Source organism: Legionella lytica, assembly GCF_023921225.1.
GTDB classification, from domain to species: Bacteria; Pseudomonadota; Gammaproteobacteria; order Legionellales; family Legionellaceae; genus Legionella; species Legionella lytica.
In genome coordinates this window covers 57,672-288,357 of record NZ_CP071528.1, presented here as the reverse complement: position 1 = coordinate 288,357, position 230,686 = coordinate 57,672, and the positions used below count along the sequence as shown (strand labels likewise).

Genomic DNA, 230,686 nt, shown 5'->3' with positions numbered 1-230,686 from the left:
TTCCGGCAGTAGTTGGTGTTCCGGTTATTTTTCCGGTTGAAGTATTTAAAGTAAGACCGGTTGGTAACGCGCCAGAAACAAGGGCATAGGTATATGGAGGAGTTCCATCGCTGGCGGTAATTGTTTGACTATAAGCAACATTCAATGGGGCTGGGGGTAGTGACGTTGGAGAAATCGTCAGTGGGGTGTTGGCAACTATCGAAATACTTCTACATGCAGTATTGCTTACTGGAAATAAACAATATCCATTGCTGATGGGTACACAATCCATACCTAAATTCCCTACTTTAAAATCTGGTGTGTTCACTTTAATTCCAGCATTCGGATAGGAATGTTTTAGTGCCGCGCAGATATTTAAACTTAAAGCCGAGACATCATAATTTTGACACGATAAAGCCCCTCTTCCATTTAAGCAGAGAGTAATTTCTACATCACCTGCTGTGCCCGTTGCTGAAACATTAAAAAGCAAACCGCTTCCTGCAAATAGGATTTGACATGCCATCATTAACAACACAATGCTTATACTTCTTATATACTTTGTCATAATTAATCCATTAAAACTAATAAGTTGAGTTAAACCGCAGGTTTTATCGCAAATCATTCCAAAAGCGCAAAACGAGCTTATTTTGGGCGATTTAATGTGATGAGTCTATAGAATTATTCAAAATAGTTTTGTTTGTAGATTGATTATACTGTCTTTTTCATAATGTATGGGCTCTCCCGCATGCCTGGCCTAAACTGGAAATGATATCTAACCTATCTTTCTTAAAAATTTTAAAAATGATAAAAATAATGTAAATGGATTTACTTGAGTTAATGATGCTTATTTATCAAGGAAAAGAACTCACTAAGGTTAAAAGTAAAGAAGGAGGTAAAAATCGAAATGATGCAGATGGTTTTTATGCTGATAGCAATGGAGTTGAGTATTTTGTAAAAAAACCACAGGATAAGCGAGAGCTATTCACTGAACTGTTCGCAGGTTTACTGTTGCAAGAGTTTAAGAACCGAGGTTTTGTTGACAAAATATATCATGCATCACTGATTTGTGCCCAATTAATTCAATTCGAAGACGGTAGTTATGGACTTATTCAACCAAAAGTTGAATTTCAGGAATTATATAAAGTTATTGGCACGGGATATTATGACGATTCTGATCGGAGCCCACTTTGGGAAATGTTGTATGGTCCATATTCTTACTTATTACTTACTCAATTTAAACAATATTATGGTTTAGCAATAGCATTAATGTTTTCATTATTGCTAGGGGATCATAGTGTACACAGCGGCAATGTAGTTTGCTTAGAGATCTTATCTTCAATGGAAAAGTCTTTTATTCAATTTGCGCGTATTGATTGGGGTGCTGCTTTTCGCTATTACGGTCATAAGAAGAACAACGAGGATCTTTTATATCCTTTTGAATACCAAGGATTTTTTAACCATAAAGGATATACGAAAGGTTATTTTTTAAATTACAAACGAATTAAAGGTCTTTTTCCCGCTATTGCGATACAAGCAAAACAATTGCTAGAAAAAATTACTAAAGAAACATTTGTAAGTATGATCAATGGCATTTTAGGTAATTTACCTGTCGACTTAGTGGATAATGATATTAAAGAACAATTGGCTAAATATTTATATATAGAGTCTTTTAAGAACATCAGCTTTGGCGAAAGAGGGGATTATCAACAATTTTCTGATGACTTATCTGAGATTTTAATGCAGCGACTAAATAAAATGACCGAGTTGGCGGATTTTACAAATAATTCAATCGAGCCAAATCAACAAGATTATAAAGAAAACACGCCCATAATTGTTCGCTTATCTTTAAGCCAGGCTATTTCTTTTGCCGAACAAATGCATCTTTGGTTCAAGGTAATTTCGTTTTCTGATGAAAAAAGTATTGTTGATTTTAATAATATTGAGCGAACGCAATTAGCCGCTCAGTTTAATCGTTATTTGGAGGCTATATTACGTCAAGTTAAGCGATTAGATGGTGCGAATACTGTAGCTAAAACTAAAATTTCAAAATCATCTCATTCAAATAGTTATTTATATCGTGATTTATTTTCTTTTAAGGCAGATTTGCAGCCAGTTTGTACTCCAGAAAATGAAATTAAATTACCTCTGCAAGTAGGTTTTTGGCAGCTTACTGAAGCCCTATTAAGAGCTAGCTTCAACATCCTTATTACCCTTAGGGTACTGCAAGAAACACAAAGCTCCACGGTACATTCTAAGGCTGCGGCCATTCATTTACTATTTGATGCTTTAAAAGAATATTTATGTAATTTTAATCACATTTATCAGGACTGGTTGAACGAGTTAGAAGATACCCTTTGGCTGTTACCTGATACTCAACTGGCAAAAATATGTGCGAAGGAATTACCGTTTATAAATTCGAGCGAGCTTATAAATATCGTAATCAAGAACTCGGAACTTAGAAGCCGAATGAAGCAGGCTGTATATGAACTCGGTATTGAGAATCACGAGTTAAATAGCAGGCGCCTAGCCTGAATTAGTTTCGCATTTGCTGCAAATGCTCGTCGGTTAATACCAAGGAGTTACTGGTGGCGGTAGCCACTAATTTTCCAGCTTTAGTTTTCGCTTCTGCTCGCATAACGATTGATGATTTGGATTGAGCGACTAGATCGGCACGCAAATGAATAAACTCATCTTTTGCTACAAATGGACGAATAAAGGTCGTATTTAATTCAAGAGTTACCACGGGTCTTGCTGCGGCCATATAAGATAAGGGACCAAACACTTCATCAAATGCAGCACTTAAAAAGCCTCCTTGAAAAACATGAATCGGATTCATAAACTTAGTATTAAATGGGATTGTTGCGCTAATCATGTTACCAAACTCAATCTCAGTATAGGTTGTTCCCAAGGTAAGATTTGATTGTGGAGGCAAATCTAGGCTAATATTTTTTGCAGAAAAAAACGTAGCCATTTCCTGCATTTTCTGCATCACTTGCTCGTGGATGGACATAAGCACTCCCAAAGAATTAGGATGAATAATTTAGTGGATTTATTTTGTATTGTCGATGATTTTTCTAAAGAACTTCTGTGTTCTTTTGTCTATGAATGTGATGTCTATTCTAGATATTAAATACATTGAGCCTTTGGGGCTAAGATCGTAGGACAGCCATTCTATTGTATTACATAATTCAGATTCATTTTTTTCTATAATTAAAAAATATCTATGTCAGGGTTATTCTTTATAATATCAAATTTATTTCTTATCATTTTTACTTTTTCTTTTAGAAGAACGTTTATTTTATGAGGTAAACCGTTCGCTGCGAGAGAGTTTTGGAAAAATTCTTTAGCAGTGTCAAAATCGTCGTTCTGGCTAAAATAAAAATCGTGTACCTTTTCATTAGAGTCAACATATACGTATAGCCAAGCATCTTTTATACGCGATTTAATTTTTTTAATATTTAAACTGCACGTTAAGGCTTGTCTAGTCAAAAAATTGTTCTCAATTTTTTCATCAAAATAATGTTGAAGCTGATGAAAATCTTCTTCACTAATGATTAAATTACGTTCCTTTGCGAGTGCCTGCAAGTCAGAGAAATCTAAAAAGTAATTCTCATTCCAAAACAGCAATAATGGTGACACATAGCGTGCCCAGTGCTTATTTCTGTGATACCAAAATGTATTATAGATGTCCTCCAATAGGTCAAAAAATGTATAGCCAAGCATGAAATTTCCTTATACATGTTTGATTAATTATAGTTAATTGTATTCTATTGGCGACGTTAAGTGACTGTCGAATGAGCCGACTGTAAGTGAACGTTAGGCCTTATTTGTTATATTATCTAACTAAATAAGGCACTGAGGTGAACTGTTAGCTATTTTAAAAATTTTGAAATTAAATAACCAACTCCTGCTGCAATAAGAACGGATTTAATAGGTTTTTCTTTGATTTGACTAACCAATTCCTCGTAATTACATTCTAAATTTTTTTGAACATCACAAGCCTGTTTTTTTACCGAATCACTTAAGTATTCAGCCTTATCTTTTACTTTCTCGAGCGTGTCTTCGGTACTTTCTTTTAATTTATCTTTAAAATGGTCAATATTGTCCATAATTGCAATCTCCTAAAAATATCCTAAGAAGTAATCTTATTCAAAATGAACACATATAAGTGCCCCATTTTTTTAAATACGACCTAATAAAGCTAAAATAAGTAAAATAACCAGTAGTGTTCCAACTAAACCACTAGGCCCATATCCCCAGTCTTTGCTGTAATTCCATCTGGGTAGACCTCCTATGAGCAGTAAAATCAATAGAATTATCAATATAGTACTTAACATATTGACCTCCATAAGTAGGGTTGATTGCTCCTGAGGAGCAATCAACTTTTAGTTATATTTGGTAATACTTAGTAATTGACTCTGTGACACTACGATCGGCGAAATTAGGCCAATGTTCCTTATCAAAGCCAGGAGCATTTTTTAAACGATCTTTATCAACATTTAAAACAAAGCAATCGTCCTCTTTATCGTAGGAAAATGCATTCCAAGGCACAGCAAAAAATTTATTTCCAAAACCAAGGAATCCACCAAAATCTAAAACCAGATAATTAACTTGTCCTGATATTTTATCAAGAACAACTTCGTTAATATCTCCGATATTTTCTCCAGAGGTATTCTGGACTTTTACGCCAGTGATTTCACTGGCTTTTACCACATTATGATTTTTCATTTTAATCCTCCTTGATGAGATAAATTTTTGTTACTCTTTTGCTTCACAGGTTATTTTTGTGCAATCGCGACAGTTTTTAACAGCAAACTCAAAACTGGATGCGGCTGAATTATGGGTCTTTGCCATTTGCTCATCAGCAGCTTTATCCGTGGCGACGTCACTGCTGCTTGCATTTGTAGTACATACCCAATTTTGGGTAATGTCAGTGGTTGATACTGCATATACAGCGGAAGTGCTTAGTACAAGCAAAACCATTATTAATTTTTTCATTTGTTTCTCCTTGATAAATGGAATTATTTGTCCTGAAAATCTTTAACTATTTTCTCTGCCTCTTCTTTGGTATAGCCGTAATGTTTTTGTAATTTTCCATAGATCTCCTGATGATTTCCTTCGATTTCTTTGTAGTCATCATCAGTAAGCTTCCCCCATGCTTGTTTCATTTTTCCTTTTATTTCTTCCCATTTTCCTTGGAATATATCTTTGTTCATAATAATTACTCCTGTATTTTTGTGAGACAAATCGTTTTACGCGGGTAAATATTACTGCTTATCTATTTTAGAAAATGCGGGCAAATAACCACACAAGAATGAGAATACTAATAGGGACACCTAATAACCAGGCAATAAAATATTTCATGATATCCTCCATGCGCATCATAAAGTTTAAGTATAGACCAATATTTTTAATCTGGTTGTATAGTAGATAATCAGAATCTTACTCATGTATACAAAAAAGGGATGACACTTCAACTGAATGATAGAATTTTTGCATCGTCCCTATAGTTTCATAAAATTGATATGAAATAGCCGAAATGGCTATTTCATCGAAGCAGGTGTTGCAGCGCTGTTTTCGAAAGGGAAATAACGTAAGCTAAAAAATACCATATTGTCATTTGTTTGGCCACCAACAGCTTTTCCGACAGGGATGCCGCCTTCGTGTGCGCCAGTGCCTGGGAATAGAATTTTTTTCGTATAGGAATATTGTAAGCCGGCTCTGAATTGACCGTATGCTCCCTCGTAGATTTTATCCCATAAGCCAGTCGTTATTTGCCACAATTCTTTGGTGTTTCCCGCACAGATGCCTCCTTCAGTACTGCAACCAGAGTTATTCGCGTCAGGAATACCTAAACCAAAGAAATTATTCGTTGGAGGAGGAGAATAAAAATAAGTTGCTTTTTGTTGTTCCTTGCCCCAAAAACATAGATATCAAGAGCCCGGGTGATATGTGCTGTAATCCCGGCCATGATCGTAAATTCATCAATTGGTTTCAATGAACCGTTTTGAGCAAAAGTTACGTCGGGTAAGACTCCTGAAGAATAGCTGCCGATACCGCTACCTAATAGCGCGCTTCCTTGAATATCTAATTTTTTTGGAATAATTTCAATGAAAGTTCCGACTCCGGCACCATATCCTGTGGTATTTATGCTGGTTTTTGTACCATCTGTGTAATATACACGATCATAAAAATCACGGTAGATACCAAATACTTCCAGATGGACCTTATGATTATTGAGTGTATCTTGATAAGCAACTTTTCCTACAACATCAGGAACCTGGTTAAACGAGAAAAAGTTTGCTACGGGTAAAAACTGAGTACCCGGGGCGTTACAAAAGATATTGCTAATTCCATTAAAAGCAGGGCCTACTCCTACAGGGGCAGGAATACAAGCCGGAGTTCCCCCGAACAGGGTTTGTGCATTTTCAACCGATACTGCAGCCCAGAATCGTTGACCAAAATTTTTTGTCACTCGAACTTGAGGTTGACGCTTCCATATAAAACCAACAAGGTATTGGGCATCAATAGTTGGCGGAAGTACTTCATGACGTGGAGTAATGCCATCATTATTTAACGTCATGAGTGTCCAGGCTTGTCCCGCAAGAAGATGCCATCCCGGTTGGGTCCAATCGACACTGGCATAGAATTGGCGGATTCGTAAGTCAAATGAGTTGCTCTCATTCGAGTTACCAGAACCATTGCTTAAGAAGTCTGTTTCAACATAACCTGAAAGGAGAGTTTGTGGATCAATATTGCCCTCCTCCAATGCTGAGAGACGGCTCTGACGGGCAGATAAACGAAACTCCTTCATATAAGCTTGAGGTAAATTTAGTGTTGGAATTGCGGCAAAATTTGAACCCATATCCGTCATGATATTACGCGAACGCCAAACCCCCTCGCCAGCAAAGAAACCTCCTGGGGTGATTGTTACTTGACCCAGATGAATTTTTTTATCAGACCAAGTTTTCTTATTCACCGCTTCTTTGGGGGGGGGCTTTAGTATTTTTTTCCGTTTCAGCATTAATCGGTGTGGATACGCCAACCAGGATACATGATGCAAATAGCATTTTTGATAGTGGCTTCAAGCTAAATATTGTAGATTTACAAGAAGCATTTACAACACGGAGCACTTTCTCTTTATTGCAAAAAGTGTTATTTATCAATTTAGTACATCCTTTTTAAAAATCAAAACAGCATAGAAACAGACAGATTGCTCCGTTTCTCTAATTGCACTTCCTTTAATTTTTTCAATGCGAGGGCTATTACTGTTATTCCTGTGTACACTCTGAAAAAATTACTGCGCAATTATCCATAAGATGAAGGTATTTTCCCAGTAAAATTTTGAAAAATTTGGCGGGCGGTGAGGGCTCTTAATTTGAGCATATTCAAAGGTCTATTTCGGGCATGGGCATCATAACAAAATGGTAGTCAGCTCAGGGATGTGACTGATATCCGCAGTCACATCGAGAGTCCGGCCTATTGTCATGGAATATCTGCAGAACCTTTTGTTACATATCTTGCATGGATCTAAAAATTTTTATCGCATAAGCATTTGGTGGATAACCGGTTTTTTCTCGCATATCAGGTATGCTGGAAAAGAAATTAAAAGTCCAATTTCTGTCCTGATAGGATGCCGCCGTACGTCCTGAAGTAGTACCAGCATCTCGCTCGAGAAACCCTTTTTCACCTGCATCTGTTTTGGGGGTTGCGATATTAACTAAGGCATGGATAGGGTTGGATGTATCTTCCTTAACCAAACAAACCCCTTGGTTTAAATCTATGTCAGCAAAATCACAACTAACTATTGTGTATTTTTTTACACTAGTTAATGCTTGAATCAGTAACTGAATATCTGCATCTTGAGTACTGACTTGAATCTCAAAGACCTTCTTTTCTTGGTCAAAGATAATAGAGACATTATTTTTATTTAAGGTGCCATCGTATTGATGGATACGCTTTAAAAGAGCGGCAGTTTCCTGTTTGATATTCAGTTTATCTGTACTGCACGATACTAAAACTTGATACATGACCTGCTGCTTTGTTGCTGGCTCAGATTCTAATTTAAAATCAGTAACATCATTTTGCATGGCTACGATATGTTCTGCTGATGCGAGACAAGAAACAGGTAATTTAGGAGCTCTTGAGGCTCTTGAAAGGAAATAATTACCCTCACTTGTTTTTTCTTTTATCAGCATGGATCTATTGATTCTAACTTTTCTTATCCCAAATAAATAAGCTGAATAACCTGATTCACGACTCGTACCATCAGGAGTAGTCGAATGTTCATCCATAAATTCGTCAATTTTCTTTTGTTCTGTTTTGCTTTTTATATGAACTATTTTTTTCTTCGCTTCTTTATAGTAATGACGTTCATGTTTGGTTACGTATTTTTCATTATGACTTGGCATGTTATCTCTTTTAATAAACAATTTAACTAAATATTGAACAGTATTATAATTAAAAAAAATTAAGAGATTATTAAATGCTCAGGATTATTTCATATGGATTCGGATATACAGAGTAGACATCTAAAATTTATAGGCCTGATTATGTAGCATAATCAGACCAGTATTCATTGATAGGATATGAGTGGTAAGGAAGCCCATGCTGGGTTTAGTGTTTTTCAACTAGAGGGGATACATTATTCAGATCACAAGCCAAATAGGAGTAATATCTTGGTAAAAACCAGCCTAGTTTTTGGAGTAATGCTTGTATTTGGCTAGGTGTAAATTGATTCTTATCAATCGAGAAGACTAACTCATGCTGATCTGTTTCTGAGAGATAGACGAGCTTTATTTTGGGATCGTCGATGCCGAAATGCTGCATAATCGCTCCAAGTAATTTTATTGAGGTAGCGGGCAGGATCTGCGCGGGTACGTCGCTGATGAGGAGATCAGTGCCTTCGCGAATAATATCAGGATGCGGCTTCTCTGTTTTGAAGGGATGATCCTCAGGTTCAGCAAACGTTCGATAGAGATGAAAACCTAGTACGTCGCCGTAACTGAGATCAATCGCTTGTTTGGGATTACGTGCCTCAATGGCTATGCCAACCCCTTCATTGATTAGAAACGTATCAATGAGCTCAGGAATGGTGTAACTTGTTATGATGTTGCCTTCTTCAAGGACGGTTTCTGTAAGCTCAAGATTATAATAAGTGAGACCGGCAGGATTGAAGATGATCTCAGGCTCACCACTCGTGAAGATCGCGTGAGGTAGACAGGTTATGAGACGACTATACCAAGCAGTTTTTCTGTTGGTATTGTCAATCTCAAACAGAGCTTTTAGCTCCTGAGTAGCTGAAGCGGCAATAGCTTTATTTTTGGGTATATCCATGAAGTATATTTTCACTTAAAAAAAAACATTGTATCAAAAATAACATCATGAATCATACTAACTACCCGCGATACAGATAACGGACTACACTCTTTGTTGTAGTACGCCTCAATAATTGCATACAAGCAATAGTAGGCTCTGTAAATAGTACCATAACGATTATTCCCATTGCGTATAAATCCTGGGTTAGGGTAAGCCCGTAAGATATTGCAAAGAGGCTGCGGCGCGAATTAAAATTCGGTCACAACCTCAAAAATTAAATTGGTAGTATTTGCAGGACTTTAGCCACGAAGCTACGTGGCTTTGATTAAGTTAACTTAATTTCATCGATGCTAGCGTTGGCTCTTCCAACTCAGCCTCTTCTTTCTTTAAGCTTTGCAGTTGTTTTCTTAACCCATCTTGTTCGACTTTATTGCGCCAAATTAGGAGATGAGTTTTTTTCTCTATTTCTGGTTTAATGGCCTCGATTTGTTTAGCACTAAGCTCATCTGTGTGACGATAGAATGAATATAGTTGGGCGCATATTTCATCTATTTTTTCTTCATCACTTAGATTCTCATTTTCGGGCTTTAAGTGAAAATCAATTGTACAACACAGTGTTGCTCGCACATTATTCATATGAAAGAACGATAAAAATGCACGATAATGCGTATTATTGCGAATAAACGTAGGAATGAGAGGATTTTGCAAACACCAGAAACCATCCAGTCTAATTACCTGGATAGGTACTTTATTCTGCAAGGCAAGCTTAGCTGCTCCGGCATACACTCTTGGAGGCTCCTCGCCTAATCGTGCGAAATTCCCTTGAGGAAAAAGTGCAACACAACCATTTTCACTGAGTACCTTGCTCGCATTATCGAGCGCATCCGCATTAGCTGAGCGTCCATTATCCCCTCTTGTTGCATTCGCATTTACTGGTATTGTTTTATACATCTTCATAAAGGAAGAAACGACGGGTATAGAATCAAAGTTAGTTGTAGCAAAAAAACGAGGTGGCGTTCCTTCCATTTTTGAAGCAACAGCAATTGCTTCCCAGCCGGTTCGATGTGGACCTATAGTGATTATTTTATTTTCTGCATTCGGAATCTTCAAATCGTCACTGCGGGTATGCAACATGCGCATCATAAGGATTAAGAAACCTGCTATTATCTCGGCAAACCTATTGCCATAATTAAGACGATTTTTAGACTCAGCGAACCGTATAAATGTATACGTAGCTACAGCAAGGCCAGTCAGGAGGAACAAGGTAGTATAAGCACTGGATCCAGACTCATCATAATTGTTAAGTGGGTCTAAATGGGAATTAAAGCCCATGTTAATTACTCCTTTAAAATCAGTACAAGATTGTATTTTCGTGATTAAATTTAATAATCACATTCCTTTAAAAAGCGTCTGGCGTTGCATAGCTAAGGGCTAGCTACCGCCAAAGCCTCGCTATAGTACCTTTAAAATGGATGGAGTCAATTACATACTCAAAAAATAAAGTCTGAAGTGGTGTTGTTAAATAACTTAATGATCTATGTGTTGAGTATATAGCAATGACTCTGTAAGTAATTTTGAGGATTACGTACAGATGGCCAGAGCAAGTTCAATAGATAATGTTGATACTCTTGTTGTTATCACGAAGTCAGATATAACGCAAAACGATGTTGAAGCGCAAGAAAGAATAGAGCAGATTAAAAAGTTTTCTAAAATGTATTTGCTTCCTTGTATTGAGGCAAGTTCCAAAACAAATGATAAGATAGCCCTTATCAAAGATTGGACCGTTAATGTAACCCAAGGACTGGAGTTCGATATTGAAGAAACTCTTAATCCCGGCAGTAAGCATGCCCCTAAATCCGGTGGTTGTTCTATTAGCTAAGTACATCTGGGCAGGAGGTCTTTACCCTGCTTGAGGGGAAATTGGGATGAGGGTGGCATCTAATGTTTGTTTAAATTATGTAAATAAATTAAAATACAGTTTAATCTTTTATTAAGCACTTATTATGCCGAGAATTCCTGAAGATACAGAACAATCTACAACTTTATCGAGAGCACCGACCATGGTGCTTAATAGTTATAACCAAACTGCACCTCAAGATCCGGCCTTACTTCAGCGCTCAAACGCAATGAGGCTTGCCAATATTGGATTTTGGTTTACTATGGGCGGCAATGAAGAGCTACCTGAATATTCAGAGCAGGAATGTGACAATCCTGAAGAGTGTAGGCCTGGCTGTCGTTAAAAATAAATTCTCTGTTACAAAATTTCAAAAACACAGACCTATTTATTTTTGAATTTTTTAAAGATTAAGCTCAATTGCATGGATGGTTTGATTATCATACAATTCGCCTGTTATTTGTAACTCTCCACCTTATTCCGAACAGCATGAGGGAGGATGGGGTGAATTACAGGTATTTAATCATTTAACAGAGGAGATGTTTGATGGCTGGTTTTTTTGGTGGCAATGATAATAAATTGAGTAACTTGGCAACGAAAGAAAATATGATGGTTGTTGGCGGTATTATTGCTGCTTGCTCATTAGCTGCAATATCAATGACGGCTTTTTTTGTTGCGCTGGCTGTTACAATTTCTTTTTTCGGATACCAAGCGATGCAAGATCAAAAAGGTCCATCATTTAGCTTTGGTAACTAGATAGCTCGATGGGCTATCGTAGGTCGGGTCCATGGCCCGACATTTCTCATCTTTATCATCAAAATCTTAGATATATCATATCCGGCCATGGCCGACACTAAATTCTCGCACTGTCTACACCAAACGGTTTGTTGGGATTCCGCGAACAAGCCGCTGCCTTGAACCATCTCACAAATGATACATTCATTTAAAGTCACCTAAATAAGCTATTGATATCAATGCAGAAATCATTTTTGGTAAGAAAAGTAGTTACGGCTATACTCTCTCTTCTAGTACTAACTCCCGCCCATGCGGGAATTCCTTTGTTCTCCTTGATCCCGTTAACAAATAACCATATAACTGTTCCAGTTAATGGTGTAAAAATTATCAAATATCAAGTGACGAACCATTCAAAAAAAACACATACACTAATAATGCAGCCGATAACGGGCATCAGTCAGATAAGCACCCCGGGAAATTGTTCTAATCCACTTATTCTAGGCTCTCAGCAATCATGTATTTTGAGTTTGCAAATTAACGGGAATAATACAGTTTGTACCGCTGCCGGGTTGCCTAATATTGATACCAATTTATTCCAGCTTGGTTTTGGTAGTTTTGTAACTGGTTATTCTTATTGGACTTCTACTGAGTCTTCCAGCGCTCCAAAATTCGATGCGTGGGTTCATGTTTTCAATTATGGTACGAGCCTCCAGCTTTACACTGCTAAAACGAGTGAGAATTTCCGTTACGTAAGATGTGTTCGCGCGATAACTTTTTAATCGCATCATCGCTCGGTTCAAGTAAGATGTAATCAAAAAGCCCCTTTCGCGTTATTTGCAAAGGGGAAATTCAAAAAAATAGAGGGATAGGATAATCCAAGAAATTTTAGCAGGGGTAGCTAGAAGCATACATTCGATAATGGGTTTCGCAGTCTTCCGTAAATAAATGCTCGCATCCGTAGGTTGTTAGGGTTCGTTTTTTTACAGAAATATCTGTTTTTTCCAGAAGATACTTCTTGTTTTTTTTATTCCAACAACAGTTTTTATCGCCAAAATAGTTCACCATTTGTTTTTTATGGGTTTATGTTGATTATTATGAATTAATTTGATTCATTTTTTTGATTTGATTAAATTTATCTTTCTTTGCCTAATAAAAATTCGTACTGCATTTAAATCTATACTCAAAATTAATGGTTATGATCATTATTTGATCTTATAGGTATGGGTGTTTACAGGGAGTATTTGTCATGGTTGTTAGTACGGATTTAACAAAGTTAGGAAGTCCAAGTGCACTTAGTCTATTCGCAAATTCAGAAACCATACCAGCCATGGTTTCGGCAGGGGTCGTGTTAGCAGTTAGTGCCGCTCTGTTCACCTACGCAGAATTTAAAAATTATCAAGATAAAAAACATAAAGAAAAGGTTGAAAAAGTTAATGCGTTTTACGCCTTACATTTAAAACAAATAACGGTTCCACATCGCGGGAAAATTCACGGATTTCCTCCTATTTTTCAGTTGGTTGATGGAAAATATCAATCCATGCATTTTACTCCTGAGCAAGTCAAGGATATTGGTTCGGATGTGATTCATGGGACTGACATTGCTTTATCAAGTTATCGAGAATCGGTACGGGCTGCAATCAAAAAGCTGCAAGAGTACTATTTTGCTCGTAAAGATGGGGGGAAAGTGAAAGCAGATGATGTAACTGCGGGAGTGCTTTCCTATTTAATGCAAATGTTGGATACCAAATGCCTTAATTTTTTGGGTTACGATTATGACATTGCCTATTTGGATGCCATTTGTAAATTCATTAATGCTTATTCTTCACAAGATAGCGGGGAAAAGAGCCAACATTTTAGCCGTCTGGCACCAATCTATAGACATCTCCTAAAAGCAAAACAAAAATTGGAAAAACACAAAGAAGTATTATCCTTACAAGAGACTGTTGCTGAGCTGAAAGATAGTTGTGTTAGTCACAGTGATCGTTTGATTCGTATGTTAGTGAAAATGGTGGTTCATGACGATGATACCGATTTGGCGGACACCGTCGACCATGAAGAATTACAAGAGGGCATTCTCCGTCAACATTATATCCATTCGGAAATAAAGGGAGTCGAGGTTTGGTCTGATAAAGAAATAAAAATTCCCAATTCTATTTTCAAGGAATGGATAAAAAATTTATCAGAATATTATCTAGCGTCATTAAGTGTTGATTTAAAAGAAGAAAATAAAATTACATCGCCCCAACTTTTTTTTGCTTTGCTTCATAAAGCGAAAAGTATGTTGGAGAGAAAGCAGTTTGCTCATTCTACAGAGCAGGAACAGATTGAACATGAGTTAAGACACATCCGCAAAGTGTTTCGTGAAAGTGGCAATTTCATTAGCACCCGCTTTAATAAAATTAGTAAGAAGTTTGAGATTGTTAGTGATCCCCTACATCTTATTGATCGCTCCTTGGTGATGGCAAATATTGCAAAACTGGCACATGAGATTATTTCCTTACAATATTTATCGGCCCACCTTTTAAAATCCATCCAATTATTGGGTGATATTTATGTGAGAAACCCGACCCATTTTTGTAAAATTTTTCAGGTTTTAGAAAGCTTATGTATTTTAATTAAAGTTGATGTTCAGGCGACCAAGAAAGCATTTATTGAACTTCAGGAAGATAATCAAAACAATATGCAAATTGAGGAGAAAGAGGCTTTTCCGAATCAAATACGTGACTTACTGGACGCTGTGTTTGGGGAAATCAAAGATTTAGGGGAGCAGGTGAAAGAATGCCGGAAAATGGCAATTAGATCTATTTCCACGCCAACTGTAAAGTCGGTTAAATATGAAATGTTGGAAATCGCCACGACTATTTCCAAAATGTATTTTACTAATTTTAATGAATTAACCCAAGAGCAGCTTGCGGATGAATCATATATAGATAGTTGTCTTGATACGTCAGAAGAGTTACCCAAGCAAATTCTTGAGCTGGGGAGTGAGCAAGAACGCAGCGTGGTTATTTTGGAGCAATTAACTCAAAGTATTTATGTGCGAATTATGGAAATCCAAAATACTGAACTTTATCGTTCTAAAACCTATTTCAATATTTATGATGCTTTAGTGAATATGAAGGATAAAACAGTAGCTTTACTCAATGAAAATTCTACAGTAGCTGAACGCCATGATAAAGCTGATAAAATGTTGCTGTTAACCAGCTCATTACTTAAAGAAACTTTAGCTTTTGTCATGCGGCCAACGGCTGAGCGTCAAGCTGGGGCAACGGCATTCTTTAACACGATTAAGCGTCAGTTAAGCGATAAAGAAAATGCTGATTTTATTGACCGCCATCATAATATGATTTCGCGTTATATCTACACAAATATTTATAGCCAGGGGTTCTTTCGTACCGATACTCGTAAAAAACTAGCTGCCTTTGAGGAGGCTTGTTTGCAAGCTACTCATTGAACCCATTACTGGTTTTGTCTTTTATTATTCATTTCGTGTACCGCTCATCAATGAAATACCGTGTTTTTTACGGTATTTTGTTGTCCCTCATCGATTGTAAAAAAGGTTTATGTGTGAATTCCAGGGGCTCCTGGCGATGAAGTGGATTTTGTAGTAACTCATTTCGTTTACTGCGGCACAAAAAATTGAATCTTCAGTTCAAGTTGATGGCTTAAAAAAGGTTTCACATTTAGATGAGCCTATCTTTATAATGCAGTAATAACCATTTCATTTAAAGAGCTGCTCAGAGTAATGCAAATCCTTTTTTTTCGATGATGGCAGTAAATTCAAGCCGACCTCCTATTCCATTGCTCTGTCAGTCAATAGAAATTTATTTCATAAAAGAAATAATTCAGTGTTAAACAACAGCGTTTTTAGTGATAGCAATTCTGCAAAAAGAGAACGAAATCGGAATTATTCAAATGTGGGTTCTCATGATGAGATGGAGTTAACGTTTAATTTAGAGGGATAAGAGATCTAATTGTCGTACCGACTTGGATGTGACACATTCTTGATAAGTTGAGGTCTATTGCTAAACTTTATATTTAAGTTTGGTGTTTTATCGGTACTTTTTTAAATATGACTAAGGATTGGTTATGGTTGCTTCAGTAAAAAATAGTTTTTTATCTTTATCCGTTTTATGTTTCTTGGGTTTTAGTACCACTCTATTTGCAGAAATATCCCCTCAAATCGATACTATTCTTACAGACCGCGCTTCCGGTAATCACCCAATACCTAAAGAGGTTTTTACTAAAGATACCCCTGTTCTTTATGTTTTTTGGAAATCAACTCAGCTGAAGGAAGGGCAAAAAATAAAGTCAGTTTGGATAGCAGAAGAGACCAATCATATTGCACCACCTAATTATAAAATTGATGAAGTAGAATTAACGCTGCAGCCTGGAATGGCAGCTAATCTAATCGCGCTGTTACCGGGTAATCAATGGAGTGGTAAATTTAAAATAACCAAACCTAATACGGGCTGGCCAGTTGGTAAATATCATATGGATATTTATGTAGATAATGCTTTAGTTAAATCAATAAAATTTAATGTTGCGCAGGTTACTCAAGCGGGCACAGAAGATAAAAAATCAGCTGGAGGTTGGGGGGTTATCTCTGTTGACTCTGCCAGTCGCGACCAAGACTGTGCTTATGGTATTGGTGGTGGTTCTTCTCGCGAAGAGGCAGAAAAAAATGCGCAAAAGTTCTGTAATGAAGCGGGTGGTGAACAATGCGGTGCGGTAATAGCTTATCAACAGTGTGGGGCTTTTGCTCTTTCTAAAAGTCATGATGGAGCGGGGACGGGGAGTAGCAAAGAAATTGCAGAAGATATGGCGATAAGTCAATGTAAAGACCCAGATTGTTTAATCATTGCCTCCGATTGTAATTAGTCAAAAACGTCGATACACCGCGGCTTGCCCGCGGTTGGATTATCCACTTTTCTTCAATTGATTAATAAACGTATGTAAGGCTTTACCAAGATCAGTAAGCAGTGGTTTGTTCCTATTCTCAAGCACAATGTTGCCAAGCAATTTAAATCCCATTGCTAAACAGGTCGCATCATTTTCATTAAGCTCTACTTGTTGTTTCACTCTTTCTCAGATTGTAAATAGATCTTAAAGGCTTGCATCAATTAAGCTTTATTAATTAATATGGGCTTAAATTTTTTTACGCATAGGGTTGAAAACGCAGGATGCTATGTCAAACCACATCAATTTTTTAAGCTCTAAACGAGGATGGGTATTTTTACTACTCATATTCTGGGTGAACATGGCAAGAGCGATTCAGCCTCCATCCATCGGAAATTTTTCCTTATCTTCCTCACAACAACCCGGTCCATTTTTCTCTTTTGGTCAAAATATTATTGATAAAGATCAATTGCTTATTTCTTATTCTCCTGATTACTTATACAGTAAAACGCAGAGTATTATTGAGGGAACTCCCTCTTTTCTCTATGGGATAACCGACTCTGCTTCTGTACTGTTGACCGTTCCCGTTGCTTTAAAATATATAAATGGTACGAAAGTACTGTCTGGAATGGGGGATTTGGTTTTCGATTTAGAATATGCCTTTTACAGTAAGGAAAATGCATACTACTCAGATCAAGCTACAATTATTTTCTCCCCTACAGTTCCTACCAGTAATTTAGATGAGTTGTCGAAGAAACTTAATCCAACCAGCCGTACCTCCGGATTTTCGAAAGAAAATGCGCCTTCTAATTTTAATGCAATGACTTATTTTATTGGCTCAACTTACGCGCGTACCTTAGTTGACTGGTATGGTTTTGTTGCTCCAGGTGTATTATTCATCGAAAGATATGATTCCATTCAGCAAGGAACACAATATTATTACAATTTAGGAGTAGGGCGTACTATTAAATCCCTGGAAAAGAAATACATATTCTTTGGTTTAGTGGAATTGAATGGCCAATATAGCGATAAAACCAAATTAGGCTCAGGTGTTGTTCCTAATACTGGGGGAAATATTATTTATGCAACCCCATCGCTCTGGTTTTCTACCCCTAAAATGACGCTGCAAGTCGGCCTTTCCTTACCTATTACGCAACGATGGTATGGTAATCAAAGTAAAATCTCCTACTATTCAGGCGCTATTATTACGTGGACTATTCATTAACAATTTCTTTTATCTAAACTTAAAGTTAGACTGGACTGTCAAGCCCAGCAAACACGTTGACTCCAAGCCGATATTGTCTTTGGTTTAGAGGCAAACAACTACAAAATAGGAATGCTCTCTCGCCATTGCAACCAATTGCCTTTAGGATAAGGCTCGGCAAGATCCACTAAATGCAATGTATAAGTGTGCCTTGATTTTTGAGAGTGATTTGCTTTGCTTTTATGAGGTACTTGTCCATAAGTAGTGTTGGTCTGGCATAATGGATGGTGCTATATGCGCATTTATTTAGATAATAACCATATTCAAGAACTAGTAAAAAATCAAGATTTAATATTGGCAAAAAAATTGAAATCTCATCAAATAGAGCTGCTGTTTTCTTTTATTAATTTGTTAGAAATTACCCAAGGGGAGCTGAAGGAAAAGGTTCTGGATGTTGCGGATTTTCTGGAAAAATGTAAATTGCTTTATCTTAAAAAACCAAAGCTTCTTTTTGAGAGAGAATTATTTATTTTTTTAAATAAAGACAGCATAGATCCAGGTTTTATTACCCAGAATTTTAATGATTGTATGGAGCACTCTCTTACTTTAGGGCTTCCCAAGCTAATTGACCTTATTGGTTATATTAAAAGCAATAATATATCGGAATTAATTCGTTTAAGCACTAGAGATGAAATTTTTAACAGAAAAGAGCTTTTTAGCAGAAAGTTTCTTGAGCAATGGGGAAAATCCAATGAAGGAATCTCAAGAAATTGGGGAAGCAAAGGTATTGGCAGGAACTGGAAAAATTACGTATCACAAAACTATATGAAACAATATATAAATATGATCTCGATTATAAACGGGATTATTCATCAAATAGATGATAGTTCTCCATCCGACTTTTTATCTTTTTCTATGTGTTTTTTTACTCAACATATAAGACACGAACAAAAAGGCAAAAAATGGACACAAAATGATTTTTTTGATATTCAACAATGCATGGCTATACCATTTGTAGATTACTTTGTTACTGATCAAGGTAACCCTTGCGCATCAAACCAAGTGAAAGCAAGACTCAAAAAAGATATTCCTTGCTTATCAAAAACGGAAATTATTGATTCATTAGAAATGTTAGAGCTATTTTTAATAGAATCCTCATGAACGAGCTCGGTCCATCATTTAAAAGAATTTTGAAACTCAATAGAAATTATTCACTGTATCTCAATCCTTGTTAATTGAGAGTGTTGTGGACAAAGTCCTCTTTGATTTAATTGTAGTTTAGCTGGATTATAGATTGCTAAAATTTTTTCTTACTAAATTAACTGTCAGGTTAAAGTATACCCTAAATGGACGTCAGGGGTGTGTTGAAAAATGGTGTCAGGAAAATATACTTTTTAAAAACATTGACACTTCATGGTCAAGGTTATAGAATTTAACCTGACACTATTAGGTAATTAAAACTATGGCTGGAAAAAATATTGGATATATTCGCGTAAGTAGTTTTGATCAAAATACTGAACGCCAATTAGAGGGCATAAAGTTAGATAAAGTTTTTATCGATAAAGCATCTGGAAAAGATGTTCAGCGTCCCCAGCTGAAGGCATTATTAAATTATGTTCGAGATGGAGATACTATCGTTGTCCATAGCATGGATAGGCTCGCTCGCAATTTGGTTGACTTAAGAAATTTAGTTAATGAAGTTACGAAAAGGGATATTTGTATTAAATTCTTCAAAGAAAATTTAATTTTTACTAATGAAAATTCTCCTATGGCAACCTTGATGCTTTCTATAATGGGGGCTTTTGCGGAGTTTGAGAGATCACTTTTAAAAGAAAGACAGCGGGAAGGAATCGAACTAGCAAAAAAAAGGGGGGCTTATCCTGGCCGGAAAAAAATTTTAAATGATGAGCAAATTAATATGATAAGAGAGCGGATTGAGCGAGGCGAGAAAAAAGCCGTTCTTGCTCGTGAGTTAGGTATTAGTAGAGAGACACTTTATCAATATATTAGATCTTTTTAGGAGGTAAATGTAATTTTGAATGAAACTTCCAGCAAAATTTTAGTTAATAGTACCAAAAGTTATGCGTAATGGAGTATGAAATTGTTCATTTTCTAAGTAGCGTTTAATATTTTTTTGGGACTCACCCAAAAAATCCATTTTCGACTTTGAATCATTAGTATCTCTATAATCACGGAATGACCGATGATGCATTTCAATAATAAAAAATCTAGCATCTGATAAGTAAAGTTTGCATTGATAGAGGTCGTATTTTATGTCGTAATTAAAAACCGCTTTTATAATCTGTGCATTAAATGGACTAATTGTTGCAGTTATTAATTCTTTAAATACATCTAAATTTTCCATTTTTGGGCCTTAGTTTAAGTAAGTACAAAAAGTATCTATAACGTAAAGTCAAGAAAATTCTACGAGGGTGAAGCAGAATCTAAGTATATATTATTATTAATTATATTATAGATATTATAGGGCATCATAAGGAGTTTTTTAGGCTTGCTTTTAAAAGAGAGCAATTTTTACTCTCGAGCTTAATTCCATTAACAACTAATAATAGGCAATTATCGTGCATGAAATAAAAATTTCTACCAGACTCTAGGAATATGTTTGGGAAAAATTAGGCGAGATTGCCGTAGAATAATGACGACCCTGTTTCTTTACTAATTCTATTTAACGATTATCAATTCAATTTTTTTACAACGGGGCCACTGCTATGGTGTTGTCCAGGTCACGAGAGACAATCCCATTCAAACTTTGATTTCAGTCTGTAGAATAAAAAGCAACCCAATCCTACTATAAGTAGTATAAATAAAAAGAGCATAGCTATAGCGCATTGCATATTTAATATATATGCAAAAATACAAGCAACGCCTAAAAGCCATAATATAGGACTCATAATTCCCAATATAATCAAAGTGGATAGCCCACTACGCATATTATTCAATATCTTTTCTTGTTCTTTATCACAATAATACTTAATTAATAATTCCTTTGTTCTAATTTTTAAGAGGTTACTATAAAGGAAATATCCGCTTATAAAATCACCGAATAGTGTAAAAATACCGAAGATAGTGCCTAAAACAAAGAAGATAGATGCAAATTTGATAAAAATTGGAGGTGGGGAATTAATATTAGTAAAAAAATCTACCAAAGCAACGATTCCGCCGCTATTAAGTACTATAATTAAACTTTGAGAAAAACGGGTAGTTTTAATAAATTCAGATTTTATTTCTTTAATTTGTGATAAGTGCTGCTCTAAATCAGCTTGAGTATCATCGCTGTTGTTATGCATATGAAATCCATTCATAAACTTATTTAACTTAAGTTTAGCAAGATGGATAAATAAAGGATCCTAGGGCTCAATTTAATTAATAATTTAACTGATTAATCGTAATAATCAGAGCTGATAAACTATTGCTCTTAATTTGGTTTTAGTCGTATAAGCAGGTCTTGGTAACAAGATTAGCTTATACGGAGAATGAAACTACTAAAAGAGGCGATAGATATTTTATTGCTAGATTTTGCTATTTGGTTTGCCGCTTCAGAAATTTCAAGGGCACGGTTGCGATGTTGTTATCAGAGGCAATCACCTTTTGCTCTAACTAATCTTCCACAAGCGTTGCTTTTTTTCCCCATACCGCCCTTGTGCAAGGTCCAATCTTACTTCCTCTACACCTTTACTTTCTAAATGTTCAAAAAGTTTATTGTGATCTGTATTGTTCATTTTATAACATGTGGGATGTAGTATAGAAGTATAAGTATAGTTGATGGTTGATCATATCAATTAAATCTATAGGTTTTGATAGTCATCTATCAAATGTTCAAATTTAAGTCATATGAGAGGCGTTTGCTTATAATTTCCTACCTATTAATAAAGTGTACACTATTGATATATTGCCTGAGCATCTTTTTGCAGTAATAACTAAACGATTATGAAATAAAATTTGTTTATTGCCAGTTTGGGCTGGAATGCGGTAAAACCCTATTGTAAATTCGCTGTGGTATACTTTTGCCAAACTAAAAATAAGGAAAATTATATGGAAATCCAAAAACAATCTAACTATACAGAATCAACAGAGCCTCCCACCTTTATATTTCAGCATAATGGTGATTCACATTTCTTTATAAAAAGCGAATCCACCGGTCAAAGTGCGATTGAAGAATTTCCTAAAAACACACCAGAATGTAAAAGCTTTAAATTAAATCGAAATACCTATTATAAAGTTAAAATTTCTACAAAGGTGAAAAGCTTGTTAGATGTGATCTAAAAGGAATGAGGACGAAGAAGACATTAATATGTCAATACAAGTTAATGACTTATAGGATTGGCTAGGTTGCCGCGCATATTTGCGGGAATTTATTTCCATTCATCAAGTTAAATATAAGTATTGTCCAATAAGAACTTAGAATAATTAACCGTATTTCTTACATTTTTTTATCTTTTCCTTTTGTTTGATCGATAAATAGAATAGGGAAGCAAAGAAATCCCCCCGGCCTGTTGAAAAATATGTGTAAATACATATGTGTACGATAATACCGCATTATCCAAGCACCTATACTTAAAAAGATGGATCATGTTTTAGGAGAAAGGAAATGAATAACGAACCTAACCAACAACGTGGAGCTCAGGTTAAATCTGGTGATTTATTTGGTATAGATGGTTTTTGGGTTAACAAAGATCAAAATCATCATGAAGCTATAGTGGAAGCAGAGGCTAGCGATCAAGTTCCTGGGCATTCTGGAGCTTCCGGCCGTTTAATATACATATATTGGGGTAAAACAAGACCTACTCCAGAAGAAATCGACTCATTATTAAATTAAAATTTCTAGTAATGAGCTACCTTTACACACACTGTAGATAATGATCTAATCCTTTTATTTTCAGTGTGTTATATTTATTTATGCAAGGTCAATTTTTTAGAGTAGATAATTCAAATTTTAGCAAAAATTATTCCTTCCAATCATCTCCTTAAAAAAATAAATCAACTTGTAAGTTTCAGTTTTTGCGGTTTACTCACTGAGGACCTCCGGCCGGGATCTTTGTAAAAAAGGGTCATGATTAAATATTAATCAAATTATTTACTCTATACCGCAGATATACCATTTTTTTTAATATTTTATATCAAAGCCAACCATTTCTATTTGGGTTAATATTATCAAGGGTCATCTATTATAGGTAAAAAATCTTTTGATTCAGTTAATTACTGTGTCTCTGTATGGACATGACTCTTTTTTACAAAGATCCCGGCCGGAGGTCAATAATTACTCTACAAGGTCTGATTATGGTATTCAACGATAGTTTTATCTTCCAGCCACAAAAAAATTCTATAAAATTATTTATCGTCTTGTTTATTTAAAGCATAAAACACTTTTTTAATGAAATAATAAGTCCCAAATATTACAAAGACACCAATAAGAATTGAAATTAAAGTTTCTGGAATATGTAATGGCTTAATTGCCAGGTAGTGTTTAAATAACTGTGTCATCTCTTTTAATTTCGAGGCAATGGCAAGTTAACAGCAGAACAAAACTTTGAACCCTGGGGTTTAAGTGGGGGGCAAACGTGTCAGTTCAGGCTTCCCACGATTAACGTGATATAGCACAACACCGACAACAGAACGCGCTCCATAAAAAGCTTATCGGTTCAAACATTTTGTACTGCTGGCTTATAGTAAGTATAGCACTGGAATTGAAGAATAATAAATTTTATAACTATTTTTATCAACTAAGCGTTTGAAATCCTACGGACCAAAAAGATATTGCTATTCCTATGGGTGAACATAAAGAGAGCAGATCGATGCTTGCGTTTTTCTCCATAGAAATATTATAAACAATCAATAGAGTGTACTCTAACGATTGTTTATAATATTTCCATGAACCTACACGTATTATCTTCAATCCACTATCTTTGAGCTCCTCCATGCAAATAGCAATATTGATTCTATCCTCTAGGATTCCATGTGATTTGCTGATAAAAAAGGTATAAATTTAGTAGTATTCAATTCCAGTGCTATACTTACTATAAGCCAGCAGTACAAAATGTTTGAACCGATAAGCTTTTTATGGAGCGCGTTCTGTTGTCGGTGTTGTGCTATATCACGTTAATCGTGGGAAGCCTGAACTGACACGTTTGCCCCCCACCTAAACCCCAGGGTTCAAAGTTTTGTTCTGCTGGATTCTTTTATAGCTTATTTATTACCCTCTTTGTCTACTAAGTCGATTTTAATAATCCGATACGCATGGATATAAATGCGTGTTCTTATAAAATTCATTTTCAGGAATTTTTTACCTGCACGATGTTATAAATTAGTAGACATGTATATTAATTCGTTGGTGGGCTGGTAAGATTCAGCTCTCTGTATTTCTCAAGCAACTCTTCGCAATGTAATTGGTGAATAATAGGGATTGTTTTATCAGGATTATTTTCATTCCAGGATTTTACTTTTTTGTAATTATTACCATGACTCGGATCGTGATAAGCATTACCCCCTATAATTAGATAATCTTTGTCTTTGGGTTTTACCACAGGCCTTTTTGTTAAGTCTTGACAATTTCTTCCAAGGCCGATGATCTCTTCTGCAAACTCTTGTTTAGTTTTTTGTATAAAATTACCTGTTAAATAAAAGTGCTTTCCTTTGATTTCATCTAAAGAGTCTAAGGTATCAAAATTAAAATTTTGTTTTTTGAAAAAAGCCATATCAACCTCCATGTCTGTACCTATAATTATAGCGAACAAAATATAACCACGCCCATATTTAGATTCAATTAGAGATGGTGGTGACTGATGGCGCTCTCTGACATCATTAACCTCTGTTAATAATCTCGATAAATCGTATAGCAATTTAATTAAGAAAACTTAACAATATTACTTCACTTTATTAGTATTGATTTTTGGATGCCTTATGGAGAAAGGTAGGGTGGTTACGAAACTCCCCGTTTTATTGACTGCAAAAATGAATTTTACTCATCCAATTTAACATGTAAAAACTTAGCATGTTCTTCAAGCAATGTAGTCTCAAATTCAGAGTACGGAGGTTTTTGCTTGGATTGTTTAGAGTTTCTTGATCCAAAATGAAGACAATTTTTCTTTAGCAAGAATATGATTACCTTTGGCATCGTAACCGATAAAATCAAGTGCTATGATGCCCAGCGGCTTTTCATCTTGTGATATACAAAGTGCCGTATGCTGAAGCAAGCCTAATTGGGTGAATCGTCCTTGTTTACCAATAACACCCATATCTATTTTGGCACTGTGATTCGTATAATTGTAAAATGTACTGTCTTGAATCACATAAATATGCTCAGCGTCTTCTTCGTGAATTCGTTGAATCGTTTGATCTTGATGCGGGTTAAATAATAAATCCCTGGTATGGCTGAAGCATTCGTTAAAACGTTTAAAAGAGATTATGTGGCTTTTAGTGACCCCTTTGATGCTCATACCCTCATGAAACAATTACCTGAATGGTTTCATGACTATAATGAAAATGCTCCTCATAAAGGGCTAAAAATGATGGCACCAAGACAGTTTATCAGAGGTTTAAAGGAGGGCTAAGTGGTCCGGTTTTATAGGGGCAACTCCATCAGGCTAGTAATTGCAAGCTAATTTTGCAATGATTCCTTTTGTATAAAGCTTAAAAAATAATTTTTTGTCTTAAGCTTTTTTCTGCACGAAGTGACAGATAAAATTAGCCCTTTAAGCTCATGAGCGTTTTTTATGAAACCGATTCATTTATTAAAAGTAATTTTAGCGAGTACCTCTCCCAGACGCTTACAAATAGTAGAGGAACATGGATTGGCGGCTGTTGTTATGCCCGCAAATATTGACGAGATTCAGCAAAAAGAGGAAGAGGCGAAAGCTTATGTAACTCGACTTGCAAGGGAAAAAGCACAAGCTATTTTGCCGCGGGTTGATGCGGGCGCAGCAGATCTAATTCTTGCAGCAGATACCACTGTAGCTTATGAAGATCACATTTTAGAAAAACCACACGACACCAAAGATGCATACCGAATGTTAAGTATGCTCAGTGGAAAATCGCATACGGTTTATACGGGTTATGCTCTGGTTTTTTTACCAGAGCAACGATGGTGGATTGATTACGTGGCAACGCAGATTACTTTTCACCAGCTTACGGAACAACAAATACAAAACTACATTGATTCCGGAGATCCTTTTGATAAAGCAGGGGGATATGGCATCCAGAGCGTGCATGATACCTTTGTTAAAGAAATTAAAGGTTCGTATTACAATGTGATGGGTTTGCCTATTGAGGAAATTATGAAAAAACTCTCTAGTCAAAGCATCTAGTTACCTGTCGAGAAAAACGGAGGCTGAGCTTTACGGCCCAGTCTCACAAACCAAGCTCAAGGCTATTTTGATCAAGCATCTTATTAAAATTATCTTCAATCGGAGAGCGTCCTTCCCGGAAATTGGCCAGCAGGTAGGGTAGTGGGCTATTGCCATTAAAAATAGTAATTAGGAAATATCAAATAACACTAAACCATTATTATCTTGACCATTACTAATGTTACAAGTCCAATCGACAACCAATTGTTGTTTTTGCAAAACGGGGTCAAAGAAATTAAGGTGAAGTGTTGCGGTATTATCTTCAAAAACATTTAAACGACCAGATAAAATTAAAGATTCCCCTGTAGGTCGTTCTATAAAAATCTTCATCGAGGTGGTGACTGTATCGATTAATCGTTCATTAATAGTTTCTTGAGCATGAAAATAATGGGTAAAATTAAATCGCGTTGTAGCACCATCTAATCGTCTGGCAACTTGCCTTCTAAGTGATGGTTCAGTCACCAGACAGTTATCAAAATGGATAATTGCTCTAACATCATTGCCATTTTCAACAGCTTGCACTAATTGAGAAAAGTTAACGATATTAGTGCCCGCTGCATTTGCTATATTTAAAGAAAGTAACAATAAAACACCAACAACAATTAATCGCCAGATTTTCATTTATGTCCTCCATGACTACCTATTCTGTCAACGCTCCCCACTTAGAGAGCGCAATTGTTATCTTATATTTAAGTGTAAATATAAATCAATTTATACCGTAATGAATCATTAAATATATTTAGTTTATTACCTGTTTATTAAATTTTCCACTTTTTGTTACTTTTGATACGATTATCTTGTCGCTATGGGGCTGATCAGCGAATTTCTTGAGTTAATAGTAGTGAAGGGTATATAGTAACCGGAGTAGATGCTAGCAAAAAAATGATTGAGTTGTGCAAGCAACGATTTTTAAAAGGAAGATGGCTTTTAGCAGATATGCGCACTTTGGACTTACCAGAAAAATTTCATGCAGTTATTGCTTGGCATAGTTTTTTCCATTTACCGCATGACGATCAGCGTAAGACATTAACGTTATTGGCTTCCTTTGTTGAGCAAGCTGGTTTATTAATTTTTACGTCTGGACCCGAATACAGTGAGGTATGGAGTGATAATGGTGGACACGATTTATACCACGCGTCGCTTTCTACGGAAGAATATAAACAGATTCTCATGGATAATAATTTTAAAGTATTAGTGCATAAAATAAGAGATCCAGAATGCGGAGAAGCAACCGTTTGGGTTGCCCAAAAAAGCTAGTGGTATTCGTGAGGTGAATTCGCTAAATAGTTATGGCCTTACAGCAATGCCTGCACGAGGATTAGTCGTGAGCGCAGAGAATTCAATTTAAAATAATAGGTTCAATGTTAAGTTCCACATCATAATGCGCTTTAATTTTCGATTGAATCCAATCGGCAAACTCCAATAATTCTGCTTGATAAGCACCACCATAGTTTACCATAACCAACGCATGCTTCTGGTAAATACCAACATTCCCTTGTCGAAATCCCTTCAGACCCAAACTATCAATCAGCCAGCCGGCTGATACTTTAACTTTCTCAGGATCATGTGTGGGGAACGTCGGTAAACTAGGATATTGAATACATAATTGCTGTGCGATTTCCTTTGATATAACAGGATTATGAAAAAAACTACCTGCATTACCTAGCTCGTCGGGATTAGGTAATTTACTTTGACGAATATTAATAATTATATTACGCAAGTCATAGGGGATTGGATTAGTTAACGATGAAAGCCTTTGTGCAACATCACCGTAATTAGCATTAAGATTAGGTTCCGTTAATAAAGTAAAACTGACGCTAATTACTATAAAACGGGAATTATTTTTTAAAACACTGTTTCGATAACTAAATTGGCATTCGCTGTTACTAAGGCTAACCAGTTTTGCAGTTTGAAGATCATATACCAGAACCTCTTTGATAAAATCTTTAACCTCGACTCCGTATGCACCAATATTTTGAATTGGCGATGCACCCACCGTGCCGGGGATTAAGCTTAAATTTTCCAACCCAAAAGCACCATGAGTGTTACAATAAGCCACAAACACATCCCAATTTTCACCAGCCATTGCTGTAACAATCTGTTCTTGGCCAACTTTAGTAATTGTGATACCACGTAATTTATTATGAATAACTAAGCCTTGATATAGGGCAGGTAGAATTAAATTACTTCCGCCTCCTAAGATAAAGAACTTGGAGAACTTAGAGATGATTTCTCTAAGTTCATCTAATTGCTCGACTTGATTTAAGACAACATACTGAGACGCCGTTGATTTTAAGCGCAATGTATTTAAGGGGGTTAAGTCAATATTTTCTTGAATGTTCAGCATTGGTTGCTAATCAGTTGTGTATTAATTGTTTATTATCACGAATTTTATTTAGAGGCACAATTGATTTAACTATAATAAGTGCAAATAACTTATTTTTCTATTTTCGTTTAAACAGGGTTACGTTTTTTTGGTACATGGGAGGGCCGTCAGTTAAGAGAATTAACCCCATTTAATCATGCGCCTTATTCTGCGCCTTTTTTACAAAGATCCTTGCCAGAGGTCAATTTGCATTTTTAATAGGAATCTTCTATACAATTAAGCCATTAATTAAAAAATACGGATATTATGAACAAGATAGTTGCCCTCATACCATTACTTTTTCCTCACTTCCTGCACGCAATGCCTTGCTCTTTTGATCAAAATAAACAGTGCAGCTTCTCCCGCAATATCCTTACTGATAAAAATGAAGAGGGATTAAATTATTACGCTTCCACTAACTACGATCATCGTAAGTCTGGTGAAATTAATGTTTACGATACTACCTTAGTTGCACCGTATTGGGACAATGTAAAGCAACCCGGGCAACTCAAATTAAGTGCAATAAAGGTCAATGATAACTATTGGCTTTCGGGCGAGATTATGACGCGTAGAAATCTCGAAAGTCCTCCTTATAATTCCCCGATAAATTCAGCCACTTGGGATACCAGCACGACGAGCCATGGCTATCTTGAGGTTGTAGCCAAATTACCTCGCTGTGAAACCAGTGATGATGGCTCCTGTGAAACTCAGCAAAATCCTGCCAATTATAATACGGGCTTGTGGCCGGCGATTTGGTTATTGCCTACAGACGATAGTCAATGGCCGAATAATGGTGAAATCGATATTATGGAGGCTTATCCTAAAAATACTGACTTTAATGTCAGTACTGCAGCGCTTCATTTTAATGGTAATTCTCCAAGTTGTACCGGTGGTGACTGTAAAGGTCCAGGATATCGATTAGTTACCAAAACGGAAAGCGACAAATTATATAATCAGTTTCATAAATGGGGCTTTGAATGGGAAAAGGACAGCCAAAGCACTAAAAATGGTTATATTATTACAGGATATTTTGATAATCAAAAAATCTGGGGACCGCTTAAAACCGATAGCTTACCTGCGGATGGAGCCAATGCTTTAAGCAGAGGGTTTAATAATCCTGAGGGTGGCTATTATCTGATTGTAAATTTAGCAATGGGAGGACCTTACGCAGGTGCTCCAAACCCACACATGAAGAGCGCCAGTATGCTTGTACAAAGCATTAAAATCTATAATGTAAAATCGCCAAGTATATGTAAGCCACCAGCTAATATCACATCGACCTATACTACCGATAAGAAAAGTGTCACTTTAAAATGGCAAAAACCAGAAGGTAGTTTACCGATAAATGAATACCAGGTCAGAAATTGGGTACAACAACTTTTATGGAAGGGCGCTGCCATAACCTGGACTGAAAACACGCTTCCTGGTCAATCTGGCAAGTATACTTACTATTTAAATTCTCAATGTGGTGAGACCACTTCTGAATTAATCAAGTATGAAGTAATAATTCCATGAACGGGGCCATCAATTTAAATTTTAAAATTTGACGACACGATCTAACGGTATATTGTCTCGGCATTCCCGAGACAATAGTCTTGGTTTTTGGTCTTGATGATGATAAAGCAATGTTGCAATGTGCTGTGCTCAGTGTTGTAGTCAAATTTCTTTTCTATCGGATATCTACTTAATCGTTTAAGGTATGTTAGATGTCCATTCTTTTCTTTGTATTATTCTAAATCGCACATTTCATCCAACTACGCGTGTTGTTTATCCAATACTAAGGAACATTAAATGTATCGCCATATTTTAATCAATATGATATGTTTGCAGACTTATTTGGTGTTTGAGTGTAATCATGAGATTAGCCATTAAAACGATACAATATTTTATAATTACAGGATTATTATTTAGTTTAACCGGTTGTATAAAAGCAAATCATCACGAACATGGAGTAGCTTCTTATAAAGTTAAGGGCAAGGTCTATAGACCTCTTAAATCTGCAAAAGGATATAAAGCACGAGGCCTGGCTTCGTTTTATAGTAATCGCTTGCATCGCCATAAGACATCTAATGGAGAGAGATACAATATGTATTCTATGACGGCCGCACATACTACGCTTCCATTTAATACCCGTGTACGAGTTACGAATTTAAACAATGGACGCACAGTGGTGGTTCGTATTAATGATCGAGGTCCTTTTTATAGTAGACGAATTATAGATATTTCTTATGCGGCAGCAAATCGCCTAGGAATTAAAAGTACTTCTATGGTGGAAATACGGGCTCTAAATTAGAAATATAAATTACGAGTATTTTGCAGGCATTTATTGGTTTCGCTAAGCAAAGACCATGTCAATCACAGAGAGTGACTTAGCTACGCATCTTAAATAAGGTCTGATTATCACAGTAATCAGACTTAATGAGTGATATTTGGTAGAAAGTCTCACTTACCCTCTTTCAAAAATTTAGTTACGTCCTAATTAGCACTTACAGATCTAGACTACCCATGGAGATTAATCATCTCGCATAATTCTTTTCATAAATTTGATGTAATTATATCAAGTGCTCCTTCCTCCACAGGCCATTTTTACTAAAATCTATGTAGAAAAATGTTAATTAACCCAACTTGAGCCGAAAGGTTTCACCTTTCAATTCAATCGTATCTCCTGAAACCATCTTTTTTCTTTTCTGTTTTTCTATTTTGCCGTTTACCATTACAGTACCCGCAGCTATCATCTCTTTAGCTTCTGCTCCACTCGAGGCAATATCTTCAAATTTAAGGATTTTAAAGAGTTCAACATGTTCTTTATTAATGAAAATATCTTTCATATTATTTATTACTCCAGTAATTATGATTTGTCGCAATCTTTACTTTTTAAGAAATCACGATAAAGAGTTTCAATTTCAGTCCTTGCCCATGGTGTTTTCCGCAGAAATTTAAGGCTTGATTTGATGCTGGGGTTAGAAGAAAAACAATTAATCTTGACTCTTTCCGCCAAGCCTTCCCAGCCATAACAAATCAACAAACTATTTAACATAGCCTCTAAGGTAATGCCGTGTAGTGGATCATTAGATGTTCTTTCCATCAATTATACCTTTTTTGTTGTATATTGGGATTTTAGTATACCTCTATTACTTAAAAATTGGTTCCTACATCCTGTTTGTTAGAGTCAATGGTTTTGGCAAGAGCATCACCGCTTTTTATGCAATTTAGGGCTGTATGCACACTAATTCTAGAATCAAAATGATCAGTTTTTTGTTGCATCTAAATCTCATTGCATGTAATAAATATAGGCATTGTAAGTAAATAGTTGTCTCAAGAGAAGAAAATTTTGCAATGAGGGGTTTTACCGCGTATCCAGACCAAACTGGCAATGAGATAGCTAGGCGACTTTAAGTGCTAATATTTTATGCATATCGAACAACATATCCTGTTTTTCAATATCCCGAGTAAAGTCATATTCCCCATACAAATTGACGTAATGCCGGATTAAAGTCGACCCATTGCGAATAATAGTTAATAGTGCTTCCCTGCTGCTGTATTGAATTTCCTGGTTGTTACCAAACAGAATGGCTTTTGAGAATTTATTTGGTAGTTCAATACGATTTAACTGTTTTCAACAGCCTGTCGTAATTCCACATCATCAATATATCGAAGAATAAGCAGGCTTTTAATAATCCGTCCAAACTCCTTGAGTTGGACGCGTTTCAATTTGATGCTTAAAGCAATAGGATTCCCAAAAGCAGGGAAAACTATATCAATGTTTCCTTCTCGCTGAACATGTGTGGGGCACTGATCTATCGGGAGCCGGATGCGGTAGTTCCGCAAGTCCGGTTCTGAGGAGGGTTCGGTCGGAGTGATCTGGCCGTTCTACTCACCTCCTCCCCTCAAGTTGTCCCCATCAAACGCCAAAAGCAGGCTATAAATCGTACTGGAAGTATATCAGTATATGGTATAATTCCTATTATCTGTTTCGACAAGACCTCTAATTTTATAAATCTGTTGTGCTGAGAGTCGAATCCTCCGATGATTTTATTTTGAGTGCTTAGAGGCACTTCTGCTACCTGAAGGAATACCATGTTTTCAGCATCTGCTCGCTCTGATAGAAATGAAAAAGACTTTTTGGGCGATCCCATTATTTATCGTACCAGAGACAGTTGGGGGGAGATATTAGTCATTGATAGGAATGTGAGGCGCGTACTGGCTTTTGACCCCATTTATGAACAAAGCTGCTTGAATTTAAACGAACCACATATTCCTGCACACGAATACACTCGAATCATGCTCTTAGTCTTAGCGTTTGTTCACCCTAAACACGTGATCCTTTTAGGTTTGGGCGGAGGATGTCTTCTTCACTCACTTCATTACCTCATGCCTCAATGCACTATCTGTGCCATTGAGCTCCGTAAGAAAGTGCATGAAGTGGCTCTCAATTTCTTTTTAATGCCAACCCATCCCAATATTCATGTCGTCATTTCTGACGCACAAAAAGCATTAGTACAGTGCGACGTACAAAGCACACAGATTATTTTTGCAGACATGTATCAAGCTCATGGCATGAACCCCTTTCAAGGACAAAAAAAATTCATTCTCCAATGCGCTCGTATTTTGGATGACAATGGTTGGCTGGTGGTGAACTATCATCAGCTTCCAGAGCATGATTCACGCTTCATTCAGTGTTTACAACGTTATTTTTCCGAACTATTTGCAGGTCTTTCTCACAGTGGAAATTATATTTTATTTGCTCGAAAAAAACAGGGTAGCCCTCTGAGTAAATATCAAACGAACGTACTCGATTTAGAAAACAAGCTCAACATTAAGTTATTGATGCTGTTCAAACGAATTACACGCGTGTACTCCAATAAATACTGATAAAGGTCGAATGCTGGCCTGAATTCAAATAATGAACAACACTTACCCTTTTTTCCCAAACTCTGAGCGGATCAAATTTTAGATTGGTTCCAAAAATTCGAAGTGAGGAGCTTTGATTTTTTTAATCTGGCTAGTTGGAATACACCTGAAAATAGACAGTATGGATTTGAGTCCTAGTACGAAACTTAGGCGAAGGGAAATTGAAAATCAGTCCGGATTATAGAATTTACTAGATATAATAATGGAATTAATCAGACCTTAATTAATTATTTAAGCCGCCCGCCTGCCCTCTTATCATGTTAGTTTTTGGAGGCTAGGCATACTATCAGGATGGCACTCATCTATTGAGTCGTAGATATTGTGGGAAGGAATCACACACTCATAAAATGTTAACGCAGAAGATGTCTCGTTTAAATTTTTAACTTCATCCATCAAAAGTGATTCAAGTTCACTTGCGGTTACACTAGCCACCAACGTGGGAAAATAGTTTCGTTTTTCTACTTTTATAAAGAGTAGTTTACTTACATTTGCCGGCCTGGTATCTCTTGCACTGATTCCATCAGCAATGAGAAGTTGAACATCGGTAATCCTCCCATTTTTAACTGGCTGAAACATCTGATCCACAAGGCGTTTAGAGCGCAAAGAAATTTGGATTTCGGCTGCTGCCGAGGCTCTCTGCGCCCTAAAGCCTGGTAAAGACTCTTTCCCGCCTATTCAAATGCTACTTTGATGATGCTGTGCTTAAAAAAGTACCGGTACCATTAAAATCTCCGGGTAAAGTGGTGGCGTTATCCAGTTTATAAGACCAGTGATTACCCCCATCTGTACTTTGCGCTAACATTGGATACGTGCTGCCGTCAGTCGCTGTGTAGGAACCGACTGCTGTGTAAGTACTTCCAGAGCAGTTCGTGCTTGCAAATTGTCCGTTATTACTAAAACCCATAGGTAAGACCGTAGCACTGTCCAGTTTATAAGACCAGTGAGTCCCTCCATCGGTGCTTTGCGCTAACATCGAATACGTATTACCGTCAGTCGCTCTATAGGAACCGACCGCCGTACAGGTGCTTCCAGAGCAGCTGGTGCTTGCAAATTGTCCGTTATTACTAAAACCCGTAGGTAAGACCGTAGCACTGTCCAGTTTATAAGACCAGTGAGCCCCACCATCGGTGCTTTGCGCTAACATCGAATACGTTTTGCCGTCAGTCGCTCTATAGGAACCGACCGCCGTACAGGTGCTTCCAGAGCAGCTGGCACTTGCAAATTGACCGTTATTACTAAAACCAGTGGGCAAGACCGTGGCACTGTCCAGTTTATAAGACCAGAGAGCCCCTCCATCGGTGCTTTGCGCTAACATCGAATACGTATTGCCGTCAGTAGCTCTATAGGAACCGACTGCTGTACAGGTACTTCCAGAGCAGCTGGTGCTTACAAATTGTCCGTTATTACTAAAAGCTGTGGGTAAGACCGCGGTACTGTCCAGTTTATAAGACCAGTGAGCCCCTCCATCGGTACTTTGCGCTAACAGCGAATATGTACTGCCGTCAGTAGCTGTGTAGGCACCGACTGCTGTACATATGCTTCCAGAACAGCTGGTGCTATAAAATCCCCCAAAAGTATGATTGGTTGGTGCCGAAGTGCTATCCAGTTTATAAAACCAGTGACTCCCGCCATCGATGCTTTGCGTTAACAACGGATATATGGCTCCGTCTGTGCTTAGATAGCCTCCGGCTGCAGTGCACATACTCCCAGAGCAGCTGCTACCAAAGAATTGGCCATAGTCACTAAAGTTCGTGGGCAAGGTAGAGGTGTTGTTTAGTTTATATGACCAGTTGCTACCCCCATCCGTACTCTGCACCAGCATCGGATATATAATGTTGTCCGCAATAGAGTCCCCCACGGCTACGCAGATACTTTCAGAGCAGCTGGTGCTTGCGATGATAGGTTCATCAATGAATTCCATTGGTGAGGTGGTGGCGCTGTCTAGTTTATAAAACCAGTGACTCCCTCCATCGGTACTCTGCGCTAACATTGGATAGCTAAGCCCGTCTGAGGAAGAATAAAGTCCGAACGCTGTGTATAGCGTTACCGGCGATTTTTGTGTCAATTTAATGTGTAAGCTATCCTTTGCACTGGGTTGATAACATTGATTTAAATTCCCCTGTTGGCACAATACAGGACCTCCGAATACATCGCCTGTGATAACCGAGCCATTGATGTCTAAAGACAGAGTGCAAGTACCTTTGGGTGTGAGGTGGCAAGGCCCGTTTTGCGTAATACCGTTAATAGACTTCATTAATAATGTTTTCGGTTTAGACGATTGGTTATGAACAGTGTAAATAACCTGTTCAGTCTTCCCTTTAATTACAGTAATATCAGTCGGTGTTTGTGGGGTAAGCGTCCATAACGGTGTACCTGCTTGCACGTTCGACAGCATCAAACAGGAGGTAAACACTGTTAGTATGGAGCGTTTACAAAAGTATCCTTTTTTTCCTCGCATAATCTTCGTCCTTTTGCTACAGAAAGTAAATAACCAATGTAAGGATATCAGGTAAAATCCAATTATTTCCAGAGCTAAAATAGCATAAAAGGGTAGCGTCTTGCCAAGTTTCTTTAGACTTTTGAAGTTGGATTCTTCGTTGATGGGTATTTTCCATCGATTATTAAGACCTTTATGCGAGTGATGCTCAACCCCTTAACCCATCCATCTGGCGAATGGGCTTTGTATCGCTCCTTAGCTTATTGGTTTCAATTCTATTCCCTAATTAAATGTCCAATAATTTGTCATTCCGTTTTAAATTAGCTATAATCCTGGGCTTATCTGAGTTTAAAGCAGCTCACTTGAACCTAAGACTATTGAAGAATAGGTGATAGTTGCGAACAGCCCTTATTTTAAGATTAGTATATGCGTTGCCCTTCAAATGCACGATTTAAGAGAAGTTAATCCCCTAGATCGCACGATAACCACTCCAGAAGGGTTAGAGCGAGTTGTTCGCTTTCCCCTTTCAGGGCGTCCCACGTAGACGCTTGGGGGTCGCCGATTACAGCTTTCCGGAGCTAAGTGAACCAGATAGTTGTATTTATGATGCTCCAGAAGATGATGATGAGTTTTCCAGACAGGCCTTAATAAAATCATCATATTTTAGCAAAGCATCAACGCCTAACCTTTTATCATAAGGAATATATTATGGCTTATCCTACCATCATTTATTGTCAACGCTGTATTACTGTAGTAGACGGCATTCCTTATTATTGTTCCACAGGTGAGAATTCGGGGCACTCGGGAGTTTGGTTTCCATTTTTGATGATAGTAGGAACAAAAAAAGTAGAAATACCTTGGGATTATAATAAGACGTATCGCATTGGTGCTTTAAACCAAATACTGATATCGCAAGAGGATATGTATATAATTAAATACTCCGTTGGGATTTTACGAAACCCTGATATTATAGGTTTGTGTAATGGTCGTTTACCTACTCTGAGCTCTGTAAAAACTTCATTAGCCTTAGGCAGCACTTCAAATGCGATTGAGGGGTTTGATGAACTCGAACCTAAGCTAGATTTAACCTCGATAACTCCTATAGAATTATGTGGCGATGCGCCACATTATGAATCGCCTGATGAAGTAAATAAATGGCTGGCGCAGCATGGTGCTGAATTTGTGTCGAAGGTATTAACAGCGGAGTCACGCCCGCTCTTTGAACATATCAACATGGAAATTCATCATCAAATGATGACGGACTTTAAAAAAATGAAACTTCCGTGTGAAGAATCACCACTATTTCCGATTTTAAAAGCTATTCGTGACGAGGTTAAAATCATTTTCAACGGCCCCACATCGTCAATTATAAGAAAAGCGCAAAAAGAGGTAGCTCTAATGGATTTATATAAGAGATTTTGGCAAATAGATAAAGCAGGCGCTGAGGATACACCACCATTATTTACTTATGGTAAATGTTATATGACATGGAAGGAACAGGCGAGTTTATTTAATAATCGAAAGACAAATTATCATTTAGTGACAGAACAAATTGATCCTGATAGAAAGATAGTATTTTTTTCAGCAAACGAACCTAACTCCCAAAAAAAATTGGATCATCTTGAGACATTGTTATTAGAGCCAAATGTATTAGCCGAGCTCAGCGCTTAAAAGAGCAGGCCAATTGCCCCACAGATTAGTGGGCTCTAACAGCATAGGAAATAACAAACACTCAGAAAGTTAAACTCCATGAAGTGCTGTAGATGAGGGCTATGAGTTGAATTTATTGCTGCAACAGCACCGTAATAGAAAAGCTGCGCTGCTATTCAAATCCTTTGTGATCGCCTAAAATTCAATTAAACTACACCTTTTAACGGTTTAAAAATTAACTTGAGCTTTACCCTCTTGGTAATTCCCTTTCAAATGGTCAAGCATATACCTTGTTCAAAAACAGTTTCAAAATGCTCCTCCGACCTTTTTGCAAAAAAAGTATAGGAGTTTGTTGATAAATCTAATAATGGATTGCAAAAAAAAATCTCGATACTCCTTTTCTAATTGAACTATCGTGTCTTGAATTTGGGGGCAAATATTTTTCGGGGGAATTACCGGAGCACCTAATATATTGATATAGGTCTATCTTAAACAGAAGTTGCATTTATCAGTTGAATCCAGCTAGGCTTAGATAATATTTTCTGGGTAACTTTGGTCAAATTATGGCTCATAATTTTAAAATTAGCATACGCATTAGTATTATGACTTTATTTTTGCTTTTATTCGGTACGATAGGTTTTACCATTATTGGTATTAATTATGTCGCGTTTAATAGGATTCTTAATGATAGTGCAAAAGATTTAATTACAAAAACATCGTTGCTCGTTAATGAGCGATTTAAAGCCTATTTGGCTCCCTTGAGCCATAACATAATGGAAATAAGAAAAGCGCTGAGTAATGAGACTATCAATTCTAATAACCCTAAGTTATTTGCACGATTTCTTTTCGACACAATTCAAGACAACCCCAACATATTTATGATTCACTATGGGGCAAAAAATGGACAGTTCTTTAATATCAACAGAGAGGAAAAAAGCGGATTACAATTAATCCACACAATTAACTCAAAACCCCCGTTCGTTAACATGGGCTATCAGTTGGATAAATACGGAAAAATAATTAAAACAGAGTCGATGACTCTTCCCTATGATCCCAGAATGCGCCCTTGGTATCAAGAGGCGGTATACAATAGAAAACCCATATGGACGGACATATATAAATTTTATTTATTTGGTAAACGGCCCGGTATTGCTGTTGCAGCTCCCATCTATGATAGTAATAATAATCTGCAAGGGGTTGTTGCAATTGCTTTGGCCATTAATCGCCTGCAAAAATTTATAAGGGAGCTGGAGCTCACGAAAAATACTATGATTTTCGTTATTAATAATAAATCCAATGTCATTGCTTTTCGTGCTCCACACATTGCAGAAAATATTCTAGGAAAAAAATTAGAGCCTGACTTACTAAAAAAACTTAATATTCCATCAACGATATTTAGCACCCCTCTTCATTCAAAAATACAATCTTATATATATGAAGGTCAGACATATTTTTTTTCATACCAACCGATATTTAATAAACTAAGGATAGAGCCTTGGCATGTTTTAATTATTACTCCGGAAAATGACGTAATAGAGCCTCTAAAAAATTTAAGTGAAGGCTTTATTTTATTAACTATTTTAATTTTATTAATTGGAGCAATCTTCGTTCGTATTATTTCTCGGAAAATATCGAATCCCATCATTCAATTAGCTGAAGAATCAAAACAAATTACGATGTTTAATTTTAAAGAAAAAGTACCAGTAAAAACTATGATAAAAGAAATCAGTTACTTGGATAAAGCATTATCTACCCTATGGTCAAGTTTAGTCTCCTTTCAACGATATGTTCCTTATTCTGTAGTCAGAAAATTAGTACATACCGGAAAAATAGCTAAGGTTGGTGGCCAGAATCAAACAATTACTCTTTTATTTTCTGACATTAAGGGTTTTACAACCATTTCGGAATCAAAATCACCGCAAAAAATAATGACTTACTTATCTGATTATTTTGAGTTAATGACCAAAACTATAATTCAATACAAAGGCACACTGGATAAATACATTGGGGATGGCATCATGGCCCTATGGAATGCTCCTGAACAAGATAAAGACCATGCATTTAATGCTTGTGAAACTGCTCGAATAATGCTGGAGCAGCTTAAAATATTAAATCAAAAGCATGATATTGAAGGGTTTCCTGAATTTAATGTTAAAATTGGTATTCATACCGGTGAGGCTATTGTTGGCAATGTAGGTTCCGAAGACAGACTGAATTACACAGCATTGGGAGATGCAGTTAATTTAGCAAGTCGTTTGGAATCAATAAATAGGTATTATAATACGCAAATTATTGTTAGCCACGCGACATTCATTCAGGTATCAGAGAAATTTCTTTTTCGCTTTTTGGATGAAGTTGCCGTTCGGGGTAAACAAGAAAGCATTGCCATTTATGAGTTAATCACTGCTCAAGATATTGAGCGTCTCGAACAACATAAACAAGAGTTTAAAGAGGCATTTTCCCTATATCAACAAGGTTCATGGAAGCAAAGTATGGATGCTTTTATGACACTTACCCCCGCTTATCCTGGTGATAAATTAGCTTCAATATATATTGAACGTTGTCAAATTTTGGAGCAAGAATCACCTGCTAATTGGTGCGGTGTGTGGCGTTGGGAAGGAGTGTAGCCTAATAGCTGTTTAGACCGCTGGACGCTTAAGCAAATGTATATAATGTATGAGAGCTGTCCCAAATCTTATGGTTTTATCAATTTAATCTTTTTTACAACGGAAGTATTTTTAATGAGTTATACATGCCTTTTTGGGGCAAGGTCTGATGTGTTTTCTTTTTCCTGCAGGTTTTCTTCAGAATTCTTAGGCTCATGAGACGACTTAAAGAAGCCAAACTCCATGTCAACTTTTTTTACAAAAGTAGCTGCATGGGTAACAAATAGTTCCGTAGGCCATTTTTTTGTTGCCCACATAACCAGAATCCCAGGAAAAATACCAGTGATTATAGTTGTAGCAATTATAGAAATCCCCAAAATGAATTGAGCTGAACTTCGAGTCTTATCACTTTTCAGAGATTGCAGGTTATCCTTTTCATTCAATTTTTGATAAAATTTATCAATACAATTAAAAGCACTATCATCTTTACCCTCTAATGTATTCTTTAATTCATTGACTAAATTATAATTTTTACATTGAGGGTTTAGCTCATTAAGATAAGTATCTGTTAGTTTTTTTAATCGCATGCGAATTTTGTGGCATTCTGACTCAGTGATAACTTGCTTCAACTTCGGGATTACATCTTCTATATGCTTTGTGAGATCAGTAAAATATTTCTCTTCTGCATGATGGTGTTTGCCTAGTAAGAGCCGATCTTCACATGAAAATTTAATATATTGCAAGTAACATAAACAGCTTTCTAAGTCATTTTTTGGGTCTATCTGCATGGAGGAATCTTGCAAACTCATCTTAACCTGATCCATACATTTTTTAATAACTGCATCAAGAGCTGCATATAAAGACATTTTTTTCTCAAATAAGTCAGCTATGCTTGCACTCTCTAAATCGGTGGTTTCACTTCTTATCTTTTCAGCCATCGTACTTTCTTCTCCAGTTAAAGAAAGAGCTGAAGCGGTAACTAATATCGTGGATAAGGAGCGAATCTCTTGGACTAATGCTTCTCGTTTATATTGATCTATTTCCACGACGCGTTCTTCATGTACTGGCAGAGTGTTTTTCCCTAATATTGGCTCTAAGAGTTCATCTAAACTGGCTTTTATATCATAGCTTTGCATAATGATATTTTTTAAATGAGGATCCTCCTTCTTTAATTCCATCATTTCTTTGTGACTGAAACCATGAAATCCATCCTCTCCATCAATTAATCTTAGAGTATTAATGCACCCTTCTTTAACAATTGCTGTTATCTCATCTATCGAATGGCCATCAACTACCGCAGGCTTATCAAAAATGACAGGAGGTAGTCCGGCTTGCATGAGGCAGTAGCACATCAGGGTATTAACAAATGTACGGCTATTTCCATCAGGGAAAGGATGGAGCTGTTCACAGCGTTGAATATAATCCACTATGGTGCGAATCACTTCGTCTACATTGCCTTCATTCCTAACTACTTCAAACCGTTTAATAAAATTTTTTGTATACTCTTCGATTATGTGCTCGTAATCATTTTCATCATCATCATCACTATTAGAGGTTTGGAAATAACCATCTTTTTCATAAATGAGCGTGTAAAATGTGTGTTGCTGTTCTGCGGTATAAGATTGATTAAGGCATTCATTTTTATCATTAATGTATAGCGTTCGTGAGTCTAAATCTAAACTATAACGATAAGCGGTTTCCAGAGGGTCAGCACTTCGCTGTAACAATTGTCTTAAGCCATCTTTAGAAAGATTCTGTCTGCTTATATTAAATCCTGAGGCTCCCTCCATACACCCTGCACACATTAAATCATAATGAGCATCATTTTTATGGATGAGCCGAAAATGGATTTTTTTAAGTAATTCGTTAGGAATTTCCAATGCTTTTTCTCTCTGGCCGATTCCATGTTGAATGGGGGCAAGTAAACTTTGTAACGCTTTCAGTATCTCATTTTCATTACGGATTACTTCATCATGATATTCTCTGCGCTTGTCATATGCCATAGGTCCTTGTTCTTCGTTTAATTTAGACCCATCTACATACAAGCGATACAGTTGTTCTGTTGGGATATTTCTAAGATATGTTAAGCCATTTTCCAAATTTCCAAGCCGTAATTTATGTTGGATAAATTGAGGGGTCATATTTGATGCCTTAGCTAAATTGAGTAAAGAATACTAATTAATAAAAGCTCATTTGATTGAAATATAAACCCATTGGGTTGTTTTTTCCACGACCTGTAAAGAATTGCAGCTAAAATTCTTGTTGTAGAGATAAATTTAAATTCACAAATTGTATTAATTAGTTTTTGATTGCTAATTAGAAACTGAACGTTTTTTGCTACTTATAAGCTCATTCATCTGGGCGAATATCAGTTTATAAAGATGTTTATTTTTGACTAAAATTCAACCATGATGTACTATGAAAGCTATACTTGATTCTAAAAATAGGTGCTTTCACCCATTAGAATAGGATCTGGGTTGCTAGATTCTTTTTTTATAAAAAACAATTAAAGCTGCATAGATTCAGAAGAAACGAAAAATGAACAATACAATTGTTAAAGGCAACGTAGATATTTATCAATACCCTGATGTGGACTATGAAGAAGATTTATACGTCACGTTAGGAGATTTGCATGGTAATGCAATTAAACTAATTTTCTTTTTGATGAAAGAAAAAATAGCTAAACTATCTAAAGAAGACTATGTTCGTCTTATTGAAATATATAAAACGGACGTTAATAAATTGACAAAAGAAGATTTGAATACTTTTGCGAGTATTATTCGTAACCGTATGATCATTTTTAATAAAAATATTAATATTCGATTACTTGGGGATGATTGCGCAGATAGAGGAATGGGGGATCATTACACTCTATGGATATTGGACAAATTACACCAAGAGCACGTACCATTTGAAATAATTTTTTCAAATCACGCTAGTGATTTCATTACATATATAGAACTTCTGAAAGAAGAGGAAGAAATTGATTTTGAAGAGGCTGACTTTGCTATTGGTTCATTAGAGTTAATGCAATCAATGATCAATACGAATGCCCTAATAGAAAAAGGACTTATTCCCAAGGATGAAATAATAGACCTTTTTAATAGAGTTTATAAATCTTCCTTGAAAGTTTTTTCTTATACATTAAATCATGAAAAAAAGAATATATCATTTTACAGTCATGCCCCGGTAGATCTAGATTATCTTGCAAATGTTGCTAATGAGTTCGAGCTTCCATCTAAAATTGAAAATAGAAAAGAGGTAGCAGAAACAATTGAGCGGATTAATCTAAAATTTCAAAAGGAATTATCTAATAATCGGAATCGTTATATCACTTGTGCGGGAACGGCCTTATTTGATGCGCTCTGGAATAATGACCTCCATGAACTAAAACGCGCCCCTCAATTGAAATCTGGGGAGTCTATTACATTTACTCATGGCCATCGTATCGCCGCAACGACAAAGGAACATATATGTAGTCTGGATACTGGACTAGGTATTAGTGTAGCAAGCGGAGTCGGTGAATATATGGTTACTCACACGATTGGTAGTTCATTAAATACAAAAATAAAGGATGAAACATTAGAGCCTTCCTCAGAAGATCACGAGAATTACAGCTCTATGCGATGTATGTAATTTATTAAAATTAAATAAAAAAGGTCGTCATTGCTGCAACTTCAAGCAATTGATCAGAACTGAGTTTTAACGAAGTATAATTCCTGCTAACTTTTCTTTCCAATGAGGGCCCCCTTATTAAGACATATCAGTTCCGTTGCAAAAACGAAAGACCGTTATAATTTATACTAATCTCTTAGAAATAGTGAAGTGACCCCAATTGCTTATGGGAATGTTAAAAATTCCAGTGCTCTTACAAAAACAGATTGTTTTGGTCTAGGAGAATCCGCCGTTAGCAAAATTATGCTTTATTAGAACAACTCAATCACATTCGCCTAGTCTGAAGGAAAAAGAAGGAAAACATTCATGAAGCGACTACTGATTATACGAGTAATTTGCTAGATTCATTTATAAATGCTGACTCAGAAAATATTCAAATATTAAAAAGGCTTAGCGTACTTCATAGTTTGAAATTTAGTAACGAGAAATTCTCAGCCCTTATTGGGAATGATACTGAATTAAATAATTCCTAAAGGGGATGGTCATTATGCCTGATAAGTGCGCATAATTGGATCAAATTAATTGGATGAGCGATAAAATTACCCTGAGATTTTGCATTACAGCGCAAGTTTCGAAGCGTAAGGCCAAGGATGGTGTAAAATTTAATTGATCCTACATTAAATGAACGAGACTAATGGATATTTTACAATGCTTAAAAAGTTTTACTACTGTGGTTGAATGTAGTAGTTTTGCCGCTGCTGCCAAAAGACTATCTATTTCTTCTTCCAAGATAAGTAAGCAAATTACTAATTTAGAATCGGAGTTAAAAACCAAATTATTTATTCGTTCCACGAAGCAAATAATATTAACTGATAAAGGACAAATGCTCTATGAGAAGGTAGGGAATTTATTTGATGAATTAAAAGAAATCAAAGAAATAGCTCTTCAAGATCTTCCAATGGGTTTAGTTACTTTAAAATTGTGTTTAACTGTGAGCCCCGCTGTCCTTTATTTAACAAATTTAACAACCCAGTTTATGGAAGCTAATTCTGGAATTGCAATCGAGCTTCATATTGGTTCAAATATTGTTGATATGTATGAATATGACTTTGATTTGGCTATAACCTTCGATGTAATTCGGCAACCTAATATGATTTGTAAAAAATTATTTTCTGTGCAGAGAGATATTTATGCTTCTCCAGAATATTTGGAGACCCATGGCTATCCAGCTACCCCAGAAGAATTAATCAATCACAATTGTTTAATTAATACCATCTATGGGTTACAAAATAAGTGGATACTAAACTCACAAATTATTCATGTATCGGGAAATTTTAAAAGCAACAATGCTGAGGTTTTAAAGGAAGTGGCTTTAAATGGGCTTGGTTTGATTTGGGTACCTTATTTTTCAGTGCGAGAAGAAGTTCAGGCAGGTAAGTTATTGCCAGTATTACCCAATAACAAATCTCCTGAAATTATGCTTTATGCAATTTACAAAAAGCATAAAAGAAATAATGAGTACATTGATTTATTCTTGCAGTATTTATGTGAGGAAATAGTTAGGGATGGCATAATTGAACTTGATTAGCCAGTGCTTATCTAACCGATTTACCTCGCTAATTATCTAAGGCTAAGTTTCAATCGTTCTATTTAACCCACCAATGGTGGGTTTTGTATAAAGACATTTTTATCCGATAAAAGCGAATCAAAAAAAACTTCCATTAATTCAAAACATTTTCTTTTCTTGCGGCAGTTCAATCCGGGCTTGAACTAATTTAAGGATACTATCTGGTGTGTTCGTCACTTAGGGTGTGTATTTTGGAAAATAGATCTTTCCTAATTGGAAATTTAAGAGATTTTTATTTAATTTAAATTAAAAATCAATTGGTTAGTTGGTATTTTCTCTTTTAAATGTGTTTAACGAGAGTTTTGTATTAGATAAACAGACTGGTATTATTATGAGCATTGCTAATTATATTTAGGTGTAACATGCCAAAGCACATTCAATATCTTTATAGAACGAAGCCCGTCTTTGACCTTTGTAATCAAGACAATATAGTTGAATTATATCAAATGATTTCTACTGAACACTTTCTGGCAAATATTCAATTATCGGAAGATGGAGAAGTACGATTATTGAGTGAATGTACATTAGGTCAAATTAGAGCATTTGAAAGTGCATTAATAGAGGAAGTAGGAAAGAATAATTTAAATCCTTTTTTTAGAGCGTATATTCGTAACCTATTTAAGTTACATGAGCTTAGAATAGCAATAGAAGAGAAAACTCAAATATCTGATTCCTATCCTGAAGAGAAACAAAAATGGAGTGAGAAATTGGACCTTAAAACTGCTAGACTTGAAATGCTCAAAAGAAGTAATGAATCCAGTATCAAAGAAATTGAAAAAAATTGTGCAGACTTAAAAGCTGAACGAAATAAATATGAAGTATTCCAATTTGTAGTGTTGGTTTTTACGTTACTACCGATTGTTCCCATAGGATTTCTGTCATCAATTGCCGGTTTAATAGCAGTCCCTGTAATGCTAGCTGTTGCTGCCTTATTAGAAGTGAAATTTTTTGAGTCCGGGAATAGCTTTTATACTGATAAACTGGAGGAATTATATGCGCAGCTTTCTTCCTTAAAAGAACCTATCTCTAATTTAGAGAGGGATGTCAAAACAGCTAGAAGAACTATAGCTTTATTTGAGCAACAAAGTAGTGATGCTCAAGAGCAATTACAAAAATTAAAAGAACAACAAGACAAATTAGAAAAAACGATTGCTAATTTTAACCTCAAGCACTTGGCTCCATTAAATATAAGGGGCACATTATCTAACAATAGCATCTTTAAACCAGATACTACCCTGGTTTCTACAAATCCCCCTGAAGATGAAGAGTCATTAAATCAACATACGATTCTGTAAATTATAGAGGTGTTTAATGGGCATAAAAACGTATATTTACCGCAGAGAAGCTGCTGATAGCCCCACTCGATTAGTTACATCAAGTGGGGGATATTCAATTCCTTCTAATAGTGAAGTGGTAGTTGTATTTCCTAATGGCTTGAGTGATGTTGAGGCTGAATCTTTTTTGGAAAAATTAAATAAAGGAACATCCGATTATCCTGATATAGGGCTAAGCAGATATGTGATCGTTTGTGGTGAAAGGATTCCTGTTGAGATGTACCACTCTTATCGACAATCGCCTAGTCCAAGTAAAACCTTTAGTTTACAGGTTCAGCGATGGTTAGATGGGCAAATTTCCCAGAATGGAGAGCCGTTCTTGCCAATTAACAGTAGAATTGGGTCAGGGCAGCTGACTATTCAACGTCAAACTCAATATCTTTCCCTGATTGATGCTAAAGACAAATTACATGCAGGTGTCCGCTTTGAAACCAGTAAAGTAAAATGTGAATTAGAATCGTGGATCGCTCATAGCCCTCAAATAAATGAGCCTGTGAAGCTTCTCGAGTGGGTAGATCAGTGGATAAATAAAAATTATTCAGAAGAAAAAATTTATGACATATTAGTAGAAAAGCTTTTTAAAGGGGCTTCTGCTTCTACGCATAAATGTGTTGAGGCAGAGTTAGAGGGCTTGCTGCAACAACTTAGGAGTGTTACTGAACGTTGCATCATCTATTTAAAGAGACGCTTAAATGCTCATTTCCTAGCCTTCGAAAGAGCTGAACACCTAAGCGTCATTTTGGATGAAGAGAATAACACAGGTGCATTTAATCTTGTAGAAAATCAAACCGAAGAACTCTTTTCATTTCTTTTGCTCTCTTCAACTTCAACCACTACTTCTAGCGGCCACAATCGTGCAGGAATAGATGATCGTTTAGGGTCGTTGATCACGATGTCTCATACCGCAATTTCTAGCGCATTTTCTGAGATGGGAAATGATTCAAATAACATAATTTCTGAGGACCAGGAGCATAGGACGAGAAAACCTGATTATAGGGAGCAATTGCCTTCACTTGATAAAAATAACACCCAAGAAAACATCGAGGCAGAGAGTGAAGTACAGCTTGAGCACGAAATAAAAGAAACTGAAATAACACGATTTGGGGCTAGAGCAAAACACTTGGTCGAATTAGACATTAGGGAAGAGCCCTCTAATCCTATGATGATCAATCAGCTAAGAAATGTTAGGCAGAAATGGTTTAAAGACGAAGTGACTCGGATTGTTGAACATCATCGGTCAAAAATGGCTACCTTAGGTGGGGAATATGCGATAGATTTTGATACGATGCAAGAAGAAGTAGAGGAAAGAACATTCGGTTTAAATAAGGCTGTGCATAAAGCGAAGAAAAAAAGAGCGTTCCCAGCTACAGAGGTTGATTTAGACCGAGAGGATACCAGAAGCGCTGAACAATATTCAAAAGATTGCAAGAATTTAGCGAGTCAAATTTGCCAACGAGCGCTTAAAGAACTTCAACAAGGAACCGAAGCTGCCAAGATAGTATTATTATTTTCGCGTGGAGAAAAAGCCCAGCCTAGTGAAAAAGTAGTTAAGCCGAGAGCTAAAAACAACCTTGGTGTGGGAGGTTCGATAGAAGGTAAGTATGATTTACACATTACCCAATCGCAGCAATCCCGAAACTATTTTTTCCAACCAGACTCTCTTCGCAATCAAAAACAAAGAACTGGAAGAAAAGCTATTCTTGATGATGCGATTTTAGTCCAGGGCGATGCGAAAAGATCAAGTAAGCGCAGAAAAATCCATCCTGAAGATGAGCAGTTAACGTTCAGTTTTGATGTTACCCTCTATCTTGAGGGGAAATGGAAGCATTTCTCCGCTAAGCAGATTGAAGAAATCTGGGGGCATAAAAAGTTCTTAGGTAAGCCTGATTCTTTTCACCTTAAAAGATTAAAACGCCTCTGTGAGGATACTCAAGAGGAAAAAGAACTTAATTTTAAACCCTAGGCGGCATCGTAGCTGTAATCTATTAAGTCGAAAAGGATATCGAACTTTTTTCTTGATGAGGCAATTAATTTTTCAATATCTCCTTGATTTTAATGGTTTAAATTTGCGATATTTATTTAAGAACTCGAAGTAATCTTATGCCAGCTTAGGACGACGAGATTAATGTGATCCTTATTCAAAGCAAATGCCAAATTAATAAAAGGGGAAGTTAGTGAATTACAAAAGACAATATAAGAAGTATATGTCTAATTTTAGTTTAGCTATTTACCAATGGATTAATATATTTTCTCAAGTTTATGCTATTTTACGAAAATGCATACATACATTAAACAAAGCGAAAGTAATCTATTATTTTCCTTTGTTTCTACTTCTTGGACCTTGCAAAACATATGCTCATACTTCCCTGCTTCCTGAATTGGAAGTTAAACTCCAATCTAATGGAAATACGGTAGTTCCTTGTAATAAAGGGCTAGGCAGCTGTACGATTACTATTGCACAAAACACATCGTGTTTGTCGCAGCCTGGCTCGATACAAATTACCAATACTTCCAACATTGTGGCACAAAATATTAGCGCATTTTCTAATGACATTAATTTCTTAACTTATGTGGTGCAAAATAATGGCTGCCCTCCTCGCTTAGTGCCGGGAGCAAGTTGTATTATCTCTTTTCATACCAATACTGGAGCAACGTTTTTAGTGTCCAATGTGGCTGTTAAAGGAAGGAATACCTCAAGTAAATTTTTTGATATACAAGCAATTAATTGCATTCCCCCTACTGCATTGATTAGTGCATCTCCCTTAGCAGTAAGTATGACCACAACTGGTTCAGGAAATACGCAAAACATTTATGTAGTTAACAGCCCTTCCTCACTCGTGAATGCTGAAGGGATTAGCGTTAATTTAAGTGGAACTGGCGGAGCTATAAGTGCAAGTTATACCAATTGTAGCTCGGTTCCACCGGGAAGTACTTGCACGATTACGTTGACTGCAAATAGTGTGTTGCCAACTACCTCAATTACAATAAAGGGAAGCAATACTAATTTGGTATCGGGAAGTGTCTCTGTTGTATCACCCTCTCTTTCTGTGCCGTCAACAGCAATAATTCCGGTTAATGATCCAACAGGTGTCACTATTACAGTAAGCAATTTGACAGCAGATATAATAACGAATGTAGGGGTTGATTTGTCATCTACAGGATGGGCTGGGGTTACAAGCACTACTTGCCCCATTCTTATAGGCAATGGTACGTGTACAGTAACAATTACATCAAATACACCAATCCCTTATTTGGCTCAAGGAGGAATAATTTTCAAGGGTGATGGCCTGAATGTATCCTCCCCAATTGCCTTAGCTTTTTCAATATATGACTATTTAGTATTCTCTATTCCTGATAGTTCTACTGCTTATGTCGTGGATAATAATGATGCTACTGGTTCACCGGTTATTTGGAGTTCAAATGGACTTAGCGGTACGAGTGCTGATTTTGATTACACCAGCATTTGGGGAGTAGCTGAAAACTCCACAAGTTTAGCCCCTTTTCCTAATACAACAGAACCGTCTGGGCAAACTGCCATTCAATACCCAGGACAGCAAAATTGTAACGGAAATACTGATGGCGCTTGCAATACACAAAATATCTATAGTTATTATAATAACATTATTAGCAGTGCGCCCGTTTCAACAAGCTATTATGCAGCGGGATTATGTTACCAAATCACTGCTGATAATAGTGGAAGTGTACCTGAAGCCACTTGGTATTTACCTGCTATTTGTCAATTAGGGCCTGATGAAGGTGGTGTTAGTTCGGGCTGTACTTCTAGTACTGAAAATATAACAACCAATCTATGGCTACTTGGCTTTGTTTCTAATTTAGCAACGAATCAATTTTATTGGAGCTCAACCCAAGGTTCCAGTAGTCCTATGAGCTCTGCTTGGTACCAGGAATTTCGTCCAGGGCCTGTTTCTCAACCTTTTGCTAATGTTAAATTTGGTGAGTTTTCTGTTCGCTGTGTACGAGCTGTTAACTATTAATTAGGATAACAGAAGCATGTTGGTGGGTTTAGTAAAATATGAAAGCTTATTTGAACGGTTTAAACTAACAGAACGCTTAGAAAATGAGTTGTTTGGCATATACCAACGGGAATGGTTTAATTCCCGTTGAGGTTAGTTATTACTTAATATTTTCGCTAGATAATTTTTAATGTATAACATGGGGATGAATCATCATTTATTATTCTCAAGCCAAAAACGTAAAACGCAACAGGTTTCGTCATTAACGCGGATTATTTGGTGATATAAGGGATCGAGCAATTTGCGATAACCAGCTTTGTAGTAACGTTCAAAATATTGGCAAGCAAAACGCATTTTTTGAGTTCCAAGATAACTCATCCCTCCTTTAATTTTATGGGTTTCCTTTTCTACTTGCTCCCAATTTTGTTGTTCATAAGCTTCTTTTAGTTGAGTAATGTCCTGTTGCATGAAATCAGATATACAGCGTTCAAGTAACGTGATGAGTAATTGCCTATCCGGGCATTGTTTTAATGCAAGCTCCTCATCAAATACGGGGAATTGTTCCAATTGAAACAACTCTTCTTCTGTATCGGGTAAATCCGCTCCTAATGCTAATTTTCCAGGTGCACTACTCGGTGCTTCTTGCTCTTTATTCGTTTCTTTTTGTATTAATTGCTGGATGCACGAGTGTACCAGGTCAATTTGCGCTGGTTTATTTAATACTTCATCCATGCCGCTTTCAGTGCATTCCGCAAGTGCTGTTTCTCTGGCGTGTCCTGTTAATCCAATGATGGGTAAATGAGGCTTGTTTCGTTTTTTTTCTTGTTCTCGCACGCGTTTTGTTAATTCTGTTCCAGAAATTCCCGGTAGCCCTATATCGGTAATCATTAAATCAAAGGCGTGATTGTTCAACAAAGCCAAAGCTTCTTCTCCTGTAGCTGCTGAAGTAAAGGTATAATTTTTTTGTGTTAAAAGGAGCTCTAAAGCTTTTAAAGCAATAAAATTATCTTCCACTAAAAGAAGATGAAGTGTTTTAGGGGACGAAATTTGGGGTATCTGTAGGGCATGATTTTTTGTAATTTGTTCAGGTTCTTTACCTAAAGAACACTCTAAGTCAAAATGAAAAGTACTCCCCACACCCTCCTTGCTGGTTAATGTAATATGCCCACCAAGTAGCTCAACATAGGTTTGGGCAATGTGTAATCCTAATCCATGCCCGCTATAGCTACTGTTGTAAGATGAACTGACTTTAAAAAATCGGTTAAAAACTTGAGATTGAACAGCTTCTGGGATGCCAATCCCTGTATCGGAGACACTAAACTTGAGATGTACCTTGTCGTTATCACGGTGCAAACAATCAATGCTGAGTGTAATACAGCCTGATTGGGTAAATTTAATAGCATTTCCGGTTAAGTTTAATAAAATACGATGGATTTTATTGTGGTCGCTTTCAATATAACGGGGTACATTCGGTGCAATGTTTGCTCGCAATGTTAAATGTTTAAGGGTGGTGGCTGGAGACTCCAGGCGAATTAAATCATAGATGCATTGATGCACATCAAAGCATTCTGTTTTAATATCATTTTCACTTAGATTGTCAGCACGTACATCGTCTAAGACTTCATTGAGCATATGGAGCAGCTCTTCACCGCTATCATGTAGCATATGAGCTTTTTCTTTATCCTGCGGGTCTTGTAGTGTTTGTTCTAAAATCCCGGATAGCCCAATAACTCCAGTTAATGGCGTTCTGATATCATGACTCATATTGGCTATGAATTCTGTCTTGGCCGCATTTGCTGCTTCGGCTTGTTTTTTAGCATGCTCCAGTGCTTGTTCCATTTTAATTCGTTCGGTGATGTTTACTGAAATCCCTAACATTCCAGTAATGATTCCTTGTGCATTCTTCAATGGAACTTTCTTTGATAAATAAATCTCTTTCGTTCCATCGGATTGATATAATGGTTCTTCAATACTTAAAGAAATGCCTTTTTGAATCACCTCTTGATCTGCTTTTTTGTAATGGGCTCCAGATTGTTCATCATAAAGATCGCGATAGGTCTTTCCTATGATGTCATGGCGTGATTTTAGGCGGAGCAGTTTAGCCATGTCGTTGCTACATCCTAAATAAATATACTCTGTATTCATCCAGTACACACTAATGGGAATCTCAGCAATAATGTTTTCCATATAGTGGTATATGTCTTGGTGCATGTGTTCATTTTTTTGAGAATTTTGTGTCAAGGGAGTTAATAAATAACGGCTAATGACATCCCAGTTTTGACTGTCAGATGAAGGAGAATGCTCTGCCTTTACAATGAGGCCTTCGTATTTTTTTCCTTCAATGTGAATAATCGCAGGGCAAAGAGCATTTTCTTCTAAAGAGGAACATGTATAGGAGAGTTTGTGCCCTAATAATTGGTCCTTTTTTATATTCCATGCTTTTTCTGCTGAGTCATTGATTTTTAGCACCTTGTCATGTTCTGATATCAATAAAACAGGGTTCGGGATGGCATCGAGGAGCGATTGCACTACCTGTAGATCAACGGATATGGAGTGTCTCTTTCTATTCATGGTCTTTATCCATTAAGCTATGATGGATTAATTTTGCTAATACTTTGCTGTTTTCTTCATAAAACATACTTTCATGATCACCGGGCGTCAAGTAACATTCAATCGGTACGTCAGCATATTGATCCCACCAATTGAGTGGCGCATCATATTGAAATAAAGGAGATAAATGACTTGCTTTAAAAAGAATTAAAGGCGCTTTAATTCGAGGCATGGCGTAGCGCATAAGCATTTGCTCTCGATGCCACTGCATTTCCAGTAAAAAATTAGCATTTTTCAGGTTATTTTTTTGATAATCCTCTAAAAGACGGGTGTTTTGCTCTTGCATCAGTTCTTTAAAATGCGCTTCATTACTTTGAAGAGCGGGATATTCAGCCCAACCATCTAAAGAAATAATAGCTGCTATGTCTTCATTTCTGTTTTGTAATTGTTTTGCTATTTCTATCGCGACAGATGCGCCGAAAGACGCGCCACCAATAAGATATGGACCCTGTGGTTGAATGCGTTTGATGTTCTCAATATAACAGCTGGCCATTTCTTCTAAGTGCTCGAATAGAAACGATTGGGTTTCTAAGGCAGGATCTTGAAGGGCATATAATGGACGTTGTTTATCAAAGTTCTTTGCCAGAGCGGTATACCAAAAAACGCTGCCGCCTACTGGATGGACTAGAAAAAGTGGTATTTTATGGCCTGATTTTTTTAATGGGATTATGGTATGAATATCACGGGAAAAATTAAAGGGGCTTTTTTGGAGTAATCGCTCTATCTCTTGAGCAAGAAGGCGAATACTAGGGTAATCAAACAATGCTCGAATACTTAGCTTAATTGATAGCCGCTCATGAATGCCCGAAATAATTTGCATGGCCAGAAGAGAATGTCCTCCTTGCTCAAAAAAATCATCATCAATGCCTAATACCTCTTTTTTTAAAACATCGCACCAGATGCGGTGTAGTTGTTTTTGTGTTTTTGTTTCTGGAGCTATTTGTTGTTGAGTTGCAATAGAGAGGTTTTTTATTGGCGTTGGAACGTGCTTTCTATCGAGTTTTCCATTCGGTGTAAAAAACAGTTGTTCTACGATGTAAAAACGAGATGGAATCATGTAGTCTGGAAGCTCTTTCTTCAGCGTTGCACGTAACTCATTGGCACTGATGTGAGTATCTTCCTGTATGACTAAATATGCTGATAAAGACACAGCGGTGTCTGACGTTCGTTCTGGTTTCACCAAACACTGATACACCGCATGGATTTTTTCTAAGCACGATTCAATTTCACTAATTTCAATACGAAAGCCTCGAATTTTTATTTGCTCATCTGCACGTCCATGGTATTCAATCGCGCCATCACTATGCCATTTCACTAAGTCACCTGTTTTATAAAGACGCGTTTTAGGGTGGAATGGATTGGGAATAAATTTTTGCTCAGTTAAGTGAGAATTATGAAGATACCCTTTTGCTAATCCATCACCGGAAAGATAAAGTTCTCCCAACACTCCGGCAGGAACCATTTTCATGAATTGATCTAGGATATAGGCTCTGGTATTAAAAATGGGAGTTCCAATTAGGCTAATTGAACGTTCACTGTCTTCAATAGAACAAGTACGAGTTACAGCATCAATAGTGGCTTCTGTTGGACCATATAGATTATGCAGTTGCGCCTGGAAAGTATTGTGCTCGTAAAAGCCATGAATAGTTTCAGGTAGTAAGGCTTCACCACCACAAAATAAGTGACGTAGCGAGGAGCAAGAACCAAACCCTTGAGTAAGTGTTATTTCACGAAGCATGGAAGGTACAAGCTGAATAATTGTAATTTGATTTTGGATAATTAAATCAATTAATTCTTTAGGATTTGTATGTGCTTCATCAGGCGCAATAACCAGAAGCCCTCCAACAATCAAGGGCATGAAAATTTCCCAAACCGATGCGTCAAAAGAAAAAGGGGTTTTTAATAAAAAGCGGTCATCTGGTTTAAAATCATAGGCTGTTTTCATCCACGTCATGTGATTACAGGCCGCTTGATGTGGTATGCCGACCCCTTTAGGTGTTCCAGTCGTTCCTGAGGTGTAAATGATGTAAGCTAGATCTGATGATTGAGTTTTTATTAATGGTTGGGTTGATACGAATTCGCGATAAGGTACCTTATTGGGGTTAATAATGATTCCGTTGTAATCTGATAATTGATGAGATAAATGCGGTTCATGAGTAATAAGGTAGCGGGTCTGGCTATGTTTTAAGATGTATTGAATACGTTGATGAGGATAATGGGGGTCAAGAGGAAGATAAGCAGCCCCGGATTTTAAAATGCCTAAAATACTAATGAGCATATCCAATGAGCGATGAAGATGTACTCCAATACTGTCGTTAGGTTGTACACCCTGATGAAGTAAATAATGTGCTAATTGATTTGCTTTTTTATCCAATAGCTCGTAGCTGATGGTTTGTCCTTCAAAGTAGGCTGCTGTTTTTTGAGGACTTTTTAAGACCTGTTGTTCTATCTTTTGATGTAGTAATTGGGTGGAGTCATATTCGAAGTCTGTATTATTCCAGGAGTTCATCAGACCAAGTTCTTCCTGGCTTAGTATGGTTAATTCATAGAGTTTTTTATCGGGATGAGCCAGGGCATCTTCTAAAAGCAATGCCAAGTGTTCTTCTACACGATTAAAGAAAGCATAAGAGGACTCATTGTCTTGATAATTGGTCTTATTATGAATATGGAGGCCAGAGCCATTTTTGGAAATAGATATAATGAGTTTGTATTCTTCCGTTGAGGTACTTATTGGCTCCTGGTCGTTAATAAAACGAATTAATACTTCTTTTTGAGGTACTTGTAATTCTGGATAGCGTACAAATAGATCGTTACAAAAAGTGTCGTGTTGTGTTAATCGAAGTATCTCATTTGTGACTTGAGATAATGTTTCGCCAAAGGATAAATCGTGGCTCAAATTTGTGGTTAATGGATAGGTTTCGGAGAAAAAGAAGGAGAACTTCCCTAATTGCGCTGAGCGCTCTGAGTCACTAATTTGTAGTGAAAAATTTTTATAATCATTGAGCCGATAAAGATAAGTCAAAACAACTGTAAGTAAGAAATGATCAGGTTGTATGGTCATCGTGGATGAATAATGGTGTACTTGATGGCTAATATGTTGTGGTAGAACTAAGGATGAACGACGTCCTGAATCAGATTTTTGGGCTCTGTTTAATGGTGCTAAAAAAGATAAATCATGATGAATATAGTGCGTATATTCCTGCACCCAAAATTTCTCTATCTTAGGCATTGAGACCATCAGTGGGTATTCTAACTGATTTATATTGGGTAGTATTTGACCTACTGAAAGAGCACATAGGGTGCTCCAACGCTCCATATCGTAAATTACGCCTTCTGCATCCATGATACTTAATAACGCAATATCAACTGTATTTGTGGTAATTTGTACTTCATTTTTAGACAAATGTACTATGGTACCTGGTACACCCTGAGAGGTTACATGCAAAATGCGATGAGCGTTGATTATGTACCACTGATCATTAATGAATAGTTTCGCGGTGGCTAATTCGTTACGATAAGAGCCAAGAGAGAGTGCGCGACATAGACGGTCGATGTCATCAGCGCTGGAATCCCAAGCTACAAAACCGAGATTTTTAGGTTTATTTTTTAAACCATAATACGAACGGTGCTCTAAATTTTGTGGTACAAGGCATTCTTTATTTGATGCAAGTTCATCCACCAAACTAGCAAATGACTCAATAGCTGCTTCATAGCACTTTAAATTGAGATTTAAAGCCGTATCCTCTTTTTCTATTGGGAAAACGCTTTGTTTTACAATAGCACCCGCATCAATTTGGGGTTCAATGAGGTGCCAGCTGATGGCGTGTTCTGATTCATTATTTAGGATAGCCCATGAGGTGGCGTACAGCCCCGCATATTTTGGTAAAGGTGAGTTATGGTAGTTAATAGCATGAAGCCTTGGTGCGCGAAGAATTGACTCAGGAAGGATCACATCATTGACAATACTGAATAAGTAGTCAAAAGAGGTATGAATATGTCGCTGTTCGAACTCATGAAGACTATTAATGAATGGAATATTATGCTCTTGGCACCAGGCTTTAATTTGATGAGATGTAGAAATAATCCCCCATACCGAATGATTTTTTTCTACTAATATAGAAGCACAGTGCATTGTAAGTGTGTCATTGCCAATGACATAGCAACTGAAAGATTGTTTTTTTTCCATATATTCTCTTTTGCATCAAAGTTAAATTATTTTTAAAATCAGTCTGTTGTAAAAAACGACACTTTGTTTTTATTCATTTTAGTTAGTGTTTATGATAAAAGCCAGAAAACTTAAAGAAACTGAATCACTCGTATTTTAGGTTTCAGGTCTATAAATGCTCATTTTGGAGCCACGCTAAAAATTTCATTACGCTCAATTTGAAAAAAGCCTTAAGAGCTGTGCTAGTGCGGCTGATTTAAAAACTTGGTTGGCCAATTTATTTATTTCTTCAAGGTTGGAGCAGTAAGATATAAAAAGAAAAATAGTTTTTTAAATTAAATCCAACCTCGTGCAGCGTAATAATCTGCTAAATCAAGAAATTAAATACGATCTAGAAGAACATAATATATCCTTAATCTCCAATTGCTATAATAAAAGTCATCATGTTTTGTAAAGAGCTAAAATGCCAAAAAAATTAAGTGTTGATCAATATTTTGAAGTGATTAAAGAAAATCATAGAAAAAACTTAGAAAAAAATATGATCACCCATCTTGAGATGGCTGGAAACCTAGAGCAGGCAAGATTAGTTAAGCGATATGTCGAGTTGCTGGGTAGTTACCGTGAAGGTCAAAATTTCTATCTGGATTACGCAATAGAACAACCCTCCGCCACAGCAAAAATTGGTCAAGGGGTTTTGGCTGGACTTTTAGGTATTGGCGTAGCGGGTGCCGCCTATTATTCGCAAAAGGCGAGCGCACCTCTCGATATTATTAACCCTTTAGGAGTTGGTAATGTCGTTGGCGGTGTTTTTAGTGCAGCCCTAGGTGCGGGGGCTGGCTATTTAGCCTATCAGGCATGGTTAGCCAGCACTGGAAGAGCAGCTGATGACGATGCACGCAAAGAATTCGATGCTGAAATGAAAAAAGCAGGGTTCACTGATAAAAAATATGAAGAACTCTCTAAAGAATTGGTCAAACTTTTCCACTATAGAGAATGCCTCTTGTTGGGATTGGAAAATGACGCTATGAAAAATATGCGTCAGGATTTTGAAGATACTCACTTACCCCGTGGCCAACATTTAGATAAAGATACTCTGAATGCTGCGATTGAAGTCTATTTTTTAGATGAGTTAAATAAGTTATTTAATCAAGCCTTTGTTGATATTTATGACATCCAAGATCAAAAGATTCAAGGTGAAAAACAAGAATATAAAATTATTAGCTGGCTAAAAAATTATTTTGCCAAGCCTGAAGAGCGAGAAAGATTTACTCAACAAATGCAGATTGAGTTCATGAATCGATGCTTACGTTACTTAACAGCCCAAATGGTTGAACCCAGTTTCATGGCGAAACACCCTTATATAACAGCCAGTATAGGTGGTTTAATAGCAGGTGGCATTGCCTTAGGGTTGGCTTCTCTCATTGTTGGGGGGCCTATCACCGTAGGTATTCTCGCTATTGGCTTGGTCATTACCTGTCTTGCCGCCGTAGGGACCTACTTTGCTGTTAATAATATTGACGGCTTACGATTCAAACGCGACAAGGAAAATCGTGATTCTCTCCAACACGCAAGGGAAAATATTATCCATGAGAGCACTCGATTACAACGCCTGATTAAAGATGTAGTCCCCACTACGGGTAAAGATTTGAAACAATTAGAAGACTATAACGCGCAACACGCCTCAGGAGGGTTTGCTACTTATTTCGATGTATTCAACAGCGGCCGTCAGCAAGTGGCTATGGGTGCGAGTAGTGCCTGGATTAGGGAATATGCCATACGCTACCGACATAGCAAGCAAGTAGAAATCAATTTATCAGAACACCATAAAGGCATTATCACAAATGGTGAGCAACAAACCAAAGAAATGCAGGATTTACTGGTGGCAGAAATGCGCTTGAAAGAGCGTGGTGTCCTCCCAGTCAAATTAAAAAATTTTATTGATCATACTCAAGCTTATTTAAAACATCCTGATAATCAAGATTTTATCAAACGTTTTGGCCTCGTAGAAAAAATCAAACAGCAAGTGATGGAAATTGTTGCTGCAGTTCCACAAGGCACTCAGCAGACTGCCTTACCCAAAGAATTGGTTGATTTTTATACTCGCCCTGTTAGCGCCGGAGGACTTGGTGGTTTGAGCCATGATCTGGAGCAAGTTAGGAGCTTGGCACCTATTGTTGCTCCACAAACACCGGTGGATGAGTTACATCCCTATTACCAAATGCTGGTTACTGCGCAGCGGTTTAACTATGCGTTGACTCAGGATCCAAATAAAGAATTCATCTTTATTGGTGATGCCGATTATCGTGCGATGCTTGGTTTGCGAATCGACAGTCCTAGTGTTCACATCGAATCAAAAATTAATCCAGCCAATATTCAAAATTATTTAAACCATTCGCTCGACTTTCTTTATTCACTGAATAAACCGCTACAAATTAAAGAGTCCACTAACCTGGATACACCTTTTGCCAATACGAAAGAATTTGTTTTATATAGAACATTGCTGATTAAACAATTAGCTCATTTGGCTGATCCAAGTAACCCTCGCGTTAATAATGAAGTACGACGTGAAATTGAACGATTTGCTCGTGAGAAACTTCACATTGAGCCCAAGATTGTTTTTGATGACGTCTTGCACCAAGGTTTATTTATTCAAGAAGATGAGAACAGTCCTCATTTAAAATACCTAGGTAGAGAGCGCCCTGTTAGTGATCTGGAATATCTCGCTGATGCCATTCGTGTGGATTTGGCTTATGCCTCTAAACCATTGACCCCACGCATGATGATCGCGCAAGAGGCTGTCGATTTCTTATTCGACAAAGGTGAGAAAACTATATTTTCATACGGAAAATCCGCTGAGGAGTTACCACCTGAAACAACCGCGGAGTATGTAGCAAAAATAAAAGACACAATTACAACAACAAAAGCATTTATGGTATCTCTCTCAGAAAGAAATACCTTGAAAAAGACAGGAGCGTTAGCAAGTTACATTCATGACTGCATAAAGGAAATTAAAGGTTTACGTCTACAAGTAGCTGCATTAGACAGAGAGGTTCCGATTAAAACAGCAGAAGGTCCTTTTAAATCAGAAGAACTCGAGCAAGTGGATCTATTATTATCAGAATACGAAGCAGAGTTGGATGAAATTTTAGCCACCAATAAAGAAGAACAACTAAACGTGTTGGAATCTATATTTCAGTTTGGCGCATTTAAAGTACCCAGTATTGATTTAAGTTTCAATGACTGGGAAAAATTGGAAAAAAGGGATTTAATGGGATCTTCCTGGCTATTATTAGACACAGAATCCCCTATTGTTAATGAGGACGCTCAAGACGACCTAAAGGATGAGGAAGAAGTAGTCCTTATCATGCCAGATAACGTGGAAGTTTCTCTTGATGATTTAACCAAATTCATTAACGGGTTGGGGGAATATCTAAGTGCTTTAGACAAGGAAGCCGAGATCTCGTTTTTTAATTATCGAGATTACAGCAAGGGAGCAAGAAAGATGGCTGCTACTCAGCTACAATCCGCACTTATAGGATTAAAGGACGGTGATCATCCTGATGCTTCTTTCTTAAATAATGATCTTTATAATAAGGATGTTAAACTAAAACAACTAATCACTTCCAATTTGGAAACGATGAAGTTTACCCATCTTAGTGAGTTGTTTTCTGAAAAATGTGCATTGGCACCTAATTTAAAATGATATTTGCTCCCCAGCCTCCTAATCAGAGCAGGTTGGGGTTTCCATATACCCTCGACATTCCCCCTTGTTTACCCGTTTTTCTTTCATTTTAATAAGCTATCATCAGTTCATAACACTAAAATGTACCTACTTTAGACCTACCCGATTAATTTTAAGCTACAATAAGATTAATTAAACATCAATTATATGGTTTAATATGCACTACTCTGATTGCTATAAATACGTCAAGAATATAAAAGATAAAGCCTTTGCTAAAAAATTGGAGCAAGATTTAAAAAATTTGGAATTAGAAGCCAGCAGTCCTAACTTTGTCGATTTTTTAAAAGAAAATAAAGACAGTGGTGAAGATATCTTTGAATTGCGTAAAAAATATGACCTAATGCAATTAGCAAAAGTAGTTAATGGCATTGAATCAATAGAGCAAGATATTGATCAACAAGCGGCAATTAACAATGAACCTAGTTTTACATTCATTCGTTTGATTCTTAAGGATATTCAAACAACTGCCAATGCACAAATAAATGATTATGATAACTATGTAAATAATGATCATTATCATGATCTTGCAAAGGAATATGCAACCCACTATATACCTTTTAACCAATCGAATGATCCCTTTAAAGGATCCGATTTTCAGGGATATTGTTGGGGACATACTCATGAATACGGAAAATTGGCCTCTGAAGGTCGTTTAGAGAATCTCTCCCAAGCCTCAAGTAAAAAACTATATGACACCTATCAAACTAATTTCACCGTGATGGATATTGTTTTTAGAAGAGTTGGGTGGTATTTATCCGTACAACAAGAACAAAAAATGAGGGATGCAATTTGGAACGCATTAAGAGATCTGGATGAGAAAACGATTTTCAACTTTAATTTTTTAACCGACGGTTTTCATTCTACGGGATTAAGAATGGTCGGTGACAGTATTGAATATTACGAAAATAATTACGGAATAGTTCGCTTTGATACACGAGAGGATGCAGTTAATTTCTTGGCTGGTCATCTACGGCATCAGGCCCAAGCCAGCAATGCAGAGGTTAATTTTATCACTGTATATAAATTACCTTATGAAAATAATCCTAATCAGGATCTTTTTTCTGGATTAACCGATATGGGCTGCATTCAAAAATCACCTAAAGCTTCAAAGGTTGAGCATTCAGATGAATTAGAAAAAACCATTACTGCTTTAAGAGAATATGGTCAAAAGCTAAGTGAAGGAAGTGAAATCAAAGGGAAAATTAAAGCTAACGAAATAAAATTTTTAGTCGAAGAATTAGATACTTTACCTGCAGAGGAAGTAAAACAGCGAGTAGATGCGATTCTTGAAAACAAAAATCACAGTTTAATGCTCAACAGAGGCACTGGACTTCATTTTATTGGTTCAAAAATGACAAGTCATAGCACTACAGAAACTCTTTTACAAAATATTTCTAAATCAGCAGAGAGCAAAACTTTAGACTTACCATCAACGGCTTCACTTTAATTGACGCAGGTTTAAAGAAAATTTGTATCTATTATTCCTGCCGAACGTTATTTGCCGTCTCCGCTTGAAAGGTATGGTTCCATAGGGCACTGTCTAATTAAACTATTGTTCTAGACTGTAATTTATTTATAGGAAAAATAGGATGTTGGGGTTTGACAAGCATTGTAACGAAAAGGTACTCCAAGCAAAATATCCCTAGGCTCGCTCTTCAGTGACATTTAGCGGTTAATATTCAAAAGTCCCAGTTACAACTCAGATAATGAGATATGGGAGGTAATAGAGCGGCCAACCCACTTAAGGAAGGTATTTGTTATTTAAACTGCTAAACTCTACAATAAGGTCATAAATAACATTTATAGAGTATTATATGCAGAAAAAAAGCTATATTCCGCCTGTTAGAACCTATGATGAACTTCGCTTAAGTTGGGAAAAATTATCTTCGATGGATATTAGGACTCGTAAGAAAAAATTAAGCCAACTTGCCTATGATGTATGCAATGGTTTTGAAGCAACTGATAATGTTGATCACCTTCAATTTTATATATCTATATTAAGACAGGCTATAAACGCTAAGTGTCAGCCAACAGACTGTATTCTATATTTGACTAAGATAATTACCAAGAGGTTAGAACTAACAAACAATGCTGATATTAAATTGCTCATAAGTAAATCAAAAAAAATAGCCCTTGACCGAACTCTTATAATCGCGGATACACAATATCATTCAGAAATTTTAGAAATGCAAGGGACTCCAGAAGACGTATATTTAGTGAATCAGGGAAAAGCTTATATTATTTGTGATGCTATTTATGAGTCGACTAAGATTGAAATTAGACTTGTTGAAGCAGCAGAGCCTCTTCTTGCAGAAAATGAATTTAAACGTGTCGATACGATACTCGAAACTGCAATTATGCATTTCCCCTCTGGAAAACTATCTGTCGCCGATTTTATGTATATGGGCATCGATTTAAAGAAATGTTTTTTCATGGACATTGAACCAGGATATTACAAAGTTTGTGCCTACCGTTTTATATCAGATAGAACAGGAATTAAACGTTTTTGTATTGTGCTCTGCAAAACTGATGATATCGCTTTAAATAGTTTTAGCAATATATTTTTTCTAGACTAAGAGCTTATCCAACAAATACCATGCTACGGCATGAGCCCTATACTGAGAAAATGAACTGAGTATGAGCAATGCAATCGCTCATACCAGAGATTAGCCTTTGCAGAACAAGAAGAGCCGGAAGAGGATAATGAAGGAGTTTGCTACTGGGTCCCTGCAAGCATTAGACGTGAAGAAAAAGAGTCAACTGACGGCTTGTCCCGTTATTCATTTTTTGTGTATGGTGGGGTAAACCTGCAGACTCGGGCTAATGTAAATCAAAACCCTGAGTCATTTAATCGCACAGCGATAACCCCAGGTTTTCAATACCATCACATTGTCAGTAATAAAAACCGGCAAACAGCAAATTATGAGCTTTGGCAATTATCTGGAAAATTATAATTCCCGAATAAATAAAATTTATTTGCCTACACAAGCTAATCAACATCCGAGCCGCTCTATTCATATAGCAAGACATACAAATGATTACAGTGAGAAAATAGCTAGACAAATGGATATTGCTGTTTCTTTAATCGAATCTCACCATTTCAATCAAGCCTGGCAATCAATGAACGCATCGACGCACTATTTAAGATGTAGCTAGCTTGTTTCTTAAGGGAAAGCCTGATTAGTTGCAATCAATTGAATTCAATCACATTTCGTATGGTATGTTTTATTTATACTGTTTTCTTGTTATGTTAGTGCTCCGTTCCAAATATTTTATAAATGCAAAAGGAGTTCTTTTAATGCTTATTAAGCGTAGGGTGTTGTTAGCAGGGCAATCTGCCAACCCAAATTCGGTCGTTGGCTCCTCACAAGAATAACCATCAAGAAATTAAGGACAGAGAATGAAACAATTGGGGAATAATCTATTCATTGCCATAATGATAATGCTTAGCTCAATGACGTATGCCAAATCAGGACTTCTATTTAATATTGCAGAATCTGGGACTGCCGCCTCAGTCGATATCATTTTATGCTTAAACGGTAAAGGCCCTTTATCGTGCCAAAAATATCATGTTAACGCTGAGGATTTACATATTAGATCTACAGCAGTGCATCAATATCCTGCCGCAGGAATTAAAGTACTGACCCCGGGGTATACTGCAACAGGTTGTACCCCTTATCCCAATGGCTATTGCCTGTTTAGCACCAACAATACCACCTCGACTACAATTCATTTAAATTCCAGCACGCCCTCTCAGGCGATAATTAACGCGTCACCGACCTCGCTAAATTTAACTACAGTACCCCCCGGCAATACCGGAATTATTACCATCACCAATAACGCCTCTTCTTTGATAAATGCCAATAACATTGCTGCAGATTTAAGTGGGACTGGTGGGGCATTAAATGCAAGCTACAGCAATTGCAGTTCAGTCGCACCAGGGGGTACCTGTACCATAACCTTCACCGCATCAGGCGTCATGTCATCTACTAGTATTGCAATTAAAGGCAGTAATACCAATGTAGTTTCTGTTTCGGTATCAGTAGACCAAGCGACTATTAGCGCTACTCCTACTGTATTCAACCTTGCCCAAGGAGGTGCGAGCCAAATAGTGACGATTACCAATAATGGTCCTGTTGATGCATATGAGGTGGGTATTTCAACTGCACCAGGCCTTGGCATTAATGTTTCAGGTAGCTGTGCATCACCTATGGCGCCAAATGACACCTGCCAATTAACCTTTACTTCGGGTACATCTCTTGGAAACACTTCGGCAACGATTGCAGGTAGTAACACCAATGTTATAATGGAAGACATCACGGTAATCCCAGCTACAGCAACTACGTTAAGCATTACTGCGCTTACTTCTCCTGCGGTGATTGCTGTCAGCCCACCGGTAGCTGGTGTACAACTCGAGATAACCAACACAGGAAGCACTACAGCCTATAATGTTACTTACTCCCTTCCTTCGGGATGGAATGGGGTAAATGCAAGTGGAAGCTGTGGGGATATTGCTCCAGCCCCTGGACCTGGAAATACCTGCACTCTAACCTTTAACGCAAGCCAGCCCAATGTAACCAATACCATAGCTTTTGCTGCGGATAATGTTACTCCGGCCGTGCAATCACCCGCAATTGCGTTCAGTTATCAAGGCTATTTGGTTTACTCAGTCACACCAACGAGTACTACTACGGGTACCTCTTATGTTGTTGATACTGCAGATAGTAGCACTAATATTTTGTGGGATGCGAGTGGTTGCACTCTAGGGACTTGCCCCCTGACTGGCGCCACCTCAAACACAGACGGGCAATATTTAAATGCTTTGGGCAACACTTATATAATTATTAATTCAATTGGCGCACAAGATCCTCCAACCAATGCGGCAGGGTATTGTTACCTCAATACCATCTCATCAGGTATGACCGTGCCTTCTGGGACTTGGTATTTACCGGCAACGGATGAGCTCGACGCAGTGTATAACAACTTGTACGTACCTGGCTTTGGTGGTTTCACCACCGATTCCTTATGGACTTCAACCGAGGTCGATGCAGGTAGGGCACTGTATAAGTATTTCGCCAACGGTTTGAGCTATCCTGACTGGAAAGGCTACCCCTTTGTTAGGGTGCGCTGTGTCCAAGCTATCGATTATTAACTAACCTGATCCTTCCTCGAAAAACTGGACACCAGCATTCTGAGGTTCTAGCCCGGAACCTCAGAAATTTCCGGACAGTTTTTAGTCATATTTTTCGTTTTATTCTAACATTCTATTTTTCCGATAAATAAATTACAGTCTAGAACAATAATTTAATTGACGGTGCCCTATGGAACCATACCTTTCAATTTTCGTTCAGATTCGTGTTCACAAAAATCGAATTAAGGCTCCTTAATACTAACGCCCTTTTAAATTCTGCGTTACCATTTAACCTATCTGAAATTTTTTAATAAACCCTAAATATTCTTATGATTGAACAAGCCATTAATACACTATCAAAACATCCCGACTTTCAAGTTTTAAAACGAGTGCCAATGCAGCTAAACAACATTGTTCCTGGACCTGCATCTAAGGTATTTGTCGCGGCCATTATTGATTTGGAGACAATGGGTATCGATGCCACCCAGGATGAAATCATTGAAATTGGGTTGCTTTCATTTTCATTTTCCAACGAGGAAGGAATTCTTGAAATTAAGCATTCTTATAACGAACTCAACGATCCAGGAAAACCAATACCTCCAGAAATTACTAAAATTACGGGTATTCGGAACGAAGATGTAGTTGGAAAAACAATTAATTGGGATTTTGTTTTACAAGTACTTAATGGTACCCATGTAATCATATGTCACAATGCTCAATTTGACCGTAATTTTTTAGAATTACAAACTCCTGACGATATTCGAACTAAAGTTATCTCTCTCCCTTTCGGTTGCACAATAAAAGACATTGATTGGAAAGAGCGAAGCTATGAAAGTTCAAAGCTTGATTACCTTAACTGGAAACTAGGATACTTTTATGATGGGCATAGAGCGATTAACGATTGTTGGCTTAAATTACAGACTCGGTACTAATGCGAACTGGAAACTCAATATTGCTCATATATAACACTAAGCTGCAGTAAAATTAATCACCTCATCTAACGAGTAATCCGGGTCATTTGCACTCAGTAAATTACTAAAATCATACGTCCCATATAGGTTTACATGTTGCCAGGTTAGGATCGATGCGCTGGTAATATTCTCGAGCAAGACTTTTCTCATCTCATTATCTGATCGCATAATTATTTTTGTCAGTTCTATATAATTCCATAGAATGATGATGTTCTGGATAATGGTTTTGCACATAGCTGATATTTCTTGATCCTCTCGATAGGCTTCAGTGATATCATCACCTACAAATGAAACGGCAGATGCGAATTTATTAGCTAACTCGCCTTTATTTAATTGTTTTTCAATCGTTTGTCGCAAGGTGACATCATCAATGTATTTCAGAATAAAGATAGATTTGATAACTCGACCAAATTCTTTGATGGCTTCTTCCAATGGATGTTGATTGTCATATGCACTGAGCCTTTTCAAAATCGTTGATGCTCGGTGTTTCCTAAGCATAATGGTTGCAATCAATCTCAATATGGTATCCCAATTTCTTCTGATTTTACTTTCTTTGATGTAATGACCTGGGGTGACAGGATATTCTACCTTGGCTGATTTTGGTTTTATTTTGTTAAAACTGGCTAAATTTATTGATGAAATATCTTTTATTCGCGGTGCAAAAGTTACTCCAATTAAATGAGAGACTGCAAAAATCATCTCAGTATAGCCGTGTGTATCTGTGGAATGCATATCACTTTGGATGCTGTCATTATGCAGTAAGCCATCAATAACAGAAGCTGCATCCCGCTCTGAACTACTGAATACCGTTGTGTAAAATAAAATACCACGCTCATCAATAAATCGATAAACATTTGCTCCTTTGCCATTGCCAAAATATTTGTAAGAGTGATTAGCATTTAATGATTCTACTGATACACATTGTTTTTTGGCATCACTGGAGGTATGTAATAAACTTTTCTCACGTTTAAATTTATTTGGTAACCATAATTTTGCCATTAAGTCGGTTAAGGTCTGGTTAACCATGTGTAAATTTTCTAATGAGAAATACCAGTTGACGGCATTTGAGAGGGTATTGTAATTAATACCAACAGCCGTATTAGCAAGTTTATGCAGCCCTATATTGCTCCCTAAAGCAAAAATTCCTGCATAAAATATTTCATTCTCAGGATTTTCTTTGGAGTCTTTGATCTTATGGTGCGTAAAGTTTGATGTGAATTTAGAAAGCCCGTTCATTTCCGCCATCATCTGAAGAATTGGTACATATCTATCTTTTCCTATGATTGTTGTAATTGAATCATAATCTGGTTTTTCAACTGCAGGGGTATACACTGAAAAGCCGCCTTCTTTTTTAACGGTAACATACTGATTCTTACCATGAAGAATACGTTCATTTACATCAATATATTGTTTATTCAGCAAAGTACTGAGTCTCGGTAGGACTTGTTCTATATCACTGAAATTAGAAAGTCCAAATTTTTCAAGAAGCGCCTGTTTGTTTTCTTGCCAGAATTGTTCATCGATTAAGTAACCTTCAATCGATAAGTAACGATAAGATCGTAACAGACTGATTTTTCCAGATTTAACGGCACTAGCTATTTTGCAAAACAAGAGTGCTTTATAAAGCGAGATGTTAAATTTATTATTTTTATAAATTGCCTTGTACTCATGATCGTCCAAGAACTCATTAGGAGCCGTTGAAGTAATATTTTTCTCTGATTGATAGTGGGCTAATGCTGAATACAGGGGATCTGCATTATTACCTACTTCAAAATCGAGGTGCTTTACAATATCCGCAACCCGGTTTTGTAATTTTACTGAAAGAGTGGTCAAAATATCAAACTGGTCTGCCTCATCGTCCTCGCTGTTTATCTGGTCTTTAAGCTTATCGGCATCCAATACCGCTTGAATTAATGATGGATTAACTATTTTTTCTGGGACTATTTTATATAGCCTTTCAATTTTTTCATTATCATTCAATAAATTGTCATGTAATACTGTCCTGACTGCATTCACCGTTGATTGGGTTTCATTAAAGCCAGACAAAACTGAAGCTGATAATTTATTTTTATCAGGCGCACGATCTTTTATTATATTGTCTAACTTTTTAGCTGCTTTGTTCAATTGTTGTTGGACACTTTTTAATAAAATATCAACCAGAGTATCTTGCCACATCCTATGAGTATGATCGATGAATGCAACCAAATATAAGTAACGTTTATTGGATTCAACCATATCCGTTATCTGTGTCACCTTTGCTTTAATGACCCATTGTGCATAATATTTAGTGGCCTCTGCTGATAAAGATAGAGCATCTATGATCGGTTTTATCTCGTTGAATAATTTTTTAATGATAAGAAAATTTCGAATACCATGCTTGATTTGTTTGGGTCTCATAGATTGCGTTATGGTTTTTAGTTGCGTCAACAAGGGGCGCTCGTAATATTCTCCAGTTGTAATTGTGAGATGATCTAATGCTTCCTGATGAACCGGAGTGATAACATTGGACATTGTCTGCAGCGTATTTTTTTCAAATGCATTAAATTTCTCGGTAATTGTTTTAACAATCCGGTCATAACTCGGTAATTCAATTTTTTTGTTGCGTAACCTTTCAACGATTAAATAACATAATTTTCGCGGATGCATTTGCTGGTTAACCATGTCTTCAACAGCTTCCTCAAAAAAAGCTTCCGCATTGGAAAACTCGACGTGGCCACAACCTTCAAGAATCAATAACCTGTGTTTTTGACGTGTCCTATCGATATAATCCGAAAGAGAAGCACTTGATAATTCAATACCAAGGGTTTTTGCTACAAATTTAATATCACCTACTTTGAACAATTTTTGCATATAGAATTTACCGCTTGCTCTAAAGTAGCCATATTGGAGCAATAAACCTACTTTATTGCATGGATCTTTTACATTTTTCAGTAATACAGAAACTATTTCATCCAATTTGAAATATTGTTTCCTATCTTCAGCGACAAAAACGGGTGGTCTACTAAATCGTTTAACTTCATGATCTGGAAGAACTTCTATAAAACTCATTAATCAAGCTCTCCAATTCGCTCTACTGCATCACTAAGATCAGCAAAAGACGGATGACAATATAATTTTGTGGTATCTAATCGCTCGTGACCGGCAAGTGAGGCTACTTTTTCCAAACTAATCCCTGCATCCACCAGATTTTTACAAAAAGTATGTCTAAACTGGTGTGGTGATATTGCTCCCAGCTCAGCAGGAATATTTAGCCTTTTTAACAGCAGCTGAATAGCACGGGGGGATAGAACACCTCGTTGACCAAGGAACACATAAGCATCGCTACCGGCATGTGTTTTTTGATCCAAATCTAAAAACGCCTGGCGTGCATCTTTATTTAGAGGAACTTCACGGTACTTACACCCTTTGCCAGCATTCACTAATAATTTCCCCTTTCTATCACTCATAACAATATGCGCCCATCTTATACTACATAGTTCGCTAACACGTAAGCCTGTATTTAATAGAATTTTAACAATAGCGAGATCTCTTGTATTCCCATGATGTTCTATGTGGCGCAGTAATTGATTCTGCTGAAGCTTCGTCAACCATTTAGGTATTACCTGAGATTGTTTTACTGTCTTTGGTAAGGGAAAACGGTATTTAATCCGCTTAGTATCCCATCCCCATTCCAAAAAATATTTCAATGACAATAGCCGGCGGTTGATGGTTTGTGGTCTGAGATTAGAATCAATTAACTGTTGTTTGTATTGGCGCGTATCGGTTGGTGTAATATTGACCAGCCCCATTTCAACCTTATTAATAGATTCAAACCAAATGGCAAATTGCATTAAATCGCTTCGATAGCTTGCTAGGGTCGCTGGAGACTTATCAGTTGATTTTTGGTAGGCCATGTAGTTTTCAATATAGGTATTTTTAGTCATTAATAATTATGCGATTAGATTTTATAGAGATAATTTACCATAAAGACACGAGTTATACGATGAGTTAGCATCAAACTAATCGTATAAGGCGCATTATACGATTAGTTATTCTAGGTGCAGCCGATTCACTATCAACTATCTAAATTAGAATTAAGTCGATTAATTAACTGATTAAATAAGGCTCTATCATTGTCTGTGAAGCCCCTCAATGAAAAATCATTAAGTTCTTTAGCACAGCCTAAGATAATCTCCTTATATCGTTTGCCTTTATCAGTAAGCTTTATGAATAAGGCGCGTCTGTCTGTGGGACTTTGCTCACGTAAAATTAATCCATCTCGCTCCATCCTATCTAGAGTTCTTACAGCGGTGGGTTGTTCAATACCAATGCGTTTATGCATCTCGGACTGGGTTAACCCATCTTGCTGATAAAGCTCCATTAGAAAATAAGTATAGGCATGGGTTATTCCGTGTGGCTTTAATAATTCATTCGCTTTCTTAATTAGGAGACGATTGGCTTTTTTAAGTAAGGTAGATGTATTCATTATTATTTATAACCTCATTATATTAACATAGCTTGCTATATATTAGCAGGCTATGTTAATATAATCTAGTCAATCTAGGAGACTTTATGAAAAAACAACCGATATACCAAATTGATGCTTTCTCTTCCGAATTATTTGGTGGAAATCCAGCTGCAGTCTGCCCATTGAGTCATTGGTTAAGTGATGATCAAATGCAATCGATTGCCGCTGAAAATAATCTTTCTGAAACTGCTTTTATTCTTCCTGAAGACGAACATTATCAGATTCGCTGGTTTACACCTAATACTGAAGTAGCATTATGCGGTCATGCGACACTAGCAAGTGCTTTCGTTGTTTTTGAATTCTTAGGTCATAAAAAAGAACAAATTGTTTTTAATAGTAAAAGTGGTGAACTGCGAGTGAAGAAAAATGCCAGTTTATTACAGATGGATTTCCCGGCGCTGCCGTATACTAAAATAACCCCATTACCTTCCTTATTAAAGGCTCTTAAAGTTCGACCGGTGGAGGTGTACGAAAGTACCTTTGATTTGTTGATAATCCTTGAAAATGAACTCGATGTAAAAGAGGCCAGACCAGATTTGTATGCAATTAGCGAGCTAAACAATCGTGGTGTGATTCTATCCGCACCAGCAAGTCAGGCGGATGTGTACTCACGCTGTTTTTACCCTGGCTGTGATGTGCCCGAAGATCCGGTAACTGGATCGGCGCACTGTGTTATAGCGCCTTATTGGAGTAGTCGTTTAGGTAAGAACAAAATTCATGCAATACAGGGATTAAAGCGAAAAGGAGAATTATTGTGTGAAGTAGCCAGGGATCGGGTTTTATTGTCGGGCTCATGCCAACTATATTTACAAGGTCATATTTTTTTACCATAACTAGATCTGTAAAGTCGTCAGTATATTTATAAAAATAGAGGGGAAAAACGAATGAGCCTTCGACTGTTATCCTTAGGTGAAGTAAAACAAAGTATCACTATGAGTCAGGCAATTGATGCAATGGAGCGTGCATTTACTCAATTAGCCAATCAACAAGTCAAGTTGCCATTGAGAACAGCCATTTCTATTGATGAGGAAAAAGCGCTAACACTGACAATGCCAGCTTACTTAGCACAGGATAAGACTTTAGGTTTGAAAGTGGTTTCTATTTTTCCTAATAATCTTGCTAAAAATATGCCATCTATTACTGGCTTTATTATGCTACTCGATGCAAGCACCGGTGAACCAAAGGTCTTGATGGATGCAGCCTATCTAACGTCCTTGAGAACAGGTGCTGTTTCTGGATTGGCAACGAAGTATTTTGCACGGGACAATGCAAATCATGTCGCCATTATTGGATCTGGAGCCCAGTCACTGACTCAACTTGAGGCAGTGACTGCAGTCCGTAATATTACGCGTGTTTCCATATGGTCACGAAATATGAAGAATGCGGAAGAGTTTGCTAAAAAATTAGAGAAGCAATATGACATTAAGGTCTATGAACATGTTTCACAGGCCGTGAGAGATGCCGATATCATCTGTACAGCAACCAGTAGCACCGAACCATTAATTCATTTAAACGATATTCAACCCTATGTCCACATTAATGCCATAGGATCGCATTCTAGATCTATGCAAGAAATTAGTCAGGATGTCTTAGGTCATTCAGTTGTTTTTGTTGATCAATTGGAAGCTGTGCTATCGGAGTCTGGGGAAGTAATCAAAGCTGTTGAGCAAAATACATTAAAAAAAGAAACTATCATTGAGATTGGTCAATGGCTATTGCGTAAAGATATGGATTATAAAAATCATTCCACGGTATTTAAATCGGTTGGTCTCGCAATCCAGGATTTAAGTGTAGCTGAAGTTGTCTATCGAAATGCATTAAAAAACAGTCTCGGTATAAATTTTTCCATTAACTAACTTTATTTTGGATCAATATCTGATGAAACCACTCCATATCAAAACACCATTAATTCAATCGCAACACCTTAAAAACATTTTAGGAAAACAAATTCACTTCAAGCTGGAATTACTTCAACCACCTGGTTCGTTTAAACTCCGTGGTATTGGCAAATTATGTCAACATGAATGGCAGAAGGGTGTCAGGTCTTTTGTGGCTTCATCAGGGGGCAATGCAGGTGTTGCCGTAGCTTATTGCGGAATGAAATTAGAGGTGCCAACGACGGTTTTTATTCCAAGTAGCAGCCATGCTATCTACGTTGACGCAATTAAATCATATGGTGCGGAAGTTATTGTTGCAGGCTCTGTGTGGGATGAAGCCCATCAGGCGGCAGAAGTTTTTGCTAAAAAACATGCCGCTGCCTATATTCCTCCCTTTGATCACCCGATGTTATGGGATGGACATGCGACAATAATTGAGGAAGTTGTCTCGCAAGGCATTCAACCCCCTGATGCGGTTATTGTGTCAGTAGGCGGTGGTGGATTAGCTTGCGGTGTTCTAAAAGGCATGCGTCAACAAGGTTGGAATGATGTACCATTAATTGCTGTTGAAACAGCGGGCGCTGATGCATTTTTTCAATCAGTAAAGGCCGATCACCGAGTTACATTATCGACAATTACTAGTAAAGCAACTAGCCTAGGAGCAAAAAGTGTTACACCAAGACTCATGCAATGGACAAAAGAGCATGTTATTAAAAACATAATCGTCAGCGATACGGACGCAGAACAAGGCAGTCGTGCTTTTGCAAAAGATCAGCGTATGTTGGTAGAGCTTTCAAGTGGAGCTTCGATGTCTGTGGTCTATGATAATCACCCGATTATTCAACCATTAGAATCTATTCTTGTTATTGCTTGTGGGGGTATTAACATTAGTCATTTTAATTTGTAGTACAATCGCATAATTATGCGATCAGTTATTGGTATGCCATTGCTTAATTTCATCAATACTGATACAGCCATAGCCCATATAAAATCTATATTTTATAGTAATTTACTTGTTTTAAATAACTCTGAATATTTATTAGATAACGTAATTAACTTCAAACCGAATTAGTACTAAATTAAATCAAAATCACGTTTCCAGTTCGCATTTGTACCGAGTCTGTAATTTAACCCAGTTCTACATGATTATATTAGGGGAATAGCCAGTTTTGAGGGCTTTGATAACTGATATTAATTTGTTTTTTCTTAAACCGTAAATTTTGACACGAATGGGGGTAATACCCCACTTTGTATTTTTGTGGTTCATTCTCCATCGCAAGGAGTGGGTAAGTCATTACGGCTCACTGGGGAAAGGAATCTGTTTCATGGAGGCAATCGACAAAGGCCACAAGTGACCTTTATTTTAGATGATACGTCAAATACTTAATCTGCTTTCTTTAATACAAGTTATAGTCCCCTAAAAGCTGGGTTGTTTATCACAGCCAGATATCAGTGGATTAGAGCTTTTAGAGAAACTAAGGCAGCAAAAAATATTTTTACCCGTAATCGTCATTACTGGATATGGGGAAATCCCCAGGGCCGTAAGGGCGATGAAACTTGGTGCCAAAGACTTTCTATTGAAGCCATTTAACGAACAAATACTTTTGGATAAAGTGTAAAAACATATTAATCGGTCCGTTAGTAATGAATCACTACATCTACTCAATAAACGCTTCAGCATTTTATCTAAACGAGAACAGCAAATAATCAAACTCATTATCGACGGGCAAATTAAATAAGCAAATAGCTCATGAGCTTTCTATCTCTATTTCCACTGTAGAGCCACATCGCTCCAATATTATGACAGGAGTTCAAGCAAAAAACCTACCACAGCTTATAAAATTATATCTTCAAGGCTCCGTAGGTGCACAGGCCGACTACCGTAGTTTTATTCAGAGTTTGGTGGAATCAGAGAGAGCGTGGATTACAGCATCAATAAAATACTAAGGGGCCGTCATTACATGCGCGGCCATGCGCATTATCATTGCTCTAATCCCTCGTGTACCCATGAAAATCGAGTCCACTTCAGTTGTAAAGATCGGGGCTGCAGTGCCTGTGGCAAAATTGCACGGACAACTGGCTGCAAAAGAATAAAGAACTGCCTCCACCCTGCCCATGGCAGCACATTACCTTTACCATGCCCAAAGCCATAAGTGATTTATTTCTGGTAAACCGCCACCTGCTGAATCAGCTGCCCGGGCTTGTGGGAAAAATTTTCAATAAATTAGCCAAAGCAAAGGGGATCTTTATGGCCCTACATACCTTTGGTAGAACGCTTAACTGGCATGTGCATCTTCATGTTTCTGTTACGCAGAGCGGATTAACAAAAGAGCAGCAATTGAAAAGCCTCTTTTTCAAAAATTCGACAATTTACATCCCATTTTGGGGTAAATTTATTCTTGGTTCTATCCCTCTTCCCTGATTCACAACAAAAACAGTCATAAACTACAATAATATTGCTGTACAAAAATCATTCTTTTACTATTTGAATTTTCTATACCCTCAAGAAGAGTATGGCACGGCTCCAGAAATTGAAGTCCATTAAACAACATCAAAGTGGCTGTTGAAAGCCAACTCCTGAGGCCATGTAGCCATCAGTTACAGGAGCGATAATGGGCGTGCACGTTTCCAAGCACTAAGCGTTTCATGCAACTGTTTAATGCACAAAAGGGGCATCTCCTATTTGTTTTAATGCTAAGCGTTCAGTCCAAGGTTTAAAACTCATGCGTTCTTTGGGAGGTAAATTCAATAAATATTCTTTTAAGGGACCTTCTGAAGCTATTTCATCAATAAAAACTATCCATTCAGCATCCATCTCCTTTTTTATTTTTTTCTCAAGCGTGTTGTCCTGGTGTTGCATGAAGAAACTTTGAGAGGCTTCTGTCCTAAGGGGCTCACTTTTTCCTGTTAACGACAGGATATGTTCTTTCACCTCAGATAACACCATCTGTAACGCTTTGTTCTGTTCTACTAGTTCAACATGGTTTTTTGTTTCCTCTTTAAACGCATCAAGGGATGCTTTATGGCGCTGATAAATCAGTGGATGCGATAACTCCAAGGGCTGTAATTCATCTTCAATAGCCAACAGAAGCTTTTTTCTCTGGTTTACGCGCTCTGTCAGTAAGCAGCGACCCAGCCTATCCATTAACGTAGATAAATCCTCTTCAGATCCACTGCACGTGATGCGGCAAAAGGCCGAGCTAGGCGCTAATCCAAAATATTGACTCGGGGCAAGCATGATGGATTCTTTAAAAAGTAAGCTATACACTAACTCCTCACAGGTGTTCACAGCCCCCCCATGCCCAAGGGCCGCGGAGGCTTCAATAGGTATGTCCATCCCTATTAAGTCACTTAAATCAGCCATCACATAAAAAGTGCCCTCAATCCTATATTCTGGATCCGGCATTAACGCGTTCAGTTCACCTAACTTTTGTTGGACAAAGCGAAGTTTCGGTTCATAAAAGACGCGTAACTCATTGGCTTCTTTATCATTAAAATGGCTCATGGCAGAGGCATATGCTATTTGCGCCGAGCGTGGCGCATGGCCAATCATTGAAATATTCTTAGTACGATATTGGGTCATACGTTCCGGATTAAAATTCATGAGTAGCGCCATTCGCTCTCCGGCCGTTGAATGTGCTTTTGTTGCCGAACGTAAAATAGTGACTCTCTCTTTAAGGTCTGGAGCCAGCTCAAGGATTGAAGTCGGTTTTTCATCTAACCAAACCATTTCGGCATACGCCTCGTCAATCACTAAATTTAAATCAGGATGTTCTCTTAGTACAGTAGCCACATAACCTAACTCGTCTACCGATAACACCGTACCCAAGGGGTTATTGGGATTACACAACAATAGGACTTTCGGGGGAATGCCATCGAGTTTGGCTGCTTTTTTCGCATCTTCGATGCTTGTTCTAAGGTTATTAAGACTCAAACGATATCCAGACTCATTCATCACCTCAATGGGATGTAATATGTGACGCTCATTTGCATATAAGGTGTAATAAGGAAATGGCGTGATCACTCGATATTGAGGTGAATGGGACCCTGGTTCATTAAATGTGTCAAAAATTACTTTTAAAGCACCCGCACCTCCCACGGTGAACAAGAGGTCTTTTGTAGAGACTTCCGTGGAATACCATTGGGTCATTGCTTTAGCCATGTCCAGCAAAGCTTGTTCCTCTCCACGAGGATCTCCATAATCTATGGCAACATGCTCATCCGTTGTCTTATTGATAAGATCTCCCAGCCTTTTTTGGATGCAGTCCCAATAGGCAACAAACGCTTGAACCATATAAGGATTGATACGAAAGGTAGGCTTTCCCATTCCAGCATAAATCAGTTTTTGCTTTATCTGTTCTGTATCCAGGTGTTTTGCCCACATCGATAAGAGCATGATTCTGTCTATATTTCCTGCATCTGATCCTTCTGGTGTTAACATAATTCAACCCTGTTCGTTAAAGTCTTGTAATCATTAATTATAACTTATGTGCTAAAATTTAACTAAATTAGGATTAATGACATGGATGCTTATTCTATGTTTCTACTCAATTTAGATAATGTCGGTGACTTTTTATCAAAATATACCGAATTCAGTGACCAAGTGTATTGGATTAGCAGTCCTGATTTCAGTGCAATAAAATACATCAGCCCCTCTTATGAAAAAATATGGGGAAGGCCAAGACAAGAGCTTTACCACAACCCAGAACTATGGATTACTTTTTTACATCCCGAAGATGCAAAAACCCATCATCCCATTCATGAAATGGCTAGAAAAATTCAAGTTGAAGGAGAAAAGGCTCGCTATGAGGAACACTATCGCATCATCAGACCCGATGGTTCTATCCGCTGGATACTGGATAGAGGGTTCCCGCTTTTTGACACACAAGGAACCTGCTATGGGGTAACTGGAATCGCTGTTGATATCACCGAAATAAAACAAAGAGAGTTAGAATTAAACCTTGCCAAGGAAGCTGCTGAAGCAGCAAACCAAGCCAAAACAGAGTTTATGGAGAACATGCGCCACGACATCCGCACTCCATTAACCGGGATTGTGGGTTTTGCTGAGTTATTAAAAATGGAATCAGATAGGGGTCCTGTGGAAGAACTGACAAAAAGTGGGATTTCAGGAAAACCCCAACAATTAATTCGGTTTTAATTAAAGCGCTAGGAAATAAAAATAATAGCCATTGATATGTATTATTTCCATGGTTTTGGTGTTGTGTGCAAAGGACTAAATTTTTCTCTTTCTTTTGCCTTAGATGACTCTGTAGGTGCCATATATCCTGGCTCAGGTCGCCTCATTTCTCTAACATGATCTCTATATTGGTTTGTTTTTTCTTTCTCGGATATTAACTGTGGTGTTGGTTTAGGGAGCAACGTTCGCAACGCCGTTGGTTTATCAGCTTGCCAAGAGTCGTAATTATGGTCTCCTCTTTTAATTTCTGTTTTTACAATATGTCCACGTTCGGCTAACTGTAAACTCAACCCCTTGTTTAATGTAATTGCTCCAGGGAATGATTCACCATTTAAACTAGGAGTTTTACCTTCCTCAATTTCACCACCACTTAGATAAAATTTTATTGGCAAGCCATCTTTATGAGGTATTTTACTCAACCACGCCATCGCCGTTGCTTGTTTAGTTGTTTCAAGTATTGATGTTTTGGCTGCCTTTCCCCACTCCTCAAATTTATCAAATCCTTTCCAATCTTTATTCCACCAGAAAGCACCTGATTGAGAAAGAACATTACCAAATGTTTCAGGATTTGTAAGTGCAGCATGTGTTGCTGCAAGCCCACCAAAGCTGGTGCCACCTATTGTTGTTTGTTCTCGGCGTTTACTACATCCAAATGGAGGTTCTTGAAGCAGAGGGACAAGTTTATTACTTAAAAAATCAGCGAATTCTTTATTACAAGCGTACTCACCTATCCTATCCTCCGGTGCAGGAATATATACAGTGACTTGTGGAGATATTTGTTTCTTTTTACACAACTCATCTAAAATTGCAGGGGTAGATTTAACAGAATCCCCTGGCCGCATTTCTTGTTCGCCATCCATGAGTATTAAAACTCCTGGTTGAGTTTCAGTAGAGGGTGGCTGATGAATATAAAGAATGCGATCACCTTCCATTGTTTCTTCCACCGTGTCTTTAGGTATCAGACTACCCAAAGCATCAGCATTAATCTTCCCCTTGGAGTCGCGAGCTTGTCTATATATATAGGCAATAGGTTCAGGCATGGTCTTTCTCTGGTTTTGTTTTGTAAGAATTATTCTATTATTATAGTAACTATACGGAGCTTTGTTTCCTATCCCTGGTTAGAAGCAGGTATCCATCGATACAAAGTTGGTATAGATATCCCAAGATTTTGTGCAACATCCCGAGGTAACGAGCCAGAAGACAGTAATTGTTTAGCCGACTCAATTTTGCTTTGAGTCATTTTTCGTTTACGACCACCAACTCTACCTTTTGCTTTCGCAGCAGCTAAGCCCGCTTTAGTTCGTTCGGCCATTAATTCACGTTCCATTTGTGCAAGGCTTGCCATAACATGAAAAAAGAAACGGCCTGCTGGTGTGGACGTATCGACATTATCGGTAATGCTTTTAAAGTGGATTTCTTTCTGATGCAAATGATTAACTAAGTCAATCAATCCTTTAACAGTTCGTCCTAATCGATCTAATTTCCAAACAACCAAAGTGTCATTTTTTCTCAATACTTCAAGAGCTAGATCGAGACCTGGGCGATTTGCTTTGGTTCCTGATATGTGATCTTGATATAGCTTCTCACAGCCCACTTCCTTCAATGCAGAAAGTTGAAGTTCCAGATTTTGATCAATTGTTGAAACACGCGCATAACCAACCAACATAACAAATCCTCTATGATAAAACCCAGCGACCCTTTTGTTTGATTGCATCGTGCATCGCATCTGGTGCTAAGTCAATTTCTCCAGGCCAAGTTAATACCCCATATTCAAGATGGGCTTGATTAAAGACGTCTCTATCTTTAAGTGCAGCAAAAATGCCCGCTCGCTCACTCATTATTAATGTAATCATTTCAACAAAACCATGTGTGCCATCATTGAATTCGACTTCAATTTCATAATTTTGTAGTGGTTTTACTTTTGTTAAACGCCAAGGAGCAGTGCATACTATTCCAGGGGCGATATTTTCTTTGGTGACTGATTTTGTTCGCATAATGTCCAATCCTCAAGTAACTCTGCGCGGTGTGCAAATGCCCATTCCAATACTAAAGCCAATGCTCGACGAGGCATAGAGCCCCTAATTACTTCAAGTGTATGTATATCAATGAGCACTTCATATTCTGCATATAAGGCATGAAAGTGAGGTGGCGCATGATCACCCCAAAACATTTGAATCAGTATTCCATAAAATGCACTAATTGTTGGCATTTACTCGTTGTCCTCTTTTCTCAAAACTCATATCAAGTATAATGCAGTAAGAAAGCAATATCAAGAATGGTTATTGAGAATAACAGAATCCAATAAAAACGGGGATCTACCCTAACGTAGTTTAATCTACTCAAAAACGAACGTTTTCAATAATAGGTATCCAAGTAATTAATGTATAGCCCTAATCGAATAAACCTGTTATCTGATCAAGAAATTGAAGCCATTTATGCTATCCCTGAATTTAATAAAGCTGAACGAGAGTTGTATTTTTCAATAACGGATGAGGAAATGCTCATCGTCAAAAAATATCGCACTACGAAGGCACAGATTTATTTTATTCGATTGCTTGGGTATTTTAAGGCCAAGCAACAGTTTTATAAATTTAATTTAGGCCAAGATAATGACTCACAATTTATTTTAGGAAAATATTTCGGGGAACACCTACTAGGACTTACAGGTCAAATCGATTTTAAAACTTATCAAAAACAAAAAACTGATATTCTCTTGTTGTTTGGCTTTAAAGATTGGCAGCCACCGTATGAGCCCAAAATTCAGCTTCATTTAAGTGAGCTGATCAAGCTGTACCCAAAAGGACATGATGCTCTACGACAATTATTAAACTACTTTAGTAATCAACAGATTGTTTTACCTTCGTATCGCACCATACAGGATATGTTTACCAATGCATATTCAATAGAAGATGCTCGACTTGATGCACTTATTTCAGTTATTCCAGAATCAAAAAAAGAACAACTGTCGGTTTTAATCAATAAAGAGGATGGGATAACTCCATTGAATGTAATCCGGTTGGATCAGAAGAATTTTAAATATAAGGCTATCAAGGCTGAGGTAGATAAGGCCTTGAGACTTGCCGAATTATATGATTTTGCAAAAAGCTTCCTCCCAAGACTCAAAATATCCAAGAACTCTATTCGCTATTATGCTGATTTAGCGGAACAGTACGCGGCTTCTAGGCTCAGACGTTTAAGTAAGCCACAACAATGGCTTCAAGCTTTGTGTTTTGTATATCATCGTTATCAACAAATTATGGATCACTTAATTACCAGCTTTATATATCACACCAGAGGTATAATGAATGAGGGTAAAATATATGCTGAAAAGGCAATGGCTGAGCATAGTTCAGGTTTGGTTGTTGACTTACCAAAATTGGCTCGATTTCTAAAATGGTTTCCAAATCGTAAGCATAATTTAACCCATGATGAGCTAAACCACCAAGCTTATAATATTTTACCAGTGGAACAGTTCCCTGCTCTTGCACAATTTTTGGAAGGCAGTGTATTTGATAAAAAAGCAGCCAAATGGGCATTTTTTCTGGAATCATCAAGGCAAATTGCATTGTATCTCCGGCCTATTATGTTAGCAGTACCGCTCGTATTTTATAAAAAAGACAGCGATATTATGAGGCTTATCGATTTACTCAAAAAACACTATGGTGCTGATAAAAGTCCATCATCATTTAAGCTGCCAAAGGATTTGGAGGACGCCATCTCTAAAACAATGATTCCTTACTTGAAAGCAAATCCAACTGATGAGCATGTAGATCCCCATTTATTTGAATTTTTTGTCTATCAAAAAATGTATCGTCGTTTAGATAAAGGACTGCTCTGTTGCAATGAAAGTGTCTCTTATTGTGACATAGACCATGATTTAATTGATGATGCGTTAGTGGATGATGTAGAAAAAATAGCCCATGAATTTGGTTATCCAAATATTCCAATCTATTGCAGTGAGCACTTAGATGAAGTGCTTAACGTCCTAGATAACACGTGGGATAGGGCAACAAAACGCATTAGTCTTGGCGAAAATCCTGGATTTCTGATAAAAGAAACTAAATCTGGTGAGCAAGAGTGGAGTCTAGGCTACGATAGCCTGGATAAGCTAGATGATGCTTTTTTTAAGACCCTCACACAAGTAGAAATCCCTGATATTACTATGCATATTGGTAATCACGTTGATATGTGGCGTGCATTTACCCACATGAAAACCCGTTATCATAAAAAAAGAAAGCCTGTTCCTTTGGTTGTTAATGCGTGCGTACTGTCCGATGCCTTTGGTATTGGTGAGGAAAAAATGGCTGATATGTCAGATCTTAGCCATAATCTTTTGCGATCAACTCATGAAGATTTCATTCGTGTGGATACTTTATGCCCTGCGAATGATATAGCAAGCAATTTACTCCATTCATTGCCTATTTTTAAACAATGGAATTTAATGGATTTACAATTATTAGCTGATGCAGACGGGCAAAAGCTTCCAACTAGTGAAAGTACAATTCAGTCAAGATATTCAAAAAAATTTCTTGGTAAGGAACCTGGGCTTTCTGTGTATACATTAATTGCAAATTTTGTTGCTGTGAATGCCAAGAATATTGGACCTAACGAGTATGAAGGACACTGTCTCTATGATGTAATCTTTGGCAATAAGACAGACATTGATATTGACATGGTGACTGGAGACAACCACTCTTTAAATCAACTCAATTTTGTTATACTGGATTCAATAGATATTGAATATGTTCCAAGTATAAAAAATGTTAAAGAAGCGACAAATGATTTGTTTTCAGTTAAATCAGTTGATCACTACACTGGAATTATTCGTCCTAGTGGGGTTATTAATAAAGGTCTGATTAAATCTGAGGAAAGAGGGATATTACGGGTTTTACTCTCCTTACTTTTGCAGGAAAATACTCAGAGCATCATCGTTAAAAAAATAAACTCTTCTGCTCGGTATGGAAGATTAAAAAAAGCACTTTTTGAGTACAATAAAATATTAAAAACTACGCATGTATTAAATTTAATAGATAACATGGCGCTTAGGAAGGCCATACGTGCAGCAAGAAATCGAACAGAGGCTTATCACCAATTGCAAGGTCTCATTAGGAAAGTTTATCGTGGGGTCTTTAAGGGAAAGAAAATTGTTAATAATCGAGTCAGTGCACATGCAGTAAGACTTGTTGCAAACTGTATCATTGCCTACAACGGTATTATTTTGAATACTATTTATGAAAAAATGCTTAAAGAAGGAGTTAGCCAAAACATTATTGATGAATTTATTAGAATATCACCTATTGCTTGGGCGCATATTGCCTTTACCGGAAAGTACAGTTTTAAAAAAAGTAATGGTGATATTAATATTGCAACAATGGTTGAGGAACTGGAAAAACATTTAAAGCAGCATTTTTGGAAAGTTACTTAAGTAACGCGTTCATTTTTAATTATTTGCAATAAAATTGCACGGATTGTTGGGCTAAATCTTGAAATCCCACTTTTTGTCAGTTCTTCCACAGGACCCCAGATAATCCTCACATTAAAGAATACTCAGAGAACCTGGTCGCATCAAGCCATGCTCTGTTGTACTTATTAGATGAGGTACTAGAAGCAATTCGAGTGAGCTCGGGTGCAATCCCCAAATTAAAGAAAAAATTCAGCCTCGAAAACACATTAAACCAAGTGATTGCACTCAATCTCGCCCGCTCTTTAGAAAAGGGGCTTTCCTTAACCCTGAACATGGACCGCGACCTCCCAAAGTATGTTATTGGCGATAAGGTGCGTCTGCACCGTGTAGCCTTGGAACTAGTGGCCAATGCGTTGAATTTCACCGACAGCGGATTTGTTACACTAAGCGCCCTAATCGCCAAAAAAGACGATGGAAAATTAATATTAAAACTGATGGTGGAAGACTCAGGGATTGGGATTCCCAAAGACAAACAACAAGAAATTTATGTGCAGTTCAAGCGCCTTACTCCCTCCTATCAGGGAATTTATAAAGGGGCAGGACTTGGTCTTTCGGTGGTCAAACAATTTATCGATGAATTAGATGGGGAGATTTATGTGCACAGTGAAGCACGATGCGGCACGACATTTACCTGCCTTATTCCTTTACAAGAACCGCTGCTTGACGATGCCACAGGCATTGATTCGCAGATGGAAGATCTTATTGATAAACCTCTGGAAACACCCTACGCCCAAGAAATTAAGCCAACCGTTTCCCCTCAACATAGCCATAAATTTCGTGTGCTGGTCGTTGAAGATAATCCTATTGCCCAAACGGTCGCAAAAGCTATTCTCCACCAACTTCACTGTGATACGGATCTAGCAGACACGGGGGAAAAAGCAGTCGAACTCTGGAAAAAGGGACACTATAATCTCATTTTCATGGATATTGGATTACCCGATATGGATGGTTATGAAGTCACCCATCAAATTAGACTGTACGAAATCACGCAAAAAACATACAGCCCTATTATTGCCCTTACAGCTCATGCCGGTGACGAAAATAAACAACGCTGTATCGAGGCAGGCATGAATGCTGTTTTAACCAAGCCGCTGACCGCACAAAATTGCATCGACATACTCGATGCATTTATTCCAGGGTATCATCAACCGAATGCGACGCCCCAAGAAGTCGCCTATCGTTCTGAACTACCCCAACACAATGACTCCTTATTTGATTTAGTACCCTACCCTGCTTTGGATATTGACGCGGGCATTAAAGCAACCGGTACCGTTGAGGTTCTCGTTCAAATGCTGCATTTTATGGTGAATGACTCGCTGATTCCCGATGTCCAGCTAATGAAACAGGCGCATGACGCATTAGATTGGGATAAAGTCCAACAAATAGCTCATAAAATCAAGGGTGGCGCAGTCTATGTGGGTACGGTAAAAATTAAAATGGCCTGCCAATACTTAGAAAGATATTGGAAGTCAGGGCAACGTGAGTTGCTGGAAGCACTCTATCAACAAACCCTTCGGGTGATTGATGAAAGCCTTCTCGACATTAAACGTTGGTTGCATTCTCATTAATCGATTAAGCCCCGCAAACACCGGAGTTGGATTACGAAAACACCAGCAAAAAACGTTCATTAAATTGGAGCCGTTTTTCTCCTGGACTTTTGCATTAAGCATGAGTTCTGGGAGGACTTTTCTATCTAAGCCAATGACATTAATGAACTTATTAAAATTCAAATTAACCCATTTTTCACCCTTTATGCTCAATTATCAGTCTATAATTAACTTATAAAATTTCAGTGGATGAAGCTTATGCTAACGCAGAATTTTTCAGTGATTATTCAAATGGTGAAACAAAAACTGGATACGAACACGATAAACCTGCTCTCAGCCGCGTTCCGGAACTTGCGCTGTGACGCAAAGTTCTGACTAAGAAAGGCTAGAAATCTAACGCTATTGATTCCTATTTAACTTTTGTGGTTGATATTTTTATTGGATTTTGTCATTTCTTCGAGCGTATGTACGCCAAAATAACTAATTGAGTTCCTACTCTCACCGTTCTAGGAACTAGCATCAATATTTCAGTTAAATAATAGTTCAATATGGGCGACTATTGCTTGTTAATTTTGCATCACAGCGCAAGTTCCGGAGCGTAAGGCCAACAAGTACATCGGGCATTAAATCGCGGAGAAGCTTTTCATCAGCTGCGTAAGGCGTTGTTGCAAGTTAGTGGTAAAAAAATATTAGGAAAATCAGAGAATGCCTTGGAAATCAGTAACCAATGTAACAGGATATTAGCTTGTTGCATTATTTACTATAATGCTTCTTTGTTATCAGAGCTATTAGTACAATCTGAAATGGCTGGTAATGCCGAGTTAGTCCGTCAAATTAAAGATGGTCACCCGTTGCTTGGCAGCATATTAGCTTGCATGGAAATTTTATTTTTTCCACAAGCGATGAACTTTTTAATATAAAAGGAATTATTAAGAATTTACTAATGGGCTTTAAAGATGGTTACAATACCCAAAACCCTTATTCTATAAGGAATGCAAAGGTAGATCAGGACAAACCAGTGCTATCTGGATAAAACCCCTTTTATGAGAGCAACCCATCTCATCTGCTCAATAAAAAACTACTGTATTCAAAACTCAAGGCTCTGCGCCGGATACGAGGGATCGCCCACTAGTTCTTGAATTCGTTGGATACTTGCTAGGTCTAGTTGCATAGACGAATGAATCATAAGCATAATGAGTTTATTCGTTACTGTATTGGCAGGCGCCTTCTTTTTGAAAATAGAGCAGCAGTTAACAGGTTCATGGTTCTGCGTAGAATGAATTATTTTAATTTCATTAAGAAATGAAGTGGTATTATTGAGGTAGCTTGAATAATCTTTTAAAAACTTATCAAACACAGCTTGATAGTGTTTAAATTCTTCTGACTCAGTGCGTTGCAAAATGGGAACTGTATTGTATAATAAAGAATAAATCTTATAATTTTCTTCGATTTTTAAATCAGTATGCGTTATTTCATCTGTCTCATTCGAACTGTACGCGGACCACCAGTCTTCTGAATGAGCTTCGCTTGAGTAGCTCACTGAGGCCGATATGGATTCAGGCTCAGATTCATCTGCCGCATTACTTCGCTCTTCCATAATTGGAGCCAGGCTGGGAACGTAGATCTTTTTTTGACCATACCCAAGTTTGTTTCTTACTAATTTTATAGGCACAATATTCACTATCCTCGACTTTAAAATATATATGAAGCGGTCTATTTCAGCCAGATTGAGGGTCGGCCGGAATTCTAACGAAAAGGCCCACTTTTGTACATAATTTAAACATCTGTAATTTTCTTGATTATAATCAGCATCTAAGGAGTCTATTTATCTCGGTTGATGACAGTTATGTATCCTGGAGTCAAATACAGCTTCAATATTATGTCCATTCGGGTCGATTATAAAGGCAGCATAATATATTTTTGTATATTGTGGCCTTAATCCTGGAGCGCCATTACATTGGCCATCGGCAGCTAACGCTGATTCATAAAATTTTTCGACCTGTTTTTAGCAATTGGCTCGAAAAGCGATATGACATGGCGTTCCCCTCTCACCGTCTTTATATTGAGCGATTTCGAACAGAGCTCCGTTCCCTATGTGGAATGCCCAAAATTTTCCCTCATCTCCAAAGGATACCTTATAATCAAAGGTAGGAAAACCTTTTCGTAAAAGCGTTTGCTTTTCAAGAGATCAGTTACATAAATTGTCACATGGTCAATCATGCTTTTTCCTCAAATCCTTGGTTGCTTATCAACGAGCAAGTTACTTTCAATTCCGCCAGTTTGCTCCGTAGATTTGGGTTCTAACAGCATTACATGCGCTTCCTCATCTGCAACAGGTTTATGTTCAACTCCTTTTGGGACAATATAAAATTCACCTTCATTTAAGGTAACTATTCCATCTCGAAATTCAATTCTGAGCGTGCCTTTTACTACTAAAAATAACTCATCTTCTTTGGCGTGGCTATGCCACATGAATTCTCCCTTGAACTTTGCCAGCTTGACATATTGCCCATTGAGTTCTCCAACAATATAAGGAGACCAGTGCTCATTAAAAAGGTTAAATTTTTCGGCCAGGTTCACTTTTTTCATTATACCCCTGCTAAATTTGTACTTGTCTCGTTGACCACGATTAAGTTGTTATGAGTTAACTTCCCTTGTTCTGTAATGAGGCTAATAGCTCAATAATTTTTTGAACAGACTCATTTACAGTATGTTTGGAGGTGTCAATAATCATAGATATTGATTCCCATGGTTCATAATCTCTATTTAAAACATCTTTCCATGTAGGTAGTTTATGACCGTTTATATCTGCCACTCTCTTTTCTATCCTGCCTTGATGTTGTATTTTATCTGAACAAATTAATTCAATTTCTACATAATCAGTATCCGCTTCTTTAGCAACCTGGCGCCAGTCGTGGCGAGTAATGGCAATTGGATTAACTGAATCAGCAATAACATCCAGGCCCAACGCCAAATTTTCTTTCGCGATAGCATAACTTATTACATAACCTTCAGAGCCTATTATCAATGAATCAGGGTAGCCCTCTAAATTTTTTAATGTTTGCTCAACAGTATCCACTCTCAGGTAAACAGCCTTCAAGCGGCTGGCTACTTCCTTTGAAATTGTTGTTTTACCAGTTCCTGGCAGTCCACCAAAAATAATTAGCATTCTAATTCCTGTAATTGTGCGGATAAAACTCGTCTTACCGATGTTCGGCCAATGCCAAGTCTTTTAGCAATTTCAGATTTACTAAATCCTGATTTAAATAATGTATCTATTTCACTTTCGTATTTTTTTGTTGTTGCAGGTCGACCGTGATTTTTTCCTTTTTGTCTGGCATGAGCGATACCGGATTTAACACGTTCCCTTAAAATTTTCCGTTCAAATTGACCTCCGACCGAGATCTTTGTAAAAAAGGGTCATGATCAAATCTCACTCAAATTATGCACTTTACACCGTAGGTATACTATGTTTTTTTATTTTATCTCAAAGCCCAACCATTTCCATATTGGGTTAATATCGTCAAGGCTCGCCTATTATAGGCAAAGAACCTCTTTGATTTAGTTAATCATAGAGTCTAAGTATGGACATGACCCTTTTTTACAAAGATCTCGGTCGGAGGTCAAGGTGAACAATGTGCAATTGAATGAGGCCTAATCTATCTCAATAGGAGTAAATATGATATCCAATCTCATAAAAAGCAAATAAATCCTCCTACCGATGTGGGGGCCGGAAATATAGTTATAATAGTTTCTTCAAAAAAGTTCGCTTTTACGCTCATCCCGATCCGTTTGAAAAGGACTAAGTCGAGAAAGTACTTTTGCGCGAACATCCCCTTACTCATATCCAAAGGGATGGTATACGAACACAACCCATCGTCCCATTTTCTCAAAGTATAACCCTATGGCAATTCTTCTTATTGTTTTTAATAGTCTAAAATTATCTAACCATCCATTTGGAAAGGTGAAATCTCCTTCGGTCTTGTTTGCATCCCAGTATCATTAGTGTCTATAGAAGAAAACAATGAGCTCAAATTCCATCTTTTAGACTCGAAAACAAAATCTCGCGTGCGCTATCAACGAGTCAGCGAAGAAACCGGAAATGATGACGAAGCGTAGTTTTAAGCCAGGTTTGACAGCATATCTAGCCCAGAGTGGAAATGAACTAAATATGCTTTAGAAAATTTTAGTCTACCTTAAATTGGAAACTTGACTCTTGAACTGTTTTACTTCCAGTATCTAAAGAATCAAGATTTGAGCTGCCAAATAATGTTTGAGGTGTAGATATAAGTAGTTCGGCCAATTTTGCTTCATTCAGTTTTATTTCTTCCTCGGTAATAGAAGAGTCCTCTGGTGCAAATTTCTGAGCGTGGCTAAGAGCCTCTTCAGCCTTCCTCCATTTTTTCTCTAATCTGTAAGTACAAGCAATATTTAACCATGCATCCGCAACTTCTTGTTTATCGTCTGTTTTTTCCAAGATGGACGAAAAATAATTTCTGGCCTCAGAGAAGCAATTCTGTTTAAAAAGAGACATTCCAATTTGATTAATGACAATAAGGTGTTCTGGATCAAGATACATTGCTTCTAAATAAATTACTTGTGCATTTTTATAATCTTTATTTTTATACAAGTGATGGCCATATTGCGCTAAACATTCTGTAAGGTTAGATGAAATAATATTTTTTAAGGCTAGGTCTTGCTCGTGACATAAGGATAATGCTTTTCGGTAATATTGTATTGCATAACTAAAATTGCTAGTGATATTTTTCTGTATAGCCTCCACATTTTCAACCGCTCTTTCAAGAACTTCGATGTATTGTTCATACCAACTGGCTGCAGTTTGTAGAAATACAGGATTGTCACTACATAGCTCCAAGGCTTTTTTGATAAAAAACAGTGCTCCTTTAAAAACTTTCGCGCTGCTTGCCAGATCTGTTTCAAGATAATGCAGAGCAGATTTTATATAAAACAAACCCATGTTGTTCCAGGCTGAAGCTGCGGATGGATAAATCTTAGTTGCCGTTTCGTAACATCTTAGTGCTGCAGTGTTCTTGTTTTCCGCTTCATAACATTGACCTAGTAAATCGAATGCATAAGAAACATTGGCTACTTCATCTGAATTATTTTGCCTTAATTCAATGAACTTTTTTAAGGGGGATAGAGCTTGTTGTTTTTCATCACAAAAAAAGCAACATTTTCCTAAATAAAAATAGCTTTCTGCTACTTCTGGATTTTTTTCAATTGCTTGAAGGAAAAAATCTTTAGCTATTCCATAATTATGTTCATCAAGTGCTTTTACTCCATCTGCATGGAACGAATTAAACATACTCAATCCTAATTTATCACTATTAAAAAATTGCTTCTAATTTTATCATGGAAGATAACTTAAGTAATATAAGATTTAAGAGATAAGTACTTTCCATAACTTAGATGTGTGTGTATCATTTTTGGTTTTAAAGAGGTTTATTGAGCAAAAGTTCATATTGGGTATAAAAAATTAAACGGTTAAATTGATGGGCGCTCGTATTATGAAGGATTCAATCCATCTTGTTTGCCCACACTGTTAAACAACAAATCGCTTGCTCTCTACGCGATTGGTCGAGAACCCAAAATATGGGAAATGTCAAAAAGCACTCTTCGAAGGAAAACCTGTTTCTTTAGACGCAGCACAGTTCGATCTTCATTTCCAAAAGAATGATATTCCAGTGTTTGTTGATTTTTGGGCCGAATGGTGTGGCCCATGTAAAATTATGGCACCTTATTTTGAAAAGGCTGCAACACTTCTGGAGCCCTAAGTTAGGTTTGCTAAAATCAATACGGAATCACAACAAACGTTAGCTGCTCGCTACCAAATCCAAAGCATTCCCACTTTAATACTCTTTTATCATGGAAAAGAGCGCGCTCGACTGTGGTACTATGCGTGTCATTATGTTGCCTCATAATTCTCTCCTTGATTGGATTTCCATTTGCTCCTTTTTATCAGCTCAACGCTTCTGTTTACATGTCGGCTTACCAAAACCGACTCTCTGCCTGTAAGAGCAATAATAAAAATAGTTGTTTAATCATTCAAATTTGCAATCAGGTTTTCTCTTTGACATAGATGCTCAAGAAATGACTGGCCCATAGACCAGTCATTCAGAACGAACTAATCCGCTTTATAGCAATAAATTTCTTTATCACCGGTATTTACTGGCTTTAATACTAAAGGTTCTTCACCACCACCTTCTGTTTTATTCATAAGGCAACGATAGCCAGAGAACGTATAGTAATAATTGCCCTCAGGCATTAAATACCCTTTTTGGGTCGTATATGTTTTATTATCTTCATCAACAGTTATTGGGACACTTTTCCATGTATTAGTTTGAGTATTAATAATATTTTCGGCACAAACAGAGGAAATAGATGAGATGAAGAGGACACTTAAAATAATTTTTTTCATTAAAATCTCCCTTGTAATATAAAATCCATTTAAACTACTCGGTCAACTGTACAAACTATAGTATGAAATTTCACTTTTACTAATTTTAATTCTAACGACATGAAGGTGAAGATCAATGACCGTTCTTGTTATTTAGGAAAAGCCTCAATGAAGTGCATTTCTTTTAGGCCAAATGGATAAAGTAAAAAGAAAGCGTTCCAAGATATCCTAAAATGACGAAGGCCACCTAAGTGGCCTTCCAGCAACCAATATCTTTTATAAAAAAGAACATGGTTACATTCTAATTATAGGAGAGCAATCTAATTGTGTCAAATTTGACCAGAATTAATGGCTCTTGCTTCACCTCAAATGATGTTCATTAAGTTTCATTTGGCCCAGGGAAATCAAAATAAGAAATTTCTTACATGATAAGCAGCGGTTTTGACTGTAATTTACTCTAATTGTTCGCTATGATTAGTTCAGTACGAGGAACGACAGCGGATGTCTTTAAGGATGATTCGAGCGCATCAAGGATGATGCATACCACAAGGATGTGGTTTGTCTCCTCGGAACACGAATTAATCTCCGTCTCTGTAAATAAGCGCTCACTCTTCTGGTAAAGTTATTACCAGTGTTCCTCAGTACATTTATCCTTAGCTATTAACAGTTCTGTGAGAGTGGCCGTGGGTATCTTTAGATGCAATTTCCATCTTTATTATGAATGATAAGTTCAGCCCACCTTTCTTTTACTCAACATTTTTAAGGCTAAAAGCTTTCACAAAGACAAAGTCATGCGTACTTTAAACACGTTATACCAAGAATCTAATTGAGGATAATACTAAAAATACCCTAATTTACTTTCATTTCAGTAACTCTTCACACTAAAAGATTATTTTTTAATTAGTTATTGTGGCTCCAGTACCTTGTATCACTAACAAAAATTGAAGATTAGTCTAATTAACATGCTACTTAGTTAGACATTCAATAAACAAGCTTCTAGAATTAAAGTGATTGCCAATATCGAAAATTACTACGTTTGAATCAACCCAAGCGCTGACGTTTTATTGTAAATACATAAAATATATCACGGCTAGGTAAACTGACATCGCTTTATTCATGACCAATCTCTACATTATTCACTTACAAGAGATTATCGATCAAGGACTACTCTAGGGAATGATTATGGGTCTTAGTCAATATAAAAAAAAGAGAGATTTCTCAAAAACACCGGAGCCTAAAGGAAACGTAGGCAAAGAACCTTCACGCCTTTTTATTATTCAAAAACATGCAGCCAGTCATCTTCATTATGATTTTCGCCTAGAGCTGCATGGGGTATTAAAAAGTTGGGCCGTTCCTAAAGGTCCCTCTTTAGATCCCAAAGTAAAACGCCTAGCCATGCACGTTGAAGATCATCCCATTCAATATGGCAGCTTTGAAGGAATTATACCCAAAGGTCAGTATGGAGGTGGGACCGTCATGCTATGGGATAAAGGGACATGGGAACCATTAGATGAAAAACCCTATGAAGCTTATGAAAAAGGTCATTTACGATTTCTGCTTCATGCAGAAAAGCTTCAAGGAAGATGGGATTTAATTCGTTTTAAAGATGAAAAACATTGGTTCTTAATAAAGCACGAAGACGAATTCGCACAAAGCCAAGAAAAATACGACATTACTAAAGCACTTTATAGAAGTGTAGTTTCCAATTACACCATGGATGAAATTACTGCCAATTATGAGCGTATTTGGAATAGTGCGGGAGAACAAAAAGTAAAATCCCCACAAAAACCGAAAAACATGAAACAGGCAAAACCACCTGTGACCTTACCTAAGGGTTTAGTACCCAGTGAATATCCAGGATTTATTTCTCCTCAACTCGCCACATTAGTTGATAAACCCCCTCTTGGAGCACAGTGGATTCATGAAATCAAATTTGATGGTTATCGCATTCTTGCTTATAAAAATGGTTCAGAGGTCAATCTTACCTCCAGAAATAATAATGCCTGGACTAATGATTTTCCCTCCATTGTGGAGGCTGTCAGTCGTCTACCCTTTAAACAACTCATTTTGGATGGGGAGGTGGTTGTTCTAGATAAGGACGGTCGTTCCGATTTTCAACTACTACAAAACTCTTTAAAAAGTAATAATGGGGCATCATTTGTCTATTTTGTGTTTGATCTTCTTTATTTTGAAGGGTATGACTTAAGAGCACTGCCTTTATTAGAGCGTAAAGCAATTCTAAAAAATATTTTATCGTTTACTATCCCCGGATTACATTACAGTGACCACATTATAAAAAAAGGTAACGATCTTTATCAGTATTCTTGTGCTCAAAATTTGGAAGGAATAATTTCTAAACTCAGTACAGCACCCTATCTCTCTAAACGCAGCAAAAACTGGTTAAAAATTAAATGCTTAAAACGACAAGAATTTGTTATTGGAGGGTACACTTTACCCAAAGGAGAACGCTCACATTTTGGGTCACTTTTTTTAGGTGCTTACAATAAGCACGGAACCTTAGATTTTACAGGCAATGTCGGTACGGGCTTTACTGAAAAATCCCTAAATGAGATCAATAAACTCTTACAAAAAAACAAATCCCCCAAAAACCCGTTTAATAACAATCCTCCAGGCTATACGACGGCTCATTGGCTTGAACCTAATTTGGTATGTGACGTTGAATTTACTGAATGGACTAAAGACGGTCACATTCGTCACCCAAGTTTTAAAGGGATACGTTTAGATAAAAAAGCTTCTGAGGTGGTACGTGAGTTAGAAATGCCCATAGAAAAGATAAAAAAACAGAAAGCGGACTCAAAACACTCAGAAGCACCTTTTGTGATTACACATCCCGATAAGATTCTTTATCCAGAGGATGAAATCACTAAAAAAGATTTACTTAACTATTACGAAACAATCAGTGAGTATATTTTACCTTACATTTCGTATAGGCCTCTAACTTTAGTGCGATGCCCATCCAGTTACGCTAAATGTTTTTATCAACGCCATTTTAATGAGTCTACTCCAGAAACATTACTCCCATTTGAAGATCCCAATGATAAAGAACATGAACGTTATATTTATCTTAATAATCGGGAAGGACTATTGAGTCTGGTACAAATGGGCGTTTTAGAAATCCACCCTTGGGGTAGTCGCATCGATCATATTGAACAACCCGACACTCTGGTGATTGATTTAGATCCCGCAGCTGGGATTCCTTGGAAACAAGTGGTCAGCGCTGCCCTTGAAGTAAGGGAGCATCTAGCCCAATATCAGTTAAAATCGTTTGTTAAAAGCACGGGCGGTAAAGGGCTTCATGTCGTTATCCCCATTATTCCAGAATATGATTGGGAGATAATAAAAGAGTTTACTCATACGTTTGTTAAATTTTTAGAAAAGCTTAAACCTAGTGAATACATCAGCACTATGACTAAGTCCAAACGAACTGGGAAAATATTTGTAGACTATTTAAGAAATCAAAGAACAGCTACCGCGATTGGAGCTTATTCAACACGGGCCAGGCCGCATGCCCCTGTTTCAACACCTCTTGCCTGGGATGAGTTAAGCAATCGCATTGAAGAAAATAGCTATACTATTAAAACGTTGCCCAAACGGCTTGAACAATTAAAAGAAGATCCGTGGAAGGAATATTGGCAAATTAAACAGTCTTTACGATTAAATGAGCTCTAAATAGTAATTTAACAGAACTACGTAACTGATTGAAAGAAAACATTTATTTTTTATATGAACGAATAGCTATTGACCAGTCTGGGTGCTGAAATCTTTTGGACTTTTCTGGCATCATAACTTGACGATGCCAGAAGAGCCCATCTTTTATTTGACAACATCACTTAAAGAAAACTTAAGATCTTTTCTTTAAAATATTTTAGTACTAATTCAGCCTCGGCTTCAGTTGATAAAGTCTGGTCATAAACCAACCCCATCATGTGATTTACATGACTACTGCGAATCAATAAATTAAACTGTTCAGGACGATTATAATTCCATAGTCCTACCTTATTTCCGCTGAGATTAATTAAATTCTCAATCAAATAATCGGCGCAAGAAAGTAAACCGCGTGAGGGCTCCAGATTGTATTGATTAAAAATAAATTGCGGTTGCAGGTATTTAGAATGTTCAGCATCTTCTCCACGTAAAGGATATTGAAAACGCTCAATCAACTGGAGTACCTGCATCTGGGTATTTTTCAGCGCTTGGGTTGTTCCGCTGTCTGTTTTGACTTCAAAAAGAAAAGGAATACTATCCGCATAATATCCAATCATTTCTGGATCATTTAATCGACCTCGATTAGATTTCACCATGCTAATATAAATTTTATTGTGCTTATTTATCTCAGCTAAAGCAAGACAAAAGACATGGAAATAAAACGCATACAGGGAAATATTATGTCGTCGGCAAAACCCATGTACCCTTTCTGAATCTTCTTGAGGTAATAGTTTATAAACTACCCCGCCAACATAATTTACTGTTTGGGGTGACTTATTGAAATGCAGTGATTCCAACTGCTGATTCATTTCACTATAGTAGCGATTATATTCTGCCTTATTACTCTCATACAGCATCGCTTCTTGATGATGATCATGCAGATAATTATTTTTCTGCAGATGGATCTCTGAGGTATGGTTTTTCGCAAGATATACATCTTCCAGCTTCTTAAAAAATAATTCTGCACCTACACCATCCGCAATTATATGATGAAAACGAATTAATAAAATTGATTTCTCATGGTCCTCACAATGAACTAAATAACACCTAAATAAAGGTGCTTGTGTTATATCAATTGGGTCAACAAGCAGGCCGCCTATGGTTTGACAAAGATTTTTCTCGTTGATCACGCACACTTCTGTATTTGCTTTAGGATTAAAGTTCCATTTAAGCGTCCCGTTCTCCTCAATAAAAAACACTTGTAGTGCGGGTGTATCACTAACCACCTTATTGATTGCTTGATTAAGGCGATCAATTTCCAAAACGCCATCGACCTCTTTGAATACCGGAACATAATATGGAGTTCTATCAGGATGTCCTTTAAATAAAGGCCATAAATTGCTTTGCATTACTGAAGCATCATACAACGCCAAGGGTTTCTCCTTAACAAAATGAGTATTATTTTGCTCCTGAGTTTTTAAGGTATTCACCCAGTCATCTAATAAAGTATTAGCTAATGATTCATCTATCCTATCACGTCGATATTTCAAGCTTAGCTCTAGGCTTTGTGCTTTTAATAAAACTTTAAACGACAATAAACGTGGCTCATCGCCCCATAAATGATTTTGTATATTGCCACTTTTTAGTGCTTTGATTTGTAAGTGTGTATTAATGTTTAAGTCACTACTCCTTTGGAAGTCAAATGAAATCATAGGTGTAGCCAGGCCTAGTTCCTTGAATACAGGGATATGAAAATATTGTTTTTCATGTAAGGAAAATATTTGTTGTTGTAATCGCTCCGCGAAACTAAAGATATTGGTATCACGAGCACCAACTAGCAGAACATCATTCGACGTATCGCCAAAAACTGTAGCAAAATCGCCATTTTCTCTACCCGAGAAAAATACGATGATACCCTGCTTATCCTGTTTAAACTTATCGAACAACATAGTAAACAGATTTGCTAAAATGTAGTTACTCAATGAAAGTTTATTCTGTTCAATTAGTGCTAAAGATGAATTCATGTCGGTAAGGGGTATATTTGCACGAATCACTCCAGCTTCTTGGGGAAGCTTTGTCTCAGTCGCTAAAGGAACGTCTATCGAAACCCCTTGTAATTGCTGTGACCAAAAAGTTTCAATTTCTTCATCAAAACGATTTAAAACCTGATCCCATTGCCAACTAACATAATCGCTGTAGTTGACTACTTCATCCTCAAATTGCTCATTTTCATAATGAGCAATTACTTCTTTTATAAAGGATGTCGCCGTATTCCCATCACAAATTAAATGGTGGAAAACAAGCAGCCAGCGATAATGATCATTTCCATCTCGGATTAGACAGGTTCTGAGTAAGGGGGCTTTACTCAGATTAAAAGGCATATTAAAAAAGTCAGTAACCTGTTGTTCGTCATAATTATCAAATAACTCTAGAGTAAGCGCACAATCATCATGCACATGCTGATTGACCTGGTGTACAATTTCATGAAAACTGCAACGTAAAATATCATGACGCTTCAACACAAAGGTCACAGCTTGCTGCAATTTTTCTACTGATAATTTACCCGTAATTGCAAGTTCCATTGGTACCTGATAGGCCAAACTTTGAGGGGAATTTTGGATGAAATTCCAAATTTCCTGCTGTTGTAAGGACAAAGGAAACGTACTTCTACTTTTATAAACAGCAGTATGAACTACGCTTTTATCTTGCTCGCTATCTTTAGATTGCTCGTTTAGTTTTAGCGCCAACTCTTGTGCAGAAGCATGGTTAAACACATCCGGTGCTGAAATGCGAGTATTAGGATAGCGATGATTAATTTTATAGATAAGTTGAGTTGCCATAATGGAGTCCATGCCAAACTCAAACCAATTATCGGTAACTGAAAGTTCTCCTGAAGACAGTTTTAGAACTTCTTCCACTATCTGTAGGATTTTTTCTGCCGTACACAATTTATGATCCCGAGCATTCACAGAATCATCTGATGTCTCATCAGTTAATGCGGTTAGGGGAGCAACAATCAGTGATGGCTCCCTTGAGAAATGATTCACGATTAAATTAGGCTCATTAATCTGCTGTTGAAAAATCAGTTGTAATTCTGATCTTAGCAATGGAGTAATCCCCTTTTCAGCTAAATAAGAAGTTAATTGCAACTCATTACGTTTAAATAAGCCGGTGTTTTTAACTGGCCCTAAAATTAATGATTGTGCGGGTAGATTTTTTTGGTGGCGATACGTACTTAATGCGTGCAAAAATGCATTGGCTGTAGCATATGCTGCCTGTCCTTGATTGCCTAATACCGCACTAAGCGAAGAAATGGTAATAAAAGCTTTTAGTGGATGGCTCAGGGATACTTGATGCAAATTCCAGGCTCCAATCGCTTTGGCACCTAGTATCTCTTGAATATCCTCTTTTGTAGTTTCCTGCCACGGTTTGTCATGTGCAACTCCCGCCGCATGAACAATCATGCCTAAAGGTGGAAAATCATCAGGAATTTTCTCTAGCAATTGCAACAGCTCTTCGTAATCTGCGATATTACATGAGTAATATTTAATTTTAACGCCTTTAATTTGTTGCTGTACTAGTTTTTCACTCCAGGTTGGGTCCTGCTCTTTGCGTCCAATTGCAATAATATGCCGAGCTCCTAACGCAGATAATGATTCAATGAGTGCTTGGCCCACATCACCACCTGCCCCGGTAACAAGATATGAATAGTCGGCGCTAATCATTCGTTCACCGTCAATATGTTCTGCTTCAACAGGACTAATATCCTGACGATAAAATAGTTCTTGCTCCTTGCGTAAAGCCCAATAATTTGCGTCCTTACTGCCAATAAATTGCATTGGATTATTATCTGTATCATTTAAATTAAATTCTAAATAATGCACAGGCCATAGTGGGTATTCTTGTTTTACTGATTTCAGTAACGCCAATAGAGAAGGAGCAACCAAAGAATCATTCTCTGCGAGCAATAGAACTGGCTTATCCGGGTAGTGCTGCACTAGGTATTGGACAAAATGGGTAAACGAAGTTGTCTCAGAGATCAGCTGTTCAGGCTCAGACTGGCAAAAATAAACAATCCAGTTTGCTTGCTGTAAGATATTCTCATGAGAACGATCCACTACCTTTTTCGCAGGAAGGAAACTCATCGTCTTACACAAAAATAGGGAGTTAGGCTCGACTAATGTAGTACCACTCAAAAGTACATGCTCATCTTTTAGGCTAATCAAAGGCAAATGAGGATCTACTTTTAACCATTGTTCACGATATAAATACGTCTTCCACATCTCATTATTGGGGGAACTAAACGCTCCATTTTTTGGAAGCCAATATTCTTTACCACCAAAGGGGTATTTAAGTAATTCTTCATGGACAAAAGATGCATGCTTATTCAGTTGTTGCCATTTGATATCAACCCCTCTTAAATAGAAGGTTCCTAATGTTTCCATAATTCCAGGCCAGGGATTTTCTGGTTCACTCACTGACGGTACAATGACAAAATCATGCACCATTTGTGCTTGAGCTACTAAAATAGGTTTGGGCCCTATTTCTTGACATAACTCCACTTCATGGGCCACCAAAGTATGAATTCCTTGCAAGAACTCCACGGTTTGTAGCATGTGTGCACACCAATATTCCGCAGTAATTTGTCCATCGTACATTAATTCGCCAGTCACATTAGAAACAACGGCCATTTTGGCTGGGTGATAACTAACTTCAGCAGCAATTTTGGCGAATTCATCAACAATTGGTTTCATGAGCGGAGAGTGGAACGCATGAGAGGTTGCCACTTTTTTACATCGAATTCCATGCCCCTCACAATAATTTTCACAGGCTAAAATTGCAGCATCTGTTCCTGAAACTACCGTTTGTGCTGGGCCATTTTTTAAAGAAATCACCAAATCGTCAAAACGAGAAATAAACTGCTCTACTTCAGATGCTGAAGCATTAATCGCTAACATTCCTCCAGAAATAGGTAAGGAAGAAATTAGCACGGCACGTTTACACACTAAATATAGGGCGTCATGAAGAGTTAATATCCCCGCAATGCAGGCAGCAACATATTCTCCCAGGCTATGCCCCAGCAACACGTTGGGTTTTAACCCTAAATGTAGGTACCATTGTGCCAAGCTATATTCATAAACAAATAAAGTCGGTTGAGCATATAAAGTATTATTAATATCCACGTCCTCTGGGGTATTTAATAACATGGCGCGTAAATCATAAGGAAGCCACTTTTGCGCAATAACACAACATTGCTCCAAGACCGCAGCAAACTCAGGAATCGTCTGATATAAAGACGTCGCTACATTGGGCAGCAGACAGCCCTGCCCCGTAAATAACCAGGCTAACTGGTTGCTTTTTGCAATGCTCCCTTCATGCCACTGCTCCTGCTGTAAAGCTGACAGCCAACTTGATTGATCTTTTGCACTAATAAAAGCCCGATAAGGAAAATGTGTTCTTTGAGTCAGCGATTGATGACAGAACGAAGGAAAATGAATTGCAGAATTCTGTTCACCATAAGTACGGTAATTTTGTAGATATTGCTGCAAAATTTTTGGTTCTTTGGCGCTAACAACCCATAAATGTTCGGGATGATTAATCTGTTCTTTTTTAGGCTCCGCCGTTGGGGTATTGCCTAAAATGATATGCGCATTAGTACCGCTAAAACCAAAGGCACTAATCCCCGCATAACGCTCCTCCTCCTTCCAGGGTGTGCAATGCAGTGGAATAGACATGGCATCATGTAGATGCAATTTAGGATTCAACTGATGCAGATTTAAATGCGCAGGAATTTGCCCGTATTTAATTGCCAATACGGTTTTAATGAAGCCTGCAACACCTGCAGCAGCTTCAAGATGACCAAGACGTGTTTTTACTGAGCTAACGTACAATGGATTAGTACGCTCTTGAGCGTAACTGCGACGAATTCCCTCCCATTCAATTGGATCGCCTAATTCAGTACCAGTACCATGGGCTTCAATATGAGTGATTTGCTCTGGTTTTAAATGAGCTAAATTTAATGCGGTAGTTATTACATCCACTTGAGCAGCCAAATTAGGGGCAGTCAAACCGTTACTGGCTCCATCCTGATTCACGGCACTACCGTAAATCACTGCATGAATGCGGTCCCCATCACGTAATGCATCACTTAGTTTTTTTAGTACTACAATACCGCATCCCTCTCCCCGTACATAACCATCCGCACTGATATCAAAAGTACTGCAAAGATTATGAGGTGACAGCATGCCGCTTTTACAAAAAATAATGCTGCTTTCAGGTGATAGAATTAAATTTACACCGCCAGCAATCGCTAATTCACAATCCCCTGCTTGTAATGCGCGACTTGCCTGATGGATACAGACTAAAGAAGAAGAGCACGCTGTATCAATGGCCATACACGGGCCATTTGTTCCTAAGAAATAAGCAATGCGACCAGCAGAGGTAGCAAAACTGGTACCTGTCGCCTGATAAGTTCCTAATTCGGTGAGGGGGACTTGTTTTTGAATTAATTGGTCGTAATCATGGGTACTAATACCGAGATAAACACCGGTGTGCGTACCTTTCAAATCGCTTTCAACTAAACCTGCATCTTCCAAGGCATGCCAGGTGGTAGTTAATGCCAAACGCTGTTGCGGATCAAGGTATTCTGCCTCACGAGGAGAAATATTGAAAAATTTTGCGTCAAAGCATTTTACATCATTTAAAAATCCTCCTTTGCCAGAATACATTTTTCCCTTAGCATCAGGTTTGACATCAAAATACAATCGATTATCCCAATGCGATGTAGGAATGGGTTCAATGCTGTCCTCTTCTTTTAACAAACTCTGCCAAAACTCATCATGGCCATTAATATCCTGATAATTTTTACCAGGAAGGCGACAATCCATCCCAATAATGGCAATGGCTTCGTAGTCTTTGGATTCGATATGGTGTGTATTAGACGCTTGATGGGTTAAATGCGCGCATAAACTATGAATATTGGGACATTCCCAAGCCAACCATGGATCAAGAGGCCGCTCAACGACTTTTTCCAATTCACTCATCATCGTTACTAATTGAATTGACGTAAGTCCGTATTCAGAAAAAGCTCCATTCACTTCAATTGCATCAATAGGAGTATCCGTCTGCATCGCAATCCATTCCTTCAGCCAGAGAACCAGCTTATTCTCTATTTCATCTATATGTATTGTTGAGGTATTTTCAACTTGTTCTGTATGCTGTCCCATCCATGCCAGCCGCGGAAACTCATCGTTTAGATAGGCTTGTTTACATGCATTACGTTGAATTTTCCCACTACTGGTTTTTAATATTTTTTGTGGATATATCAATACAATATCGAATAAACCAACATCGGTTGTCTCAAGAACGGCTTTCTTGATTTTTGCAATAACCTCTCGATATTTAGCATCGCCAAGTCCAGCTTTAGCTTCAGCAACCAGCACGCAAGCCTCTCCTGAATCTTGAGTTATGGAAAAGGCTGCAGCGCAATGAGGCATGAGAGCACGGTCAGTTTGATAGCAAATAGCTTCTATATCCTGAGGATAAATGTTGCGTCCATTAATAATAATTAAATCTTTTACTCGTCCACAAATCGTTAAATGCCCCTTATCATCCAGAAAAGCCAAATCCCCTGTTCTTAAAAATGGGCCTTCGTGAGTATCCGCAGTAAATGCCCCAAATATTTCGTTAGTCTTTTCCGGATTTTTATAATAACCAGAAGCAACTGAATCACCCTGAACCCACAATTCACCAACGGTATTCACAGGAAGCACCTGTAAGCTATTCGGATCGACAATTCGGGCCAAATACTCTTCTGGCACAGGCCCGCAACTGACTAACTCGACAAAGGTGCCTGGCTTATTATTAGTCGGTGTCGGTGTTACAATCCCTTTTTCCAAATCGGTTTTGTCAATCCGCGACATGCGCTCTTTGGACATCCCAACAGAAATACAAAGAGTGGTTTCTGCCATACCATAACCAGGTTTCATTGTGCCTTTTTGAAGGTTATAAGGCGCAAGTGTCTGCTCAAAGTGTCGTATAGTCTCCGGTTTAATTGGTTCAGCACCATTAACCGCACAACGCAGGTGTGAAAAATCAAGTTCTACGGCAGATTTTTTGGAGGTTAATGCTTTAAGCGCCAAGTCATAAGAAAAATTGGGGGCCATTGAATAAGTTCCCCGCTCCTTACTCATGGTATCCAGCCAAAAAAATGGACGCTTTAAGAAGGTAAACGGTGCCATAAATACACAGGTTCCACCAGTGTATAAAGGTAATAAAGTATTGCCAATTAATCCCATATCGTGAAATATAGGAAGCCATGAAACGCATATACTTACCGATTCATGCCCTAAATATTTTTCTAAAAGCTCAAGATTGGCACAAATATTTTTATGAGTTACTACCACCCCTTTCGGTGAACCTGTAGAGCCTGAGGTATATTGTAAAAAGGCAATGTGCTCTGAATCAACTTTGGGTAAAACGATATTTAAGTCAGCCGGTTTTTGCTCTAAGCTATCCACGCAAATTAATGTAGTCCCTTCGGGAAATTCAAATTTATTTTCGTCACAATAGTCTTTTACCGCACTGGTAGTAAGAATCAATTGTGCAGACGAATCAGTAATAATTTTGAATAAACGTTGTAAATGTCGCACTTGACGTGGAGGATAAGCGGTAACCGCAATATTGCCTGAATGCAATACGGAGAGGAAAGATACAATATAATTAATACTGGAATCAAACAACAGCAATATTGGTTTTTGCATAGTTTGATTGCTCTTCGCTTGTAATACCACTAATTTTTTTGCTAAAGATTGAACTCGCTCACCTAGTTGTTCGTATGATAACTCCTGACTGGTTTGATAATCAGACTCCAAAAACTTTAAGGCTATTTTTTGAGGTTGGGTTTGCGCATAATGAAAAACAATGTTTAATAAATTATTTTCAGACATATTAAAACTCACATGATTAAAGATGAAAAGGGCATTCAATGCTCAATATGATTAATTATAGATCACATTAAAAATGTTCTTATTCACGCTATACTTGATATGAGCCAACAAGATTTATTTTGGACTTAAGATGTCAGAAAAAATCAATGATAATCAAACAATTGCATTGTTTGACTTTGACGGTACAATCACCAAAAAAAGTACCACAACTCCCTTTTTAAAATTCATTAGTGGGCACTTTTTTTTACCAAAACTGCTTTTCAGACTCCCATCTTTGATTAGTTATCATTGCCATTTTAGTGGACTGGATCAATTAAATAACATCATTGCCAACACCTTCTTTAAAGGGCTGAAGCGTGAACATTTATACCAAGCAGGCGAGCACTTTTCTGATCAAATGCTCCCTTCTTTGGTAAAAAACACTGCGCTGGAACGGTTAAAATGGCACCAAGACCAAGGCCATTATTGTATCTTAGCTACGGCGGCGTTTAACGTTTATATTGATTATTGGGCTAAAATTAATGGTTTTAATGCGATTGTTTCCACGCAAATCCACTTTGATACTCAGAACGTTGCGAGCGGTACAATTCATGGGCAAAGTTGTAATGGTGCAGAGAAATTAAATCGTGTTTTAGAGCTCATCGGAAATGAGCCCCGCATAATTTATGCCTATGGTGACAGCTCTGGCGATGCAGAAATGTTAGCTTATGCAACTCATGCACATTACCAAATATTTAAATAAGTTTTTCGTCAATATTGGGTTGGGCTGAAATTATTCCCCAGTCAAAAATATTGTATCAAAACAGTTAAACATATTTAATCAAGTTAAAATCACATTCCTTGCCTGCTGAGCCTCCCTTGAGGGGCTTTCTTTAATGCAATACAAATTGATTAATTGTTGCAACATGTGAAATTCTTTAGTGTTTTCTTCTTTTGAAGCCTCATGAATGACTTGATTAACAAACAGCAGCGATTCAGGTTGTTCTTGCAGGCATTGCAGCATCCAGGAATTTAACGCAGTCAAAGCATGTGTTGGTGTTGCACGGTAATATAGAATTTCATGAAAGGATCTTGTTTGTTGGGGGGTATTAATAAATGAAATAAGGTAGTAAATGTAGCATTGATGTTCTTCTTCCAAGGATTGTAATGGTTCTAGATCCGCGTTTTTCGGATGGCTTAGATTCAGAAAATTAGGAAATAGGAGGATTGATGAAAGAAACTTTTGAAAGAGAGATGTATTAAGCTTCTCAAATAAGGCAAGCCGTTCTTTTGAGTTTAAGGAGGAAGTTAGAGATGGAATCATCTCGCAAGCTAAAAAGGCAATGTTATTCGAAGCCTTGCGCTTATTATGGTGTTTTTGTGCATCTTCTTCAAAGTTTTTGGGCTGCTGTGCTTTTTCACAATGTTTCAGTATTGTACTCATTATAAGAGTACGTTGCTCTTTTTCTATTTGGGGTTCTTTGCAGGAAGGTACGAAATTTCCCAGCATGCCCTTATAGCCCTTTACCAGCCTAAGTTGTAGCCAATAAATCGATTTTTTCATTGGATATCAAATTTTGTATAACCTCATGTAAATTAGGGAGTTCTCTGTCACTATAAAATTCATATTTTCCAATCAAATTGATATGTTGCCATGCCACGGGAGATAATCGAATAATTTTCAACCACTTGTCCTCCGCTTTGTCCTTTTTATAATGTTCATAAAGTCCAGAAAGAAGCGAAGCATTGTAAAAAATAATACAGTTAGCCAGTAAACGAGCGCATTCATTATTAATAGTAAGTTCAATTTCTGTTCTTCCAACCAATTTTCTGCTACTTATCTTAGCTATTGCCGATCTTATTTGGTGGTAAGACTCTCCTCGGTTCAATGAACGATGAACCGTTTTACGCATACCTTCATCGTCAATATAATCAAGCACATACAAGGTCATGATGATTTGATCTAATTCAATCAGCGCTCTCAGAGTATCATTAGATTGATAAGATGATAGTTTTTTTACAATAGTACTTTGGCTACTCTTTTTAAGTCCAAGTGTTGCCATTATTCTTAGAATATTATCCCATTCTTTAATAATTAATTTAACGTTCACTTTTTTACTTGGTTTTATAAGCATTCCTTCATAAAGCTTAGGCTCATCAAAACTGACCAGGTTTGAACTTGCTTTTTTATCTAATTGAGTAAACCGAGGCATAAAACGGTAGCCAAAAAGGAACAATATGATGAAATTAACTCGGTTTATACTGTGCATGTCCCCTGATACCGCTGCAACTTCAATATCGCTAGTGTTGCTATTGAGCATATCAAACAGATAATGGCTTTCGTGCTCATTTGCTCCAATAATTTTTGTGCATAGGGGCAGCCAGTTTGCGGACAATGTATAAGCAGATACTCCCTGGCCAAATCCAAAATATTTTGTTGAGAACCTTGCCATAATAGAATTGAATTTGGTTTCTAATTTCTGTCCATCAATGCTTGCATGGATTCCATAATCAGCCAGGGTATATTTTTCAAATATTGGCAATTCCTTTACACAACTCATTACTACATCACTTGCTTGTGTTAAGGTCATATGGCGAATAAAATCAGCATAAGTTGACTTTAGGTCATGTTCTTTAACATCGCTAATGTCTTTCATTTTATCAATATCAATTCCAGTACCTTTTGCAACAAGACAGGCCGATAATGCCGCTTCATCAGCTTGTTTTTTACTGCCTATTGGCAAGATATGAGTAAATTTTTTCATAAATCCGGTATGGTTATTACCAAACTGTATGATTTTCCCGATACTTGTGAGGGGTAAATTCTCATAAAAAGGATTATTAACACCATCGTCTGATTTTTTATAAGGTAACTGCCAGCGAATAACCTCTCCATTTTTGTTGTGTTTGAGCTTAATTTTGTTGTTTTGACCTGATGCAATTTTATCGTTTATTTCTTTATAGCGCAGGAATAATCGATCAGTAAGCTGTTTAAGGATATCGTTTATATCCGTTGCCAACAGTTTATTCTCAAGGCTTTTAATGATTGAATGTTTATTTTCATCCCAATCCTGTTTGGGGTGTAGCTCATCATTTAATGAGCGGTAAGATAAACTATTATAAATGGTAACTGAACCTGTTTTTAGGCTCTTTTCAATTTGAAGATAAAGCATCACCTCATACCTGTCAGGGTCAATGGTTTTTACCTTTTTATTATTTTTATCCAATCGAACCTTTTTAATCACGTAGCGCTGAAGCACTTTGGGTATGAATTCAAGGGGTATGTCTTTAAATTGGTAAGTGCTGAATGACTTATTAGAGTTATAGTGGCTTTTTAAGAAAACTATAGCAGCATTTAACGCCTTATTTTTACTATGAAAATCCAGAGCTTTAAATGCGGCTCGGGTATTTAACTTAATGGTCGATGCTGCATCACTGTAGTATTCCCAACGATAAAACTCGGGAGTAAAATTTGGTTTTTTAATTTTTTGTATGAACTGTTGGAATTTCTCTTCTGGCATAATCTCATATGCTTTTTTCCGTATTTCAGAATCCGCCACCTTTTTATTGTTTACGAGTGATAATATTGCAGCGGCTGCATGACGTTGGTCTTTGTCTTCGTTTTTAGCATCACAAATGGCCTGTGCCTGGTAAGACTCCGCTTCACCTGTGTAATAATTCATTTTATAAATAAAACTGGCAACCAAGTGATCGCTGATTTTTAAATAGCGTTGGTGAGCGTAGCACATGAGATATAGTCGAGATAAGTTTTTTTGTTTCATAGCCCGCAAACCGTAACAGGTATGGTACACAGCTAAATCAGCATAATGCAGAATGTTTTGTTCTGAAATACCCAGTTCTTTAATGATTTCGGTGGATCTTTGATAAAGAGCGGACAAAAATTGATGGTTTTTTATGGAGGTATTAATCTCTCCAGTTGTAAAATCCTTTTGATCTTTTTTCACAGCAGTCAATTGATAAAATAACTCATCTTTTTCGAGAAAGTTTGCCAATAATTCTCTGAACGGTTTGTCAGTTAGGGTATATATCTTATTGCTTAATCTATTTTTTTCATGGTTCAAAGCTTTAGAAACCACTTCTTGTAAGGTGGTGTAGGATGGCCTGACTATTTTATGCTGATGGAAGTACTCTATCAGGGAATTAAATACATATTTGGGTACGGCATGTTGCTTTATTAACTCCTTGGCGTACCCGATAGCTATAGCCTTATTTTTGCTCGAATAAATTGACATGCCATATTTTTTTAAAATGGCATTACGGTTGTCATAATGATGCCGTTTATTCACTTGTTTTTTTGGAAATTTCTCGCAAGGAAAATAAGTTTTAATAACATACCAGGTGTCTTTCCTGAGTCCTTGAAACGTAAAATTAAAAAAATATTGCGAAATCCTAAAGAAACTAACTTGCAAAATGTAATTGATTTTTTTAGGGATATTATCAAAAGAGTTGAGATACTCCTTATCTTCCTCATCTAGCTCAAATACAAACGATCGGTCTTTATCCTCCAAGGCGGGTAATTTGTATAATTTATTAATATCGTCACTGGAAAGTATTTTTAGTCGCGCCACGGGTTATTTTTGTATGCATTAAAACGGACGTTATTATACATCAGATTTGTTGCTCTATTACACTTTATATATTTATAGTTAACTGTATAATTAAACCTATTATTTTAGGTTAAACATTAACAGACTATTTTTTGAGTAAATTATGGCCAAAACAATTGCTTATCTTCGCACCTCAACTGACAAGCAAGATTTGAACAATCAAAAGCTTGAGATTTTTGAATTTGCTAAAAAAAATAAACTGGAAGTTGACGATTTTATTCAAATGACGTCTCAAGCTCTACAAAAAACGAGTGTTCCTTTATGTCATTTAGATAAGTATTTTTAGTAGCGCGAGATAAAGCTGAGTTTCTTACTATTCATCAGGGTTCTTAGCAAAAGGCATAACTGAACTTCGATCTTAACTTCTATGGCCCGGATAAAGTACTTTATCCAGGTCAAAGGTTTTAAGTTAAAGTTATTGATAAGATTCTATCCGATTAGCTAATTCAATTACTTTTGCACGTAATTGTGTATTATAATCTGAACTTGCACACTCCAATTCTCTACTAAATGTAGAGTCATACCATTTTAATTTATAGATGAAACCACTTTCTTTCGTTCCTTTAACAAGTAGGATAGTGGGCTTGCTATTAATCTCATAACTTGTTAATTCCTTTATTAATTCCACGCCGCTATGGGCAAGCTTTCTATTATGTTCAGTGAAAGCACAACTACCTATACCATTTTTTTCAAAAAACTGAACAGCCCCGTCCCATCCATCACCATCATCTCCATTTTTAACTAACTTATATGCTCCATAGGGCGATACGCCTATATTGAGATCCATTTCAGATGGTGGTACTCCAACAAAAGTATATGCCAACTTTAGTTCGCTACTAGAAGATCTTAGATGGGTACTTTTAGAAGAAAAAACATTTTTATATTTTTCTTTGTGGAATGGAGCTACTTTTTTTAATTCCATTAGCTCCTTGGCGCGTGGTTCTGCCTCCATAACGTAGCCTTTTTTTTGTTGTTCATCATACATGGCAAGATATTCTCTCATCTTTTTTGCCATATGAGCATCATTATCATTTTTATAAATATTTTTAGAATTAATATATTTATTGGCTGAAACAATACTGATTTCGCTTGAATCAGAAATCTCAATACCTGCTTTAGAAAGCATTTCAATGTTACGCTTATTAACTTCTTCTTTTGTTAGTGAATTTTGATGTGCCGCTGTTGCATTGAGGGAAAATAAGATAGAAACTCCGGCAAGTAATAATTTTTTATTCATTTTTAATCCTTATATGATTACGTACTAATTTAATAATCCCACCAGCCATTATAAATACTGCAGTCCCCTACACTGGTAGTATCGAATGGGATTCGTCCATTGCCATAGTCGCTTAAATAATGATATCCGGAAACAAACCATCGGTGATCGTTTAATGGAGCTTCATTCCAATGAACAGCAGCTTGCCTCCACGTAACGGCATATCCTGTATCAATTAAATGATCTCGGTCTTTACCATAAATATTCCCATGAGTACTGACTACACGCCAGTCAAAAGAATGATTAAGCCACCAAGTTATTGATTCATTATTGATACAATTTGCTCGGCTATGAACTGTAGTAGCCCATATTCCAGCGATAGAATTTAAGGGAAGAGCCCCTAAAATTACAGATAAGAATAATATTTTTTTCATCCAATACCTCCATGAGTTGACTTACTTAAGAAAAAGCAATTGATAAAAAATTTTCCATATACAGCACCTCCCTTATCAATCAGTGCAATTGATTTGCACTTTTGTTGAGGGAAACTCATTTTACTGTATTCAAAAGGTTCTGTCGTTAAAAATTTTTAATGCTGAGGGACTTAGATTGAGTGCTAAAAAAATTAGTATAAGAATTATTTCACTGAATATTTTATTATATATCTTCCTCATCTAACATGAAATCATCCAACGAAACAAATGAAATTATATTCAATAGGTTAGTGTTATTTGATTTAACCAGGCAAAAATCAATTTATTGACTCTAGCCTAGACTGGCAAAGGGTTATAAGGGTGAACCGGGAAATTTCGTCCCTTCCTGTAAAGAACCCCAACTAAGGGTCGTGAATGACTGAGGAAATCAGGATAGGTTCCATACTCCCTATAGTGACCGAACTGATTTCTTGGCGGTATTTTAAGATAATTTAAGATGAGAAGACAATCTTCAGAAAGAGCCATGGGAATTATAGAACATAGCTGAGATACGCTGTGTACCCAAGAGGAATTGCGGGGCAAAATAATATTCGCCACAATAAACGATAGGCTTGGGATCGTTTGTTTAAGATATGAACCCAAAACCGGGATAGCTTGTATGGGAGGGTCTACATGCTCATTGGATATTTTTTTGATGAGAAACTCAATGGTGGCTTTTAGTTCATCCTTAATCATGTAAGGAGCGAGCTTACTCAACATAGCTGGGGTATTGGGTGTATATTTTTTTTTTAATTCCTCTAATAATGTGGCTCGTTGCCTGTTTGTCAGCATCATGGCATTTTCAGTTAAAGAAGAGACAGCAATTAATCCTTTTTGGGATTCAAGTGTATCAATGGCCTGAAGACTTGTTTGAAATTCAGTTTCTGAAAAAGTGAGTTTCCGTTGGGCGTAAATAAAAAGCCCTACTAACAGTTTTTCAGGCGGATAAAAAGCCAATGCCTTAAGCATTGTTTTTTCATCAGGCATGTATGGGCTAGAATGTTGTGCCCAATAATGCAGTAACCGTTGTTGGAAATGCATCGCTTCTTGTGTATGTTGCTCAAATAAAGCTGTAATCGCCAGTTTGCGTACTTAGAGGGCTTGCGCTGCTTCCTATAGAGATTAATTCGTGGGGAGAGAGAAATTTATAAATGACCTTTAATCCATCTGTAGGTAAAAACATGTGAGGCATACTCAAGCTTCCTGCTCAATCAAAGATGTTGTAATTTTTATCATTTAGTAGTTATTGTCAATAGCTACAGATTTTATGGAAAAAACATCATGGGTTCCGATGTGCCTTTCAAATAAGATAAAATGCAAACATAATGACTAACGCGAGCAATAAATGACTCAACCCATCCACGAAAAATTAGTGAAACTCGGTATTAGCGAGGCCTCTTACAACCAATGGTCAACTTAACTTCAGAAATTAGCCTATTAAGAAAAACAGTATCATCGCGTCATTGTCAAAAGAAACTCCAAGAACACAACCTTAAAATTAATTGAATTGCATCCGGATGCTAATAAACTCATTTACTTCTTGTTATCATGAAAGATGGAGTCATCTACAAAAATATTATCCCTAAAGTTTAATTTGATGATGAAGCAAATTAAACTTTAGGTAGCTCTGAGTTGCATTTCCACCATTGATGGTGGGGGTAATGTGAGTGCCTCTGAACGTTAACGACTGTTTTCAGAGCAGGGAAATTTTGTACAGAGATTTACGATTTTGAGTGGAACTATGAGGGTAAAACCAAATTTCTGTTCTAATACCCCCGCTAGTCCTATTAGTAACCATAATACAGGCGGATAAATTTAAACTTGAATTACTTAATTTCAACGGTTTGCAACAGGTAACTTTGCAGATACAGCTTGGTCTTCTCCGTGATCATATACCCGGACTTTTCCGCTTCTGAATAATCGTACATCTGTTGCATTATCAATTAAGCGTGCTTGTGCGGCAACAGCATGTTCCGCTCGTAGAGTTACCCATTTGTGATAACTATCCCCCTTTGCCATTCCACCAATAGATTTAAATAGGCTATTACGGGCTCGAGTATAGGCGCCTGCATTTTGAATGCCAAAATATTTCTCATCATGTTCAGCTTGAGATGTAACTTTGCTAAAAGAAGGCATAACCACCATATAACGTCGCACATGATATTCTTTAGAGATCATTGAGTGAAATATTACCTCCGCCTCGGCTAAATGAATGTTAGATAAATCAATTTTATGCGCATTGTAGGCTAATATTCTATCTACTCCTTCGCTACGCACATAATCTAAAGGTAGCTCAAAGACATCAATATACCCCACAGTTGGGTGTTTCGGCTTACCAGTGGAACGTCGATAATGTGGATCACGTCGCTCCCCGCGTTTCCAACCAAATCTAACGCCACTGCTGTACATTCCCGCAATCTCAGTTTTCCAACTTAATGAAAGATGGGGATTATTGGGAGATGCGAATGCGAAATTAGTTTGAATTCCTTTTTTATTAAATAATACAGAATAGCTATTAATATAGGCTTGAGTTTCTCGCCAAAATAAGTTGGTAAATACTTTCTTGTTGCGCGCAGCAGGAGGAGGATGTCCCGCCGTAGTTTTCTCTTTTTTATCAGGCGTTGCTTTTAAACCAGCAATAAATTGCTTATTACGCTCATGAATCGCCGTGATTTCATCATCATCTTCATCTGGCTCATCACCTGCCTCATAACCTGCATCAATAAGCGTTGAAAAACTATAGGTAGTATGCGCATTTTTTCTGCTCTCAAAGACAGTATCACGAGTTTGCTTTGGAAAATGTTTAGGTACAAAATGCACGCCTCTCGCGGCAACAAGAACTAAAGATTCTTCTCCATCACCGGTTGCATTGTATTTTTTTAGTAGTTTTGTACGTAATTTCTCATAGGTAGTTTTTTCTTCGGTATCAAGCTCCTCAGTATCACTTAATTCAGCTTCGCTGCTTTCTTCATCAGTAGTATCGGCAAAATCAAAGATAAAGTCACTTAAACGAGCGAGATCTGCTACCCTTTTATTAACCAATTCATACACTGAAAGAGAATCCCTCCCAGGTCGGTATCGTAAAAAATTACCTATAGTTCCTTCTTCAGAATCCGTAAAAATTTGTTCGTTCGGTTTTTCCCCGCACAATAAAAGCTGTTGAAAACACAGCAACTCATCCTCATTAACTAGACAAGTCATGAGATTATTCTCTTCATCATTCATCTCGTTAAAATCAATAAGCTTATGCTTGATCAGCTCACACAAACTTAGGTTATGTAATTTTTTATACTTTTTAATATATTGATATACGGTTTTATTATTTAATTCAGCTAGTTTTACGAATAAAGGGAGTTTTTCACGATGCGTTTGTGAATATTTTTGAATTTCAATCAACGGCTTTTTTTCACTTATTAGTTTTAACATAGGGTTGGGCATGAGCTTGATATTCCATGAATGATTGTTATTTTTCTGCGCATAGATAATATAAATCTAACCCAAAAATGTCAATTTAATGATCAAATGGAGCGATTCGCTCTAGGAAGTATTACTCTATCAAGCAAATAAAACCATGATATTATCGTTCATCATTATAAATGATATAACTGATTTATGAGTAATTCATAAACGACTTGCCGTTTTGCAACACAACTTATATTCTACCAAACTGTAAAATAGTTGTGCAGTTTTAAGTGGGAATAATATGCGTTGTAAAAAAATAACAAAATACCTACTATCATCGAGTTGTTAAGAAAAAATGCTTATAATTCACCAGATAAAACATGTTTAACCTTCCTTAATCAGAAAGAAAGCATCATATTAACTAATAAAGTATTGTTGGAAGAAATAGAACATCTGGCACGCTGGCTTTTAAATCTTGTTGCGCGAGGATCTCGGGCAATTATTTTATTGAATCCAAGCTTGGGGTAGTGACCCCATTACCTACTAGATCCCAATTACCTTGGTTTGTATAGAGCTTGACCGAAAATCCTCGCACATCTCGCTCTGCATCTGCTGCCCCCATTTCACCAGCAACTGTTGAAAAGCGTGTAATTAATCCTGTTTTCTTTCCTACTTCAGAAAATAAATCGGCTTTTGTATAGGCAGTAATATCATGGGTCACTGTTAAAACGCCATATGCTCCCCAGCCTTTAGCATGTACCACACGTTCGGGTATCAGCTCTCGATTTTGGTGCGCCAATTTTTCAATTAACTGGTAATATTGAAGTAATAGAGCCCTCTGGCTCCAGCGGTCAAAGCGTTTTGATTATCACCAATGGGGTTACCACCAGTAGTGGTCAAAGTGATTTTTTTAGCCATTAATGATTCCTTATCTGATTACACTTGTCCATGAAAAAATTCTGCATGTATTAATTATTTCAATTACAATTCAATTCTAAAACTAATAAGTTTTATTGTGAATGCATTAAGTATTATTTTATGTTCACGCTAGTGTGGCAAGTTATCTATCTCAGCCCCACAAATAAAAATAGAACAATTGAGGTGATTAGCTTTACAAAGTGACTCCCTTTAAATAAATTAACAACCAAACTGATAAAAAGGAATTATTTTTGAAGAAAAGGATTGCAGTGATTGGCTCAGGGATATCTGGTTTAACGAGTTCCTATCTTTTAAGCAAAAACCATGATGTTTCATTATTTGAGGCCAACGACTATCTTGGTGGTCATACACATACTCTGTCTGTCGTCGCTAGAGAAACTACATACTCGATCGATACCGGCTTCATTGTTTTTAACAAAAGAACATACCCCAACTTTTGTAAACTGCTTGAAGAGTTAAATGTAGCAATTCAACCCAGTGAAATGAGTTTTAGTTATCGTTCTGATCCTAGGAGACTTGAGTACAGCGGTCATAATTTAAATACTCTTTTTTCAGATCGTCGAAACCTATTTAAAATAGACTTTTATCACCTAATTAAAGACATTATTTTATTTAATTGTGATGCAAAAAAATTCTTGGCTCGAACTAATGATCTCGAAATAACCATCAATGACTTCATCATGGAAAATAAGTACTCAGAGCAATTTAAAGAATGTTATCTTATTCCAATGATGGCTGCTATTTGGTCTAAAAATAAAGAGGACACCCTAAATTGTTCTGCTTCCTTTATATTACAATTTTATAACAATCATGGACTTCTTGATTTGTTCAACCGACCTATGTGGTATGTTATTAAACAAGGCTCAAAAAACTACATTACACCAATGATTGAGCAGATAAAAGATCAAGTGTACTTAAATTCCAAAGTAGAGCGAATAATACGAGAACCTAATAAGATTAAAATCATCGTGAATTCTGAAGAGCGCGTCTTTGATGCGATCGTATGCGCTACTCATAGCGACCAAGCATTAACGATGCTCGAGAAACCTACTCCAGAAGAAATCAATATTTTATCGACAATAAAATATACTGAGAATGAGGTGGTTCTTCATCAAGACAGGAATGTAATGCCAAAAAATAAAAGGGCTTGGGCAAGTTGGAATTACCTCGATAACCAAAGCAATGCACCAACACTGACCTACTATATGAATCGATTGCAATCAATTCATTCCAACCATGATTTTTTTGTGTCGGTTAATCTTGCACCTGAAATTGCTGAAAATAAAATTATCCAATCCTTTAAATATGCACATCCCTGTTTGAATGTGTCTGCGTTAAAAGCTCAAAAGCAAATTAATTTGATTAATGGGATGAATAATACATACTATGTTGGAAGTTATTGGGGTTATGGATTTCATGAAGACGGGGTTAATAGTGCAATCAATACGTGTAAGCTTCTAGGAGCCTAGATGATGGATCATCTCATTTTTACAGGTCATGTACGACATCGCCGCTTTGCTCCAAAACGGCATCAGTTTTCATATAAGTTATTTATGTTCTGCATTGATCTGGCTAGCATAAATAATACCTTCAAAGACATCAAACAGGTTTCCATCGAGAAGTTTAATTGGTTTTCATTGAGAAGAAAAAACTATCTTAATGAGTCGAGTATTCCTCTTGAGGAATATGCTCGTCAATTGGTTATGAATCAGTACAGAACGTACCCAAAAGGAAAAATCTATTTATTAACTCAACTGAGTTGTTTCGGGTATTGCTTTAACCCCATCAGTATCTATTTTATTTTCGATGAAGCGAATCAAAATTTGGATTATTTAATTTTGGAGGTCACCAATACCCCTTGGGGAGAACGGCATAATTATGTTCTTAAGCATTCAGATAAACCTAAAAATGAAATTTATTCATATCAATTTCAAAAAGAGTTGCATGTATCCCCTTTTATGTCCATGAATTATACTTATAAACTGAATTTAAAAATAAACTCACAACAAATACTGGTTCATATGGAAAACTATAGAGAGGGACAAAAGGATTTTGATGCGACATTAACTTTAAAAGCTCAAGAAGAGTCATCTATCAAGAAGACCTTCTGGCACTTCCCTCTGATAACTTATAAAATTGCAATGGCAATATATTGGCAAGCATTAAAATTATGGATTAAGAGTGTTCCATTTCATGCACATCCACGCTCTAATAAAAGGACCTCGAATGGACCAAAATAATCATTTAGCTACCCTGAGCACAAGAGTTTCCAAAAATGTATTTTTCAAGTTATTAAATGCCATCACCGAGGGAGCTATCAAAGTGAAGGACACGCATGGTAGTTATGTATTTGGTAATGAAAAAGAGAAAAATGATTCAATTGCTACCATCACCATAAAAAACCCAAAAGCCTATAAATCGATTCTCATGGGGGGCTCTGTTGGGGCAGGAGCAAGTTACATCGATGGAGATTGGGATACAGATGACCTACAAAAATTAATTGAGCTTATTATTAAAAATGACTCCCTTTTCAATAATATTGAAAGTCCCATCGCTCGTTTGTTTAGTCTGATGAGAACAATAAGCTATAAATTAAAAATTAACTCGATTCGTCGCGCTAAAGAGAATATTCTAGCCCATTATGATTTAGGAAATGATTTCTTTAAAATAATTCTTGACCCTTCAATGATGTACTCATGTGCACTTTATAGGCCATCTGGAATCAGTTTGGAGGAAGCTTCTCAGAAAAAAATTCAGGCCATTTGTACTGCACTGCAACTAAAACCCAGTGATCATATTTTGGAAATAGGTACAGGATGGGGAGGATTTGCATGTTTTGCTGCAAAAGAATTTGGATGTAAGGTCACCACAACAACGATTTCAGAAAAACAATATCTTTATGTCAAAGAAAAAATCAATCAGTTGGGCTTAAATCATCAGATTGAATTATTAAAAGAAGACTACAGAACGCTTTCCGGTCAATATGACAAAGTCGTTTCAATCGAGATGATTGAGGCTGTTGGACATAAATATTTTGATGCATTTTTTCATCAATGCAACCAGCTGCTAAAACCTGAAGGCCTATTTTTCTTACAGGCAATTGTAATCAATGATCAAGCGTATGAAGCAGCTAAAGATGAGGTTGATTTTATTAAGAAATTTATTTTCCCTGGCGGATGCCTGCCCTCAGTGTTTTCAATCAGTAAATCAATTGCCACCCAAACAACGTTGCAATTGCTCTCATTTGAGGACATCGGCCACCATTATGTTTCTACTTTGAATGATTGGCATAAAAAATTATTAGCAAACAAACAAGAAATTCTTGCTCAAGGATTTTCTGAGTCGTTTATTCGCATGTGGGAATTCTATTTTTGTTATTGTGCGGCAGGTTTTCAGACCCATTACATTAGCGATATTCATGCCTTGTGGCAAAAAAGACGATGAATACGCTACATTACCTCATTCATACAACTGCTTATTATGTTGCTTGGTTTGCATGCATCACGCTTGCTGCTCGGGGATATGCATGGATAAGCCCTCTTATCGTAGTTGCTTGTGTTCTGTTGCAATTGTCCTGGCAACATCAAACGGGAAGAACACTTCATGGGCTATGGCTTTTATTAGCAATCGTCGTCTCTATCAGTACCCTAATCGATAGTACTCTAGTTTATAAAGGAATTGTAATTTATGCAGCAAACCCTTTTTCCCCCTATTTTACCTCGCCTTGGATGATAACGATATGGATAAGCTTTACGGTTGTTTTATATGCCACATTAAGTAGCCTATTTGCTCACCTATTTTTACTTGGTTTCTTGTCCTGTGTCGGTTTTGCCTTAGCATTTCGCATTGGGGCAAGCTTAGGCGCTACATTTTTTCCTTATGGCAGCAATACGACCTGTCTTTTTATCGGGCTAATTTGGTCAATCTTATTGCCACTTTGCGCGTACTTCTATCAAAAGATTAGGGATGGTAAATAATGTATTCTTTCGGCATTGTAGTAATTTATCTTTTTTTACAAATGAGCTTTATGTGGGGATTATATCGTATTCTAAAAAACCCTTCTGTTGTTGATGTTTCTTGGTCATTAGGATTAATGGTTTCAGGGTTAATTTATTTAAGTTCCCCCCCTCTTGGTTTTCGTACTCTGATTATTGGCTCTCTTCTCATTGTATGGGCTTTACGCCTTGGATTCTATCTATGGTACACACGAATCAGAAAAGGGCATGTTGACAAGCGATATATTGAACTCTCTACCAATTGGAAAATAAGCCCCTCTCTTGGTTTTTTCATTAACTTTCAACTCCAAGGGCTACTCATTTTAATTATTTCAAGTGTATTTTTGCTGGTTAGCAAATCAGATCATACTCATATTACTAAGATAGATATCTTTGCATTTTGCATTATTGTGGTAGGAATAATGGGCGAGACTATAGCTGATATGCAACTGCAGCGTTTTAAAATGCGACATAAAAGAGAAGTATGTAATATAGGCTTATGGAATTATTCACGCCATCCCAATTATTTTTTTGATTGGTTAAGCTGGATGGGATTCTCTTTATTGGCGATACAATCGACCCTGGGATACCTTTTTTTCCTTTCCCCTTTGATGCTTTATGTTATTTTTACCCGTATGACAGGCCCCTTAACAGAGAGGGGCTCGATACAATCACGGGGACAAAAATACATTGAGTACCAAAAGCAAACTTCAATGTTTTTTCCTTGGTTTAAGAAAAAAAACGGCTCTGAATAAAGAAAGAAAATAAACTACTCAGGCCACATAAGACCATTCCCCAAATAAAATCAATTAAGGTTATCTTCCAAGGCCAGTTCGCAAGAATTGAATAGTTGGTGAAATCATAGATTCCATAGGTTACAAATCCAAGAATTACCCCTCCAGCGAGTGCCTGCATATAATTACCTTGTGCACCGGGCAGAACAAAATAAACAATTCCTAAGGCGATGCAAACATAAACGACTGCTGCTGCCCACCAAATAGGTGCCATGCCCTCTCCTGACTTACGTAATAACATACCGATGTTTTCTGCATAAATAGTTTTGGCAATGAGACCTAGCCAAATCATATCCAATACAAAAACACAAATCATCGTTAAGAAAAAAAGCCCTATAAGTTTCATGATAGTTCTCCATACGTTTCAGCAACTATTTTTCATCAAGTTCTGCTTTAATACCGATTTAGGCACGGGTTTAACATCCCAGACGATAGGTTAATCATAAGGAAAGGGAGTGCTCGAATCCAATCAATTTTGTTGCTAAATGGTTCATCAGGATTGTAGTTATTTTTGCTCACAATCCAACGGTTTATTAAATATCCTAAAGACTTCATCACATTAATCCCTAATTTTTTACTAAATCCAAACTATCCATCTACTTAATCATTAATTATTTTTGGTGTGCTTGGCCTTCGAATAAAGAGGTATATAATCAAAACACTGTGGCCCACTTTCTGAGCCACATTCATCGTAAGTATTATCAGCACAGAGAAAAAATTCCTCTGCTCCGTATTCTGCTGCTCGAGACATCGCCTCGTCAATAGAATTGAAATGCCATAATTCTTTTCCCTTATGAATAAATTCATCAGAATCTTTAGCGATAATTTCAACGATGTATTCATGAAGTTCGATTGGTGAGTAAATCAACGCAATTGCTTTAGAACTACTCTTAACTTTATTGATCAAATTCTTTCGTTTTGAATTTTCCATGCTTCTGTTCCTAATGAAACCGTATTAGTATCATTATAGTTGCAATGTTGCATCTAAATCCATAATGGATATTTAGGCATGGTTTGAGCATTTAATTCATTAAAGACTATAGACTACTTATTCCCTATTGCTACTTGAAGTCAAGAATATTCTCCTTCATAGTAAGATTTTTACTGTTAAGGCAAAATTTATGGCTCGATATTTAATTATTGCAGCGAGTAGTGCGATTGGTCAGTCAGTGGTAGAGCTTCTAAAAAAGCAAGGAGATGAAGTTGTGACCACAGCGCAAAACAAGAACAAAATCATCCCAGACTTTATACTGGATGCATCTGATTTTAATGCGGTCGATATGGTGTTCGAGCAAGCAGGCTCTCTTGATGGAGTGGTCAATTGTGCGGGCTCTTTACTACTTAAAAGTGCTCATGCGACCAGTTTTGAGGAGTTTGAAAAGACAATCAATGCGTCTTTAACTACATCTTTTGCAACTATACGTGCAGCAGGCAAGCGAATGACTAAAGGAGGATCTGTAGTCCTTATTGCTTCTTCCGCAGCGTTAACTGGACTGGCTAATCATGAGGCTATTGCTGCAGCCAAAGCAGGTGTTATTGGCTTAGCTCAATCAGCAGCGGCAACTTATGCATCGTCTAATTTGCGTATCAATGTAGTAGCACCTGGGATGGTTAAAACACCCTTAACTGATGCCTTACTTAAGAATCAATTGATCGCTAAGGCATCCACTGCGATGCATGCCTTGGGGCGAATTGGCGAGCCATCCGAGATAGCACGGACTATTTTATTTTTTCTTAATCCTGAAAACAGTTGGATAACGGGGCAAGTTTTAGCAGTGGATGGTGGCTTAAGCTCTGTGCGCCCCAAGCTTAAAGTATAATTTGTTTTTTGGGGCGTGCTATGACTAAATTGTGCTTTATTTTGGGCGACCAATTGAGTGAGTCACTTTCTTCACTTACTGTAATTGACAAGTATGATGATGTGGTTTTTCTTTGTGAAGTGATGGAAGAAGCCACTTATGTTGCACATCATCCTAAAAAAATTGCTTTTTTATTTTCAGCGATGCGTCATTTTGCAAAATCGTTAACAGGACTTGGCTATCGAGTACGCTACACTCGATATGATGATCTTGATAACGCTGGTTGCTTTGAAGCGGAGTTGCGTCGAGCAATACATGAAGAAAAAATTTCAGAGGTGCATGTAACGTTCCCTGGCGAGTGGCGTGTTCTACAAGAAATGGAAAAATTAAAAAAAGAATTGTTGATTCCCCTTATCATTCATGAAGATACTCGATTTTTATGCTCGATAGACGAGTTTAACTATTGGGCAAAAAATAAAAAGCAGTTGCGTATGGAGTATTTTTACCGAATGATGCGTCAAAAGCATCATCTTCTCATGGATAGTCGAGGGAAGCCGGTAGGTGGGGCGTGGAATTATGATGAGCAGAATCGAAAAAATGCAAATCACATCGAAAAATTTCCTAGTCGTTTGACACATCCTATAGATGAAGTGACCTCAGAGGTTTTAAGCCTGGTGGAAAAGGAGTTTTCTCATCATTTTGGTCAACTACATCCGTTTAATTTTGCAGTGACCCGCGAGCAGGCTCTTTGTGAAGCCAATTACTTTATAGGGCATTGTCTAGTCTATTTTGGTGATTACCAAGACGCCATGCGCTCTAATGAAGTCAATTTATATCACTCCAAATTATCTTTTTATCTGAATGCAGGGCTTTTATTGCCTTTAGAGTTATGCTGTATGGCAGAAGAAGCTTTTAAAAATAAACTGGCACCATTGAATGCTGTAGAGGGTTTTATTCGTCAAATATTAGGATGGCGAGAGTATATCCGTGGCATTTATTGGTTTCTGATGCCTGAGTATGCAGAAAGGAATTATTTTAACGCATCGAAACCTTTACCTGCATTATATTGGGGAAAAGATACTCAAATGTTTTGTATGAAAGAGGTAGTGCGACAAACACAAGTTGAGGCTTATTCACATCATATTCAACGCTTGATGATTACCGGAAATTTTGCTCTATTAGCAGGCCTTGATCCCAAAGAGGTATGTGAATGGTATTTGGCTGTGTATGCTGATGCTTATGAATGGGTAGAACTACCAAATACATTGGGGATGGCGCTCTATGCTGATGGCGGTGTGATGGCGAGCAAGCCGTATGCCGCGAGTGGTAAGTACATTCAAAAAATGAGTAATTTCTGTAAGTCATGTGTTTATAATCCTGGAGAGCTTTTGGGTGAAAAAGCATGCCCCTTCAATTCCCTCTATTGGAATTTTATAGGTCAACACCAAGGCAAACTTAAAAACAATCCGAGACTCCATTATGCTTATCTAAATTGGGATAGAATGACCCAAGAAAAGAAAAGAGCTATTCTCATTAAGGCAAACGAAGTACTCGTTAGCATAGATGCTGGGCTGTTATAAAGATACATCCTCAAATTTGATGTAAATTAACGTGATTAGGCCCTCTTTTAATTAATTGAATGTTATTCAGTCTGCAATCTTATAAAGAGAATATATAACTACTAGCTTTTTCAGAGGTAGCCATGAGAGTAAATATGCTACAATATATTGAATAATTCATGCACTTGAGGCTTTTTATGCTTGTAGAAATTCTTTCTCGCATTCAATTTGGCTTTAGTATTGGTTTTCATATATTGTTTCCGACATTAAATCTTGGTCTTGCGGTATTTCTGGTGATTATGGAAGCAACCTGGTTGAGAACAAAAAATCCAATTTACCTCGAAATTTGTAAGCTTTGGACTAAAATTTTCGCATTGACTTTTGGAATGGGCGTAGTGTCTGGAATTGTCCTGGCTTATCAAATTGGCACAAATTTTGGACCATTCATTACTCAATTTGGAAACGTTTTAGGTGCTTTATTTGCTTACGAAACCTTGACTGCTTTTTTTCTTGAAGCTGGATTTTTAGGAGTGATGCTCTTCGGTTGGAAAAGAGTGCCGCCAGGACTTCATTTTATTGCCACGATTTTGGTAACCATTGGCACAACAATATCAGCATTTTGGATTATGTCAGCCAATTCATGGATGCAAACTCCTGGCGGGTATCAATTGGTTGATGGGAAGTACATTGTCGATAGCTGGTGGTCCGTAGTATTTAATCCTAGTTTTATTCCACGTTTTGTTCACATGCTCTTGGCCTCTTATGTGACCACTTGTTTTGTCATCATGGCTGTTTCTGGATATTATCTGTTAAGAGGAAAGTGTGATGTAATTGCCAAAAGATGTTTGGGGTTTAGCTTATGGGCGGCGCTCATTTTAGTTCCATTACAAATAGGTGTTGGCGATATAGTTGGCATTAATGTGCATCATTACCAGCCTTTAAAAACAGCGGCAATGGAGGGAGTTTGGCAAACACAAAAAGGAGCCCCATTGGTATTGTTTGCTATTCCATCACAAGAACAGCAAAAAAACTTTTATGAAATCGCGATACCAAAACTTGCAAGCTTGATTAATACCCATGAGTGGGATGGTGAGCTTATAGGATTAAGTTCAGTTCCTCTTGCTGAGCAACCAGGCATGCTCCCTGTGTTTTTCACATTCCGTATTATGGTAGGGATTGGAATTTTGATGTTATTTACTGCCATAGTGGGAGTTTTTCTGTATTTAAAAGGCTCTCTGTTTAAGCTTAGCTGGTTTCATCGCTGGTGTTTTGTGATGGCTCCATTAGGATTTATTGCCAGTATTTCAGGATGGTTAACCGCTGAAATTGGCCGACAACCTTGGGCGGTCTATAATCTTTTGAGGACAAAGGATGCGGTGTCTGCAATAGGTTATGAAGAGGTGTTGATTTCCTTTACGTTGCTTGTTCTTGCTTATGGGGTTGTTTTTGGGTTTTATCTCTATTATTTATTTAAGCTCATCGCCCATGGACCAGAGACATTGACAGACGAAGAAATAGAGCATCATGCCTTTCAGTATATGACCGATAATCCTAAGGAGAGTAAATAATGTTACCACTTATTTTTGCCGTACTTCTTGGGTTTATTATTCTAATGTATGTCATTCTCGATGGTTTTGATTTAGGCATTGGTATTCTCTTTCCGTTTACTTCCAATGAAAAAGACCGTGATACCATGATGAATTCGATTGCCCCCGTTTGGGATGGTAATGAAACTTGGCTCGTTTTTGGCGGTTCAATGCTGTATGGTGCCTTTCCCAAAGTGTATGGTTTGCTATTGCCCATTCTTTACATGCCTATCATGCTCATGCTGATTGCTTTAATATTTCGTGGTGTGAGTTTTGAGTTTCGTTTTAAGGCCAAGAGATCAAAACCAATCTGGAATTGGACTTTTGCAATCAGCTCGGTTGCTGCAACATTCTTTCAGGGAATTATTTTGGGTGCTTTTGTCCAGGGTTTTTCCATCAATGAGTCATCAATGACTATTAATAATCCTGATTGGTTAACTCCGTTTAGTTTGTGTACCGGGATTGCTTTGGTTTGTGGTTATGCTCTTTTGGGGGCTACTTGGATGGTTATCAAAAGCACTGGCAGGCTGCAGCGTACAATGATTCATTATGCCCGAGGATTATTAGTATTAGTCGGTTTCTTCTTGATTTTTGTCAGTATTTGGACACCTTTACATAATGATGAAATTTTTCATCGTTGGTATAGCGTCCCTAACGTGTTTTTTTTAAGTCCACTACCCTTGCTTGCCGCAGTTGCTCTTTATCAAGCTTGGAGAAACCTAAATACTGACATTGAGTACAAACCATTCATTTACAGCATAATTGTATTTTTGTGTGCCTACATAGGAATTGGGATTAGTGTTTATCCCTATTTAATTCCGCATCAGATGACGCTTTGGGAGGCCGCAGCCCCTGATTCAACGCTTAAGTTTATTCTAATTGGTGTAGTCATTATGCTCCCTATTCTTCTTGCGTATACACTTTATGCTTATCATCTTTTCCGAGGAAAATCGACAGGACACTATCACTAGAAATCTCGCCAGTCGGATGTGAATATGAGCCAGTGTAATTATAAATTCGACAACACTTAAAGCAAACAAAAGATACCCTATAAGCGGCGTCCACCAAATAGGTTTTAATTGGTCGACTACAAGGTTTAACCAGGGGCGATAGTCTTGAAAATAGAGGCTCTTAGAAATAAGAGCCTAAGCAAATCATATCTGCAATAAATACTACAAAAGTAATTAAAAGCAGTTTTAATTTTAATACAAACTCTATCTTGGGGTAAGTAAATTTAAAACCGAATCTATTCAAGTGGTTAGGGAGTACCCTTTAGCCTTTAAGTAGTAAATAGTTGCCCATCTCACCCAAAAAAATTTTAATAATGAATTTTGGTATTTTAAGAAGAAGAGTTCTCTTTAAGGCTGAACATAAGATTTATACCCAAAGCGTTATTTGGCAAATCAATGCGTTTGATTAACCTGGGGTCGAAAGCTCCAAGCTCCTAATGCAACGAATGCATTAAAATGGCTTTGTTGTATAGCTTAAAAACGGCATCGTCAGCAGAGACTGCGAAGAGACTCCTGGCCCTTTCCCGTTAATGAAGAAGCCTAAACGGGCATTGAAATTAATGAATTTATTAATAAGTTGTCTCTACCTCTAGTAAATCAGCGGTGATCCCTTAATATATCGCATTTTACAAGGTAAGTTCTTTTACAGATAAAACCATGGCATTATTTTGATATGGTTCTTTATCTATTTTTGTTTCATGTATTGTGCTTGCCAGTACCTTAATAAGGAAATTATATGAAGCAATATAAGGTTATTTTATTTGGGGCAGAAGGCTCAGGGAAATCAGAACTATTTAGACGGATGGTTTTTAGTAATGAATATAGATTTATTGCTCAGCATCAATCTACTTTAGGAACTAATTATGGTGTAAAAAATATTGATAATAATCACCAATTGTGTATCTGGGAGTTGAGTGGGGCTGCGCGATTTTGCCGTGATGTGGATATCCTAAGCTATGCTGCTAAAGCAGATGTAGCATTATTATGTATTGATTTAACGCAAGAAATTGATCAAGAACAAATTCAGAAAAAAATTAACGAGTTTTCTATTGATAACGCTCGCGCCCCACTGCTTTTAGTAGGAACTCAATCGGACCATTCAGAAGCACATATTCACGAATTTCAGCAATTAAATTTAAATAAACAAATCTTTATTACTTCAGCAAAAGAAGGACTTTATATTGATGAGCTTCTTCAAGGTATTGCTGATGCGTGCAATATTCCATCATTAAAACAACAATGGGATGATGCGGTGAGTAATCTATTATTGCAAATGAACCTATTGCCAAAAGAGAAGTCTGATGCAATAACACAAGAGATTACTCAGCTAGAACGTATTTTGTTTTCAACTGATGTTAGTGAAAAGTCAAATAACGAACGCAAGCAAGAGGCAATAAAATTGTTTCAAAAAAAATGCCAATCTATTTTAAATGGTGGTTATTCAGATGCATCGATCGCCCTCTTAACGATTGTAGCGGCTGCGGTAGTGACCGTTCTTGCTACGATACTTGGTTTTACCGTTGGTTTTGCATTAGGCGCATGGGCAGGTCCCGGTGCATTCATTACGGCATTGGTTGGCGCTGATGCAGCCGCTTGTTCTGTAGTTGGGGTAAGTGCGACTCTTGGAGCAAGTGCAGCAACTTTAACCGCCTATGGCTTATTTAAAGAACAGAAACCAATTGAAAATGGTAAATTGATTCTGGATTTGCAACAAAAAAGTATTACCTCATTGTTTCCACCAATAACCATTTGATTTAATTACCAATTCAGACTCTAGTGGCCAGAGGACGGTCCGGGACGATTCCTGTCTGAAATTGAACCAGTCGATCCATTTTATATAGGGTTTCGTCTTAGCCCTACGATGACTTGTAGGTTGAGCCCAGAGTGCAAAACACTTGGCCAACCTGCAAATCATTGGAAAATTTCTTTAACTTAATGGTAGTGTCTCTGGGGTTGGCGAAAAATCACGAAACATAAAAATGTAAAGCCAGTCTATATCGTAAGAGATATGCATAAGATATAGAGATATTTTCTGAAGACATTTGTTCTTCTATGGGCGTAATTCAACTATATTTTGAAAAAAGATTTTTCATTTTTATTCTAGAGCCTATGCTTAATAGTATCTTGATAAATAGCACCTCGAAGGCCAAAAAAAAATATGCATATGCAAGTCATAAAAGAAAAAAAACAACTCTGGATTATTTTACTAATTGTCTTCATTAGTTTTCTTGGTTCATCCATTGCATATCCAATTTTTCCACCTTTGTTTCTACAATCTACAGACCAGTTAATTATCTCGCCACAATGGAGTGAAACCAGTAGGCGTATTTGGCTGGGATTAACCCTTGCTATTTTCCCCTTAGGACAATTTATCGGCGCCCCTATTCTTGGGAGAAATTCTGATTTGTATGGTCGTAAAAAAATACTGATTATCAGCTTGCTCGGTAGTATATTAGGATATTTATTGACCGTTATTGCCTTTTGGACACATTCCTTTTGGTTATTATTATTTAGCCGCTTTTTAACCGGTTTTATGGAAGGAACTTTCGCAGTGGCCAGAGCATTAGCAGCGGAACTGACGACCATTAATAAGTTTGTTAGTTTTGGTCGTCTCAATACCATGGCCGGTATTGGTTATATCATTGGGCCAATTATTGGTGGGTTATTATCTAATTCAAATATTGTTCCCTGGTTTTCATGGTCTTTTCCTTTTACATGCGCTGGAATAGCTTCGGTTATGGCATTGGGACTTGCGTGGTGGAAGTTGCCAGAACATAAAGCTTTACGTAAAGTGGAAAAAGAGTCCATTGCGAGCCAGCTCAATATTATCCGTCAATTTAAACTCTTATTTCAGAATCATCCCCATTTGAAGTCTTTACTAATCATCAGCACACTGTTTACCTTTGCGGTAGATATGTTTTATGAGTTTGGCCCAGTTTATCTGGCGGGTCAATGGTCTATGTCTCCAGGAATGATTGCACTTTATAATGGGGCATTGTCCGCAGCTTTAGCCCTAGGTGCTTCATGGCTTCCACACCAACTTGCAAAACGCATGCCTATTCATCAAGCTCTTATTGGCGCGATGCTGGTTACGGCATTAATTTTTGCAGCCATGATTATGTTTCAATATCCAATACCAATGTTTTTATTCTTCACGCTCATTGGTCTTAGTATCACCAGTGTTACGACGACGATGACGATTCATATATCAAATATGTCGCATACTGCCATTCAAGGAGAAGTCATGGGCACGCAAGTAAGTTTGCGTACTTTAGGTGATGCTATTATCTGCATTGCGGGTAGTTTTTTAATTGTTGTATCACTTATTTTACCCATTGTTTTTTGCTGCATTATTGCATTGTTTGCAGGAATTTTATGTATGGTTTATTTAAAACCTACTGAGACAATGAATCATAAGTAGATTAATTAACGCCTTTAAAGTATTTAAACGAACATGTAGCGATGTTCCATAAAGATATCCATCCTTGGATTTTCTCTTTTATAAAATCAAAGGGTGGTGAATGAGGCTGATACTGAAATACCAATATTCTCGGATAGATCAAGTTCATGGAGGTTATAAGGATTTGCCTTCCAAATATTTGTCATTAGATTCTTATAAACATCAGTATATTCAATAATGCGAGTTCCTTTTTTATTTAATTCACTTTCGTCATAAAAAAGATGCTCCTCGCCATCTTCTTCTATCCACATTCTACGAGGTACATTGTCACGTTTGGATGCTGTACATAAATCCGTATAAGTTGTAATTGTTTGAAAATTCTTTAGCTGAGCTTTTAACTCCTCTCGATAGCTTTTAACTCGGCCCATCTTGCAAGAATCTATATCTAAATTATTCAATGGGATTTTTTCTAATTCTAAATCATTTTCAAGGATATCTATTAGTTCTTCAGCATCATATCCCGCGATTAATTTATTATGAATATCTCCTTGAGCATTAATCAGGATCGAATCACCGGGATTGATCCGATCTAATAAATATTTGGTATTCTCAGGCTCATAGAGATTTATTATTGATTGGGTATGCTCTCTTTTCTTTGCCTCATTTAAAAGCCCATTAAATTTTTCCCCATCGGGAACATAGACAAATCTAACATTTTGCCCAAAAATTTCTGTCAAAAGTGGCCCAGCGTCCGAGCCTGAAATTATTTCATGTTCAACTTGTTCTATATATTTATCGCCACTACTATAAAGCTCAATTACATGAGTTTGATTTGGCGTGAAAAATTTGAAACGAGGCATAACATCCCATAGGTTTGTATAAATATAAGATATTTTAGCATTAAAAAATGATGGCTTTCTTAAGTGAGTTTATTCAGCGAAAACTTTTCAGCGTGAAAAAGGTAGTTTAATGATCAGCTATTGTTGGGATAGAGCCAATTTTCCATCGCCTTTCTCGCCATTTAATAAATGTTCACAATCAGTTACAGATAAGGGAGGACTAAAATAATAACCCTGCACTGCATCAACTTGCTGGGTGCGCAATAAATCCACTTGCGAAATCGCCTCAACCCCCTCAGCAATCACTTGCAGCTGTAAACGGTGAGCTAATTCTATGATGGCTTCTAAAATAATCTTATCTTGCTGTTCCAACTGATGTTTATTAATAAAAGATTGGTCAATTTTTAATTTACTAAGGGGCAAACGTGTCAAATAAGCCAAACAGGAATAGCCTTTGCCAAAGTCATCAATGATTAAATTAATGCCTAAATTTTTTAACGCCTCCATTTCTTTTATAATATTTGCTGATTCGATAAGAATAGATTCAGTTAACTCAAGCTCTAAATAAGCTGGTTCTAGTTGAGTTTCTGCTAGAATGTCGGCTACTAATTGGCTCATGAATTGGCTTTCAAGTTGCAATGCTGAAAGATTAACCGCTATAGGCACCCTTGGTAAATTTTTATTTTGCCAGCTCTTCAGTTGCTGACAGGCTGTGCGCAATACCCATTCACCTACGGGGAGCATGAACGGTGTTTTTTCGAGCAATTGAATAAACTGCTTTGCCTCTAATAATCCCTTTGTTGGATGTTGCCAGCGCAATAATACTTCAAGACTTACAATACGCTCGCTTACTAAATCAAAGATTGGCTGATAAAATAAACAAAATTCCTGATTCGCCAATGCATTTTCGAATTCCGTTTCAAGATGATGGTTTTGCTGAATGTGTTGTGTTAATTCCACTGAATAAAACTGATACTGGTTTTTGCCCAGTTCTTTAGCCCGATATAGAGCCGTATCTGCTTGCCTTAAAAGCCCCTGAATATCCATAGCATCTTTTGGGAATAAACTGATGCCAGCACTGGCTGAAATATGGATAGTGTGACCTTGTATCATAACTGGGGCTGCAAGTTTCTGATAAATTTTATCTATGATGGCCTTTACCTGCACGCTTTCATCAAGGCTATCCAATAAAACCACAAACTCATCGCCTCCCAGGCGCACTGGCAAATCGCCAGCGCGCAGACACATTTTAATCTGTTCTGAAAAATAGATAAGTAATTTATCACCGACTTCATGACCCATTGTATCGTTAATAGTTTTAAAATTATCCAAATCAAGGAAAATTATGGCTAATTGTTTGGCTTCCCGTGATAAACGCGAAGCACTTTGCTGAAAAATTTGAAAGAGCAGATTACGATTGCCAAAACCCGTCAAAGGATCATGGGTTACTTGATAATAAAGGTAAGCATTTTCTAATGAAATAGCGGCCTGGGACACCAAGATCGTAAGGTCTTGTAAGTGTTGAGGAGTAAAAGAGTGCTTAAGCATATTATTTTCAAGATAGAGAATACGTCTTAATTGGCCTTGATAGAAGAAAGGAATTATTAATATTGATTTAGATTTAGACTGCTGCAAATAAGGGTCTAAAAATTGAATGTCGTTAGCGACATCCTGGATTAACACTGCTTCGTTGGTGCGTTGCACATAGTTAATAACTGTGAGTGGTAAATCTGAGCGTGTCTCTATACTCTTTGCATCTGCCAACCAAATGCGTTGTTGCTCTATAGTTCCCTCCGCTTCGATAAGCCAGGAGTTGTCTTTCTTTATGACAAGTACACTGCGTTGCGCACCAGCATTTTCAAGCACAATTTGCAGTAGTTTTTTTAATAACTTATCGAACTGCATTTCACTGGCAATCGTTTGAGTTAACTTGAGAATCGCCATAAAGTCTATGGAAAGATCACTGCTTGAGATTGATGTTTGTGTGTTAGCCAGGGTCTTTTGCTGTAAGGATGTTTTAGGACTTTCATACTCATAAAATGATTGGGGATACTGTTGTTTTAAACGCTGACAAAGTGCGAGTGCGCCCCAACGCTCATACCCATAATGCGCTTCACGAAAATAGTGTTTTGCTAGGTGCGGTTTATTTTCCTGTAAGTAAAAGCGTGCAGCACACTCATTAATAACGCCAGTAAGCTGAGGTGAATTATTATCCAATGCAAGTTGAGCCGCTTGGTCGTACAAATCACTGGCCTTGCGATAATTTTCTTGGATAGCAAAGATTTCTGCACTAAGCATTAAATAATACGGTTCAAAATTGATAGCACACCATCCTGACCAACGCTTAAAGAGCTTTTGAATAGCAAGAAGCTTCTTTTTGTAACGGCGTTGCTCATTGATGGGAACTGTTTTGTAGCTCGCAGCTAAACTCAAAGCATAATATAATTGTCCTTCGACATACGTGATGGTTCCTATAGCTGAATCTGCAAATACCTCTGCACCTAGCCCCATTTCCACTGCTAAAGAAAATTTCCCAGTCAAATAAGCGAGTTTTATAGCGCAAAAGTAAAAGCAAGCCTGTTCATGCTGAGTTTTGCATTCAGTAATAGATTGGAATGAATGTACTATTTCTTGATCAAAATTTTTATTTATTGACGAATGCTGCAAGTTTATTACTGAATAGTTCAATAAAATCCAGACTGGATAGAAATAGTCATTCGGGCCACGTTTCTTTAACACTTCTCTGAGAGTGGTTGAAAGGTCAGATAGTGGGTAACTTAAAGCATATTGATTTAAAAAATGACTTATAAAACTATAATCAGCAGTCGTTAAATCCCCTGATTGTTGAGCTAATTGATAACTATGTAAGGTATGATTCAATGATTGAGAGAGTGGGTATTTCCAAAAATGGAGAAAATGTCCCATACAAAACTCCACTTTAGCTAATACAGATGGATCGGGGTAATATTCAGCAAGCCGATAAGCAAGTGCAACGTGCTTAAAACTTGCGTCATAGCGCTTAAATACATGGAGTAATACAAATGCATAAGCTGCAAAACAATATGAGCTTTCAGGTGTGTATCCGTGACGTAATGATAGTTTAACAGCATGAAATATGAGTAAAACAAATAATTCTTTGTTCGAAGTGATATAGGTGGAAGCATATAACTGATTTAAAATTTTTTGCAACAAACTGTATTCATTGCTGGCTTGCTGAGTTAAATCCAAATTAGTAAATTTTTTACCATACAATCGCCATTCGATAGACATGTATGCAGTTAAAATATGGTAGGGTTTAGGATATAGAGGAAGATTAAGTCCAAAAAGGCGTAAGACCTCCAATCCCTGTTGTAATGCATCGTTATAACGATTCGCAAGGCTAAGCCGTATGATATCGAGCTGATAGACCAGCATTTTATCAAGCTTGGTTTTAGCGTGCTTAAAGAGTATTGCCAATTGCGGTTTAACAAACTGATGATCATCAGTTAATAATTCACTTTCAACCAAGCCACACTGTAAAGCAAAAGTTAGATCATAATGATGCTCCCAAGCATCTTTTGGTAATAGAGAAACCGCGATACTGAAATAATTTTTTGTAGCTTGATAGGCTGCAACAGCTTTTGCTCTTTTACCTACTTGCAAATTAAATTCGGCGAGCTCCAACCGTTCTTCAGGCTTGGTAATTAATGACGAAGCTTCATTTAAATGACGTACAATTTGACCAAGATAGATTTCATCATCCCTATTCTTATCCGCATTGGTTAGTAATAAACGACCAATGTTTAAATGCAATTCACGTCTAAGCTCAGGCACTATAAGCTGATAAGCAGCTTGCAAAATACGATCGTGTTTAAACTGAAATATAATAGAATCTTGTGAAAGCTGCGCATCAGTGCCGTTGTCCCCTATCAAATTGATAGTCTTGTAATTGCCGCATACTAACTGGATGAGGTTGGCATGTAAGGCTTCCTGCAACAAGCTCAGCGTGAGTGATACAGATTGCTGGCTGATAACCGATAATGTCTGTAAATCAAACTGGATACCGATACAGGCGGCTAATTTAAGATTATCTTGCGCTGGCGCTGATAGCTGTTGAATGTTGTTAATAAGTAAATCTACGACATTTGCTGTCATATGCTGCTGCTCGATTTCCATAATATCCCATTGCCATTGGCCTTTTTCATAATCGAAAGTTAACAGATGATTATGATGTAAAGTCTTGAGAAACTCATGGATAAAAAAAGGGTTTCCCTCGGTTTTTATCTGCAGGATTTCAGCCAAAGATTTTGCCCGGGCAAGCCCACAGCCCAGCATATCGGCAAGTAGTTGTTGTAGATGCAAAGATGTCAATGGCGGTAATTTAATAGTATTTAGGATGACTGAATTAGCCATTAGTTTTTTCTGAAATTCGATTAATGGATGACCAAAAACTACTTCATTATCGCGATAAGTGCCAATCAACATAAAATAACTATTCGTTGTATCCGTTAATAAATGTTGCAGCAGTTGTAAGGAGGCATTGTCTGCCCATTGTAAATCATCTAAAAAGATCACTAACGGGTGATCTGCCTGGCAAAAAACCTGTATAAACTGCTGAAATGCAAACGCCAGTTGGTTTTGAGCTTCACCACTGGTATTTTTTACACATGATTGCGGGCCAAGCAGTTGTTTAATCGAAGGAATCAAAGCCAACAGCGCATGCCCCTGATCACCAATAGATTGCTGTAAGGCCTGTTTCAAGTTTTTTAGTTTTTGCTCAGGTTCTGCCAATACCTGTCGAATCAGATTTTGCAACGCATCAATAAGTGCACTATAAGGTTTGTTTTGCTGTAATTGGTCGTACTTACCTTGAATAAAATATCCTTTACGACAGGTCAGTGGTTTATAGATTTCTTTAATTAGCGAGGTTTTACCAATCCCGGAATAACCAGACACCAAAACCACTTCATTTTTCCCTTGACTAACCCGCTCAAAAGCAGCGAGTAACTCTGCAATTGGTTTTTCACGTCCATACAATTTTTGTGTTTTCTGGAGCTGATCGCTGATATCAATAGCACCTAAGGAAAATTCAGCTATCGTTTGTTTTGATTGCCATTGTATAGCACATTCAGTTAAATCCGCTGCCAGACCTCGCGCACTTGCATAACGCTCTTCTGGCATTTTGGCCATTAGTTTGATAATAATCTGGCTAAGCATAGTAGGAATATTTAGAGGAAGCGATGATAGAGGTATCGGAGTTTTTGCAAGATGACAATGCACCAGCTCAAGAACATCAGTTGCATCAAATGGCAACTGGCCCGCTAACATTTCATAAAAAGTTACTCCCAGAGCATAAAAATCGGTGCGATAGTCAATACTTCGGTTCATTCGCCCCGTTTGTTCGGGCGATATATATGCCAGTGAGCCCTTCAAAAGATGAAGATTGTTATAGCTTTGTGTTTCCTCAAGCAGCTGTGAGGAAATACTAAAATCTGCCAATTTGATTAACAAGGTATGAGGCTCAATAATGATATTAGCAGGCTTAATGTCTTTATGAATAATATGCTGTTTATGTAACTCAGCTAATGCGTAGGCCAGCTGTAAGGCAATTGTGAAGAAAGCATCCAGCGCCAATGGTTTTTCTTGTAAAAAACTCTTTAAGGTCTGACCCTTGATATCTTCTAAAACTAAAACAGTAAGATGACCTTGTTGAATGAGTTCATAGGGCTTAATAATACCTGGAATATTAAGTTGCTTGAGTAAAAAATATTCGTGTTGCAAGTCGGCGAGAATTTGAAGAGAGGGATGCTCTGAGTATGGGCATTTGAGCATAACGGGAAAATTATCAACAAGCCGTAGCCCGCGGTAAAGTACCGTATTGGGGCTTTGATGAAGTGTTTCCAGTATTTTATAGCCTTTAATAATGTCCATAACCGTATATTCAAAATAGATTTTAATCATACAGTCCTTAATGGCCTCGGGCGACCTATAGGCCCGACAACTCAATAAAATGAACCAATATGAATAAATTAGTTATGTATGAGTCAATAATGTAAAGTATAGTACTATGTACTGCAAATTTAATTTTATAGTACCAAAACTACCATGCCTGATTCATTTGATACACTTCCACTAAGATAACAACCATAAGATATCAGGAAAGCTAAGCTTTGTAGTCTCAGAAGTTATAAAACCTTTATATTCAAAGAATCTTAAGGTTTCGTAGGTAACTAGATCATAGTATTGAGAGACCCCATCATATAAAATGTCATTTTATGGTTTTTTCTCATGCACCCCATACAGTTTTACTGGGGTTAGTTTACCTTTCATGGTGACTTCTCCTATATCAATAAAGTCATATCGTTCGGGACGTTTCATCAATTGGTAAACATTTTGGCTGATTAAAATATTTTGCTCATAGGTTTTTGTCATGGATTCTATTCGTGCTGCTGTATTCACAACATCGCCGATCACGGTGCTTTCCAAACGATTAGTCTCCCCAACAATACCCAGCATCAATTCCCCTGCGTTGATTCCTATACCTACATGCACCTCTTGAGAGGAAAAAAGCCATGAGTTGCTTTTATTTAATGCGGTAAGTTTTTTTAAAATTGCTACTGCTGAATTCACAGCGTCATCGGCACAGGTCTCTCCCGGAAAGAGAGCCATGATCGCATCTCCCACAAATTTATCAATAAACCCTTGATGTTCAGCAATTATTGGAGACAACTGCTTAAGCACGGAGTTTACAAAATCAAAATTTCCTTGGGGAGTTAAACTTTCCGATAGGGTTGTAAAATTTCGTATGTCCAAAAATAACACAGCAATAGTATGCTTTAAGTTATCTCCAAGCGTTACTTCAAGAATATTTTTTTTGTTTAATAATTCAAGAAACTCATGGGGAACGAATCGTTCAAAAGAATTGGTTATCCGTTCCTGCTTTCTAAATAATAGGTAAATTAAGGTTGAAATTAATAATAAACCCGCCATAGAGACAATAAACAGCAGCGTTTGATTTTTAAGTGCTGCTTTTTGTATACGTTGATGCATATCTCTTGATAACTCGGTACGTAATAACCCCATTGGTTTAAAATCAAAGTCCTTAAGTAGGCTATACACCGCTAAGCGCTGATTGTTAATTGGCTCAACATAAGAACTACCATTCTCAATCATTTCTGCCAGCTTTTCCTTTCTCTCCGAAGTTGTTTCCAGGATAGTGGGTGCTATCACAGAAATCGCATAATCTAATTTATGTCCTATTTTCTTGATGAATTCGGGCGTTAGTGTTTTTCCAAAAATAATAAATCCATTGGGATCATTATTTTCATTAGAATCAACGGTATAGTTAATAACATAGTAACTGGGGTATGGTTGCGAAGGTAGTTGTAAAAAACCGGAGATGCCCACTGCATTTCCACCTGAGTTATTGTATTTCTCTTTATATTTAATCAGTGATAACGCGTTTTTTTTGAAATAATCCAATACGCTTGGATCAATTGGATAAAATTTATTTGTAAGTAAATTATATCCCTTAGACCACATGACATTACCATCGAGTGATAGCAAAATCACTTCGTTAATATTCTTATCTTTAAAAAAGTCCTCAGCAAAATTAGAGCCGATGTACTCATCGTTAGGTTTTTGTATGTAGTTATAGGTATCATCCCAATAAGCCATGTCAGCAGTCAGCACATCCATATACTGCGAATCTGAAATAACCGTACGCGCAATTCTTTTGCTTGCTTCTATCGCATCACTGTATTCAAGTTGCTCAAAATCAGTAACAATGAGTTTTTTCGTAATGAAAAAGCTTCCCCCAAACAGAACAAGCCAAATAGATAGAACAGCAATTACATACTTAGTTCTTGGATTCACAATATTAATCCTTTAATTTATATCCTAAATTAGTACGTTTTTGCATTTATTTAGAAATGATTAAGGTGTAAAACCAGTGTAAATTTAGGGCCTGTTTTTAACTATTATAGACGATTGATTTGAGTTTAAAGATTAAGCGCAAGAGCGAGCAAAAAGATGAATCATAATATTAAGATTAAATCTGCAACGATCGGCGACGTTCCTTTAATTTTGCAATTTATAAAAGAATTAGCGGAATATGAGAAATTAAGCCATGAGGTTGTCGCTACTGAAGAACAATTAAAAGAAACTCTATTTGGTGAGCGTTCCCCTGCTGAGGTAATTCTAGGATATTTAGATGACCGACCGGTCAGTTTTGCTTTATTTTTCCATAATTATTCCACATTTTTAGGCCGCGCTGGTATTTATTTGGAAGATCTATTTGTGAGGCCAGAAGCTCGTGGTCAAGGAGTTGGAAAAACTATGTTGGCTTATTTAGCTCAATTAGCAAAAGATCGAAATTGTGGACGGTTAGAATGGTCCGTACTTGATTGGAATGAAACGGCTATTAACTTTTATAAAAGCCTTGGAGCTAAAGCCATGGACGAGTGGACTGTCTATCGAGTAACTGGTGATGCTTTAAATTTATTGTCATTGCACGCCATTTTCGTTTAAGCAATCCCAGGAATTTTCAGATATTACTTTTTTCTCTAATTCCCAAATGGAGAATATGCCACGGTTTCAAGAGAACTGCGTAGAAGCAACTGTTGCCATGGGTGCTACATTAAATTAATGGCAGTGTGGAATCGGGGAAGGCTTTAACCATATTTCTAGCTACCTCACAAAAATAACGATCACGTTCTGGTACAAACGTATCGGTTGCAAAGGGAGTAAAGTGTATGGTGCCTCGGCATAATTTTTGTATAGGACAGTCGGCACAATAAAGGTTAACGTTTTTGACAAAATTGTTTTTCATCGTTTCAATTAAAGGCTGATTTAGTTTGATTTGTTCCTCATTAAAATTACCGATAATTATTTTTTCCGCCCCTTTTGCCTTGGAGGTAGCGTACGTGATGGTCATCGCCACAAAGCCATCAGGTAGCCAAACAAAGGGAATTTCCATTTTTTGTTGTAACCCGTTACGGAAGTAGGACTCGCCTTGTATTTCTAGATTTACGCCGAGCTCACGTGAGAGGTCATAGGCTTTTTGCATTGATTCCACGTAAGCCTGTGCATTTGCTTGTGATACCGCATTTATTTTATTATCTCCAAAATCGCAAGTGGGCGCGCACATAAGCTTATTTATTTTTAAGGACGCGCAGGTTTGCACTAATTCAGGGATGTAGGCTACGTTTTCTTTATGAATGGTAGCGCGAATTTTCACTGATTCATTTACATCGGTTAGCCGTTTGATCGTATTGACTACTTCATCATTCACTACGGTTTTAGAGTTTTTACGAAATCTTAAATTCCCATAAGCCCCATCATAAGAAATCTGAAAATCAATATTCTTAGACAATAGGCTATTAAATACATGTTGATTAAAAATTGAATTGGTCATTAAGTACTGCTGGCAATCTACATCCTCATCAATAAAGAAATTCACGGCAGCAAGAAGAGCATTTTGATTAACGGTAGGCTCACCACCAAAATAAACAATCTGAAATTTTTGCTGAGCACCTAAACCGCGGGCATTTAAGTGGGCTTTAATGATATCAAGAGTCAATTCCGCAGGCATGTGCTCATTATTTTTATGCACGTAATTAAAACAATATTTGCAGTGAATATTGCATAAATTAGTCAGTGTCAGCCAAATATAATTATTTTGGCTGAGATCGCCGAAAGAAAATGGAAGCTCTGTAGTGTTCATGGTAACACCTTACGGAGGTAATTTCCGTGATAATTTAATAGCGGATAGAGAATAATCGGCTCCTCTTTAGAGTTTACATCACGGCATTGATTATAAATATTGTAGTTATATGCCAAGCTCTTCTGAGACTCGAAGGGAACATTAATCATAAGATGGTCAATGTTGATATGAAAATGTTTAGGAAGTGACTTACTGTAATCCAGCGATTCATCAAAAGAATAGCTGGTACCATGTCCCACAAAGGATTCAAGTACATCCATGAATAAATAAGCAATACTTTCCTTCTGGCCTGCGATTAAGCAAGGCTCGTTTTGATGATTTGCTAAGAGTTGCACGCCTCGTGTTTGCAGATCATAATCAGTTCCATTTTCTTGTTCCCTAAAAAGCCCCGCGTGACAGCGGTCATTAATTATTTTAGGTTCCAGATTAAACCTACCATTAAAAAATTTTTCTAGTTGAGTATAGAGCCACCAGCGTTTATAAAGACAAAAGTTCATGGATGCAAAAAGCCATTGCTTGTATTCTTGTGCTTGTTCACAGCCGTTTTTTAATCCACAAAAACCTTGATTAATTTCTTCTTCGCTGGCTAGCTTATTGAAAAAGCTATAGTCGGCTATGTCAAAGAACCAACGATCAAAAATAATCTTAGGAAAACATTCGCTACCCGTATGAATCCATGCTAATAAATCCACCTCTTCAGCTGAATCCTCCCAAGGATGATGCATCAGCCTTAATTCTAAAGTATTGGTAATTTGTTTGATGTCTTCAACCAAATCTTCTATAGGGAGATCTATATAAAGCTTATCGAGGTCAAGAGGAAAAACCTTATTTAAAAAACGATCATTATTTAAGGAGAGGTGGCTAACTCCTTGCTTAATTGCCTCAATTAAATTTTCTTGTTCAGAAAATGGCGCTTTTTCTAGACTAAGGCAAAAATCGAATAACGCGCGCCCTAACTTGGGAATTTCTTTTTTCTTCACTTGGTTTATTTGAAATACTAAGAATCCACAGCCTGGGTCACGTAATACAAATGGCATCAGAATGCTGTCTTGGGATTCACTTTTGATTAGAATCCCATTAGGCATTTTATTGATTTTCATCATGGCTTCAGGAAACAAATGAACCTGATGAGTATCGCCTAAAAAACGGACAATTTTACCCATGCATTCCTGAACCGCCGTGCTATAAAAATATTCTTGCAAGCCCACACTTGAATGAATATTGAGCTGCTTTTTCATTTATTGTAATGAAGGCGTATTGGGTTGCTCTTTGAGCTCGAGCACTTGATCAAGGAGCTTGCCTGTTGCACTTCTAAATGAAAAGCCTTTATCGTACTTGGGATTATCCTCCATAACTGTTTTAAGTGAGTTAGAATCGTGCCCTGGTTCTTCGTTTAGGACAGATAAGGCTTCATTTAATACAGCCCGTTTTTGCGCGCGTGTGCCGCCAGGAGCCCCTTTCCCTTCCAATGTGCGTAGTTGAGCTTGAATATCTATAATTAGCTGCTCTTCAGGCGTGCGCTTCATTTGTTGATAAACTTGTTTGTAATTAGAGCTGTAATCTGTGGGTGGGTCATCTTGAATATGGGAGGTCATAATAGTTCCCTTTTAAAAGTCCATTTGTTTTAATTTTAGGTCAAAAATGGAACACTTGCAAAAACTAAACCGACTGATTCGGAGATACACAACTCCTGGGTTTTAACATCTCAAGAAACCAATTGATTAGTCTAAGAAACTCCATTTGTAAGCTCATGATGCAAGCGTTAAATTTATTTTAGCTATAGAATCTTGCGCCAATTCTTCATGAAACAACTCATTATCAAACTGTTTTATGACTAAAACTCTAGAATCCAATATACCCTTATCTTCAAATGATTCTATATCGCTAAAAACATGCTGTACTCACCATTGAGGTGGCGAATATTAGTACATTATTTAAGGTAAGTAGCCAATATACTCTCTCGATCGTGTTTTTCCCTTGGGAGCCAAGCTTAATTTAGAATAGAGGTCTATATTTAAATTAAAGAATTAACTTTTTAAGAGGCTTTCATGGATGAAAAAATATTAGATTCGCTTCTCAGCGAAAAAGATCGCATTGAAGGTGCTATTTCTGATGAGCTGGTTGAAAAGGATATACGAGAAATACAAAGAGAAGCGTTAGAATTATTAAATAAAATTGTTCATCAGTTAAAAAAAGAAGAGTCAACCAACGATCTTTCTTGGGAGAAAAATAATTTATTTTATTCAATTTCTCTTCTTAATCATAACATTAGATTTTATCCTACACTATTAGGGCTTAGAGCGTCTTTAACTTGGATGGATAAAGCGCTGAGTAAGAAAGGAGAACTTAGCTCTAGTGAAAAGAAAGAAATGGAACAGGTTAATATTGATTTATTAGCGGATCACATCAATACGTTAATTCATATTGTTGATGGAGAGTAATTTGATTAACTCCATAAGGCCGCAATCTAGCGACCCCATGCTTTCCGATAACTTAAAACTATTTAAACTAGCTTCTTGGAATGGACTTATATTCTCATATTCTGCTTAAGAGGAGCCAGCCCGGTAATTTCATCGACTCTTTTTTGGATATCAGTAGGCTGAAAAATTTAATATCGCGACATAGTATTATTGGGCTTCATTTCACTTCACAAACACTCTTGGCCCAAGCAAGTGAAGGGCTATTCGCATTATATAAACATAACGCGCTTACCACTGAAAAATAAGTTAATCCTCCATTGCCCTATGGCCCGACATGCTCATCATTATCACCAAAACCAATAATTAAATACATCTGGAGCATTGGCAAAAAATGCCAGGCATCGGCCGACCTACCTCGCTAATTTTATGTGTAGAAGACTCTTTCTTCTCTAATTGCTGTATATTAAATTAGTTTGGGTTATTCTATGTCTTAAACACGTGTATTCAGTTTATAAATTATTGCCCATGGGGCGTTTGAAATTAGCTACTGGCTTACAGCATAACCACTATAAAGAGTATGTCTAAATGACGTTTATGACAAAGTATTTTTATACCTTAGGTAGTCTTTTATTTACTGGATATCTCTTAGTAATTTCAAGAAGTTTATTTAATCCGTTATTGGCAGCATTTATTATTGCTTTGGCATTAAGGCCGTTTGCCACAAAATTGGAATATATTAAAATCCCCCGCTTGGGAAGCACCCTTATTTCAGTGATGTTATTTCTCTTGGTGTTTTTAGGCCTAGCCATTTTTTTCTCATCGCAAATAAGAAATATTGATTTTGAAATGCAATCTTTTGGCGGAGCATTTACTGGCTTAGCTGGAAAAATACAAAATTGGTTAGTCGAACTGTTAGGAATTGGTTTGGAACAGCAAGTTGCTTTACTGAAAGACGCACTTAATGCCCTTTTAAAAAATAGTGTATCGTTTATGAATAGCACATTACAAACAACGACCAATTTTATAACTTCGTTTGTTATTTTTATTATTTCACTATTTTTTATCCTGTACTATCGGGCATTTCTTGTTTCCTTTTTATATAAAACAATTAAATCGCTGCATCATGCAAAATTAACCAAAACTCTAAACATGATTCAAGAGGTGGTAAGCAGCTACGTATTAGGAGTGCTCTTTGTTATTTTAATTGTCGCAACCCTTAATATATTAGGTCTTTTTGCTTTAGGCATTCCAAATGCTATTTTTTTTGGAGTAATGGCAGCGGTACTTACTTTAATACCCTACATTGGGATTTTATTAGGCGCACTTCTGCCAATGTTTTTTGCGCTTTTTACAAAAGATTCTTTCTGGTACCCCATCGGAGTGCTTCTTGTTTTTATGCTGGTGCAATTTTTTGAAGGCAATTTTCTCACCCCAAACATTGTTGGAAGACAAGTAAGTATCAATCCTTTTGCCGCAATTTTAGGCCTTATTGTAGGTGGGATGTTGTTGGGTTTCACGGGAATAATGTTTGCTTTACCTGTACTCGCTATTATTAAAGTAGTTTGCGATAACATCTCAGGGCTTAAACAAATGGGATATCTTATTGGCAATCCACCACCATAAATTATTCTCTATTAAAAAAATTAACTGCTCTACATGTTGTAGCCTAGCGTAAGTCCGACCTAGCGCCATGTGATTTTTTTGTCTTTCCCTATACTTAGGTTGTTTTTTATCCTATCAAACATGTTTCTTATGTTAAAATGCCCTTTTTTTTACATCAGAAGAGCAATATGCCCAACTCATTCGTTTCTAATCATGATATGTTCTCGGCATAGTTCGGAAACAGGTGTCCCATTTTCAGCTTGTTTTAGAATTGAGTGGCTCTGACTGTCTGTAAATTTTGATCTTTTCATAAGAATCTCCTGCGCTTAGATTACGAGAAAATTCTACTTTTGGCAGCAATTATTTTTCGGGGGGATTACCGTATAAAGTGCCTTATTTTTTGATTTTCACCATAAACTGCTGTAGCACTGACAGTAGCTGTTTAAATGCCCCGATACTCCGTCGTGCTTCATCCCGCTCTCAATAAATAGAGAAACAAATCCAATCAATTTGAATATTTACCGCCCTGAATTATACTTTATTTATCCATGGAGAATAATATTGAATCATTTCCTGGGGATGATGTATGAGCAAAAATCAACATATCTCGTCTGAGACACAAATAAAATTGCACTTTGAACATATGGGAAAAGGCAGTGAAAAAAAATCGTTAGTTTTCCAAGTACAGAATGTAAGAATGGACTTTATTCAACATTGTATTAATCAAGGTCCAAAACTGAAATCACCTGAAACTGAGTTAAATAATTATTTAAACCGAGTAGCTAATACGCCTACACAAACGTCTGCAAATCCTCCTTCTGTAGGGGATTTAAATCGTCAAAAATTATCCGCGCTTTTTGCACATCTCTCTGCCTTTAATTATCAAATGGAAGGATTGGTCATAGAGCCTGTTGCAGTGGCTGATTTAATAAAAAAAATGCAAGAAATAAATCGGATGAGTGATGAGGAGGCCGCCACATATTTAGATAAACTGGTAGGTGAAAAAATTCCTGGCCAGCAGGACATGCCAATGGATGAGTTTTTGTCTCATGTTGGAACGATGTATCAAGAACGAGGCGTCAATTTTCATTGCTATTTGCGGGAAAACTTTTTTCAACCCCTTAAACCTCAGGCTGTGAAAGAAGCAGGACCAGCCCTGAATTATTTTATGCCGGATGTATTTCATCAGCAACATATTAATACGTGTGAACTGTCGACTGTCATGACTGTTTTAAAAAAAATAGCGACTAATTTTGATCAAATGCAGGCATGGTGTATTGCTAATAATGAAGTGGTTCCTGAGGCAGTCCTCGAGTCTCGGAAAAAAATTAAAGGCCTTGAGCAGGAGTTTGAGCAATTTCTAAAAGATCCTGATGCCTTTAAAGAAAAGGATATAAAGAAACTTACTCATGAATATCGCAAAGAACTTGAAAAAATCCAAGTACATATGGAACAAGCTTTTGGTAAGGAGATGAGCCCCGACATTGTTCCCTATGTTAAAAAGCACGCGAATCACACCTTAGCTACCATTCACCATTTCATCACCGCGCGCGTTATGCCTGAGGGATTTGATGTCGATGATTATAATTTGAAACAGGCTTTAAAAGCACAGCAAACACCCTTTCAGGCTAAAGTGTTAGAGGGACATTTAAAGGTTGTTGTCGAAAAGGATATTGTGAAAAATTTACATAAAGACAATGAGAATGTTGAAGAGAAAAAAGATTTTTTAGACAACATAAAACAAATGTTTTTGTATGGAAAATCACGTGCATTTACAGAGTTTGTTGTTTGTGGTCATGCTCTTTTAATGGATATTTGTAATAATGGTATTTTAAAAGTCATCGAACATCGTAATGCTAAAGATGAGTCAATAATTTTATCTAAGAATGGGTTAAGCGATATTGGTATCCAAAGCCCCTCCGGCAATAGTCCGAGTGCGCTCAAAGAAACGGTCGATAGCATCGAGCAGAAACTCAAGGTTTTATATATGGAGCGAGATAACATCGTTAAAATTAAAACAGGAGTTCCAAGTGATTCAGCCATGTTTGAAGAAATGAGCACCCTACTCGCAAAAAAAGATAATGAAATACGAGATCTTCTAGAAGTAGAGAAAAATGTTAAAGAGAAATATGGTTTAGAAAAACACGTTAGTCCTGAATCCTCATTCAAAAACCATCGGGAAGCATTTAAACAAATGAAAGAAGAACATCAGGTGAAACAACCGAAAAAAGAAGTAGAATTAGACCCAGTGGAGTTGACTGCACCACCGAGCCTTAGCTAGTAGTACACCCGCGACGTGTTCTCAGAATTCAGAGTTCACTATCTATGCATAGATAAACTGGCTCACACGGACAAGTCGCGTGAGGTAGGATAAAATTCAACACAGCGGTTTGTTGCTGATAAAGCGATTAAATAAGTCAAATAACCTTGCTGGTTGATCTATTGGAGCAAGATGTCCTGCATTTCGAATTTTAACTTGAGTTAAGCCACCTGCGCTTTTAACATATCCTGCGACTTTACCATCGGTATGCCAGATGCAAGAGGTTGCATGCGCAAATTTATTTTTGAATGGCCATTTAAGTGCGGGTAACCATAATTCCGTACTCATGAAATTTGAGTCCTTTCCATCCTCAAGGCCATTATAAATCAATACAGGAATACCTGCGGCAAGGATTTTAGGGTATAAATCGGCAGAACCCCAAGGGTAATTCAAGAGCACTGTAATTATGGAGATTAAACTAGGAAAGTTCAAATACGCAAATAATTAGCAAATATTGTGCAAAGCACAAAAATTATACATATACTTATAGGTGTCTTTTTATACTTTATGAGTTGTATATGAACATAAATGAGATAGAAACGTACTTCCCAGGAAAATCCTATTCCACTTCCGAATTAGAAAAATTACTCTCTCAGCAAGATGATAAGCTTTCAGAGGCAATGGTAAAACTCGGAGGCAAACATTTTGTCGATGAAATTAAATCAACTGACCATTTTTTTGAAAATTTGGGGGTAAACTACAGAAATATTTTATGTAATCCAGAAGCTCCAATGGACTGGTGGATGGAACATTCCGGAACGGACATTATTGCCTTACAAGGAGCCATTGCCTATGAGAAATTGATGATTAACCAAGAACCTTTACGCGAAATGGATCGACTCATCTTGGTTGCTAATGTAACCGATACCCCCGCCCCACATATTGGCTATACAGTAATTAGTCATCTACAAAAAAGACACGAACAGTTTGTATGCCCTTCCGTAATCGCCCTTATAGGAGAAGGATGCTCCGGCTTTATCTCCGGCCTACGCGAGGCAGAGCTTTATCTCAACAAATATCCTCAAGCACGTGTCGTGGTATTGACGGTAGAAATGATGGCAACTCCACTGTTAAACCCATGGTTGCAAGATGAATTAATTGCCTATAGCAAAACAGTACCAGCCGAACAAATGGCCAGTGCATCGTGTAAACTACTTGGATTAGCAATACAACGCTATCTTTTTGGGGAGGGTTGTGCTGCAGCTCTATGCTCCAATGAGCCCAAAGGCTTAAATTTTCATCATTTTCATAAATGGTCTAATTTAGATCCCGATGACATACATCTTTTAGAGATCATAGGCACCCATACCAAAGTTCCTCCCCATTTACCACCCTTTGGTTTTTTCTATCAACAACCGCACAAGCTGGTGACAAGACTCTACCAGAAGTATCTACCAAAAGTATCTACCGTTCTCTCTCAAATAACCTTAAGTGATTACAATATGGCAATTCATACTGGCTCAAGTAAAATATTAGATAATATTAAACAAACTCTGGATCTTACCGAGTCTCAAGTCTCGCCCTCGCGCTCTGTTTTAAACAACTATGGGAATATGAACGCAACTACGGGAGCTACCATACTTGCTAATCTCCTGGCAACTTCTCCATATAAACCTACGCTGGCCTTATTTTTTGGTCTAGGCTTCGCATTACAGCTAGCCTATTGATATCAATCAAGAAAATAGCCTGAGACTACAAGGAAATATTGCAAGGGCCCATGGGCTGGGCCCATACAGGCTCTGATATGAAACGAAACCTTGTCGCCTCATGCTCGCTTCATATGGATATAGGAGTAAAAATTGAAGTGGAAAAAATAAACATTAAAACCGACGCAACAATTTTTTTCATAAATTACTCCATTAATGATGTTGGAGCATAAGTTTATAATATCTTGCACTCATGTAAATTATCAAAAAGAGGGCTCCGTTGCATTTAACTCGGCACAGACATGCGCGACAGGTTTTCCTGCAAAACGATCGGCAATCCAGGAGATATATAGAGGTTCCGCACTTGCCGGAGTAGTAAAGTGATTTTGATTTCCAGGAAGCCGTACTCTTATTACTTGGCCCCCTATTTTACACATTTGCTTAAAATAAAGTTCGCCCATAATTGGCGGTATGGTTGTATCATTTGTTCCCCAATAAATAATCACTGGAGCAAGTGGGGTAACGGGATTAACACTACCTTTAATGTTCGCGTCTACCCAGGCAAGAGCATTCTTGATATCCGAACGTAAAAAGCTCTTGTATTGATCCCCGTAATTAAAATTTAATGTGTCAGAGGCTGCGTGCATGCATTTTCTTGCCATTAATTTATTTACGACATCTACTCCTTCATCAGTTAGAATATCACTCAATTTTAGCTCAGGAAATGCAGCAACCATTCCCCAAAGATTTTGCGCATAATGAGTGAAATTAAAAACATTAGCACTAAATAAATTACTGATATTTTTTAACTGTTCTGAAGCCTCCTGTTCTGATTTAACCTGAGTGGGAAAAGTTGCAGCCATATCGTAGGGTGCCATAGCAACAAAACCGAGAATTTTTATTTTATCATTTACAGAATCTTTATGATCAAGATAGCCTTGCATGCCAGCAACAGCAAGAGTTGCGCCACCACCTTGAGACCATCCGTAAACTATAGCCCGAGTATCTGCTTGTGCTTCCTGCAATTGGGTGACTGCCCTAATCGAGTTAATAACATCATGCGCTTGGGTTGCGGCAACAGTATATTGATGCTTACCTCCTCCACCTAAGCCTTGATAATCCGTTGCAACGATCACATATCCCGCTTTGATGAATGCATTCATTGCCGGCAAACCAAAATCTGTCCAAGAGGTTCCATTCATTAAGAAGTATTGATTCAACGGTTGTGCTGGATCAAGTACTTGAGATGGACCACAATTTTGAGCGGTTCCTGTTGTGCCATGAGCCCATGCCATAATCGGGCGTTTGTAAGAATCGGATTTAGATAAAGGAGCGACTACAATACCCGTAACTATAGTTTTATTTCCATTCACGTCGGATGAAAGATAAGCTATTTTCCAGGCTTGGGCTCCAGAAACAGTAGTAGCTATCGATTCATATTTGATCAAGAAACCTAACTTTCCTGCAACTGGGGCCTTTGGTAAAGCACTATAAAATTCACCCATGCTTACAGGACCAAAATCAGGGGAAGCATTAACAAATCCTGACCATAAAAAGAAAAGGCAGAACACTAATTTTCTGGATTGCTGCAATTTAATACCCTTTAAATATACAAGTTTATCTAGAATTATGAGAGTAGCATGTAGAGAATAAGAAAGTCACTAAACTCTATAATTCAGACCAATCCCAGGTTCATTTAGTGCTACACTCAATGTAACTTGATTGAAGGAGAAGCAAAAATGGATTTGCAACTAAAAGGAAAAACGGCGTTGGTTACTGGGTCTACTGCAGGTATTGGTTTAGCAATTGCCTCATTTTTAGCTCAGGAAGGAGCCTCTGTAATTATTAATGGACGCTCAGAAGCGCGCGTTCAACAGGCCATAAAAACAATAAAAGAACACACAAAAAACGCAGATTTGATTGCGGCTCCAGCTGATTTGAGCAATAAAAAAGATGTAGACAACCTTCTTCGGCAAATACCTACTGTAGATATTCTGATCAATAACGTAGGTATTTATGAAACAAAACCCTTTACAGAAATTACCGATGAAGAATGGCAGCATCTATTTGATGTGAACGTAATGAGTGGGATTCGTCTAAGCAGACACTATATTAAACCCATGTTACAAAATAACTGGGGAAGAATTCTTTTTATCTCAAGTGAATCTGGTTTACAAATTCCAGGGGATATGGTGCATTATGGAATGACTAAAACCGCACAGCTAGCTGTTGCACGCGGTATTGCTGAAACTACAGCTGGAACCAATGTTACTGTAAACTCGGTGCTACCAGGGCCAACCAGTAGTGAAGGAGTTAGTGAGTTCGTGGCCAATATGGGAAAACAGCAAAATAAATCAGCAACGCAAATTGAACAAGAGTTCTTTGCTCAGGTAAGACCAACCTCCTTAATCAAACGTTTCGCCACCGCTGAGGAAGTAGCAAATATGGTTGTATTCTTATGCAGCCCGCTGTCATCAGCAACGAATGGCGCATCAATTCGAGTTGATGGTGGCATAGTTCGTTCAATTGCCTAAATTTCTCAATATATCCATCGATTGCTTAGCTCCGTGAGTATTGTCGGCCTATGGCCCGTCGTTTCCAAGATTGAATAAACTTAAATACATCATGTCGGGACATATGCCCCACATAAAATTCTCGCCTTGTCTAATCACCGTTATTCCTGGTTTTAAGCACTCCTGTTATGGTGTAATTTGCCATACTCATTTAGAATTAGCATTTAAGACTGAAGACGGAGTTTTAAATGGAAAAGCAGGTATCAAAGAAAACACAACACGTTGTGATTATTGGATCAGGTTTTGGCGGGTTAAATGCCGCAAAAATATTGGCAAATCAACCTGGAATTTCCGTCACCATTATTGATAAAACAAACCATCACCTATTCCAACCATTATTATATCAAGTAGCCACTGCGGCCTTATCTCCCGGAGATATTGCAGCCCCTATTCGCGAAATATTCCGATATAGTAAAAACGTCAAAACCTTAATGGCTACTGTGAACGCAATAAACAAAAACGATAAAGTTGTAACTCTTGATGATAACCAAAATATTTCCTATGACTACCTAATCGTTGCCCCCGGCTCACGTCATTCCTATTTTGGTCAAAATCAGTGGGAAAAATCTGCTCCTGGATTAAAGACATTAAAAGATGCTCTTCGTGTTCGCGAAATGATATTAACTTCATTCGAGTTAGCGGAGAATGCCACCGATTCATTACTCATTGAAAGCCTATTAACGTTCGTTGTTATTGGTGCCGGCCCAACAGGAATAGAAATGGCTGGTGCAATAGCTGAAATTGCGCATCAAAGTTTACAAAGTAATTTTCGCTCAATTGATCCGAGTAAAACCAAAGTTTATCTCATTGAAGGTGGTAATCAGGTTCTCAATAGTTACCCGCAAAAATTAGCAACCTATGCGCAACACACTCTTGAAAAAAAGAGAGTAACGGTTCTGTTAAATACACGCGTCACGGAGATTACTGATGAAGGCGTAGCTTTTGACGATCAGTTTATTCCGGCGCGCAACATCATTTGGGCCGCTGGCAATGAGGCATCCTCTCTATTAAAAACTCTTGATGTGCCTTGCGATAAATCAGGCCGAATTATTGTTCAATCCGATTTAAGCCTGTCAACGAATCCTGAAGTGTTTGTAATTGGCGATGCTGCCTGCTTTCAAGAAAATAATCAGCCATTACCCGCTATTGCACCAGTAGCATTGCAACAAGGCCAATTTGTCGGAAATTTAATTAGAAAACAACTGCCGGTGAATAAAAGACCTACTTTTCATTACAAAGACAGGGGCATGATGGCAAACATTGGCAGATTCAATGCGCTTGTATTATCCGGCCCTTTACAATCCAGCGGTTTTTTTGCATGGCTCGCTTGGTGTTTTGTGCACATTTATTTTTTAATCGGCTTCAGAACTAAAATATTGGTCTTTATCGATTGGGTATTCTATTTTTTTAAAGGGCAAAGAAACGTACGCTTAATAGTTAGACCTGCGAAAATAAGAAGAAAAGAGAAGAATTCCCACACTTAAATCAGGTAGGTCGGGCCATGGACCCGACCTACCTGACTTTATTGAGCACGCCTATACTGTCTAGCACCTTCAATATTAATGACTTCAGCTAACTCCACTGCATTAATTAATGATTCATGGGGATAGTTTCCAGACAATGAAACGTAATGTTGCTCGGGGAAAAATCCCAGATAAATGATTTCCCCCTCATCAGCAGCCTTAATGACTGTAATATCTCCATTCGGGCGAATAATAACCATGTTGAGATTACATGCCAAAGCAAGTGCTTGAACCATATTATGATCAGCCCATGTTCCTGAGCGTAAATGTTCATCGATGTATCGATTTATAGCCATTTCTGCTGTTTCTTCTGAGAGATGAACAATAAAAGCATATTGTTCTTCGTGAGTAAGCATCCAATTTAACGCTTCCGCTCTAAGTTCCGTATGAGTGTAAGTCATCAGGCCTCGGCTTATCATTTGATGGCTTACTGCATGGAAAAAGCAATTGCCATCAGATTTGACATCGGTAATCTTAAGCCCAAGTGGTTGAATCACTTTGGTTAAACTACGCCGGGGGTCTTCGATGGATTTGAATGTAGATGAAAATAAACCAAACCCGGCAGAATAATCCCAGGTATCGCTTCGTTGACTGCTTGCTGAATAGGATTGGCTTGCTTTCGGCCTTAATGGAGGAAAATTGAGAGTAAAATTTGATACCTCTTCAATATAGGTATTCAAGGTACTTAATTCTTGCGCTAATGTTTCCCTTAATCTGTTTTCACCACCTAAATAGGGTGCAAAAGCATCGCTGAGAGTATTCGAATTACGGATAAATGATTCCGCGGTTAATTGTTCGAATAAATGATAAAACCGATCAAAATGTTTTTGCGCTAATGCTTTTAGTTTATCCGGATGTTCCATGACATATTTTTCCATGAGCCATTCTGCTGATTTTACATCCAAATTGAAGGCTAATTGCAGGTGAACTGCTCCATGTTCAAATATAGTATAGAGTTTTTTGAAGCACTGTACGATTGCATCCTTATTCATTAGGTTGCTTATCATGTTCGGATCAATATTCTGGTTTTGCTGCAACGAAGCCCCTTCTCCGGGCCAATAGACTAAATCGTCCTGAATAAAGGAATGAATTTGTGTATTTGCAGTACCATCGAACTTATAAAACGCGTTACTGGTTAACTCATCATAACGGTCTAATTGATAATAAAAAACTTTATTTCTAAGCGTGCTGAGAATGAACTCTAAACCAACAAAGGGCAATTCAACCGCTCCTATAATCCTCTGTCCATTGAAATCAATACTTCCCTTGGCTGCCAAACCAGCCCCGTCTGGTGTTCCGTGCATTACAAAGAGTAAAAATTCATTATAATTTATTTGTGTTTCATACAACCCATTATGGTTAATGGTTAATTTACTAAAACTATGGACGACTTTATTATCGAAGCGAGCTACGGGAATATGACATATTGATACCGTGTGTCGCTCCTGAGTAGTAAAGTTATAATTTAAAATTATATTCGTTTGCGCAACTCCATATTCATCAGGAATTACCCCCAAGCTATAGGTAATGGATATCGTTCCTGAACCTAACTGCTCTGTTTTACGAAACTCCGAAATTAGTACATTTTGCTCTAAATGCTTTAAATATTCTTTAGAAAAACGTAATGGAATGAGTTCCTTATTAAGCTCTTGAGATGAATAGATAACGGCGTATTCAGATGCAGGATTTTTCTTTGTTTCCTCGATAAGGTTAAAATAGTGGATTATATGCGCACGTGTGACCTTGTCGTAATCCATGAGATAAGATGCTCTGTATGGCAATTCAGGAATTGATTTTATTTCAATCTGATTGAGATATACTTTGACGGTAGACTTTCGCACAGGCATACGTTCTAAATCGCCATCTGAATCAATATATTCTTCAAAATCAACAGCTTGATTTGTAATTACAATTTTTAATGGCGCTTTAATATGCGGATAAAGTGGTGCTTGATTTAGTTGCCGTAATTCGGACACTTTTAAGTTCTTTATTTTTGAATAAGACACACCGTCCATTACCTGAACCACCAATTTATTGTGTTCATCCAAGTAAGCAACCAAATCACCATGCCTGCCAAGAAAATCAGTAAATTGCTTTGCCTGGCCAATTAAGCGATAAATATTAAAATTCTCTCCTTTTAATTCATTTAACAGATTAAGTGCATCGCCGTAGACCCCAATACATTGCGCATTACTTGCAATTGCCACAGGAGCCGAAATTGCCAAAAATAATGGAAATGCACAAGTGATACCAATTAGGGCTGCATTAAGTACTGTATAACCGGTATGAACAGCTGCCATCTTGCCACATAATGATTTAAATAATCCTGTTGGAATATCTCCTTGTGCACTAAGTGACGTATTTAATGTTCTGAGCAGATCAAATTTGCCACTACCAACAAACTCGCTTACTAACATTCTCTCTTTTAACTGATTTAGCTGATCTAAAGTGCTCGGCTCACGTGCTGGCTTTATTTTTGAGCGCCAATCCTCTAAACCTTGCATTAGCTCGGTAGATATTTGCTTGTAATTCTTTTGCGCTTCAATTTGCACTTTGGACAAAGTTTGCCATATTTTATCACGTTGCTGCACCATTGATGAATATAAACTTGTGCCGTATTGTTTTAACTTGTCGAGCTCAGGAATAATAAGCTCCTCCAGTTGAAACTCTTGTGGAAGCGAATCATCGGGCGCATGTGCACGGCTAAATTGAGATAAGATGGCACCGCTTGTTGCTACCGCACTAAGATAAGCTCGAATATTAACTAATGGGGCCTGCCCATCATGCTCAATGAAATAGGGATAAAAATCAGCATAATTATTCATGCGTTGTAAACTGTCCGCAGCATATTTATCTTCAGCCCTATGCTGTGTTTTTTCAAGCTGTACGAGCACAGATTGAATGTAGCCAGCGAGTAAGTTTTTATTGGCCCCCATAAAATTATGAGTAGATAATGCTTTACTGCGAACTTTTCTAATTTTGCTATCTACATCATTAACATACGTCTTATAAGCACTAACAGTTTGGCCATCTAATTGTGTGCTTATTTGCCCAAGGGCGCTTTGTATTTGCTGATTATGTCGGGTTGCCAAATCACGTGATTCAAGGATCATTGTTTTTAAATCACGATTGGTTTTATTCGAGGTATGCTCTATTTTGAGGATTAACGCTCGCAGCTCTTCATTTTGCTCCCGGATTTCTTTGAATCCTATATGCAACTGCTTCGTTAATGAATCAGACACCTGCTCTATTGCACGTAGCGTAATTTGCAATGGTGTGGGCATAATGCCTGACACATTCACCACATATTGAACAATTTTTGCGACAGATAAAATGGATGGATTAATTATTGTTGTCATTAATTGCAAAATACCACCAGTTTCTTCTAAATATTCTCCAGGAGTAAATGAGCTTGATATTTGCGCTACCTGCTTGCTGATAAAGGTGGAAACAAGAGTTACGCGTTCATAAGTTTCATAAGCAAGAGAAATGGCAGAAACCACTGTTTGAGGTTTAGTACCAACCCAAGGCTCAAGACTATGCAACAACAAATCAGTGCTGCTAAAAAACATGCCGATTGTTTTCATGCGGGTCTCATAATCTTGCATGATTTCAGTAGAAATTTTCTTGTTCTTCTCTGCTTGAATCAATCGCAGACGTCGTTTCTCAAGCTCAGCTTTTTGTTCAGAGCTTAATGCCTCATACTGCTCTGCTGTTAATTCACCTCTGTAATCAGCATACCAATTGTCTAATCGATCTGTTTTTTTTCTCACTGCATCCAAAGAATCCAGGAAGACTATATTATCACTGCAGGCGACAATGGCTTCTTCTAAACCAGAACTTTCCGCATCCAAAAGTTCTATTTTTTGGGTCAATTGAGCAATATCTATCGAATGAGCATCTTTTTTTCCTTCGGAGCGAGAGTATCCTCCATAAAACAGGTCGGATAGCGCTTTTTGCACTGTTGTATCACCTTTATTTGAGGATTTATGTTTCTCTTTCGATGATTTCTTTTTCAGTGGCTGTTGCAATTCAGAACGCTCATCTTCTAATCGCTTTTTTTCTAATTTCTGGTCTTTTAATTGTTGTTCAAGTGTAGATTTTCTTTCTAATTGTTCCTGTCTTCGGCTTTGTATGAAATCTCTATAATTCTGAGGATGTATCGAATCAGGATTTGCAAGTAACCAATTATTTTGCGCATCAATGCGAGATTGGCAAGCATCCACGTTCTGGGTAGCATGTTGAATTAATGCCTTATATCCATCGATTAGAAGAGATAATCGGTTAATATTATTCTGCCCTCTAGCAATTTTTTTCTCTGCGTTCACTCGATCTTTACTGGCAAATATACCCGTAATTGCTTCTGCGATTTTAAAAACAGGTTGAGCAGGCTCAGGAGCAAATGAAGAGAGTATTCCCGCCATTTGTTGTGCATAGGCTAAGGATTTGTCATGAGTTACTTTGCTAATTCGAGCAACAATATTCTGCTGCTTTTGTGCATGCGAGGAAATCTGAGTTGAATAATGATCGCTATTTTTCTTATGCTCACTAATTTTTTGCCGCAGTTTAGCAACACTGTCTAGTAATTGCCTATAATAAAAACTCCCCGCTTTAAATAAGTTAAAGGCGCTGAGGTTAAGCGCGTGCGCAAAACCCTGTTGCAATTCCGATATGGAGTATCGACTTGAACTGTATTTTTCTATATCTAATGAGAGTTTGTACTGTTCTTGAGCTCTTTGCAGCTGAGTTGCAAAATTTTGCTTTACCTGTCGAAAATGATAATCTGCCTCGTTGATTTGCTGGAATTTATAAGCTGCTGTGGCTAAACTTTGAGCTACATCTAAGAGTTTCTGCGGTATGGATTTCAGCGGCTGCTTTCCTTCTTTCCCCAATTTAGGAAGCGCTTTTTGCGACATAGCACTGCCTGCGCTACCTACATTGTGATAACGCTCACACTCCTTCTCCAGAACAGCAATAATTTCTGGACTTATATCTTGAGCAATAGAACCTGATAGCTCATTAAACTCCTGCTCTAGTTCATGTACTTCAGCAGGAACATCCATTGATTTCCCCTCATCCATTGGCGGCTGAGTGGCTTTACTTATAGGCTGAGGAGCTGCATCTTCGCCAAGGGCGTAAGGTGGTCGTCGCGATGTCGACGCTTTTTTAGGTTTACTATTCTGTTCCGGATGGTATTTATAAGGAGGAGCTTGAGCAACACTCCGTTCAGAACCACCACGTTTTTGTGCTTTAGCACCGTCTGTAGCAGCTGTTTTTTTAGGTGTTGTTTTAACTTTTGCAGATTGAGGCTCCAATTGAGGGGCTGGCGCTTCAAGGCCAGGAGAATTAGATTTTAAGTGATTGGCCATGGTTCTTTGTGCAATTAATGCATGTTGCATATGAGAATTAGTTAATAGTTCCGAGTTAATCCTAAATAGCGCTGCTTCACTAAAATTCTCAAATAAACCACTAGGTGGTTTCCCCCCTTCCGAACTAGTGCTTGGACTCATTCCTGCAACTCGGAGTCCCAATACCAAATTAGAAAATATAGTTCCAGGACCTGAAGCAAAAGTTACCGCGGCAGCACCCGCATTCAACGCCAATTTAATATCACTACTTGTGCTTGAAGGCGCTTTTTCTTTTTGATAATAAAGATCCATAAGTTGCATTATTTTTATCTGCTCAGACACCTCTAATGTGTGCCATTGGCTTTGATCGTAGTTAAAAATTTTATCAGCGCAAAAACAAAGTAGATCAACATGCTCTTGATTGTTTAAATCCAGTGTTCTTTTGTTGAAATGGTACGTAGATAAAAGATAAGCATCATAATAAATGAAAAACTCAGGCTCTTGATTATAGGTAGCTTCAAATCCCCAAAGCGAGTGGGAAGAAGGCCCTCCCCTATCAGTAATATACGAATAATAGTCTTTTTCTTTCAGCGATAATGAACGGGGCATGAAAACTCCTAAATTTGATTATAAAGCAGGCTTAATAGTGTTCATTAAACCAATAACTGCACTCATTTTATTCACTTGCTCTTAATACGTACATCCGTAAATTTTACGGGGATAAGCTTTATATTTTGAGCAAAAAAGCGCAAACATTGACCTAAAAACATCACCAATGTACAATAATGCTTCAAGTAATCGAGGTAGAACCATGCCAAAAATCTATAGAATGGATAATTTTTTTAATCCTGTAGATGAGCAGTCGAGAAAAAGAGGCTCCTTACACTACGGAATCACTTTTACGCGTGATTTAGTTCCTGACTTAGATCCTGATTTACCCTTAACTCATTTTGTGACAAGAAATGGTACACTACGCCATCAAGCTACTCCTGAAATTGAATTAATTCCTAATTTATCATTAGCCCATTTTGTGCGATTTAGAATAGAAAATGAACCTTCATTTAACCTACGTGATCTCGCTATTGAACTGTATTCAAACTCAACCTCAGGCTTAGCGCCAACTACAAATCCAATCATTAGAGTATCACTTCGAACAACGATGAAAGGTGAGAAAAAAAGAAACTTCATGCGATGGTGCACAACCTTGCTGGAAGAAAATAATATTAGCAAGGAACAGTATAGTTTTAATGGTGGAGGTCTATTTTGTGTCGGTGGTGCACAGGAAGAGGCTATTGTTTTGCATACCCTAGATGCTTTTTATGTGTTTATTCGAATCCTAAAAAATAAAATACCTCAGGCAACAAAACTAGTTAAAGATTTAGAGTGTATTGCAGAGTTTATGCAAAATCCCACGCTAAATTTTACCCATACTGTTCTAGAAGAGCGTACATTTTCTGTGGGGAAACCGAATGAACAAATAAACCGGATCTTTCACTTAGTTCGGACTTATAGAGACAGCACCATGGTTTCCTCTTTTGTTTCCGAACTAGGAAAATTGGTACCTCCGTCAAAAATCCAAGCTCATTTCACCGTCGAACGAGAAAATCAGCAATTTTATTTAGTGCGTCACAAAACCTCTAAAGTCGTCAGTTTACTTGATAGCTTTGGTAAAAGACCTTTTGAAGTATATGATGCCAGTATTCGGCAAAATTACGAACTAATAAAAGATGATGAATCTGTTCTAGAAACAATACATCGCAGTAATTGTGATGATGATTGTAATGCTGATAGGACACCTCCGTGTCGGTGTAATTGCGATCATGAAGGTAATCCTCTCCCTAAGTACCCATTTTTTAAGCGCATGACTGATGGACACTTGAAATTAATCGGTGTAATTCCTCAGTTAGCTATCATGCCCATAAAAGAGTTTGATTGGTTAATAAGCCATACGCCAATCCATCCCGACCAGCTTGATCTTGAACACGAAGATACATTACTTGGCCACGTAATCCGCAATAATTTAGCTGATTGTTTAGGTACTTTATTAGCCCATGGGTTTAGCCGTTCTGATGCGTACAGTCCTTATAGATTAGAAACTCTTTATGAAACTATTTATAACAAAATAAACTGGATGACCCCTGAACATTTAGAACAGTGCACTTCGCTACATAAAATGTGGAGCTACTTCAAACCCTCACTTCAACCCTCGCTCAGCAATAAAGAAACAGGCGTGACTAGTATTTCTCTAAAGGCAACCGACACACAAATTAACTCCACATTTTTCACCTACTATAGTGATCGCCAACCCACTAAATTTGAGACAGTATTTAAATCCGCGGCCTTACTTAGTGACACAGAAAAATCTATGTTTTCGTCATTGGTCGAAGCAAGCTTTGATTCATTAATTACTGAGCACGATAAATTAGAATTTTCAGCAGCAATTGCTGCTAAATCGAGCATACTATCCCGTTCAGATGCGGATGAACTCTGGTGTGCTTTGATTGAAAAAAGATTTAAATGCACTTTGTCGCCTGTGAAAAAAACCACGTTTCTAGCCTTAATGTCCGCGGCTGAACGAGAAAAATTTTATCAGCTTCTTCCTTCATCATCCACCTCGGATGAGTTTTGGAATCTGATCCAAACCAGCCAGGTACGATTTTCATTTAATAAGGATATCTCAGGAGACAATAAGTTTGTCGAATTAGTACATAAAAAATCGTCTATTCTTGTTGGTGGCCAGCGTATTACAGTGAACGAATTAATCGCAGGGACAGTGCATGAACTGCTTGTTCTACCAGGAAAGCAACCTATCATTATTTGGCATTATGTGCTTGCTGCAAAGGCTAATTCCGCATCTACCAATGCATCTTCGAAAGGGGACTCCAAAGACCAACGAGATAATACGCCCCAAGGATTAATGCAGTTTTTAATGTTTCGGGGCGCCTTAAGTCTTGGTTTGGAACACAAAGTTGTCGTCGTCGGATTTACGCTTAACAAAAGAAGTTATAACTTTGTCTCAGAGCTAAATAAATTTTTTCCCAAAAACCGTTCTGAAAGTATAGATAAGTTTGTGCTGAGGGTGATACGTGCGCTTTATGGAAATGACATCATTATTCATCAAAATGGCATGGCATATTATATTCAAGAAAACACTCAAGCGAAGGATAATACTCCGGATAAAAACCTGAGCCCCAGCAAAACACTGGCACACCATTTATTCAACAAATTTAATGGGATAGAACCCGACTCAGAACCGCAAGCACATTATCGCGCAGTACCAACAGTATTTTCTGGGAGCGATAAAGAAAATCGTGACAAATTAACTCGATTATTGCCTGAATCCCAGAAACACTTATACGGTTTTTTTAAAGTCTTAGAACCCATCGTTGCAGAATCAATCAAACCCAATAATATGTCTTTAGCTAAGTTGTAAAAGAATAACGAGGCTCGAAAGGCTTAACGACTAGAAAGCAGGCTTATCTGTTGCTTTTTCAGTTAGGATCAAGCGACAATAAGACTGCTCTATGATGTTTAATAGGAAAGCAACTCAAATCAAGGTACTAACAACCAGTCCAAAGAATCCTCATCTTCATCAGATAATATTCCTTGAGCGAGTTCGATTTCATCACTTGAATCACTGTTTGTAGTAGACATCCAACTTAGTGGTGCCGCAAACGAATTAACGAATACTTTTCTAGATTCCTTTTTATTTTTTAATTCTCCATAAAACTCTTCATAACTTCTCAGTTTCGAAATAAACAGTGCTTTTACTGATTCTGTTGTTAATTCAAGCGCTACCATTTTCTCCATTGCCTCACATAAAAAGGTTTTATTTAACTCGAAAGGCACAAGAATATAGGCAATTTCAGCAAATAGCGGATTGTGGGGATAGCTTTGCTGCTCATAAAAAGGTGTTTCATAAATAACATAAAAAGGCCCATGAGAAACAGGAGATATATTTGGTAGTCCTGGAATCAAAGACCCCCAATATGACTGAGGAACACAAACTTTATTACTCACAGCCATCATTAATAAATTATACATCCCACCTTTAGATTCTTCTACTCCATGAGCAGTAATTTGACTACCAAATTCTTCGATAAGCTGCATCATGTATGGATAGTCTGTATTCGAAGTTTTATAAGTAGATTTGTACGGAAATTTAAAATAAGAGATAAAAATTTCTCGAGCAGCTTTTGCTTTAAGGGGATTATTTTTTAATTCCTCGCCTATTTTGACGTAATTAGGTTGGTCATCAATAAAATATTCGGGATATTTACTTTTTAGTGCCGTGAAAATGTACACTTTCATTTCATGCCAACTTGCATCACCTACATAATATTCGTTAGGCGTAGCCTCGGGTTGCTTTCTTTTTTTCTGATTTATTGGAGGTAGGTAGAGTTCTATTTTGCCGTTCATATGAAGTCTCATTCATATTAAAAAATAGTTTATTTTTCAATATGCATTGGTTAAAAATGCATCAATTATATCAAATGGACCATTAACGATCAATTAGTATTCAATTGAATCAAAAAGCCATTGAATATTAATGAAAATTTATCCTATTTGTATTTTCTAAGCTTAAAATATTGAATATTATTCAAATCGTGTTATATTTCAACCCCAAGTATTTTTTTAAGGTTTTATGATGAAAATAATATCAGCAGCGGCTTTATGCCTATTCACCACTCTTTCAGGAGTTTCATTTGCAGGTAATGCTTATTTCAGTATCAACTTTAAAAAGACGTTTTGTGACAATCAAGAGTTCTTAGGTAATGGCGCAAAAAAGCGACCTCATTTGCATTGTGGCACTACTTATATTTCTTACAAAAAAGCGAATGGAGATCACTCTAATATTACTGAGATGGGCGATTGTACTCGGACTAATGCTGTATTTGATGACATTAAATTCAATAGAACTGCTTTTGCAAACTATGAAGCTATTTATAACGCTCTAGTTTCATACCATCAAGCGGGTTGTCCTAATCAATAATCTGCCCATTGTGGGAACATAATGGCATGCAATTCAGGAATTTTAGGTACAAAATTCTTGAATTATTTTCCTTTGTTATTAACAACGAATCTAGGAATTCTGATGTACTCCTAGAGCTTGAACTTCTTAAGAAATTCACTGTGCTGTTGGCTTTGGCCCTTCACAGGCCATTTCCATAATGAACGCATCTTCTGGTTTTATACCATCAAGCACGATGCGCTAATCAATAAAACCATTGAGAGGAAGAGATAACCCCATAGTGGAGACAGAACACTGGATTGCTTCACTGTGTGATAATGACAAAATTTAAGGATGCTTATATACTCCCAGAATTAGTGATAACCACCCCATAATAAAGCAAATGCCACCAATGGGAGTAATTATTCCAAGAGGTTTAACCTTTACGATACATAGTAAATACAAACTTCCTGAAAAGAGCAAAATACCTACACAAAATAAATACCCCGCCCAACGCACAAGCCTAAAATTAGTATGTATAAGAAACAAACCAATCATGATTAACGACAAACTATGTACAAACTGGTAAAAAATCCCGGTTTGGAAGATTTTCATTTGCTCCACACTAAATGTTCCCTGCAAACCATGGGTGGCAAAAGCTCCCAAAATGGTGGCAAGTAGAGCAAACAATGCACCAGCAGCTATAAAACGTTTTACTATTTCTGAAATTGAAGTCATTTTTATCCACATACTAATTTGATTGAAGGGGCTATGGAGCATCTTGATTTGTACACTAGGTCATGAAAAATGGATTAAAGTCCAAATCGAAAACATACCTAACAAAAGCAATAAAACCCACCATCTGTTCAGACCTAATGTTTTAATCCATTCCCAAACTTCGATCCATCCGTGGAGTGGTCCTAAGTACCATGCATATTTTTTTCTTTGCCAAAATGGCTTGTGAAATATCCCACCAGTAGAAAATAATTCGGCTCCGCACAAACTACAATAAAAAACCTGCATGTCTGTTGTGACTAATCGTTTATCTACCTTGATAATTGGTTCCATTTTATTAGCGCATACTTTGCATTGAATTTTCATAATGGTAGTGAGCACATGGGTTCGGATACAAGGAATAATATTAACTTGATTAAACAAAGGAAGTCTATGTGGCTCTGTTGCAAAAACAATCCTTTGAAGAAAAATACAGCTTCTAGATAGGTAGCCACATAATGAGTTTACTTAGGAGCAAGCTTTAAAAGTGATATCGACACTCAAAGTAAATTTAATGGAAAAGGGAAAAGCAAACCCTTTAGCGCTGTTCAAATGCCCCACTAGCCCAAAGTTAAATTATAGTCGCAATTAATTTGAGCCAAAAAAATGCACTGAGTGCGATCCAAGAGATTTATAAACGCGAGTCGTAACAATTAACAATTGCGGTTACCGAGCTTGCTAGTTCAATACATCTGCTGGTTAATGAATCTATATATTCTTCTTCTCACTAAAAGAGCCTTCACTAGGAAATTTGCCTCTAGCGACAACTTCGGGAGTAATAAAGGCTAATAAAAATAGCACGGCCCTCCAAAGATTTAGCGTCAAAAAAGAAGGCTGAGGGAACCGCCATAGGTTCGCCTAGCACATGCTGCTCTATTAACTTTACATCGAATTTGGCTCGGGTTGCGATTTATTAATAGCAGCCAGTTGTTTAATGTTATCCACTAAATGAGTAATACGTTCTTTCGTTTGAGCTAAGAGTTTATCAAAGATATCGACTAAGCTGGGATGCTTCAATATCTCGGTAGTCGCCTGAGTTGCTGAATGAAGCGTGTTTTCTCTGATACGTTGCTCAAACAACGCCGTTGTTGTTGAGGTTACCATAGCGCAAATAGTATCGTTATACCAGCGTTGGGGTCCTCGTCTTGGTTCCCAATGGGTTAAGCCTGTTTCCATAGCAGTTTTAACGTATGCATTCATATGAGAACCTGTTTGCTCTCTGTTGTTTCTGAATATCCCCAAAGCCATTTGAGCTCGCCCTCGTACTCCTACACAAGCAGAAACATTTACGTTCTCAAAGTTATAGCCAAGAACATCTAAGCCTTTTGCTGTTAAAGCTTGGTTTACTTAATTCCTAATAATTTGCTCTCTGAGTTGATGACCACCAACTCCACTAAGATCACAGGGACCAACTTTAACTAAAATGCGGCCGTCCAAATTTTCTACTTCAACAGGGATATGAGTTAATTTGCTATTATCAACAGCCACACGAAGACGTTGGATATTAACAGTTTCTACATTAAATAGTTGCGATTCGGATGCTTTATAGTCAGGATTAATCTGGGTATCGATGATTTCTTTTAGCTGTACCATTTCAGGAAGGGCAAGCTTAACACGTTCTCCTAACATCATATCATGACCTTGATTAAGATTTTCACCATAAGTAATAGTTGGAAAATCAAAAATATCATCAAAATCATCAAGTAGATCTTTAGCCATTTTCGCTTCCTAATAATTATTAGTAATATTAATTATCTCAAATTTTTCTTAAAAGAATATTAAATGATCATTAATGACCATTTTTAATCACTATGCTTATATAGGTATAGAACAAATTTTTGCTCGATGTTTTCTTCAGAACATGCATGCTTTTAAATATCGTATTGTACTACTCGCAAAATATCACGCTTTTGCGATGAATCAGATTTTTATCGGTAATACTCTTTTGGTCGAATAATTCCTGTATAATAAGATTTTTTAAAAGTAACTTCATAAGCTCATTTCTCATTTTCCAATGTATTTTACGAATTTTAAAATGATTTTTGTGTTCTATAATGAGACACGTATTGATACTTGTGAGATGTGCAAAGCGGACATAGCCTTATTTTGAAATACTCCTACCTTAGTGGATTATGTAATCCGTAAATTTTGACACAAATAGGGTCAATGCATTCAGATGTTGAACTGTTCTTTTTAAACATGCGCATAATTTCAAAACCCTGATGGTTGCATAAGTAGTTTTCATGTAAAATATTTCAATATCATCGCTTTGCTCAATAATCCTCCCCTTGTCGTGTCAATAATAAGGAACATTATGATTGTTATCTTCGTCCATGGCTGGAATGTCACAAATACCAATACTTATGGAGAGCTTCCTCAATGGCTCGAAAGCCAGAGCAGAAATGGCATGCTGGATATCCAGGTTGGCAATATCTATCTTGGGCGTTACATTAGCTTTGACGATACGGTAACGGTCGATGATATAGCACGAGCATTTGATCAAGCGGTACGTGATGAGATTGCTGAGAAATTGCGCGATGGGGAGCGTTTTGCGTGCATTACACACTCGACAGGTGGTCCCGTTGTTCGTAAATGGATGGATTTATATTTTAAGCATAATCTTGCAAAATGCCCATTGAGCCATCTCATTATGTTAGCCCCTGCCAACCACGGTTCCGCACTTGCACAGCTTGGCAAATCCCGCCTAAGTCGTATAAAAAGCTTTTTTGAAGGCATTGAACCAGGCCAGCATGTGCTTGATTGGCTGGAGCTTGGAAGTGATATGAGCTGGCAACTCAATGAAAGCTGGCTTGATTATGATTGCCCGGCTAATGGCATCTATCCCTTTGTACTCACAGGTCAAAAAATTGATCGCCAACTTTACGATGCACTTAACTCATACACAGGTGAGGCGGGCTCGGATGGAGTGGTACGCGTCGCTGCCGCAAATATGAATTACAGCCTATTAAAGTTACACCAAGAAGGCACTAACGGAGAAAATCTTATTGTTTCCCAAATGACGCGGTCAAAGCCAATAGCATTAGGCGTTCTACCAGGATGTTCACATTCTGGTAAAAAAATGGGAATCATTCGCAGTATTACTATGGGCAATGCGGCCACTCATCGTACGGCCCTATGGGTCTTGCGCTGCCTTCAAGTAAAAGATAGTAACTCCTATACTGCCTTGGCAAAAGAACTGGATAAGCTTACAGAAGAAACCCAAAGCAATGAGCGCACAGAATTTGTAAAAACACCTCTCTCTAAGCGCAAATTCATTACCAATCGCTATTCGATGATTGTATTCCGGCTGATTGACGATCGGGGCAATCATCTTGACGATTATGATCTTTATCTAACCGCAGGCCCAAAGTATAGTGAATATGCGCTTCCTGCAGGTTTTTTCGTAGATCGCCAGCAAAATCAACTTGATCGCGGAAAACTCACTTATTTTCTGGACTACGACGTCATGGAAAACGGGTTAAATACGCCTGTAATGCAAGGCAATCTAGGGTTTCGTATCAAAGCTCATCCTGAGGAAAGTACTCAAGCTCTTGCCTATTATCGAATCCTGGATTTTCATTCCTCACTTAGGGACATGAACAAAATTCTTCATCCGAATGAAACCGTAATGGTGGAAATCATGCTGCAACGACGAGTAGATAGAACGGTTTCTCGTCTTACCAATAATCTCAGCCCAGCAAAAATCAGTGCAAAGCCAACTGGCAAAAAAGTAGAGTGAGAACCTGATTCATATCACTGGATTCTTTTTATTGATAACCCCAAAATAAATGCACTAAAAAGTGCATTTTATGCTAATATATAACATATAGTGCATGTGGAGCTTTTTATGAATATTGAATCCAAACCAAGTGAAAGCGAGGTCTTAGCAATAGCTTTGCATAATTTAAAAGATATCTTAGATATTTCAAATAATGATCTAAGTGAAATTATCGGGGTTCATCGCAACACCTTGTCGCGTTCATTAAGCAATAAGAAAATCGATGTTAAAAGCAAGGAAGGAGAATGCTCCTTATTGCTAATAAGAATTTATCGTTCTTTGTTTGCATTAAATGGCGGCAATGTTGATGCAATGAAGCATTGGTTAAGAACCAATAATCGGCATATTCAGGGAATCCCTTTGGAAGCAATGAAAAGTGTTTTGGGATTATCTCGGGTTGTGAATTATTTAGATGCGATTCGAGGAAAGATTTAATGGTTGATATTTGGCTCGAATCTGACGGAAAAAACCATATCAAGCCATTGATGGCAAAAATTTACCGATTAGTAGAATCCCAGGAGCAAATAGCAACTTTGGGGTTAGTAAACAATGTCTATGAGCAAGGTGTATTAGAGGAATTATTGGAGTCAACTAAAAACCCGTTGCCTAGTGATACAAGCACCCTACATTATTTACTGACAACACCATTTCGTTACCCACCATTGAGGTACGGCTCTAGATTTGGAAGAACCTTTGAACAAGGAATTTTCTATGGCTCATTAAATGTAAATACAGCTTTATCAGAAACAGCATATTATCGATTTGTATACATGCTTGGTCCAGAAACACCGTACGAACAACCAATATCAAATCAATATACATCCTTTACCGTCAAAGTGCGAAGCAGTAATAGTATTTTTTTAGATCAAGACCCTTTTTCACAATATGAAGTAATTTTGACCTCCCCTACGTCTTATATAGAAACACAGCAGCTAGGCTCTACTATGCGTGAATCTGGTATAGAAATATTTCAATATATTTCCGCAAGAGATAAGGAGAAGGGCAAAAATATAGCGCTATTTACTCCCAAGTCTTTTCAAAGCAAAACACCTGCGCAGATGACTACATGGCTGTGTCAGACCAGTATCGATGAAGTAGGATTTATGGCAAAAGAAGAACAACAACGAACGTCCTATTCTCAAAAAGATTTCTGGATTAACAATACGTTCCCTTCCCCAGCGACCTAATGCTGCATCACAAAAAAAAGTGAAACAAGCTAGGGTTCCGTGCTTCAATCTAGGTTCTTGTAATGATGAGGCATGCTTTAATTGAGCGCTGTCACGTGGTTTTGATCAGATTTTGCTTCTAGCCTTTACTTTTTTTATCATCATACATTTTTGCATCAGCAAGAGTAAGCATACGTTCTAATGTCTTATGCTCTTTTTGATTATATTCAATACTGCCAACACTAAACTCAATTACATAACCCTTCGTTTCTACTGATTTTAATGAATCTCTCAAATGTTGAATAATCCCGGATACATCGCTTTGATTGAGCCCAGAGCACAATACACAAAACTCATCACCACCTAAACGTGCAATCACATCATGACATTGAAAGGTTTTGAGAAGAAGATTAGCGAAAACTTTCAATACCTTATCCCCTTCTGCATGCCCAAACTGATCATTAATCAGTTTAAATTTATCTAAATCAAAAAACAACAATGTAAAAATTTTATTTTCGCGTTGATATTTTTGAAACAAATAATCGGCGAGTTTTAAAAAACCGCGCCGATTGGATAAACCGCTTAATTCATCGGTGATGGCCAAATGCAATGATTCCAATTCCATTACCACCATGTCAGCAAGATCGTGGACAACATTTTGATCCACATCATTGATTGACCTAGGTTTGTCATCAATTAAACAAATCACACCTACATTATATGTCTTTATTTTCAAAGGACAGCCTAAATAAAATCTGAAATTAGGTTTTCCCAAAACGAAAGGATTATCATAAAAACGTATGTCTTTCGTAGCATCCTCCACAACCATAATTTCATCTGAAAGAATAGCATGCCCACAAAATGAAGTTTTTCTCGCAGCCTCTTTAATATCAAATCCTTGGGTGGACTTCATCCATTGGCGTTCAGCCTCTAAAAAGGAGATTACAGCAATAGGAACACCAAAGAGTTTGCATGCGATTCGAGTTAACCGATCAAAACGCTCTTCTCGCTCGGTATCTAGAATTTGTAATTTATAAAGTGTTGCTAAACGTGCCGCTTCATTTTCTGGTATATCTGGAGCAATCATCATTTTTCCTTGAAAACATACTTTTTCAATGCTCAAGAAGCACTAGTATATGTATAGTATACATTGGCTCTGAAAACCAACAGGAAAACAAGGCCCTTTGGGTATCCAACGACCCTTAACTTAATGATTATATTTATATAAAGTAGGTTAGGCCCACGCATCGAGCCGCATCAGAAACCTGGACCATAGACTCAACCTACACCTCACTGAGAAATCGCCTTAACTGACCATGGAAAACCACTAATTCCATATTCAGGCTTATATTAAGTGGATTAACAAGGGTTTATGGAAATTTAGGCAAAACAACTCTATATTTTATATAAAATTTCCTATGGATAATCAGCATGCCCTTTAAGGATTTTCGGGAATTCATTGAAGCACTTCGAAAAAGCGGTGAACTTATTGAAGTTAATCGCTCCATCGATTTGTCTGCAGATGTAGGTAAGGCTTTGCAAAAAAGTGCCTCGATCAGTGGCCCTGCGATTCAATTTAATAATAACGGTACTGATTTTCCACTCATAGGTGGATTATATAATTCTAGAAAGAAAACCTTGATTGCTTTTCAGACCAATGAAGCCTCTATATTTAAAAAAATCCTACACGGATTAGATAATCCTATTGACCCGGTTCTTACCAACACCGCGGTAACCCATGAACAGATTATATCGGATAATGAAATTGATTTATCTCAATTTCCAATTCCTAAATACAGTCCTAGCGATGGGGGGCAATATATAACCGCCGGAATAGCCGTAAGCAAAGATCCAGAAACCGGCATCGCAGACATCGGAAATTATCGTTTTCAAATTATTTCAAAAAATACCATGTCGTTCTTGGCCCAACCCAATCATCGGCTAGGAAAAAATCTGGAAAAAGCACGGAAACTAGGACATAAGAAATACCCGATTGCTTTAGTGATTGGAGTTGACCCGGTTATCGCTTATACCTGTCAATTCCAACTTCAAGATGACACTAATGATTTTGCTGTAGCAGGTGGACTGCGAGGAGAGGCTGTTGTTTTAACCCCATGTAAAACCATTGATGTTGAAGTTCCTGCTTATGCGGAAGTGGTCTTTGAGCTTGAAATAGACTTGGATGAATTAGTATTTGAAGGACCTTTAGGTGAATACACCGGCTATTACACACCAGGCTCTATGAAACCTACTGCACGAGTTAAGGCCATTACACACCGCACAAATGCTTATTTCCAAGCCTTATTAACGGGTGTTCCACCAACTGAGAATCATTTTTTAAAACAAATCCCTTTTGAAGCCTCGTTCTTTAAGAGCATGAATAAATCCTTTCCGACCATATCCAATGTAGCAATTCCTGCATCGGGAGGTGTTTCGTTTTATATTGTCATCGCGATTGAACCTCGATTTGATGGAGAGGCGCGCCAAGCTATTCTTGCTGCTATGGCAAGTAATCTGCGCCCTAAAATGGTTATCGCGGTAAACCCGGATATTAATATCCAAGATGCCGATCAGGTGACATGGGCTACTTCTTTTCGAATGCAACCTCATAAAGACATTATGATTGTAGAAAGTTTACCGGCAGGCCCCTTAGATCCCTCTATTTTAGATGACATTCCTTTAGATTCTCGTCTCGCCTCTTCGGTAGGTATTGATGCGACTTATCCTTTTGGCTCCCTTATTTTGACTCCTGAAACCCCACTTGAAAAGACTACCCAAAATTCTGGTAAGCTCTGTTTTAAAGTAGCAGATATTCCAGGTTGGCAGGATTATGATTTTCCGGAATTAAACACATACGAAAAATCATAATCAAGGATTCATTATGAGGGCAAAAAGCTGCTTAAGTTAACTTTATTCTTTCCCTAAAATTCTGTTGATAATGGCCGCGGCCTGATTGTCACAAAGAATAGCATCCGCTTCAGGTTGAACAGCGCAACCTATATTGTGATAAACTTCCTGAGTAGCAATGGTATCGAGACATATTTTTATCCCATTCTGAATCAATGAAATTGTCTGAACCAGATTCTGATCGTGCTGATGGTTAGTCACCCCTTTATATTGATCGACTAATTCAGCCATTCCTTTCAATACTTGTTGGCGCGCAGCTCGATGTTGTGCCCGTAATTTACATAAATCCTTAGCCAAATCATGATGTTCATTATCGGTCATCACTTCGTTGGTGTCTTCGATACACTGAGCAAGAGTCAATCTGATTTCATCATTATCAGCGGGAATAATTGGATTATTGGGACCATTGTAAGAATTGTTATCTGCAAAGGTCACCGCAGTTACCATGAATAATGCAAAGGCACTTAAGGCTGGAATATTCATACTCGTCCTTAATTATCATGCTTCCAATCGTGAACTATTATTTAAATAATAGACTGAAAATATCGTTTTAGTCCTCTCACTCTGCCTTCTAATTAGCATAATCATGTGATTGCAAATTGCAATAACTCTTACTATGCTCAATATAGCCAGGATGTATGCGAGGTTACTGTGAGTATTGTAAGCCGTTCTTCATGTATTATTAAAGAATTTAGTCCTAACTCTAATTTTTCGTTCAATTCCCCTTCTTATAATTATCAACTAAATACCAACCCGCATAAAATACTTACCGAAGAATTCACTGCAAAAGAATTATCTGATTTTTATGAAGTATTAGGGGTTCAATTATTTTTCGGTAAAGGAGATGTTCTTTTTCAGGAACATGATCAGTCTGATTCCTTTTATATTATTCTTGAAGGTGAGGCAGAAGTTTTTGTGAATAAGAAAACGAAGCACAATGAAAAGCATTCCCATGTTTTAGCTACCTTGAAAAAAGATGATGTGATCGGGGATATGGCTCTTGTTGAGAATAAACCGCGCTCAGCCTCTATTAGAGCGAAATCGGATTTAGCAGTATTAAGCTTTAATTTAGACGCCATTAATGCTCATCCACGAATACGCTTATTGTTAACTAAAAACATGGCCAAAATATTGTCTCAAAAATTACGAGACACCAATCAAATCACCATAAAAAAGATGGAAGAAAGCTTAGAGCAAGCCCAAGCGCGCAATGTACTCGGAGTATTTATGATTGCCATGTTTTGGCTAATCAGCTTATATACATTATCGCTTACTACTTTGATTGGTATAGAAAAAAATCTAATAAACAATACTACTTTTCTCTCAGTCGGTTTAATTGTCTTTTTCGCTCTAGGAATTCTTGGAGCAATGCGACTCACCGGATTACCATTAAAACATTTTGGTATTACTTTTGATGATTGGCCACAAAAAACCTTAGAAGCGGTGAAGTATTCGATTCCGGTGATGCTTTTATTTCTACTTGCTAAAGCCTATTTGGTATATTGGGGAGCTAATCCGAATCATGTCGCGCTATTTTCAGGGTTTGATGAAGGGCTGGTGAACGGTAAATTTAGTGCCACCCTTTATTTGGTTGTTGTATTTTTTTATGCACTCCTTGTACCTATTCAAGAATTAATCGCACGCTGTGCTTTACAATCGACGTTCTTCTCCTTTTTGCCAGGCAATGAAACATTCCGCATTTGGAATGCAATTATTTTATCTAATCTTATTTTTTCGTCCGTACATTCGCATTTGAGTTTAATGTTTGCGTCACTGACATTTATACCTGGATTATTTTGGGGATGGTTATTTTACAAACAAGCTTCGCTTATAAGTGTCTCTGCATCTCATGTTTTGATTGGTGTTTGGGGAATATTTATCCTCGGAGCCAAAGGAATAATCTATTAATGAAAATTCCCCAAACTTAATCTCCTAATGTAAATATCTGCCTCATTGATTTTATTCAATAAATTGTAACAAATTTGCATACCTTTATGGGCAATCTATACTCATATTGTATTATTATAGTTCTATACAATGCAACGCATAAGGAGATGTAAATGAAAATCAAATCATTAGCAGCTGGATTAATAGTTGCTAGCAGTATGGTTCTAGTTGTTGGGCCAATCCAAGCCGCATGTTATAAACAAACACCTGGTTGGCACATGGTTTCCAAAAAATGCCCTATTAAACCTGCTGAAACTTGGCAAGAATATAATAGTGGGGTTTATACTCAACCGCTAGTCGGAAAAGCCTTTTAATGGCTGAGCAATCAATGGGGCTCAGAAGATTATAAGTCTAGCTGACCCCATTGATTATTATTCAAAACAAGTTAGTCTTATATCAAGGTAATCTAACTTTTCTTTATTCTTCTAAAAATGACTAACCATAAAGGGCCGGACACTCAAACGGGTATTATCAGATGGATGGTGATTACTATTTACCTGCTGGCAACACTTTTTTCTGCTGTGTGGCATGGTCCCGTCGCCGAACTTTTTTTACCTATTATTCTTATCTTAGCTATTTTTACTTCCGCATGTCTCCACGGTGCGCAGCGATATGGAATAAAAAATGTAATTATATTTTTTATAATAACTTGGCTCATCAGTCATTTTTTTGAAGCCATAAGCATTCAGACCGGATTCCCTTTTGGGTATTATTATTATGATAAATTAGCCGGTCCAAGGCTATTTGATGTACCACTTATTATTATGTTCGCTTATTTTGGAACGGGTTACGCCTCGTGGATTTTGGCCCATATACTTCTAGGCCAATACGCGAGCCAACTCACTGGGAAGCGGCTATTCATTGTGCCATTGACTGCTGCCTTAATCATGGTGATGTGGGATGTCTGCATGGATCCACTTGCTTCAACAGTCTATTCATTATGGGTGTGGAAGGATGGCGGATTGTATTTTGGTGTTCCCTTACAAAATTATTTTGGCTGGTTTTTCGTGGTCTATATTATCTATCAAATTTTCGCTATTTATATTGCAAAACATGATGTCAGGGCTATGAGTAAGCCCCTTGTTTTATCTTCTAAAAATTTTTGGAGGGAAGCAGTCGCTATTTATGGCATACAAGGTTTAACGCAATTAGTTGACCCTTTTGGTGCTGCTACTCATTTAGAAATTTATGCTTCCATGGCTCTAATTACTGTATTTACAATGATTTTTGTGGTCTTACTGGCTTTACTTAAAATTAATATGAGTAATTTAGAGGTTAATACTTCGCATTTATCTCTGATCTGTCAAAGATAAAATGATGGGCTAGATTTTACAGGTGGAATGGACAAAAACATGAATAAAGAGTTTATTTTTCGCCTTGCTACCCCTGCTGATTTTGACGCACTCTTTGAAATTTATATGGATAAAGAATCATTTAAAGAGATTTTTGCTGATTTGTAGATATACTATGTTTTTTAATATGTTATACCAAAGCCAACCCTTTCGATTTGGATTAATATTGTCAAGGATCGCCTATTATAGGCAAAGAACCTATTGATTCAGTTAATTACAGTGTCTCTGTAGGGGCTACAAAGATCCCGGCCAGAGGTCTTATATGTGATAGATAGACATTTATTCTTAATTAGCTCATTTTGTGAAATGATACTCAAATTTTCGGAAAGTCAGTTCAAGTTTACACTTGAAATACAAACTTTTTTTACAACGCCATATATTAAAAGCCTTATTAATAACAAATTCACATGTTGAATTAGTAATTTTAATCAGGAGTGGAGTTGCCCCTATAAAACCGAACCACCTAACTCACCGCTAATAAGCTCCTAATATATTCTCTGGGAGCCATCATTTTTAAGCCTTTATGAGGGGCAACGTCATTGTAATCATCAAACCATTCAGGAAGCTTTTTCATAACAGTTTGCGCATCATCAAGATCAAAAAAAGCGACATAATCTCGTTTAAATGTTTTAACAAACGCTTCTGCCATACTGTTGCTTTCAGGGCTATATGCTGGTGTGGTCCTCACATCAAAACCCAGGTTTCTTGCAAAAGAAACAGTGTCCCTGGCCACATAACAAGGGCCATTGTCAGTTAACCATTGTATCTGTTTTGGCATGTGCTCTGCTGCACCAAATCGGTATTCTACACTTTCTAGCAATAAGTCCCTGATTGCTTGTCCATCAATGCCCACTGTTGAGGCGATATAACCTAATACTTCTCTGTCACAAGTATCCATTGCAAAAGCGACATGAACTCTATCACCGTTAGCGCACTGCATGGTAAAACAATCTGAACACCAACGAGTATTGCTATGCAATGTAATTACTTTCCCATCATGTACTCGTGTTTGCTTTTTACCATACGCCGGCAGTAATAATTGATTTTGCTTCATAATACGATATACACGTTTATGATTTACGCAGGTAAGACCTCTCTTTTTTAACTCGTGATTAAGAAGCGTTGTAACCCTGCGATAGCCATAGCTACTACGTTTATCCGTTATTTCACGAATGTAAGGCAGTAGTTCCTGGTCACGTATTTTAACCGTTTGTTTTCTGGAGTGTTCCATATTTTTCAACCTCTGCATTAAGTGGGAGCGAGAAACCTGCAGTGCCCTAGCAACTGCTCTCATTCGAAATCGCTTATCCCGTACAAGGGTTGTCGCGAGATCAGTTTTTTTTCTCGACCCAGCTTAACTGCTTCACGCAGAATCTCATTTTCCAATGTCTTTTGTCCAAGAATTTGCTCAAGTTGCTTAATGCGTTTTTTCAACGCCTTGGCTTCGCTTTCAGGGATGACTTCTTCTGTTTTAACGCTGGTCAATGCACCATTCTCCATTATTTTCCGCCAGTAAAATAGTTGACTGGGAGGAATGCCGTGTTTGCGAGCAATAAAGGATACCGTTACGCCTGTTTGGTAGGTTTCATGAACTATTTGTTGTTTTTCGTAAGCTGTCCAACGTTTGCGCTTACCACTGGAGTGAATTATTTCGTTACATTCTATTGTTGTTATAGTCATATTACTAGTCCTATTCCTAGTCGTTAATTTAAAACTAGGTGGACCGGTTTATTTGGGGGGCACTACAAGGAGAACATAGGTGGAATCACCGCCCCTGTTGCACATATAGTTACTGAAGAAATTAAAAATGAAGATAGTTTTAAATCCTATTTGCCTATTAAAAAAATCATATCTATAATTTAAATATTCTCTTTTACTCTGAGAGTAATTAAAAATAGGAGCGAAATTTTGCAAACATTTTTGAATACCCTCCATCTCGATAGTGATATAGGAAGAGAGGATGCTGGAATTTAGCACAGATCCAAGAGTGGTCGTTTTATCGCGAGGTAAGTGTTGAAGTAGAGTACGCAATATATCGTTGAAGTTGGTATTATATATACTAAGGCAATGTTTCAAACAGACTTCAAAATTATCGAGGCGGCTCTACATTTCCAATTTTTAAAAATTAAACACATATCACATATAAAGAACCATAACTGTTAAGGACTCAATGATTTGTGATTCTTTTAAAATTAATAACCCTATAGATCAGAATAAAAAAGCCTCCTTCCTAAAAAGATTAGGTGATTTCGTCAAACCTATCTAATTATATTGCCTCCATCAACATTCTCATACTGTCTAATGTATTGATAAAGTGTTTCTCTACTAATTGGCCTGGTGAAATGGATTCGCTGTTGTGAAATTAATAGATCTATTGATCTGAGTCGTAATAACTATTTGACTTCTATTACTTATGTACCCCCCCTTAACATAGTTGTACTTCCGAGTAGATTTCTCCAGTTAAACTATCTAGAGGAGAATAAAAATGAAGAAATCGCGTTACACAGAAACGCAGTGCTATCTGGATAAAACCCCTAAAGAATAATGCATTTGTAAGCGAAGCGGTGAACAAAATCATCCCTGATAAAAAAGAAGAGCACTTTAGCTCTGCGCCATGGACGGCTTATGGAGGATTAGCTGAGTTATTGAAAACGTATACTGCAATCCGTATTTATCATATTAACTGCCTCAGCTTTAGGTTGATTAAAAAAATAAAATCCAGGTACTGCTTTTTTTGAGCAATTAATAGGATGTATTCTTGCACCTAATTCAACACGTTCTACTTGATAATTATCAGTACAAAGTTCCTTTATGATGCCTTTTAAATGAGCCGCACCTACAGCAACAAATGCATGCCCTTGATCCAGGTAAGTCTTCATATCTTGCACCATAATGCTATCTCTCTGGTCTATTAGTGAATAATAATAACGCCTTACTGTATCATGCTCACATAGTGAGTCGCTTATATCAATACCAACATCTTGATTGTCACTTAAATATTCTTTTTTAGTATCATCTACTGTTTTGATGTACTTTCCAGCATCAATATAACTGAAGATAAAATTGAAATAATCAAGCTGCTCATCCCAGCTGAATTGATAACCCATCAATCCTTTCATTTGATCCTCGAGTGTCTCCAAAAACACTAGGTTTTGTTTATTGGAATCAACTTCATTGATCATTTGTCTATCTAAACCATTAATTAAACGAGAAGGGTCTGATAATTGAAGCGGGAGCAACAGTAGCTGCGACAACAGAATTGGAGATACACGTTTAGCTAAAGATTTAATCTCATGTTGATCAAAATTTTCGAATGCGGTAAAGACGCTTAAATAGCTTTCAGCCATCATAAGAGCTATTAGATTAGTGTGTTCATGTGTGTCGTTTTTCATGCTGTAAGATAAAATTAAAGATGCTAAGATTTCTAAATCCTTCTCCTCATTCTGCAAAGGTGCTTCAAAAATACAAGTTTTTGCATGCATAAAAACTCTTTTAATTTCAATAGGTAACGAAACAATATCCTCATCGTTCACATGCATGGTGCCAAATAAATGACTTTGCTTACCATTTGGTGCAGTTACTTTATAAAAAATGCCCAAATTTTCTCCAAAATAGTTGTAATAAGGAAAAGTCGATCGCACTACAATCGGAATTGGGCAATTATAAGGCTTTGTTGCAAAAACGAACAGTAGTTCATACTTCAAGCTAAAACTATTGACTGAGATCTCAAATGCGCTCAATCAAACCTGCCACATTTAAATGGCGTCATTATCAAAGTGAATTAATCCTGTAATGTGTACACGGGATATACGTTCGGCTAAATACGGTTTGCATTTAGGTTAAACGGCAATAGAGCCTTATAATTCTCTACTGCTGTGCAAGATCGTATGTTTTCAAAAAGAGTTTTCAGATAATTAAAGGGATTAAGACCATTAGCTTTCGCTGTTGCAATGAGGCTATAAAACAATGCTCCGGCATGAGCGCCTCGGGAACTACCAGCGGCAGCGTCATGTATGGACCCAGCCCTGGATGCAAGAGGTAATTGAATAACATGTTAGAAAACGAGATAGAGATGCAGCCATGTATACGGCTTCTTGTTCAGTGCCTAGTCAGCACTTGAGCCCTGATAGTCTCTGCGCTCTTTCTCCTCATCAACTTACCGGTTTCTAGAACCCATGACGCTGTTAGGTTTTGAAAGAGCAGGTCTTACCTGTTTTGCTATCACTTATTGTTTTACGTTAAGCATACTCCAGACGGTAGTAACACAGTTTTTATTTTTGTTTCATTTTATGCAGCACACGCCAGTTCAGGCTGATAACAGGCACCGGTTGCCATGATAGCCCAGATGATTCGGGCATTTTTATTGGCTAAAGCGACCGCAGCTTTATTGGCCCCATGCTGCAATTTTTTACGAGCAACCCATTGACTCTTCGTATCGGTTTTATTATCACAGTAGCGCGTCACAGTACGTGCCCCATGGATGAGTAATGTCCTGAGGTAACGGTCTCCTCGTTTACTGATACCGCCTAATCGTATTTTATGACCACTGGAGTTTTGTTTTGGAGTGAGCCCAAGCCATGCAGAGACTTCACGGCCATTTTTAAATACATTCGGGTCGCCAATACTGGCCACTAGGGCTGAGGCAGTCATGGGACCAATGCCTTCGATGTTCATCACCTCACAACATAAGGGATTGTTCATGGCTTGCGCTTTGATTTCCTGGTCGTAAAAGCCCACTTCATTATCGATTGCTTTAAATTGCTCATAAAGTCGGACAAATAAGGCGTATGCCATACTGCTTAAATGAGCTTGATTCTCATCCAAACGCTCTATCAGTTGGCGAATTTGACGAATACCTTGTGGAAGAATAATTCCGTACTCATTCAATAAACCTCTTATCTGATTAGCCTGAGCAGTTCGTTGCTTCACTAACAGCTCTCTTATCCGATGCACCATCAATACGTCTTGTTGAGCAGCCGTTTTTACTGCAACAAACTTCATTTCTGGACGTGTAACAGCTTCTGCTATCCCGCGAGCATCATTTTTATCATTCTTATTCGCCATTACATAAGGCTTTACGAATTGTGGCGCTATGATTTTAACTTCATGCCCTAGGGATTGAAGGGTTCTAGCCCAATAGTGGGAGCCTGTACAGGCCTCAATACCAACCAGGCACGGCGTACAATTACTCATAAACTCAATGAATTGCTCTCTGCCCAGGCGTTTACTTAATACCTGCTTCCCCTCATCATTAGTTCCATGCAGTTGGAATATATTCTTTGCTAAATCGATACCTAATGTTTTAAGCTCTTTAGTCATGGATCCTCCACCTTTGAATGACTTGATTACACATTCATTCTGGCTCATTACGAAGCCTATTTAAAGTTGCTGGGTCCATACTATTAATTTAACTTTGAATGACCTCCGGCCGGGATCTTTGTAAAAAAGGGTGATGAGCAAATTCCGACCAGATTGTTCGCTCTAAACCGTAGGTATACTATGTTTTTTAATATGTTATACCAAAGCCAACCCTTTAGATTTGGATTAATATTGTCAAGGATCGCCTATTATAGGCAAAGAACCTATTGATTCAGTTAATTACAGTGTCTCTGTAGGGGCTACAAAGATCCCGGACGGAGGTCTACATAAACCCCCAATTGATTTGAATTGAGAGATAATTTATCATTTCGCATCAAGCCAATCCTGAATCGAAATAAATGAATAATATAATAAAATACTTAGTTATAACGCTAGTAACGCTGGTACCTGCCCTGTCTTTTGCAACGCTAAAACCATTCACCAGCAACGATTGCGCAGCTTTAGCAATGCCGAAAACGGTCCTATTAGTTCATGCATCCTGGTGTTCACACTGCAAGGCTTTCTTACCAGTTTACGAGCGTGTATCAAATCAAGAAAAATACAGAGATTGGATTTTCTATCAGATGGTCAATGATAAATTTGAAAATGTTTGTGGCACTGCCATTAAAGGTGTTCCTGTCACCTTTAAAAATAATATGAAAAATAATTTGCTAGGAAATAAGCCACTATCAGTTCTGGAAGAGTTTTTAGATTCGAATGCCTAGGTAGGCTTTTTACACTAGTTCTCAGAATACCTTTTCATGTACAACACAAGGAAATAACGTCATGCTATTTCCTTGTTTATCTTATTCAAGCACGTGTTTCTCTCATCGAGTTATTGATTTCAATATTTTTTTCCGAAGCAATTGAGACAGAATAATCGCTATTGAGAAAACAAAGCTGATTAAAAAAGTAAGCAGCCAATATTTTCGATCAAGATAAGATATTTCATAAAATATTTTTGCCCATTTAACCAAAATAAAATCACTCTTGCTAAGAGCCAATGACGAATATAAGGCTATGAGTCCAAAAGCATATAAGAAATATAACCGTAAATTCTTTTCTTTTTTGTGAATAGTAACCGCCAGAAAATTGGTCGTGGTTACTATCACCATGATCGAAAGCATGACCATTTGTAAATCTTCCGCGGTGTGCCCTGCATACTGTTCTGTTATGCACTGACCTACATAAGAAGCTATCGCGATTAACAATGCGGAAATCATGACAAAGGAAAATAATTCCGTTGTAAAATTTTTTAATTTGTTAATATTGGAGTTTTTTAGAGCAATGATAAATGAGGGCAAACCGATGGAAAAAATATTAATTAAGGCAACCCGACGCGGTGTCAGCGGGAAGTCATAAAAAGCAAAAAATGACATAAGGGTAGTAAAAATCACTAAAAATGTCTTGGTCAGAAAGAGTTTGGCGACGTCATTAATCGTATTAACGATCTTATTACCTTCATCAAAAATTTTAGGTAGAAGAGTGAATTTGTTTTTTAACAAAACGATGTCCGCCACTTCTTTGGTGATGCTACTCCCTTCTTCCATAGCAATCCCTATATCTGCTTCTTTGATTGCAGGCAGATCGTTAACACCATCGCCGATCATCGCGGTGTAAATTTTGTTTTCCCTAAGAAGCTTAACAATTCTTAGTTTATGCTGGGGTTTCAGACGAGAAAATATTTTTTTGTCTTTAATTATTGTTAATAACTGTTCATCATTCACCGCATCAATTTCATTGCCAGATATCAAATCACTATCCTGGATTTTCCAACCAATTTCATGGGCAACGGCCTGTATTGATGACGCATTGTCACCTGACAATATCTTAACTTGTATGTTTTTTCTTTGGAACAGATTGATTGCGTCCATTACATCTTCTCTTACCTGATCCATAATCGAGATAATACAAATCGGTTCAATTTCCATGCAGTTAGTATTTTCTGCAAGAGACTCCGGAGAGAAGTTGGATTTTTCGATACCAAATATCAGGTTTCGAAAAACCTTCAATTTTCCTTTTTGATAGAGTTCATCAATCTGATTTTTTTCTGCATCATCAATTTTATCTAATAACACATCATAACCACCCAGAACAAAAGTTACTTTTTTATTGTTTAATAAATGTAACTTGTCATCGTGGACGATTAACTGCAATAGACTGAATTTATTTTCAGAAGTAAACGGGATCTCTCCGGTAATAATGGCATTGGATGCATTAAATGGTTCCAGTGTTCTCAACGTCGCATTTTTATCTAATGAAAAACGTGCGTAGGTGCCAAGAATTTGCTTTATCTCCTCCATTGAGTAATCCGTGCTTAGCGGTGTGATTTTATGTACTGACAGTTTGTTTTGAGTGAGTGTACCTGTTTTATCAGTACAAACAATTTTAGTATTAGAAAAAGCTTCAATGGCATTAAGCTTTTGTATAATCGCGCCCATTTTACTTATTCGGTAAATTCCCAGCGCAAAGGTAACGGAAGCCATCAAAATGAGCCCTTGAGGAACCAAGGCCAGCATAACCGTGGCCATTTTTCTAATCAGTTCTACCCTATTTGATTCGGCTTGCCCAAATGCCATTTCAAGAGCGATTAAAACTAAGGCCACTGCAAATAAAATTTTTACAATAAAGTTTAATCGCTTTTGCAAAGGAGAAATATTCAGTTTGAATTTTTTGGCAAGTTTCGTAATTTCCTGTGCGTGGCACTCATCGCCAACCTTTAATGCTTTGTAAACACCTCTACCAGAAAGGCAATGACTTCCGGACATTAATTCATCGTTTACATTTTTATTAATCGGAGTGGATTCTCCGGTTAACAAAGACTCATCGATTTCTAATTTCGTAGATTCTACTATGACCCCATCAACAACCACGGAGTCACCACGCTCTAATAGAATAATATCATCAATAACTACTTCGGATTGTTCAATGGATTGCTCTGTTCCATCCCTGATAACTGTTACTTCACGAGTCAATAATAAATTAACTTTATCTAAAGCTCTTTTCGCTTTAATTTCTTCAAAGATAGCGATGAATGTATTAATGATGACAATAAAAGAGACGCCAATAATATCAAAAAATAATCGCTCGTCATGTTCTATAAAGAAGAATACGGTTAGAAAAATAATAATTGCAAAGATAACTAAATTGAAAACTGAAAAAATATTCTCAATGAATATTTCCGCAATTTTTTTAGTTTTTGTCGCTGTCGCTACGTTCTGTTTACCCTGTTTTATTCGTTCTTCTACTTCAGAAGATAGCAAGCCTTTTATCATTTTTTAAATCCTTAACTTTAAGGGCTAGTCTGATATTTTTTTGGGGTATATTCTTACTTTTAGTATTTTACCAGCCTTGATCTTTTCTATGTCTGCATCAAATTCAGGAAAATCAATACGTTCTCCCTCTTTGGGTATATAGCCTAAACGTTGTAAAAACAATCCAGTTAAAATATCAATATCATCTTCTACGTCGATGTCGCGCTCAATGGCTTGTTCCAAAGAATATATGGAGCAATTTCCTGAGGCGGTGATACTTCCATCCTTGTTTAATACCCAATCTACTTTGGTACGATGGAATTCGTCTTTTATACGGCCAATGAGCACTTGCAGTAAATTATCTAAAGTAACAAACCCCAAAATGGTGTTCTTACCCCGATAAACAAGAGCAAAATGGGGCATTCCTTCGCGAAATTGACGCAATAAATCTAATGCAGGTAATCGACGAGAGATTTTTAGAATGGGTCTAATAAATGGTCTTAAATCGTCTATTTCAGATTTCTGATAAATAGCCGGTAAGATATCTTTTACATGAATAATCCCAATAATGTCTTTTTGCTCAGGATCATAGACAGGATATCGGCTATAACGATGCTCCATAATGACATCCATCATCTGATTAATTGGTTGATTTAAATTAATCATGACCATTTCTTCACTAAAACGCATTACTTCAGTGACTTTCAGCTCAGCTAAATCTAAAGTATGCTCGATGATGTCCACCTCTTCCTCGGTCAACTCCCCATGAAGATGGCTAGCATTTAAAAGCAATTTAATTTCTTCTGTCGAGTAAAAATGTTCACCATGGTGAACCGCATCTAAGTTAAAAATTTTTAACAGGAAATTCGAGCAGGTGTTGAGTATCCATATCGCCGGGTACATAAGCCAATAAAAGCCATATAAGGGTAATGCAGTCCATATAGAAACTCGTTCTGACTGACGAATAGCGAGTGATTTGGGCATCAACTCCCCAACAACGATATGAAGGAATGAGATAAATGAAAAAGCGGCAAAAAAAGCAATAACTGTGATGAGTTGTGGGGAGTTAACACCAACAAGAATTAGAAGTGGCTCCATTAAATGAGCAAAAGCAGGTTCCCCAATCCAACCCAACCCAAGGGATGCGAAGGTGATACCCAGCTGGCATGCTGATAAATACGCATCAAGATGTTGATGCACATGAAATAAAATGTTACCTCTAAAGCCATAACTAGACTTGATTGCCTCCACTCGAGTTGCACGGAGTTTCACCATGCCAAATTCAGCAGCCACAAAAAAAGCATTTAATAAAACCAATACAAATGCAAGTAAGACCAGTAGGATATCAATCACTTAAGCCATCCTTTGTTGAAAAATTGAGTAGTCACCGGGCAGAGGCGATTGCAAACCGAAAAAGGTGTGTACTAATTTTCTGGGAATATTAAATCGAGTTTGTAATAAACTGTAGTCGTTACTGATTCGATTCAATCCTAACGAAGAAATAATCATTGCGCGTTATAAAACTCGAATTCCTATTTAACTGAAAACCACTTTTCTTTTTACCCTACCAGCAAAGCTTGGTTTTCTTCAACGTAGTGCCTTGTTGCTTCATAATGCACTGTTTTGCTAGGTAGGTTATCCTGACGCAATTGACTTATCAACGCTTCATCATGACAAAAACTATTTACCCATTGTCTGATTTTTTTTAGACGCCATATATGTTTATATATTTTTTCATTCTTCATTTCTTTGATAACAAGAAACCTAGGTAGCTTAAAGGGAAGTAGTTCCTCATTAATAAGAAGTATTGCCAATACCCAACGCAGTGAAAGAAATGAGGGACGAAAATCCCCACTACGATGGCTAATATTTCTTAAAACCGCCCCTGTTTTATTACCAAATTTTATGTTGCCTGCGGTCAGGCAACATGCAGCATCTAGAGGGGAACCAGTCATTTGAAAATGTTTCGGTGCATTATTATGAGGACGAGTTTCAAAAGCAAACCACAATTTACCATCTGTATCAACTAAAAAACGAAAAACAGTCTCTTCTTCTTTGGCCAGTAATTCTTTTAAAGTAGACAAAGACTTTATAGAAAAAGAATTTGCCTCACAATGAACAGCCATTTTTCCTGCAGAAAAAGTAGTCCGGGAATCTGGTGGACTGGAGAAAAACTCTTTACTTAATTGAACTTTATTTAAAAATGGAATCATTTGTCTCATAAGGATAATAAGTCACTATTTATAACTAGAGCTGGCAAAATCAAAACGATAGACTAGCTCCAAATTACCCATTTGTGCCTGAAGAGGTTTGCCCCAATAACTGTTATTGCCTGTTGCGGTATAACGATAGAGTGCATTCACCGCAAAATTTTTCCTGAAGTTATAAGTCAACCCAGCAAGACCTTGGTAAGTGAAGGAATTTTGATCTCTGTTAAAATGAGGACGGTGGAAACGGCTTGTACTATTTAGAGTAGCATGCATGAGAGCATAACCTATACCTACCCCAACAAAGGGAGAAAGGTTACCCGTGAACGCAGGAAAATCATAATAAAGATTTGCCATGAGAATATTAGCTTTAGTACCACCATCAATCTTTAATCGTTTTATATAATTCGAACTATATTGATTGGTGTCAGCATATAAGTACGTATATTGAAACTCATAACGGATAGGATAACTTTGGTATCCAACGCTACCACCTACGTCATAGCCGTAACGATAATGCACATCGGAAAGCAAGAAACCATAATAATGTGTTCTTACATTTGAAGATAAATGAGTATAACCACCAAAAGCACTCGTATACCAGTTATTAACCGGAGTTGTAGCAGAGGCTGATGCAGCTGTTAGTAAGGCCGTAGTAAAAAGTGCGAGTTTCATGTCCATTCATTTATTGTTATTTTTTGTAGGATCATATTATCGATTTGTATTAGGATTTGCAATCCATCGCTAGAGCATTCCCTTTGATTTTTTAAAGCTAATTTAGAGTAGCCCTTATTGGGATTAATTACAGTAATTTAGCACATTGCCCTTAAATATAAACTATTGCTCCTTTTAGCTTTTTTGTTTGATTTTTTTGAGCAAAACATATATAATCCGTCCAAAATATGACCTTAAAAATTTATCTCCTTCCTTGCTGGAGCAAAAAATGTCTGATATTTCATTAATAATTAAGAGACTTAGCGCCCGATCAACTACACCTGAAATTAAACCAATTATTGCTGCCCTCCAGCAAGTGGCAGCCCAAAAAGCAGGGGATGATTTAATTGCAAAGCTAAGAAGAAAATTATTATCGTTAACCGCTGCGGAAAACCAAAGCAGCAGTAAGCAAAATCTTGCCGATGTAGCCTATGACACATTATTAATTCTTGCGGAATTTTACCCACTGAACACTGAGGAACCCGTAACGCAATTAGATATGGAGGATATAAAACCTGACGATCGTATCTTTGTTTCTACTGGGCATCAATTTTCCCTTACTCAATTAATTCAATGGCATAATCAACGTCCTTATCGTACAGGGGAAGCAAGGGCCAGCAAATCATTACTAAACCCTTTCACGAATAGTCCGTTTTCGGCAAGAGATTTAGCTCATATATCGGCCATGGCCAATAAAATGAGGATAGCCATTAATGACCAGCCTACTAATAATCATCCCGCAATGGACGAGGTTAACTACAATTTCATTTTTTCATTATGGGAGAGCGGATTATTTTGGGGCTTATTTTTGGAAATAGTAGTTTATCCACTCCTGGCCCTAATCATTTTGTATGCTACACTTGCCATTGCCATGCCTGCTGTTACTACAGGTGTTCTTGATTTGAGCCTTTCTTGGTTGTTATTTACTGAAGTTTTTAATGAAACTGTTCCTATTTATTTATTAACAGCATCTATTATAGGCCTCTTTTCATTAGGCGTCGCTCTAATAACTTCCGAACTACTTAAGCATGGAACAGATAGAGCAGTCAATTTGGTTACCTCGCCATTTCGATGGTCTGCCAGTTTTTTTAGCACTAATAGTGTCGAAGAAACGCCATGGACAGAAGAGGAAGAGAACTTTTTACTATCATCTCTTTAGAGAACGATTGGAAATAATGCGTATTTAAACTCCATTGCAAAAACGAACAATGGTTTAGATAATGGACTAGAAACACTATTAACATTTGCGTTGAAGAGGTTAACTGCCTGTAGACTTTGATGTTCTATAATTTAATAAATGGATTTAATTTGGGTGCTAGCAATGATACGCACGCTAAAAAATACATTTTTAAGGTTATTAATGGCTCTTACTTTATCAGCGAGTAACCTTGTGTTTGCCTGTCCGTGTTTTAATGCATTTTATTTGAATTCAATTTTCTCTGCTAACCAAGAAATGTCCTGTTTGCTATTCACGGATTATGGCAGAATTACCAGAGCTAGCCTTTCTGATGGGAGATATAGTGCCGTTACTTCCATTTATGGCTGTTCACTAAACTCTGCCAGTAGTAACATCAATAGAGACTTTGTTTATTACACTAATGATAATGAATTGTGCGTTGAAGAAATCCTAAATGCATGTCGCATGCTTAACATTGAAATTCAAAATTACTAAGCGCCTGACCTTTTATATACAGGGGCTGTTTATAAGCCCCTATTGCTTTAAATTAAACCGCTCCCAGGTACATTTTCATCTGTTTGCTGTTGATCTCTTCTAATTGGAGAAGCTCGTTTATCAGCACCAATACCTTGTGAACCTGCCAAGGGCATTGTTTTTTCCAGGACATCACTGATTTCTTTCGAAAGATTATCCAAATAGCCTTTCCCTAAACTTTCCTCCAAGAGCGGCATTGCTTGCTCAATAGACACTTTAGATTGTTCATAAAACTGTTTCAACGCATCAAAATCAATGGGCTCTTTAAACGCCTCTTCTTTAAGTTTGTTCAATTTCTTATGTAATAAGGTCGCAACTCTGAATGCCTTATCATTTTCGATATCACTAATATCCTCTTCGAAAACATTTAAAAGAATATTAACTTTCACTTTGGCTTTACGTTGTTGATCAAACATAGTCAATGATTCTTGAGAAGGAGCTTTTTTGATATTTCCCTCAGCACTGAGCTCATCACCCTCATACAAATTTTTTAAAGGTGGTACACTCGTTTTTACATGTTTTCCTTTTTCAGTTGAGTACAACACTTTTCTTGTATGAGCATTTTGTTCCGATACTAGCTTTCCTTGTTGCATTAGAAAATCTACATCCAAATGTTTTTTTATAAAGTTTTGTTCACTAATTTTGTTACGTGTATACCAATTATATTGAGGACCTGCAAAACCACTAATTGAAGATCTTATGGCAACATCTGCAAGTGATGGGTCATTATGTTTAAGAAATAATAAGGCAGCAAATACTTTACTACTTTCCACTACAGGACCCCAGATGTAAATTTCATTCTTTCTCCACTGCTTCTCTGCGCTATAGTTAAGAAGAAACATTTGTGCTTGCCTAAGCGCAATATCTGTTTTCTGCTGTAAATCAAATTTCCCATAAGATTTATCAACAACTCGCCCTGTACTATCTTGGACTAAAAGACCGACTCCTGTTACCTTATCCTGCCCCTTGTTTTTAAATATTTTTTGCGAACGAGCTACTTCCTCATTTTCTACTCGTGCTCCTTTATATATACCTAAAGTTCCCTTTACCGCTGATCCAACTTCAGTCTCTGACTCATAATTACTCTCACATTTAGGTAGTCCTTCATCTAATTTATCTCTTTTGACTTTATCATCTTTAAATCCTAAAAAGCCTTCCGCCTCAATTAACAAATTAGCCTTTCTAGGTATAATTGACCTAATTTTACTTTGAGACGCTTCCAATCTTTGTAAACGTTCATTTGCCAAATCGACAAATTTTCTATAGACATCCGGATTAACTAAGTCTTTCACATCTTGACGTGACAATCCTATTGTTAAATGCTCATTTTTTGTGGCTTTACTTAAGGTTTTCAAAAATTCTACATCGATACTTTTCTCGATTATCGCTTTAATAGCAATAATTGCCTTTTGATTCTTATCCAATCTCGAAACAGCGATTTTAATTAGCTGCGTATAAACGCCCTCATTTTTTAGAAAAGCGAGTTGTTTCTTATTTAAACCAGCTCCTTCCAAGTCGTTATTGCACGTTACTAATTTCACTTTGAGTAATAAAGCTTCATCGCCAACTCTAACTTGTTCTTTTAAAACAGTAATTGCATTTTTTTCTAATGCCGTCAGACGTTTTATTCCTGCCTCATTAATTTCAGTAAATACTGCGGGATTATCTCCCAAAGCATTGACATCTACAGGATTTAAGCCAGCATTGAGCAACTGCTCTTTCCTGTTAGCCGCAGCAACGATGCCTAACCAAACAGGATCATTACTAAGTTCGATCGCCGCTCTCAAAGAAAGAATCGCTTTCTGTTCAGACACCGTATTCAGAAGACCAGTCAAACGTACAATTTCCAATCGCTTCAGATGCGCCTCTGCTTGAACTCTGGATGTAGTCTCTTCAAGTTGTGTGACTTTCGCCGACAACTCACGATTACGCTCCTCCAGCTGTCGCGCTTTATCTAGCAAACGCGCATGCGCTTCGTGTAAAGAATCTAAATCTTCTAACGTCGATTGGACGGCCAACTGAGCGTTCTCAGCAGCTTTTTGTTGCTGAGCCAACTTCTCGCCTAAATCCTGACGTACCTCTTCCGTAGTGTCACGTGAAGCCTGTAATTCCAAGTGCAAGGCTTGGTTCTGATGCGTTAATTCTTCCGCCTCACCTTCTAAGCGGCGCACAGCCGAGACCTGCTCCTCTAATTGCTCTTGCACTTGAGCCAAGGCGCTTGTAACCTGTTCACGGCTGCGCTCAGCCAAGCGCAAGCGTTGCTCGAGTTGCGTCAAGACTTCTTTATGCTGCTCTTGAATGCCATACAGGGTGCGCGTGGCTTCCTCGGATTGATCATCATTCTTAGCAATCGCTGATTGCAGCTCCTCGACTCTATGCGCATGAGCCAGTGTAGTTGCCTCAGCCTCATCCCGTAACTGTCGTACCCGCTCTTCTGCAGAGTCCAGTTGCTGGGCCTGGAGGCTTAACAGGTCTTTGGTTTGCCTCACCGTATTCTGCTCAGCACGCAATAAGTCCTGCAAACGAATCTGCTCTTCACTTAACTCCTGTACTCGAGATTCTAAAGAAACCACCTGAGACGAGAGCTTACGGTTATCTTCTTCCAGCTGCTGGGCTTTATCGGTCAAGCGCGCATGCGCTTCGTGTAAAGAATCTAAATCTTCTAACGTCGATTGGACGGCCAACTGAGCACTCTCAGCAGCTTTTTGTTGCTGAGCCAACTTCTCGCCTAAATCCTGACGTACCTCTTCCGTAGTGTCACGTGAAGCCTGTAATTCCAAGTGCAAGGCTTGGTTCTGATGCGTTAATTCTTCCGCCTCACCTTCTAAGCGGCGCACAGCCGAGACCTGCTCCTCTAATTGCTCTTGCACTTGAGCCAAGGCGCTTGTAACCTGTTCACGGCTGCGCTCAGCCAAGCGCAAGCGTTGCTCGAGTTGCGTCAAGACTTCTTTATGCTGCTCTTGAATGCCATACAGGGTGCGCGTGGCTTCCTCGGATTGATCATCATTCTTAGCAATCGCTGATTGCAGCTCCTCGACTCTATGCGCATGAGCCAGTGTAGTTGCCTCAGCCTCATCCCGTAACTGTCGTACCCGCTCTTCTGCAGAGTCCAGTTGCTGGGCCTGGAGGCTTAACAGGTCTTTGGTTTGCCTCACCGTATTCTGCTCAGCACGCAATAAGTCCTGCAAACGAATCTGCTCTTCACTTAACTCCTGTACTCGAGATTCTAAAGAAACCACCTGAGACGAGAGCTTACGGTTATCTTCTTCCAGCTGCTGGGCTTTATCGGTCAAGCGCGCATGCGCTTCGTGTAAAGAATCTAAATCTTCTAACGTCGATTGGACGGCCAACTGAGCACTCTCAGCAGCTTTTTGTTGCTGAGCCAACTTCTCGCCTAAATCCTGACGTACCTCTTCCGTAGTGTCACGTGAAGCCTGTAATTCCAAGTGCAAGGCTTGGTTCTGATGCGTTAATTCTTCCGCCTCACCTTCTAAGCGGCGCACAGCCGAGACCTGCTCCTCTAATTGCTCTTGCACTTGAGCCAAGGCGCTTGTAACCTGTTCACGGCTGCGCTCAGCCAAGCGCAAGCGTTGCTCGAGTTGCGTCAAGACTTCTTTATGCTGCTCTTGAACGCCATGCAGGGTGCGCGTGGCTTCCTCGGATTGATCATCATTCTTAGCAATCGCTGATTGCAACTCCTCGACTCTATGAGCATGGGCCAGTGTGGTTGCCTCTGCCTCATCCTGTAACTGTCGTACCCGCTCTGCTGCAGAGTCCAGTTGCTGAGCTTGGCTGCTTAGCTGCTCTTTGATTTGAGTTACAGCATCTTGCTCATTATGCAATAACTTTTGCAAGCGCAATTGTTCTTGACTTAACTCCAAAACACGTGACTCTAAAGACGCCACTTTCACCAACAGCTCACGATTGAATTCTTCCAAATGTAACGCTTTCTTAGTCAAACGTGCATGCTCTTCTTGCAAGGCTTTTAAGTCATTTAAGGTTGATTGTGCGGCCAACTGAGCAGTCTCAACGGCCTTTTGCTGCAAGGTCAACTCCCCGCCAACTGCTTCGGTGCTTTGTTGGGCGGATTGCAATTCCAATCGCAAGGATTGATTCTGACTGGTTAATTCCACCGCCTGATTTTCTAAGCGTCGCACAGTCGCCACCTGCTCCTCTAATTGCTCTTGCACACGAGTCAGATCGCCGACAACCTGTTTACGAGAGCTTTCAGCTAAGCGCAGGCGTTGCTCAAGTTGTTCCAAATCCACTTGATGTCGCTCTTGAGTTTCGCGCAAGACCCTAGCTGCGTCCTCTGATTGCTCATCATTTTTGGAAATCGCTAATTGCAGCTCCTCTACTCTACGAGCATGAGCAATTGCGTTCGTATCCGCCTCTGCACGTAACTGCCGTACCGTGTCTTCTGCGGACTCCAGTCGCTTGGCTTGGCTACTTAGCATTTCCTTGGTTTGGCTGACAATGTCTTGCTCACCACGTAATAACTCACCTAACCTTTCTTGCTCTTGAGTTAAACTGTGTACTTGCTCGCTTAATCTATTGAGTAATTCTTGATCCAGTACTAAAGTGGCAATTAATGAATTCAAATCGTTACTTTGACGTGCTACCTCTTGTAAGATTTTAACGGGTAAATTTAGTGCAACAACTTGAGCATCTAATTCTTCACGAGGAGTTATTTCCTTTAGTAATTTGTTATAAAATTTGTTTGCCGTCTCTTCCGACGCGCCATCAACCAGTTTTTTAAACAACCCCTGTTTCAATTCCGTTGATAACCTATCATTATGTAACAAGTCACGTAATGCCTCATGACTATTAGGATTACTTGCTTTTTCAATCAACCAAGCTTCATTAACTAATAATGCGACAATGCGATATTCCTGTAATTCTTGGGTTCTAAAATCTGGGGAAATTTCATCAAATAATTGATTTAATATCTTAAATTGATTCACTTCATTCTTTTCAGAATTTAAAAAATTTCTTAGTGGATTAACTGGATGTGGGTTACTTAGCAAGTGAACCAAAACCTTCTCTGGATCTTGGCATTTCACTTTAATATGAGCCAACATTGCTGTCAGAACGGTATACTGACCTTGTTCTAAGATGTAATTAAATAAGTTCTTGCCTTCTTCATCCCGTTGAGTAAACAGTTGGGTAAAACCCACCTTAGAAAGAGAAATATCTTCAGCTAATTCGATGAGATTTTTTACCCCAGAATAATTGCCATTCTTTGCAGCAATCAAAAGAGGATAAGTATTTGTTGCAGTTGGTGGTGTTAATAAGAATGTTTGCGCAACATCCGCCTTCGTTTTAAGTTGAGCAAAAGGAATTGCCTCTAATGTATTTTCATCGGTTAAAAATAAATGATATGGAGAGATACTATCTGGCGGGAAGAGCATTCCAAGAACTTTTTCTGGACTAATTAAATCTTCAACTCCAGGATTTAGTGCATTGTACTTAGTAAGGATTTGATTAAATAAAGATTTATTGCCTAAGACAGCACAAAGGTGGAGTGCTTGATTAATGAATTCATCATGAGCATGGCCTTTAGGTAACAAATTTAGAATGGCCGCTAATTGCTCCTTATTGTTATTACGAATGGCTATATGAAAACAATTTGTCGACCATTTAACATAAGGTGCTGTTTTAATTTGTTTCGTCGGACCATACTCAGTCATCATTAATTCGAATAGTTCTTCCGAAGTGACACCCGCTCTAGTTAACGCGTTAATTACATGAGAAAAAACATCAGTCATACCCTGTTCTGCAGCATAATGCAGTAAACCACTGGATCTAACTTGAGCAATAAATACAGGATTAGGTTGGGCTATTTTGCCTAATAATGAATTTAGAATTTGATTTTGACCTGTAGCAATGGATTCCACCAACAACGATCGGAATGGAGCATGCTCCCCGATAAACTTATCATTAAACTGATGTTCATCGATTGCTTGATCTAAAATAGAGATTGCTTTTTCTATCTGCTCTTTCGTCTTTGGATAGGTACATAAAATATCCATTCGTTTTAATTCGCCCACCTCAACTAATAGGTCATCGGCTCTTAAGTTAGATTGATCGTGCTCATTAAAAACGGCTTGTAATGTCTCAGCGTGTACAAGTGACTGTTTATACCCAAGATTATGAAGATTTTCGTAGCGTTTAATGCATTGCTGTGAAGCGGCTATAATTTCTTTGAGCTGAATTTTGTTAAATCCCTCTCCACTACCCACTACGGTACGAACTCGCGTTAAAATGGTATCAATATCATTGAGAATTTTCTGCTCAGGATTATCTTCTAATATTTCCTCTTGAACGCGCAAAGATTCTCGTAATGAATCCTGGATCATTTGTAAACGACGATATAAATGGAGTGGTTCCCCTTCCCGCTGGTTGGAAGGAATGAACATCACCGCATCTTTTTTACTGTATACATCGCTTTCTTGGGTTACCTCCAGGCCACAAGCAAAATATTGATTGAATCTAGCTACATCAACAATCTTCAATCCTAATGGTTTTTTACCATCCACATCTAAAATACCGGGAACAACATAGTCGGTAACAGCACGCCCTTTCACTAAAGTAAAATAAGCTTGACGATTACAAACACCAAAAATCATGGTCGTTAAAGCCCAATCATCCATATCCGGTTGGCTATTTTTTAACACGGTATTTAATTCAGGCTTAGGTATGCTATCTGCCGCGGGTAATGCACTTCTGTCATGCCCCAACACTGTAGGACTGATATAAGGTAGTGTTCCATTACGTGCGCCATGTAAGATCTGTAGCGTTGGATCCACACCATAGCGAAAACCCTCATCACTTTTCTCTACGTAGCGACCACTAGCGTCAACGCATCTATTCCCTTCGGGATTAGTACCGTTTGGCAAATCAGCACCGAATACCTCCGCAAAAACCTCTGCAACCGATTTTGATTTTTGTCCTTCAATAGTTCGTTCAAATCCCCCTGTTGCCCAGTCAATGTATTTTACTTGATAACTACCATCAGGATTCTTTTTATAAAGGAAATTCTCTGGCTTAATGTCATTATGTGAAAAACCCAATTCTGCAAATCGTTGAGCTTCGCTGACAATTTCTTGTGATAGCTCAAGGCTTTCTTTTAGAGAACCGATTGCTTCTTGTACACTTGAGTGCCCTCGTTTTATAGGAGCATGATAAGCAATATCAGCCTTGGTATATAAATTTAATTTTTTGTTAGCCGTATCAGCATAGGTCTCCCCTTTGGCCCGCTCAGTCAAAATTTGATATTGGCGAGGTGTGCCTGTCTTGGAAAACAGTTTCCCAGTAGTTCTCGCCTTATCATTTTCTATCCAATACTGAGTGCCCCCAGAAGTCAGTCCATACTTTTCCTGAGCTGCTCTAGAATAATTCTGCAAAATATCGCTTTCAATTCGGTATAAAGGATCATCACGTGCTGTAATAGGTCGTGTTCTTAAATCATCGCGGCTAGTGTCTTGAAAAGTCGGAACCGCATCACTATCAGGTACATACCCTTTTTTAATGATTTGGTTTAAACCGGATAATAAACTTTCAACCTCTTTAACTGAGCCATATTGGCCAACCCCTAACAGTTTGCTATGAGTAAATAAACGTCCTTTCGGCTTATCCCCACCATAGGCTTCGTCTAATTCGGCAAAGGGTGCAATAATCCCGCGGCTACCTCCATAGGAAAAAATAAAATCGCCTCCAGCGGGCTTCACCAACGAATAAGGAAGTTTTATTCCCCCAATATCAACGGAAACTGAGGCAACATGCTGTCCTTTTTCATCCGAAACCTCTACTGTATGCTGACCGGTAACGGAGTGTTTCACCTTAAATTGAACACCACCAATATCAATAGGTTTTATGGCAATCGCGATTTCTTTTAAAATAGAAAAATATGCATCTTGCTCTGCACCAGTTATGGAAGGTTCACCTTTTTCAGTCCGCTCATACAATCGAGACATTTCTTCTGCCATGCTCTTGATTTGCTCTTCCATGCGCATAATTTCTTGGGCTGTTTTTAAATTCAAAGTGGGTAGCATAGAGCGATATTCTTTAAGAAATATGGCTTCAACTTTTTTAGCGACATCACTCCCTGATTTAAAAGCATCCTCTAACTCATCTGACAGACCTTGTCTTTCTTGTGCGGATGAAGAAATTACAATTGATTTTTCAATAATTGGTTTAACTGATTCAGCAGCTTCTGAGGGATTTAATTGAGATAATTTTTGATAAGCGTTGCTCAAATGCCCATCGAGCCCAGGTAATTCTAAAGCTTGCTTAAAACGACCTGCCTGAATATGTTGAAATGCAATTTCCAGGGTTAATGAAACTTGAGATTGAATATCTGGAGTAGGTGCATTAAACGCATCTTTAACTTGTTTAGAACCATATATAGAATACAATTCCAGTAACTTACGTAATAATAATTCATCACTGTTATCTAGGTTTAAACGGCCAATCTCTGATACCTGAGTTGTATTAATCTGACGTTGTACTGCATTCAATTGTCCCAGGAATGCCTGTGTTTGCTCTTCGGAAAGCGCCCCAGATCGTGCCATCCTGACAATTTGTTGTTCTATAGCTGCAAGTGAGCTACCTCTTAGGGTAACTCCCTGAACTTTATCGGTAACAGCTGACTCCTTGAGAAATATATCCATTAACGCCTTCTCAAGAACTCGCCTAAAACCCCCATTCTTTCCAATAATATCAATCAGCTTTTTAGCAAACGTATCATCACAATTAAAGTAAGAAAAATTGACCTCTATTACTCCATTAGCTAGCAATTTGATGATAGGGCTTATGCTCTGTGCTTTAAAAGTACTTTTTATATGCTGTTCAATTTCAGGCTCAGTTGCATTGAACTTATCGGTATTGCCCCCTTTTTTAAGCCCTTTTTCTTTAGCTTGCTCATAAACTTCCGCTAGAATATCCTGTAACTTTATGAACTTCGGATCCTGCCCAGGTTTATAAGCTTTCGGTTCTTTTTTTACTTTAAAAACCAGATCCTGTTGTAAATATCGTTTTTGTGCGAGGCTCGCAAAGACGTCATCAGTGACCTTGCTTTTAGTAAATAACTCCATATCCCTGATGTTTCTAGCCCAAAATAAATCACGTGTCAGATTAGCTTGTGTCTTTTTTGCATATTCTCTGCGATCTTCCTGGCCAAATCTTAATGCATGAAACAATTCTTTTCTTGCTTTAAAAGCATTGATTCGCTCATCACTGGTCCAATCCCCTGCTGTGCCTATTTGTAATTTTTTTTCAGCCTCCACCAACAAATCACCAATAGATTTCCCATTAGAAGCTTTATATTGACTTAAGTTATCGATTACCGTTGATTGATTTACATTGATTAATTTAGAATGCAATAAACTTATAACCTGTTGATATTCAATATATTTATTAGATTCGCTCACTAAAGATACATTACTGCAATCACGTCTTATGATTTCATAAAAACCCATATGAACAATTCGTTGGCATTGATTACGCAATAAAACATCATTGGGGTTACGTTCATAAAGGCTAATAGCCTGTGTGATCATGTCTTGAATATTAGACAATGATAGGGTTTGTAATTGAACCTCCTGCTCTTCCTGATCCAACTTAGATAACACCTCAATATATAATTGAGTTTGTAGTTTTTTAATAGTAGGTGGTGCATCAGAAAGCGTATAAGCTAAGTGTTTTATATCACGGAAATTTTGAGCAAGTGATTTAATAAATGCAGGTAAATCATCAATAACGGGTTCCACGCTAAGATCAAGAGAGTGGCTATATTCATCCGAAATAGCATGGATCCTGTTCGCTATTTGTTCTAAAAATTCTCTCTGTTTTTTTTTGTATTCTTCTAATTGTTCATTCGCCACAACATTATCAAGAATACTCTCTGGTAGTTCTGATAACTGCTTCAACAGTTGCTCATGTTCTCTTTTTAGCTCTTGGTAAGCAAATACAATCAATGATTTTTTAAGAGTCTCAGATGAGGGCCCAACAAAATTAATAGAATTAATACCATTAATAAATTTTCTACAAAATTTCATACTTGAGCTACTTATTAAAGCCAATATGTTATAAATTTTAGCTTATTTTCCTTAAGAAAGAATTAATCTATTAGATTATAATAGATTCTTAGTGTTTTTTTTATTATCTTATTGATAATTATGAATATTAATATTTCACTCGTCTTCCTATGCTTAAGGAATACGCTTGCTGAATTTGATTTTAGAAAAGCGCTATTGTCTAATTACAAGACCGAAGGGTACATAAACGTCCTTTCCATTAATTCGAAATTGTGCAAATAATTTAACGAAGCCTGCTTTTTGAGGTTCTATATGGAACATTAATTGTGAACCGCCGCGCTCTGTATCTTTGCTCGGCTCTTTCCCCATAGGGTGAATATGAAGAATGGAAGAATAATCTGCATTAAACCCCATAAGATGAGCAAATGCTCCCATAACCGGTTCCAGCTGCCGGAAAGGTTGTCCATCTTTTGTAACAGTAATCGTTGCCATCACCGCTTTACCGACCTGAGGCTGGCCATCGAGTTTCAAGTGAAACTGATAAGGATTTACGTTGGAATTTAATTTAATCTCCTTATTAATTAACGATTTTTGTGAAAAAGAACCAATATCGGTATTTAGAAACACTTGTTTGTCTGTGGCAACTGGGGTGATATCAACCCATATTCGATAAGAACCATTTTTCTTTGGGGTAAATTTGAAAACAAAGTCCTTGTTCTTATTATCCATCACCGGATGAATATGATGATAATCAGTCAATGTAGGGTCGATAACCATCAAATGAACCTTTTCTGTATGTACTGTTTTAAGGTCGTTTAAGGTAAGAGGCTTATTATCTTTAAGAAGCTGAAAGCGAAGTGTATTTGTCGTATTACGAATAACTCTACCTGGCGCGCGCTCCATCACTACTTGGAGAGTATTTTGGCTCGGTAGCTCATGCTTCGTAGTATGCTCATGGGTATTCGTGTCAGAAAAAGCATTATTCAGAACGAAACCTAACAAAAGAGTAAATAAAAACCTCATATATGCTCCGATGATGAATAGTCACTAAATAGAAATATAGAGTACGGACTATAGTACGGAGTCAAGCAATTCATAATAAATAATTAGTGAATTACTAAATTATGCAAGATTGAGATTAAAACCATTCCCTGATGATTTGTCTTATCGACCAAAAAATAGAGTAAATTTAAATCATATTAAGCTTATTATGATCTACAAATACATTTAAGTTTATCTATTTTCACTTTGCTTATTATTTTTCCATTTCAAATACTGCATAATAATATTCACGCAATATCAGTTTTATTAATATCAAATTTTAATAAAACGAATAAAGATTCAAGCAAGCATTCAAAAAAGGAATTGATTTATGAATGAGCAGGCCATAAAAAACCTAATAACCTCTAATGACAATGAAAAAAACATCGCAAAAACCTTGATTAAATGGTTTAACCAAGACTCTTCATTATTAGATATTACTTACTTATTAGACCAAAATGTATTTCATTTTTTAATGAGAAAAAGTAAATTTTACGTCATTGAAAAACTACTAGAAAATGAGACTTGGCGATCCAAGGCGAGTCATTGTGATCGTAGTGGTCATACCGTCTTACACTATGCCGCAAAATGCGATGCTTCATGTATACGCATCTTGGCGTTATTGATGGGATATTTTCCCGAGCTATTAAATAAAGCAGATAATTCAGGAAATACACCGATACATACCGCAGTTTTACACAATCAATCATGGGCTGTACAAATGTTGGTAAAAAGTCCTCTGGTTAACCGCTCATTGCCAAACCTGAAAGGCGAATCCCCTATGAGGCTTGCAGTAGATAATAAAGAACTAAATCAAGCTTTATTTTGCATCGAGTTAGCCTCACTCGAGCAGTTGGATTTGCGTTATCGTAGCCCCAATTCAAGCACAAAAGAAATGTTATGGAAGGAGTTCCCATTATTATCTTCCAGAAGTCATATAGATAATGCCTCATCCTCCTCAAGTAATTCGAAACCATGCCCCTCTACCCCAAGAGCAGTCATTGCTGATACCATCGAAGAGAATTCAGGCAAAAACTCTCACGATAATCAGATTGTTACTACAGATCAATTGATTTACTTGGTACAAGATTTGATTATCGCCTATAAAATAGATAGCCATACTTCCAGAGCCATTAAATTACAGGAACAGTTTAATCAATTCTGTCTTCATCATTCCGTAGAAAATATTATTGATTTTGATAAAGCTGATTTAGATGCTCAACAAGTAAGATTGATCCTTTCCAAAGCGATAAATTTTTTATATCCCATAGCCCATAAGCGCTACTCACTTATTCAACATGAGTTTAATAGCCTACTTAAATTATTTGCTTACTCCCTTGTCAATAATCAGCTATTGGTGGAAACCCCTCCTCTGGGAGAGCTGAATATCAGTACTGAAAAACACCAAAATATAATACTACTACAAAAACTATGGTTATTAACGGCTGGGCAGGAAATGCCAAATTCAACCCGAGAATTCGACTTTGGCATTTTATCGCGTCGTATTTTAGGCCTTCTCAACTCCTATTCACTGATGGAGATACTTATTGGCTTAAGAATTATATACTCTGATTGTGACTTAGCTCAAAAATCAATCGCCAACTTTTTAATAATACAATTATTGTTTTACCATGTTATTGAGCACATTGCTCTTCCTCCTCTATTAGGCATGCATTTGCGTTTTCTGAGTTCTCGTAATATGAATCCAACATCAAATTTAGGAGAAATGGGGAAACAATTTAATGAATACCTGGAAAAAGCATTTCAGCTAAGCTCAATGATATCCAGTCAACCTGTACTTCATAATTTTTATATCATCAGACAGCAACTTAGTTATCAGAAACTGGTTGCAACCAATAATTCATTTGATGATTTGATAAATCAAGCATTAGCACTTCCTCCCAAAAAGCGCATAGAGCACGTTAAACTAATTGCACATGAGTTAAGGAGCTTAACAATGGCATTTTACCAGCGTGTATCAGTTGTTGAATTTAGGGATGAAGGCTGGCTTAAAGAGAAACGTCAGCAAAGTGCGCCCCACATTACGGAGCTTACTAAACAGTTTAATAAGCTAAGTGCTTATTTTAGTGAAAAAGTTCTCACTCAATCAGCTGAGAATATTCAAAATGCTTTGCAATTTCTCATTGAATTAGCTCAACACCTGTGCCCATTAGATTCTGAGCACTATCTTGACTTAAACCATTTAATGATGCTGTCTAGTGTATTTAATAGTATCGGAATCTCAAGATTAACAAATGTATTTAACACCATGTCATCAACCGAACAAAGTATTATTGATGAAGTGAACCACGCTGTTTCGAACAAAAAAAACTTTAAATTTATGCGTGATATTTATAATGCTTACCGCACAACCTTGCCCTTTTTAGGTTATATCCTTACCGAAACCACTTTTGCTAATAGTGGCAATGACAATGAGTTGGTTCGTGCTGAAATGGTAGGAGTTGTTCTGAAAAAGCTCATGGAAATTAAAGTACAAGTTAATTTTGAGCAAGCAACTCACAGCACCACTTTACCCTTATTTTTAGAAAACTACACAGCCCCAAATGAAGAGTTTTTATATCAAAATTCACTTAAAATCCAACCCCAAAAAGAAGAGAAATCACCAAGAAAAAGCCTGAGTATGCATCTAGGACGAACTACATTATTTCATCATTTAAGAAAAGCTGGTGATGGAAATAAAACTACTGATGTCATAGAGATTAGTGATAGTCCCAGGCAAAATAATGGATAGCAAGTAAGACCGATAATGAGCGCACCAATCCCTTTCATGCTTAAGTTTTCTGAGCTTTTTTCTTAAGACGATTTTTTTGGTGCCGCTCATGCAACATAAAATACAAGCCCGGTAATACCAACAAAGTCAAAAAAGTAGATGAGATAATACCGCCAATTACTACCGTAGCAAGAGGTCTTTGCACTTCGGAGCCAGTACCTGTAGCTAATGCCATAGGTACAAATCCTAATGATGCAACAAGAGCTGTCATTAATACGGGGCGAAGACGGGCTAGCGAGCCTTGTAACACAGCATCTTTTAAATATAATTTTTTTTGTTCTCTTAGTTTATTGATGAACGTAATCATTACCAAGCCATTTAAAACAGCGATCCCTGATAAAGCGATAAAACCAACACCTGCTGAAATCGATAAGGGAAGGCCTCGCAGCCAAAGGGCAAAAACGCCTCCAGTTAAGGCCAAAGGAATGCCAGAAAATACTAAAAAGGCATTACTTATATTTCCAAAGCTCATAAATAAAAGTAAGAAAATTCCCAATAACGTTATAGGCACGACAATTTGTAGACGCTTTGAAGCGGATTGCAGTTGTTCAAATTGACCGCCCCATCGTGTCCAATAACCACTAGGTATTTTGACCGTTTGTTCAATACGTTCTTTCGCTTCGCTAACAAAAGAGCGTAAATCCCGATTTCTCACATTCGCGGTCACCACGACACGTCGTTTGCCACTTTCACGGCTGATTTGGTTAGGGCTTTCACTGCGTACCATTTTGGCCACTTCACTCAATGGAATAAAATGGCGATGCCCATCTTTTCCAAGAGGTAAGGGAATAAACACTTGTCTTAATACGCTAGGACTTGAACGTAATGCCTCAGGTAAACGTACGATCAAATCGAATCGTTTATCTCCCTCAAACAATTCCCCACCCTTTTTGCCACCTAAAGCGATTAACAAGGCATCTTGAATACTACCTACTTGCAACCCGTAGCGCGCTAGAGCATTACGATCGATGTCTATCGTTAAAAGCGGCAATCCACTAACCTGTTCTACTTTCACATCCGAAGCACCAGGTATTTTTTTAAGTTCCGTACTTATTGCATCAGCCGTTTTGAGTAAGACACTCATATCATCCCCAAATACCTTTACCGCCACATCACTACGTACCCCTGAAATCAATTCATTAAAACGCATTTGAATAGGTTGGGTAAACTCATAGTTATTTCCGGGGATTTCTTGCACCGCTTGCTCAATTTCCTCAACTAATTCCTGTTTCGTTTTCTTAGGATTAGGCCATTCTTCGCGTGGTTTAAGTATGATAAAGGTATCCGCCACATTAGGTGGCATAGGATCGGTCGCAACTTCTGCTGTCCCAAGTTTGGCAAACACACTCTGTACCTCAGGGAATTGTCTTACACGCTTCTCGACTAAATCTTGCATGGAAATAGCCTGCGTCAAACTAGTACCTGGAATACGCATGGCATGCATAGCAATGTCTCCCTCATCCAGACTCGGAATAAACTCCCCTCCTAAATAAAAAGCCAGAATAAGACTAATAAAAATCAAAGCGAGCGCGGCTCCAAGCACAGTTTTCCGAGCATGAAAGCATTGCCTTAATACCTTCGCATAACCCAGAGAAAGAAAATAAACCAGCCGATTTTCTTTTTCTTGTACCCGCCCTCGCAAAAAAATAGCGACGGCAGCCGGTACAAACGTTAAGGCGAAGAGCATCGATGCCAAGAGCGCAATGATGACTGTTTCTGCCATCGGCAAAAACATTTTTCCTTCAACACCGGTTAACGTTAAAATAGGCAAATAAACAACAGTTATAATTGATACCCCAAAAATACTGGGACGAATTACTTCAGTGGTCGCCTGAGATATTATCTTTAAGCGCTCCTCAAGATTTAAGATTCGTCCTAAAGTATGCTGCTGCTCCCCTAAATGCTTGATGCAATTTTCAACAATGATAACTGCACCATCAACAATTAAACCAAAATCCAGCGCTCCTAAACTCATTAAATTTGCGCTAATCTTGTTAGTCACCATGCCCGTAATAGTCAGGAGCATGGATAAAGGAATCACCATCGCCGTAATAAGCGCTGCACGAATATTACCTAAAAATAGGAATAAAATAATGCAGACTAGCAGTGCCCCTTCGAGTAAATTATTCTTTACCGTATTAATCGTGGCGTTAACGAGCGTTGTTCGGTTGTATACTGTAACTGCTTCGACTCCTGCGGGCAGTGACTTATTAATTTCTTTCATTTTGGCAGCTACGCGTTGTGACACAGTGCGACTGTTTTCACCCATCAACATAAACACTGTTCCTAAAACCACTTCTTCGCCATTCTCTGTTGCAGCCCCAGTACGCAATTCCTTTCCAAGCACCACCTCAGCCACCTCACGGATACGCACAGGGGTTCCATTAAAGTTTGCTACCACAATATTTTCTATATCGGGGATATTCTGCACTTGACCTGGAACGCGAATAAGATTTTGCTCGCCATTACGTTCGATATAACCTGCCCCAATGTTCGCATTATTACGTTGCAAAGCCTCAACCAGATTATTTAAACTCAAGCCATAACGCACCAATTTAGCCGGATCTGGAGTAATATGAAATTGCTTCTCATACCCACCCACCGTATTCACTTCAGCTACTCCTTCTACGTTGCGTAATTGCGGTTTAATGATCCAATCTTGAATCGTACGCAGCTCCGTAGGGTTATGACGTTTATCTTTAGGAACATTCGCTTTATTAGTCACCGTATACATAAAAATCTCACCTAACCCTGTTGAGATAGGGCCTAGTGTGGTTTCTGCTTCTGGTGGTAATTTATCTTTCACTGCTTGTAAACGTTCATTAATCAGTTGTCGGGCAAAATAAATATTCGTTCCATCCTTAAAAGCAACAGTCACTTGAGATAAGCCATAACGAGATAAAGAGCGTGTGTAATCAAGATTAGGCAATCCGCTCATGGCCAATTCAACAGGAAAGGTAATGCGTTGCTCCACCTCAAAAGGCGAATAGCCTGATGCCTCAGTATTAATTTGTACTTGGACATTAGTAATGTCGGGTACTGCATCAATTGGAAGACGCTGAAAATTATAAACACCCAACGCAGCTATAATGAGCGTAAACAAAAGAACAAACCAACGATTCCGTAAAGAAAATTGAATAATTTTTTCAAGCATCATGATTTTCTAGTCCTCATGGCTTGCCCCTTCCTTACCTATTTCTGCCTTAATGTAAAAACTGTTTTTACTTACATAATGCTGGCCTGCATCTAATCCTGAAATAACTTCAGCCCATTCATTGTCTTTTTCACCGAGAAGCACTGGAGTTGCTTCAAAATAATCGCCTTGCTGCACATAAACCACATCCTGTTTGCCCATTTGCTGAAGAGCGGATACCGGCACTGCAACGGGGACTGTTTTTTCCCTAATGACAATCGCGCCATTGACATACATACCAGGAAGCCATAAGCGATTTTCATTATTAAGAACAGTACGTGCCAGTGTGGTTTGACTGTCCTCAATACCTAATGGAGAGATGTAGGAAATAACGCTTATCGATTTAGGTTTTCCTTCATCACCGGTTACAATCACCGCCATACCTGGCTTCACTAAGGAAGCTTCCTTACGATATAAGGTAAAGTCAGCCCAAACATTGCCAAGATTCGCTATTTGATAAATAGGTTTCGTATTTTGTGCAAACTCTCCATTCGTTGCATGTTTTTGCACAATCGTTCCCGTTATCGGTGCTTTTATTTCATAGCTTTGTAAACTCTCATTACTTTCAACTATTGCTAATAAATCACCTTTAGTAACCTCATCCCCAAGATTTTTAGTCATTGATTTAATTATCCCTGAGTAACGAGCATAAATTGGGGCGGTGGTGTCACGATTGGTGGCAATTTTACCTACTACATTTAATTGAGTTCTTATCACTTGCTGTTGGGCAACCGCGGTTTGTATTCCTGCAGCCTTAAGCATGGACGGAACAATTTTTACTCGTCCTTCATAAGTCGCATAGTGCCAATTTAACTGTTTTCCAGAATAATTGAATCGAATGGTTACCTCAAAAGAATGCGGCTCTTCAATGACTTGCTTACTTTGTAAAAAATCGCCTATTGAAATAAAATTAATTTGCTCTTTTTTCCCACTAAATCGAGTAAGTTGGATGCTTAAATCCGACTCAGGGGGCAAAATCGTTTCGCCATTTTTGTAAAAGTACGCTCTAAAATGAGGTGGCATTCCCCGCTCAAAAATTAAAAGCTCCAAAGCCAAATCACCCTCTTTAAACAACCTCCCTCCCAGGGGACCTCTTTCTATGGCTTCTTCATGATGACCATCTTCCAGGCCATGAGTGGTTTCTGCACAGACACCTAAAGAGCTCATTCCTAATAAGAATATGGCGATTTGCAGAAAGGAAATTAGTGACACGAACCAATTCATTTACTCTCCTTAGTAGGATGAAGACCTAAAAGCCCTGTCAATTGAATTAATGTTTTATGATTATCAGCATGGGCTTGTTGATAATGTCGTTCTTCTTCATACAACGTATTCAACGCAAGCGATAATTCAATGTAAGTATATCGTCCCATTTGATAGCCATCTTGCGCCAATTTTATTGATTTTCGCGCAAGTGGTAATAAAGAACTGGTTACTAAACCAGCTTCATAACGGCTTTGCTGAGCTTGCAAAAATACATTATATACCGTTTGCCGAACATCAAGCCTTACTCCCTGATATTGATGCATCGTTTGCGTCAATTGTGCCTCTGCGGTCATGATTTTTCCCTGGTTGCGATCAAAAACAGGGACCTGGGCATAAGCCGACATCACTGCCGCATTACTGCCATCATCCGAAAAATGGCGCCCACCGACCTGAATGTTTAAATCAGGCCAGACCGATTTTTTGACCGCGGTAATAGTCGCTCGTTTCGCTTTTAATTGTTGTTGCATTTGTATCAGTTGAGGGCTTTGCGGCAATTTTTTTAAAAGCTCGGCCCAATTTAAGGTAACATCCGGCAATCCTTTATCGACTAAGGGCAAATCAACTCTTAAGCCCTTACCTAATAAACGAGCTAGTTTAGCCCGTTGGGATAAAGCATCCCGCGCTGCTTTTTTTTCTTGAATCCGCGCCTCGCCTAATCGCCCTTGGGCCAATCTTAAATCCAACTCAGACCCTGCGCCCGCTTTCACGCGTCGTTCAATCGAGCGGACAATATTTTTATTCAGTGAAATAAGTTTTTTGGTAACCAGATGCCATTGTCCTGCATATAAAGCATCGACATACGCGACGCCAACTGCCATATAAATTGTTGCTTTTTGTACATTAATTTGACCTAATGCAGCTAAATAATCAGCATAACTTGCTTTTTTCAAATAGGAGAGACGCTTGCCTAAAGGAATAGGCTGAGTTACAGAGGCAGTCGTTTCTGCCGCTTCATAACTAGAATAGCTACCTGAGCCACCAAAGTTTTCTGCTGTTAAAGTCAGTTGCGGATTGGGGTAAAGGCCGCTTTGAATAAAATATCCGCGCATGGCTTGAGCTTTATCTAGTTCCGCTTGCAATTCGGGATTATTCCGGTACGCCATTGCTAAGGCTTCTTTAAATGTAAAAACCTTGGCAGCCAAAGCTATGGGGCTCATGGAACTGATTAGTAAACAAATAGCTAAATTGAGATACCTCATATCCTATCTTAACCTATCCCTCATACTTAAGATTAACGCGTGATATCCCATTTAACTATATTATTAAATTAAAATATATTAATTAATTTAAAGACTTATTTTTGCAAGGGTGTTCTAACGCCACCTTTGCTCAAGCAAATCGAAAAAAGTAAAAAACAGAGCGCTGCGTTTAGCCAAGTCCTTAAGCTTTTGTTAACAAAACATGACTATAATGTGCTCATAATGATAGAAAATAAGAGCCTCAATGATCACGATTAATCCAGCAAATATCCATCCAGATTACTCAAAAAAACTCGCCACATTTTTTAATTCACAAGCAAAAAATATTAATGTGTGGAATGCAGGACAACATTACACATTCGAAGATGGTACTCAATTTCAATTTACTTCTGATGTGGTAAAACGCCAACGTAAAGAGGGAAAAGGCGGATATCGGTATGAGTTTATTAGCGATCGCCTTCTTGGAACAGGTAAATTTGGTGAGGTTTATGAAATAGAAGGCACTTTAGCTGTTAGCTCTGATGAAGTTCAGTTTAAACCTCTGGGTCTAAATAACAAAACGCGTGCCGTGAAAATTCAACGACACTATGCTCAAAACCCTATTGATGTCGTCTTCCAAGAATATAGTTTGTCTCTAGAGGCAAGCCATTTAGGGATAAAACACCCTACAATCGAGGGATCAACTAGCTATACAGTAATGAAAAAGCTCAAAGGCCAAGAATTATTTACCATTATCGTTGAAGATCTTGATGGTATCCATTTCTTAACTTTAAAACAAAGGGCTGAACTGACTCGAGCATTGTTAAATGCATTAAAAGAACAAGTAACAGACAAGGGAATTATTCATCGCGATGTAAAAAACGAGAATATTTTAGTAGATTTAGACTCTGGGCTCGTGAGCTTTTTTGATTTTGGCTTAAGTGTAAAGGTTGATGCACTTGATGGAAAAAGCTGTGGGACAGCAGCTTATGCTCCTCCAGAAATATTTTTTAAGGGCAAACAAACCGTTAAAATTGATGTTTTTTCTTTAGGCAGAGTTTTAGCTCTTATCTGGCGTGTTGACACAGCGAGCTATACTGAAGATGTGAGACGTTGCAGCCAAAATTCTCTGCATGTAAATTTAAACTCATTATTTTCCGGGTTAGGGAATATCGATGCTGATAACAAAGAAATCATTCGCTCAATGCTAAAAGGAATGCTACAGGCTGATGTAGATGCACGATTTACAATTGAACAGGCTATTGCTTTATTTAGTCAAGTAACCCTTGCACCAATCACTCCTGAACTAAATTTTCAGTCCACTCGCCCCACAGAACTATTAGATAAAAACACCGTATTTATTCAAAATGATTTGGTTAAAATCAAAATACAAGCGATGCAACTCTCTTTGCCTCAAAACCAGGTTGGTTTAAATTCTGAGCTAAAACTAAAAATAGATGCTCTAGCCCGGGATTTACATAGTAAAATTGATAAATTATCTGAAATAGCCTCTCAAAAGAGGAACCAGGATTTATCCACACAAATTAGAGAGGCTCAGCAACTGATTAGAGAACACAAAAGCACGTTTGAGCACTACAATGTGGGTTCTATTCTGACTAATATTGGGTTGGATTTTATGACGATAACTTTAGCCAATTTAGACTTAAACATGGAGCCTCTTCCTGCCAGCAGTGAAAATCAATTTGTTTTTTTTAAAGGAACAAAAACAACCCCCACCAATGTCTTACCTGAAGAAACTGATAAGGCTATTGAAAAACCAACAAATAAGACGCAATAAAATGCGATCGCCGTGGCCCCAGCTAACCACGACATAATGCCCAGCGTCTCTGTATATAGATTTTGAGGCGCGCGGCCTTTTGAGAGTTAATTCCAAACGGGATACACTCTGAGCAGAAAAGATTAATCCCTTGATCTTTATTTACAATCGACCTCTCCTGTAGATAAAAAAGAAAATTGGCTGTTTATACCCAATAAAAAATTTACAGTCGTAGGTAGCTATTATTGGAAAAACAATGCAGAACTAATTAGCAATTGGGATGGGGTAATCTTAAAAAAGATGATAGCGAGTATATCTTTTAAGTATTTACAAGAAATTACTGTAATTTTCTGTTATCTCTTTATATTCAGGCTAGTATTACACTATTCATTTGAAATGCTAAATTTCAATAACTCGTTAACAAGGAGATTGGCAATGACGCACCATAAGCCTCAGCGTGCTAAGCGCATGCCTGTGTTATTTATTGGTCATGGCTCTCCGATGAATGCCATTGAAATAAATGAATTTACCGAATGCCTACACGCATTAGGGAAAAAAATCCCAACACCAAAAGCGATTCTTTGTATTTCAGCCCATTGGTTAACTGAGGGCACTTGGGTAACTCATATGCCCCAGCCAAAAACAATTCATGATTTTTATGGATTTCCAAAAGCACTTTTCGATGTTGAATATCCAGCACCAGGCTCTCCTGAAATTGCTGATTTAGTGAAATCCACAATAAAAACACCTACTGTGCACCCAGATAATGAAACATGGGGATTAGATCATGGAACATGGTCCGTGTTGCGTCATTTATATCCCAAAGCAAATATTCCTGTCGTGCAATTGAGTATCTACTTGGAGCAGTCTGGGGAGTATCATTATCGCATTGGTCAGCAATTACAATCGCTTCGTGACCAAGGAATACTTATTGTAGGTAGCGGTAATGTCGTACATAACTTACCGCTAATCGCGTGGGGGAAGGCTCCAAAACCCTATCCATGGGCAATTCAATTTGATGCCTGGATAAAAGAAATGCTCATTGCCCGAAACATTCACGCCTTAACAACACAATATGCCAATACCGAAGCTGGGAAATTAAGTGTGCCGACCCCAGATCATTATTATCCTTTGCTTTATACACTAGGGGCGGCCGATGATGAGGATGAGATTTCATTTATATATGAAGGAATACAAAACAGCTCCATTTCAATGCGCACGTTGAGTTTTGGATTGAAATAGACATAAAAACTCACTTTCCTGAGAATTCGCGGCGCTCATGACCTCCTGGATTACTCTTCTCTGCATCCAGGCTACATTTAGATAAGGTCATGAAGACTGCTAGTTTCCTAAGTAACCAGGCTACTACTAAGGATCACCAAGAAGATAAAGTTCATAAAGAAAAATCTTTTCTTAGTAAAACATTCTCACACTTATTTTTATCTCATAAAACAACGAAAGCAACTTCTAGCCAGGAGAAAACATATCCCCCGACCCCAAAGCAATAAACTCATTCTACTCAAAAATGAAAACCTTGGTACGTCTACGGCGACATCAGACCTATATTTACTTAGAGCAATATCAAGCCATTCCACTTGCAGTTAGGCTGAAGCTACGCTCATTGTTGACGTTTGGCATTTTGGAATTTAATTCACTTATATATTGCTCACAAAATGCAGCGTACTCAGGAAATATCTTTTGATAAAACGATAAATCTTCCACGCCCTGACTTAGAGTATTTTTCAGATAATCCTGTATATACTCTTTGTCTTCAAATGCATCCATCCGACGCTCCAAATTGGAAAACACATTCAGAATGCGGTGACGATATTCGCTAATTAGTTCACCCACATTCTTAGTACCATTCAAAAAGTTAAATCCTAAAGAAACAGAACGAATAATCCCATCTAAATTCACCACATTATCGTCCCAATATTTATTATAACGGCTTTCAAGTTCTGAAGATTGGAATTTCATTTGGCACCCACCCTATTTGACTAGATGGGGTATTATATATACAGAGTGTTAAGGAAATATTAAATTTTGACATGATTAAACCAAGAAATAACCTAGCCTAGTTTCATTCTAATATCCATTTCATCAGTAGAATCAGGCATTGAGTCATGTTCTATGGCACTAATAAACCTGGTTTTGAACTGCTTACATGATTGAGAAGTATCCTGCTCTACCACTGCAGAAACAGAGTGAGGTGTAGTTGGCGGTACATCTGCTGATGGGGTAATGGTCAAAGTACTCGTTGGTTGAGGTAACTCGATGAAAACATCAAATCCAAACACATCATCCAAGTGACCTAAGGCATCATCCAGGGAATGTTGGCGATCATAAGCTTGTGCCAATTTCTCTACCAGGTCGGGGCTAGTTTTTAAAAAATCAACATCAACCATATCCGGACGATTGTCCTTAATGAGCACTAAAGCTTTAACCATTTTTACTGTTTCAGGATAAATTTCCGACCGCATTTTAAAAAAGGGATCATAGTCAGTTTTTAAAGAACGCCAACTATCAAGACTTGTCACGCTATGGCGGCGCACACGTTGTGAAAATTGTTTCTCCTGTCGTTGTTCTAATTGCATCGCCATTCCCACATCAATGCATACCACTTGACCGTCAGGAGTTCTGATGAAATTTGTTGGTGCTGTTGCGTCAGCAACTATTCTTCCAGTCTTGTTATAAATATCGACTAGAGCCTCTACCATATCCCTGTCAGATGCTTGCTCACCTGCTATAAAAGGACAAACCCATGCTATTCCCTGAGCAGTATCTAACAGTCTTGCCGGAGGCAAATCTGGGTTAAGCGCATTCCACAATCTTACAGAACGTTCTGGAGCATCTGTTTGGTTCATAATTTTTTGTATTTTTAAGACCTCGTTACCCTCGTCACTTAGATATACCCTATTAAATGTACCTTCTCCTAAAAAATGCCATCCATCAATCTGAGGAGGTTCCTGTGCATATGTCGCAGCAAGCGGAGTATCAGGAATCGGAGGGAGTACTACAGCGGGTTGCGGTGGCGTTGCAAAAACACTATCTAGAGACATGTCATCTAGCCGAGCAAGAGATTGAAGAGGAGAGAAATTTGTAGCTACTACGTTGTCAGCTTCTTTAGCCTCAGAATAACGTGGCGATGAAACTTCAGGTACAGATTGAGATACATTAGACTCTTCAACCCCAGAGGTGCCGGAAGCGGCTGAAGATACGGCTTGTGTGGTACCCGCCTCTAACTCACTCCCCGTATTCTCTACAACCTTTTTCGAGAGAGGACTCCATACTTTATCTTTAAAAAATAATTGACCACCCATAAGCCATTATCCATAATGATTTTCCATTATGGATAATTATAGAACCAATTAAAGAAAATGAGATTTCATTTGAATATTAATAGGATGACGTAGTTAAGAGTTTTTAGGGAGATGTAGGCTGGTGTTGGCTGCAACGAAACGATGCTCAGCACCAACCTACAGGCTTTTCTTGCGGCTTAACTCACTTTAAACGTATCAGATACCCCTTCATAAGAATAAATCTGTTGATCCCAACCAAATTTATAATGCCCTGAATGGTAAATACGGTAAGTACCTGCGGGAATATTCTTAGCGATTTTCCAATAGACATGTCCATAGGCATAGGCTATACCAATGCGCTCCCAGCGATAAACCGTATTAAAATCCCAATCATGGGCAATAGTTTCCCATTCACCGTTAGGAAGTAAATGTTGCACCTCCAAGAAGCCTTTCATCGTTTCTAAATTATTTCGTGGATGCCCTGCCCAAAAAGAAACATGGACAATATCGCCTGGTTGATATTCTTCTTGAGGTTGTTCATGCACACTACCAAATGGAATCAGCGGCCATTTATCATCAAACAAAACAGGAAAAATCAAACTTCCTGTATTAGAACTTAAATCTTCCGGTATAGGGCCTGTGTCCGTTTCCCGTTGATTCATCATATCGAGGGCTAAGCCTTTAAAACCCTGCAAATAAGCAGGTAAAGTCCATTTTCCAAAAACAGTAAAACCACCTTCATAATTTTGCTGACTATATTCCTCTGGCGTAGTGACATAACCCGCGTAAGAATTACTAAGTCCAGCAATAACCACATGTGAAACCTGTTCTTGAAAAGTATCTTTTAATAATTTTTTCAGCCTACGGCCTGACATGGTGGTAAACTCACCTGGAACACCCGCGATCACCAAATGACCAATTTTAAATAGCTGAATAGGCATATTGTGAGGAACCCAAGCGGGTTGATTCAGTCCAACGGCCAATAAAATTGGCTTAGGATGCTGACATTGAGCCATTTCTTGAGTAGGAGTAGCAATAATATTACGTAAAAAATTCACAAAAGAATCAGCTTCCAATTGGCCTTGGCTGAATAAAAAATCCAACCCTACACCATCCGAAGTTCCGGCACCAAAAGAATAACCCAAAGCAGCAGTGCAAGTGGATTCTTCTTGACTCCCCGTAAACTCGCTACGTACATTCGTATGTTCCATATCTAAGTATTGATGGCGATAGTCCAAACCCTCACCAATAGGTTCATTGGCATGAGTAAATAGCTCTTTAGCCTTTTTATATTGGCGTTTACCAATAACATAGGTATGTTGAATATCAACACAGGTCATTTCACCACAATTACCATCAGCAACCGTATCAAAAATATTAGGGCTAGCATCCCCTTCATTCGCCTGAGCAAAGGCCGCAACAAAAGTTTTGTTTTCAAGATAATTGCTATGCATCTCTTGTTCAAAGAGGTACGAAGCATAGCCTTTATTATCGCCACTAATCAGTGTATTTCCCTTACTCATTGATACACCATGGACTGCATGCCAATTAATCATACCAATTGGCTCGCCCTGATCATTAACTAACTTCAACAAAGTAAACGATTTATCCGTATTATGTTCATAAAGAGCCCGCTCTTCTTCAGGATTTTTTAAATAGGCTTTAATTGAACGGTTTTTAGTAGTATTCGTTAGTTCTGATTCCTCAATATAAATCGTACCGGGTTCCAAATTATTATGAGCGCGAATAATCGATTGGGTAATGCCGTTTACCACAACATCATAATTATCTTTATAAAAACCACGTGCAGTAAAATTATATAAGGTTTCAAAAGCATAACCGCCAGAACCCGCATGGGTATGCGTGGCACTGATCATTAAGTTTTTATCATTATAAAGCGTACCAAAATGCTCTTTTAGTTTTTTAACAACACCCTGTTTAACCGACTGAAAGGCCATGCCAAGATCTGCACTAACGAAAACTACTCGTTGATCATTAGTAGGCGAAGCAATAATAAAAGCACGCGACCATAAACGAGAATGAATCCCCTTAGTGAATTGCAACGGGGCCGCATAACCCATCATATTAATTTCTGCAGCAGCACCGGTAATATCATAAATCCCAGCACCAATTTGAAAAGGATAGCCCTCTGCGTAACTCGTATTGAATAGTAACAAACTAATTATATAGAATAATCTGAATCCCTTAGTTCTCCTTGAACTCATCTTTTCTCTCCTTAGAAATACTTTTAAATCAATGGAGTCACACTCCATTAATTTAAAATACTCTCACATTTTCTTTATGAAATCTTCTTCATCATCCATGTGTCACAACTGTAATGGCCTGTATCCCCCATAGGTTGTGACAGGTAATTAAATCCGACCTTACAATACAATGATATGGCTTGTGTCATATGAGATAAGGTTTCTAGGTACATCGTTTTATACAGTGATTTCGCCTCATTAATAGCCAGATTTAATAGCTCATTACCAAGTCCCAATCCCCTAGCCTCTTTATCTAAATACATTTTTCTTAATTCACAAATGTCAGGACTTGCACCAAGTAAAGGAGCAAATCCTACTCCACCAATAACCTTATTATCTTTTTGGACAATGTAGTATGACCTACCTTTTTCTTGATAAAACTCATACATTGAGCTTGTTTCTTCATCCATGTAGGCAAAGCCAGGTTTATTCGCGCCAAATTCACTTAATACTGATTTTATTAAAATACACAATTGCTCGTTATCTTGCGGCTCAACACGACGTATGGTTATTCCTTGAAAATCACGTGATTTTTTTAAGGCGCGACTGTAAAGCTGTAATCCCTCAATTATTTTCATTTGCTCCTCTGGTGCTACATAGTTCAATGCGGATAAAACCTGACTTCTGGCATTGGTATTAATCTCGCACACCTTCTCCAATCCAAGGCTAGTCAGATAGATGGGTTTATTTCTTTTATCATGCTCCGCTTCATAAAAATCAACATATCCAAGAGCGACTAAAGACTTAACTAGCCGGCTTACGTACGACTTATTAATTCTTAAATTTTTCGCTAAAAACTGCTGATCAATAGACCCATGGCGATCACATTCCAACAATAAATGAATTTGAGCAAAATTTAAATTTTCATTTTTTGTGGATTCATTTAAAAATCCAAATTCACGTATAAGCTCTCGTGAATAAAATCTTAACTCATCAATTTCCTCTAAATTCATAAATCACCTCAATCAGTTTCATAATGAAACTATATAGTGATTATGGAAACTATTCAATGATTACTCCTAGGTGGGATTTTTAACCTGAGTGCCGCAGTCTAAACAGAACATTCCATTTAAAACAACATGAAGTAATTTTATAGGACAGATGTGGTCAACCAAAATGTTACACCCCAGTTAAGCAACTCTCATTAAAAAATCATTCTGTTTTTCAAATTGATTTGGGCTTAAATATCCTAAATAAGAATGCAATCTGTGGTGTTTTATTTTTTAATCATGAAAACGCCCTGTCGCCTCCCATAACTGACTTCAATGCCACGAGATAATAAGCTATCTGCAACATCTCGGTAACTGTTATTAAATCTATGACAACTCCACACCGCAACACTAATAAACTCTACTGGGAAATGGTATGGAGCATTATCTCTTAACTGGGATGTACAGATCCATTAGACCGCATCACTAAATAATGGAGCAAAACAAAAACCAGGTAGGGAACTCCATAAAATTTGGCACGAACTAGAAAAAACTGAGATATGATTAAGGAATTAATGGACGCTTTTTGCCCATAATTGGCATTGATTCCATACAACTTCCTGCAAAGAACTCTTTTCATTATAAATAGTTCTCAATTCTTCAGCATCATTTTTTTTATTTTTTATAGTCTCCTCTAGCAAAAGAAGAAATTTCTCTGTTTGTAGTTTAGAAGCATATTTTTTTATTCTTTTTACGGTATCCAGTATGTCTTGATCAATTAAATGATGTTTTTCATTAGCAACATCAATAATATCTCCATTAAATCCATATCTGCTGGCCTGAAAGTAATTATAATCATAAAAAGAATATAAAGTGGGACAAATTTCTATAGGCTTTTCTTCTAAGAGATAGAAAGCTAAGGTTTGCACATACGCAGCGATTAAAATTGCGGTATTTAATGTTAAAGGGGTATCACAAACCCTAACTTCTACTGTGCCAAAAGAGGGCTGAGGTCTAATGTCCCATAAAAAATCTCCCAACTCGTTTACGACCCCTAAATCACGCATTTTATAAAAATAGTTAGAAAAATCCGACCAGCTTTTAAAAAAAGGAATGACTCCACTAAAGGGAAAAGCCTTAAAAAGAGTTGATCGTGCCGAAACAAATCCAGTATCAACTCCTTGATAAAAAGGTGATGAGGCTGCAATTGCAATAAAATGAGGTACAAAACGTGAAAGTGCATGTATTAAATACAGTGCATGCTCCGCATTATTACAGCCTATATGAACATGTTGACCAAATACAGTCGCTTGTTGCGCTAGAAATTTATATTTTCTACCAAAGGAAGCAATTTTTTTATTTTTAACATAGAGCTCTTGCATATTCCACTGGTGAAAAGGATGTACCCCTCCTCCACAGAAAGAAATGTCTAACGCTGAAGCTTGCGCCAATAAAAAACCATATAATTTTTGAAACTCTCGATGTAAGTCAGCGACGTTATAATGAATGGAAGAATTAATCTCAATCATACTTTGAGTAAGTTCAGGCTTGATTTGTTGTTGATACGGGCTTCCCTGAATGTTTTCCAAAACTTCACTGGCACGCGAAATTAAGGACAATGATTCCGGATTAATAATTTGAAACTCCAGTTCCATGCCAATTGAGAAATTTGAGGACTCTTTAAAGAGTAATTCTTTCATACTATATCCTTATCTCAAGTTACGTCATTTTTGTAAATAGGAAAAAGCAAACATTGCCTGAGTGGGATTCTGTATTGATTTACTTTGCTTGTAATGCCCCACTCTTTTATCAATTGCGTTTTCTTTAAGCTTCATTAAAGTGTAGAAGAATAAATGAACAAAAAATCAAAAAGCCAACATTTCTATCTAGGCTATAATATAAGAATGCTAGGTTTTTTGATGTATCACAAAATAGAAGCGAGAAGCGTATGTGCCGATTCGTAGCCTATATTGGAGAAAAAGACATCTTATTATCCGAGCTTTTAATTAAGCCGAGCAATTCTCTTGTGAAGCAAAGCCTTATTTCCAGAGAATCAAGGACGGTAACTAATGGAGATGGATTTGGTTTGGGGTGGTATACTTCCTATAATAAAACGCCAGCCCTATTTACCTCATTATTTCCTGCATGGAACGATCAAAATTTAAAATATCTTGCAAAAAATACACGAGCATCTCTTTTCTTTGGACACATAAGAGCTGCAAGTACAGGTGGTATTTCTCAATTTAATTGCCATCCATTTATCTATAAAAATTGGTTGTTTATGCATAATGGATGGATTCCCTATTTTAAAAAGGTAAGACGCGACATTCAAAATTTATTAGATGATGATATTTATAATTGGATAAAAGGAACCACCGACTCGGAGTTAATTTTTGCTTTATTTTTGCAATTGGCAAAAAAAATGAAAATTAGAAATGCAAATGACATCCAAGCAACCTTATTAGAGGCATTACATATCATTAATAACTTAGTGAATGAGCATTATAAAAATGGAGTGTGCTATTTTAATATTTGCATTACTAATGGAAAATACACTGTTGCTTTTCGTTATTGCACCTCAGCTCAAGCTAAGCCTGAAACCATGTATTTCTTTGAAGATCCGATTACAAAGCATGTGATTATCACCTCCGAAAAACTATCTTCCAAGGACATGAAATGGATAGCAATCCCACGCAATACTGGCTTGTTAGTTGATCCCGAATTTAACATTTCGCTAAAAGAGCTTTCCTAGTAATAGCCGAAAACGTAAGTTAGATTTCCTCCCTTCACGCGCATAGAGTAAAGCAACTGCACGACCTATCCCGGAATCACCGCCTGTTATCAATGCTACCTTATTTTTTAATTTTCCAGCGGGTTTATAAGAATCAGACTGATAGTGTGGCTTAGGATCCATTTTAGCTTCAATTCCAGGGGGGGTAATATGTTGTGGAGGAAATGGGGGGGTTGGCTTATGGGTCATGATATGAGCCTCCTTGCCTTGTAAGATTTATGTTTTTAACCTCGTCGATAATTCATGATGCTTATGTGCCAGTTTCTAACAATCAGAAACTGGCAATTCCATTAATTAATAATTGCGATATTTTTCCCATTTTGAGGTCAAATTACTCTCGGGTAACGTTTCATTAACCCCTAAAGCAATCCCACCCGATTGGATTTCTGTTTCAATCACCTTGGCCTTATCTTCCGAGATTCCCCAACCAATAAGAGAACCGACTAACCCCCCAGTAATCCCCCCTGCTCCAGCCCCAGCGAGTCCAGCAGCAATGGGACCAGCTACGACCAATCCTAAGCCCGGAATAAGAAGACTTGTCCCGAGAGCAGCTAATGCTCCTACAATTCCACCTAAAGCGGCGCCTGTTGTTCCACCAACAGCCAATCCTTCAGATGCCTTAGAGCCTTCTTTCACTAAAACCGAATTGTAATATTTTTTTCTGGAATCTTCTGACATCATAACCGTTATGTCTTGAGGTGAATATCCAGCATCAATGGCTTCTTGATATGCCTTTTCGGCTGCTTCAGGAGTGTTAAATACTTCTGTGGTAATATGCATGTCTTTGTGTTCGTTCATGGTTTGCTCCTTGATTAATTAATTGAGTTATCCTTCCTTTTTTATGCCCACAATGGCTAAGTATAGACCAAATACTTCACTGATTCGAAACCTTTTTCGCTTAAAAAATAGATTAGTTCAACTATACGTCAGGAAAATATCTAATAAAAACATAGGGTAATTGAATAATGGATTGTTCTTAAATCTTGAATGACAAGCTCTTAAGAACCTGTCATTCAGAAGCTGCATTAATTCTCTTTATAGCAATAAATTTCCTTGTCACCCGTATTGACTGGCTTTAATACTAAAGGCTCGTCACCACCTCCTTCCACCTTATTCATAAGACAACGGTAGCCAGAAAACGTATAATAGTAATTACCCTCAGGCATTAAATATCCTTTTTGTGTGGTGTATGTTTTACTGTCCTCATCTACGGTTATAGGAATACTTTTCCATGTATTGGTTTGGGTATTAATTATATTTTCGGCAAAAGCAGAAGAAATAAATAATGTAAATAGCGCACCTAGAATAGTTTTTTTCATTAAAATCTCCTTGTAATATTTACATCCTTAACTACTCGGTAAACGTCCTCATAAACTATAGTATGAAATATTGATTTGTGCTTAATTGATAAGCACATCGATCAAAATAGGTAGGATCCCTAAGAAACTATTTTTAAATATTCGCAAATGTTCATAGATAAAATTCACCTCCATCCAAAGTTTTTCCTTATAAGTTATAAAATTATCTTTTAGTTTGTAATTATAGACTTCCAGCACTTTATTGGCTTAATTAAAGACACATTGGCCAATTAAATTTTTGCAATATAAATTAAAACAGCTATTCTCAATGGATAACCTGTCTTTTTAATGGACATTTTTTTGCAAGGAGTGCAAATGAATAATATTAAAGGGATAATATTTGACATGGATGGAGTGGTTACGCAGACAGCTACTCTTCATTTTGAAGCTTGGAAAACCACATTAGATGAGTTTTTACTCGAACTAAATCCTACCGAAAATAAACTATTTACCGAGGAAGATTATTTTTATTACTTAGATGGTATGCCTCGAAATGAAGGTCTTTCTAATTTCTTAACTTCTCGCAAAATTACATCGTATAACCATCAAGCAAAATGGATCAGACAATTGTCTGATAAAAAAAATAAATATTTTCAAAAATTATTAAAAAAACAACCGGTAGATTATTTTTCTGATACCCTACAATTTATTGAGTTTCTTTTGCTCCATAAGTATCAAATTGCTCTAATATCTTCCAGCAAAAACTGTGTTCCTATTTTGCAAAGTGCCAACATTGAGCACCTCTTTCCTGTATATGTAGATGGAATTATTTCGGAACAATTAAATATTGCAGGAAAACCAGAGCCTGATATTTTTCTTGAAGCGGCAAAGCGATTAAAATTGCCACCTCAAGAATGTTTAGTTATTGAAGATGCACTATCTGGAGTAAAAGCTGCTAAAAATGGGCAGTTTGGAAAAGTTATCGCACTCGATAGAAACAAGAAACTATATCCTCAATTTCTTGAGTTAAAACCGGATTACATTCTTCCTGACCTATCCAAAGCACAACAACTTTTTAATATTGAAATCCGCCACAAACAGCCAATGTACGGATTAACCGCTCTACCTTCTATTCACCGCCTGATGAAACATTGTTATCAATTTATCATTTTCTTAGATTATGACGGCACCCTTACGCCCATTGTAGAGAGACCTGAACAGGCGATTTTATCTCCCTCCATGCACGATTGCCTCAATAGCCTTTCCCAAGAATATCTAACCGTGATAATAAGCGGCCGGGAGCTTAATGATTTAAAAGGGCATATTAAGATTTCTACCCTTTTTTATTCAGGAAATCATGGTCTTGAATTCATCGGGCCTCAATCTTATTATCAAATGGGCGCCGAGTTTAAAGAAGAAATCGGTGAACTCTACGACTGTCTATCCCAAAAACTTAAACAAATTTCTGGCTGTCTTATTGAAAATAAGACCTTCTCACTCTCTGTGCATTATCGTTTAGTAGATAACGAAAACGTGAAATTAATCGAAAAGCAAATTGATGCGGCTTTAGCAAATTACCCCCGATTAAAAAAGCATTACGGCAAAAAAGTATATGAAATCAGACCCAATATATTATGGAATAAAGGCATTGCATCTAATGCTATTTTAGAAAAGTTTAAATTAAATAATCCTCATTTAATCCCCATATATATTGGTGATGATGTGTCTGATGAGGATGCATTTGAAGTTTTTCAAACGAAAGGGATCACTATTAAAGTAGAACAAAATCCCTCAGATACTAAAGCAAATTATTTTTTAAATTCACCTTTAGAAGTACAAAGGTTTCTAACCCAACTATCTTTCTTAAAGGAAATTTAATATGAATCCATGGATAATAAGCTATAGAAGTTTTAATGATTCTTCCATTCGCTTGAAGGAAACTCTTTTTACTTTAGGGAATGGCTATGTGGCTACCCGAGGAACATTTGAAGATAGTAAAAACCCCATTCATTATGCGGGAACTTATTTAGCCGGGGGATACAATCGAAATATAAGCCAAATCGCTAATCAAAATTTAATTAATGAAGATTTAGTTAATTGTCCTAATTGGCTACCCCTAACATTTAAGGTGGAGGAAGAGGATTGGTTCGAAATAGCGGATGTTACTCTGTTATCTTTTAAGGAGATGCTCCACCTCAAAAAAGGACTTCTAAAGCGCTCATACCGAATACGTGACATGAAAGGACGTATATTTGTCATCAATAGTTTACGTTTTTTAAGTCAACATAATCCCCATTTAGGAGGTATTCGCTACAGTATCACCTCTGAAAACTGGTCTGGAAAAATAACCATTCGCTCCTCTCTTTATGGTGAAGTAATAAATAATGGTGTTCCTCGCTACCAGGAATTAAATTCTCAACACCTTGAAATAACCAATAAGGGGATTAGCGAAGAAAAATATCTTTACCTTCAAGCAAGGATGCTGCAATCGCATCTTGAAATTTCAGAAGCCATAACAACCAAAATATATAAGAACCACCAATTACTGAATTGCTCCACGCAAATAAAAGAAGAAACACATAATATTCATGTAGAATTTGAACTGATTTTAGAGCCATATCAAAAAATAACTGTTTACAAATTAATAAGTATTTTCCACTCAAAAGATTGTGGCATTTCGGAAAATTTATACGATGCAATCAAGCTACTTACTTGTAATAGCAATTATAAGCAGCTCCTAAAACAGCATATGCTTGCCTGGTCTTCATTATGGGATAGAGCGGATGTGAAAATTGAAGGAGCGCCCCAAATACAACAATTGATTCGCTTTCATATTTTTCATACCCTGCAATCTTTATCAAAGCACAGCATTCATGTCGATTGTGGAGCACCTGCTCGAGGATTGCATGGTGAAGCCTATCGAGGCCATGTATTTTGGGATGAACTCTTTATTTTACCCTTCTTTTTTTTCAATTTTCCAGAAATTGCTCGCTCCCTACTGATGTACCGTTATCACCGTTTAAATTCTGCACGACTATTAGCCCATGAAAATGGTTTTCAAGGAGCGATGTTTCCTTGGCAAAGCGCTAGTAATGGTGAGGAAGAAACACAGAAAGTTCATTTAAATCCTAAATCAGGAAAATGGGGACCAGATCAAAGCTCTCGCCAAAGGCATGTAAATATGGCGATTGCCTATAACATTTGGAATTACTATGTAATAACAAATGACGAAGAATTTTTACACGAATATGGCGCGGAAATCATTCTTGAAATAGCCAAGTTTATTAATAGTATGACGATTTATAACCCTTCACGGAATAAATTCGAAATTCATGGGGTGATGGGGCCAGATGAATATCATGAGCAAGGAATGGATCCTAATGAAATCGGATTAAAAAATAACACCTATACCAACATCATGGCTGTCTGGGTATTAGAAAAGGCTCTTGAACTAAAAAATATCTTAACTCAAAACCAATATCACTATTTGGTTGCTCTTTTAGGTATTAAAGAATCAGAGACGAACCGATGGAAAAACATTATAAAAAATATGTTTATTCCGTTTCATGAGAATGTTTTAAGTCAATTCGAAGGCTATGAACATCTCAAACCCTTTGATTGGGCCACCTATCAAAAAAAATACGCGCTGTGTGAGCGATTAGACAGAATTCTTAAAGCAGAAGATAAAAATTCTAACGAATATCAAATCGCCAAGCAACCCGATACCCTGATGCTCTATTATCTTTTGGAGGAAAAAGAACTAATACGCCTGTTTCATCAATTAGGATACGAGTATTCGGATGAGACTACCCGTCGTACCATCGATTATTATTTATCACGAACCTCTCATGGTTCCACCTTAAGTAAAATGACCCTCGCCTCCATTCTTATAGATAAAAACATGTCTTTAGCCAAAAAACTATACCAAGAAGCTTTAAACAGCGACATTGAGGATACTCAAGGAGGTACTACCGAAGAAGGAATTCATCTCGGGGTAATGGCAGGCACCATTTCTTTATTAACAAAGAATATCAGCGGAGTTAATTTCTATCCTCATTATTTCAGTTTAAATCCTCAACTTCCTTCTTGGATCAAACGGTTAACGTTCAAGCTGGTTTATCATCAAAATTTATATGAAATTGAATTATTTCAAACAGGATGTAGCGTTAAATTAATAAACCAGAGAACAAATAATTTAAAAATTTTAATTAAAGGTAAGTTATTTCCTGTGTTACTAAATAAAAAAATTACCATTTTCTACCAAGAAATATCTTCAAGTACGTGCATTTGATTAGTGAGAAAATAAAGAACGTAATTCTCATAGGAAGTAGTATTTCTACTCAAAAGGAATTATATATGATCACTGTAGAGAAAGAATGGCTTGAGTTTTTGGAACAAAAACCCCAGTGGGATGGCCCCCAACGAAGAACAATTCTTTTAACACCTCACCCTGATGATGAAACATTAGGGGCAGGAGGCTTAATTGCGGATTTACGCAAAAAAAATATCGACGTATCAATTATTGCTATTACTGATGGGGAAAATTCTTGTCCGCAAAACCCCAATATACGCACCATAAGACAGCAGGAACAGGAACAAGCCCTGCAACTCTTAGGGGTGAGTAAAAAAAACATTATACGCCTGAAATTAAAGGACAGCTCGGTCACACTTGCTGAAGAAGAGTTAGAGCATTTACTTTTACCATTAATTCATAAAAAAGATCACATACTGTCTCCATGGCTAGGCGACTATCATTCGGATCATGAAGCCGTAGGTCGTGTGGCTTTAAAGATTGCCCAGCAAAAAAAGGCACAGTTAAGTTTTTATTTTTTTTGGACTTGGCATTATTCATCGGTTAAAGATTTAGAGAAATTTGCCCTCCAAACCTATTTATTAAGCGATGAATCATTTTATTTAAAACAAAATGCATTAAGTTGTTATGCCTCTCAGTATGCGGAAGAGTCTGGTAGAGCGATTTTACCTCCTCATCTATTAATCCCGGCTCAACGCCCTTTCGAGGTGTATTTTCCTTATGAATATTAACGCTGAATTTTTCGAAATGATGTATCAAAATAATCCAGACCCATGGCGATTTGCTTCAAACGCTTACGAATTAAATCGGTATGAGAAAATTTGCGACATTGTTCGTAATCAACGCCCTCATTATATTTTTGAAGCGGGATGTTCTATAGGTATTTTAACAGAAAAACTAGCTCAGATAGCTCAATTTGTTGAGGCGATTGATATCTCCCATACTGCCGCCACAATAGCCCAAAAAAGATGCCATGCATTAGCCAATGTTAAAATCCAATGTGATTCCCTAAGCAATTATGTGGCTAACCCCAATACGGATTTATTTATTTTAAGTGAGATTGGGTATTATTTTTACCCAGAGGAATGGGAGAATATTATTAAAAAAATTCTTATCAGTAAAACCTCCTCATTTCATCTTCTCGCTTCTCATTGGTTAGGAACGTCATCAGATCACATACTCAGTGCAGATGAAGTGCATTCTATAATTTGTTCCTTAAACGTTTTTCAATTAAAACGAAGCGTGCGTACCAAGGATTTTCGCTTAGACTATTGGGAAAAAAATAATGATTAAACATATTTGCATTCTCATTCCAGCTAAAAATGAAGAAAAACTTCTACCCCGATGCCTTTATTCCATTATTAACGCGACCCAATTACTCCCTAAATCAATTCACACAGATATAATTTGTTGCGTTGATTCCTCGAGCGATAATACGTTTAAAATAGCCCAAAATATTATTGGCCCGCAGGGAATTGTTTTAGAAATTAGCGAAGGTAATGTAGGCTTTGCCAGACGATATGCTACAGAAGAAGCTCTTAATCGTTATCAAGGCTCATTAGAGGCCTGTTGGTTGGCCAATACGGATGCTGATTGCGAAGTCCCCAAAAATTGGCTCGCCAATCACATCCTATGGGCAAATCAAGGAACTCATGCCCTTGCAGGGATTGTCAAAGTAGACTCCTATTCCGAACATGAATCCCAAGTTCCAGAATTATTTCAAAATCAATACATAATTTATGAAGATGATTCCCACCCTCATATTCATGGTGCCAATCTGGGTATACGCGCCGATGTTTACCTAAGAACGGGCGGCTGGAAACCGCTGGTTACAGCGGAAGATCATGATCTCTGGAATAGAATGAAAACCTTAAGCTTGAATTTAAAATCACATGCTGATTGTTTTGTAATTACAAGTGGTCGCAAACAAGGACGTGCCCCTCATGGATTTGCGGAAAAACTAACCTCATTCAATGGACGAAACTATGGACAATTTAGAGAGTGAAGTACGTAAACTAGTACAACAAACCGACCTCCTACCTAAAAAAATCAATCCTATAGAGCGTTTATTACATTTATTTAATGTAGGCCATATGGGATTATCTTTAGCAAAGCTTGCAGAAGCTCATTGGGATGCACTAGCAATCTTACATGAGGCCAATCATCCGATCAAAAAAAATGCCTTATATGCCGTATGGGCATCCGAAATACCTCACAATCTGTTAACTCTCAATAAGAAAAACACTCTATGGGTTCTTAACGGAACTAAAATGTTTTGTAGTGGCGCAGGAATTGTAGACCGGGCATTAATTACTTCTGAAGGATGGCTCCTTGACGTGGATTTAACTCAGCCTTCATCCAAAGAACATATTGAGATAAACAATGACTCCTGGATTACTTCTGCGTTTAGAGACACTAATACCGCCACCCTGACGTTTACCAATTTTCCAGTGGAGGATAAAAGCTTTATTAAAAATAAAGGATGGTATCTTGCACGCGATGGATTTTGGCAAGGAGCTTTAGGTCCAGCTGCATGTTGGGGTGGAGGTGCTGCGGGGCTTGTTGAGTATAGTCTAAACAATTCTCGACAAGATGCTCATACACTAGCTCATATTGCTGCAATGGAATCCAATATTTGGACGATTCGTTGTGTTTTAGAAAGTTCAGGAAAAGAAATAATGGAGGGATTAAACTTCATGCAGCTCCACCAATTAGCATTAAGGACACGACATATAATAGAACAACTGTGTACCAATATTTTAACTCGTTTTGCCCGCACCTATGGTCCCTTTCCTTTAGCCTGTGATGCATTAATTCATCAACGTTATGAGGAGCTTAACTTATTCTTACGCCAAAACCATGGCGAACGAGATTTAGAATCCTTGGGAAGGACTTATAAACAGATTCAACAAAATTAAAAGAACTTGATTATGGAAAGTACTAAGTCAGGGTCTAGCAATGTAAGATTATACCTGGCCAGAACTATTTTATTTTTAGCTTATTCTGAGCAGATTAGAAAACGGATTCCTAAAAGCTCAATCTGAATATTAAAGGGAAATAAAATGAAAAAAGTTAAACTGTTTCGTAATTTAGGCCCTGGATTAATAACAGGTATTTCAGATAATGATCCTTCTGGAATCGCCACATGCGCTCAATCAGGCGCTAAATTTGGTTTTGGACAATTATGGTCTGTTTTACTTATGCTTCCTCTAATGACCGCAATTCAGGAAATGTGCGCGCGAATTGGTGCCGTTAATAGCAAAGGGCTTGCTGGAGTAATTAAAAAACAGTATGGAAACAAAATATTATTTCCTCTCGTTATCAGTTTATTTATCACCAATACCATTAATTTAGGCGCTGATTTGGGTGCGATGAGTGCCGCATTAAAACTTCTTTTACCTATAAATGAATTCATTGGATTAGCATTGTTTAGCGTGCTAACACTTTTTTCTATTATTTATTTCCCCTATGATAAATACGTGAAGATACTAAAATGGTTGTGTTTATTTATTTTAATTTATCCTATCTCCCTTTTTATTGTAGATACACCTTGGTTAGAGCTTTTAAAACGCACCTTTATTCCTCATATTACCTTCTCTAAAGAATATTTTTTTATGCTCACAGCCCTATTTGGAACCTCCATTTCTCCGTATATGTTTTTTTGGCAAGCCGCTCAAGAAGCAGAGGAAAATCATAAGAACAAAAGAGCTCATAAATTTACCCGCATGACGATAACGAAATTATCTTTGCTACGTAAAGATAATTTCATTGGTATGTTATTTTCTCAAATATGCACCTGGTCTATTATTGCTGTAATTGGTATTACTTTACATACTCATGGAATTCAAAATATTGCTACTGCTGCGGATGCTGCCAAAGCATTAGAACCCATAGTCAAGGGATTTCCTCATGCGGGATATATCGCTAAACTTATTTTTTCTATCGGAATTATTGGTCTTGGATTGATGAGTATTCCTATATTAGCGACCTCCTCCTCTTATGCTATTGCGACCATATTTCGCTGTAAAAATGGGCTGTTTTATCCATGTGATGAAGCCAAAAGTTTCTATGGAATTATTATTCTCTCCTTCTTTGTAGGCTTCCTGTTAAATATTTTGCATATTGACCTAATAAGCGGATTGATTATCGCCGCGGTATTGAACTGTATTGTGGCATTGCCCCTTATTTATTTAATTATTCTTATTTCCAATAATGAGAAAATTATGGGTAAATTTAAAAATAAAATACTCGCCAATGCATTAGGATGGCTTACTTTGATTTTAATGACTGTATCCACGCTATTAATGTTTTACTCTTTTTTCTTCCATTAGAGAACGCGTAAAATAAATTTTATATTTTAAGAGTTGAAGAGGACAAGATGTTAGGAAATAGAATTTGTGGTTACAATTCAAGATTCAAGCCCCTACCCCTCTGCTAAATTAAATTAGGAACTGAGACATCATGTCAGATAAGCAAAAATTTGCAGGAATTAATGTTGAAACCCTTGTGCTAGTTGCGGTTTGGGATACTCCCTTTATTTTTCAAGGATGTTTTAAAATTACAGATCCTCAAATATGGCAATGATTTATTGTTCCTTTGGATTGGGATTGCGTGCAAAAGAAATGGCTTCGCTTACTATTGGCGATGAGGCCAATTCTCAATACCAGTTACTTGATGAAATCAGTTTAAAGCGCACCATGACCAAAGGGCCATAACGAGAAATCCTGCAAGCTCATTTAAATACAGTAAAGGGATACCACTGAATAAATCGCTATTTCAAACACAACGAAAAAGTCGATTCACAGAAAACACGCTGCAAAAATGGTTTCGAGGGATGTACGATAAATCAGGGCTTGTTGGTGCAAGTTCACCTTCGGGACGACGCACTTTTATTACTCGCCTTATTGAGCAGGGCGCAGATTTTAAGGCTCACTTTTCGTTTTGCAATGGATCCTAATTTAATTCTTCAAGGTATACGCTGGCCTTGTAATTCGCTCAATTTACACAGACCAGCGAAGAAATTTAAAAGCATCTACTCAGAAAAGGGTTTCATTCTATTTTGGTATCTTTCTTCTGCTTCTACTTCTAATTTTTCCAAAGAATCTTGAGTTTTAAACCAAGAAAACCATCCTGTTCTCGAAGCACTAACCACGTTATCTCTCAGTTTCTGATTAGCTGCATCAATAATTTTGATATTGTCATTATCAGAGCATCCATTAATAAAAGAAAAAATGTGAAAGTATATATCTACTGGAATTTTTCCTTCTCTAACTAATTGCTGCCCTTGAAAGGCCCAGACATTTGCGGCTGTTGATATATAGCCTTTTGCTTGTTCCAAATTGAGGTTATTTTCTCTCATCAGTTGATTTAGCTTTTCTGCCCTCTTCATTAGTTCAGGGAGGTGCTGAAGCATATACTCTCCTATAATTTGCTTTCTTTCTTTTTCACTGTGAGTAGATTGCCTTAAATTCAATAAACCCATAATATATTTTTCTGCAATACACTTTCTTAGTTCTTGAGCATGGGTAAAACTCATCAGAGGTAACAGATTTGCTTCATTAATATACCCTCCTAGTCCATAGCTCGATGCAGCCCAATCTGCATAATGGGCAGCCCCTTTTTGAGACAAGAGCTCATTGACCTCTTTCAGGTATCCTCTCTTCGCATAACCCGATAGAGCACACTCTGGGCTTGCTCCTTGGGCGATGAGTTCGTTGACTGGCTTAACATGCCCTCCTTGTGCATAACTAATAACCAGATCGTTTTTACTCATGGGGAGGCTCGCTTGGAGTATAAGTTGCTTGACTTGAAGGATGTGTCCGCCTTCCGCATAGCCGATGAGAGCACATTCTATGGGCCTTTCTTTACCCATCAGTTGGTTAACTTCATGCACATGTCCTCCCATTGCAAATCCTGCTAGCGCATCATTTTCATCACCGATTTCCGTGCTCAGTTCTTTGACCTCGTGCACACGTCCACTTATCGCATAGCCTTCTATGGCGTAATTTTTATTCGCTCCCTCCGCAATCAGTTGGTTGACCACCTGCTCATGCCCACCTATCGCAAACCCCATGGTAGTTTTATCTCGACTAGCTCCTTGCGCGATGAGCTGTTTGGCTTCATCAACATGACCGCCTATGCCAAAGCCTTCTGCGGCATAATCTTTGTTCACACCTTGTGCAATTAATTGATTAACCTCGTCGACGTACCCCCCTATCGCAAAGCCTTTTGCAGCGTGATTTTTACTAGCTCCTTGCGCAATCAGTTGGTTAACCATACGGACATGACCTCCCATTGCATATCCCTGTACAGCGTAATTTACGCTTAGGTTAAACCGTGTTAACAAAAACTCAACTGCTTCGATGTTGTTTTCCTTGGCTAGTAACATCACCGCATTATATGCACAGTAAAAGGCCCCCAGAGAAAAACCTTCGCTTTCCAGATGAGCTAACTCAAGTTCATCCTTGCTCTTAGCTAGTTGATAAACCA

173 protein-coding genes and 8 pseudogenes (2 of these 181 only partly in view) are annotated in these 230,686 nt (G+C 37.5%); 90 read left to right on the top strand and 91 right to left on the bottom strand.

Features of this window, described 5'->3' with window-relative positions; genetic code table 11:
- Window positions 1-544, bottom strand: the 5' portion of a protein-coding gene (locus J2N86_RS15130) for an Ig domain-containing protein (RefSeq protein WP_252582538.1). Its footprint begins 449 nt before the window's first position; 544 of the gene's 993 nt are visible here — the first part of the coding sequence; the start codon lies at window positions 542-544; its stop codon lies off the left edge, out of view.
- A gap of 272 nt (window positions 545-816) precedes the next feature.
- On the opposite strand from J2N86_RS15130, the gene J2N86_RS15125 reads away from it, so the two are divergent.
- Window positions 817-2,511, top strand: coding sequence for a hypothetical protein (locus J2N86_RS15125; RefSeq protein WP_252582537.1), 1,695 nt, complete (start codon window positions 817-819; stop codon window positions 2,509-2,511).
- Window position 2,512: 1 nt separating this feature from the next.
- On the opposite strand, the gene J2N86_RS15120 is transcribed toward J2N86_RS15125, so the two are convergent.
- From J2N86_RS15120 to J2N86_RS15065, 12 genes are all read right to left on the bottom strand, one after another.
- Window positions 2,513-2,989: a PaaI family thioesterase gene (locus J2N86_RS15120; RefSeq protein ID WP_252582536.1), complete on the bottom strand. Its 477-nt coding sequence runs from the start codon at window positions 2,987-2,989 to the stop codon at window positions 2,513-2,515.
- A gap of 200 nt (window positions 2,990-3,189) precedes the next feature.
- Window positions 3,190-3,702: a hypothetical protein gene (locus tag J2N86_RS15115; protein ID WP_252582535.1), complete on the bottom strand. Its 513-nt coding sequence runs from the start codon at window positions 3,700-3,702 to the stop codon at window positions 3,190-3,192.
- Window positions 3,703-3,851: 149 nt separating this feature from the next.
- Window positions 3,852-4,088, bottom strand: a complete 237-nt coding sequence (locus J2N86_RS15110; RefSeq protein ID WP_252582534.1) for a hypothetical protein — start codon at window positions 4,086-4,088, stop codon at window positions 3,852-3,854.
- A gap of 72 nt (window positions 4,089-4,160) precedes the next feature.
- Window positions 4,161-4,316 carry a DUF3309 family protein gene (locus J2N86_RS15105; protein ID WP_252582533.1) on the bottom strand — a complete coding sequence of 52 codons (156 nt, stop codon included), beginning with the start codon at window positions 4,314-4,316 and terminating at the stop codon, window positions 4,161-4,163.
- A gap of 52 nt (window positions 4,317-4,368) precedes the next feature.
- The gene (locus J2N86_RS15100) at window positions 4,369-4,707 is read right to left on the bottom strand and encodes a PRC-barrel domain-containing protein (protein ID WP_252582532.1); all 339 of its coding nucleotides are present in this window, start codon (window positions 4,705-4,707) and stop codon (window positions 4,369-4,371) included.
- A 30-nt stretch (window positions 4,708-4,737) separates the two neighbouring features.
- Entirely contained in the window at window positions 4,738-4,977 is a 240-nt protein-coding gene (locus J2N86_RS15095) for a hypothetical protein (RefSeq protein ID WP_252582531.1), read from the bottom strand.
- 23 nt (window positions 4,978-5,000) lie between these two features.
- Entirely contained in the window at window positions 5,001-5,195 is a 195-nt protein-coding gene (locus J2N86_RS15090) for a CsbD family protein (RefSeq protein ID WP_252582530.1), read from the bottom strand.
- 327 nt (window positions 5,196-5,522) lie between these two features.
- Window positions 5,523-5,762, bottom strand: coding sequence for a hypothetical protein (locus J2N86_RS15085; protein ID WP_252582529.1), 240 nt, complete (start codon window positions 5,760-5,762; stop codon window positions 5,523-5,525).
- Window positions 5,763-5,830: 68 nt separating this feature from the next.
- On the bottom strand, window positions 5,831-6,958 hold the full coding sequence (locus tag J2N86_RS15080) for a hypothetical protein (RefSeq protein ID WP_252582528.1): 1,128 nt from the start codon (window positions 6,956-6,958) through the stop codon (window positions 5,831-5,833).
- Window positions 6,959-7,490: 532 nt separating this feature from the next.
- Entirely contained in the window at window positions 7,491-8,390 is a 900-nt protein-coding gene (locus J2N86_RS15075; protein ID WP_252582527.1) for a hypothetical protein, read from the bottom strand.
- A gap of 205 nt (window positions 8,391-8,595) precedes the next feature.
- Window positions 8,596-9,315 (bottom strand): hypothetical protein, encoded by a 720-nt coding sequence (locus J2N86_RS15070; RefSeq protein ID WP_252582526.1) that lies wholly within the window; start codon window positions 9,313-9,315, stop codon window positions 8,596-8,598.
- Between the two features lie 312 nt (window positions 9,316-9,627).
- Entirely contained in the window at window positions 9,628-10,629 is a 1,002-nt protein-coding gene (locus J2N86_RS15065) for a lysophospholipid acyltransferase family protein (RefSeq protein ID WP_252582525.1), read from the bottom strand.
- 259 nt (window positions 10,630-10,888) lie between these two features.
- Between J2N86_RS15065 and J2N86_RS15060 the strand changes: the two genes are divergently transcribed.
- The 6 genes from J2N86_RS15060 to J2N86_RS15035 all read left to right on the top strand — a co-directional run bounded on the left by J2N86_RS15060 (window position 10,889) and on the right by J2N86_RS15035 (window position 16,807).
- Window positions 10,889-11,176: a P-loop NTPase family protein gene (locus J2N86_RS15060; protein ID WP_252582524.1), complete on the top strand. Its 288-nt coding sequence runs from the start codon at window positions 10,889-10,891 to the stop codon at window positions 11,174-11,176.
- Window positions 11,177-11,300: 124 nt separating this feature from the next.
- Window positions 11,301-11,537 (top strand): hypothetical protein, encoded by a 237-nt coding sequence (locus J2N86_RS15055; RefSeq protein WP_252582523.1) that lies wholly within the window; start codon window positions 11,301-11,303, stop codon window positions 11,535-11,537.
- A 200-nt stretch (window positions 11,538-11,737) separates the two neighbouring features.
- Window positions 11,738-11,947 carry a hypothetical protein gene (locus J2N86_RS15050; protein WP_252582522.1) on the top strand — a complete coding sequence of 70 codons (210 nt, stop codon included), beginning with the start codon at window positions 11,738-11,740 and terminating at the stop codon, window positions 11,945-11,947.
- Between the two features lie 218 nt (window positions 11,948-12,165).
- The gene (locus J2N86_RS15045; RefSeq protein WP_252582521.1) at window positions 12,166-12,705 is read left to right on the top strand and encodes a DUF1566 domain-containing protein; all 540 of its coding nucleotides are present in this window, start codon (window positions 12,166-12,168) and stop codon (window positions 12,703-12,705) included.
- 467 nt (window positions 12,706-13,172) lie between these two features.
- Window positions 13,173-15,380 (top strand): hypothetical protein, encoded by a 2,208-nt coding sequence (locus J2N86_RS15040; protein ID WP_252582520.1) that lies wholly within the window; start codon window positions 13,173-13,175, stop codon window positions 15,378-15,380.
- A 635-nt stretch (window positions 15,381-16,015) separates the two neighbouring features.
- Window positions 16,016-16,807 (top strand): DUF4189 domain-containing protein, encoded by a 792-nt coding sequence (locus J2N86_RS15035; RefSeq protein ID WP_252582519.1) that lies wholly within the window; start codon window positions 16,016-16,018, stop codon window positions 16,805-16,807.
- Window positions 16,808-16,846: 39 nt separating this feature from the next.
- On the opposite strand, the gene J2N86_RS15030 is transcribed toward J2N86_RS15035, so the two are convergent.
- Window positions 16,847-17,008 carry a DUF3861 family protein gene (locus tag J2N86_RS15030; RefSeq protein ID WP_252582518.1) on the bottom strand — a complete coding sequence of 54 codons (162 nt, stop codon included), beginning with the start codon at window positions 17,006-17,008 and terminating at the stop codon, window positions 16,847-16,849.
- Window positions 17,009-17,114: 106 nt separating this feature from the next.
- On the opposite strand from J2N86_RS15030, the gene J2N86_RS15025 reads away from it, so the two are divergent.
- From J2N86_RS15025 to J2N86_RS15010, 3 genes are all read left to right on the top strand, one after another.
- Window positions 17,115-18,050 (top strand): hypothetical protein, encoded by a 936-nt coding sequence (locus J2N86_RS15025; RefSeq protein WP_252582517.1) that lies wholly within the window; start codon window positions 17,115-17,117, stop codon window positions 18,048-18,050.
- A 273-nt stretch (window positions 18,051-18,323) separates the two neighbouring features.
- Entirely contained in the window at window positions 18,324-19,190 is an 867-nt protein-coding gene (locus tag J2N86_RS15015) for a hypothetical protein (RefSeq protein WP_252582516.1), read from the top strand.
- A 301-nt stretch (window positions 19,191-19,491) separates the two neighbouring features.
- A complete protein-coding gene (locus tag J2N86_RS15010; RefSeq protein WP_252582515.1) occupies window positions 19,492-20,049 on the top strand; it encodes a recombinase family protein in 558 nt (185 codons plus the stop codon).
- A 39-nt stretch (window positions 20,050-20,088) separates the two neighbouring features.
- On the opposite strand, the gene J2N86_RS15005 is transcribed toward J2N86_RS15010, so the two are convergent.
- Together J2N86_RS15005 and J2N86_RS15000 are read right to left on the bottom strand one after the other, a co-directional pair.
- Window positions 20,089-20,394 carry a hypothetical protein gene (locus tag J2N86_RS15005; RefSeq protein ID WP_252582514.1) on the bottom strand — a complete coding sequence of 102 codons (306 nt, stop codon included), beginning with the start codon at window positions 20,392-20,394 and terminating at the stop codon, window positions 20,089-20,091.
- A 376-nt stretch (window positions 20,395-20,770) separates the two neighbouring features.
- Complete coding sequence (locus tag J2N86_RS15000) at window positions 20,771-21,334, bottom strand: hypothetical protein (protein ID WP_252582513.1); 564 nt, start codon at window positions 21,332-21,334, stop codon at window positions 20,771-20,773.
- A 745-nt stretch (window positions 21,335-22,079) separates the two neighbouring features.
- On the opposite strand from J2N86_RS15000, the gene J2N86_RS14995 reads away from it, so the two are divergent.
- Window positions 22,080-22,310: a hypothetical protein gene (locus J2N86_RS14995; RefSeq protein ID WP_252582512.1), complete on the top strand. Its 231-nt coding sequence runs from the start codon at window positions 22,080-22,082 to the stop codon at window positions 22,308-22,310.
- A gap of 325 nt (window positions 22,311-22,635) precedes the next feature.
- Window positions 22,636-22,863 (top strand): hypothetical protein, encoded by a 228-nt coding sequence (locus tag J2N86_RS14990; RefSeq protein WP_252582511.1) that lies wholly within the window; start codon window positions 22,636-22,638, stop codon window positions 22,861-22,863.
- Between the two features lie 1,501 nt (window positions 22,864-24,364).
- On the opposite strand, the gene J2N86_RS14985 is transcribed toward J2N86_RS14990, so the two are convergent.
- Window positions 24,365-24,739, bottom strand: a complete 375-nt coding sequence (locus tag J2N86_RS14985) for a BRCT domain-containing protein (RefSeq protein WP_252582510.1) — start codon at window positions 24,737-24,739, stop codon at window positions 24,365-24,367.
- Between the two features lie 354 nt (window positions 24,740-25,093).
- Entirely contained in the window at window positions 25,094-25,480 is a 387-nt protein-coding gene (locus J2N86_RS14980) for a hypothetical protein (protein WP_252582509.1), read from the bottom strand.
- On the opposite strand from J2N86_RS14980, the pseudogene J2N86_RS14975 reads away from it, so the two are divergent.
- Window positions 25,409-25,594: pseudogene (locus J2N86_RS14975) on the top strand (integrase core domain-containing protein); the annotation flags it as partial. The gene J2N86_RS14980 and the pseudogene J2N86_RS14975 sit on opposite strands and share 72 nt — an antisense overlap.
- 162 nt (window positions 25,595-25,756) lie before the next feature.
- Window positions 25,757-26,347, top strand: a complete 591-nt coding sequence (locus J2N86_RS14970) for a Maf family protein (RefSeq protein ID WP_252582508.1) — start codon at window positions 25,757-25,759, stop codon at window positions 26,345-26,347.
- 168 nt (window positions 26,348-26,515) lie between these two features.
- On the opposite strand, the gene J2N86_RS14965 is transcribed toward J2N86_RS14970, so the two are convergent.
- The gene (locus tag J2N86_RS14965; RefSeq protein ID WP_252582507.1) at window positions 26,516-27,007 is read right to left on the bottom strand and encodes a hypothetical protein; all 492 of its coding nucleotides are present in this window, start codon (window positions 27,005-27,007) and stop codon (window positions 26,516-26,518) included.
- 231 nt (window positions 27,008-27,238) lie between these two features.
- Between J2N86_RS14965 and J2N86_RS14960 the strand changes: the two genes are divergently transcribed.
- Complete coding sequence (locus tag J2N86_RS14960) at window positions 27,239-27,643, top strand: class I SAM-dependent methyltransferase (RefSeq protein WP_289781861.1); 405 nt, start codon at window positions 27,239-27,241, stop codon at window positions 27,641-27,643.
- A gap of 82 nt (window positions 27,644-27,725) precedes the next feature.
- Here J2N86_RS14960 and murB read toward each other — a convergent pair whose 3' ends face one another.
- Window positions 27,726-28,733, bottom strand: a complete 1,008-nt coding sequence (gene murB, locus J2N86_RS14955) for a UDP-N-acetylmuramate dehydrogenase (RefSeq protein ID WP_252582505.1) — start codon at window positions 28,731-28,733, stop codon at window positions 27,726-27,728.
- Between the two features lie 285 nt (window positions 28,734-29,018).
- Here murB and J2N86_RS14950 point away from each other — a divergent pair, with 285 nt between their 5' ends.
- Complete coding sequence (locus tag J2N86_RS14950; protein WP_252582504.1) at window positions 29,019-30,266, top strand: glycoside hydrolase family 16 protein; 1,248 nt, start codon at window positions 29,019-29,021, stop codon at window positions 30,264-30,266.
- Window positions 30,267-30,606: 340 nt separating this feature from the next.
- Window positions 30,607-31,044 (top strand): septal ring lytic transglycosylase RlpA family protein, encoded by a 438-nt coding sequence (locus J2N86_RS14945; RefSeq protein WP_252582503.1) that lies wholly within the window; start codon window positions 30,607-30,609, stop codon window positions 31,042-31,044.
- Window positions 31,045-31,366: 322 nt separating this feature from the next.
- On the opposite strand, the gene J2N86_RS14940 is transcribed toward J2N86_RS14945, so the two are convergent.
- The 3 genes from J2N86_RS14940 to J2N86_RS16145 are packed head-to-tail and all read right to left on the bottom strand — an operon-like array spanning window position 31,367 to window position 32,015.
- The gene (locus J2N86_RS14940; protein ID WP_252582502.1) at window positions 31,367-31,579 is read right to left on the bottom strand and encodes an RNA-binding S4 domain-containing protein; all 213 of its coding nucleotides are present in this window, start codon (window positions 31,577-31,579) and stop codon (window positions 31,367-31,369) included.
- A gap of 20 nt (window positions 31,580-31,599) precedes the next feature.
- On the bottom strand, window positions 31,600-31,836 hold the full coding sequence (locus J2N86_RS14935; RefSeq protein ID WP_252582501.1) for a VF530 family protein: 237 nt from the start codon (window positions 31,834-31,836) through the stop codon (window positions 31,600-31,602).
- Window positions 31,837-31,886: 50 nt separating this feature from the next.
- Window positions 31,887-32,015, bottom strand: coding sequence for a hypothetical protein (locus J2N86_RS16145; RefSeq protein WP_289781857.1), 129 nt, complete (start codon window positions 32,013-32,015; stop codon window positions 31,887-31,889).
- Window positions 32,016-32,828: 813 nt separating this feature from the next.
- Here J2N86_RS16145 and J2N86_RS14930 point away from each other — a divergent pair.
- A complete protein-coding gene (locus J2N86_RS14930; RefSeq protein ID WP_252582500.1) occupies window positions 32,829-33,623 on the top strand; it encodes a polyamine aminopropyltransferase in 795 nt (264 codons plus the stop codon).
- A 294-nt stretch (window positions 33,624-33,917) separates the two neighbouring features.
- Here J2N86_RS14930 and J2N86_RS14925 read toward each other — a convergent pair whose 3' ends face one another.
- Both J2N86_RS14925 and J2N86_RS14920 read right to left on the bottom strand, forming a co-directional pair.
- On the bottom strand, window positions 33,918-34,238 hold the full coding sequence (locus J2N86_RS14925; protein ID WP_252582499.1) for a hypothetical protein: 321 nt from the start codon (window positions 34,236-34,238) through the stop codon (window positions 33,918-33,920).
- A gap of 106 nt (window positions 34,239-34,344) precedes the next feature.
- Window positions 34,345-36,120, bottom strand: a complete 1,776-nt coding sequence (locus J2N86_RS14920) for a sialidase family protein (protein WP_252582498.1) — start codon at window positions 36,118-36,120, stop codon at window positions 34,345-34,347.
- A gap of 687 nt (window positions 36,121-36,807) precedes the next feature.
- On the opposite strand from J2N86_RS14920, the gene J2N86_RS14915 reads away from it, so the two are divergent.
- Complete coding sequence (locus J2N86_RS14915) at window positions 36,808-37,770, top strand: hypothetical protein (protein WP_252582497.1); 963 nt, start codon at window positions 36,808-36,810, stop codon at window positions 37,768-37,770.
- 542 nt (window positions 37,771-38,312) lie between these two features.
- Window positions 38,313-40,376: an adenylate/guanylate cyclase domain-containing protein gene (locus tag J2N86_RS14910; protein WP_252582496.1), complete on the top strand. Its 2,064-nt coding sequence runs from the start codon at window positions 38,313-38,315 to the stop codon at window positions 40,374-40,376.
- A gap of 119 nt (window positions 40,377-40,495) precedes the next feature.
- On the opposite strand, the gene J2N86_RS14905 is transcribed toward J2N86_RS14910, so the two are convergent.
- A complete protein-coding gene (locus J2N86_RS14905; protein ID WP_252582495.1) occupies window positions 40,496-42,496 on the bottom strand; it encodes a Fic family protein in 2,001 nt (666 codons plus the stop codon).
- A 397-nt stretch (window positions 42,497-42,893) separates the two neighbouring features.
- Here J2N86_RS14905 and J2N86_RS14900 point away from each other — a divergent pair, with 397 nt between their 5' ends.
- From J2N86_RS14900 to J2N86_RS14880, 5 genes are all read left to right on the top strand, one after another.
- Complete coding sequence (locus tag J2N86_RS14900; RefSeq protein ID WP_252582494.1) at window positions 42,894-43,991, top strand: hypothetical protein; 1,098 nt, start codon at window positions 42,894-42,896, stop codon at window positions 43,989-43,991.
- A gap of 673 nt (window positions 43,992-44,664) precedes the next feature.
- Window positions 44,665-45,558: a LysR family transcriptional regulator gene (locus J2N86_RS14895; protein WP_252582493.1), complete on the top strand. Its 894-nt coding sequence runs from the start codon at window positions 44,665-44,667 to the stop codon at window positions 45,556-45,558.
- Window positions 45,559-45,959: 401 nt separating this feature from the next.
- A complete protein-coding gene (locus J2N86_RS14890; RefSeq protein ID WP_252582492.1) occupies window positions 45,960-46,892 on the top strand; it encodes a hypothetical protein in 933 nt (310 codons plus the stop codon).
- Between the two features lie 16 nt (window positions 46,893-46,908).
- Window positions 46,909-48,894 (top strand): hypothetical protein, encoded by a 1,986-nt coding sequence (locus J2N86_RS14885; protein WP_252582491.1) that lies wholly within the window; start codon window positions 46,909-46,911, stop codon window positions 48,892-48,894.
- 211 nt (window positions 48,895-49,105) lie between these two features.
- On the top strand, window positions 49,106-50,926 hold the full coding sequence (locus J2N86_RS14880) for a DUF1566 domain-containing protein (RefSeq protein ID WP_252582490.1): 1,821 nt from the start codon (window positions 49,106-49,108) through the stop codon (window positions 50,924-50,926).
- Between the two features lie 192 nt (window positions 50,927-51,118).
- Here J2N86_RS14880 and J2N86_RS14875 read toward each other — a convergent pair whose 3' ends face one another.
- Both J2N86_RS14875 and J2N86_RS14870 read right to left on the bottom strand, forming a co-directional pair.
- Window positions 51,119-53,476, bottom strand: coding sequence for a PAS domain-containing hybrid sensor histidine kinase/response regulator (locus J2N86_RS14875; protein ID WP_252582489.1), 2,358 nt, complete (start codon window positions 53,474-53,476; stop codon window positions 51,119-51,121).
- On the bottom strand, window positions 53,469-57,701 hold the full coding sequence (locus J2N86_RS14870) for an amino acid adenylation domain-containing protein (RefSeq protein ID WP_252582488.1): 4,233 nt from the start codon (window positions 57,699-57,701) through the stop codon (window positions 53,469-53,471). Before J2N86_RS14870 ends, J2N86_RS14875 begins: the two co-directional genes overlap by 8 nt.
- 442 nt (window positions 57,702-58,143) lie before the next feature.
- Here J2N86_RS14870 and J2N86_RS14865 point away from each other — a divergent pair, with 442 nt between their 5' ends.
- The 7 genes from J2N86_RS14865 to J2N86_RS14840 all read left to right on the top strand — a co-directional run bounded on the left by J2N86_RS14865 (window position 58,144) and on the right by J2N86_RS14840 (window position 67,485).
- Window positions 58,144-61,383: a hypothetical protein gene (locus J2N86_RS14865; RefSeq protein WP_252582487.1), complete on the top strand. Its 3,240-nt coding sequence runs from the start codon at window positions 58,144-58,146 to the stop codon at window positions 61,381-61,383.
- Window positions 61,384-61,579: 196 nt separating this feature from the next.
- Window positions 61,580-62,869 (top strand): hypothetical protein, encoded by a 1,290-nt coding sequence (locus tag J2N86_RS14860; protein ID WP_252582486.1) that lies wholly within the window; start codon window positions 61,580-61,582, stop codon window positions 62,867-62,869.
- 367 nt (window positions 62,870-63,236) lie between these two features.
- Window positions 63,237-63,998 (top strand): hypothetical protein, encoded by a 762-nt coding sequence (locus J2N86_RS14855; protein ID WP_252582485.1) that lies wholly within the window; start codon window positions 63,237-63,239, stop codon window positions 63,996-63,998.
- A gap of 192 nt (window positions 63,999-64,190) precedes the next feature.
- Window positions 64,191-64,376, top strand: coding sequence for a hypothetical protein (locus J2N86_RS14850; protein ID WP_252582484.1), 186 nt, complete (start codon window positions 64,191-64,193; stop codon window positions 64,374-64,376).
- The gene (locus tag J2N86_RS16305; RefSeq protein ID WP_407659002.1) at window positions 64,345-64,578 is read left to right on the top strand and encodes an AHH domain-containing protein; all 234 of its coding nucleotides are present in this window, start codon (window positions 64,345-64,347) and stop codon (window positions 64,576-64,578) included. The genes J2N86_RS14850 and J2N86_RS16305 overlap by 32 nt, the downstream gene beginning before the upstream one ends.
- A 244-nt stretch (window positions 64,579-64,822) precedes the next feature.
- Window positions 64,823-66,574 (top strand): COG1361 family protein, encoded by a 1,752-nt coding sequence (locus J2N86_RS14845; RefSeq protein ID WP_252582483.1) that lies wholly within the window; start codon window positions 64,823-64,825, stop codon window positions 66,572-66,574.
- Between the two features lie 374 nt (window positions 66,575-66,948).
- Entirely contained in the window at window positions 66,949-67,485 is a 537-nt protein-coding gene (locus tag J2N86_RS14840) for an exonuclease domain-containing protein (protein ID WP_252582482.1), read from the top strand.
- 36 nt (window positions 67,486-67,521) lie between these two features.
- Here the strand turns inward: J2N86_RS14840 and J2N86_RS14835 are convergent, their stop codons facing one another.
- The 3 genes from J2N86_RS14835 to J2N86_RS14825 form a co-directional block, all read right to left on the bottom strand.
- Window positions 67,522-70,572 carry a Tn3 family transposase gene (locus J2N86_RS14835; protein ID WP_252582481.1) on the bottom strand — a complete coding sequence of 1,017 codons (3,051 nt, stop codon included), beginning with the start codon at window positions 70,570-70,572 and terminating at the stop codon, window positions 67,522-67,524.
- Window positions 70,572-71,447: a tyrosine-type recombinase/integrase gene (locus J2N86_RS14830; RefSeq protein WP_252582480.1), complete on the bottom strand. Its 876-nt coding sequence runs from the start codon at window positions 71,445-71,447 to the stop codon at window positions 70,572-70,574. The genes J2N86_RS14835 and J2N86_RS14830 overlap by 1 nt, the downstream gene beginning before the upstream one ends.
- 131 nt (window positions 71,448-71,578) lie before the next feature.
- Window positions 71,579-71,989 (bottom strand): MarR family winged helix-turn-helix transcriptional regulator, encoded by a 411-nt coding sequence (locus J2N86_RS14825; protein ID WP_252582479.1) that lies wholly within the window; start codon window positions 71,987-71,989, stop codon window positions 71,579-71,581.
- Window positions 71,990-72,075: 86 nt separating this feature from the next.
- Between J2N86_RS14825 and J2N86_RS14820 the strand changes: the two genes are divergently transcribed.
- The 6 genes and pseudogenes from J2N86_RS14820 to J2N86_RS16365 form a co-directional block, all read left to right on the top strand.
- Window positions 72,076-72,864: a PhzF family phenazine biosynthesis protein gene (locus J2N86_RS14820; protein ID WP_252582478.1), complete on the top strand. Its 789-nt coding sequence runs from the start codon at window positions 72,076-72,078 to the stop codon at window positions 72,862-72,864.
- A 51-nt stretch (window positions 72,865-72,915) separates the two neighbouring features.
- Complete coding sequence (locus J2N86_RS14815) at window positions 72,916-73,887, top strand: ornithine cyclodeaminase family protein (RefSeq protein ID WP_252582477.1); 972 nt, start codon at window positions 72,916-72,918, stop codon at window positions 73,885-73,887.
- A gap of 22 nt (window positions 73,888-73,909) precedes the next feature.
- A complete protein-coding gene (locus tag J2N86_RS14810) occupies window positions 73,910-74,815 on the top strand; it encodes a pyridoxal-phosphate dependent enzyme (RefSeq protein WP_252582476.1) in 906 nt (301 codons plus the stop codon).
- A gap of 517 nt (window positions 74,816-75,332) precedes the next feature.
- Window positions 75,333-75,527, top strand: coding sequence for a response regulator transcription factor (locus J2N86_RS14805; protein ID WP_322790928.1), 195 nt, complete (start codon window positions 75,333-75,335; stop codon window positions 75,525-75,527).
- Between the two features lie 109 nt (window positions 75,528-75,636).
- Window positions 75,637-75,855: pseudogene (locus tag J2N86_RS14800) on the top strand (LuxR C-terminal-related transcriptional regulator); the annotation flags it as partial.
- Window positions 75,795-76,279, top strand: a pseudogene (locus J2N86_RS16365) (transposase zinc-binding domain-containing protein); the annotation flags it as partial. The pseudogenes J2N86_RS14800 and J2N86_RS16365, both read left to right, overlap by 61 nt.
- Before the next feature lie 285 nt (window positions 76,280-76,564).
- Here the strand turns inward: J2N86_RS16365 and J2N86_RS14795 are convergent.
- A complete protein-coding gene (locus tag J2N86_RS14795) occupies window positions 76,565-78,349 on the bottom strand; it encodes an aminotransferase class I/II-fold pyridoxal phosphate-dependent enzyme (RefSeq protein WP_252582475.1) in 1,785 nt (594 codons plus the stop codon).
- Window positions 78,350-78,430: 81 nt separating this feature from the next.
- Here J2N86_RS14795 and J2N86_RS14790 point away from each other — a divergent pair, with 81 nt between their 5' ends.
- Window positions 78,431-79,066: a sensor histidine kinase gene (locus J2N86_RS14790; protein WP_252582474.1), complete on the top strand. Its 636-nt coding sequence runs from the start codon at window positions 78,431-78,433 to the stop codon at window positions 79,064-79,066.
- A 41-nt stretch (window positions 79,067-79,107) separates the two neighbouring features.
- Here J2N86_RS14790 and J2N86_RS14785 read toward each other — a convergent pair whose 3' ends face one another.
- The 4 genes from J2N86_RS14785 to J2N86_RS14770 all read right to left on the bottom strand — a co-directional run bounded on the left by J2N86_RS14785 (window position 79,108) and on the right by J2N86_RS14770 (window position 81,314).
- Window positions 79,108-80,145 (bottom strand): alpha/beta hydrolase, encoded by a 1,038-nt coding sequence (locus J2N86_RS14785; RefSeq protein ID WP_252578688.1) that lies wholly within the window; start codon window positions 80,143-80,145, stop codon window positions 79,108-79,110.
- A 68-nt stretch (window positions 80,146-80,213) separates the two neighbouring features.
- A complete protein-coding gene (locus J2N86_RS14780) occupies window positions 80,214-80,771 on the bottom strand; it encodes a recombinase family protein (RefSeq protein ID WP_252578687.1) in 558 nt (185 codons plus the stop codon).
- A 10-nt stretch (window positions 80,772-80,781) separates the two neighbouring features.
- Window positions 80,782-81,099: a DUF2442 domain-containing protein gene (locus tag J2N86_RS14775; RefSeq protein ID WP_252578686.1), complete on the bottom strand. Its 318-nt coding sequence runs from the start codon at window positions 81,097-81,099 to the stop codon at window positions 80,782-80,784.
- The gene (locus J2N86_RS14770) at window positions 81,054-81,314 is read right to left on the bottom strand and encodes a DUF4160 domain-containing protein (RefSeq protein ID WP_252578685.1); all 261 of its coding nucleotides are present in this window, start codon (window positions 81,312-81,314) and stop codon (window positions 81,054-81,056) included. The genes J2N86_RS14775 and J2N86_RS14770 overlap by 46 nt, the downstream gene beginning before the upstream one ends.
- A 171-nt stretch (window positions 81,315-81,485) precedes the next feature.
- Here J2N86_RS14770 and J2N86_RS14765 point away from each other — a divergent pair, with 171 nt between their 5' ends.
- The 3 genes and pseudogenes from J2N86_RS14765 to J2N86_RS14755 form a co-directional block, all read left to right on the top strand.
- Window positions 81,486-84,530: a Tn3 family transposase gene (locus J2N86_RS14765; RefSeq protein WP_252578683.1), complete on the top strand. Its 3,045-nt coding sequence runs from the start codon at window positions 81,486-81,488 to the stop codon at window positions 84,528-84,530.
- Between the two features lie 191 nt (window positions 84,531-84,721).
- On the top strand, window positions 84,722-86,137 hold the full coding sequence (locus J2N86_RS14760) for a response regulator (RefSeq protein WP_252582473.1): 1,416 nt from the start codon (window positions 84,722-84,724) through the stop codon (window positions 86,135-86,137).
- Between the two features lie 596 nt (window positions 86,138-86,733).
- Window positions 86,734-87,036, top strand: a pseudogene (locus J2N86_RS14755) (Tn3 family transposase); the annotation flags it as partial.
- A 167-nt stretch (window positions 87,037-87,203) separates the two neighbouring features.
- Here J2N86_RS14755 and J2N86_RS14750 read toward each other — a convergent pair.
- The 5 genes from J2N86_RS14750 to J2N86_RS16140 form a co-directional block, all read right to left on the bottom strand.
- The gene (locus J2N86_RS14750) at window positions 87,204-87,788 is read right to left on the bottom strand and encodes a hypothetical protein (RefSeq protein ID WP_252582471.1); all 585 of its coding nucleotides are present in this window, start codon (window positions 87,786-87,788) and stop codon (window positions 87,204-87,206) included.
- 419 nt (window positions 87,789-88,207) lie between these two features.
- The gene (locus J2N86_RS16290; RefSeq protein WP_407659000.1) at window positions 88,208-88,336 is read right to left on the bottom strand and encodes a VOC family protein; all 129 of its coding nucleotides are present in this window, start codon (window positions 88,334-88,336) and stop codon (window positions 88,208-88,210) included.
- A 9-nt stretch (window positions 88,337-88,345) separates the two neighbouring features.
- Window positions 88,346-88,705, bottom strand: a complete 360-nt coding sequence (locus J2N86_RS14740) for a cupin domain-containing protein (RefSeq protein WP_252582470.1) — start codon at window positions 88,703-88,705, stop codon at window positions 88,346-88,348.
- A 55-nt stretch (window positions 88,706-88,760) separates the two neighbouring features.
- Window positions 88,761-89,285: an AAA family ATPase gene (locus J2N86_RS14735; protein WP_252582469.1), complete on the bottom strand. Its 525-nt coding sequence runs from the start codon at window positions 89,283-89,285 to the stop codon at window positions 88,761-88,763.
- Window positions 89,279-89,464 (bottom strand): helix-turn-helix domain-containing protein, encoded by a 186-nt coding sequence (locus J2N86_RS16140; protein WP_289781860.1) that lies wholly within the window; start codon window positions 89,462-89,464, stop codon window positions 89,279-89,281. Before J2N86_RS16140 ends, J2N86_RS14735 begins: the two co-directional genes overlap by 7 nt.
- A 606-nt stretch (window positions 89,465-90,070) precedes the next feature.
- Between J2N86_RS16140 and J2N86_RS16285 the strand changes: the two genes are divergently transcribed.
- A complete protein-coding gene (locus J2N86_RS16285) occupies window positions 90,071-90,235 on the top strand; it encodes a Ku protein (protein ID WP_407659008.1) in 165 nt (54 codons plus the stop codon).
- Between the two features lie 67 nt (window positions 90,236-90,302).
- On the opposite strand, the gene J2N86_RS14725 is transcribed toward J2N86_RS16285, so the two are convergent.
- A complete protein-coding gene (locus J2N86_RS14725; protein WP_252582468.1) occupies window positions 90,303-91,442 on the bottom strand; it encodes a tetratricopeptide repeat protein in 1,140 nt (379 codons plus the stop codon).
- 253 nt (window positions 91,443-91,695) lie between these two features.
- Here J2N86_RS14725 and trxA point away from each other — a divergent pair.
- Window positions 91,696-92,058 (top strand): annotated as a pseudogene (trxA, locus tag J2N86_RS14720) (thioredoxin).
- A gap of 203 nt (window positions 92,059-92,261) precedes the next feature.
- Here trxA and J2N86_RS14715 read toward each other — a convergent pair.
- Complete coding sequence (locus J2N86_RS14715; protein WP_252582467.1) at window positions 92,262-92,555, bottom strand: hypothetical protein; 294 nt, start codon at window positions 92,553-92,555, stop codon at window positions 92,262-92,264.
- Between the two features lie 1,161 nt (window positions 92,556-93,716).
- Here J2N86_RS14715 and ligD point away from each other — a divergent pair.
- Window positions 93,717-96,224: a DNA ligase D gene (gene ligD, locus J2N86_RS14710; RefSeq protein ID WP_252582466.1), complete on the top strand. Its 2,508-nt coding sequence runs from the start codon at window positions 93,717-93,719 to the stop codon at window positions 96,222-96,224.
- Between the two features lie 161 nt (window positions 96,225-96,385).
- On the opposite strand, the gene J2N86_RS14705 is transcribed toward ligD, so the two are convergent.
- The gene (locus J2N86_RS14705; protein WP_252582744.1) at window positions 96,386-105,148 is read right to left on the bottom strand and encodes a type I polyketide synthase; all 8,763 of its coding nucleotides are present in this window, start codon (window positions 105,146-105,148) and stop codon (window positions 96,386-96,388) included.
- A gap of 130 nt (window positions 105,149-105,278) precedes the next feature.
- On the opposite strand from J2N86_RS14705, the gene J2N86_RS14700 reads away from it, so the two are divergent.
- Window positions 105,279-105,890 (top strand): HAD-IB family hydrolase, encoded by a 612-nt coding sequence (locus J2N86_RS14700; protein ID WP_252582743.1) that lies wholly within the window; start codon window positions 105,279-105,281, stop codon window positions 105,888-105,890.
- A 78-nt stretch (window positions 105,891-105,968) separates the two neighbouring features.
- Here the strand turns inward: J2N86_RS14700 and J2N86_RS14695 are convergent, their stop codons facing one another.
- On the bottom strand, window positions 105,969-106,691 hold the full coding sequence (locus tag J2N86_RS14695) for a hypothetical protein (protein WP_252582742.1): 723 nt from the start codon (window positions 106,689-106,691) through the stop codon (window positions 105,969-105,971).
- Window positions 106,660-109,716 carry a Tn3 family transposase gene (locus J2N86_RS14690; RefSeq protein WP_252582741.1) on the bottom strand — a complete coding sequence of 1,019 codons (3,057 nt, stop codon included), beginning with the start codon at window positions 109,714-109,716 and terminating at the stop codon, window positions 106,660-106,662. Before J2N86_RS14690 ends, J2N86_RS14695 begins: the two co-directional genes overlap by 32 nt.
- Before the next feature lie 142 nt (window positions 109,717-109,858).
- Between J2N86_RS14690 and J2N86_RS16135 the strand changes: the two genes are divergently transcribed.
- The gene (locus tag J2N86_RS16135) at window positions 109,859-110,041 is read left to right on the top strand and encodes a recombinase family protein (protein ID WP_289781859.1); all 183 of its coding nucleotides are present in this window, start codon (window positions 109,859-109,861) and stop codon (window positions 110,039-110,041) included.
- A 129-nt stretch (window positions 110,042-110,170) separates the two neighbouring features.
- Here the strand turns inward: J2N86_RS16135 and J2N86_RS14680 are convergent, their stop codons facing one another.
- The 5 genes and pseudogenes from J2N86_RS14680 to J2N86_RS14660 all read right to left on the bottom strand — a co-directional run.
- Complete coding sequence (locus tag J2N86_RS14680) at window positions 110,171-110,992, bottom strand: hypothetical protein (RefSeq protein WP_252582740.1); 822 nt, start codon at window positions 110,990-110,992, stop codon at window positions 110,171-110,173.
- A 29-nt stretch (window positions 110,993-111,021) separates the two neighbouring features.
- Entirely contained in the window at window positions 111,022-111,405 is a 384-nt protein-coding gene (locus J2N86_RS14675; protein WP_252582739.1) for a hypothetical protein, read from the bottom strand.
- Between the two features lie 336 nt (window positions 111,406-111,741).
- Complete coding sequence (locus tag J2N86_RS14670) at window positions 111,742-112,485, bottom strand: hypothetical protein (RefSeq protein ID WP_252582738.1); 744 nt, start codon at window positions 112,483-112,485, stop codon at window positions 111,742-111,744.
- Window positions 112,486-113,280: 795 nt separating this feature from the next.
- A complete protein-coding gene (locus J2N86_RS14665; RefSeq protein WP_252582737.1) occupies window positions 113,281-114,882 on the bottom strand; it encodes a hypothetical protein in 1,602 nt (533 codons plus the stop codon).
- A gap of 499 nt (window positions 114,883-115,381) precedes the next feature.
- Window positions 115,382-115,764, bottom strand: a pseudogene (locus J2N86_RS14660) (catalase); the annotation flags it as partial.
- Window positions 115,765-116,015: 251 nt separating this feature from the next.
- Here J2N86_RS14660 and J2N86_RS14655 point away from each other — a divergent pair.
- From J2N86_RS14655 to J2N86_RS14635, 5 genes are read left to right on the top strand one after another with little or no spacing between them, the layout of a single operon-like run.
- A complete protein-coding gene (locus tag J2N86_RS14655) occupies window positions 116,016-117,254 on the top strand; it encodes an NAD(P)/FAD-dependent oxidoreductase (RefSeq protein ID WP_252582736.1) in 1,239 nt (412 codons plus the stop codon).
- On the top strand, window positions 117,255-118,025 hold the full coding sequence (locus J2N86_RS14650; RefSeq protein ID WP_252582735.1) for a DUF1365 domain-containing protein: 771 nt from the start codon (window positions 117,255-117,257) through the stop codon (window positions 118,023-118,025).
- Window positions 118,012-119,229 carry an SAM-dependent methyltransferase gene (locus J2N86_RS14645; RefSeq protein WP_252582734.1) on the top strand — a complete coding sequence of 406 codons (1,218 nt, stop codon included), beginning with the start codon at window positions 118,012-118,014 and terminating at the stop codon, window positions 119,227-119,229. The genes J2N86_RS14650 and J2N86_RS14645 overlap by 14 nt, the downstream gene beginning before the upstream one ends.
- Window positions 119,226-119,762 (top strand): DUF2878 domain-containing protein, encoded by a 537-nt coding sequence (locus J2N86_RS14640; protein ID WP_252582733.1) that lies wholly within the window; start codon window positions 119,226-119,228, stop codon window positions 119,760-119,762. The genes J2N86_RS14645 and J2N86_RS14640 overlap by 4 nt, the downstream gene beginning before the upstream one ends.
- On the top strand, window positions 119,762-120,535 hold the full coding sequence (locus J2N86_RS14635; RefSeq protein ID WP_252582732.1) for a DUF1295 domain-containing protein: 774 nt from the start codon (window positions 119,762-119,764) through the stop codon (window positions 120,533-120,535). Before J2N86_RS14640 ends, J2N86_RS14635 begins: the two co-directional genes overlap by 1 nt.
- Here J2N86_RS14635 and J2N86_RS14630 read toward each other — a convergent pair.
- Window positions 120,510-120,920 carry a DUF2177 family protein gene (locus J2N86_RS14630; protein WP_252582731.1) on the bottom strand — a complete coding sequence of 137 codons (411 nt, stop codon included), beginning with the start codon at window positions 120,918-120,920 and terminating at the stop codon, window positions 120,510-120,512. The two genes, J2N86_RS14635 and J2N86_RS14630, sit on opposite strands and share 26 nt — an antisense overlap.
- A 261-nt stretch (window positions 120,921-121,181) precedes the next feature.
- Window positions 121,182-121,505 (bottom strand): hypothetical protein, encoded by a 324-nt coding sequence (locus tag J2N86_RS14625; RefSeq protein WP_252582730.1) that lies wholly within the window; start codon window positions 121,503-121,505, stop codon window positions 121,182-121,184.
- A 190-nt stretch (window positions 121,506-121,695) separates the two neighbouring features.
- On the opposite strand from J2N86_RS14625, the gene J2N86_RS14620 reads away from it, so the two are divergent.
- From J2N86_RS14620 to J2N86_RS14595, 6 genes are all read left to right on the top strand, one after another.
- Window positions 121,696-122,394: an SDR family oxidoreductase gene (locus J2N86_RS14620; RefSeq protein WP_252582729.1), complete on the top strand. Its 699-nt coding sequence runs from the start codon at window positions 121,696-121,698 to the stop codon at window positions 122,392-122,394.
- Window positions 122,395-122,414: 20 nt separating this feature from the next.
- Window positions 122,415-123,953, top strand: a complete 1,539-nt coding sequence (locus J2N86_RS14615; RefSeq protein WP_252582728.1) for a cryptochrome/photolyase family protein — start codon at window positions 122,415-122,417, stop codon at window positions 123,951-123,953.
- A gap of 176 nt (window positions 123,954-124,129) precedes the next feature.
- Window positions 124,130-125,500, top strand: a complete 1,371-nt coding sequence (locus J2N86_RS14610) for a cytochrome ubiquinol oxidase subunit I (protein WP_252582727.1) — start codon at window positions 124,130-124,132, stop codon at window positions 125,498-125,500.
- The gene (cydB, locus tag J2N86_RS14605; RefSeq protein WP_252582726.1) at window positions 125,500-126,489 is read left to right on the top strand and encodes a cytochrome d ubiquinol oxidase subunit II; all 990 of its coding nucleotides are present in this window, start codon (window positions 125,500-125,502) and stop codon (window positions 126,487-126,489) included. The genes J2N86_RS14610 and cydB overlap by 1 nt, the downstream gene beginning before the upstream one ends.
- A 775-nt stretch (window positions 126,490-127,264) precedes the next feature.
- Window positions 127,265-128,281 carry a GTPase gene (locus J2N86_RS14600; protein WP_252582725.1) on the top strand — a complete coding sequence of 339 codons (1,017 nt, stop codon included), beginning with the start codon at window positions 127,265-127,267 and terminating at the stop codon, window positions 128,279-128,281.
- Window positions 128,282-128,686: 405 nt separating this feature from the next.
- A complete protein-coding gene (locus J2N86_RS14595) occupies window positions 128,687-129,949 on the top strand; it encodes an MFS transporter (RefSeq protein ID WP_252582724.1) in 1,263 nt (420 codons plus the stop codon).
- Between the two features lie 86 nt (window positions 129,950-130,035).
- Here J2N86_RS14595 and J2N86_RS14590 read toward each other — a convergent pair whose 3' ends face one another.
- The 3 genes from J2N86_RS14590 to J2N86_RS14580 form a co-directional block, all read right to left on the bottom strand.
- The gene (locus J2N86_RS14590) at window positions 130,036-130,788 is read right to left on the bottom strand and encodes a hypothetical protein (protein ID WP_252582723.1); all 753 of its coding nucleotides are present in this window, start codon (window positions 130,786-130,788) and stop codon (window positions 130,036-130,038) included.
- Between the two features lie 117 nt (window positions 130,789-130,905).
- Window positions 130,906-136,707, bottom strand: coding sequence for an EAL domain-containing protein (locus tag J2N86_RS14585; RefSeq protein ID WP_252582722.1), 5,802 nt, complete (start codon window positions 136,705-136,707; stop codon window positions 130,906-130,908).
- 312 nt (window positions 136,708-137,019) lie between these two features.
- Complete coding sequence (locus J2N86_RS14580) at window positions 137,020-138,621, bottom strand: adenylate/guanylate cyclase domain-containing protein (protein ID WP_252582721.1); 1,602 nt, start codon at window positions 138,619-138,621, stop codon at window positions 137,020-137,022.
- A 156-nt stretch (window positions 138,622-138,777) separates the two neighbouring features.
- Between J2N86_RS14580 and J2N86_RS14575 the strand changes: the two genes are divergently transcribed.
- Complete coding sequence (locus J2N86_RS14575; protein ID WP_252582720.1) at window positions 138,778-139,275, top strand: GNAT family N-acetyltransferase; 498 nt, start codon at window positions 138,778-138,780, stop codon at window positions 139,273-139,275.
- Window positions 139,276-139,384: 109 nt separating this feature from the next.
- Here J2N86_RS14575 and J2N86_RS14570 read toward each other — a convergent pair whose 3' ends face one another.
- The 3 genes from J2N86_RS14570 to J2N86_RS14560 all read right to left on the bottom strand — a co-directional run bounded on the left by J2N86_RS14570 (window position 139,385) and on the right by J2N86_RS14560 (window position 142,065).
- The gene (locus tag J2N86_RS14570) at window positions 139,385-140,470 is read right to left on the bottom strand and encodes a radical SAM protein (protein ID WP_252582719.1); all 1,086 of its coding nucleotides are present in this window, start codon (window positions 140,468-140,470) and stop codon (window positions 139,385-139,387) included.
- Entirely contained in the window at window positions 140,467-141,633 is a 1,167-nt protein-coding gene (locus tag J2N86_RS14565) for an ATP-binding protein (protein ID WP_252582718.1), read from the bottom strand. The genes J2N86_RS14570 and J2N86_RS14565 overlap by 4 nt, the downstream gene beginning before the upstream one ends.
- 75 nt (window positions 141,634-141,708) lie before the next feature.
- Window positions 141,709-142,065 (bottom strand): hypothetical protein, encoded by a 357-nt coding sequence (locus J2N86_RS14560; RefSeq protein WP_252582717.1) that lies wholly within the window; start codon window positions 142,063-142,065, stop codon window positions 141,709-141,711.
- Window positions 142,066-142,518: 453 nt separating this feature from the next.
- Here J2N86_RS14560 and J2N86_RS14555 point away from each other — a divergent pair, with 453 nt between their 5' ends.
- Together J2N86_RS14555 and J2N86_RS14550 are read left to right on the top strand one after the other, a co-directional pair.
- Entirely contained in the window at window positions 142,519-142,911 is a 393-nt protein-coding gene (locus J2N86_RS14555; RefSeq protein WP_252582716.1) for a hypothetical protein, read from the top strand.
- A 573-nt stretch (window positions 142,912-143,484) separates the two neighbouring features.
- A complete protein-coding gene (locus tag J2N86_RS14550) occupies window positions 143,485-144,513 on the top strand; it encodes an AI-2E family transporter (protein ID WP_252582715.1) in 1,029 nt (342 codons plus the stop codon).
- A 197-nt stretch (window positions 144,514-144,710) separates the two neighbouring features.
- Here the strand turns inward: J2N86_RS14550 and J2N86_RS14545 are convergent.
- A pseudogene (locus J2N86_RS14545) lies at window positions 144,711-144,803 on the bottom strand (transposase); the annotation flags it as partial.
- Window positions 144,804-145,078: 275 nt separating this feature from the next.
- Here J2N86_RS14545 and J2N86_RS14540 point away from each other — a divergent pair.
- On the top strand, window positions 145,079-146,773 hold the full coding sequence (locus tag J2N86_RS14540) for a hypothetical protein (RefSeq protein ID WP_252582714.1): 1,695 nt from the start codon (window positions 145,079-145,081) through the stop codon (window positions 146,771-146,773).
- Window positions 146,774-146,869: 96 nt separating this feature from the next.
- On the opposite strand, the gene J2N86_RS14535 is transcribed toward J2N86_RS14540, so the two are convergent.
- Window positions 146,870-147,211, bottom strand: a complete 342-nt coding sequence (locus tag J2N86_RS14535; protein ID WP_252582747.1) for a S10 family peptidase — start codon at window positions 147,209-147,211, stop codon at window positions 146,870-146,872.
- A 119-nt stretch (window positions 147,212-147,330) separates the two neighbouring features.
- Between J2N86_RS14535 and J2N86_RS14530 the strand changes: the two genes are divergently transcribed.
- Window positions 147,331-148,479: a beta-ketoacyl-[acyl-carrier-protein] synthase family protein gene (locus tag J2N86_RS14530; protein WP_252582713.1), complete on the top strand. Its 1,149-nt coding sequence runs from the start codon at window positions 147,331-147,333 to the stop codon at window positions 148,477-148,479.
- A gap of 242 nt (window positions 148,480-148,721) precedes the next feature.
- Here the strand turns inward: J2N86_RS14530 and J2N86_RS14525 are convergent, their stop codons facing one another.
- Window positions 148,722-150,050, bottom strand: a complete 1,329-nt coding sequence (locus J2N86_RS14525) for an alpha/beta fold hydrolase (RefSeq protein ID WP_252582712.1) — start codon at window positions 150,048-150,050, stop codon at window positions 148,722-148,724.
- Between the two features lie 147 nt (window positions 150,051-150,197).
- Here J2N86_RS14525 and J2N86_RS14520 point away from each other — a divergent pair, with 147 nt between their 5' ends.
- Window positions 150,198-150,992, top strand: a complete 795-nt coding sequence (locus J2N86_RS14520; RefSeq protein ID WP_252582711.1) for an SDR family NAD(P)-dependent oxidoreductase — start codon at window positions 150,198-150,200, stop codon at window positions 150,990-150,992.
- 227 nt (window positions 150,993-151,219) lie between these two features.
- Complete coding sequence (locus tag J2N86_RS14515; RefSeq protein WP_252582710.1) at window positions 151,220-152,515, top strand: NAD(P)/FAD-dependent oxidoreductase; 1,296 nt, start codon at window positions 151,220-151,222, stop codon at window positions 152,513-152,515.
- 38 nt (window positions 152,516-152,553) lie between these two features.
- Here the strand turns inward: J2N86_RS14515 and J2N86_RS14510 are convergent, their stop codons facing one another.
- Window positions 152,554-158,511 carry a hypothetical protein gene (locus J2N86_RS14510; protein WP_252582709.1) on the bottom strand — a complete coding sequence of 1,986 codons (5,958 nt, stop codon included), beginning with the start codon at window positions 158,509-158,511 and terminating at the stop codon, window positions 152,554-152,556.
- A gap of 202 nt (window positions 158,512-158,713) precedes the next feature.
- Here J2N86_RS14510 and J2N86_RS14505 point away from each other — a divergent pair, with 202 nt between their 5' ends.
- Window positions 158,714-161,335, top strand: coding sequence for a hypothetical protein (locus J2N86_RS14505; RefSeq protein WP_252582708.1), 2,622 nt, complete (start codon window positions 158,714-158,716; stop codon window positions 161,333-161,335).
- A gap of 119 nt (window positions 161,336-161,454) precedes the next feature.
- Here the strand turns inward: J2N86_RS14505 and J2N86_RS14500 are convergent, their stop codons facing one another.
- Window positions 161,455-162,321, bottom strand: coding sequence for a hypothetical protein (locus J2N86_RS14500; protein ID WP_252582707.1), 867 nt, complete (start codon window positions 162,319-162,321; stop codon window positions 161,455-161,457).
- Window positions 162,322-162,547: 226 nt separating this feature from the next.
- Between J2N86_RS14500 and J2N86_RS14495 the strand changes: the two genes are divergently transcribed.
- Window positions 162,548-162,895, top strand: a complete 348-nt coding sequence (locus tag J2N86_RS14495; RefSeq protein ID WP_252582705.1) for a hypothetical protein — start codon at window positions 162,548-162,550, stop codon at window positions 162,893-162,895.
- A gap of 306 nt (window positions 162,896-163,201) precedes the next feature.
- Here J2N86_RS14495 and J2N86_RS14490 read toward each other — a convergent pair whose 3' ends face one another.
- The 3 genes from J2N86_RS14490 to J2N86_RS14480 all read right to left on the bottom strand — a co-directional run bounded on the left by J2N86_RS14490 (window position 163,202) and on the right by J2N86_RS14480 (window position 165,346).
- Window positions 163,202-163,591 (bottom strand): DUF423 domain-containing protein, encoded by a 390-nt coding sequence (locus tag J2N86_RS14490; RefSeq protein WP_252582703.1) that lies wholly within the window; start codon window positions 163,589-163,591, stop codon window positions 163,202-163,204.
- 918 nt (window positions 163,592-164,509) lie between these two features.
- A complete protein-coding gene (locus J2N86_RS14485) occupies window positions 164,510-164,827 on the bottom strand; it encodes a hypothetical protein (protein WP_252582702.1) in 318 nt (105 codons plus the stop codon).
- A 147-nt stretch (window positions 164,828-164,974) separates the two neighbouring features.
- Window positions 164,975-165,346, bottom strand: a complete 372-nt coding sequence (locus tag J2N86_RS14480) for a hypothetical protein (protein ID WP_252582700.1) — start codon at window positions 165,344-165,346, stop codon at window positions 164,975-164,977.
- Between the two features lie 73 nt (window positions 165,347-165,419).
- On the opposite strand from J2N86_RS14480, the gene J2N86_RS14475 reads away from it, so the two are divergent.
- The 4 genes from J2N86_RS14475 to J2N86_RS14460 all read left to right on the top strand — a co-directional run bounded on the left by J2N86_RS14475 (window position 165,420) and on the right by J2N86_RS14460 (window position 168,592).
- The gene (locus J2N86_RS14475) at window positions 165,420-165,584 is read left to right on the top strand and encodes a hypothetical protein (protein ID WP_252582698.1); all 165 of its coding nucleotides are present in this window, start codon (window positions 165,420-165,422) and stop codon (window positions 165,582-165,584) included.
- A 357-nt stretch (window positions 165,585-165,941) separates the two neighbouring features.
- On the top strand, window positions 165,942-167,366 hold the full coding sequence (gene plaB, locus J2N86_RS14470; protein WP_252582697.1) for a phospholipase PlaB: 1,425 nt from the start codon (window positions 165,942-165,944) through the stop codon (window positions 167,364-167,366).
- 108 nt (window positions 167,367-167,474) lie between these two features.
- Window positions 167,475-167,840 carry an MbcA/ParS/Xre antitoxin family protein gene (locus tag J2N86_RS14465; protein ID WP_252582695.1) on the top strand — a complete coding sequence of 122 codons (366 nt, stop codon included), beginning with the start codon at window positions 167,475-167,477 and terminating at the stop codon, window positions 167,838-167,840.
- A complete protein-coding gene (locus J2N86_RS14460) occupies window positions 167,840-168,592 on the top strand; it encodes an RES family NAD+ phosphorylase (protein ID WP_252582694.1) in 753 nt (250 codons plus the stop codon). The genes J2N86_RS14465 and J2N86_RS14460 overlap by 1 nt, the downstream gene beginning before the upstream one ends.
- Before the next feature lie 118 nt (window positions 168,593-168,710).
- On the opposite strand, the gene J2N86_RS14455 is transcribed toward J2N86_RS14460, so the two are convergent.
- A complete protein-coding gene (locus J2N86_RS14455; RefSeq protein ID WP_252582746.1) occupies window positions 168,711-169,658 on the bottom strand; it encodes a sensor domain-containing diguanylate cyclase in 948 nt (315 codons plus the stop codon).
- 344 nt (window positions 169,659-170,002) lie between these two features.
- Between J2N86_RS14455 and J2N86_RS14450 the strand changes: the two genes are divergently transcribed.
- Entirely contained in the window at window positions 170,003-171,439 is a 1,437-nt protein-coding gene (locus J2N86_RS14450; protein ID WP_252582693.1) for a UbiD family decarboxylase, read from the top strand.
- A gap of 42 nt (window positions 171,440-171,481) precedes the next feature.
- Here J2N86_RS14450 and J2N86_RS14445 read toward each other — a convergent pair whose 3' ends face one another.
- Window positions 171,482-171,961 (bottom strand): hypothetical protein, encoded by a 480-nt coding sequence (locus J2N86_RS14445; RefSeq protein ID WP_252582691.1) that lies wholly within the window; start codon window positions 171,959-171,961, stop codon window positions 171,482-171,484.
- 168 nt (window positions 171,962-172,129) lie between these two features.
- Between J2N86_RS14445 and J2N86_RS14440 the strand changes: the two genes are divergently transcribed.
- The 3 genes from J2N86_RS14440 (at window position 172,130) to J2N86_RS14430 (ending at window position 174,738) form a co-directional block, all read left to right on the top strand.
- The gene (locus J2N86_RS14440; protein WP_252582690.1) at window positions 172,130-173,386 is read left to right on the top strand and encodes a cyclic nucleotide-binding domain-containing protein; all 1,257 of its coding nucleotides are present in this window, start codon (window positions 172,130-172,132) and stop codon (window positions 173,384-173,386) included.
- Between the two features lie 152 nt (window positions 173,387-173,538).
- The gene (locus J2N86_RS14435) at window positions 173,539-173,739 is read left to right on the top strand and encodes a hypothetical protein (protein ID WP_252582688.1); all 201 of its coding nucleotides are present in this window, start codon (window positions 173,539-173,541) and stop codon (window positions 173,737-173,739) included.
- Window positions 173,740-173,856: 117 nt separating this feature from the next.
- Complete coding sequence (locus J2N86_RS14430; protein WP_252582687.1) at window positions 173,857-174,738, top strand: carotenoid biosynthesis protein; 882 nt, start codon at window positions 173,857-173,859, stop codon at window positions 174,736-174,738.
- Window positions 174,739-175,240: 502 nt separating this feature from the next.
- On the opposite strand, the gene J2N86_RS14425 is transcribed toward J2N86_RS14430, so the two are convergent.
- The 4 genes from J2N86_RS14425 to J2N86_RS14410 form a co-directional block, all read right to left on the bottom strand.
- A protein-coding gene (locus J2N86_RS14425) for an IS3 family transposase (RefSeq protein WP_407659006.1) occupies window positions 175,241-176,457 on the bottom strand; the annotation gives its coding sequence in 2 pieces (ribosomal slippage) (window positions 175,241-176,118 and window positions 176,118-176,457; 1,218 coding nt in all).
- A 962-nt stretch (window positions 176,458-177,419) separates the two neighbouring features.
- A complete protein-coding gene (locus J2N86_RS14420) occupies window positions 177,420-178,517 on the bottom strand; it encodes a TraB/GumN family protein (protein ID WP_252582684.1) in 1,098 nt (365 codons plus the stop codon).
- 77 nt (window positions 178,518-178,594) lie between these two features.
- Entirely contained in the window at window positions 178,595-178,744 is a 150-nt protein-coding gene (locus J2N86_RS14415; protein WP_407659005.1) for a transposase domain-containing protein, read from the bottom strand.
- 320 nt (window positions 178,745-179,064) lie between these two features.
- The gene (locus tag J2N86_RS14410; RefSeq protein WP_252582683.1) at window positions 179,065-180,096 is read right to left on the bottom strand and encodes an IS110 family RNA-guided transposase; all 1,032 of its coding nucleotides are present in this window, start codon (window positions 180,094-180,096) and stop codon (window positions 179,065-179,067) included.
- Window positions 180,097-180,494: 398 nt separating this feature from the next.
- On the opposite strand from J2N86_RS14410, the gene J2N86_RS14405 reads away from it, so the two are divergent.
- On the top strand, window positions 180,495-180,860 hold the full coding sequence (locus J2N86_RS14405; protein ID WP_252582682.1) for a thioredoxin family protein: 366 nt from the start codon (window positions 180,495-180,497) through the stop codon (window positions 180,858-180,860).
- 102 nt (window positions 180,861-180,962) lie between these two features.
- On the opposite strand, the gene J2N86_RS14400 is transcribed toward J2N86_RS14405, so the two are convergent.
- The 4 genes from J2N86_RS14400 to J2N86_RS14385 all read right to left on the bottom strand — a co-directional run bounded on the left by J2N86_RS14400 (window position 180,963) and on the right by J2N86_RS14385 (window position 186,271).
- Complete coding sequence (locus J2N86_RS14400) at window positions 180,963-183,410, bottom strand: HAD-IC family P-type ATPase (protein ID WP_252582681.1); 2,448 nt, start codon at window positions 183,408-183,410, stop codon at window positions 180,963-180,965.
- Window positions 183,411-183,434: 24 nt separating this feature from the next.
- Window positions 183,435-184,742 (bottom strand): hemolysin family protein, encoded by a 1,308-nt coding sequence (locus tag J2N86_RS14395; protein WP_252582680.1) that lies wholly within the window; start codon window positions 184,740-184,742, stop codon window positions 183,435-183,437.
- A gap of 206 nt (window positions 184,743-184,948) precedes the next feature.
- Window positions 184,949-185,602 carry a hypothetical protein gene (locus tag J2N86_RS14390; RefSeq protein ID WP_252582679.1) on the bottom strand — a complete coding sequence of 218 codons (654 nt, stop codon included), beginning with the start codon at window positions 185,600-185,602 and terminating at the stop codon, window positions 184,949-184,951.
- Window positions 185,603-185,626: 24 nt separating this feature from the next.
- Window positions 185,627-186,271 (bottom strand): outer membrane protein, encoded by a 645-nt coding sequence (locus tag J2N86_RS14385; protein ID WP_252582677.1) that lies wholly within the window; start codon window positions 186,269-186,271, stop codon window positions 185,627-185,629.
- A gap of 268 nt (window positions 186,272-186,539) precedes the next feature.
- On the opposite strand from J2N86_RS14385, the gene J2N86_RS14380 reads away from it, so the two are divergent.
- Window positions 186,540-187,469, top strand: a complete 930-nt coding sequence (locus tag J2N86_RS14380; RefSeq protein ID WP_252582676.1) for a hypothetical protein — start codon at window positions 186,540-186,542, stop codon at window positions 187,467-187,469.
- Window positions 187,470-188,029: 560 nt separating this feature from the next.
- On the opposite strand, the gene J2N86_RS14375 is transcribed toward J2N86_RS14380, so the two are convergent.
- The gene (locus J2N86_RS14375; protein WP_252582675.1) at window positions 188,030-198,079 is read right to left on the bottom strand and encodes a hypothetical protein; all 10,050 of its coding nucleotides are present in this window, start codon (window positions 198,077-198,079) and stop codon (window positions 188,030-188,032) included.
- 192 nt (window positions 198,080-198,271) lie between these two features.
- Complete coding sequence (locus tag J2N86_RS14370) at window positions 198,272-199,081, bottom strand: hypothetical protein (RefSeq protein ID WP_252582674.1); 810 nt, start codon at window positions 199,079-199,081, stop codon at window positions 198,272-198,274.
- 349 nt (window positions 199,082-199,430) lie between these two features.
- Between J2N86_RS14370 and J2N86_RS14365 the strand changes: the two genes are divergently transcribed.
- Entirely contained in the window at window positions 199,431-201,851 is a 2,421-nt protein-coding gene (locus tag J2N86_RS14365; RefSeq protein WP_252582672.1) for a RasGEF domain-containing protein, read from the top strand.
- A gap of 40 nt (window positions 201,852-201,891) precedes the next feature.
- On the opposite strand, the gene J2N86_RS14360 is transcribed toward J2N86_RS14365, so the two are convergent.
- Genes J2N86_RS14360 through J2N86_RS14350 form a run of 3 tightly spaced genes read right to left on the bottom strand, consistent with a single transcriptional unit; the run spans window position 201,892 to window position 207,548 of the window.
- A complete protein-coding gene (locus J2N86_RS14360) occupies window positions 201,892-205,044 on the bottom strand; it encodes a CusA/CzcA family heavy metal efflux RND transporter (RefSeq protein WP_252582745.1) in 3,153 nt (1,050 codons plus the stop codon).
- 9 nt (window positions 205,045-205,053) lie between these two features.
- The gene (locus J2N86_RS14355; protein ID WP_252582670.1) at window positions 205,054-206,307 is read right to left on the bottom strand and encodes an efflux RND transporter periplasmic adaptor subunit; all 1,254 of its coding nucleotides are present in this window, start codon (window positions 206,305-206,307) and stop codon (window positions 205,054-205,056) included.
- Complete coding sequence (locus J2N86_RS14350; protein WP_252582669.1) at window positions 206,304-207,548, bottom strand: TolC family protein; 1,245 nt, start codon at window positions 207,546-207,548, stop codon at window positions 206,304-206,306. Before J2N86_RS14350 ends, J2N86_RS14355 begins: the two co-directional genes overlap by 4 nt.
- 244 nt (window positions 207,549-207,792) lie before the next feature.
- On the opposite strand from J2N86_RS14350, the gene J2N86_RS14345 reads away from it, so the two are divergent.
- Both J2N86_RS14345 and ygiD read left to right on the top strand, forming a co-directional pair.
- Window positions 207,793-209,325, top strand: a complete 1,533-nt coding sequence (locus tag J2N86_RS14345; RefSeq protein WP_252582668.1) for a protein kinase domain-containing protein — start codon at window positions 207,793-207,795, stop codon at window positions 209,323-209,325.
- Window positions 209,326-209,739: 414 nt separating this feature from the next.
- Window positions 209,740-210,546 carry a 4,5-DOPA-extradiol-dioxygenase gene (gene ygiD / locus J2N86_RS14340; protein WP_252582667.1) on the top strand — a complete coding sequence of 269 codons (807 nt, stop codon included), beginning with the start codon at window positions 209,740-209,742 and terminating at the stop codon, window positions 210,544-210,546.
- Between the two features lie 339 nt (window positions 210,547-210,885).
- Here the strand turns inward: ygiD and J2N86_RS14335 are convergent, their stop codons facing one another.
- The 5 genes from J2N86_RS14335 to J2N86_RS14315 form a co-directional block, all read right to left on the bottom strand.
- A complete protein-coding gene (locus tag J2N86_RS14335; RefSeq protein ID WP_252582665.1) occupies window positions 210,886-211,281 on the bottom strand; it encodes a hypothetical protein in 396 nt (131 codons plus the stop codon).
- A 92-nt stretch (window positions 211,282-211,373) separates the two neighbouring features.
- Window positions 211,374-212,624, bottom strand: coding sequence for a hypothetical protein (locus J2N86_RS14330; protein WP_252582664.1), 1,251 nt, complete (start codon window positions 212,622-212,624; stop codon window positions 211,374-211,376).
- Window positions 212,625-212,800: 176 nt separating this feature from the next.
- Window positions 212,801-214,828 carry a neutral/alkaline ceramidase gene (locus J2N86_RS14325; protein WP_252582663.1) on the bottom strand — a complete coding sequence of 676 codons (2,028 nt, stop codon included), beginning with the start codon at window positions 214,826-214,828 and terminating at the stop codon, window positions 212,801-212,803.
- 74 nt (window positions 214,829-214,902) lie between these two features.
- Window positions 214,903-215,820 carry a bifunctional helix-turn-helix transcriptional regulator/GNAT family N-acetyltransferase gene (locus tag J2N86_RS14320; RefSeq protein WP_252582662.1) on the bottom strand — a complete coding sequence of 306 codons (918 nt, stop codon included), beginning with the start codon at window positions 215,818-215,820 and terminating at the stop codon, window positions 214,903-214,905.
- A 548-nt stretch (window positions 215,821-216,368) separates the two neighbouring features.
- Entirely contained in the window at window positions 216,369-217,496 is a 1,128-nt protein-coding gene (locus J2N86_RS14315) for a YbdK family carboxylate-amine ligase (RefSeq protein ID WP_252582661.1), read from the bottom strand.
- 248 nt (window positions 217,497-217,744) lie between these two features.
- On the opposite strand from J2N86_RS14315, the gene J2N86_RS14310 reads away from it, so the two are divergent.
- Window positions 217,745-218,548 (top strand): class II glutamine amidotransferase, encoded by an 804-nt coding sequence (locus J2N86_RS14310; protein ID WP_252582660.1) that lies wholly within the window; start codon window positions 217,745-217,747, stop codon window positions 218,546-218,548.
- 30 nt (window positions 218,549-218,578) lie between these two features.
- Here J2N86_RS14310 and J2N86_RS14305 read toward each other — a convergent pair.
- The 3 genes and pseudogenes from J2N86_RS14305 to J2N86_RS14295 all read right to left on the bottom strand — a co-directional run.
- A pseudogene (locus J2N86_RS14305) lies at window positions 218,579-218,776 on the bottom strand (short-chain dehydrogenase); the annotation flags it as partial.
- A gap of 105 nt (window positions 218,777-218,881) precedes the next feature.
- Entirely contained in the window at window positions 218,882-219,385 is a 504-nt protein-coding gene (locus J2N86_RS14300; RefSeq protein ID WP_252582659.1) for a hypothetical protein, read from the bottom strand.
- Between the two features lie 227 nt (window positions 219,386-219,612).
- On the bottom strand, window positions 219,613-219,906 hold the full coding sequence (locus tag J2N86_RS14295) for a hypothetical protein (RefSeq protein WP_252582658.1): 294 nt from the start codon (window positions 219,904-219,906) through the stop codon (window positions 219,613-219,615).
- 354 nt (window positions 219,907-220,260) lie between these two features.
- Between J2N86_RS14295 and otsB the strand changes: the two genes are divergently transcribed.
- From otsB to J2N86_RS14255, 9 genes are all read left to right on the top strand, one after another.
- The gene (otsB, locus tag J2N86_RS14290; RefSeq protein ID WP_252582657.1) at window positions 220,261-221,763 is read left to right on the top strand and encodes a trehalose-phosphatase; all 1,503 of its coding nucleotides are present in this window, start codon (window positions 220,261-220,263) and stop codon (window positions 221,761-221,763) included.
- A gap of 1 nt (window position 221,764) precedes the next feature.
- Entirely contained in the window at window positions 221,765-224,176 is a 2,412-nt protein-coding gene (locus J2N86_RS14285; protein ID WP_252582656.1) for a glycoside hydrolase family 65 protein, read from the top strand.
- A gap of 65 nt (window positions 224,177-224,241) precedes the next feature.
- Complete coding sequence (locus J2N86_RS14280) at window positions 224,242-224,928, top strand: PIG-L deacetylase family protein (RefSeq protein WP_252582655.1); 687 nt, start codon at window positions 224,242-224,244, stop codon at window positions 224,926-224,928.
- Window positions 224,918-225,490 (top strand): SAM-dependent methyltransferase, encoded by a 573-nt coding sequence (locus J2N86_RS14275; protein ID WP_252582654.1) that lies wholly within the window; start codon window positions 224,918-224,920, stop codon window positions 225,488-225,490. The genes J2N86_RS14280 and J2N86_RS14275 overlap by 11 nt, the downstream gene beginning before the upstream one ends.
- Window positions 225,483-226,202 (top strand): glycosyltransferase, encoded by a 720-nt coding sequence (locus J2N86_RS14270; RefSeq protein ID WP_252582653.1) that lies wholly within the window; start codon window positions 225,483-225,485, stop codon window positions 226,200-226,202. The genes J2N86_RS14275 and J2N86_RS14270 overlap by 8 nt, the downstream gene beginning before the upstream one ends.
- Window positions 226,183-227,115, top strand: coding sequence for an acyl-CoA dehydrogenase family protein (locus J2N86_RS14265; RefSeq protein ID WP_252582651.1), 933 nt, complete (start codon window positions 226,183-226,185; stop codon window positions 227,113-227,115). Before J2N86_RS14270 ends, J2N86_RS14265 begins: the two co-directional genes overlap by 20 nt.
- A gap of 144 nt (window positions 227,116-227,259) precedes the next feature.
- Window positions 227,260-228,528, top strand: a complete 1,269-nt coding sequence (locus J2N86_RS14260; RefSeq protein WP_252582650.1) for an NRAMP family divalent metal transporter — start codon at window positions 227,260-227,262, stop codon at window positions 228,526-228,528.
- A gap of 130 nt (window positions 228,529-228,658) precedes the next feature.
- Window positions 228,659-228,781 carry a hypothetical protein gene (locus J2N86_RS16130; RefSeq protein WP_289781858.1) on the top strand — a complete coding sequence of 41 codons (123 nt, stop codon included), beginning with the start codon at window positions 228,659-228,661 and terminating at the stop codon, window positions 228,779-228,781.
- Entirely contained in the window at window positions 228,772-228,912 is a 141-nt protein-coding gene (locus J2N86_RS14255; protein WP_252582649.1) for a hypothetical protein, read from the top strand. The genes J2N86_RS16130 and J2N86_RS14255 overlap by 10 nt, the downstream gene beginning before the upstream one ends.
- 317 nt (window positions 228,913-229,229) lie before the next feature.
- On the opposite strand, the gene J2N86_RS14250 is transcribed toward J2N86_RS14255, so the two are convergent.
- Window positions 229,230-230,686, bottom strand: the 3' portion of a protein-coding gene (locus J2N86_RS14250; RefSeq protein ID WP_252582648.1) for a hypothetical protein. The gene runs 34 nt beyond the window's last position; the window shows 1,457 of its 1,491 coding nt (coding positions 35-1,491); its start codon lies beyond the right edge, outside the window; the stop codon is at window positions 229,230-229,232.

Excerpts from the sequence above, each read along its gene's own strand:
- J2N86_RS15125 (WP_252582537.1), top strand. The coding sequence starts at position 817 with ATGATGCTTATTTATCAAGGAAAAGAACTCACTAAGGTTAAAAGTAAA.
- J2N86_RS15120 (WP_252582536.1), bottom strand. The coding sequence starts at position 2,989 with ATGTCCATCCACGAGCAAGTGATGCAGAAAATGCAGGAAATGGCTACG.
- J2N86_RS15115 (WP_252582535.1), bottom strand. The coding sequence starts at position 3,702 with ATGCTTGGCTATACATTTTTTGACCTATTGGAGGACATCTATAATACA.
- J2N86_RS15110 (WP_252582534.1), bottom strand. The coding sequence starts at position 4,088 with ATGGACAATATTGACCATTTTAAAGATAAATTAAAAGAAAGTACCGAA.
- J2N86_RS15105 (WP_252582533.1), bottom strand. The coding sequence starts at position 4,316 with ATGTTAAGTACTATATTGATAATTCTATTGATTTTACTGCTCATAGGA.
- J2N86_RS15100 (WP_252582532.1), bottom strand. The coding sequence starts at position 4,707 with ATGAAAAATCATAATGTGGTAAAAGCCAGTGAAATCACTGGCGTAAAA.
- J2N86_RS15095 (WP_252582531.1), bottom strand. The coding sequence starts at position 4,977 with ATGAAAAAATTAATAATGGTTTTGCTTGTACTAAGCACTTCCGCTGTA.
- J2N86_RS15090 (WP_252582530.1), bottom strand. The coding sequence starts at position 5,195 with ATGAACAAAGATATATTCCAAGGAAAATGGGAAGAAATAAAAGGAAAA.
- J2N86_RS15075 (WP_252582527.1), bottom strand. The coding sequence starts at position 8,390 with ATGCCAAGTCATAATGAAAAATACGTAACCAAACATGAACGTCATTAC.
- J2N86_RS15070 (WP_252582526.1), bottom strand. The coding sequence starts at position 9,315 with ATGGATATACCCAAAAATAAAGCTATTGCCGCTTCAGCTACTCAGGAG.
- J2N86_RS15065 (WP_252582525.1), bottom strand. The coding sequence starts at position 10,629 with ATGGGCTTTAATTCCCATTTAGACCCACTTAACAATTATGATGAGTCT.
- J2N86_RS15060 (WP_252582524.1), top strand. The coding sequence starts at position 10,889 with ATGGCCAGAGCAAGTTCAATAGATAATGTTGATACTCTTGTTGTTATC.
- J2N86_RS15055 (WP_252582523.1), top strand. The coding sequence starts at position 11,301 with ATGCCGAGAATTCCTGAAGATACAGAACAATCTACAACTTTATCGAGA.
- J2N86_RS15050 (WP_252582522.1), top strand. The coding sequence starts at position 11,738 with ATGGCTGGTTTTTTTGGTGGCAATGATAATAAATTGAGTAACTTGGCA.
- J2N86_RS15045 (WP_252582521.1), top strand. The coding sequence starts at position 12,166 with ATGCAGAAATCATTTTTGGTAAGAAAAGTAGTTACGGCTATACTCTCT.
- J2N86_RS15040 (WP_252582520.1), top strand. The coding sequence starts at position 13,173 with ATGGTTGTTAGTACGGATTTAACAAAGTTAGGAAGTCCAAGTGCACTT.
- J2N86_RS15035 (WP_252582519.1), top strand. The coding sequence starts at position 16,016 with ATGGTTGCTTCAGTAAAAAATAGTTTTTTATCTTTATCCGTTTTATGT.
- J2N86_RS15025 (WP_252582517.1), top strand. The coding sequence starts at position 17,115 with ATGTCAAACCACATCAATTTTTTAAGCTCTAAACGAGGATGGGTATTT.
- J2N86_RS15015 (WP_252582516.1), top strand. The coding sequence starts at position 18,324 with ATGCGCATTTATTTAGATAATAACCATATTCAAGAACTAGTAAAAAAT.
- J2N86_RS15010 (WP_252582515.1), top strand. The coding sequence starts at position 19,492 with ATGGCTGGAAAAAATATTGGATATATTCGCGTAAGTAGTTTTGATCAA.
- J2N86_RS15005 (WP_252582514.1), bottom strand. The coding sequence starts at position 20,394 with ATGGAAAATTTAGATGTATTTAAAGAATTAATAACTGCAACAATTAGT.
- J2N86_RS15000 (WP_252582513.1), bottom strand. The coding sequence starts at position 21,334 with ATGCATAACAACAGCGATGATACTCAAGCTGATTTAGAGCAGCACTTA.
- J2N86_RS14995 (WP_252582512.1), top strand. The coding sequence starts at position 22,080 with ATGGAAATCCAAAAACAATCTAACTATACAGAATCAACAGAGCCTCCC.
- J2N86_RS14990 (WP_252582511.1), top strand. The coding sequence starts at position 22,636 with ATGAATAACGAACCTAACCAACAACGTGGAGCTCAGGTTAAATCTGGT.
- J2N86_RS14985 (WP_252582510.1), bottom strand. The coding sequence starts at position 24,739 with ATGGCTTTTTTCAAAAAACAAAATTTTAATTTTGATACCTTAGACTCT.
- J2N86_RS14980 (WP_252582509.1), bottom strand. The coding sequence starts at position 25,480 with ATGAGCATCAAAGGGGTCACTAAAAGCCACATAATCTCTTTTAAACGT.
- J2N86_RS14970 (WP_252582508.1), top strand. The coding sequence starts at position 25,757 with ATGAAACCGATTCATTTATTAAAAGTAATTTTAGCGAGTACCTCTCCC.
- J2N86_RS14965 (WP_252582507.1), bottom strand. The coding sequence starts at position 27,007 with ATGAAAATCTGGCGATTAATTGTTGTTGGTGTTTTATTGTTACTTTCT.
- murB (WP_252582505.1), bottom strand. The coding sequence starts at position 28,733 with ATGCTGAACATTCAAGAAAATATTGACTTAACCCCCTTAAATACATTG.
- J2N86_RS14950 (WP_252582504.1), top strand. The coding sequence starts at position 29,019 with ATGAACAAGATAGTTGCCCTCATACCATTACTTTTTCCTCACTTCCTG.
- J2N86_RS14945 (WP_252582503.1), top strand. The coding sequence starts at position 30,607 with ATGAGATTAGCCATTAAAACGATACAATATTTTATAATTACAGGATTA.
- J2N86_RS14940 (WP_252582502.1), bottom strand. The coding sequence starts at position 31,579 with ATGAAAGATATTTTCATTAATAAAGAACATGTTGAACTCTTTAAAATC.
- J2N86_RS14935 (WP_252582501.1), bottom strand. The coding sequence starts at position 31,836 with ATGGAAAGAACATCTAATGATCCACTACACGGCATTACCTTAGAGGCT.
- J2N86_RS16145 (WP_289781857.1), bottom strand. The coding sequence starts at position 32,015 with ATGCAACAAAAAACTGATCATTTTGATTCTAGAATTAGTGTGCATACA.
- J2N86_RS14930 (WP_252582500.1), top strand. The coding sequence starts at position 32,829 with ATGTTTTCAGCATCTGCTCGCTCTGATAGAAATGAAAAAGACTTTTTG.
- J2N86_RS14925 (WP_252582499.1), bottom strand. The coding sequence starts at position 34,238 with ATGTTTCAGCCAGTTAAAAATGGGAGGATTACCGATGTTCAACTTCTC.
- J2N86_RS14920 (WP_252582498.1), bottom strand. The coding sequence starts at position 36,120 with ATGCGAGGAAAAAAAGGATACTTTTGTAAACGCTCCATACTAACAGTG.
- J2N86_RS14915 (WP_252582497.1), top strand. The coding sequence starts at position 36,808 with ATGGCTTATCCTACCATCATTTATTGTCAACGCTGTATTACTGTAGTA.
- J2N86_RS14910 (WP_252582496.1), top strand. The coding sequence starts at position 38,313 with ATGGCTCATAATTTTAAAATTAGCATACGCATTAGTATTATGACTTTA.
- J2N86_RS14905 (WP_252582495.1), bottom strand. The coding sequence starts at position 42,496 with ATGACCCCTCAATTTATCCAACATAAATTACGGCTTGGAAATTTGGAA.
- J2N86_RS14900 (WP_252582494.1), top strand. The coding sequence starts at position 42,894 with ATGAACAATACAATTGTTAAAGGCAACGTAGATATTTATCAATACCCT.
- J2N86_RS14895 (WP_252582493.1), top strand. The coding sequence starts at position 44,665 with ATGGATATTTTACAATGCTTAAAAAGTTTTACTACTGTGGTTGAATGT.
- J2N86_RS14890 (WP_252582492.1), top strand. The coding sequence starts at position 45,960 with ATGCCAAAGCACATTCAATATCTTTATAGAACGAAGCCCGTCTTTGAC.
- J2N86_RS14885 (WP_252582491.1), top strand. The coding sequence starts at position 46,909 with ATGGGCATAAAAACGTATATTTACCGCAGAGAAGCTGCTGATAGCCCC.
- J2N86_RS14875 (WP_252582489.1), bottom strand. The coding sequence starts at position 53,476 with ATGAATAGAAAGAGACACTCCATATCCGTTGATCTACAGGTAGTGCAA.
- J2N86_RS14870 (WP_252582488.1), bottom strand. The coding sequence starts at position 57,701 with ATGGAAAAAAAACAATCTTTCAGTTGCTATGTCATTGGCAATGACACA.
- J2N86_RS14865 (WP_252582487.1), top strand. The coding sequence starts at position 58,144 with ATGCCAAAAAAATTAAGTGTTGATCAATATTTTGAAGTGATTAAAGAA.
- J2N86_RS14860 (WP_252582486.1), top strand. The coding sequence starts at position 61,580 with ATGCACTACTCTGATTGCTATAAATACGTCAAGAATATAAAAGATAAA.
- J2N86_RS14855 (WP_252582485.1), top strand. The coding sequence starts at position 63,237 with ATGCAGAAAAAAAGCTATATTCCGCCTGTTAGAACCTATGATGAACTT.
- J2N86_RS16305 (WP_407659002.1), top strand. The coding sequence starts at position 64,345 with ATGAGCTTTGGCAATTATCTGGAAAATTATAATTCCCGAATAAATAAA.
- J2N86_RS14845 (WP_252582483.1), top strand. The coding sequence starts at position 64,823 with ATGAAACAATTGGGGAATAATCTATTCATTGCCATAATGATAATGCTT.
- J2N86_RS14840 (WP_252582482.1), top strand. The coding sequence starts at position 66,949 with ATGCAGCTAAACAACATTGTTCCTGGACCTGCATCTAAGGTATTTGTC.
- J2N86_RS14835 (WP_252582481.1), bottom strand. The coding sequence starts at position 70,572 with ATGAGTTTTATAGAAGTTCTTCCAGATCATGAAGTTAAACGATTTAGT.
- J2N86_RS14830 (WP_252582480.1), bottom strand. The coding sequence starts at position 71,447 with ATGACTAAAAATACCTATATTGAAAACTACATGGCCTACCAAAAATCA.
- J2N86_RS14825 (WP_252582479.1), bottom strand. The coding sequence starts at position 71,989 with ATGAATACATCTACCTTACTTAAAAAAGCCAATCGTCTCCTAATTAAG.
- J2N86_RS14820 (WP_252582478.1), top strand. The coding sequence starts at position 72,076 with ATGAAAAAACAACCGATATACCAAATTGATGCTTTCTCTTCCGAATTA.
- J2N86_RS14815 (WP_252582477.1), top strand. The coding sequence starts at position 72,916 with ATGAGCCTTCGACTGTTATCCTTAGGTGAAGTAAAACAAAGTATCACT.
- J2N86_RS14810 (WP_252582476.1), top strand. The coding sequence starts at position 73,910 with ATGAAACCACTCCATATCAAAACACCATTAATTCAATCGCAACACCTT.
- J2N86_RS14795 (WP_252582475.1), bottom strand. The coding sequence starts at position 78,349 with ATGTTAACACCAGAAGGATCAGATGCAGGAAATATAGACAGAATCATG.
- J2N86_RS14790 (WP_252582474.1), top strand. The coding sequence starts at position 78,431 with ATGGATGCTTATTCTATGTTTCTACTCAATTTAGATAATGTCGGTGAC.
- J2N86_RS14785 (WP_252578688.1), bottom strand. The coding sequence starts at position 80,145 with ATGCCTGAACCTATTGCCTATATATATAGACAAGCTCGCGACTCCAAG.
- J2N86_RS14780 (WP_252578687.1), bottom strand. The coding sequence starts at position 80,771 with ATGTTGGTTGGTTATGCGCGTGTTTCAACAATTGATCAAAATCTGGAA.
- J2N86_RS14775 (WP_252578686.1), bottom strand. The coding sequence starts at position 81,099 with ATGCGAACAAAATCAGTCACCAAAGAAAATATCGCCCCTGGAATAGTA.
- J2N86_RS14770 (WP_252578685.1), bottom strand. The coding sequence starts at position 81,314 with ATGCCAACAATTAGTGCATTTTATGGAATACTGATTCAAATGTTTTGG.
- J2N86_RS14765 (WP_252578683.1), top strand. The coding sequence starts at position 81,486 with ATGTATAGCCCTAATCGAATAAACCTGTTATCTGATCAAGAAATTGAA.
- J2N86_RS16290 (WP_407659000.1), bottom strand. The coding sequence starts at position 88,336 with ATGATTGACCATGTGACAATTTATGTAACTGATCTCTTGAAAAGCAAA.
- J2N86_RS14740 (WP_252582470.1), bottom strand. The coding sequence starts at position 88,705 with ATGAAAAAAGTGAACCTGGCCGAAAAATTTAACCTTTTTAATGAGCAC.
- J2N86_RS14735 (WP_252582469.1), bottom strand. The coding sequence starts at position 89,285 with ATGCTAATTATTTTTGGTGGACTGCCAGGAACTGGTAAAACAACAATT.
- J2N86_RS14725 (WP_252582468.1), bottom strand. The coding sequence starts at position 91,442 with ATGTTTAATTCGTTCCATGCAGATGGAGTAAAAGCACTTGATGAACAT.
- J2N86_RS14715 (WP_252582467.1), bottom strand. The coding sequence starts at position 92,555 with ATGAAAAAAATTATTTTAAGTGTCCTCTTCATCTCATCTATTTCCTCT.
- ligD (WP_252582466.1), top strand. The coding sequence starts at position 93,717 with ATGGGTCTTAGTCAATATAAAAAAAAGAGAGATTTCTCAAAAACACCG.
- J2N86_RS14705 (WP_252582744.1), bottom strand. The coding sequence starts at position 105,148 with ATGTCTGAAAATAATTTATTAAACATTGTTTTTCATTATGCGCAAACC.
- J2N86_RS14700 (WP_252582743.1), top strand. The coding sequence starts at position 105,279 with ATGTCAGAAAAAATCAATGATAATCAAACAATTGCATTGTTTGACTTT.
- J2N86_RS14695 (WP_252582742.1), bottom strand. The coding sequence starts at position 106,691 with ATGAAAAAATCGATTTATTGGCTACAACTTAGGCTGGTAAAGGGCTAT.
- J2N86_RS16135 (WP_289781859.1), top strand. The coding sequence starts at position 109,859 with ATGGCCAAAACAATTGCTTATCTTCGCACCTCAACTGACAAGCAAGAT.
- J2N86_RS14680 (WP_252582740.1), bottom strand. The coding sequence starts at position 110,992 with ATGAATAAAAAATTATTACTTGCCGGAGTTTCTATCTTATTTTCCCTC.
- J2N86_RS14675 (WP_252582739.1), bottom strand. The coding sequence starts at position 111,405 with ATGAAAAAAATATTATTCTTATCTGTAATTTTAGGGGCTCTTCCCTTA.
- J2N86_RS14670 (WP_252582738.1), bottom strand. The coding sequence starts at position 112,485 with ATGCATTTCCAACAACGGTTACTGCATTATTGGGCACAACATTCTAGC.
- J2N86_RS14665 (WP_252582737.1), bottom strand. The coding sequence starts at position 114,882 with ATGCCCAACCCTATGTTAAAACTAATAAGTGAAAAAAAGCCGTTGATT.
- J2N86_RS14650 (WP_252582735.1), top strand. The coding sequence starts at position 117,255 with ATGATGGATCATCTCATTTTTACAGGTCATGTACGACATCGCCGCTTT.
- J2N86_RS14645 (WP_252582734.1), top strand. The coding sequence starts at position 118,012 with ATGGACCAAAATAATCATTTAGCTACCCTGAGCACAAGAGTTTCCAAA.
- J2N86_RS14640 (WP_252582733.1), top strand. The coding sequence starts at position 119,226 with ATGAATACGCTACATTACCTCATTCATACAACTGCTTATTATGTTGCT.
- J2N86_RS14635 (WP_252582732.1), top strand. The coding sequence starts at position 119,762 with ATGTATTCTTTCGGCATTGTAGTAATTTATCTTTTTTTACAAATGAGC.
- J2N86_RS14630 (WP_252582731.1), bottom strand. The coding sequence starts at position 120,920 with ATGAAACTTATAGGGCTTTTTTTCTTAACGATGATTTGTGTTTTTGTA.
- J2N86_RS14625 (WP_252582730.1), bottom strand. The coding sequence starts at position 121,505 with ATGGAAAATTCAAAACGAAAGAATTTGATCAATAAAGTTAAGAGTAGT.
- J2N86_RS14620 (WP_252582729.1), top strand. The coding sequence starts at position 121,696 with ATGGCTCGATATTTAATTATTGCAGCGAGTAGTGCGATTGGTCAGTCA.
- J2N86_RS14615 (WP_252582728.1), top strand. The coding sequence starts at position 122,415 with ATGACTAAATTGTGCTTTATTTTGGGCGACCAATTGAGTGAGTCACTT.
- J2N86_RS14610 (WP_252582727.1), top strand. The coding sequence starts at position 124,130 with ATGCTTGTAGAAATTCTTTCTCGCATTCAATTTGGCTTTAGTATTGGT.
- cydB (WP_252582726.1), top strand. The coding sequence starts at position 125,500 with ATGTTACCACTTATTTTTGCCGTACTTCTTGGGTTTATTATTCTAATG.
- J2N86_RS14600 (WP_252582725.1), top strand. The coding sequence starts at position 127,265 with ATGAAGCAATATAAGGTTATTTTATTTGGGGCAGAAGGCTCAGGGAAA.
- J2N86_RS14595 (WP_252582724.1), top strand. The coding sequence starts at position 128,687 with ATGCATATGCAAGTCATAAAAGAAAAAAAACAACTCTGGATTATTTTA.
- J2N86_RS14590 (WP_252582723.1), bottom strand. The coding sequence starts at position 130,788 with ATGCCTCGTTTCAAATTTTTCACGCCAAATCAAACTCATGTAATTGAG.
- J2N86_RS14585 (WP_252582722.1), bottom strand. The coding sequence starts at position 136,707 with ATGATTAAAATCTATTTTGAATATACGGTTATGGACATTATTAAAGGC.
- J2N86_RS14575 (WP_252582720.1), top strand. The coding sequence starts at position 138,778 with ATGAATCATAATATTAAGATTAAATCTGCAACGATCGGCGACGTTCCT.
- J2N86_RS14570 (WP_252582719.1), bottom strand. The coding sequence starts at position 140,470 with ATGAACACTACAGAGCTTCCATTTTCTTTCGGCGATCTCAGCCAAAAT.
- J2N86_RS14565 (WP_252582718.1), bottom strand. The coding sequence starts at position 141,633 with ATGGGTAAAATTGTCCGTTTTTTAGGCGATACTCATCAGGTTCATTTG.
- J2N86_RS14560 (WP_252582717.1), bottom strand. The coding sequence starts at position 142,065 with ATGACCTCCCATATTCAAGATGACCCACCCACAGATTACAGCTCTAAT.
- J2N86_RS14555 (WP_252582716.1), top strand. The coding sequence starts at position 142,519 with ATGGATGAAAAAATATTAGATTCGCTTCTCAGCGAAAAAGATCGCATT.
- J2N86_RS14550 (WP_252582715.1), top strand. The coding sequence starts at position 143,485 with ATGACAAAGTATTTTTATACCTTAGGTAGTCTTTTATTTACTGGATAT.
- J2N86_RS14540 (WP_252582714.1), top strand. The coding sequence starts at position 145,079 with ATGAGCAAAAATCAACATATCTCGTCTGAGACACAAATAAAATTGCAC.
- J2N86_RS14530 (WP_252582713.1), top strand. The coding sequence starts at position 147,331 with ATGAACATAAATGAGATAGAAACGTACTTCCCAGGAAAATCCTATTCC.
- J2N86_RS14520 (WP_252582711.1), top strand. The coding sequence starts at position 150,198 with ATGGATTTGCAACTAAAAGGAAAAACGGCGTTGGTTACTGGGTCTACT.
- J2N86_RS14515 (WP_252582710.1), top strand. The coding sequence starts at position 151,220 with ATGGAAAAGCAGGTATCAAAGAAAACACAACACGTTGTGATTATTGGA.
- J2N86_RS14510 (WP_252582709.1), bottom strand. The coding sequence starts at position 158,511 with ATGCCCCGTTCATTATCGCTGAAAGAAAAAGACTATTATTCGTATATT.
- J2N86_RS14505 (WP_252582708.1), top strand. The coding sequence starts at position 158,714 with ATGCCAAAAATCTATAGAATGGATAATTTTTTTAATCCTGTAGATGAG.
- J2N86_RS14500 (WP_252582707.1), bottom strand. The coding sequence starts at position 162,321 with ATGAACGGCAAAATAGAACTCTACCTACCTCCAATAAATCAGAAAAAA.
- J2N86_RS14495 (WP_252582705.1), top strand. The coding sequence starts at position 162,548 with ATGATGAAAATAATATCAGCAGCGGCTTTATGCCTATTCACCACTCTT.
- J2N86_RS14490 (WP_252582703.1), bottom strand. The coding sequence starts at position 163,591 with ATGACTTCAATTTCAGAAATAGTAAAACGTTTTATAGCTGCTGGTGCA.
- J2N86_RS14485 (WP_252582702.1), bottom strand. The coding sequence starts at position 164,827 with ATGAATGCATACGTTAAAACTGCTATGGAAACAGGCTTAACCCATTGG.
- J2N86_RS14480 (WP_252582700.1), bottom strand. The coding sequence starts at position 165,346 with ATGGCTAAAGATCTACTTGATGATTTTGATGATATTTTTGATTTTCCA.
- J2N86_RS14475 (WP_252582698.1), top strand. The coding sequence starts at position 165,420 with ATGACCATTTTTAATCACTATGCTTATATAGGTATAGAACAAATTTTT.
- plaB (WP_252582697.1), top strand. The coding sequence starts at position 165,942 with ATGATTGTTATCTTCGTCCATGGCTGGAATGTCACAAATACCAATACT.
- J2N86_RS14465 (WP_252582695.1), top strand. The coding sequence starts at position 167,475 with ATGAATATTGAATCCAAACCAAGTGAAAGCGAGGTCTTAGCAATAGCT.
- J2N86_RS14460 (WP_252582694.1), top strand. The coding sequence starts at position 167,840 with ATGGTTGATATTTGGCTCGAATCTGACGGAAAAAACCATATCAAGCCA.
- J2N86_RS14455 (WP_252582746.1), bottom strand. The coding sequence starts at position 169,658 with ATGATTGCTCCAGATATACCAGAAAATGAAGCGGCACGTTTAGCAACA.
- J2N86_RS14450 (WP_252582693.1), top strand. The coding sequence starts at position 170,003 with ATGCCCTTTAAGGATTTTCGGGAATTCATTGAAGCACTTCGAAAAAGC.
- J2N86_RS14445 (WP_252582691.1), bottom strand. The coding sequence starts at position 171,961 with ATGAATATTCCAGCCTTAAGTGCCTTTGCATTATTCATGGTAACTGCG.
- J2N86_RS14435 (WP_252582688.1), top strand. The coding sequence starts at position 173,539 with ATGAAAATCAAATCATTAGCAGCTGGATTAATAGTTGCTAGCAGTATG.
- J2N86_RS14430 (WP_252582687.1), top strand. The coding sequence starts at position 173,857 with ATGACTAACCATAAAGGGCCGGACACTCAAACGGGTATTATCAGATGG.
- J2N86_RS14410 (WP_252582683.1), bottom strand. The coding sequence starts at position 180,096 with ATGACTAAAGAGCTTAAAACATTAGGTATCGATTTAGCAAAGAATATA.
- J2N86_RS14405 (WP_252582682.1), top strand. The coding sequence starts at position 180,495 with ATGAATAATATAATAAAATACTTAGTTATAACGCTAGTAACGCTGGTA.
- J2N86_RS14400 (WP_252582681.1), bottom strand. The coding sequence starts at position 183,410 with ATGATAAAAGGCTTGCTATCTTCTGAAGTAGAAGAACGAATAAAACAG.
- J2N86_RS14390 (WP_252582679.1), bottom strand. The coding sequence starts at position 185,602 with ATGATTCCATTTTTAAATAAAGTTCAATTAAGTAAAGAGTTTTTCTCC.
- J2N86_RS14385 (WP_252582677.1), bottom strand. The coding sequence starts at position 186,271 with ATGAAACTCGCACTTTTTACTACGGCCTTACTAACAGCTGCATCAGCC.
- J2N86_RS14380 (WP_252582676.1), top strand. The coding sequence starts at position 186,540 with ATGTCTGATATTTCATTAATAATTAAGAGACTTAGCGCCCGATCAACT.
- J2N86_RS14375 (WP_252582675.1), bottom strand. The coding sequence starts at position 198,079 with ATGAAATTTTGTAGAAAATTTATTAATGGTATTAATTCTATTAATTTT.
- J2N86_RS14370 (WP_252582674.1), bottom strand. The coding sequence starts at position 199,081 with ATGAGGTTTTTATTTACTCTTTTGTTAGGTTTCGTTCTGAATAATGCT.
- J2N86_RS14365 (WP_252582672.1), top strand. The coding sequence starts at position 199,431 with ATGAATGAGCAGGCCATAAAAAACCTAATAACCTCTAATGACAATGAA.
- J2N86_RS14360 (WP_252582745.1), bottom strand. The coding sequence starts at position 205,044 with ATGCTTGAAAAAATTATTCAATTTTCTTTACGGAATCGTTGGTTTGTT.
- J2N86_RS14355 (WP_252582670.1), bottom strand. The coding sequence starts at position 206,307 with ATGAATTGGTTCGTGTCACTAATTTCCTTTCTGCAAATCGCCATATTC.
- J2N86_RS14350 (WP_252582669.1), bottom strand. The coding sequence starts at position 207,548 with ATGAGGTATCTCAATTTAGCTATTTGTTTACTAATCAGTTCCATGAGC.
- J2N86_RS14345 (WP_252582668.1), top strand. The coding sequence starts at position 207,793 with ATGATCACGATTAATCCAGCAAATATCCATCCAGATTACTCAAAAAAA.
- ygiD (WP_252582667.1), top strand. The coding sequence starts at position 209,740 with ATGACGCACCATAAGCCTCAGCGTGCTAAGCGCATGCCTGTGTTATTT.
- J2N86_RS14335 (WP_252582665.1), bottom strand. The coding sequence starts at position 211,281 with ATGAAATTCCAATCTTCAGAACTTGAAAGCCGTTATAATAAATATTGG.
- J2N86_RS14330 (WP_252582664.1), bottom strand. The coding sequence starts at position 212,624 with ATGGGTGGTCAATTATTTTTTAAAGATAAAGTATGGAGTCCTCTCTCG.
- J2N86_RS14325 (WP_252582663.1), bottom strand. The coding sequence starts at position 214,828 with ATGAGTTCAAGGAGAACTAAGGGATTCAGATTATTCTATATAATTAGT.
- J2N86_RS14320 (WP_252582662.1), bottom strand. The coding sequence starts at position 215,820 with ATGAATTTAGAGGAAATTGATGAGTTAAGATTTTATTCACGAGAGCTT.
- J2N86_RS14315 (WP_252582661.1), bottom strand. The coding sequence starts at position 217,496 with ATGAAAGAATTACTCTTTAAAGAGTCCTCAAATTTCTCAATTGGCATG.
- J2N86_RS14310 (WP_252582660.1), top strand. The coding sequence starts at position 217,745 with ATGTGCCGATTCGTAGCCTATATTGGAGAAAAAGACATCTTATTATCC.
- J2N86_RS14300 (WP_252582659.1), bottom strand. The coding sequence starts at position 219,385 with ATGAACGAACACAAAGACATGCATATTACCACAGAAGTATTTAACACT.
- J2N86_RS14295 (WP_252582658.1), bottom strand. The coding sequence starts at position 219,906 with ATGAAAAAAACTATTCTAGGTGCGCTATTTACATTATTTATTTCTTCT.
- otsB (WP_252582657.1), top strand. The coding sequence starts at position 220,261 with ATGAATAATATTAAAGGGATAATATTTGACATGGATGGAGTGGTTACG.
- J2N86_RS14285 (WP_252582656.1), top strand. The coding sequence starts at position 221,765 with ATGAATCCATGGATAATAAGCTATAGAAGTTTTAATGATTCTTCCATT.
- J2N86_RS14280 (WP_252582655.1), top strand. The coding sequence starts at position 224,242 with ATGATCACTGTAGAGAAAGAATGGCTTGAGTTTTTGGAACAAAAACCC.
- J2N86_RS14275 (WP_252582654.1), top strand. The coding sequence starts at position 224,918 with ATGAATATTAACGCTGAATTTTTCGAAATGATGTATCAAAATAATCCA.
- J2N86_RS14270 (WP_252582653.1), top strand. The coding sequence starts at position 225,483 with ATGATTAAACATATTTGCATTCTCATTCCAGCTAAAAATGAAGAAAAA.
- J2N86_RS14265 (WP_252582651.1), top strand. The coding sequence starts at position 226,183 with ATGGACAATTTAGAGAGTGAAGTACGTAAACTAGTACAACAAACCGAC.
- J2N86_RS14260 (WP_252582650.1), top strand. The coding sequence starts at position 227,260 with ATGAAAAAAGTTAAACTGTTTCGTAATTTAGGCCCTGGATTAATAACA.
- J2N86_RS16130 (WP_289781858.1), top strand. The coding sequence starts at position 228,659 with ATGTCAGATAAGCAAAAATTTGCAGGAATTAATGTTGAAACCCTTGTG.
- J2N86_RS14255 (WP_252582649.1), top strand. The coding sequence starts at position 228,772 with ATGGCAATGATTTATTGTTCCTTTGGATTGGGATTGCGTGCAAAAGAA.